The sequence below is a fragment of the Desulfonatronum lacustre DSM 10312 genome (assembly GCF_000519265.1).
Lineage (GTDB): Bacteria > Desulfobacterota > Desulfovibrionia > Desulfovibrionales > Desulfonatronaceae > Desulfonatronum > Desulfonatronum lacustre.
Map to the genome: position 1 here is coordinate 1,597,070 of NZ_KI912608.1, position 230,686 is coordinate 1,827,755.

Annotated in this window: 189 protein-coding genes, 4 tRNA genes, 1 other RNA gene and 1 riboswitch (2 of these 195 cut by a window edge); of the genes, 67 read left to right on the top strand and 127 right to left on the bottom strand. The window is 60.1% G+C overall.

All coding sequences use genetic code 11. The annotated features are described in order from the left end of the window. From DESLA_RS0107495 to DESLA_RS0107590, 20 genes are all read right to left on the bottom strand, one after another. Nucleotide 1, bottom strand: a 1-nt sliver of a protein-coding gene (locus DESLA_RS0107495; protein WP_028571972.1) for a BMP family ABC transporter substrate-binding protein. The gene continues 1,073 nt to the left of window position 1, outside the view; just 1 of its 1,074 coding nucleotides falls inside the window; the start codon is cut by the window's left edge — 1 of its three bases falls inside, at nucleotide 1; its stop codon lies beyond the left edge, outside the window. An 86-nt stretch (nucleotides 2–87) separates the two neighbouring features. Continuing rightward, nucleotides 88–579, bottom strand: a complete 492-nt coding sequence (gene gpt, locus DESLA_RS0107500; RefSeq protein WP_028571973.1) for a xanthine phosphoribosyltransferase — start codon at nucleotides 577–579, stop codon at nucleotides 88–90. 212 nt (nucleotides 580–791) lie between these two features. Continuing rightward, on the bottom strand, nucleotides 792–1,082 hold the full coding sequence (locus DESLA_RS19330) for a hypothetical protein (protein ID WP_028571974.1): 291 nt from the start codon (nucleotides 1,080–1,082) through the stop codon (nucleotides 792–794). 77 nt (nucleotides 1,083–1,159) lie between these two features. Beyond that, nucleotides 1,160–1,525 carry a PilZ domain-containing protein gene (locus DESLA_RS0107510; protein WP_028571975.1) on the bottom strand — a complete coding sequence of 122 codons (366 nt, stop codon included), beginning with the start codon at nucleotides 1,523–1,525 and terminating at the stop codon, nucleotides 1,160–1,162. Nucleotides 1,526–2,066: 541 nt separating this feature from the next. Then, the gene (locus DESLA_RS0107520) at nucleotides 2,067–6,869 is read right to left on the bottom strand and encodes a pilus assembly protein (RefSeq protein ID WP_169732608.1); all 4,803 of its coding nucleotides are present in this window, start codon (nucleotides 6,867–6,869) and stop codon (nucleotides 2,067–2,069) included. 10 nt (nucleotides 6,870–6,879) lie between these two features. After that, entirely contained in the window at nucleotides 6,880–7,488 is a 609-nt protein-coding gene (locus tag DESLA_RS0107525; protein WP_028571977.1) for a pilus assembly PilX N-terminal domain-containing protein, read from the bottom strand. Continuing rightward, nucleotides 7,485–7,913: a type IV pilus modification PilV family protein gene (locus DESLA_RS0107530; protein ID WP_028571978.1), complete on the bottom strand. Its 429-nt coding sequence runs from the start codon at nucleotides 7,911–7,913 to the stop codon at nucleotides 7,485–7,487. The genes DESLA_RS0107525 and DESLA_RS0107530 overlap by 4 nt, the downstream gene beginning before the upstream one ends. Continuing rightward, nucleotides 7,903–8,964, bottom strand: a complete 1,062-nt coding sequence (locus DESLA_RS0107535; RefSeq protein WP_028571979.1) for a PilW family protein — start codon at nucleotides 8,962–8,964, stop codon at nucleotides 7,903–7,905. The genes DESLA_RS0107530 and DESLA_RS0107535 overlap by 11 nt, the downstream gene beginning before the upstream one ends. Beyond that, the gene (locus DESLA_RS22355; RefSeq protein ID WP_084031956.1) at nucleotides 8,946–9,422 is read right to left on the bottom strand and encodes a GspH/FimT family pseudopilin; all 477 of its coding nucleotides are present in this window, start codon (nucleotides 9,420–9,422) and stop codon (nucleotides 8,946–8,948) included. The genes DESLA_RS0107535 and DESLA_RS22355 overlap by 19 nt, the downstream gene beginning before the upstream one ends. An 8-nt stretch (nucleotides 9,423–9,430) precedes the next feature. Beyond that, nucleotides 9,431–9,613 carry an addiction module protein gene (locus DESLA_RS0107540; protein ID WP_084031957.1) on the bottom strand — a complete coding sequence of 61 codons (183 nt, stop codon included), beginning with the start codon at nucleotides 9,611–9,613 and terminating at the stop codon, nucleotides 9,431–9,433. 49 nt (nucleotides 9,614–9,662) lie between these two features. Continuing rightward, nucleotides 9,663–9,929 carry a pilus assembly FimT family protein gene (locus DESLA_RS0107545; protein WP_156932906.1) on the bottom strand — a complete coding sequence of 89 codons (267 nt, stop codon included), beginning with the start codon at nucleotides 9,927–9,929 and terminating at the stop codon, nucleotides 9,663–9,665. Between the two features lie 109 nt (nucleotides 9,930–10,038). Then, the gene (locus DESLA_RS19335) at nucleotides 10,039–10,497 is read right to left on the bottom strand and encodes a GspH/FimT family pseudopilin (protein ID WP_051434481.1); all 459 of its coding nucleotides are present in this window, start codon (nucleotides 10,495–10,497) and stop codon (nucleotides 10,039–10,041) included. A 150-nt stretch (nucleotides 10,498–10,647) separates the two neighbouring features. Further along, nucleotides 10,648–10,740: riboswitch (cyclic di-GMP riboswitch) on the bottom strand. Nucleotides 10,741–10,823: 83 nt separating this feature from the next. Further along, complete coding sequence (locus tag DESLA_RS0107555; RefSeq protein WP_035261523.1) at nucleotides 10,824–11,312, bottom strand: GNAT family N-acetyltransferase; 489 nt, start codon at nucleotides 11,310–11,312, stop codon at nucleotides 10,824–10,826. Beyond that, nucleotides 11,309–11,578 (bottom strand): type II toxin-antitoxin system TacA family antitoxin, encoded by a 270-nt coding sequence (locus DESLA_RS0107560; protein ID WP_028571983.1) that lies wholly within the window; start codon nucleotides 11,576–11,578, stop codon nucleotides 11,309–11,311. Before DESLA_RS0107560 ends, DESLA_RS0107555 begins: the two co-directional genes overlap by 4 nt. Before the next feature lie 326 nt (nucleotides 11,579–11,904). Beyond that, nucleotides 11,905–12,711, bottom strand: a complete 807-nt coding sequence (gene proC / locus DESLA_RS0107565) for a pyrroline-5-carboxylate reductase (protein WP_028571984.1) — start codon at nucleotides 12,709–12,711, stop codon at nucleotides 11,905–11,907. Continuing rightward, nucleotides 12,708–13,127 carry a nucleoside-diphosphate kinase gene (ndk, locus tag DESLA_RS0107570; protein WP_028571985.1) on the bottom strand — a complete coding sequence of 140 codons (420 nt, stop codon included), beginning with the start codon at nucleotides 13,125–13,127 and terminating at the stop codon, nucleotides 12,708–12,710. The genes proC and ndk overlap by 4 nt, the downstream gene beginning before the upstream one ends. A gap of 170 nt (nucleotides 13,128–13,297) precedes the next feature. Continuing rightward, on the bottom strand, nucleotides 13,298–14,092 hold the full coding sequence (locus DESLA_RS0107575) for an ABC transporter ATP-binding protein (RefSeq protein ID WP_028571986.1): 795 nt from the start codon (nucleotides 14,090–14,092) through the stop codon (nucleotides 13,298–13,300). Continuing rightward, nucleotides 14,092–14,976 (bottom strand): ABC transporter permease, encoded by an 885-nt coding sequence (locus DESLA_RS0107580; RefSeq protein ID WP_028571987.1) that lies wholly within the window; start codon nucleotides 14,974–14,976, stop codon nucleotides 14,092–14,094. Before DESLA_RS0107580 ends, DESLA_RS0107575 begins: the two co-directional genes overlap by 1 nt. Before the next feature lie 149 nt (nucleotides 14,977–15,125). Further along, nucleotides 15,126–16,097, bottom strand: a complete 972-nt coding sequence (locus DESLA_RS0107585) for an ABC transporter substrate-binding protein (protein WP_337833215.1) — start codon at nucleotides 16,095–16,097, stop codon at nucleotides 15,126–15,128. Nucleotides 16,098–16,209: 112 nt separating this feature from the next. After that, nucleotides 16,210–16,410: a hypothetical protein gene (locus tag DESLA_RS0107590; RefSeq protein ID WP_028571989.1), complete on the bottom strand. Its 201-nt coding sequence runs from the start codon at nucleotides 16,408–16,410 to the stop codon at nucleotides 16,210–16,212. Between the two features lie 129 nt (nucleotides 16,411–16,539). On the opposite strand from DESLA_RS0107590, the gene DESLA_RS0107595 reads away from it, so the two are divergent. Both DESLA_RS0107595 and panB read left to right on the top strand, forming a co-directional pair. Beyond that, on the top strand, nucleotides 16,540–16,974 hold the full coding sequence (locus DESLA_RS0107595; RefSeq protein ID WP_028571990.1) for a CBS domain-containing protein: 435 nt from the start codon (nucleotides 16,540–16,542) through the stop codon (nucleotides 16,972–16,974). A gap of 1 nt (nucleotide 16,975) precedes the next feature. Continuing rightward, a complete protein-coding gene (gene panB, locus DESLA_RS0107600) occupies nucleotides 16,976–17,776 on the top strand; it encodes a 3-methyl-2-oxobutanoate hydroxymethyltransferase (protein WP_281172402.1) in 801 nt (266 codons plus the stop codon). A gap of 14 nt (nucleotides 17,777–17,790) precedes the next feature. Here the strand turns inward: panB and DESLA_RS0107605 are convergent, their stop codons facing one another. The 3 genes from DESLA_RS0107605 to DESLA_RS0107615 form a co-directional block, all read right to left on the bottom strand. After that, nucleotides 17,791–18,900 (bottom strand): osmoprotectant NAGGN system M42 family peptidase, encoded by a 1,110-nt coding sequence (locus DESLA_RS0107605; protein ID WP_028571992.1) that lies wholly within the window; start codon nucleotides 18,898–18,900, stop codon nucleotides 17,791–17,793. Nucleotides 18,901–18,947: 47 nt separating this feature from the next. Continuing rightward, a complete protein-coding gene (ngg, locus tag DESLA_RS0107610) occupies nucleotides 18,948–20,693 on the bottom strand; it encodes an N-acetylglutaminylglutamine synthetase (protein WP_028571993.1) in 1,746 nt (581 codons plus the stop codon). 167 nt (nucleotides 20,694–20,860) lie between these two features. After that, a complete protein-coding gene (locus tag DESLA_RS0107615) occupies nucleotides 20,861–22,627 on the bottom strand; it encodes an N-acetylglutaminylglutamine amidotransferase (RefSeq protein ID WP_028571994.1) in 1,767 nt (588 codons plus the stop codon). Nucleotides 22,628–22,999: 372 nt separating this feature from the next. Here DESLA_RS0107615 and ftsY point away from each other — a divergent pair, with 372 nt between their 5' ends. From ftsY to DESLA_RS0107665, 10 genes are all read left to right on the top strand, one after another. Continuing rightward, the gene (ftsY, locus tag DESLA_RS0107620) at nucleotides 23,000–24,847 is read left to right on the top strand and encodes a signal recognition particle-docking protein FtsY (RefSeq protein ID WP_028571995.1); all 1,848 of its coding nucleotides are present in this window, start codon (nucleotides 23,000–23,002) and stop codon (nucleotides 24,845–24,847) included. A 23-nt stretch (nucleotides 24,848–24,870) separates the two neighbouring features. Beyond that, nucleotides 24,871–25,653, top strand: a complete 783-nt coding sequence (locus tag DESLA_RS19340) for a glycosyltransferase family 2 protein (protein WP_051434483.1) — start codon at nucleotides 24,871–24,873, stop codon at nucleotides 25,651–25,653. 4 nt (nucleotides 25,654–25,657) lie between these two features. Continuing rightward, nucleotides 25,658–26,449 carry a TVP38/TMEM64 family protein gene (locus DESLA_RS21605; RefSeq protein ID WP_051434484.1) on the top strand — a complete coding sequence of 264 codons (792 nt, stop codon included), beginning with the start codon at nucleotides 25,658–25,660 and terminating at the stop codon, nucleotides 26,447–26,449. Nucleotides 26,450–26,461: 12 nt separating this feature from the next. Continuing rightward, nucleotides 26,462–28,189 (top strand): ArnT family glycosyltransferase, encoded by a 1,728-nt coding sequence (locus DESLA_RS0107635; RefSeq protein WP_051434485.1) that lies wholly within the window; start codon nucleotides 26,462–26,464, stop codon nucleotides 28,187–28,189. A 197-nt stretch (nucleotides 28,190–28,386) separates the two neighbouring features. After that, nucleotides 28,387–29,064 (top strand): precorrin-2 dehydrogenase/sirohydrochlorin ferrochelatase family protein, encoded by a 678-nt coding sequence (locus DESLA_RS0107640; protein ID WP_028571997.1) that lies wholly within the window; start codon nucleotides 28,387–28,389, stop codon nucleotides 29,062–29,064. After that, nucleotides 29,051–29,878, top strand: coding sequence for a cytochrome C assembly family protein (locus tag DESLA_RS0107645; protein ID WP_028571998.1), 828 nt, complete (start codon nucleotides 29,051–29,053; stop codon nucleotides 29,876–29,878). The genes DESLA_RS0107640 and DESLA_RS0107645 overlap by 14 nt, the downstream gene beginning before the upstream one ends. Before the next feature lie 3 nt (nucleotides 29,879–29,881). Further along, nucleotides 29,882–31,216, top strand: coding sequence for a glutamyl-tRNA reductase (gene hemA / locus DESLA_RS0107650; protein ID WP_028571999.1), 1,335 nt, complete (start codon nucleotides 29,882–29,884; stop codon nucleotides 31,214–31,216). A gap of 40 nt (nucleotides 31,217–31,256) precedes the next feature. Next, complete coding sequence (locus DESLA_RS0107655) at nucleotides 31,257–31,592, top strand: hypothetical protein (RefSeq protein WP_028572000.1); 336 nt, start codon at nucleotides 31,257–31,259, stop codon at nucleotides 31,590–31,592. 44 nt (nucleotides 31,593–31,636) lie between these two features. Further along, nucleotides 31,637–32,698 carry a tRNA lysidine(34) synthetase TilS gene (gene tilS, locus DESLA_RS19350; RefSeq protein ID WP_035261530.1) on the top strand — a complete coding sequence of 354 codons (1,062 nt, stop codon included), beginning with the start codon at nucleotides 31,637–31,639 and terminating at the stop codon, nucleotides 32,696–32,698. Further along, complete coding sequence (locus DESLA_RS0107665) at nucleotides 32,689–34,161, top strand: adenylate/guanylate cyclase domain-containing protein (protein ID WP_028572001.1); 1,473 nt, start codon at nucleotides 32,689–32,691, stop codon at nucleotides 34,159–34,161. Before tilS ends, DESLA_RS0107665 begins: the two co-directional genes overlap by 10 nt. Nucleotides 34,162–34,263: 102 nt before the next feature. Here the strand turns inward: DESLA_RS0107665 and DESLA_RS0107670 are convergent, their stop codons facing one another. From DESLA_RS0107670 to DESLA_RS0107705, 8 genes are all read right to left on the bottom strand, one after another. Beyond that, complete coding sequence (locus tag DESLA_RS0107670; protein WP_028572002.1) at nucleotides 34,264–34,863, bottom strand: tetratricopeptide repeat protein; 600 nt, start codon at nucleotides 34,861–34,863, stop codon at nucleotides 34,264–34,266. Next, nucleotides 34,835–34,993 carry a CcmD family protein gene (locus tag DESLA_RS19355; protein WP_084032199.1) on the bottom strand — a complete coding sequence of 53 codons (159 nt, stop codon included), beginning with the start codon at nucleotides 34,991–34,993 and terminating at the stop codon, nucleotides 34,835–34,837. The genes DESLA_RS0107670 and DESLA_RS19355 overlap by 29 nt, the downstream gene beginning before the upstream one ends. Nucleotides 34,994–35,198: 205 nt before the next feature. Continuing rightward, a complete protein-coding gene (locus DESLA_RS0107680) occupies nucleotides 35,199–35,588 on the bottom strand; it encodes a 4Fe-4S dicluster domain-containing protein (RefSeq protein ID WP_028572003.1) in 390 nt (129 codons plus the stop codon). Between the two features lie 10 nt (nucleotides 35,589–35,598). Next, entirely contained in the window at nucleotides 35,599–36,675 is a 1,077-nt protein-coding gene (locus DESLA_RS0107685; RefSeq protein WP_028572004.1) for a hydrogenase large subunit, read from the bottom strand. Nucleotides 36,676–36,711: 36 nt separating this feature from the next. Further along, nucleotides 36,712–37,128: an NADH-quinone oxidoreductase subunit C gene (locus DESLA_RS0107690; protein WP_051434486.1), complete on the bottom strand. Its 417-nt coding sequence runs from the start codon at nucleotides 37,126–37,128 to the stop codon at nucleotides 36,712–36,714. A gap of 11 nt (nucleotides 37,129–37,139) precedes the next feature. Next, nucleotides 37,140–37,577 (bottom strand): NADH-quinone oxidoreductase subunit B family protein, encoded by a 438-nt coding sequence (locus DESLA_RS0107695; RefSeq protein WP_028572006.1) that lies wholly within the window; start codon nucleotides 37,575–37,577, stop codon nucleotides 37,140–37,142. A 5-nt stretch (nucleotides 37,578–37,582) separates the two neighbouring features. Further along, nucleotides 37,583–38,440 (bottom strand): respiratory chain complex I subunit 1 family protein, encoded by an 858-nt coding sequence (locus tag DESLA_RS0107700; protein WP_028572007.1) that lies wholly within the window; start codon nucleotides 38,438–38,440, stop codon nucleotides 37,583–37,585. A gap of 1 nt (nucleotide 38,441) precedes the next feature. Next, complete coding sequence (locus DESLA_RS0107705) at nucleotides 38,442–40,364, bottom strand: NADH-quinone oxidoreductase subunit 5 family protein (protein WP_028572008.1); 1,923 nt, start codon at nucleotides 40,362–40,364, stop codon at nucleotides 38,442–38,444. A 293-nt stretch (nucleotides 40,365–40,657) separates the two neighbouring features. Here DESLA_RS0107705 and DESLA_RS0107710 point away from each other — a divergent pair, with 293 nt between their 5' ends. Continuing rightward, the gene (locus DESLA_RS0107710) at nucleotides 40,658–41,707 is read left to right on the top strand and encodes an FUSC family protein (protein ID WP_169732609.1); all 1,050 of its coding nucleotides are present in this window, start codon (nucleotides 40,658–40,660) and stop codon (nucleotides 41,705–41,707) included. A 27-nt stretch (nucleotides 41,708–41,734) separates the two neighbouring features. Here the strand turns inward: DESLA_RS0107710 and DESLA_RS0107715 are convergent, their stop codons facing one another. The 9 genes from DESLA_RS0107715 to DESLA_RS0107770 all read right to left on the bottom strand — a co-directional run bounded on the left by DESLA_RS0107715 (nucleotide 41,735) and on the right by DESLA_RS0107770 (nucleotide 51,105). Further along, complete coding sequence (locus DESLA_RS0107715; RefSeq protein WP_028572010.1) at nucleotides 41,735–42,913, bottom strand: BaiN/RdsA family NAD(P)/FAD-dependent oxidoreductase; 1,179 nt, start codon at nucleotides 42,911–42,913, stop codon at nucleotides 41,735–41,737. A 28-nt stretch (nucleotides 42,914–42,941) separates the two neighbouring features. Beyond that, nucleotides 42,942–44,318 (bottom strand): SH3 domain-containing C40 family peptidase, encoded by a 1,377-nt coding sequence (locus tag DESLA_RS19360; RefSeq protein ID WP_051434487.1) that lies wholly within the window; start codon nucleotides 44,316–44,318, stop codon nucleotides 42,942–42,944. Between the two features lie 38 nt (nucleotides 44,319–44,356). Then, nucleotides 44,357–45,814, bottom strand: coding sequence for a cysteine--tRNA ligase (cysS, locus tag DESLA_RS0107740; protein WP_028572013.1), 1,458 nt, complete (start codon nucleotides 45,812–45,814; stop codon nucleotides 44,357–44,359). 29 nt (nucleotides 45,815–45,843) lie between these two features. Then, on the bottom strand, nucleotides 45,844–47,079 hold the full coding sequence (gene ispD / locus DESLA_RS0107745; protein ID WP_028572014.1) for a 2-C-methyl-D-erythritol 4-phosphate cytidylyltransferase: 1,236 nt from the start codon (nucleotides 47,077–47,079) through the stop codon (nucleotides 45,844–45,846). Between the two features lie 42 nt (nucleotides 47,080–47,121). After that, nucleotides 47,122–47,612, bottom strand: an RNA gene (gene rnpB, locus DESLA_RS22045) — RNase P RNA component class A. 252 nt (nucleotides 47,613–47,864) lie between these two features. Continuing rightward, on the bottom strand, nucleotides 47,865–48,620 hold the full coding sequence (locus DESLA_RS0107755; protein WP_337833216.1) for a zinc ribbon domain-containing protein: 756 nt from the start codon (nucleotides 48,618–48,620) through the stop codon (nucleotides 47,865–47,867). A gap of 23 nt (nucleotides 48,621–48,643) precedes the next feature. Continuing rightward, nucleotides 48,644–49,714, bottom strand: coding sequence for a Nif3-like dinuclear metal center hexameric protein (locus DESLA_RS19370; RefSeq protein ID WP_051434488.1), 1,071 nt, complete (start codon nucleotides 49,712–49,714; stop codon nucleotides 48,644–48,646). Between the two features lie 350 nt (nucleotides 49,715–50,064). Next, a tRNA-Ile gene (locus DESLA_RS0107765) sits at nucleotides 50,065–50,140 on the bottom strand. 65 nt (nucleotides 50,141–50,205) lie between these two features. After that, a complete protein-coding gene (locus tag DESLA_RS0107770; protein ID WP_028572016.1) occupies nucleotides 50,206–51,105 on the bottom strand; it encodes an NAD(P)/FAD-dependent oxidoreductase in 900 nt (299 codons plus the stop codon). 116 nt (nucleotides 51,106–51,221) lie between these two features. Between DESLA_RS0107770 and DESLA_RS0107775 the strand changes: the two genes are divergently transcribed. Next, nucleotides 51,222–52,043, top strand: coding sequence for an ABC transporter ATP-binding protein (locus tag DESLA_RS0107775; RefSeq protein WP_051434489.1), 822 nt, complete (start codon nucleotides 51,222–51,224; stop codon nucleotides 52,041–52,043). Nucleotides 52,044–52,065: 22 nt separating this feature from the next. On the opposite strand, the gene DESLA_RS0107780 is transcribed toward DESLA_RS0107775, so the two are convergent. The 3 genes from DESLA_RS0107780 to DESLA_RS19375 form a co-directional block, all read right to left on the bottom strand. Then, nucleotides 52,066–52,533 (bottom strand): hypothetical protein, encoded by a 468-nt coding sequence (locus tag DESLA_RS0107780; RefSeq protein WP_028572018.1) that lies wholly within the window; start codon nucleotides 52,531–52,533, stop codon nucleotides 52,066–52,068. A 123-nt stretch (nucleotides 52,534–52,656) separates the two neighbouring features. Continuing rightward, the gene (locus DESLA_RS0107785; protein ID WP_156932907.1) at nucleotides 52,657–53,445 is read right to left on the bottom strand and encodes a hypothetical protein; all 789 of its coding nucleotides are present in this window, start codon (nucleotides 53,443–53,445) and stop codon (nucleotides 52,657–52,659) included. Nucleotides 53,446–53,553: 108 nt separating this feature from the next. Continuing rightward, complete coding sequence (locus tag DESLA_RS19375; protein ID WP_051434490.1) at nucleotides 53,554–54,240, bottom strand: TVP38/TMEM64 family protein; 687 nt, start codon at nucleotides 54,238–54,240, stop codon at nucleotides 53,554–53,556. A 465-nt stretch (nucleotides 54,241–54,705) separates the two neighbouring features. Here DESLA_RS19375 and DESLA_RS0107795 point away from each other — a divergent pair, with 465 nt between their 5' ends. After that, entirely contained in the window at nucleotides 54,706–56,301 is a 1,596-nt protein-coding gene (locus DESLA_RS0107795) for a sigma-54-dependent Fis family transcriptional regulator (RefSeq protein WP_028572020.1), read from the top strand. A gap of 69 nt (nucleotides 56,302–56,370) precedes the next feature. Here the strand turns inward: DESLA_RS0107795 and DESLA_RS0107800 are convergent, their stop codons facing one another. Together DESLA_RS0107800 and DESLA_RS0107805 are read right to left on the bottom strand one after the other, a co-directional pair. Next, entirely contained in the window at nucleotides 56,371–57,156 is a 786-nt protein-coding gene (locus tag DESLA_RS0107800; protein WP_028572021.1) for an ABC transporter permease, read from the bottom strand. After that, nucleotides 57,153–58,079 carry an ABC transporter ATP-binding protein gene (locus DESLA_RS0107805; RefSeq protein ID WP_028572022.1) on the bottom strand — a complete coding sequence of 309 codons (927 nt, stop codon included), beginning with the start codon at nucleotides 58,077–58,079 and terminating at the stop codon, nucleotides 57,153–57,155. The genes DESLA_RS0107800 and DESLA_RS0107805 overlap by 4 nt, the downstream gene beginning before the upstream one ends. Before the next feature lie 347 nt (nucleotides 58,080–58,426). On the opposite strand from DESLA_RS0107805, the gene arfB reads away from it, so the two are divergent. The 3 genes from arfB (at nucleotide 58,427) to DESLA_RS0107820 (ending at nucleotide 60,141) form a co-directional block, all read left to right on the top strand. Continuing rightward, nucleotides 58,427–58,858 (top strand): alternative ribosome rescue aminoacyl-tRNA hydrolase ArfB, encoded by a 432-nt coding sequence (arfB, locus tag DESLA_RS19380; protein ID WP_051434491.1) that lies wholly within the window; start codon nucleotides 58,427–58,429, stop codon nucleotides 58,856–58,858. Continuing rightward, the gene (locus tag DESLA_RS0107815; RefSeq protein ID WP_028572023.1) at nucleotides 58,855–59,982 is read left to right on the top strand and encodes a metallophosphoesterase; all 1,128 of its coding nucleotides are present in this window, start codon (nucleotides 58,855–58,857) and stop codon (nucleotides 59,980–59,982) included. The genes arfB and DESLA_RS0107815 overlap by 4 nt, the downstream gene beginning before the upstream one ends. Before the next feature lie 82 nt (nucleotides 59,983–60,064). Further along, a tRNA-Met gene (locus tag DESLA_RS0107820) sits at nucleotides 60,065–60,141 on the top strand. Between the two features lie 251 nt (nucleotides 60,142–60,392). Here DESLA_RS0107820 and DESLA_RS0107830 read toward each other — a convergent pair. Then, nucleotides 60,393–60,482 (bottom strand) — tRNA-Ser (locus DESLA_RS0107830). A 318-nt stretch (nucleotides 60,483–60,800) separates the two neighbouring features. Here DESLA_RS0107830 and DESLA_RS0107835 point away from each other — a divergent pair. The 5 genes from DESLA_RS0107835 to DESLA_RS0107855 are packed head-to-tail and all read left to right on the top strand — an operon-like array spanning nucleotide 60,801 to nucleotide 70,208. Beyond that, a complete protein-coding gene (locus tag DESLA_RS0107835; protein ID WP_245590022.1) occupies nucleotides 60,801–62,294 on the top strand; it encodes an MFS transporter in 1,494 nt (497 codons plus the stop codon). After that, complete coding sequence (locus DESLA_RS0107840; RefSeq protein WP_028572026.1) at nucleotides 62,287–63,108, top strand: DUF362 domain-containing protein; 822 nt, start codon at nucleotides 62,287–62,289, stop codon at nucleotides 63,106–63,108. The genes DESLA_RS0107835 and DESLA_RS0107840 overlap by 8 nt, the downstream gene beginning before the upstream one ends. A 19-nt stretch (nucleotides 63,109–63,127) precedes the next feature. Continuing rightward, nucleotides 63,128–63,835, top strand: coding sequence for a hypothetical protein (locus DESLA_RS21610; RefSeq protein ID WP_051434492.1), 708 nt, complete (start codon nucleotides 63,128–63,130; stop codon nucleotides 63,833–63,835). 29 nt (nucleotides 63,836–63,864) lie between these two features. Beyond that, entirely contained in the window at nucleotides 63,865–66,525 is a 2,661-nt protein-coding gene (locus DESLA_RS0107850; protein ID WP_028572027.1) for a UvrD-helicase domain-containing protein, read from the top strand. Next, nucleotides 66,525–70,208 (top strand): PD-(D/E)XK nuclease family protein, encoded by a 3,684-nt coding sequence (locus tag DESLA_RS0107855; protein WP_028572028.1) that lies wholly within the window; start codon nucleotides 66,525–66,527, stop codon nucleotides 70,206–70,208. The genes DESLA_RS0107850 and DESLA_RS0107855 overlap by 1 nt, the downstream gene beginning before the upstream one ends. Before the next feature lie 235 nt (nucleotides 70,209–70,443). Here the strand turns inward: DESLA_RS0107855 and tsaA are convergent, their stop codons facing one another. From tsaA to DESLA_RS0107960, 20 genes are all read right to left on the bottom strand, one after another. Next, the gene (tsaA, locus tag DESLA_RS0107860) at nucleotides 70,444–70,920 is read right to left on the bottom strand and encodes a tRNA (N6-threonylcarbamoyladenosine(37)-N6)-methyltransferase TrmO (RefSeq protein WP_028572029.1); all 477 of its coding nucleotides are present in this window, start codon (nucleotides 70,918–70,920) and stop codon (nucleotides 70,444–70,446) included. Nucleotides 70,921–70,961: 41 nt separating this feature from the next. Continuing rightward, nucleotides 70,962–71,468, bottom strand: coding sequence for a hypothetical protein (locus DESLA_RS0107865; protein ID WP_028572030.1), 507 nt, complete (start codon nucleotides 71,466–71,468; stop codon nucleotides 70,962–70,964). A gap of 131 nt (nucleotides 71,469–71,599) precedes the next feature. Beyond that, nucleotides 71,600–72,739: an SO_0444 family Cu/Zn efflux transporter gene (locus DESLA_RS0107870; RefSeq protein WP_035261539.1), complete on the bottom strand. Its 1,140-nt coding sequence runs from the start codon at nucleotides 72,737–72,739 to the stop codon at nucleotides 71,600–71,602. Between the two features lie 102 nt (nucleotides 72,740–72,841). Continuing rightward, nucleotides 72,842–73,201, bottom strand: coding sequence for an ArsR/SmtB family transcription factor (locus DESLA_RS0107875; protein WP_028572032.1), 360 nt, complete (start codon nucleotides 73,199–73,201; stop codon nucleotides 72,842–72,844). A gap of 21 nt (nucleotides 73,202–73,222) precedes the next feature. After that, nucleotides 73,223–75,091 (bottom strand): aminodeoxychorismate synthase component I, encoded by a 1,869-nt coding sequence (gene pabB / locus DESLA_RS19390; RefSeq protein WP_051434493.1) that lies wholly within the window; start codon nucleotides 75,089–75,091, stop codon nucleotides 73,223–73,225. A 96-nt stretch (nucleotides 75,092–75,187) separates the two neighbouring features. Then, nucleotides 75,188–76,438: a hybrid sensor histidine kinase/response regulator gene (locus tag DESLA_RS21615; RefSeq protein WP_051434494.1), complete on the bottom strand. Its 1,251-nt coding sequence runs from the start codon at nucleotides 76,436–76,438 to the stop codon at nucleotides 75,188–75,190. Next, a complete protein-coding gene (locus tag DESLA_RS19400; RefSeq protein ID WP_035261542.1) occupies nucleotides 76,438–77,712 on the bottom strand; it encodes a sensor histidine kinase in 1,275 nt (424 codons plus the stop codon). The genes DESLA_RS21615 and DESLA_RS19400 overlap by 1 nt, the downstream gene beginning before the upstream one ends. Continuing rightward, a complete protein-coding gene (locus DESLA_RS0107895) occupies nucleotides 77,709–80,447 on the bottom strand; it encodes a hybrid sensor histidine kinase/response regulator (RefSeq protein WP_028572033.1) in 2,739 nt (912 codons plus the stop codon). The genes DESLA_RS19400 and DESLA_RS0107895 overlap by 4 nt, the downstream gene beginning before the upstream one ends. Nucleotides 80,448–80,466: 19 nt before the next feature. Further along, the gene (locus DESLA_RS21620; protein ID WP_051434495.1) at nucleotides 80,467–82,914 is read right to left on the bottom strand and encodes a response regulator; all 2,448 of its coding nucleotides are present in this window, start codon (nucleotides 82,912–82,914) and stop codon (nucleotides 80,467–80,469) included. Between the two features lie 7 nt (nucleotides 82,915–82,921). After that, nucleotides 82,922–84,028 (bottom strand): ABC transporter substrate-binding protein, encoded by a 1,107-nt coding sequence (locus DESLA_RS19410; RefSeq protein WP_035261550.1) that lies wholly within the window; start codon nucleotides 84,026–84,028, stop codon nucleotides 82,922–82,924. 228 nt (nucleotides 84,029–84,256) lie between these two features. Further along, nucleotides 84,257–84,652, bottom strand: coding sequence for a response regulator (locus DESLA_RS0107910; protein WP_028572034.1), 396 nt, complete (start codon nucleotides 84,650–84,652; stop codon nucleotides 84,257–84,259). Beyond that, nucleotides 84,649–88,140 carry a hybrid sensor histidine kinase/response regulator gene (locus DESLA_RS0107915; RefSeq protein WP_035261553.1) on the bottom strand — a complete coding sequence of 1,164 codons (3,492 nt, stop codon included), beginning with the start codon at nucleotides 88,138–88,140 and terminating at the stop codon, nucleotides 84,649–84,651. The genes DESLA_RS0107910 and DESLA_RS0107915 overlap by 4 nt, the downstream gene beginning before the upstream one ends. An 8-nt stretch (nucleotides 88,141–88,148) precedes the next feature. Further along, on the bottom strand, nucleotides 88,149–89,339 hold the full coding sequence (locus DESLA_RS19415) for a response regulator (RefSeq protein ID WP_051434496.1): 1,191 nt from the start codon (nucleotides 89,337–89,339) through the stop codon (nucleotides 88,149–88,151). Then, nucleotides 89,336–91,489: a chemotaxis protein CheA gene (locus DESLA_RS0107925; protein WP_028572036.1), complete on the bottom strand. Its 2,154-nt coding sequence runs from the start codon at nucleotides 91,487–91,489 to the stop codon at nucleotides 89,336–89,338. The genes DESLA_RS19415 and DESLA_RS0107925 overlap by 4 nt, the downstream gene beginning before the upstream one ends. A gap of 401 nt (nucleotides 91,490–91,890) precedes the next feature. Beyond that, complete coding sequence (locus tag DESLA_RS0107930) at nucleotides 91,891–92,253, bottom strand: response regulator (protein WP_028572037.1); 363 nt, start codon at nucleotides 92,251–92,253, stop codon at nucleotides 91,891–91,893. A gap of 5 nt (nucleotides 92,254–92,258) precedes the next feature. Continuing rightward, on the bottom strand, nucleotides 92,259–92,588 hold the full coding sequence (locus DESLA_RS0107935; protein WP_028572038.1) for an STAS domain-containing protein: 330 nt from the start codon (nucleotides 92,586–92,588) through the stop codon (nucleotides 92,259–92,261). Nucleotides 92,589–92,787: 199 nt separating this feature from the next. Continuing rightward, nucleotides 92,788–94,758, bottom strand: coding sequence for a methyl-accepting chemotaxis protein (locus DESLA_RS0107940; RefSeq protein ID WP_028572039.1), 1,971 nt, complete (start codon nucleotides 94,756–94,758; stop codon nucleotides 92,788–92,790). A gap of 5 nt (nucleotides 94,759–94,763) precedes the next feature. Further along, nucleotides 94,764–96,869 (bottom strand): methyl-accepting chemotaxis protein, encoded by a 2,106-nt coding sequence (locus DESLA_RS19420; protein WP_051434497.1) that lies wholly within the window; start codon nucleotides 96,867–96,869, stop codon nucleotides 94,764–94,766. A 217-nt stretch (nucleotides 96,870–97,086) separates the two neighbouring features. Beyond that, nucleotides 97,087–97,845, bottom strand: a complete 759-nt coding sequence (nadD, locus tag DESLA_RS19425) for a nicotinate (nicotinamide) nucleotide adenylyltransferase (RefSeq protein ID WP_051434498.1) — start codon at nucleotides 97,843–97,845, stop codon at nucleotides 97,087–97,089. 178 nt (nucleotides 97,846–98,023) lie between these two features. Continuing rightward, nucleotides 98,024–99,295, bottom strand: coding sequence for a glutamate-5-semialdehyde dehydrogenase (locus DESLA_RS0107960; RefSeq protein WP_035262745.1), 1,272 nt, complete (start codon nucleotides 99,293–99,295; stop codon nucleotides 98,024–98,026). 99 nt (nucleotides 99,296–99,394) lie between these two features. Here DESLA_RS0107960 and DESLA_RS0107965 point away from each other — a divergent pair, with 99 nt between their 5' ends. Next, nucleotides 99,395–99,844 carry a pyridoxamine 5'-phosphate oxidase family protein gene (locus DESLA_RS0107965; RefSeq protein WP_028572041.1) on the top strand — a complete coding sequence of 150 codons (450 nt, stop codon included), beginning with the start codon at nucleotides 99,395–99,397 and terminating at the stop codon, nucleotides 99,842–99,844. 149 nt (nucleotides 99,845–99,993) lie between these two features. Beyond that, on the top strand, nucleotides 99,994–101,583 hold the full coding sequence (locus tag DESLA_RS19430) for a methyl-accepting chemotaxis protein (protein ID WP_035261555.1): 1,590 nt from the start codon (nucleotides 99,994–99,996) through the stop codon (nucleotides 101,581–101,583). Nucleotides 101,584–101,701: 118 nt separating this feature from the next. Here DESLA_RS19430 and acs read toward each other — a convergent pair whose 3' ends face one another. The 4 genes from acs to DESLA_RS0107990 form a co-directional block, all read right to left on the bottom strand. Further along, entirely contained in the window at nucleotides 101,702–103,618 is a 1,917-nt protein-coding gene (acs, locus tag DESLA_RS0107975) for an acetate--CoA ligase (protein ID WP_028572042.1), read from the bottom strand. 190 nt (nucleotides 103,619–103,808) lie between these two features. After that, nucleotides 103,809–104,672 (bottom strand): LytR/AlgR family response regulator transcription factor, encoded by an 864-nt coding sequence (locus DESLA_RS0107980; protein WP_028572043.1) that lies wholly within the window; start codon nucleotides 104,670–104,672, stop codon nucleotides 103,809–103,811. 51 nt (nucleotides 104,673–104,723) lie between these two features. After that, the gene (gene mobA, locus DESLA_RS0107985) at nucleotides 104,724–105,350 is read right to left on the bottom strand and encodes a molybdenum cofactor guanylyltransferase (protein WP_028572044.1); all 627 of its coding nucleotides are present in this window, start codon (nucleotides 105,348–105,350) and stop codon (nucleotides 104,724–104,726) included. Nucleotides 105,351–105,417: 67 nt separating this feature from the next. After that, the gene (locus DESLA_RS0107990) at nucleotides 105,418–106,311 is read right to left on the bottom strand and encodes a formate dehydrogenase accessory protein FdhE (RefSeq protein WP_028572045.1); all 894 of its coding nucleotides are present in this window, start codon (nucleotides 106,309–106,311) and stop codon (nucleotides 105,418–105,420) included. Nucleotides 106,312–106,639: 328 nt separating this feature from the next. Here DESLA_RS0107990 and DESLA_RS0107995 point away from each other — a divergent pair. From DESLA_RS0107995 to DESLA_RS0108045, 11 genes are all read left to right on the top strand, one after another. Next, a tRNA-Val gene (locus DESLA_RS0107995) sits at nucleotides 106,640–106,714 on the top strand. A 174-nt stretch (nucleotides 106,715–106,888) separates the two neighbouring features. Next, complete coding sequence (gene thrS / locus DESLA_RS0108000; protein WP_028572046.1) at nucleotides 106,889–108,826, top strand: threonine--tRNA ligase; 1,938 nt, start codon at nucleotides 106,889–106,891, stop codon at nucleotides 108,824–108,826. Further along, nucleotides 108,783–109,337: a translation initiation factor IF-3 gene (gene infC, locus DESLA_RS0108005; RefSeq protein WP_245590023.1), complete on the top strand. Its 555-nt coding sequence runs from the start codon at nucleotides 108,783–108,785 to the stop codon at nucleotides 109,335–109,337. Before thrS ends, infC begins: the two co-directional genes overlap by 44 nt. A gap of 192 nt (nucleotides 109,338–109,529) precedes the next feature. Beyond that, a complete protein-coding gene (rpmI, locus tag DESLA_RS0108010) occupies nucleotides 109,530–109,730 on the top strand; it encodes a 50S ribosomal protein L35 (RefSeq protein ID WP_028572048.1) in 201 nt (66 codons plus the stop codon). Nucleotides 109,731–109,831: 101 nt separating this feature from the next. After that, nucleotides 109,832–110,185: a 50S ribosomal protein L20 gene (rplT, locus tag DESLA_RS0108015; protein WP_028572049.1), complete on the top strand. Its 354-nt coding sequence runs from the start codon at nucleotides 109,832–109,834 to the stop codon at nucleotides 110,183–110,185. 2 nt (nucleotides 110,186–110,187) lie between these two features. Further along, nucleotides 110,188–111,252 carry a phenylalanine--tRNA ligase subunit alpha gene (gene pheS, locus DESLA_RS0108020; RefSeq protein WP_051434500.1) on the top strand — a complete coding sequence of 355 codons (1,065 nt, stop codon included), beginning with the start codon at nucleotides 110,188–110,190 and terminating at the stop codon, nucleotides 111,250–111,252. A gap of 165 nt (nucleotides 111,253–111,417) precedes the next feature. Further along, a complete protein-coding gene (gene pheT, locus DESLA_RS0108025) occupies nucleotides 111,418–113,853 on the top strand; it encodes a phenylalanine--tRNA ligase subunit beta (RefSeq protein ID WP_028572051.1) in 2,436 nt (811 codons plus the stop codon). 145 nt (nucleotides 113,854–113,998) lie between these two features. Next, nucleotides 113,999–114,364 (top strand): MerR family transcriptional regulator, encoded by a 366-nt coding sequence (locus DESLA_RS19435; protein ID WP_245590024.1) that lies wholly within the window; start codon nucleotides 113,999–114,001, stop codon nucleotides 114,362–114,364. 22 nt (nucleotides 114,365–114,386) lie between these two features. After that, nucleotides 114,387–114,791 carry a phage holin family protein gene (locus DESLA_RS0108035; RefSeq protein ID WP_028572052.1) on the top strand — a complete coding sequence of 135 codons (405 nt, stop codon included), beginning with the start codon at nucleotides 114,387–114,389 and terminating at the stop codon, nucleotides 114,789–114,791. 68 nt (nucleotides 114,792–114,859) lie between these two features. Then, a complete protein-coding gene (locus DESLA_RS0108040; RefSeq protein WP_028572053.1) occupies nucleotides 114,860–115,513 on the top strand; it encodes a lactate utilization protein in 654 nt (217 codons plus the stop codon). 285 nt (nucleotides 115,514–115,798) lie between these two features. Next, nucleotides 115,799–117,049 (top strand): EAL and HDOD domain-containing protein, encoded by a 1,251-nt coding sequence (locus DESLA_RS0108045; RefSeq protein ID WP_028572054.1) that lies wholly within the window; start codon nucleotides 115,799–115,801, stop codon nucleotides 117,047–117,049. Between the two features lie 148 nt (nucleotides 117,050–117,197). On the opposite strand, the gene DESLA_RS0108050 is transcribed toward DESLA_RS0108045, so the two are convergent. Continuing rightward, nucleotides 117,198–118,055 carry a PilZ domain-containing protein gene (locus DESLA_RS0108050; RefSeq protein ID WP_028572055.1) on the bottom strand — a complete coding sequence of 286 codons (858 nt, stop codon included), beginning with the start codon at nucleotides 118,053–118,055 and terminating at the stop codon, nucleotides 117,198–117,200. Between the two features lie 636 nt (nucleotides 118,056–118,691). On the opposite strand from DESLA_RS0108050, the gene DESLA_RS0108060 reads away from it, so the two are divergent. Then, nucleotides 118,692–119,861: an EAL and HDOD domain-containing protein gene (locus tag DESLA_RS0108060; protein WP_028572056.1), complete on the top strand. Its 1,170-nt coding sequence runs from the start codon at nucleotides 118,692–118,694 to the stop codon at nucleotides 119,859–119,861. A 49-nt stretch (nucleotides 119,862–119,910) separates the two neighbouring features. Next, the gene (locus DESLA_RS21625) at nucleotides 119,911–121,389 is read left to right on the top strand and encodes a response regulator (protein WP_051434501.1); all 1,479 of its coding nucleotides are present in this window, start codon (nucleotides 119,911–119,913) and stop codon (nucleotides 121,387–121,389) included. A gap of 14 nt (nucleotides 121,390–121,403) precedes the next feature. Here the strand turns inward: DESLA_RS21625 and DESLA_RS19445 are convergent, their stop codons facing one another. The 6 genes from DESLA_RS19445 to DESLA_RS0108095 all read right to left on the bottom strand — a co-directional run bounded on the left by DESLA_RS19445 (nucleotide 121,404) and on the right by DESLA_RS0108095 (nucleotide 128,261). Then, the gene (locus tag DESLA_RS19445) at nucleotides 121,404–122,600 is read right to left on the bottom strand and encodes an NAD(P)/FAD-dependent oxidoreductase (RefSeq protein WP_051434502.1); all 1,197 of its coding nucleotides are present in this window, start codon (nucleotides 122,598–122,600) and stop codon (nucleotides 121,404–121,406) included. Next, nucleotides 122,597–123,730: a deoxyhypusine synthase family protein gene (locus DESLA_RS19450; RefSeq protein WP_051434503.1), complete on the bottom strand. Its 1,134-nt coding sequence runs from the start codon at nucleotides 123,728–123,730 to the stop codon at nucleotides 122,597–122,599. The genes DESLA_RS19445 and DESLA_RS19450 overlap by 4 nt, the downstream gene beginning before the upstream one ends. A 308-nt stretch (nucleotides 123,731–124,038) precedes the next feature. Next, nucleotides 124,039–124,587: a pyruvoyl-dependent arginine decarboxylase gene (locus DESLA_RS0108080; protein ID WP_084031963.1), complete on the bottom strand. Its 549-nt coding sequence runs from the start codon at nucleotides 124,585–124,587 to the stop codon at nucleotides 124,039–124,041. 50 nt (nucleotides 124,588–124,637) lie between these two features. Next, nucleotides 124,638–125,360, bottom strand: a complete 723-nt coding sequence (locus DESLA_RS0108085; protein WP_028572058.1) for an SPOR domain-containing protein — start codon at nucleotides 125,358–125,360, stop codon at nucleotides 124,638–124,640. A 12-nt stretch (nucleotides 125,361–125,372) separates the two neighbouring features. Further along, on the bottom strand, nucleotides 125,373–127,031 hold the full coding sequence (gene argS, locus DESLA_RS0108090) for an arginine--tRNA ligase (RefSeq protein ID WP_028572059.1): 1,659 nt from the start codon (nucleotides 127,029–127,031) through the stop codon (nucleotides 125,373–125,375). 270 nt (nucleotides 127,032–127,301) lie between these two features. Beyond that, nucleotides 127,302–128,261, bottom strand: coding sequence for an ACP S-malonyltransferase (locus tag DESLA_RS0108095; protein ID WP_028572060.1), 960 nt, complete (start codon nucleotides 128,259–128,261; stop codon nucleotides 127,302–127,304). Between the two features lie 136 nt (nucleotides 128,262–128,397). On the opposite strand from DESLA_RS0108095, the gene DESLA_RS0108100 reads away from it, so the two are divergent. After that, nucleotides 128,398–129,102: a 16S rRNA (guanine(527)-N(7))-methyltransferase RsmG gene (locus tag DESLA_RS0108100; RefSeq protein WP_028572061.1), complete on the top strand. Its 705-nt coding sequence runs from the start codon at nucleotides 128,398–128,400 to the stop codon at nucleotides 129,100–129,102. Here DESLA_RS0108100 and DESLA_RS0108105 read toward each other — a convergent pair. The 3 genes from DESLA_RS0108105 to DESLA_RS0108115 all read right to left on the bottom strand — a co-directional run bounded on the left by DESLA_RS0108105 (nucleotide 129,063) and on the right by DESLA_RS0108115 (nucleotide 130,954). Further along, nucleotides 129,063–129,281, bottom strand: a complete 219-nt coding sequence (locus DESLA_RS0108105) for a hypothetical protein (RefSeq protein ID WP_028572062.1) — start codon at nucleotides 129,279–129,281, stop codon at nucleotides 129,063–129,065. The two genes, DESLA_RS0108100 and DESLA_RS0108105, sit on opposite strands and share 40 nt — an antisense overlap. Before the next feature lie 222 nt (nucleotides 129,282–129,503). After that, complete coding sequence (locus tag DESLA_RS0108110; protein WP_084031964.1) at nucleotides 129,504–129,875, bottom strand: MliC family protein; 372 nt, start codon at nucleotides 129,873–129,875, stop codon at nucleotides 129,504–129,506. A gap of 56 nt (nucleotides 129,876–129,931) precedes the next feature. Next, nucleotides 129,932–130,954 carry a deoxyhypusine synthase family protein gene (locus DESLA_RS0108115; protein ID WP_051434504.1) on the bottom strand — a complete coding sequence of 341 codons (1,023 nt, stop codon included), beginning with the start codon at nucleotides 130,952–130,954 and terminating at the stop codon, nucleotides 129,932–129,934. A 344-nt stretch (nucleotides 130,955–131,298) separates the two neighbouring features. On the opposite strand from DESLA_RS0108115, the gene DESLA_RS0108125 reads away from it, so the two are divergent. From DESLA_RS0108125 to DESLA_RS0108135, 3 genes are read left to right on the top strand one after another with little or no spacing between them, the layout of a single operon-like run. Further along, nucleotides 131,299–133,161, top strand: a complete 1,863-nt coding sequence (locus DESLA_RS0108125) for a UbiD family decarboxylase (RefSeq protein ID WP_028572066.1) — start codon at nucleotides 131,299–131,301, stop codon at nucleotides 133,159–133,161. Next, the gene (locus tag DESLA_RS0108130) at nucleotides 133,158–133,610 is read left to right on the top strand and encodes a HEPN domain-containing protein (protein ID WP_051434505.1); all 453 of its coding nucleotides are present in this window, start codon (nucleotides 133,158–133,160) and stop codon (nucleotides 133,608–133,610) included. The genes DESLA_RS0108125 and DESLA_RS0108130 overlap by 4 nt, the downstream gene beginning before the upstream one ends. After that, on the top strand, nucleotides 133,583–133,906 hold the full coding sequence (locus DESLA_RS0108135; RefSeq protein WP_028572068.1) for a nucleotidyltransferase domain-containing protein: 324 nt from the start codon (nucleotides 133,583–133,585) through the stop codon (nucleotides 133,904–133,906). The genes DESLA_RS0108130 and DESLA_RS0108135 overlap by 28 nt, the downstream gene beginning before the upstream one ends. Before the next feature lie 57 nt (nucleotides 133,907–133,963). On the opposite strand, the gene DESLA_RS0108140 is transcribed toward DESLA_RS0108135, so the two are convergent. The 17 genes from DESLA_RS0108140 to DESLA_RS0108220 form a co-directional block, all read right to left on the bottom strand. Next, a complete protein-coding gene (locus DESLA_RS0108140) occupies nucleotides 133,964–134,695 on the bottom strand; it encodes a protein phosphatase CheZ (RefSeq protein WP_028572069.1) in 732 nt (243 codons plus the stop codon). A gap of 81 nt (nucleotides 134,696–134,776) precedes the next feature. Continuing rightward, nucleotides 134,777–135,460, bottom strand: a complete 684-nt coding sequence (locus tag DESLA_RS21630) for a TIGR04211 family SH3 domain-containing protein (RefSeq protein WP_028572070.1) — start codon at nucleotides 135,458–135,460, stop codon at nucleotides 134,777–134,779. A 180-nt stretch (nucleotides 135,461–135,640) separates the two neighbouring features. Continuing rightward, entirely contained in the window at nucleotides 135,641–136,945 is a 1,305-nt protein-coding gene (locus DESLA_RS0108150) for a TRAP transporter large permease (protein WP_028572071.1), read from the bottom strand. Then, complete coding sequence (locus DESLA_RS19460; RefSeq protein ID WP_035261560.1) at nucleotides 136,942–137,454, bottom strand: TRAP transporter small permease; 513 nt, start codon at nucleotides 137,452–137,454, stop codon at nucleotides 136,942–136,944. Before DESLA_RS19460 ends, DESLA_RS0108150 begins: the two co-directional genes overlap by 4 nt. Before the next feature lie 145 nt (nucleotides 137,455–137,599). Then, complete coding sequence (locus DESLA_RS19465) at nucleotides 137,600–138,640, bottom strand: TRAP transporter substrate-binding protein (protein ID WP_084031965.1); 1,041 nt, start codon at nucleotides 138,638–138,640, stop codon at nucleotides 137,600–137,602. 129 nt (nucleotides 138,641–138,769) lie between these two features. Then, on the bottom strand, nucleotides 138,770–139,201 hold the full coding sequence (locus DESLA_RS0108165) for an ACT domain-containing protein (RefSeq protein WP_028572072.1): 432 nt from the start codon (nucleotides 139,199–139,201) through the stop codon (nucleotides 138,770–138,772). 62 nt (nucleotides 139,202–139,263) lie between these two features. Further along, on the bottom strand, nucleotides 139,264–140,568 hold the full coding sequence (locus DESLA_RS0108170; protein WP_028572073.1) for a phenylacetate--CoA ligase family protein: 1,305 nt from the start codon (nucleotides 140,566–140,568) through the stop codon (nucleotides 139,264–139,266). A 95-nt stretch (nucleotides 140,569–140,663) separates the two neighbouring features. Continuing rightward, nucleotides 140,664–141,329 carry a hypothetical protein gene (locus DESLA_RS21635; RefSeq protein WP_051434506.1) on the bottom strand — a complete coding sequence of 222 codons (666 nt, stop codon included), beginning with the start codon at nucleotides 141,327–141,329 and terminating at the stop codon, nucleotides 140,664–140,666. A gap of 31 nt (nucleotides 141,330–141,360) precedes the next feature. Further along, the gene (locus DESLA_RS0108180; RefSeq protein ID WP_028572074.1) at nucleotides 141,361–141,840 is read right to left on the bottom strand and encodes a PTS sugar transporter subunit IIB; all 480 of its coding nucleotides are present in this window, start codon (nucleotides 141,838–141,840) and stop codon (nucleotides 141,361–141,363) included. A gap of 12 nt (nucleotides 141,841–141,852) precedes the next feature. Beyond that, nucleotides 141,853–142,254, bottom strand: coding sequence for a PTS sugar transporter subunit IIA (locus DESLA_RS0108185; protein WP_337833217.1), 402 nt, complete (start codon nucleotides 142,252–142,254; stop codon nucleotides 141,853–141,855). 47 nt (nucleotides 142,255–142,301) lie between these two features. Beyond that, on the bottom strand, nucleotides 142,302–143,201 hold the full coding sequence (gene rapZ, locus DESLA_RS0108190) for an RNase adapter RapZ (protein WP_035261562.1): 900 nt from the start codon (nucleotides 143,199–143,201) through the stop codon (nucleotides 142,302–142,304). 68 nt (nucleotides 143,202–143,269) lie between these two features. Then, nucleotides 143,270–143,719, bottom strand: coding sequence for a PTS sugar transporter subunit IIA (locus tag DESLA_RS0108195; protein WP_028572077.1), 450 nt, complete (start codon nucleotides 143,717–143,719; stop codon nucleotides 143,270–143,272). Nucleotides 143,720–143,722: 3 nt separating this feature from the next. Beyond that, nucleotides 143,723–144,268 (bottom strand): ribosome hibernation-promoting factor, HPF/YfiA family, encoded by a 546-nt coding sequence (gene hpf, locus DESLA_RS0108200; protein ID WP_028572078.1) that lies wholly within the window; start codon nucleotides 144,266–144,268, stop codon nucleotides 143,723–143,725. Between the two features lie 73 nt (nucleotides 144,269–144,341). Then, the gene (gene rpoN, locus DESLA_RS0108205; RefSeq protein WP_028572079.1) at nucleotides 144,342–145,775 is read right to left on the bottom strand and encodes an RNA polymerase factor sigma-54; all 1,434 of its coding nucleotides are present in this window, start codon (nucleotides 145,773–145,775) and stop codon (nucleotides 144,342–144,344) included. 63 nt (nucleotides 145,776–145,838) lie between these two features. Continuing rightward, nucleotides 145,839–146,564 (bottom strand): LPS export ABC transporter ATP-binding protein, encoded by a 726-nt coding sequence (lptB, locus tag DESLA_RS0108210; protein WP_028572080.1) that lies wholly within the window; start codon nucleotides 146,562–146,564, stop codon nucleotides 145,839–145,841. Beyond that, a complete protein-coding gene (locus DESLA_RS0108215; protein WP_028572081.1) occupies nucleotides 146,561–147,124 on the bottom strand; it encodes an LptA/OstA family protein in 564 nt (187 codons plus the stop codon). The genes lptB and DESLA_RS0108215 overlap by 4 nt, the downstream gene beginning before the upstream one ends. After that, nucleotides 147,125–147,685 (bottom strand): LptA/OstA family protein, encoded by a 561-nt coding sequence (locus DESLA_RS0108220; protein WP_028572082.1) that lies wholly within the window; start codon nucleotides 147,683–147,685, stop codon nucleotides 147,125–147,127. It lies immediately after the preceding gene. Between the two features lie 252 nt (nucleotides 147,686–147,937). On the opposite strand from DESLA_RS0108220, the gene DESLA_RS19475 reads away from it, so the two are divergent. From DESLA_RS19475 to gcvPB, 5 genes are all read left to right on the top strand, one after another. Further along, a complete protein-coding gene (locus tag DESLA_RS19475) occupies nucleotides 147,938–148,786 on the top strand; it encodes a pseudouridine synthase (RefSeq protein WP_084031966.1) in 849 nt (282 codons plus the stop codon). After that, entirely contained in the window at nucleotides 148,783–149,700 is a 918-nt protein-coding gene (locus DESLA_RS0108230; RefSeq protein ID WP_028572083.1) for a phosphoribosyltransferase family protein, read from the top strand. The genes DESLA_RS19475 and DESLA_RS0108230 overlap by 4 nt, the downstream gene beginning before the upstream one ends. Nucleotides 149,701–149,781: 81 nt before the next feature. Continuing rightward, nucleotides 149,782–150,162 (top strand): glycine cleavage system protein GcvH, encoded by a 381-nt coding sequence (gene gcvH, locus DESLA_RS0108235; RefSeq protein WP_028572084.1) that lies wholly within the window; start codon nucleotides 149,782–149,784, stop codon nucleotides 150,160–150,162. Nucleotides 150,163–150,170: 8 nt separating this feature from the next. Then, entirely contained in the window at nucleotides 150,171–151,502 is a 1,332-nt protein-coding gene (gene gcvPA, locus DESLA_RS0108240) for an aminomethyl-transferring glycine dehydrogenase subunit GcvPA (RefSeq protein ID WP_028572085.1), read from the top strand. Continuing rightward, nucleotides 151,499–152,950, top strand: coding sequence for an aminomethyl-transferring glycine dehydrogenase subunit GcvPB (gcvPB, locus tag DESLA_RS0108245; protein WP_028572086.1), 1,452 nt, complete (start codon nucleotides 151,499–151,501; stop codon nucleotides 152,948–152,950). The genes gcvPA and gcvPB overlap by 4 nt, the downstream gene beginning before the upstream one ends. 289 nt (nucleotides 152,951–153,239) lie before the next feature. Here the strand turns inward: gcvPB and DESLA_RS0108250 are convergent, their stop codons facing one another. The 18 genes from DESLA_RS0108250 to DESLA_RS0108335 all read right to left on the bottom strand — a co-directional run bounded on the left by DESLA_RS0108250 (nucleotide 153,240) and on the right by DESLA_RS0108335 (nucleotide 189,329). Then, on the bottom strand, nucleotides 153,240–155,276 hold the full coding sequence (locus DESLA_RS0108250) for a methyl-accepting chemotaxis protein (protein ID WP_035261563.1): 2,037 nt from the start codon (nucleotides 155,274–155,276) through the stop codon (nucleotides 153,240–153,242). Nucleotides 155,277–155,312: 36 nt separating this feature from the next. Continuing rightward, nucleotides 155,313–155,795: a chemotaxis protein CheW gene (locus DESLA_RS0108255; RefSeq protein ID WP_028572088.1), complete on the bottom strand. Its 483-nt coding sequence runs from the start codon at nucleotides 155,793–155,795 to the stop codon at nucleotides 155,313–155,315. Nucleotides 155,796–155,877: 82 nt separating this feature from the next. Further along, nucleotides 155,878–156,261, bottom strand: coding sequence for a response regulator (locus tag DESLA_RS0108260; protein ID WP_028572089.1), 384 nt, complete (start codon nucleotides 156,259–156,261; stop codon nucleotides 155,878–155,880). Between the two features lie 304 nt (nucleotides 156,262–156,565). Further along, complete coding sequence (locus DESLA_RS0108265; RefSeq protein WP_028572090.1) at nucleotides 156,566–157,972, bottom strand: sigma-54-dependent transcriptional regulator; 1,407 nt, start codon at nucleotides 157,970–157,972, stop codon at nucleotides 156,566–156,568. Between the two features lie 200 nt (nucleotides 157,973–158,172). Further along, the gene (locus DESLA_RS21640; protein WP_051434507.1) at nucleotides 158,173–160,488 is read right to left on the bottom strand and encodes a PAS domain-containing sensor histidine kinase; all 2,316 of its coding nucleotides are present in this window, start codon (nucleotides 160,486–160,488) and stop codon (nucleotides 158,173–158,175) included. 52 nt (nucleotides 160,489–160,540) lie between these two features. Next, the gene (locus DESLA_RS21645) at nucleotides 160,541–162,985 is read right to left on the bottom strand and encodes a cache domain-containing protein (protein ID WP_051434508.1); all 2,445 of its coding nucleotides are present in this window, start codon (nucleotides 162,983–162,985) and stop codon (nucleotides 160,541–160,543) included. Nucleotides 162,986–163,017: 32 nt separating this feature from the next. Further along, nucleotides 163,018–164,670 carry a sensor histidine kinase gene (locus DESLA_RS0108280; protein WP_028572091.1) on the bottom strand — a complete coding sequence of 551 codons (1,653 nt, stop codon included), beginning with the start codon at nucleotides 164,668–164,670 and terminating at the stop codon, nucleotides 163,018–163,020. Then, nucleotides 164,663–168,406: a chemotaxis protein CheB gene (locus DESLA_RS19490; RefSeq protein WP_084031969.1), complete on the bottom strand. Its 3,744-nt coding sequence runs from the start codon at nucleotides 168,404–168,406 to the stop codon at nucleotides 164,663–164,665. The genes DESLA_RS0108280 and DESLA_RS19490 overlap by 8 nt, the downstream gene beginning before the upstream one ends. A 136-nt stretch (nucleotides 168,407–168,542) precedes the next feature. Next, nucleotides 168,543–171,182, bottom strand: coding sequence for a sensor histidine kinase (locus DESLA_RS21650; RefSeq protein ID WP_051434509.1), 2,640 nt, complete (start codon nucleotides 171,180–171,182; stop codon nucleotides 168,543–168,545). Continuing rightward, complete coding sequence (locus DESLA_RS21655; protein WP_051434510.1) at nucleotides 171,179–173,569, bottom strand: PAS domain S-box protein; 2,391 nt, start codon at nucleotides 173,567–173,569, stop codon at nucleotides 171,179–171,181. Before DESLA_RS21655 ends, DESLA_RS21650 begins: the two co-directional genes overlap by 4 nt. Nucleotides 173,570–173,660: 91 nt before the next feature. Further along, nucleotides 173,661–174,164, bottom strand: a complete 504-nt coding sequence (locus DESLA_RS0108300; RefSeq protein ID WP_028572092.1) for a chemotaxis protein CheW — start codon at nucleotides 174,162–174,164, stop codon at nucleotides 173,661–173,663. A gap of 235 nt (nucleotides 174,165–174,399) precedes the next feature. Continuing rightward, nucleotides 174,400–176,433 (bottom strand): methyl-accepting chemotaxis protein, encoded by a 2,034-nt coding sequence (locus tag DESLA_RS0108305; RefSeq protein WP_028572093.1) that lies wholly within the window; start codon nucleotides 176,431–176,433, stop codon nucleotides 174,400–174,402. A gap of 31 nt (nucleotides 176,434–176,464) precedes the next feature. Next, nucleotides 176,465–179,332: an ATP-binding protein gene (locus DESLA_RS23300; RefSeq protein ID WP_051434511.1), complete on the bottom strand. Its 2,868-nt coding sequence runs from the start codon at nucleotides 179,330–179,332 to the stop codon at nucleotides 176,465–176,467. Continuing rightward, nucleotides 179,325–180,374: a uroporphyrinogen decarboxylase family protein gene (locus DESLA_RS0108315; RefSeq protein ID WP_028572094.1), complete on the bottom strand. Its 1,050-nt coding sequence runs from the start codon at nucleotides 180,372–180,374 to the stop codon at nucleotides 179,325–179,327. The genes DESLA_RS23300 and DESLA_RS0108315 overlap by 8 nt, the downstream gene beginning before the upstream one ends. After that, nucleotides 180,371–181,003: a cobalamin B12-binding domain-containing protein gene (locus DESLA_RS0108320; RefSeq protein ID WP_028572095.1), complete on the bottom strand. Its 633-nt coding sequence runs from the start codon at nucleotides 181,001–181,003 to the stop codon at nucleotides 180,371–180,373. Before DESLA_RS0108320 ends, DESLA_RS0108315 begins: the two co-directional genes overlap by 4 nt. Nucleotides 181,004–181,011: 8 nt before the next feature. Beyond that, a complete protein-coding gene (locus tag DESLA_RS21665; RefSeq protein WP_028572096.1) occupies nucleotides 181,012–184,791 on the bottom strand; it encodes a response regulator in 3,780 nt (1,259 codons plus the stop codon). Between the two features lie 309 nt (nucleotides 184,792–185,100). Further along, the gene (locus tag DESLA_RS19515) at nucleotides 185,101–188,250 is read right to left on the bottom strand and encodes an efflux RND transporter permease subunit (protein ID WP_051434512.1); all 3,150 of its coding nucleotides are present in this window, start codon (nucleotides 188,248–188,250) and stop codon (nucleotides 185,101–185,103) included. Further along, nucleotides 188,247–189,329, bottom strand: coding sequence for an efflux RND transporter periplasmic adaptor subunit (locus tag DESLA_RS0108335; RefSeq protein WP_035261574.1), 1,083 nt, complete (start codon nucleotides 189,327–189,329; stop codon nucleotides 188,247–188,249). The genes DESLA_RS19515 and DESLA_RS0108335 overlap by 4 nt, the downstream gene beginning before the upstream one ends. 256 nt (nucleotides 189,330–189,585) lie before the next feature. Here DESLA_RS0108335 and DESLA_RS0108340 point away from each other — a divergent pair, with 256 nt between their 5' ends. From DESLA_RS0108340 to DESLA_RS0108355, 4 genes are all read left to right on the top strand, one after another. Next, complete coding sequence (locus DESLA_RS0108340; protein WP_028572098.1) at nucleotides 189,586–191,352, top strand: hypothetical protein; 1,767 nt, start codon at nucleotides 189,586–189,588, stop codon at nucleotides 191,350–191,352. A gap of 7 nt (nucleotides 191,353–191,359) precedes the next feature. After that, the gene (locus DESLA_RS0108345) at nucleotides 191,360–193,210 is read left to right on the top strand and encodes an autotransporter assembly complex protein TamA (RefSeq protein WP_028572099.1); all 1,851 of its coding nucleotides are present in this window, start codon (nucleotides 191,360–191,362) and stop codon (nucleotides 193,208–193,210) included. Between the two features lie 27 nt (nucleotides 193,211–193,237). Beyond that, entirely contained in the window at nucleotides 193,238–197,797 is a 4,560-nt protein-coding gene (locus DESLA_RS0108350) for a translocation/assembly module TamB domain-containing protein (protein ID WP_035261575.1), read from the top strand. An 80-nt stretch (nucleotides 197,798–197,877) separates the two neighbouring features. After that, nucleotides 197,878–200,097: a malate synthase G gene (locus DESLA_RS0108355; protein ID WP_035261578.1), complete on the top strand. Its 2,220-nt coding sequence runs from the start codon at nucleotides 197,878–197,880 to the stop codon at nucleotides 200,095–200,097. Between the two features lie 200 nt (nucleotides 200,098–200,297). Here the strand turns inward: DESLA_RS0108355 and DESLA_RS19520 are convergent, their stop codons facing one another. From DESLA_RS19520 to DESLA_RS19525, 3 genes are all read right to left on the bottom strand, one after another. Beyond that, nucleotides 200,298–202,916: a DNA internalization-related competence protein ComEC/Rec2 gene (locus tag DESLA_RS19520; RefSeq protein ID WP_051434513.1), complete on the bottom strand. Its 2,619-nt coding sequence runs from the start codon at nucleotides 202,914–202,916 to the stop codon at nucleotides 200,298–200,300. Between the two features lie 238 nt (nucleotides 202,917–203,154). Beyond that, nucleotides 203,155–204,282 carry a nicotinate-nucleotide--dimethylbenzimidazole phosphoribosyltransferase gene (gene cobT, locus DESLA_RS0108365; protein WP_051434514.1) on the bottom strand — a complete coding sequence of 376 codons (1,128 nt, stop codon included), beginning with the start codon at nucleotides 204,280–204,282 and terminating at the stop codon, nucleotides 203,155–203,157. Beyond that, the gene (locus DESLA_RS19525) at nucleotides 204,279–205,652 is read right to left on the bottom strand and encodes an ATP-dependent 6-phosphofructokinase (RefSeq protein ID WP_051434515.1); all 1,374 of its coding nucleotides are present in this window, start codon (nucleotides 205,650–205,652) and stop codon (nucleotides 204,279–204,281) included. Before DESLA_RS19525 ends, cobT begins: the two co-directional genes overlap by 4 nt. 477 nt (nucleotides 205,653–206,129) lie before the next feature. Between DESLA_RS19525 and DESLA_RS0108375 the strand changes: the two genes are divergently transcribed. The 11 genes from DESLA_RS0108375 to DESLA_RS0108425 all read left to right on the top strand — a co-directional run bounded on the left by DESLA_RS0108375 (nucleotide 206,130) and on the right by DESLA_RS0108425 (nucleotide 215,049). Beyond that, entirely contained in the window at nucleotides 206,130–206,654 is a 525-nt protein-coding gene (locus tag DESLA_RS0108375) for an RsbRD N-terminal domain-containing protein (protein WP_084031972.1), read from the top strand. Nucleotides 206,655–206,714: 60 nt separating this feature from the next. Continuing rightward, nucleotides 206,715–207,713 carry a sulfate reduction electron transfer complex DsrMKJOP subunit DsrM gene (gene dsrM, locus DESLA_RS0108380; protein ID WP_028572104.1) on the top strand — a complete coding sequence of 333 codons (999 nt, stop codon included), beginning with the start codon at nucleotides 206,715–206,717 and terminating at the stop codon, nucleotides 207,711–207,713. Between the two features lie 55 nt (nucleotides 207,714–207,768). Then, entirely contained in the window at nucleotides 207,769–209,379 is a 1,611-nt protein-coding gene (gene dsrK / locus DESLA_RS0108385; protein ID WP_028572105.1) for a sulfate reduction electron transfer complex DsrMKJOP subunit DsrK, read from the top strand. Next, nucleotides 209,379–209,768: a sulfate reduction electron transfer complex DsrMKJOP subunit DsrJ gene (dsrJ, locus tag DESLA_RS0108390; protein WP_028572106.1), complete on the top strand. Its 390-nt coding sequence runs from the start codon at nucleotides 209,379–209,381 to the stop codon at nucleotides 209,766–209,768. Before dsrK ends, dsrJ begins: the two co-directional genes overlap by 1 nt. A 3-nt stretch (nucleotides 209,769–209,771) precedes the next feature. Next, entirely contained in the window at nucleotides 209,772–210,557 is a 786-nt protein-coding gene (dsrO, locus tag DESLA_RS0108395) for a sulfate reduction electron transfer complex DsrMKJOP subunit DsrO (protein ID WP_028572107.1), read from the top strand. Nucleotides 210,558–210,568: 11 nt separating this feature from the next. Continuing rightward, a complete protein-coding gene (dsrP, locus tag DESLA_RS0108400) occupies nucleotides 210,569–211,723 on the top strand; it encodes a sulfate reduction electron transfer complex DsrMKJOP subunit DsrP (RefSeq protein ID WP_028572108.1) in 1,155 nt (384 codons plus the stop codon). A 448-nt stretch (nucleotides 211,724–212,171) separates the two neighbouring features. After that, nucleotides 212,172–212,360 carry a ferredoxin gene (locus DESLA_RS0108405; protein ID WP_028572109.1) on the top strand — a complete coding sequence of 63 codons (189 nt, stop codon included), beginning with the start codon at nucleotides 212,172–212,174 and terminating at the stop codon, nucleotides 212,358–212,360. Nucleotides 212,361–212,440: 80 nt separating this feature from the next. Continuing rightward, nucleotides 212,441–213,238 (top strand): YkgJ family cysteine cluster protein, encoded by a 798-nt coding sequence (locus DESLA_RS19530; protein WP_084031973.1) that lies wholly within the window; start codon nucleotides 212,441–212,443, stop codon nucleotides 213,236–213,238. Beyond that, complete coding sequence (locus tag DESLA_RS19535) at nucleotides 213,226–213,594, top strand: hypothetical protein (protein WP_035261582.1); 369 nt, start codon at nucleotides 213,226–213,228, stop codon at nucleotides 213,592–213,594. The genes DESLA_RS19530 and DESLA_RS19535 overlap by 13 nt, the downstream gene beginning before the upstream one ends. A 76-nt stretch (nucleotides 213,595–213,670) precedes the next feature. Continuing rightward, nucleotides 213,671–214,294 (top strand): tetratricopeptide repeat protein, encoded by a 624-nt coding sequence (locus DESLA_RS0108420; protein WP_028572110.1) that lies wholly within the window; start codon nucleotides 213,671–213,673, stop codon nucleotides 214,292–214,294. Between the two features lie 59 nt (nucleotides 214,295–214,353). Continuing rightward, nucleotides 214,354–215,049 (top strand): DVU0298 family protein, encoded by a 696-nt coding sequence (locus DESLA_RS0108425; protein WP_028572111.1) that lies wholly within the window; start codon nucleotides 214,354–214,356, stop codon nucleotides 215,047–215,049. A 12-nt stretch (nucleotides 215,050–215,061) separates the two neighbouring features. On the opposite strand, the gene DESLA_RS0108430 is transcribed toward DESLA_RS0108425, so the two are convergent. The 6 genes from DESLA_RS0108430 to DESLA_RS19540 form a co-directional block, all read right to left on the bottom strand. After that, on the bottom strand, nucleotides 215,062–216,603 hold the full coding sequence (locus tag DESLA_RS0108430) for a cobyrinic acid a,c-diamide synthase CobB (protein WP_028572112.1): 1,542 nt from the start codon (nucleotides 216,601–216,603) through the stop codon (nucleotides 215,062–215,064). Between the two features lie 223 nt (nucleotides 216,604–216,826). Further along, complete coding sequence (locus tag DESLA_RS0108435; protein WP_028572113.1) at nucleotides 216,827–217,066, bottom strand: dissimilatory sulfite reductase D family protein; 240 nt, start codon at nucleotides 217,064–217,066, stop codon at nucleotides 216,827–216,829. A 67-nt stretch (nucleotides 217,067–217,133) separates the two neighbouring features. Next, nucleotides 217,134–218,285: a dissimilatory-type sulfite reductase subunit beta gene (dsrB, locus tag DESLA_RS0108440; RefSeq protein WP_028572114.1), complete on the bottom strand. Its 1,152-nt coding sequence runs from the start codon at nucleotides 218,283–218,285 to the stop codon at nucleotides 217,134–217,136. A 21-nt stretch (nucleotides 218,286–218,306) separates the two neighbouring features. Further along, nucleotides 218,307–219,620 (bottom strand): dissimilatory-type sulfite reductase subunit alpha, encoded by a 1,314-nt coding sequence (dsrA, locus tag DESLA_RS0108445; RefSeq protein WP_028572115.1) that lies wholly within the window; start codon nucleotides 219,618–219,620, stop codon nucleotides 218,307–218,309. Nucleotides 219,621–219,925: 305 nt separating this feature from the next. Continuing rightward, nucleotides 219,926–220,489: a cysteine--tRNA ligase gene (locus DESLA_RS0108450; protein ID WP_028572116.1), complete on the bottom strand. Its 564-nt coding sequence runs from the start codon at nucleotides 220,487–220,489 to the stop codon at nucleotides 219,926–219,928. Beyond that, nucleotides 220,486–221,598, bottom strand: coding sequence for an AAA family ATPase (locus tag DESLA_RS19540; protein ID WP_051434517.1), 1,113 nt, complete (start codon nucleotides 221,596–221,598; stop codon nucleotides 220,486–220,488). The genes DESLA_RS0108450 and DESLA_RS19540 overlap by 4 nt, the downstream gene beginning before the upstream one ends. A 366-nt stretch (nucleotides 221,599–221,964) precedes the next feature. On the opposite strand from DESLA_RS19540, the gene asnS reads away from it, so the two are divergent. Next, nucleotides 221,965–223,344 (top strand): asparagine--tRNA ligase, encoded by a 1,380-nt coding sequence (gene asnS / locus DESLA_RS0108465; protein WP_028572117.1) that lies wholly within the window; start codon nucleotides 221,965–221,967, stop codon nucleotides 223,342–223,344. A gap of 3 nt (nucleotides 223,345–223,347) precedes the next feature. Here asnS and DESLA_RS0108470 read toward each other — a convergent pair whose 3' ends face one another. The 3 genes from DESLA_RS0108470 to DESLA_RS19545 form a co-directional block, all read right to left on the bottom strand. Then, the gene (locus DESLA_RS0108470; RefSeq protein WP_028572118.1) at nucleotides 223,348–225,285 is read right to left on the bottom strand and encodes a molybdopterin biosynthesis protein; all 1,938 of its coding nucleotides are present in this window, start codon (nucleotides 225,283–225,285) and stop codon (nucleotides 223,348–223,350) included. Between the two features lie 114 nt (nucleotides 225,286–225,399). Next, nucleotides 225,400–226,359 (bottom strand): XcyI family restriction endonuclease, encoded by a 960-nt coding sequence (locus DESLA_RS0108475; protein ID WP_028572119.1) that lies wholly within the window; start codon nucleotides 226,357–226,359, stop codon nucleotides 225,400–225,402. Beyond that, nucleotides 226,337–227,242: a DNA-methyltransferase gene (locus DESLA_RS19545; RefSeq protein ID WP_245590026.1), complete on the bottom strand. Its 906-nt coding sequence runs from the start codon at nucleotides 227,240–227,242 to the stop codon at nucleotides 226,337–226,339. The genes DESLA_RS0108475 and DESLA_RS19545 overlap by 23 nt, the downstream gene beginning before the upstream one ends. Nucleotides 227,243–227,532: 290 nt before the next feature. Here DESLA_RS19545 and DESLA_RS0108485 point away from each other — a divergent pair, with 290 nt between their 5' ends. From DESLA_RS0108485 to DESLA_RS21670, 4 genes are all read left to right on the top strand, one after another. After that, on the top strand, nucleotides 227,533–228,456 hold the full coding sequence (locus DESLA_RS0108485; RefSeq protein ID WP_028572120.1) for a substrate-binding domain-containing protein: 924 nt from the start codon (nucleotides 227,533–227,535) through the stop codon (nucleotides 228,454–228,456). Between the two features lie 47 nt (nucleotides 228,457–228,503). Continuing rightward, nucleotides 228,504–229,346 (top strand): ABC transporter substrate-binding protein, encoded by an 843-nt coding sequence (locus tag DESLA_RS0108490; protein WP_028572121.1) that lies wholly within the window; start codon nucleotides 228,504–228,506, stop codon nucleotides 229,344–229,346. A 195-nt stretch (nucleotides 229,347–229,541) separates the two neighbouring features. Next, complete coding sequence (locus DESLA_RS0108495; protein WP_245590027.1) at nucleotides 229,542–230,204, top strand: ABC transporter permease; 663 nt, start codon at nucleotides 229,542–229,544, stop codon at nucleotides 230,202–230,204. Then, on the top strand, nucleotides 230,201–230,686 hold the 5' portion of the coding sequence (locus DESLA_RS21670) for an ABC transporter ATP-binding protein (protein WP_169732610.1). Its footprint extends 528 nt past the window's final position; the window shows 486 of its 1,014 coding nt (coding positions 1–486); its start codon is at nucleotides 230,201–230,203; its stop codon lies beyond the right edge, outside the window. The genes DESLA_RS0108495 and DESLA_RS21670 overlap by 4 nt, the downstream gene beginning before the upstream one ends.

Genomic DNA, 230,686 nt, shown 5'->3' on the forward strand with positions numbered 1-230,686 from the left:
TACTCGCATCCTCCAGACTTTCGGTTAAGGTTTTATGAGGGTTGTCGCGATTTTTCATTGCCGCCAAAGTGCCCGCGACATTTTGGATCATTTCCCCCGCTGATCCGCCAATGGCTCCACGAACCGGGCTTCGGAGTCCCAGGGAAAAAGAATCCAGGTATCCTGACTGACCTCGGTGATGAAGGTGTCCACCATGGGCCGCCCGGCCGGCTTGGCGTAGACCGTGGCGAAATGGGCCTCGGGCAGCATCTCCCGAACGATCTTGGCCGTGCGCCCGGTGTCCACCAGATCGTCGATGATCAGGGTCTTGGCCGCAACGTCCGGAGCCAGCGGCTGGAAGCGCTTCAGCACGGAGCACTGGCCCTGGTCCTGCCATGCGTAGCTGGACACGCAGACCGTATCGATGACCCGGATCTCCAGTTCCCTGGCAATGACCGCCGCGGGCACCAGTCCACCCCGGGTGATGGCCACGATGCCCTGCCACGGACCCAGGTCCAGCAGTCGCCAGGCCAGGAGTTTGGAATCTCGATGCAATTGGTCCCAGGAAATGGGATGGAGTTTGTTGTATCGGTCTTTCATGATGAAGGGGGTTGAAGGTTTTCGGTGTCCAAATGGAAGGATTCCGGTATCTACTCAGCACATTTTGTGTCCGCTTTTGCTCCGGCTATCGGGGTCGGTATCGGAATCGAAACAGGAAGAGTTGAGAACGCATCCCTTCGTTTTCGATGCCGACCCCGACCCCGGCAGCGACATTACGCTGTGTTGAGTAGTTACAAAAAATACGCCGGGGATCATCCCTTCGGCCCGTCCTTCGGATTATCCAGCCGTCTGATTTCGCAATCATACTCCCGTCGAGCCTGGAATTCCCGGTGTACGCCGGGACCGCCTTTTTCCGCGCCCATTTTATAGCGCATCCATTTCCACCGAATCCACATGACCAGACCGGCGGTGATCACGAAGGCGATGAACACCAGGAAAAAAACCGCGCCGAGAAACACGCCCAGCACGGCCAAGGGGAGCAACAGTATCCAGCCCCACCAGGGAAAACGGGGCGACAGAAAGACAATGCGGCGATGATGCATGGGTGGGGGAGGATTTGATACGTGAGAGTTTGAACGCTTTAGGGCGACGCAGAAATTGAAAGTTTTTCAACGGACTGCTAAAACTTGCTCCACTCGGGACCGACTGGGACTTCAAGATGCTCTTGCAAGCGGTCGATTTCCGGCTGCTCCAGTACCAGGGGTTCAGTGAATTCGACGCCCCAACACGAACCTTCCCGGCGAACGATCCGCCCAACGACGCCTTGAAGCGCAAACCGCAAGCACTCCGGAACGGCCAGAAATTCGACCCGTTCGCCAACGGCTGCCCAATCATGTCGCCCTTCATTCTGGGAAAGATCCACCAGTACACCGACCCGGCTGATATCGTAAACAATGGCCATGAACCGTCGCCCATCGGTCATGCGCAGAACGCTGAAATCCGGCTCTACGTCAACCCGGGGCGCATTGCGTTGCTCATCGTCCATGGCCTGGTTATCCGGCTTGTAATTGTCTGGAAATCCAAAAAAATAGCGACTGGACGAGGGTAAAACCAGGGATGCCGCGCAAGCTCCGAAAGCTCCCGCCTGGCCGCCGCACCACTCAAAAGCCCGCCACCAGCCTGACGGCCCCTCGTACCCGGATCAGGTCCGAAAGGCAATGCCGACGCCGGGCCGCCAAATCAATGTGTTGATACTTCAACAAAGCCACCTACTTGATCGACACGGACAGCTCATACAATGTTTCAGGATCAATATCATAATTTCCTAGCAGGGTATTGTTCCGTAACGGACAAAGGCCCGTAAAAAAAATTTACTGGTCCTTGATTCTACTCCACGATTTTTGATCCAAGTACGGACTCATGTCAAAAAGTATTTTCTCACCGTTTTCAAAAATCATTAGCATGCTGTACATGATTTGGATGAACACTGGAAACATCTGAAAGAACCCAAGATTATCCTCATTAAAAAAATCCTAGCTCATATATCCAATATTCTTATTGATAATTTATTATATCAATAAAAAAAACTATTCAACATCTATCATATGCCAACTTGATCGCCCACTACGTGTTGAATCAATAGGAAGATTAGGCTGATCAATTGAAATTATTTCACCAGTACTTGTCTGGATAAAAACTGTTGCCCCTTGCTGATCACCAAGATGCAAAGTTGGTGTAATTGTCATACCAGGTCCAAGGTCTTTTGTGAAATCGACGACATTTTTTTCACCATCACCTTCTCCAACAACAGACGAATTTGATTCACCAAAAACATTTTTAATCCATGGAGTACATGTCAAGTAATGTAAACTATACAACTTACTGCGTCCATCAGATGCACATATATTGTTATCAGGATCAGGGTGGTATGCGGAAAAATTGAGTAATCCACCTAGCAAAGAAGGCTGACCAATGACACGCTCACCGGCAGGAGAAAGTTCTCTATATGCGCCACTCACGTTTGACTTTGATAAAATTTCATTTTGCAGCCCATAAAATGTTGTTACACCAGATGGAAGGCAATTCGTAGAGCCGTCTGAACATAAAATCTCACCGTAAGATTCCGCACTGACCTGAACATTGCTAACATTCAACAATGAAGATTTTGAAACTTGTGAAAAGTTGTACGCATTGCTTTGGGTCTGCTTCGGTTCCTGGATACAGTAGATGGATTCAGTGGATACATCAAACTTGTCGGCCGCAGTCCAGAACTTTCCAGTGCCGAAATAGACCCAGACATTATCATCTTTCCAGCCAATGTTGGGCTCCCCGGTGACAGGCCTTCCGGCATCAAACATGGACTTGTACTCCCACTTGCTGGGGTCCGCGTCGCCTTCAACCTTCAATCGCTGCAAGCCTCCACCGATAGTCTGTCCCTGCTTTTCCGTGGTCCCGAAATAGAGAATATCGACGAAAAAGTCGAAGTCATAGTCCACGCTGACCATTCCGGTGGATATGAACGAGTTGTTGTTCGGAACCTCCTTTCTGCCGCTCTGGGTCGCTGAAGGGGCAAAGTCCGGGATGCGCAGATTGCTCCAATTGGCATGGCTCTGATTACCCAGGTAGTCCTCCATGGGAACAACCGCCACCTTAGCCTTCTGTGTACTTTCAACGCTAATTTTGTCGCTGTCCGGGCCGGTACTGAGAACCAAAAACCATTTGACGACGCCGGAGCTATCTTTCACCGGGACAACCGTAGGGACGGATATTGTATATCCAAAGTTCACACATGGCTTATTCCCAGCGCATGATTGATTCCCCCTCTTGGTCGTTGTTTCCCCCAAGAGTACCGGGGGCTCGTTCGGCTCTGTGATATCCAACACGAAATATGATGAACTGAATTCGCGGCCCAGAACTGTATCTTCAAAGTACCCGCCCCCGAAACGCATACCACCGACAAGGATGGTACCCCACCCGCCGGGGTGTTTATCAGAAGGTGGAAAAATTTTTACATCGAAAACTCTGGGACGCAAGTCAACATAATACTGATGACTGTAGTTTGGCTGAGCCAAACAGCTCAAGTGGGGTAATAAATTGTACGGCACATAGGCCCACATCTCAGCACCCAGCGCTGGTCCACTATTGGCTAAAAAACCGCTACCTGTCTGATAAAATCCGGCATTTACAGCGTGAAGCATGCCGTCGTTGCCTCCAAAATAGGCCATCAATCTTCTGTCACGATATTTACGGTAGAATGCGCCGTATGTCGGATCGTTCCACAACAGGTCGTAGTTTTCCGCCGGAGCGCCCACCAATACCGGCGATGAATGGATGACGTCACCAAGTCGCCAAGTTTTGTTGTTGAACTGTCGGCTACGCATACCGACCTGATCCTGACCGCGTAGCCATTTGATGGTGTCTTCGTCAAGATATGGTATGTCCGCATGGTTTGTATGAATAAAAGGGATGACTTCATTGGCGTCGATCTTGCCATTGTTGTTCGCATCATTCCAGGTGAATATATAACGATACGCTGAATCAGAAGCATAGCTTCCTCTGTTGACAAGTTCATCCGTGAGATCGTTCACCCAATCTGATACAGCCCAAAGATAGGAAAGGTCGTCCAACTCTTTGATCGTTCCGCCATCGCACCCACCGTTGCTAGCATCTCCATCCACGCAAGCCTTGGTCCTCTTAGCGTCGGCATCGTAAAGGTAGACGACCTCCTTCCCGAGCTTGTCCCTTAAGCGGCCCTGAGTATCGACTAGAAGGGCGCGCACGTCGCCTGTCCAGGTGACCTCCTTGTCCGAAGTATCGAATCTGGAAGGCCAGAACACGGCCTGCGTAATAATCCCCTCTCCCCTGCGGGAGGATGAAATGACCGATGCGGCGGCACCCGAGGCAATGCGAGTGAGCATTAGTTGAAATGCCCTGGCCAGTTGCTGCTCCAAGCGCAGAGGGTTGGCCACGTAGAAGTAGTGGTCCGGGACACCATCACCGGCCTGATCCCAGTTCACTGTCCCATCGGCGTTTGCTTCATAGCCGCCCCATTTGGCCGCATACCAAAGAGGATTTCTCAAAATACCGGAAGGATTCCCGGCAACAGTGAAGACTCTCGACCAAACAAGCCCCAAATCACTGACCTGTGTTGGCGTATCTCCCCCTACGGTAACGTCCTTGTCTTTTACTACAAGGTATGCTCCATCTTCTGTTGTTCCTGAAATGATAAAGCCAAGGACCTGATCAATGCCGCCTGCGGCATATTCAGAGGTGACGGTCACCTTGATTTGGTTATCGCCTATGGATTCAACCTCATATAATATGATTGCATCCATGTCATGATCAGCGCCCTGCTCTACGTCCTCAAAATTAATTCGAAATTTTGCGTACGTAATCTCGTCGTTTTGATCGTATGTGATGCTATCCACGAAGAAATTAACTATCTGATTGGTTGGGCAAAACGCATTAGATGCGCAATTTGAAACATGCAATCCATCTGCATCCAGTGACAACGTACATTTTTGAGCGCAATTCTGGTTGACGTTCAAATTACCACTGATGGATTTTCCCATGGGAACGACACGTACGCTTGAGTTACCAACTCTGACGTCAATGTCGGGTATCGGCGAAGAAAGCGCGACAGCAAAGGTGCTAACCTTTTGCTCATCCGTTAAATCCGGTCGCAAGTCCGTATTTCTTGCATAGTTGGCCACGGAAGCGGCATAATAGCTTCCCTGTTTCGTCGGGTCTTCAGGGCATAACCCACGGACGCCGCCGAGGTTATCGACCGCTTTCGAGGTGCACATAAAATCCGTGCCCTCATCATTTTCGCCGATAAACCATGGGGCTCCGGCTATGGACTCCTTCGTGCCGATGGCGTCCGCAAGATTTTGGGCATGGAAGTTTCCTGCCCCCAGCGCCTGCTCAGAGCCCCATCCCGCCGCAGCAAAAGCAGAACCCGGCAGTTTGTCGGAGTCAAATGAGGGATTGATGTCGCTGACGACCAGCATGATCGGCTTGGCACAGTAAAGATTCTTGCCGCTTTGCATAAACGGGTCCTGCCATGTCGCCAAAGGCAAGCCAAGCGTCGCATCCTTGCCTCCGCTGTAAAGATAATCTTGTGTTGGCGATTCGTCGGCAAAGTACCTCGAAGTCTCATACATCATCTCCGCCAGAGGGTTCCCCCAATCCGGGAACTCTCCTTCATTCATGGTGCGACTTGTGACCCATGCGCCGGACCATCCAGGTTCATAACTGTGATCCGAATACCTGAAGTTGATAATCCTCATCTTGTTGATAGTTTGAATGATTCCGTTGATTGCCGTGAACTGGCCAGTCTCAAGATCAATTTCATCGCTGATGCTGCCGATGTTTTTTCGAACGACACCCCCAGACATGTTTTTCTCGTAAGATCCGGTCATTAGACCAAAATACATGCTGTTCCCTTCGCCGTACTTCTGCAAAAGACCGATGGGTTTGTAAACCGCGCCTGATCCATCTGAGTTCGTTCCAGGATATAGCTTACAATTATCCTCAGGCATAGACGCATCGCACACTTTGACGCGTACGGCATAATCGGTCAGGTCATATCCGCCATGCGAGCTTCGCAAGCTGCTTATGGTTGGGCCTGACTCACCATCTTCTAAGCGATTGCCTGCAACTGGCCGTTCAATTGCTGTCCAGTTCCATATACGATATTCTTTTCCTGCATGACCTGCATTCTCTAAAACCCGAAGAAACGGCGTTCCATTAGCTGTGAGTGTCGTCGAGGCGAAAAAATGGCGACGTCCAGACATAGGCGCTGACAATGGCGTATAATCGACGATGCTATATCCATCCACAGATTGACTGGTATACTCCTTACCCCATGAATGGGCATCCTGTGGAACGTATACCCTTTGCAAAACCGTGTCAGTAACGGAGTCCGTGGAACGATATCCGCCATAAAGCACCTTGCGTATCGTATCCATGCGGGACATTGTCAGATAATTTAAAAAGTCACCGCTCCATGCATTTGAACATTTTTTATCCGCAGTGACTGAATTCGGTTCAAATCGACTGTTACTGGAATTGTAAGTATAGCACTTATAAGAATCAAAATAGCCGTAATAGTCAATGGATGGGTTATAACCTATGTCCAGAATTCCATCGTCATTCAAGTCAGATGCATCATTATAGGCCGCGTAATACAATTTATGATCCCTGCCCATGACCAGCATGACCAATGGTGGGACAGCTTCTGGGAGAAAAGGCGGTCCGCCAAAAGAATATTGACCACATACGTCGGCGCGTACGATAGTTGTGATCGCAACCGACAGAAAGGATGAAACCATAAACAAGACAGCGAGACAAACAATAGCACCGCTGGGATACCCCACTTTATATCTCATCCTCGCCCCCTTATCTCTGTACATGCCGGTACATGGTTCCCACTGCTTGGCGGCTGTTAAGCCGCTCATAGCCACGTCCAATAAGCTGATAATAGCTTGAAAAGCCGCCGGCCCCGGCGACGCCCTTACCGATTCCTTCGTACCCAGCGCCAATAATGATAGAACCACCCTCTGCAGGTCGTGCACCTTGGAATTTTACCTTAACACCACCTACTTCGATAAGTGTTCCCGGATTGATCACCTCGAAAAAACTCACATTGGGCTCTTCATCGGGATCGTTCATGTCTTGACTCATGTACATCAAAGGTCCGTTGGAAATTTGTCCCTGAAAATAGTCCCCTTGAGCATCTCCCAAGTAAAAAGCAACAGGTTCGTCTCCTCTCGTATCCACAGAATACCCGACCATTTCCTCGACAACATCCACCCCGGACTCGGCCCAGTTAAGGGCTTGGTTTCGGAGTTGGAGATTGCGAGAAATGTATACATCCATCTCCACGTCTGCAGAAAAACCAATGATCATGATGCTCATAGCAAGAAGAATAAGAAGCGCCATGACCAGGGCAATTCCTTCTTCACCTCGGCTACGCCGACTCTGGAGACAGTAAATTTGTTTACTCATGACGCTCTCTCCGGGACTAGCCTGCCGGCAGAGAATGACTTGTTGCCGCGGTACTTCCAGTCCGCCCTGACGAATATCTCCCAGAACGCCCTGGTATCCAAAACGTCACTGCCGTCACTGACTTCCATTCTCGTCAAATTCCATTCCAAAACGTAATTGAAACCGCCAATAGTCTGTTCCTCTTGGCCTTGACATTCTAAAGCTCCCTGTGGGCAAACCTGGGCAGGCCGCAAAGACAGTTCTTCGATTTTTGCCTGCACAAGCTCCGTGGCTATGGACATGGTTCGTCCCTGACCTCTGGTCAACACGGCAGCCTGCTGGGTGCTCATCCATGCCAGAACAGCCACGGCCAGCACAATCACGGCAATGAGCACTTCGAGAAGGGTGAACGCTAAACAGGACTTGGAATATGCATCAGAAGACATTACGCAAAACCACCTCTCCTCGGCTGAGCATCCGGGCATATCCGTCGCTAAAAGGACCGACGCGGTACATGACGCAATGCGAATCACCATCTTCTGTGTATTGCTCAATACACATATCCACAGGCTCTCCAATATTTTTAGTCAGGTCAGTCACCTCGAAAACCTGGGATTGTACTCCGGTCTGATTTTCACTGCGCCCAACAACCCAAAAACGTATTTTGCGGATATCCAGGAGATTCACGGGGTCATCGAGCCACTTCTCTCCGTCCGTTGAATATTGAACCTGAAGGTCTTCGATATTCTCCGCGACGATCCAATATTGCGCGGAAGTATAGGCGAAATTTTTCAGATACAGTGTTGGAATTGTAATAGTTTTCCCAATTCTGTTTGTCTTAGCGGTTTCAACTATCTGAATACGGCTTGGAGAGACCATGTACATTGTTGCTTCTTCAGGGGCATCGACGTTCCTGAGAAACGTCAGCTTCCTACCTCCGTCGGCAACGTTCGCGCTTGGATCTAAAACAGAGAAAACATTACCCTCATAATTGGGGAAAAAGTAGAAATATCTCTTAAATAGATTGACATCTTGATCAGGTAATGGGCTTGGAGCAGGATAACCTGAGCCACTCTTGAGCTGAACGACATTATCCGTTATAGAGTCCACTGTGCCAATCTTCTTAAAACCATAAACAATCACTAAAGAATCTGGGTCAAGTGTTGTAGAAATCGATTCTCCATTTTCAATATTCGAGACGAACGTATTGATCGTAATGTTACCAGCACCTGGCTCGTTTCCCGTCATGCTGAATCCATCCTGAAAGGAATCATAACCCCCGAACCCTGCATGGCTGAAAGCATGAGAAAGCCGTTCAGTAGCAACGCGCAAATTCATCTGAAGGCTGAGCATCTCTTCTTCTGACACAGACATTCTGCTTTGAGAGATAAAAACAAGAACAAGCGCACCAATGAGTACCATCATTGCGAGCATGGCGATAATGAGCTCAACAATGGTAAAACCATCACCATTCGAGTTCATAATCTTTCGAGCCATATCCTACCTACAGAGTTCATCTGGATACTAATTTTATCGCCTGCAAGATTCGTCAGATGGTAGTTGCTGTTTGCCGTTGTTCCAGATGGAGAAAACGTTACAGTATATCCACCAGTCGGCAAAGCCCCCCCGCCAGAGAATGACAATGACAAGCCATTTCCGGATAAATCAATTGAGTTGCCGCGACCGTTATCATATTTATCAGTATAAAATTTCATCGTGACATCTGAGTTAGTCTTTATTGCATCTATACGTGCGTGAAATAATGCTGAACGGATATTCCTTGCCTCAGACTGAAGTCTAAAGCTGGCAGAATTAATATAAAACAATCCAATTCCCGACATGATCGAAATAATCGCCACCACCACCAACACCTCGATAATGGTCAGCCCGCCGGTGTTTCGCTTGACCATCACACATGTACGGTCATTATGGGTCATTGCATCGTTGCTGGGCATTCGACAATCTATTTCCGGTGATCTCGGTTCATTGCGCTCTCTCGAAGAATTCGCTTCGCTTCCTTCCACGGCACAAACTCATCCCTGCCAGCCGTGACATCCGCTTCACGCGCTCGAAGCACTTCACCATGCCGCTCTGGCGATTCATATTCGGCCTCAGGTCGAGATAAATCCACCCAAAGTTCTTCCATGACCCGGTGTTTTCAGCACGGGTCAGTCCGGTGATGTCCAATACTGTATTCATGACTCTATTTGCTCCTCGATGCTTCCTTTCTCTCGTCTTATCTTACTCTTGAGCACCTGGTCAGATGAAACAATACTTCTCTGAAATCGTTCACTTGTCTCGAAATATTTCAGTGACTCGCAGAAAGACTCGTTGGCCACGGCACTGGTCCGCGTATTGCCGATGAACACGTTGAACGCCGGGATGGCGATGGTCGTGAGGATGGCGGCGATGGCCACCACGACCAGGACTTCGATGATGGAAGAACCTTTTTTTTGTACCATTAATATCCTATCCAAAATCGAATGGATCACTGACAAGTGGCCTTCTCCGTCCGAACCCTCCCGGCCCGGGCCAGGATGAACTTTACGCCGCGCTCCTGGCGACAGAGGGTCAGGGTGCCGGCCTGGAACGCGCCGCTGACATACTGGGTCGAACCCAGTTGGCGACGTATGACACATAGTTGCGTACGGGCATGTTCCCGGTCAAGGTCGTCTCGCCGCGCAGCGGACCGCGAACCCTGAGGATATCGTTGGAATCAGCAACTTGAGCCAGATTCCCGGCATCCACGAACACAATCCATCCCTGCTCCCAACCTCCCTGGGTGGTACACTCCAGGCCGTCCACGCTCTTGCAGACCGTGACCCGCTGATTGCGCTTGATGGCTTCGCTGCGGGCATAGCTGAGGGTGGACAAAAAATCATGGGCCGTCGTGGACAACCCGGCGCTGCGATACATCCCCGTGAGATACGGTGCACTGACCGCCATCAAAACCAAGGCGATGACAATGGCGACCAGAACCTCGACAAAGGTCAGGCCGGAGAAAGTTCGAGGCGAAGAGCGAATGGGCACAGCCGGTTCAAAGAGATAAAATGCTGGAGAAGGGTTGCCCGGTGGACAGAAACATCAAAACAAGCGGAGAAGTGGAAACGGAAGAACATTGCCGGTCCGGCGGAAGGGAGCGAGAGCAGGGAAAAAGCAGGAGGAAAAACCCCTCTTCGGTCCGGCGGCCCCGCTACCCTGTTTCGCACAAAACGAAATGTAGGCCGGTGGCTTTGCGTCACACCCTTTCGGCGTGCTTTGCCCTTGTCAGACACTTTGGGGTAGACTATATTTTGCTCACAAAAATATGTCCAGTGTTTTTTCCAGATTCGTTGATGGATGCTAAGATTCTTTGATCAAGTCAGGAGTTTTTCCAGGCCCAGCATGAGCGTCATCTCATCCAAGGGCGATTCCAGAAAGCCGTGACGGATGTAAAACAATCGGGCCTCTTGGGAAATGGCATGCACCACAAGCGCCCGTATTCCTGCCTGTCTTGAGACGGCCACGGTACGTAGCAAAGCATCTTTGAGAAGTCCCTGGCCAACCCCCAGCCCCTGCCACTGAAGGTCAACCGCTAATCTCCCCAGCACCATGACAGGCACCGGCTCAGGCATATTCCGGCGTATTTTTGCGGATGCCCTCACTCGTTCAACGCTCCCGACGGCTAAAGCATAATAACCAGCAACTTTTTTCTCCTTTCCGACAATGAATGTCCGGGAAGCGCCGGATGCCTCATTTCGCAAAGCCTGCTTGATCAGCCACGAATTGAGTACAGCCACTCCACAATCAAAATCTTCCAGGCTATAAAGTGGGGAGACTGGGGAGGGAGGAGAAAGCTGGGTCATTCCCACGGTGCTTTTGTTGCAAGGAGTGCTTCAACGGAATCGGAAACGGGAGCCCTCATCAACTCTTCAAATTTCCGATACTCCGCGTCATCCAGAAAAAAAAGACGTCGATCCAAAAGGACATTCTCGGCTTCCCGACATGCCGCCTCAAGCATAAACTCCGATCGACTTTTCCTCAAAATATCCGCAGCTTTATCGATCAAAACCCTTTGTGTCGGCAACGCTCTGATGTTGATGGGAGAACTTCGCGTTTCAAGTTGAGCCATACCCCCTCCTTTGTATACAAATCTGCTATACAAAATCGGCTCTCTTTGTCAACGATCTGCGTGGTCAGAACCGCAAGCGAATGTGGGAAAGGATAAAAAAAGGTATCTACTCAGCACATTTTGTATCCGCCCTTTCTCCGGCAATCGGAGTCGGGGTCGCTATCGGAATCGGAATCGGAACAGGAAAAATTTTGAACGCTTCCCAGCGTTTTCGATCCCGATCCCGATTCCGATTCCGACACCGGCAACGGCACTACTCGGTGCTGAGTAGTTACAAAAAAAGGGGACCATCGGCCCCCCTTTGCTGTAAGCTCTCAAAGGTCGACCTACCCCTCCCCCAGCTCCCGACTCCGCTGCTCCGCCTCGTGCACCGCGTCGATGATCGAGCCGCGGACCGCTGTTCTGTCCAGGTGGTTTAACGCGGCGATGGTCGTTCCCGCGGGGGAGGTGACCATGTGCTGCAGGGTGCTCAGACTGAAGCCGGTTTCCTGGGCCAGCTTGATCGAGCCTTCCAACAGCCCGGCAACCATCTCCTCGGCCTGGGGCCGCCCCAGGCCGGCGGAGACCCCGGCCTGGACCAGGGCGTCCATGAAGTGAAACACGTAGGCCGGGCCCGAGCCCACCAGAGCGGTGAAGGCGTGGAAATACCGTTCCGGCAGAACGTGGACCTGACCCAGCAGGCCCAGGAGTTCCATGATCGTTGCTTGCCCGGCTTCGGTCAGCTTCGGGTCTTCGAAGCAGACCGCGCTGACCCCGGAACGGACCATGGCCGGAGTGTTGGGCATGACCCGGACCACGGCGCAACGCTCTTCCGACCAGGCTCGCAGCTGCTCCATCCCGATGCCGGCGGCTATGGATATCAGACATATCTCCGGTCGCAGGGCCGGAAGGGCCTCGGCCAGGACCTTGGACATGATTTGCGGCTTGACCGCCAGAAATACAAAGTCCGCGTCGCGAAGCACATCTTCAATGCTCTGCGCCGCGACGAAGCCGGGCACCCCGGCCAGGTCCTGCGCCTTGCTTTTATCAGGATCAAACCCAAGAATGGACGTATCCGGGCGAGTGGAGAAAGCCTTGATCAAGGCCGCCCCCATGTTCCCGAGCCCGATGCATCCGATGCGCAAGGCACTCATCCCTGCTGCTCCATGGTGTTGAAGAAATACGGGATTTCCTGAGCCGCGGTTTCCGGGGCGTCGGAACCGTGCACCGTGTTCCGCTCCACGTCCAGGGCCAGATCCTTCCGAATGGTGCCATCGGCGGCATTGGCCGGATTGGTTGCGCCCATCAGGTCCCGCCAGCGGGCAATGGCGTTGTCGCCTTCCAAGACCGCGGCCACGATGGGCCCGGAGGTCATGTAACTCACCAGGCTCTGAAAAAACGGACGCTCCTTGTGCACGGCATAGAAGCCCTCGGCCTGGGCCGTGGTCAGCCGCAGCTTGCGCAAAGCCACGACCCGCAGCCCCGCGGTCTCGATCCGGGTCAACACATTTCCAATCAAATTCCGCTCCACGCCGTCCGGCTTGATCATGCAAAGGGTACGTTCAGACATTGAAAAAACTCCGTTGGGTTTATGTTGTATGGTTGATTTATCGCAATCGAGATCGAAATTCCATTACCGTCATTCAGCGACGGACTTGCACTTTGTCGGCTTCGATTGCGATTTCGAGCTTGCCTTCCGACTCCTGAATACTGAATGCTGGTTCCTGAATACTCCCCCTCTCACACCAACAACATCTTGTCCGAAGCAAAGGCTTCCTGCTTCAGGCTGTAGAACCGGGCCAGCAGATCGTCCACCTTCAGACGGGACTTCTCCTCGCCGGAGATGTCCATGATGATCTCGCCCCGGTGCATCATGATCAGCCGGTTGCCCATGCGCAGGGCCTGGTGCATGTTGTGGGTGACCATCAGGGTTGTCAACTCCATGCTTTCCACCAGCCGGTCGGTCAGCTCCAGAATCTGCTGGCCGGTCTTCGGGTCCAGGGCCGCGGTATGCTCGTCCAGAAGCAGGATGTCCGGGCGGACCAAGGTGGCCATGACCATGGTCAGGGCTTGGCGCTGCCCGCCGGAAAGCAGGCCCACGGCGTCCTGGAACCGGTCCTCCAGCCCCAGATCCAGCATGCGCAGCTTTTCCCGAAACAAGTCCCGGTCCAGACGCCGCACCCCGGCGGATAGCCCTCGAAAGCGCCCCCGCCGCAGGGCCAGGGCCAGGTTCTGCTCGATGCTCATGGAAGCGCAGGTGCCCAGCAGCGGGTCCTGGAAGACCCGGCCGATGAACTTGGCCCGCTTGTACTCCGGCCAGCCGGTGATGTCCCGATCATCCAGGAGGATACTGCCCTGATCCGGGAAAAAGCATCCGGCCAGACAGTTCAACAAGGTGGATTTGCCGGCCCCGTTGGAACCGATGATGCAGATGAAGTCCCCGCGACGAACGTCCAGGGAGACATTTTGCAAAGCCAGGACCTCGTTCACGCTGCCCCGGTGAAAATACTTGATGACATTTTTCAGAGACAGCATCATGAGAAGAACCGCGCCTTGATTTTCGGCGCGGTGAGCGCCAGGACCACCAGCAGCGCGGTGATCAGGTTCAGATCGCTGGGAGTGAAGGAGAAGGCCCCCAGTTTCATGCTCAGGGCCATGGCGATGGCCAGCCGATAGAGAATCGAGCCGAGCAGGGCCGCGATCACGGCGCGCATGATCCCGCCCCGGCCGAAGACCGTCTCGCCCACGATCACCGAGGCCAGCCCGGCCACGATGGTTCCCACGCCCATGTTCACGTCCGCCGCGCCCTGATTCTGGGCGATCAGCGCCCCGCTGAAGGCTACCATGGCGTTGGACAGCCCCACGCCGATGATGATCACGCTATGCGTATTCACGCCCTGGCTGGTGATCATCCGGGGATTGTCGCCCGTGGCCAGCATGGTCTGTCCAAATTCCGTGTGCAGAAACCAGATCAGGAAGATCACGATGGCCGCCCCGATGAACGAGAACAGGACGATGGAGGACAAATACCCGGGCAAGCCCAAGCCCATCAGCGGATCGAGGATCGTATCCCGGCCCAGCAGCGAGACGTTGGGGCCGCTCATCACCCGAATATTTATGGAATACAGGGCGATCATGGTCAGGATGGAGGCCAGGAGATGCAGAATCCCCAGCTTGGTGTTCAGAAACCCGGTGACCATCCCGGCCAGGAACCCAGCGAACATAGCAAGAAACAGAGAGAGGAACGGGTCGATCCCCGAGGTGATGGCCACGGCGCAGACCGCGGCACCCAGGGGCAGACTCCCGTCCACGGTCAGATCCGGGAAGTTGAGCACCCGAAAAGTCAGGTACACGCCCAGGACCATGATTCCGTAGACCAGCCCCTGCTCCACCGCGCCCAACAGCGCGTACCAAGTCATGGGCGGACTCCGGATGCAATGATTCCGTAAAAAACGATCAGCATGGATATGTTCATGGAGAAGAAAACGTCATGAAGAAAGGTTAAAACCTGGTAGTCGCACTCGTGCTCAGCAAGACGACTGAGCACGAGCAGACAAGAGATTATTGCTTATTCGAGAATCTTCCCGGCCCGGTCCAGGAGAGCCTGGGGAATGGTCACGCCCATGGCCTGGGCCGCGGGGAGATTGATGTGCAGTTCGAGTTCCTGCTGGGTTTCCACCGGGGTGGTTGCTGGGTCGGCCCCGCGGAAAATCCGCGCGGCCATGGCTCCGGCCTGACGGCCGTGTTCGTAATAGTCAAAGCCCAGCGCGGCCACCGCGCCCCGGGGCACGGAGTCCACGTCCGCGGCGTACAGGGGCAGCTTGTTGTCCTGGCAGACCTTGGCCAGGGCCTCGAAGGCCGAAACCACCGTGTTGTCCGTGGGCACGTACACGGCCTGAGCCCGGCCCACCAGGCTGCGGGCGGCCTGGAACACGTCGCTGGACCGGGCCACGGTGGCCTCTTCCAGCTTGATCCCGGCCTTGTTCGTCTCAACCTTGAGCAAATCCACCAGGGCGCGGGAATTGGCTTCCCCGGAGTTGTAGATCACGCCCAGGGAGGTCATTTCCGGATGGAACTCCCGGATCAGGGCCAGGTGCTGGTCCATGGGGGTCAGGTCCGAGGTGCCGGTGATGTTCTCGCCGGGATTTTGCAGATCCTTGACCAGCCCGGCGCCCAGCGGATCGGTCACCGCGCTGAACAGGATGGGAGTCTTCTGCATCGAGGGGTTCTTTTTCACGGTCTGAGCCATGGCCTGGGCCGAAGGCGTGGCAATGGCCAGCACCAGGTCCGGACGCTCGCCCACGATCTGCTGGGCGATCAGATTGGCCGTGGCCATGTTGGCTTGGGCGTTGTGCACCCGGTAGTCGACCTGAAACCCTTCCTCACGCAGTTGGTCCTGAAAACCGCGCAGCACGGAATCCAGAGCCGGATGCTCCACGAACTGGTTGACGGAGACGACTTTCGCCTGCTCCGCGCCGGCCGAAACGGACACTCCGAACAACAAAACAAGACATGCCGACAAGACGAAACGGTTCATCATAAGACCTCTCCTCGCATGAGCGTCAAGTAAAAAGGAAAAGTGATCGAAAAACATTGATGGGTATCCGATATCCCGAAAAAGGACAAGAAATACTTGTCATGCCATAATCCTTTCATATTCTCCAAATCGCCGCCGGCCCCAGGACAATTTTGTTCTCGAACCACAGACGCTCTGGATCGGCATCGAAATCGAAATCGAAATCGAAATCGTGATCGAAATCGATTTCTGGTAACATTCCGATTTCGATAGCGATAGCGATTTCGATTTCGATGATTGCTGCCCCCCTTGGGGGTTCCCCTTGAACACCCTGCAATCCAGCATTCTGAAATTATGGATATTTTCCAGAGAACAAAATGGCCCTGCCGCCGGTCCGGCCATCCTTGACAGACCGGTCATGAACAGTGAAAGAATACGTGTATTCTGATCAACAAGGAGAACCATCATGCTCAAAGTCAACGATCTGATGACCAAAAAGGTCTTTTCCCTTCAGGAGCACGACAACGTGCAGACCGCCCGCTCGATCATGAATCTGGGCCGTATCCGACACATCCCCATCGTGGACAGGGAGGAGCGCTTCGTCGGTCTGCTGACCCACCGGGACCTGCTGGCCGTGACCATTTCCAAGCTGGCCGACATCGAGGACGAGGTCCAGAACGAAATCGACGCCTCCATTCCCATCCATGAAATCATGCGCCGGGACGTGACCACCATTTCCCCTGGCGTGGACCTGCGCGAAGCCGCGGAACTCCTGCTCCAGCACAAGTACGGCTGCCTGCCGGTGGTGGATAAAGAAAAGCTCGTGGGCATCTTGACGGAAGCGGACTTTCTTAAGCTGACCATCAGCCTGATGGATGCCCTGGACAAGATGGAGGCATGAAGTGGGTAAAACGACCACGGCCACGCTCCTGGAGATGAAGCGCCAGGGCGAAAAGATTACCGTCTTGACGGCCTATGACTGGGCCACGGCCAAGCTGTTGGACGAAGCCGGGGTGGACGTCCTGTTGGTGGGCGACTCCCTGGGCATGGTCATGCTCGGCCTTGAGAACACCCTGTCCGTGACCATGGAGGACATGCTCCACCACTGCCGGGCCGTGGCTCGGGGGGCGCAACGGGCCATGTTGGTGGGCGACATGCCCTTCATGAGCTACCAGGTTTCGCCGGAGCAGGCCCTGGTCAACGCCGGACGTTTTTTACAAGAAGCCGGGATGCATGCGGTCAAGGTAGAGGGTGGACGGGAAATCCTGCCCGCCGTGCGCAAGATGACCCAGAACGGCATCCCCGTCCTGGGCCACGTCGGCCTGACGCCCCAACACGTTCACCAACTCGGCGGATTCAAGGTCCAGGGCCGGACCGACGCCGCGGCCCAGCGCATCCAGGAAGACGCCGTTGCCCTGGAGGAAGCCGGGGCCTTCGGCCTGGTCCTGGAATGCGTCCCAGCCCCCCTGGCCCGGACCATCTCCGACCAACTGGCCATCCCGACCATCGGCATCGGCGCCGGACCGGACTGCGACGGCCAGGTCCTGGTCTTCCACGACGTAGTCGGCCTCTACGACCGCTTCACCCCGAAATTCGTGAAAAAATATGCTCAGGTCGGCACCGTGATGCGTGACGCGGTGCGAGAGTACGTTCAAGAGGTCAAGGCCGGGACGTTTCCGGGAGAGGAGCACGTTTTCAAGTAAAATGAGTTCCGGAGCTACTCCGGCTGCACCGGAAACCCGTTCAGCGGTCCCAGGCTGAAGCGGTCCCGAGGGACCACCGGTTCGGAGAGCATATAGGCGGCGATCAGTTCGGCGGTGGCCTGGAGGGAGTCGAAGTGGGTCCGTTCGTAGCCGTGGGTGCCGTCCACGCCGAAGCAGACCAGGGCCGTGCGCAGGTCGTTGCCCGCTTCCACGGCCGAGGCCGAATCGCTGCGGTAGTAGCGAAACACGTCCCGGCGGTGGAGAATCTGGTGCTTGCGACACAATTCCAAAAGGCGATGGGTTAAGTGGTAGTCGAAGGGCCCGCTGGAATCCATCAGGGCCACGCTGACCCCGCGTTCGCAGAGATTGTGCCCACCGTGCAGCGGGGCCGTGTCGATGCTGACCATCTCGGCCACGTCGCCGTGCAGGGCCACGGAAGCTCCGGTCCCCACCTCCTCGGCAATGGTGAACAACAGGTGACAGTCAAGGGGCGGCTGAATGTCGTTCTCCAACAAGGCCTTGGCCACGGCGAACAGAATCGCCACCCCGGCCTTGTTGTCCAGGTGCCTGGAATTCACGTATCCGCTGGGACGCACCTCGCAGAGCGGGTCCACGGCCACCCAGTCGCCGATATGGATGCCCAGCCCGACCAATTCGTCCACGCTGAGCGACGGCTCGTCCACGCGCACCTCCACATTGTCCCAGTTCACGGGCTGGGTGTCGATCTCGTTCCCGTAGACATGACCGGACGCCTTCAACGGCAGGATGGTTCCCCGCAGGGAACCGGCGTCCGTGAAAATGGTCACCCGCGCCCCCTCGGCGAACCGGCTGGACCACGTCCCGATGGGCGCGACGCCGAGCCGGCCATTGGGCTTGAGTTCCCGGACCATGGCCCCGATGGTGTCCAGGTGGGCCACCAGGGCCCTGTCCGGATTGCTGGCCCGACCTTTGAGATCCGCCCGGATGGCCCCGCGCCGGGTCAACTCAAAGGGAATTCCCAGCCTGGTCAGTTCCTCACCGGCAAAATGAACGATCCGGTCCGTGTATCCGGTGGGGCTGGGGATTTCCAAAAGTTCCAGAAGCATTCGTTTCAGATATGCCATGTCGATGGCCACGTTGGTCATTCAGTTCTCCGTATTTGTACAGTTTTTTTCGACCCAATCGGAATGGATCAGCCTCGAGTCGCGGTCTGGGGAAAGAGCAGGTCCACGAACCGCTCCGCCGTGGGTTGCGGTTCGTGGTTGGCCAGGCCCGGACGCTCGTTGGCCTCGATGATCACGTACTCCGACCCGCCCACGTCCGGGACGAGAAAATCGAACCCGACCACCGGAATGTTCAGCACCCGGGCGGCCTGTTCCGCGGCCCGGACCAACTCGGGATGGACCTGGTCCGTGACGTCGTGAATCGTCCCCCCGGTGTGCAGGTTGGCGGTCTTGCGTACCACCAGCGTTTCACCGGCAGGCGGGACGTCGCTCATCTTCCAGCCGCTTTGGGCCATGCAGCGTTCGGTTTCCTGGTCCAGGGGAATTCGGCTCTCCCCGCCCGTGGCCGCGGCCCGACGGCGGCTTTGCTTTTCGATCAGTTCCCGCACCGTGTGCTCCCCCGTGCCCTCCACCTGGGCCGGCCGCCGCACCGCCGCGGCCACGAAGGCAAAGTCAATGACGATCATTCGCAAATCCTGCCCTTCAACAAAGGACTCCAGCACGACCCGGTCGTTGACCGCACGCGCCTTTCGAACAGCCGTGATCAGTTCTTCGTCGTCGCGGACGTCCACGCTGATTCCCCGGCCCTGTTCGCCCCGGGTCGGCTTGACCACCAGGCGCTGGTGGCGTTCCAAAAACGCCAGATTCTCGGCCTCTTCCCCTGCCGCCACCTGTTCCGGCGTCCGCAGCCCGGCCCGATGCAGCAGACGCAAAGTCAGGCTTTTGTCGTCGCAGCGGCAAAACGCCATGGCGCTGGTCAACTCGCTCAGGGACTCCCAGCAGGCAATGCTCCGCCCGCCGAAGGAAAGCTGAAAGTGCCCGCTGGTCTCGTCCAGGACCTCCACGGCGATCCCCCGCCGCCGGGCCTCCTTGATGATGATCATGGCGTATGGATTCAGCCTGGTCTGCGGTTCCTCGCCCACGAAGAGCGGCTCGTTGATGGCGTTCTTGTGTTTGACGCTGAAGACCGGGACCCGGGAGAAGCCCAGCTTTTCATACAAGGCGATGGCCTGGGTATTGTCGTGCATCACGGACAGGTCCAGGTAGGACCGCCCCCGAGCCTGGAAATACTCCACCACATAGCGCACCAGGGCCTCGCCCACCCCGGGCAGCCGACATTGCGGCTCCACGGCAAGGCACCACAAGCTGGTCCCGTTTTCCGGGTCATTGAAGGCCCGTTTATGGTCGATGGCCGTGACCGTGCCCACGATCTGTTGCGTGGACAAATCCTCGGCCACCAGCGGGACCATGGACCGGGAATGCCGATGATTCCAGAGAAAATCCTCCTTCGAGACCACCATGCCCCTGCCGGCGTAAATAGTGTTGATCCGGCGACAGTCTTCCCTGGTCTGCACCCGACGAATCACGATCCGCTTGTTCATGGCCGGGTCCGGCTGATAGCGGTCCAGCCAGAGCCTGAAGGTATGGGACGGGTCCATGAACAGTTCCTGGGGCGCCATGGCCAGCACGACGTGCGGATCGCGCAGATAAATGGCGATGTCCCGCCGCCCCGGAGATTCGTCGCAAATGGTGCGAACCAGCTTGCGCTGGTCCGAGAACGTATGGGCAAAGATCAACCGGCCCCATCCGCACTCCAGGATCACGTCCGCGGGCAGTTTGAGGTTGGGCAGCATGTCCGCCCGTTTCCAGTTGCGCAGCGACGGCAGATTGTCGCGGTCGAAGCGATGTTCGCCGCGGTGTTTCGTCTGACCCATGTCACGCCCCTCCTCGCTGTTCGTTGAAAAATCCCCAATTGCAGCGTCGTGACAGAAAGCTCAAACTCTCACGTATGAACAAATACGCTTCGAGTTTGAGCTTTCTTTGCTCCTTGCACTTGAGGTTTTTGAACGAACAGCAAAATAAGGATCTTACAGAAATCAACTTAAAGCCCATGTTCCTGCATCCACAATTCCAGCACGGCCACCTGCCAGAGTTTGGAGCCGCCCAACGGCGTGATGTGTTCTTCCGGAGCGCGGAGCAACTCGTCCAGGTAATCCCGGCGGATGAGCCCCCGCTGGCGAGCCGCGGGCTGGTCCAGCACCTCGGTTACGAAGTCCAAAAACGGACCGCGCAGATACTTCAACGCCGGGACCGGAAAGTAGCCCTTGGGCCGGTCGATCACCTCATACGGGATTACGGACCGGGCAGCCTCCTTGAGGATGTACTTGCCGCCGTCGCGGACCTTCAGTTCCGCGGGAATCCGGGCGGCCAGCTCCACCAGCTCATGGTCCAGAAACGGCACACGGGCTTCCAGGCCCCAGGCCATGGTCATATTGTCCACCCGCTTCACCGGGTCGTCCACGAGCATGGTCAGGGCGTCCATGCGCAGGGCCTTGTCAATGGCCCTGTTCGCCCCCGGCGCGGCGAACCCGGCGCGAATGAAGTTCAGGCTATGGTCCTCACCGCCCCAGCGCGCCTCCACCAGCCGGGCATAGTCCGCATGATCCCGATCGCGAAACAAGCGGGCGTAGTCGGCCACCGCGTCGCGGCTGTCCATCATCGGCGGATACCAGTGATACCCGGCAAAGACCTCGTCCGCGCCCTGGCCGCTCTGGACCACGGTGACATGCTTGGCCACCTCCCGGGACAACAGATAGAAGCCGATGTTGTCGTGGCTGACCATGGGCTCGGACATGGCCCGCGCGCAGTCCCGCAGATTGCCCAGAGCCTCGGCCGAGGAGATGGAAATCTTGTGATGCACGGTGCCGAAGCGTTTGGCCACGATGTCCGAATACCGGAATTCATCTCCGGCTTCGTCGCCCACGGCTTCAAAGCCGATGGAAAAGGTATTCAAATCCCGCGCACCGGCCTCGGCCAGCAGCCCCACCACCAGGCTGGAATCCAGGCCGCCGGAGAGCAACACGCCCACGGGCACGTCCGCCACCATCCGCCGATCCACCGCGGTACGCAGCGCGGCCAAAACCTCATCCCGCCACTCGCCTTCGCTCTTGTCCGGCTCCAGGCAATTGAACTCCGGATTCCAGTACTCCCATTGCCCGCGCGTCCCGTCTGTCTCCAGCCGCAGCAGCGTGGCCGGAGGCAGTTTGCGCACTCCTTGCAACAGAGTGTGCGGGGCCGGGACCACGGCATGAAAAGAGAAATAGTGATTCAGGGCTACGGGATCCAGTTCCTTGTCGATCCTGCCCGTGGCCAGCAGCGCGGGCAGGCTGGAAGCGAACAACAGCCCACCCGGAACCTCGGCCAGATACAACGGCTTGATCCCCAGCCGGTCCCGGCCCAGCAGAACCGTTCCGGAATTCCGCTCCCAGACCGCGAAGGCGAACATGCCCATGAACCGTTGGACGCACTCATCGCCCCAAGCATGGTAGGCCTTGAGCAACACCTCCGTGTCTCCGGAGGAAAAAAAGCGGTAGCCCTTGCCTTCCAGCTCTCGGCGGAGTTCCTTGTAGTTGTAGATGATCCCGTTGAACACGCAGGCCAACCCCAGTTCCGGGTCGATCATGGGCTGATGGGATGCGTCGCTCAGATCAATGATCTTCAGTCGCCGGTGCCCCAGGGACACCCCTTTCTGCACGAATATGCCGCACCCGTCCGGACCGCGACCGGACATCACGTCGGCCATGGCCTGAACGTTCACCGCCGTGGCCTGGCTTCCATCAAACCGCAATTCTCCGCAAATACCGCACATATCGAATCAACTCTCCTTCAGAATGCTTCACGCTCGCCCCTCCCCCAAAATGCGTCCCAGGCGTGGCTGTTGCCGGGAGCCGGCTTCCGATCTCCGCTGGAAACGGGCCGAAAAGCGGCGAGCACCATGAATCAAAGTGGCAAAACTACCATGAAGCATACGGAAACATCCAGGTGAGGTCAAAATGGACATCACCGCCACGTTTTCACGCCTGAGCCTGGTCTTTTGCTGAGGAGACAATGCGTCAAAATGAAGCACCCGATTCCCCAGGGCATTGCCTTGACCGCCAAGCCTGGATAAGAAACCCCTTGGCCGTGAATGACGGGCCGAATCTTCTTTTTTACGATCTCAAACCAGCCAGGAACAGAACATATGGGTTTTTTCTCCAAGGTAAAAAAATGGTGGTCCACCGAAGAAGCGACCAAAACTGAAGAATCGATCGAACAGCCGGAACCGAAGCCTTCCCAGGAATCATCGGAGGCATCGGATTCAGCGGAGATAGTCGATCAAGCCGTACCGGCGGACCAGGAGCCAACAACGCCCGCGCCGGAACCGGAGCCGGTCGAGCCTTCCCCGGAACCTGTCGCGGAACACACCCCCGAAGACGCTTCCGAACTGGAATCAAGGTCGGAAGAGGAAGAGAAACGACCGACGGGTCCGGAGAGCATTCAGCCTCCCCTGGAAACCGCCACGCAGGTTGTTCCGGATTCTCACCCCGAGCCTCGCCTGAAGACCGGACCTGAACCTGTTGCCGAACCTGCTTCTGGAGCTGCTCCCGAAGCTACTTCTGGGCCTGTTCCCGAATCCGTTTTCGAACCTTCTCCGGAACCAGCCTTTGAAAGCCAGGAGCAACCCGCTTCCAAGGCCCGCCCGGGCCTGCTTTCCCGCCTCTTTTCCCGTCAGCCCGCCAAGCCGACGCCGTCTCCGGAACCGGAGCCGACCTCGAAACCGGAACAACTCGTCGAGACCGCCCCAGCCAAACCTTCCGAGCCCGGACGGGCAACCGAAGCGACAGCCAAAGCCCCTGAGTGGCAAACCCAGGTCATGCAGGCCCTGCGCGGGGCCGAGCCGAAGCTCAGCGTCTGGTTGGAGCACACCCTTTCCGGGGTGGAGACCATGGGCGACGAGTTGTGGGAACGGCTGCGCTTCCTGTTCCGGGCCCTGGAGGCCCCGGAGGACGAGGCCGAACTGTTCATCACCAAATTCCGGGACTGGCTGGAGGACATGGGCTACGAGCAGGTAGCCGAATTTCGGTCCGAGTTGCAGTACCGACTGGCCCTGGCCCTGGAACTGGAAGACGAGGAGGACGAGCGGGACCGCCTCTTTCTGAAGCTCTCCGAAGGCCTGAATAAGACACGGGAGCAGCTCACCAAGCGCATCGACGCCCTGCTCTCGGCCCATCGCAAGTTCGACGATCCGTTCTGGGAAGAGCTGGAGGAAGTGCTGATCATGGCCGACGTGGGGCACCGCTCCGCGGTCATGCTCCTGGACCGGCTCAAGGCTCGAGTGCGCAAGGAAGACATCAGCGAGCCCGAGGCGTTCCGGGAAATGCTGCGTCAGGAACTGGCCGCCATCTTCCCCCAACCCAAGGTCGTCGATCTGCCCCAGGGTCCGGAGGTCGTGCTGGTGGTGGGCGTAAACGGCGTGGGCAAGACCACGACCATCGCCAAGCTGGCCCACCGCGCCCAGATGCAGGGCCGCAAGGTGCTCGTGGCCGCCGGGGACACCTTCCGGGCCGCGGCCATGGAGCAGCTCGCCATCTGGGCCAAGCGCACCGGCGCGGACTTCTTCAGCAAGGGTGAAGGCGCGGACCCGGCCGCCGTGGCCTACGAAGCCGTGGACGCGGCCCTGCAAGGCGGCCACGACGTAGTCTTTCTGGACACCGCGGGCCGGCTGCACACCAAGGTCGACCTGATGGACGAACTGCGCAAGATCAAGCGCGTCCTGGCCAAGAAGCTTCCCGGCGCACCTCATCGCAGCCTGCTGGTGGTGGACGCCACCACCGGACAGAACGCCCTTTCCCAGACCAAGTTGTTCCACGAGGCGGTCAGCGTGGACGAAATCATCCTGACCAAGCTGGACGGCACGTCCAAAGGCGGCATCGTGGTGGCCATCGCCCTGGAGTTCGGCATGCCCATCAGTTTCGTTGGCCTGGGCGAGAAGATGGAAGACCTCCGACCGTTCAGCGGCGAGGACTTCGCCAAGGCCCTTGTGAACTGAACCCGTTGCCGCGCTTTCGCCCCATGCCCTCCACACCCTCCACGCCATCCGACCTTGGGCCGCCGGCCGTTTCCTGCATTCTGCCGGTCTACAATGAAGAGGGATGTCTGCGTCCGCTTCTCGACGAGTTGACGTCGGTGCTGAACGAACTGGGACGGCCCTCTGAGATCATCTGCGTGGACGATTACAGCCGGGACGGCAGCCTGGACCTGCTGACGAGACTGCACGCCGACCACGACCGGCTTCGACTCGTCCGGCATACCCGCAACCTGGGCCAAAGCGCGGCCTTTGCCACCGGATTCCAGGTCGCCCGGGGCCAGATTCTGGTCACCATGGACGCGGACATGCAGCACGACCCGGCGGACATTCCCCGCCTGTTGCGCGCCCTGACCCCGGAAACGGACATGGTTTGCGGCATCCGGGCCAACCGTCGGGACAATTGGATCAAGCGCGTCTCCTCACGGCTGGCCAACCGATTCCGGGACATGGTCTCCGGAGACCGGATCGCGGACGCCGGTTGCACTTTCCGCGCCCTGCGCCGGACCGCCCTGCCGGAACTTCTGGTGTTCAACGGCATGCACCGCTTTCTGCCCACCCTGCTGCGCTGCCGGGGGCTGACCGTGATCGAGCTGCCCATCAACCACCGTCCCCGGATCAGCGGCGTTTCCAAGTACGGGATCGGCAACCGCCTTTGGCGCGGGCTGCTGGACTGCGTCGCCGTGCGCTGGTACGCTCGACGGGCCATCCCGGCACGGCGCTGGGAGCACGTTCCCAACCTAGCCTTGCGGCGCCCGCCCCATGAATGACTCAATGACTCATCACCGCACCGCAGCCGCCCCCACGACCCTCACGAACCAGACCTGCTCCCCTGACCCCTCGGGATCTCCCGAGCCTTCCCACTCAGGAGCCGACACGGAAACGGGACACGGATTCTGGACCCGTCCTCGCCTGGTGGGCCTTGTCCTGATCGGCATCGTCCTGCTGGGGCTGGTCCTGATGAACGTCACGCCGCTGCGCTCCCTGTTGGACAGGACCGAACTCCTCGGGGCTTGGTTCCTGCAGCGCGGCCTTTTCGGAATGGGACTGTACATTGCCGGAGTGACCCTCCTGGTTTGCCTTGGCGTTCCCCGACTGCTGCTCTGCTCCATCGGCGGCATGGCCTTCGGTTTTTGGCAAGGCTTGGTGTTGACCCAGGTCGGGACGGTGCTGGGCTTTTACGCCGTCTTCAATCTGGTCCGCCACGCGGGATGGAGCTTTTCCTTTCTCCGCCACCGGCCCAACCTGAACGCCGTTCAAAAACGCATCGGCAAGGGCGGGGTGATGTCGGTGTTCGGGATGCGGATGATGCCGCTATCCGGCTTCTACTCCACGATCATGATGGGCATGTTGCCCCTTGGACATGGTCACTTTTTGCTGGGCACGTTTCTAGGCACCTTTCCCCAGGCCATTCCGGCGACCCTGATCGGGGCCGGGGCCACCCAGGAGACCCTCCAGACCAGCATTGCCTTCATCGTCGCCGCGGTGATCGCCTTTGTGATCATCTGGTTCGGCATCGACGCCTATCGCCGAAAAATGCACGCCAACCCGTCACTGACCCCGTAACCCACCATCCATATGACAAAATATCTCGACGGCCCCTTTGCCGCCACGTTCGGATACCTGATCCTGATCTGCTTCTGCCTGGTGCTGTTTCTTCCGGGCATGACCACCCTTCCCCCCTTTGACCGGGACGAGGCTCGTTTTGCCCAGGCTTCCCGGCAGATGTTGGAAGATGGGGACTACATCCGGATCAAGTTCCAGGACCAGGATCGCCACAAAAAACCCGTGGGCATCTACTGGCTCCAGGCCGCCTCTGCCCGGCTGACCAATCCCGAGGCTCTCTGGCCCTACCGCCTGCCGTCCGTGCTGGGGGCCGTGCTGGCCGTGCTGCTGACCTTTTCCCTGGCCAGACGAGCAATGGACGTCCGCTTCGCTCTGGCCGCCGCGGCTCTGCTGACCTGCACCCTCCTGCTGGTCACCGAGGCCCATCTGGCCAAGACCGACGCCATGCTCCTGGCCTCCATCACGGCCATGCAGGCGGCCCTGGCCCGCTGCTACATCCGCCCGGCGGACCGGCAGCCGGAGCCATGGCTCTGGCTGTTGTTCTGGGGCGGCATGGGCGGGTCCATCCTGCTCAAGGGGCCGGTGGGACCGATGATCTCCGGGCTGACCTTGCTCACTCTGTTCATCGCCGACCGCCGCGCCCCGGAAACCCTCAATCACGGGCGCTTTGCCTGGCTGCGCGGGCTGCGGCCCAAGGCCGGCCTGCTCCTGACCACGGTCATGGTTCTGCCCTGGCTCATCGCCGTCAGTCTGGCCACGGACGGCTCCTTCGTCTCCGACGCGGTCACCGGCGATCTGCTGCCCAAACTGATCTCCGGCCACGAATCCCACGGCGCTCCTCCGGGGATGTACCTGCTTTTGTTCACCCTGACCTTCTGGCCGGGATCGCTGCTGGCCTGGCCGGCCCTGGTCCAGACCTGGTCCTTGCGGAAAACGGACCGTCTGGTCCGTTTTCTCTGGGCCTGGATCGTCCCGTCCTGGATCGTTTTTGAGCTGGTGCCCACCAAACTGCCCCATTACGTCCTGCCCATGTACCCGGCCATCGCCCTGCTCATCGGCGTCTGGCTGGCCACGCTTTCTCACCGGGTGGCCCATCCCGGCGTCTCATCCACGACGGCAGGCTCTCCGAGCCGATTCGCGCCCTGGATTCCCAAGATCGGGGCCGGGCTGTGGCTGGCCATCGGGGTCGTGCTGGGCATCGGCTTTATCGTGGCCCCGATTTACCTGGACAAGGCCTTCTCCTGGTGGGGCGTTCTCGCGGCCCTGATCGTGCTGGCCATGACCGCCCTGGCCTGGCGCACCTATCGCGAGGGACACATGGTCCGGGTTTGCGGGATTCTCCTGCTGGGCGCGGTCCTGGTGTTTCCGGTCATTCTGGGCAAGGGCCTGCCCGAGCTGCGTGGATTCTGGGTCAGCCGGGCCGTGCTGCAAACCGTGGACTCCCTGCGCCAGGAGCATCCGGACCTGAGCGGCCTCATCGCCTCGACGGGCTTTCAGGAACCCAGCATGGCCTTTCTCCTGGGCACCCCAACCCGGCTGGTCAACCACCTGGAAGCCGCCAACCATCTCCTGGAGCATCCCGACGGCCTGGCGCTGGTCGAATCCCGCCAGGAGCAGCGCTTTCACGAAGCCGTGGGAAATCTCGGACTGGACGTGGAACGACTGGCCATTATTCGCGGTTTCAACTATTCCAAGGGGCAGTGGGTGACCATCAGCTTTTACGCCATCGTCCGTCAGTAACCATCAGCACCGCAAAGATGGATTGATTTTTTTCAGGGTCGGAGTCGAAATCGGGATCGGGATCGGGATCGAAAATGCTGGGATACATTCAAAATTTTTCATGTTCCGATTCCGATATCGATACCGACCCCGATTGCCGGGGCAAGAGCGGACACACAGCGTGCTGAGTAGATACCAAATTTGAATGTAAAACACCCATGCGCTACTATCCCATTCTTCTCGATCTGCACGACAAGTACTGCCTGGTGGTCGGCGTGGGCCAGGTGGGGACCCGCAAGGTCCGCACGCTCCTGTCCTGTGCTCCGGGGCGACTGCGGGTCGTGGATACCCGCGAACCGGAGCCCTGCTGGCAGGAACTCATCGAGCAGGGCTTGGTGGAGTACCATGTCCGCACGTTTCTTCCCGAGGACCTGGATGGCTGCTTCCTGGTCATCGCCAGCACCAGCGACGAGACATTGAACTGGCAAATCAGCAGGATGTGCGCCGAGCGGGGAATCCTTTGCAACATCGTGGACCAGCCCGAGAAATGCAGCTTTATTCTTCCAGCCATGCACTCCCAGGGCGACCTGACCATCGCCGTGTCCACGTCCGGCTCCAGCCCGGCCCTGGCCAAGAAAATCCGCCAGGACCTCGGCGCCTGCTTCGGCCCGGAGTACGCCCGGTTCCTGGCGATAATGCGCCGCCTGCGCCCGCTGGTCCTGGAACTGAACCTGCCCACGTCGGACAATACCGCCCTGTTCCGGGCCTTGACCCAATCCAGACTGCTGGAAGCCGTGCAGTCGGGAGACGACGCCCGAATCCTGGAGGAACTACGGCGTCATCTCCCGGAAAGCCTGCATCCCCGCTTGGAGGACGTGATCGGTGAACCTGACTGAAACCCTGGAACTCGCCGTTCTGGCGCTCTATTTTCTCGGGGCCGTACTGCATATTCTCGCGGTGCTGATCCGCGGTCCCCTTCTCCGTTCCGGCGGACAATTCGCGACCCTGCTCGGCTTCGGCCTGCACACCGTGGATGTCGGGCTGTATATGGCCCGTTACGGTTCGGAGGCCCTGGGTCACGGTCCGTTTTACTTCAGCCTGATGGCCTGGACCCTGATCATCGTCTCCCTGGTCCTGAACTGGCGGCTGCGCATGCACTTTCTGGCCCTGACCTCCCTGCCCCTGGCCCTGATCGTCTACTCCTTCGCCACGACCCTGCCCAGCATGGAGGTCATCCTGCCGGAAAGCTTCATGGGGCTGTGGTTCGGGCTGCATATCGGCACCCTGTTCCTGAGCATCTGCCTGCTGGCCATGGCCGCCAGCGCCGGAGCGGTCTATCTGTTCCTGGAAAACAAGATCAAGGGCAAGACCAAAATCACCGGCCTGAGCAAAGACCTGCCCTCCCTGTCCCTGTTCGATCAGGTCAATGCCTGGGCCGTGAATCTCGGGTTTCCGTTGTTCACCGTGGGCCTGCTTTCCGGGTTCCTCTGGGCGCACTTCACCTGGGAGCGCTTCTTCTCCTGGGATCCCAAGGAGGTCGCGGCCATTATCGTCTGGCTGCTCTTCGCCTTTCTCTTTCACCAGCGCCTGGTCAACGGCTGGCGCGGACGCAAACCGGCCAAGCTGGCCATCTGGATCTTTGCCCTGTCCCTGATCTCCATGCTGGGAATCAACTTTTTCCTCGAGACCCACCACAGCTTTCAACCCTAAGTCATGAACCAATCCATCTGTCTGCTCGGACTCAACCACCGCACCGCACCGGTCGAGGTCCGGGAACGCTATGCCCTGCCTAACGTCGACCCGAAGGACCAGGGGCTGATCTCCGTCGAGTCCGGCGTGAAAGAGGCCATGATCCTTTCCACCTGTAATCGGGTGGAACTCGTGACCGTCGGCCGTGAGGACAAGGACACAGTACGGGAGATCCTGCGCTTTTGGGCCAACTGTTGCGGGGGCGACGTCCATGAATTGCAGGACCACACCTACACCCACCGCAATCTGGACGCGGTGACCCACCTGTTTTCCGTGGCCTCCAGCCTGGATTCCATGGTCTTGGGCGAACCCCAAATTCTCGGTCAACTCAAACAGGCCTACCGGAACAGCGTCAAACAGGGAGCCTCCGGAGTGATCCTGAACCGACTCCTGCACAAATCCTTTTCCGTGGCCAAACGGGTGCGCACGGAGACGAAAGTCGCCTCCAACGCCGTGTCCATCAGTTTCGCCGCCGTGGAACTGGCCAAACGCATCTTCGGCGACCTCGCCAACCAGACCGCCATGCTCGTGGGGGCCGGAGAGATGGCCGAACTGGCCGCCACCCACCTGCTCTCCGCCGGGGTCAAACGGATGCTCATCGCCAACCGCACCCACGCCCGGGGCTGTGAACTGGCCTCCCGCATCCAGGGGGAGGCCGTGCTCTTCGCCGAGCTGTTCGAGCGCATGGCCGAGGCGGACATCGTCATCAGCTCCACCGGCGCGACCCAGACGGTCATCCAGCGCCGCGACGTCCAATCCATCATGAAACGCCGCCGCAACCGGCCGATGTTCTTCATCGATATCGCGGTGCCCCGGGACATCGACCCGGACGTGAACAACCTGGACAACATCTACCTCTACGACATCGACGACCTGAAGGAAGTGGTGGAGGAGAACCTGAGCCAGCGCAAAACCGAAGCGGCCAAGGCCATGGTCATCGTCCAGGAGGAGACGGAAAAGTTCGCCTGCTGGCTGCGCTCCCTGGGCCTGAAGCCGACCATTCTGGACCTGCTGGCCGGCGGCGAGCGGATCGCCCGCAAGGAACTCAAAAAAACCCTGCGCCGCCTGGGACCGAAAGCCGACGACCCGGACGTGAGCCAGGCCCTGGAGACCCTGGTGCTCTCCCTGGCCCACAAGCTGTATCACCAGCCGTTGGACTTCCTAAAACGCCGCGCCCAGGAAGAGGACGCCGGAACCCGGTACATCGACGTCACCCGCCGGATGTTCAACCTGGACAACGAACTTCCCACGCCGGACGCCCATCCGGATCGACGCAAACCCAAACCAAGCGAGGACTGAATCGGCGAGCCTCGCTGAAAGCACCCCACGGAGAATACCATTGCGCGCCTACCTGATAGACGAACTCAACTCCACGGACATGCAGCGTCTTTTGTCTTGCCTTGAGACCAAAACTGTGAAGGCTTCGCTGGAGGATATGTACTGGCTGGAAATCCCGAAAAACCTGCTTTCCACGGAACAGCGCGAACACGCGGCCCAGTGCGGTCCGTTCGTCTGCTCCCTGGAAACCGGCCCGAATTGGCTGAAAGTGGAACTGCTGACCCGAGGCCGGGGCAAGCTGCGCTGCTCCTGTATCGCCTACGCGGGCCGGGAACAACGGGATTGGATCCTGGACCAAATCGACGCCATGCTGACCGAACTGGACATTCCGGTTTAGGGGCTTTCAAAAAAGCGCAACCGTACGATTTCTTCAGATACAGCATGCCCTCTTCCGCTCCGCCCACCACCATCCAGGACCTGCCCCCCATCTGGGCGCGGTTCTGTCTGGGCATCGAGCGATTTCTCCTCCACGACCTCGGCCTTCCCTTCCGCCAACGCCGCCTGTTGCTGGCCTGCTCCGCCGGGAGCGACTCAACGGCCCTGCTGTTGATCCTGCATTGCCTGGCCCCTCGCCTGGGAATCACGATCAGCGTCGCCCACCTGGACCATGGGCTGCGCCAGGAATCCGTCCAGGAGGCGAGCCATGTCGCGGAGCTCTGCCGACGTCTCGGGGTCCAGGCCACGATAGGGCACAGCAATGTTGCCCGGTACGCCCGGATGAGCGGAACCGGCCTGGAGGAAGCCGGACGCACCCTGCGCTATCGCTTTCTCTTCGGGGTACGGCGGCAACTCAACGCTGACATGCTGCTCACCGCCCACCATGCCGACGACCTGGCCGAGGACGTGCTGATGCGCTTGATCCGCGGAACGGGATGGCCGGGACTGGCCGGAATGCCGTGCTGGGACCCGACACGCCTGCTCTTGCGCCCCCTGCTTCACACCCCCAAGCAGGATCTCCGGAATTTTTTGAGCGATATCGAAGTGTCTTGGTCCGAAGACGCCAGCAACGCGGATCCAAACCACGCCCGCAACCGCGTTCGTAAGGATGTAATGCCCCTGCTGATCCGGGAGAACCCTCGATTTCTGGCCGGCATTATCCGCCTGCACCGGCAAGGTGAGCTGGACAACGACCTCTTTGCGTCGCTGATCACGCCTCTGGTCCAACAGGTTGAGAAATCCGGACACTTCCTGGAATCCACTCTTTTGCACACCCTGCATCCAGGACTGCGACTGCGCCTCTACAAAGCCGTCATCGACGACCTCGGGCCAGGCCAAGCCCTGCACGACTCCCTTTTGCGCCTGGACCAAGCCTGGAAAAATCGCCGAAAAGAAGCAACCCTCCAATTCCCGGGCGGCAAATCCGCCATGATCAATTCAGCGGGTATCCGTTTCGCCACGTCACGCACCTTCACGTCACGGGAGACTTCCACCTCATGCGACTGAGCGTCAAACTCTTCCTCGGCATCCTGTTCATCGCCGTCATGGCTTCCGGCGCCACGGGCTCCTACTTCTACTACCAGGCCAGGGCCGCCATGCTGGATTCCATCCGCGACCAACTCAAGGCCACGGCCAAAATTTCCGCCATGCTCGTGGATGGCGACATTTTGCGGGAGCTGACCGAACCGGACCAGACGACCTCGCCGGAGTACCTGGAAATCCAGGAATTAATGGGCATCATTGCCCAGACCAGCCAGGAATACCTTTTCGCCTATACCATGCGCCTGGAGAACGGTCAGGTGCGATTCATCGTGGATTCACCGGCCCATGACGACGACGGCGACGGAATCATCAGCGAGGATGAACTTCCGGAACCCATCGGGACCTTGTATCCCGATCCGCCAATGGAGTTGTTGCAGGGATTTGTACGGCCTTCCAGCGATGAACGTCCGCATTACGATCAATGGGGCGCGTCCATGTCCGGTTACGCCCCGATTCACGACTCCGCCGGACGGCCCGTGGCCCTGATCGGCATCGACATGACCGTGGCAACCGTGGAAGGAAAATTGGCGGCCATCCGCCAAGCCGGTTTGATTTCACTCTTCATCGCTTTGGTTGTGGCCATGGGCATGAGTTGGTACTTCAGTCGCAGCATTTTTCGTCCGTTGGGCAAGCTGCAACAGGCTTTGGGCAAAGTCGGCGAAGGTGACTATTCCCAACGCCTGGAGGAGTCGGGGCCGAGAGAAATCGTCGCTTCAGCGCGGAGCTACAATGCCATGGTCACGGAATTGCGCGAAAAGGCTCTGATGAAAAACAGCCTGGGTAAAATTCTCGGGACCGAGGCGATGGATCACCTGCTGAAAAACCGCCTTGAACTGGGCGGCGAAATGCACAACGCCACGCTGTTGGTATGCGACCTGCGCGGTTTTTCCCGGCTGTGTCAGAAACTGCCTCCCAAATTGCTGGTGGGTCTTCTCAACGACTACCTCACGGCCATGGTCGAGGTGATTCAGCGTCACGGCGGCATTGTGGACAAGTTCGTCGGGGACATGGTCCTGGCGGTTTTCGGACATCCCGTTCCTCTGGAACAGGAACAGCGCGTGGCCCTGAGCGCGGCCAAAGCCATGGTCGCCCGGTGCGACGAGTTGAACGAGCAATTGCGGCTGGGTCCGGAACTGCGCCTGCGAAACTCCATCGGCCTGCATTCCGGCCCGGTTCTGGCCGGGAACATCGGCAGCCCGGAGCGCATGGAATACACGGTCATGGGCCATGCCGTGAACGTGGCCAGCAGGATCGAGCGTCTGACCAGGCCCCTGGACGTCCGGATCGCCGCGAGCGCTGACTTCACGCTCAACCATGACAAAGGCCATGGACTGACTTCGGTCGGGACGCGGCCGTTACCGGGGATGGACGAGGAGTTGGAAATTTACGTCCTCCAAGGTGGAGACGAGGAGACAAGGTCCGTGTGAAGACCAGCCGTCAAGAGCGATAGGAAAAAAAGCGCCGGCTCTCATGATGACATGAGAGCCGGCGCTTTCTTATGATCGCGGATGTGGGCGCGTTCCGGAAATTCAGCCCGTTGGCTGCTCGCTCTCAGGAACACCGGGAGTCATGTTCGCCAACTCGTCCCGGATGCGCTCCATCAGCTCGACATCATCCGGTTCCAGTTCCAGGACCCGCTCAAAATGTACCCGGGCCAGCTCCGGTTCTTCCAGATAATGCTTGTAAAGCATGCCCAGATTGAAGTGCGCCCGATGATTATCGGGCTTGATTTCCACGATCCGTTCGAACTGCTCGGCGGATTCGACGTACTGCTCCATATTGTAGTGGGCCACGCCCAAACCGTTCAAGGCCCTGTCCAGGGACGGATCCAGGGCGATGGAGCGTTTCCAGAAAACCGCCGCCCGTTCCCAGGACCCCATGCGCATGAACTGGTCGCCAAGGGCCATCAACGTGGGCAAATGATTCGGCTCACTATCCAAACGGGCCATCAGTTCGGATACCTCGTTCATGGCCATGGACGTTTCCGATGGCCTGGCCTGCATGGTCAAACCCGGATTCTGCAGGCGGTAGATGATCGATCCGACAAAAATCAAAACCAGACCAAGGGCGATGACCGCCACGACCAGACGGCGTCCCTGATCATGCGGACCGAGTGTCGTGCTGCTCATTATCCAGAGCCTCCAAATGTTGTAATCGTTGCTCCATCATGGCCTGGCGACGGGCTAGAAAAAAAATGTAGCCCCCCAGGCCGATCCAGACCGCCGCGTTGGCGGCCAACAAATATTGTGCCGTATCCATGAGATTGCCCTTCATCCCGGAAAGAGAGGTGGGTAAAAAAAATACTCTATGCATTTCCAGCGGATTCGTAAAGAAAGCGCTCTTGTGAAAAAGCAGTAAAGAGCGCAAAAAAATGGAAGGGCATGGCCGAATCGACCATGCCCTTCCATTTTTTCAGTTGTCGAGATGTTCCCGCAAGAACGCCTCGAACCATTCAAGTTGATGTTTATTCCGCCGCTTCTTCCTTCTTGGCAGCCTTCTTCTTCGGCTTGGGCGGGGTGCCTTGCTCTTCGATGATCACTTTGGTCGTGGAGACGGGACGCCACGTACGTTTGTGGTGCAGACATTTGGTGGGACAATTGTCCACGCAAGTGCCGCAATAGACGCAGGCGAAGGCATCGCAGCGCCAGATTCCTTTTTCCTTGTCCACGGTGATGCACTGGGAAGGGCACTTCCTGGCGCATGTGGAGCAAAATATGCAGTTGTCGATATCGATGTACAACTCGCCCCGGTTATTTTCAAAGGGCTCCCGGACCTCAAAAGGGTAAGGCCGGGTGGATTTCTTGGTGAACAGGTTTTTCAGGACATTGCCTGTCATTGGTGTGACTTTGAACATGACTCGTCTCCTAGCGTTCCGTGCAACTGATGCAGGGGTCAATGGAGAGAACGACGACCGGCACGTCCGCCAGTTCGATCCCCGGCAACATGGCGGCCAGGGGCGGAATATTGGCGAATGTGGGGGTGCGGATACGCAGACGTTCCAGGTATTTCGTTCCATTGGCCTTGATGTAGTAGTACAGCTCGCCCCGCGGCTGTTCGACCCGTGCCGTGCCTTCGCCTTCAGGATTGCCTTTGACCTTGACGTTGATGGGGCCCTCGGGGAGCTTGTGCAAAGCCTGTCGGACGAGGTCGATGGACTGATGAGTTTCCCGATAGCGAACCTTGCCACGGGCATAGCTGTCGCCCTCGTACTCGACAATGGGCTCGAATTCCAGGTCGCCGAACGCTGCGAACTTCAACTGTCGCATATCCTGGGCAACGCCGCTGCCGCGCAGAGTCGGTCCGGCGGCGCCCAATTCGTAGGCCTGTTCCTTGGTCAGGACCCCTATGCCCACGGTTCTGGCTTTGACCGTATAGTCGTCGAGAATCGTGGATTCCAAGGCCTTGAGTTCGCTTTCCACGAGTTCCAGCTCGGAAAGAATCCAGCGAATCTGTTCCGGGGAAAGATCGTTCCTGACCCCACCCATCACGTTCACAGCCACGATGACCCGGTTGCCGGTGGTGGCCTCGTTGATGTCCATGACCCGCTCGCGGATCTTCCAGAGCTGATAGAACAGCGCCTCGAAGCCGAAGGCGTCCGCGAAAAGACCCAGCCACAACAGGTGAGAGTGAACACGGTGCAGTTCCGACCAGATCACGCGCAGATACTTGGCCCTGGGTGGAACCTCGATCTTCATCATCTCTTCCAGGCACTGGCAGTAGCACATGGCATGAATTTTCGAGCAAATTCCACACACACGCTCCACGACCTGGATCATGTGGTGGTAGTCCCGGATATCACAAAGCTTTTCCAGCCCGCGATGTACGTAGCCCAAGGCCGGCACGGCCTGGGTCACGATCTCGTCCTCCACTGTCAGGGACAGATGGATGGGTTCCGGGAGGACGGGGTGTTGCGGACCAAAAGGGATAATGGTCTTGGCCATAAAGTCTCCTAAGGTAATTACCAGCGATAAGGATGATTACTGGGCTTCCGATTCTTTACGAATCACGCTGTATTTGCAGAAGGGGGTTCGAGCGACTTCTTTCTCCAGGTACAGATAGTTTTCAAAATTCAGCACCAGTCCTTCAAAGCAGATGCCGAACTGGTCCTGGATTTCGTTTTCCACGAGAAAGGCCGCGAACAGAATATCGGAAATGGACAGCGCGGGCTGAGCCTTGGGCTGTTTGAGACGATAGTGCACCATCTCCAGGTCGCGGTCAAAAGCGTAGATCAGGTCGACATTATCCGCATCCAGGTCGACGCAGGTCATGGTCACGAAACGATATCCGTCAGCCTTCAGCTTGAGCACCTCGTCTTTGAGGGCGTCGCCGGCAATATCGGTTGCCGGGAGGACGGCGACGATTTTTTCTTTGTCTTTGGTTTGAGCTTCAGCCATATTCCAACTCCTTACGACTTGGCGGCGAACAATTCCAGCGCCTTGACCACGCCGTCAATGATCGCTTCAGGTTTGGCCGGACAGCCTGGGACATAGACATCCACCGGAATGACCTTATCCACGCCGCCGACGACGTTCGGCGCCTCACGCATCACCCCGCCGGTCAGACCGCAGGCCCCAATGGCGATGACGGCCCGGGGTTTCGGCATTTGATCGTAGAGGTTCTTGAGCACCTTCTTGTTGCGGTGATTCACCGTGCCGGTAACCAACAGCACGTCCGCGTGCTTGGGGTTGCCGATATTGATGATTCCGAAACGCTCCACGTCATAGACGGGAGTGAGCACAGCCAGCGTCTCAATGTCGCACCCGTTGCAGCTTCCGCAGTCGAAGTGCATGACCCAGGGGGACTTGATCCGAGATGATTGGATAAAATTGGATATGAAGTTCATAGTATCTACCCGTAATACAGCCAAAGCAGGTTAATCAGGGAAAACATAATGCCTGTTATCCAGGCGGTCCCGAGCATCCAACGCCACGTCATCCGGGAAGTGGTATTGTCGACCAGGATTTCCACGAAATAGGTGATACCCAGGAGCAGCACCAAGCCGACGACGCTGGTGGACCAAAACAGGGAAAGCAGGCCGAGGATCAGGACGATCTCGAACCAGTGGGCGATCTCCACGATGGCCAGATACGGACCTGAATATTCGGTGTACACGCCTCGGACGATTTCCTGGTGCGCATGGTGCGACGCGGAAATGTCAAAGGGGGATTTACGCAGTTTAATGGTCAACGCGATGCCCAGCACGAGGAACAGCAGGGGCAATTTGAACAGCAACGGCTGCTCCATGGCGTACACGGCCTCGATCTTGAAGCTGCCGGTGGTCAGGAAAATGCCGACGATGACCAGGATCAACAACGGCTCATACGCGATGATCTGGAGCAGTTCCCGGTGTGCGCCGATCTGGCTGTACGGCGATGGAACGGTCATCGCGCCGATCACCAGAAAGACCGACCCCACGGCCTGGACGAAGAAGATCAGCAACAGGTCCGCCTGCAGGAAGAACAAAATCACGGACGTCACGGCTCCGGCCAGATACAGCAGGGAGCAGAAGGCCAGCCAATGGTTGGCGAGCATGGGCTCCTTGCCCAGCAGTTTCGCGATGTCGTAAAAGGGCTGCAAAATGGGAGGTCCAATTCGAGACTGCAACCGAGCCGTGACCCTTCTGTCCACGCCGGTAAGCACGCCGACGGCCAGGGGCGCCAGGAAAAGTCCCGCGATCAATGCCAGAAAAACTTGAGCGCTTGTCATGTTAGAGACCCCCTCCGAGCATCAGGAGAATCAGCACCAAGGCCGCGGTGTTCACCCAGCGGTTGATGGTGCTTTCGCCGAAAATCTTCTCCAGGTAGTAGTTGGATGTTGACGGTAAGATGGATTGGCGCAAGGGACCGATATACTCGTTCTCGTTATCCGGGGATTGGGCGCCGGACAGATACGGACCGGTGGGCTTGACCTTGCCGGCGACCTTGTAAAAGTAGATGGCCGCGAACAATCCCAGGGCCGCGACAAAAAACAACGGAATGACCGGGAAGGAGCCGCGTTCCATGACCAGAATGCCCCAGGAGGTCCCGGGTACCGCTTCCGGCATGGCCAGCGGAAGGATGGAAATAGCCGGATAGATCAGGGAGTTGTAGATTGCCGGGGCGTAGAAGGAAAGCAGCAACGCGCCGAGGATGAGTCCGAACAGCGGCAGCCGCGTCATCGCGGGCTGCGACTCTGCGTAGATCCGTCCCTTGAAGGGATAGGTCATGAACAGACCGGCCCAGCGCGCCCAGTAGAGCACGGTCACGGCGCTGCCCAGGGCCAGGATGATCACCAGAACGATGTTGTGGGCCGAGGCCTCGATGGCCATCCACTTGCCCAGGAGCATGCCGAAGGGCGGCAGGATCATGGTCAGGGCGCCCAGCACCGCGATGAGCGCGGTCACCGGCATGACGGCGTACAGCCCGCGCATGTCCTCGATATCGCGGCTGGCGATGCGCTGCTCAATGGTCCCCACGCACAGAAAGAGCAAGGCCTTGGTCACGGCGTGAAACATGATCAGGAACATCCCCGCGGCGATGGCCGCCGGGGTGCCCACGCCGGCGCAGGCGATGATCAATCCCAGGTTGCTCACTGTTGAGTAGGCCAGGATTTTCTTGCCGTTGGACTGGCTGATGGCCAAGGCCGCGGCAGCCAGGAAGGTGAAGGCGCCAACCAGAGCTACGGTGGTGGAAAAGAACGTTCCGGAATAGGCCGGTGAAAAGCGCAGGAACAGGTACACGCCGGCCTTGACCATGGTCGCGGAGTGCAACAAGGCCGAGGTCGGGGTGGGAGCGACCATGGCGCCGAGCAGCCAGCTTTGGAACGGAAGCTGAGCGGCCTTGGTCAATCCGGCGAAGCACAGCAGACCTATGGGCAGCAGCAGGAAAGCGGCCTCGGGGGTCATGGCCAGAATCTGCTGAATGTTGACCGTACCCAGATCCAGGGAGATCCAGAGCAGGCCGATCAGCAACGCCAAGCCGCCAAGGCTGTTGATCCACAACGCCCGGAGGGAGTTGGCCTTGGCTTCATCGGTGAGGTCGTGCCGGATCAGCAGGAATGAACACAGCGTGGTGACCTCGAAGAAAAAGTAGAAATTTCCAAGATCGTTGGTCAGAACCAACCCGTTCATCGCCCCGAGAAACAAAACCATGACGGCGAAAAACTGCGGCTGCCGGGATGTGGTCAGATGCAGATGTTCCTCATGATTCCTCATGTAGGGCAGAGCGTGAATCACGATGACCGAACCAACGACGCTGACCACGAAAACCATCAGCTTGGCCAGGGGATCGACGAGAAACATGGCTTGCCCGGTGGCCTCGGCCGGGGAAACCAGTTTGAAGACGGCCAGAAGCACGATCTGTGCTCCGGCAAGGTAGATGATCAGCCGATGTTTCGCGCTGAGACCTACCGCTAAGATGATGAACAGCACCACGAAGTCCAGAAGCACGATCAACGGCTGCGGGTTGAGGCCCAGCAGCGTCGTCGAAAAGGCGACGGTTTCATGGGAAAACAAGGCCAACGAGGAACCCGTCAAGAGAACCGCGGCAGCCAAAACCATAACCATGCGCAGGGAATCGTTCCGCAGCGCGTAGAGCCCCAGAGCGGCAATGAATGGGACCACTACCAGGATAAACAGGAGGGTATCAGGCATACCTTCTCCAATAAGGTGAAAGGGTTGAACAAATTCCCGGGCTCCGAGTGTTTCAACGGCCCACGGGTAACCTCCGGGTAACCACACCAAAATCTTACGGAACGCTATGCCGGATGGCCATGTTTCCGTCAACCCCAAACCGAATACTTCGCGGCTTCGCATATTTTTTTAAAAATTGTATAACTCTCTGCTGATTTTTGACCATCTGGATTGATTTACCCGGCCTTGAACTTGCCTTTTCCGGCCCGACGGCGCACAACCACGGCAACTGCCCCCCATGGAGGACTTCGCTGTTGTTTCACCCGTTCAACCGCCTGGACTATTCCCCCGAACATCTGCGTCACGGTCTGAAAACCGGCTTGGCGGCGGTTTTAGCGTATGCCGTGGTCCATGCTTTCCGTTTGGAATACGGCTTCTGGGGCGTGCTCTCCGCGGTGATCGTCATGCAGATCAACGTGGCTGATTCGTTGCGGATGTGCTGGTATCGCCTGACCGGGACCATAATGGGCGCGGCCATCGGCATCCTCACCCTGCTGGCCCTGCCCGGCCCCGGTTGGCCCATGGCCTTGGGCCTGTTTCTTTCAGTGGGTTTTTGCGCCTACATGACCCGGTACAATCCCCGCTTCATGATGGCCGCGATCACCGTGGTGATCATCGTGGTCGCCGGAAGCGAGGAAGAGCATCGCATCCTGTTCGGTCTGCACCGAATCCTGGAAATCGGCATCGGGGTCGGTAGCGCGTTTCTGGTCACGGTTCTGATCTGGCCTCGTCGAGCTGGAAGCACGTTGCGTGAACAATTGCGAAGCCGATTCGCCGAGGCCGCCCGGTGTCACGAGATATTGGTGGAGGCGTTTCTCTCCAAGCAGACCACCGTGGACCCGAGCCTTCTGGCGAACCTGTGCGCCGCGTCTCGGCTGGCCAGGGAACTGTTGACCAAGGCGTTGCGCCATGAACGGCTGGTGTCTTCCGAGGACCTGGACACGCTCAGCCGCCGCGTGACGGCCCTGGAGAACTGCGTGGAACAGATGCGGACCATGCTGCGCGTGCTCAACGATGTTGAAGAAGGGGAAGGCTACGATATCATCATGGCCGCCCAGGTCCGAAACCTGGCCCAGGCCGCCGGTGATGTCATGGTTGCCATAGGCGAGGGACGGGAAGTCGTCCTGAACGATCTGAAGAAGGCGGTGGAAAGCTTTGAAGCCCGCCTGGAGGAGTTGCGTGCCGCCGGGGCGACCAAGCGCTTCAACCTGCGCAAGCTGCTGCAGGTCTTTTCTTTTCTGCATGCCATGGAATCCATGGCCAAGGGGCTTTTGAAGACCGGCAGCGTCCGGAGTGATCCGTGACTTCCCGCTTGTCGTCGGCGCGTCGGATCAGGCCCTCTGTCCGGCCACGAATCCGGACGACCAAGCCCACTGCAGATTGTATCCGCCCAGCCGTCCGGTCACGTCCAGAACTTCACCGGTGAAAAAGAGTCCGGGCACGGCCTTGGCTTCCATGGTTTTGGAGGAAACCCCGTCCGTGTCCACACCGCCCAAGGTCGCCTCGGCTTTGTCCAAGCCTTCCGTTCCAGACGGGAGAAAGGCAAAGCCATGAACCACCCGCTCCAGGGCAAGACGCTGTTTTTTAGGCAGACTCCCCGCTTGGCCGGACCAGCCGTGATAGCGGCACAACAGCTCCGCCAATCTGGCCGGCAAGGCCGCTGCCAGGGCGTTGTGGACCTCCCGGCGCGGCGCTTGCTCGAGCACTTCGCCGATCCTCCGCTCCGGAAGCAGGTCGATAATCAGATGCCGCCCCGGCCGCCAATACAGCGAAGCGTCCAGGGTCGCGGGACCGGAGATTCCCCGGTGCGTGATCAAGAGAGCGTCCTCAATACCATCGGGAATCCGAGCGCCCTCCACAATAACCCGAACCGGCAGGGAAATCCCGGTCAAATCCCGACAAAAAGCGACCAGATTCTCCGAGGCCCGCAAGGGAACCAAGCCTGGACGCGCCGGAAAGACCCGTAAGCCGAACTGCTCGGCCAAACGCAGGCCGAAGTCCGTGGCTCCGATCCGCGGCCAAGCCGGCCCGCCAGTGGCCACCACCAGGGAACGTGAAACATAAGCTCGTGTCCGGCAATGGACCTGAAACCCGTTGGCCGTCGCCGAGACCTCGCGGATAGGTTCGCCCAGGGCCCAGGAGACCCCGGCCTCCTCGGCCTCGCGCTGCAAGGCGGCGACAACGGCCGCCGCGCCGGGCACGCAGAACAGCCGTCCATGGTCGGCCTCCACCGTCTCCACCCCGTGCGCGGCCAGAAAGGCCAGGAAACGCTCCGGAGGGTACTGAGCCAACGCGGACTTCACGAAGTGCCGGTTGGCGCAGACGTAGTCCTCGGCCCGTACCCGGCGATTGGTCACATTGCAGCGCCCCCCGCCGGAAATGCGCACCTTGCGCCCCGGTCGGTCCGCATGGTCCACCACCACGACCCTTCGGCCCCGCTTGGCGCACTGGGCCGCGCAGACCAATCCGGAGGCCCCGGCCCCCAGAACCACGACATCGCAATGGGTCATGACGGTGCGACGGCAATCGATGAGCGGATTATCTTTCCCCCAGGATGGTCATGCTGGTCACCCGTTCCACCAGCAACCCCTGGGGTTTGATCAAGGTAGGGAGTTCCGCCCCAGGGGTCAGGGTGGTGATCACGGTACGTCCCAGAACCCACCGCCCCGGAGTGCTGACCCGCGGCCCGCGGCCCCTTGGTTCCTCGATCCGCAGCCCCCATATGGAATGCAGGACAACCGGTCGCCCCGAGGCAGGATCCGGGCCGAGGTAGAGCATTACGTGACCGGGCAGGTTCACGATAGTCAGCAACGGGACGCCGTGTTCAAGGATGCTCCGCTCCTTTTGCGTCGCGTCCAGGTCACTCAAATCCACGACCCGCCCCGCCTGGGCCTGAGCCCGGGAATTTCTGGGCATGGCGATCCCGAACAGGGCCTGGACATCCTGGATCAAGGCCGAACAATCCCGATTTTCATACATTCCGCCCCAGCCGTAAGGCTGGCCCAAAAGCCCGTCCAGCACACGGACATACCGCTCCACGGTCGGAGGCAAGGGCCAGGGCTCGGCCCCCTGTTTCGCAAGGAACGCGGTGTGTAGCTCGGCCCAGCCGTCCGCCCGGCGCTGTGGAGTGAGCACCGCGATCATGCCCGCCGGTGCTGGCTCGTCGGAGTGCGGCAAGAGCATGCCCACCCGTCCGTGCAGGGCATACATGCCGTGCGGCGTGCGCAACACCTCCCCATCACGAGTCATGGCGATCAACTTCGCGCCACGAAACGTCTCCATGAAGGCATGGTCCACCCAAGCCACTTCCCAGGGACGCACCCAACCGGCAACGTGCGGCGCCGTCACCAGATACCAGTCGCCGTCCGGGGAAGCATGGATCACGCGCACCGGAGTCCCCGCCGGAATCAGGGAATTCTGAAGCATGTCAAAAGGAAAGCCCTGCCCCGCGGACGTGGGATCATTGAATATCGGTCCCAAGGACGGCAGGACGCGCAACGAGACCGGCCCGACCGTCACCGCCGGATGCACCAGCGAAGGGAAGAGTTCCGGTGAACTGCGCCGCTTCATCTCCTCCAGCCATCCGCCGGGAACGGGCAACAGATTTTCCCCGTACACCTCCCTGTCCTGGTAGCGCCGCAGCCCCCAGAACAGATCCAGATCGTCCGCGGATTCGCCGTCCCATGCATCCCAGGGCGCGAAATACCGGGCCAGGAAATCGCCTGCCAGTTGTTGCTGATCCAGCTCGGAAATCAAGTGCTCCGTTTCCCCGAAGCGAGGCACGTACAGCCCCGTCGCCTGAGGCAGCAAGCGCAGATCCGACACCTCGCCCGGCGGAGGGAACTTGGGTGCGCAAGCGGAAAGCAAAAGCACCAGAAAAAAATACGCCGCGATACGCAGTGGATGTGTCGTCATGGATTGAACTCCGAAAAAGGGTCATTCCCGGATGGAAACTACATCACGTCCCAGACCTGCCCCCCGGGCGTATCGCGAACCTCCACGCCCATTTCTGCCAGTTGACCCCGCAATGCGTCGGCCTGCTGAAAGTCCTTGGCCAGCCTGGCTTCTTGCCGCACGGAAAGCAGTTCCTCGACACGGGCCACGTCCAGCTCGTTGCGCTGGATTCGCATCTCCTTCAACCGGGCCAGCCATTCCCCCGGTTCATCCAGGAACAGTCCCGTGGCGTGGCCCCAGCTTTGTAAATCCTGAAGAATTCGCGCTCCCAGGTCGCGGCCGCCGCTGCTTTTGCGCAAGCCCTTGTTTTCCAGCATGCGGTTGGCCATGCGCACCACGCCGAAGACATGACCCAAGGCTCCGGCGGTGTTCAGATCGTCCTCCATGGAGCGGGTCCACTCGGCTTCCAGGGTGGTCAGTTCGGCCTCCATTTCCGGAGTCAGGGCGGCATTGCTCCATTTGGCCCCGCCGGCGTGCTCCCGGAGCAGGGCCATGGTCTGGTAGATGCGGTGCAAGGCTTTTTCGGCCTCTTCCATGGACGCGTACGTGAAGTCCAGGGGGCTACGATAATGCTTGGAAAGCAGGAAAAAGCGCAGCACCTCGGGCTGAAACTTGGCCAGAATGTCCCGGATGGTCACGAAGTTGCCCAAGGATTTGGACATTTTTTCGGAATTCACCTGCACGAAGCCGTTGTGAACCCAGAACCGGGCGAACTCGCCGCCCGTGGCGGCCATGGACTGGGCCATTTCGTTTTCGTGGTGCGGAAAGGTCAAATCCTGTCCTCCGCCGTGGATGTCCAGGGGCAGGCCCAGCAGGTGTTCGCTCATCACTGAACACTCCAGGTGCCAGCCAGGACGCCCCTGTCCCCAGGGACTGGGCCAGGAGGGTTCTCCCGGCTTGGCGGATTTCCACAAGGCGAAATCCAAAGGATCTTCCTTGCTTTCCCCAGGCTCGACCCGGGCCCCGGAACGCAGTTCCTCGATGTTTCGTCCGGACAGGCGACCGTAGCCTTCGAAGGCCCGGACGCGAAAGTAGACGTCGCCCCGATCCGTGGCATAGGCGTAGCCCTTGGCGATCAGGGATTCGGAAAGGCTGATCATGCCGGGGATATGTTCCGTGGCCCGCGGCTCGAAGTCCGCCCGGAGGATGGCCAGACGGTCCATGTCCTCGTAGAACGCGGCAATGTACTTTTCGGCCACCTCCGAGGAGCCGATGCCCTCGGCCGCGGCCCGGTTGATGATCTTGTCGTCGATGTCCGTGAAATTGCGGACAAAGGTGACCTTCCAGCCCTTGTAGCGCAGATACCGGACCAGAACGTCGAAGACCACGGCGGACCTGGCGTGCCCGATGTGGCAGTAGTCGTACGCCGTGATCCCGCAGACGTACAAACGGACATGGTCTTCCCGCAGCGGTTGAAATTCTTCCTTTTTCCCGTGCAAACTGTTGTAGAGGAGCATAACGACTCACATGGTCTCGACAGTGTTGATTATTTCGAATCGGGGCGACGCATGGCAGTGACCACGGCCATGGCCTTGATGCCCTGCTTCGCGCCGGTGAATCCCAGCCCTTCTTCGGTGCTGGCCTTGACCCCGACCCGGGCGGAGTCCAGTCCCAGCAGCCTGGCGACATTGCGCCGGATTTCCTCGCGCCGGGGAGCGACCTTCGGGATCTGAGCGACGATGGTCAGGTCCACGTGGGTCAGGACCAGCCCTTCCCTGTGGGACAATTCCAGAACTTCGGACACCAGCACGGCGCTGTCGATGTTCTCGAACCGTGCATCCGAATCCGGAAAGAGTTCTCCGATGTCGCCCTTGCCCAGACAGCCCAGCAGGGCGTCGGCCAGGGCATGCAGGAGCACGTCGCCGTCGGAATGGGCGATAATCTCCGGAGCGCCGGGAAAGGGCACGCCGCCCAGCTTCAACGGACGGCCAGGACCAAAGCGATGAACGTCGTAGCCGAACCCCACGCAGGGAATGGGAGTGATCATCTCGACGGGATCCTTGAGCAGGTTGAGATCATCCGGGTTGGTGATCTTGATGTTGCCGGGGTCTCCGGGAATCACGCGCACGACCTTGCCCAGCCGCTCCACCAGGGAGGCGTCGTCCGTCACCTCCCACTGCTCTTGCTGGCAACGCCGGTGGGCCTCTTCAAGGACCGCGCGGTCAAAGACCTGGGGGGTTTGCACCGCTCGCAGGGTGGCCCGGTCCAAGGTGGCCGACACCCGCCCTCCGCTGACCTGCTTGACGGTATCGGTCACCGGAAGGCCGGGAATCGCTCCGACCGCGGCTTCATCGCCGACGTCGGACGACTCTTCCCGCAATGCGGCCACCAAAGCCGTGACCAGGGCCGGACGGACAAAGGGCCGGGCCGCGTCATGGATCAGCACGATCTCGCTTTCCCGCGGAACCTCGGCCAGGCCGAGCCGGACCGAATCCTGCCGCAACGCCCCTCCCTGGACCGTCAACACAGGAAGCCCCGGCTGCTCCGCGTCCACGAGCCGCCGGACCCATTCTTCTCCCACGGCCAGTTCTTCGGCCGGAAAAACCACCACCACCCCGCGCAGATCCGGAATTTGCGCGAAAACACGCACACCGTGCCAGAACAGGGGCACGCCCCGCCAAAGCAGAAACTGCTTCCTGGTTCCCACCCCGGCCCGTTCCAAACGGGAACTTTGACCGGCGGCCAGCACCACGGCCCAGGGACGACGTAAAGTGGATTTCATGGATGAAGCAGAAGTGGAGGTCATGGAAGCACTTGATGAAAACGCGGAAGTCGGGCGATAAGCCGGGTCCTGTCTCCCCGCGCTCACTTTGCCCTGGCCATCCCTCAAGCAATGAGAAGATTGCCAAGGTAAAGCAAGCGCGGGGCGGTTGTCATTCCTCTAGGACCGGAATTGCTTCCGGCCTCCAGCAACCTACCCGAGGACTTCGACCGGGCCGGCCTCAAACGTCCTCCTATTTGGTCTTGCTCCGAACGGGGTTTGCCGAGCTTGCCGCGTCGCCGCGGCAACTGGTGGGCTCTTACCCCACCGTTTCACCCTTACCCAGCGCTCACTTTGTCCTGGTTCTCCTTCATAAGGATGAGAAGCTTACCAAGGACAAAGTGAGCGCTGGGCGGTCTGTTTTCTGTGGCACTTTCCCGGGGTCGCCCCCGCTGGACGTTATCCAGCGTCCCGCCCTGTGGAGCCCGGACTTTCCTCCCGGGAAGCATTTTGCCGAGGCAAAGCGCATCCCGGACGACAACCTGCCCGACTCCCGCGAAAAATGAATATAGAACAGCGCCCTTCCCAGGTCAAAGCAGCGGAAAAATCCAAAGTGAGCCTCTTCTCTTGCTCACATCTCCCGGAACCAAGTCGAAATCGAGATCGAGATTGAAATCGAATCGAAATGCGTGCCGCGGGGAGTTGGCCTCCCCTCGTGCCCATTGGAATGTTTCCCGTTCACAAAAGCCGCCTCCAGGGTACGCCGGTTCCTGGCTGCGTCCGATGCATTTTCAGGCCAAACCCGGCTACGCCGCTTCAGCCTCCTCACTCTCTTCGTCCCTGGAGAAGTGCTCGGACCAGTAGATGATTCGCTGACAATTGGGGCAGCTCAGGATCTGCTCCCCTTTTTGCAAAACATTGTAAGTCTGCGGCGGGATGCTGATGTTGCACCCCTTGCAGATTCCCTCACCCACCGAGACCACAACGGGCTGGGAAAGCCGGGCCCGAATGAACTGGTACCGGCTCAGGATCGGCTTGGGAATCACCTGTTCGGCCTCGCCGCGCAGCCCTTTCAGTGTTTCCAATCGCGTCTTGGCGGACTGGAGCTTCTGGTTGATCTGCTTCTTTTTCTGGGTGATTTCCTGTTGCAGCGCGGTCAATTCGGCCTGGGTCGTGGCCAAGGTTTCCTCTTGCCGGGCGAGTTCCTCCAGCAGGGAGATTTTTTCTTCTTCCCGGACGCGATTGGTTTTTTCCAGGTTGTCGATCTCGCGCATCATGGCCTGATGCTCCTTGGAGTTGGTGACCATCATCAGCTTGTTCTTGCTTTTCTTGATCTTTCGCCCGGAATCCTCGATATCACTGTCCAGTTGGTCCCGCTGCGTGATAATCATGGCGATTTTTTCCTTCAAGTGCGCCACCGCGTCCTTGAGTTCGAGAAGACGCGCCTCCATGCGTTCCATCTCCAAAGGAGCGTTTTTCAAGAATGTGTTCAACTGCATGATCTCGTCATCGATCATTTGCAGGGCGACCAATTGCTCGATCTGTTTCAAATACAGGCTCAATGTCTTTCCCTCCTTAACTCCGCTCAATATTCCGCTTTATCCGACCCGTTTCGCATACCCCGGCCGCGTCCCCGCCCGGCTTCAACATATCTGGAAGGCGAGGACAAAAAATCGATTCCGGGGAAAAAAGCCACCTCCACGGCGCCGTGGGTCAGCTTGCGCCGCAATTCCTCGGAGAATACGCGCATCATACGCTCCTCCAGGACGAAGTGGCCCACGTCCACCACCAAATACCCCAGCTCACGGACGGCCTGCGCGTCATGGTACTTGAGGTCGCCGGTCACGTAGACCTGAGCCCCGACCTTGGCGACCCGCCCCAGCAGCGACGCCCCGGACCCCGGACAGCAAGCCACCCTGCGCACCTTCTCAGGAATAATCCCGGCCAGCGCCCTCGGGGGGCCGCCGATGAGCCGCTTCAAAACCTCGTAAAACTCCTCCCAGGGAGACGATTCCGGCATCTCGCCCACGAACCCGAAGCCGAGCGGTTCCAACGGCAGATCCAATTCATGGGAAATCACCCGAAGCGTGTTGTCATCCGCGCCGGATATCGCTCCATACACCTCGAAATCACTCCCCGGAGCGGCCACCGCTTCCAAAGCCCGCGCACCAAGGGCATAGACCTCGACCCCCGGACGTCCTTCAAGCCCTTGCGCAACCTGCTCAATCCGGCCCTCCGGGCCCAAGATCCGGAACCAGCGCCCGACACGGCGTCCTGTTTCCTCCAGCACGGAGACGTTTTGCAATCCCAGTTCCCCGGCCAGCCACCGCACCGGCCCCCGAGGCTGAACGTCCAGGCTGGTGTGCGCGGCGTACAGCCAGGCGTCATGGCGCAGCAACGCCCCGAGGACATGGTGGTATCCGTTTGGCAGGACAGGCAATTCCGGCTTCAGGGTCAACGGGTGGTGTACCAGGATAAAGTCCGCGCCCCAGGCCAAGGCCTGATCGATCAACTCGGGGGCGGGATCCAACCCGACGGCCAGTTTGCCGACCCGCTTCTTGCCCGCCGCCACTTGCACCCCGCCGCGGTCCCAGGACGCCGCCCATCGTGGCGACGCGGTCGCCTCAATCATGGCAATCAGTTCATGAACGTGCATGGCCAGACCTCGCCCTGTTCATGGTTTGTCCAGATTTTCGTAAAAAAACGGTATCTACTCAGCACATTTTGTATCCGCCCTTGCTCCGGCAATCGGAGTCGGGGTCGCTATCGGAATCGGAATCGGAACAGGAAGAAATCAGAACACATCCCAGCGTTTACGATCCCGATCCCGATTCCGACTCCGACCCCGGAAACGGAATTACTCTATGCTGAATAGTTACAAAAAACGACAAAAAAAAGGTGTTTCCCGGATAAACTTTTCCAAGAAACACCTCTCGTAAGAACGGCGAACAATATTTCAGCAATGCGGGTGATGTCGTATGCGCCTGAGGCACCAGAATCCTCTTGTGGTGGGCCTACCAGGACTTGAACCTGGGACCTGCCGGTTATGAGCCGGTGGCTCTACCAACTGAGCTATAGGCCCTTTTTGAATTTGCAAAAGAGATGATAGTTACCCTGTCACGGGAAGCCCTGTCAAGCGCAAATCCATCATTCTTTGGGACGGACCTTTTTGACGTGTTCAATGGCGGACCTGGCGGCCAGGGCTCCTTCTCCCACGGCAACGCTGATCTGCAAAAATCGCCCGACGCAGTCTCCGGCCGCGAAAATTCCGGGGATATTGGTCCGCTGCTGTTCATCCACCTCAATAAACTGCTTGCGCATCACCAGCCCCAGGCTGACGGCGAAATCGGAAGTCCCGGCCTGGCCCATGGCGATGAACAGCCCGTCCACCGCGTCATGCCCGCCGTCTTCGTACCGCACGGCGGACAGACCATCCTCCCCTTCCAGCCTGGCGATCTTGCGCTCCGAGACCGGTATTCCGGCCTCACGCAGCTTGTCCAGAAACTCCGCCCCCATGTCCAGGGCCTTGCCCTGGGTGCAAACATGGACCTTGGGCGTATAGTGCAGCAGCTCCAGAGCCTGATTGGCCGCAAAATTCCCCTCGCCCAGCACCATGACCTGTTTTTGGCGAAAAAAGAAGCCGTCGCAACTCACGCAGTAGGAAACGCCCTTGCCTTCATAGTCGTGCAGATTCTCGATACCCGGCCGGACCCTGGCCACGCCGGTGGAGAGAATCACCGCCCAGGCCTCGTACTCGTCCTGTTCGCTCCGGACATGATACCGGCCCTGCTCTCCCAGGTGAACCCCAAGGACACGGTCGCACAGAACCTCCGTCCCGAACCGTTGAGCCTGCCGCGTGCCGCGCTCGATAAGTTCCCTGCCGGAAATGGTTTCGTCAAAACCGAAATAGTTGTCGATATCATAATCCCCGGCAACCTTCGGCGCGCACCCCAGGACCATTGTCTTCATTCCGGCCCTGGCTGTGTAAATGGCCGCGGACAATCCCGCCGGTCCCTGGCCGATGATCAGTACGTCAACCTTGCGCATGACATGCTCCTCGCCCGTCTCTCGAGCAACTCGTTGAAGATCGTTGACAAAAAGGTCACGGTAGAAGGACCTGACCGAATTGTCAAAACCACAGCTCACCGTTAGAGTGCCCTGAAATGCCTACCACTGATCAGTTCTCCATTGCGGCCTCCATTGTCCCCCCCATTCTGGATATCCACGCCGCTACGGTTTACAGAGGCAGAAATCGGGTTTTTCATAACCTGTGCCTGACCATTGAGCATGGTCGACACACGGTGATTCTCGGCCCCAACGGCGCCGGTAAATCGACGCTGCTCAAACTTTTGGCCAGGGAACTCTATCCTGCCGCGAAACCGAACACGGTCCTTCGACTGTTCGGCCGGGAACGATGGGATGTCTGGGAACTGCGCTCCCGGCTGGGCATCGTCTCCTCCGATCTGCAGCAGGACTATCAAGGTACGGCCAGCGGCCGGGAAGTGGTCCTCTCCGGACTCAGATCATCCATCGGCACCTATGCCCACCAGCGGTTTTCCCGCGAGGAACACGACCGGGCCGAACGGATCCTGGAGGAAATCGCCGGGGCCGACCTGGCCCAGAGACCTTACGCATCCCTGTCGACGGGGCAGCAACGCCGCCTGCTGCTGGCCCGCGCCCTGGTCCACGACCCCGAGGCCCTGCTGCTGGATGAACCCACCTCGGGTTTGGATATCGCGGCCTGCTTCCACTACCTGGCCACGATCCGCGAGTTGATGCGGCGCGGCAAAACCATGATCCTGGTCACCCACCACATCCACGAGATCCCCCCGGAAGTCGACCGGGTCGTCCTGCTCAAGGCAGGCCGAATCGTGGCCGACGGCCCGAAACAGGCCGTGCTCACGGAACAGGCCCTGACCGATCTCTTCGTCGTCCCCCTGCGCCTGTTGGAATCCGGCGGCTTTTATCAGGTGGTTCCGGGCTGAACCCCGTCCATGGCCTTCCGGGTCAGGACCACAGAATCGTGCGTACCCGGGATTCCAGAGGCAGGTCCAGTTGGCGAGCCAAATCGGCCGCTTCGCCCCTGGCCCTCTCCAGGCCGAAATGCACTCCCGGCAAAACCAGCCGGCTTCTGCCCCGCAGCTCGACCACATGAGCCAGATAGACGGGTCGCAAGTCCCCGCCCAGCACGTTCGCAACGCCCACGGCCCGAAAATCGCTGAATAAGAATCCCCGGTGGCGCTCCCGAAACAGAATCCGTCGATACTCCTCCACCACATCGGCCCGCTGATCGATATGCACCTCATGCCGATATGAGAAACAGCCCGCGGCAACCACCGACAGGACCACTCCAGCGAAAGCGCTGAGTTCCCCTCCCGGACGCAACCACATCCAGACCAAAAACAGAACCAGGGCCATTCCGGCGGCAAACCGGCCGATGGTTCGGCTAAGCCCGGAATCCGCTCGAATATCCACTAACGCATCCTTCAACACGTCCGCTTCGCACCATCCACGAGACAGAAAACCTCCTGAAGCGAGACGCCGAACGAACCGGCGTCAAGAGAGTGACCGCAACGCGCCACAATGCACCACAACGTGCTACAACGTGAACGAATCGTAGACTCGAAACAGATCCTCGTAAGCGAGTCCCTTGCGAATGCCCAAAAACATCTCCACGGACATTTCCATTTTGTTTTCCATGTCCGCCAAAATTTCCTTGCGCAGCAGGATCAACCGGTACTTTACGAAATCGTGTTCAAACCCATCCTGGATCAGGGCCATGCCCTCGGAAAAATAATAGGACCGGATGTATTCGGAAAACACGACCATCTTCTTCAGATCATTGCGCCGGGCGAACATGGAGTAAACCATCATGTTGATGATCAAAGCCTCGATCTTCATGGATTGATCGATGAGCAGAAAACGCTCCCTGGTCTTGGGATTGTCCAGACTTTGAAGGGCTTGTTGGGCGATCTCAAAGACTTCCTTCTCGAAAATCGGGGAGATGGAAAACCTGGATATGATGCGGATCAAAACTTTCTGCGGGTTTTCATTGTCCGCGATGCCCAACAGGCAAATGGCCAGCAGATCCAGCTTGCGGTGCAGATCCCGCAGCAAATTGCGCTGCTTGATCCCGGCCAGGCGTCGACAGTCTTCCGGAGAAAGGCCGGACTGCAGAAGCTTCAGCAGGTGTTTGATGAACGGCTCAGTGGCGTGCTTGGCCTCTTCGGGTAGAATTTTTCCATTCTTCCGTTGATCCAGGGTCTTTTTCAAAGAAAGCCAGTACGCGGCCACTGCTTCCAGGGGGGCATGCACCAAGTCGAGCAGCCGCCCATCCTGCTGGCCGCCCTGCGCGGAAGTATATGATTTCGCCAAGTTGTCACTCACGATCGCCTCGCGGTCTCCATAAAAAGTCTGAAAGCACACTCAATTCCATGCTCGACAACCGGAACTCCGTATTTCTACCCGTGGCGTGACCATCAACGACTTCGATCATCAGCTTGTCGACTGTGATCCGCCAAATGCCTTTTGCAGAACAAAACCCGCGACGAACAAGCCCGCGAGGACCAACAACGGCCACATCACCTCCAGGCTGAACAGTTCCCCGGCCTCGTCGGCGTCCACGACGTTATGCAGGATGGAGGCGTACAGCATGCCTTTGACCAGATACCCCAGAATCGCGCTGAAAATGAAACGTTTCAGGGGGATCCGCAACAACCCGGAACCGTAATTGATCACGGAATGGGGAAAGCCGGGCAAGGTGCGCATGGCGCAAAGCATCAGGAAGTTCGTGTTGCTCCGCAAAACCCTGTACACCTTTTGCCGCTGAACCCGTTCCACCCAGGAAACAGCCAGCCTTCCGGAGAAGTAGTAGGCCGCCATACTGCCCATCACGCCTCCGGCGGCGATCATCGCCGCTGCCGGCAGCGGGTCGTAGAGCAGCCCGATGACCAGAAACATCACCGAACCAGGCAGGGCGAAGGCGAAAGGCAGGGCCTGGGCCAGGATCAATATCGGCACGAGCCACCAGGCATGGGTCCATTGAGCGGCCTCGACGTGGACCACGCTCCAGTCAAAAGCCGCTCCGAAAGCCGCCATGACGGCCAGTATCGCCACCGCGAAAGTCCAGCCCGCGATGGTCAGCGCGGAGGGCCCGAGCCCCCGTCCACCGACACGACTCATCAGCGACATAATTCCTTCAGCAAGAGTAACTATTCAGCACAGCCTGGGTAGAGCCTCATTCCGAAGCTGGATTCCCGCCTTCGCGGGAATGACATGTTTTTAATGCCGTCTCCGAGCCAGTCATACCCGCGAAGGCGGGTATCCAGGCCACTTTTACTCGAATGAGCTGAGTAGTTACCAGCAAGATAATGTTGTTCAAAACAAAAGGTTGCGATGCCGCAAAATCAAGACAAGCCGGACCGCGAGCAAAGAGATACCGCGAAGCAGGTTAGCGAAAAGCACGGATCAGGTACAGCCCACGGTCGAAACAAACGCTCTTTACATTAACGTAAACATAGAATCACTGATTACCCATTTTTGTCGGTCAAAAATGGCTAACAGTGTGAGAACTGCAAATAAAATTCATACAATTTAGATAATTACTATTTTTGCATATCTGGAATACTTTTTGCGATATCCGAGAGTATGCGTCCAGACACCAGAGATCTCAAGCTGAAAGTCCTTTCCAGCATCAGTGAAATTATCGCCAACCTGCCGGACCTGGAAAACACCCTCAGGGATGTGCTGCGGATCCTCTCGGAGACGCTGAGCATGAAGCGGGCCACGGTGACCCTCCTGGACCGCAAGACCGGCATGTTGTTCATCACGGCCTCTTATGGACTGACCGGGGAAGAAATGCGTCGCGGGGTGTACCGCCTGGACGAGGGCATTACCGGGAAGATCTTTCAGACCGGCAAGCCCTATGCCATCCCGGACATCCGCAAAGAGCCGCTGTTCCTGAATAAAACCCAATCCCGAACCCTGGAAAAGCAGCACCTGACCTTCATCGGCGTTCCGGTCATGCTTCAGGGACAGGCCATCGGGGTTCTCAACGTGGACCGTCTTTTCGAAGACCATGTCTCCTCCCAGGAAGACATCGAATTCCTGCAGGTCGTGGCCGTGCTCATCGCCCAGTTCATCAGTCTGAACGAGAAGTTCCAGGAACTGCGGGCCGAAAACGCGTCCCTGCGCTCCAAAGTCTCCAGGAATTCCGATGGCCCCTACATCGTCGGACGCAGCCTGGCCATGCTGGAAGTCCAGCGCCAGATCGAACGGGTCGCCCCGACCAAGGCCACGGTGTTGCTCCAGGGCGAGTCCGGCACGGGCAAAACCCTGATCGGGCGGATCATCCACGACCTTTCCGAACGGAAGAACTTCCCGTTCATCAAGGTCAACTGTGCTTCCATCCCGGAAAACCTTCTGGAATCAGAGCTGTTCGGGTATGAAAAAGGGGCGTTCACCGGGGCTATGGGAACCAAGCCGGGGAAGTTCGAGGAAGCGCACAAAGGATCCATTTTTCTGGACGAAGTAGGCGAACTGCCCTTGGGGTTGCAGGCCAAGCTGCTCCGGTTCATTCAGGAGAAGGAGTTCGAGCGGTTGGGCAGCAATAAGACCCGCAAGGTGGACGTACGCATCCTGGCGGCCACGAACAAGGACCTGGAAATCCTGGCCAACCAGGGGGCTTTCCGTCCGGACCTCTACTACCGCCTGAACGTCTTCCCCATCCACACCCCGGCTCTGCGGGAGCGCAAGGAGGACATCGAAGGCCTGCTGATCCATTTCCTGCGCAAGGTCAGCCGGGAGTACGACCGGGAAATCCACTTCTCCGTGGAGGCCTTGGAACAGCTCAAGGGCTACGATTGGCCGGGCAATGTCCGGGAGATGGAGAACCTGATCGAACGGCTGGTGATCCTCACCGAACAGGACCGGATACAGCCGGAGTTGATCCAGCCCTACCTTTCGCCCCGCCCCGGAACGACCGAAGGCCCGGTTCACGGCCAGGGCAAGCTTGCCCCCCCCGGCACCTCAAACAAACCGGCCCTGCTGCGGGAGATGGAAAAGCGAGAGGTGATCGCGGCTCTGCGCCGCAACGACTGGATCCAGGCACGGGCCGCCAAGGAACTGGGCCTGACCCAGCGCCAGATGGGCTACAAGGTGGCCAAGTTCGAACTGGATGCCTTGGTTTCCGTGCAAAAGGTCAAAGCCAGAAAGCGCAAAGTCGAGCAGCCCACCGAAGCTTGACGGCCAAGGAAGCCCACCTCGCGGCCCCCTCGTTTCCCACCGGACACGCCATCGTTTCCGGATGAAACACTACTTGACCAGCCGCCGCCGCATCGCCCGGATCGCCAGCCCGAAAAACACCCCGCTGAACAGAACCAGGTACCCCAGGCTGATCACGGCGCTGCTCTCCATCCGGCCCATGGTCGCCAGCCTGGACAGTTCCACCAGGTGGTAAAGCGGCGACAGCCAAGCCACGACCTGGGCCCATTCCGGCAACCCGGCCACCGGAAAGAACGTCCCGCTGAACAGGAACAGCGGGGTGACGAACAGGAAGATCGGCAGGTTGAACATGTCGATGCTCGGCGTGATCCCGGTAAAGTACATGCCTACCGAGCCAAAGACCATGCCGCCCAAAAAGGCCAGAGGCAGAATCCATAGCCCCTCGGGCAGACGAACCAGCCCGAACAGGGCGATGACCATCAGCATCAGCCCGGCGGCCAGGACTGATTTGGTCGCCCCCCAAAGGATCTCCGCGGTGATGATCTCCTCCAGGGACAGCGGCGTGGAGAGCATGGCGTCGAAGGTTTTCTGGTAGTACATGCGCACGAACGAGGCGAAGGTGGTCTCGTAAAAGGCGTTGAACATGATCGCCACGGCCAGCAGGGCCGGAGCGATGAAGGCCACGTAGGTCAGGCTTTCTCCGGCATAGAACACCTCCCCCACCAGTCCGCTGAACCCGATGCCGAAAGCCAGGAGATAAAAAAGCGGCTCCAGCAGCGGAACCAGGAAGTTGACCTTCCAGATCCGCCGGTACACCACCAGATTACGCAGCCAGACACGCAACAACCGCAACGAATACCTTCCGGTCCGGATCATTCTCGCAACCCCCTTCCGGTCAAGCGCAGGAACACGTCTTCCAGGCTCCCCTGACGGAATGTACAGGTCTGGGCGCAGAATTCCTCCCGCAACCGGCGTTCCAACTCCGGCCCGAGGGTGTTGTAGATGATGATTCGCTCTCCAAGATCATCGTGGGCCAGACCGTGAGAACGGACAAACGCCCGCAGTTCCTCGGTAGGTGACTCCACCTCCGCCACCGAATCCCCGGCATGCTCCCGGATCAGTTCCCGCGGCGTCCCCTCCACCAGCACCCGTCCGTGGTCCACGATGATCAACCGGTCGCACAGCCAGGCCGCCTCCTCCATGTAGTGCGTGGTCAGCAGCATGGTCAGCCCCCGGCTTCGCAGCTCCCGGAGCTTGTCCCAGACCTGATGCCGGGACTGCGGGTCCAGGCCGGTGGTCGGCTCGTCCAGGATGATCAGCTCCGGCTCGTTGATCAGGGCCCGAGCCAGCATCAACCGCCGGGCCATGCCTCCGGAAAGGTGCTCCACCTTGGCCTGTTTTTTGTGCTCCAGGGCGAAGTACTCCAGCAGTTCACGGGTCCGTCGTCCGGCCACAACCTTGGGCAACGAAAAATATCCGGCGAAGATCAGCAGGTTCTGCTCCACGGTCAGATCCGGGTCCAGGGTGTTCTCCTGCTGGCAGACCCCCAGTCTGGACCGAACCTCCCGCCAGCCCTGCCCGATATCCAGCCCGAAAACCCGCATGCTTCCGGAGGTCAAGGGGGAAAAACCGTAGATCATCCGAATAGCCGTGGTCTTCCCCGCCCCATTGGGCCCCAACACCCCGAAAAACTCTCCTTTCTCCACGTGAAAGCTCAGGTCGTCCACGGCAGTGAACGACCCGAATTGCTTGCGCAGATTGCGGGCCTCGATGATCGGCGGGTTGGATTGAGAGGCCATAAAAACCATATTATCCCTGACTCCATTCACAAAAGTGTCCTGACAGATCGACAAAGGCCGCACGCATGCATTCCCAAAAGCGACGCACGAGCCAAAGTTCATTCTTGCCTCGTGGCCCGGCCTCGCGCCTTGATAGCAACAATAGCCCCTTCGCCCCACTCAAGCAATCACTCGCGCGGCCTCGACCATACGCGGCATAACTCCATTGAAAAAACTTCGCTTCGTATACTCGACACTCTATTCTTGCTCCCCATCCCCTCAAAAGGTAACCTCAACCAACAGGCCGGACGCCCCCCTCTCCCCACGATCGTTGACTTCCAGACAAAAATCATTTCTCGACCAATTCCATGCCTCCTTTCCCAATATCTCCTGACCAACTCGAACGCTCTCCCGACGTGGAGATGGAGTTTCTGCGCAGTTCCGGACCGGGCGGGCAGAATGTGAACAAGGTTTCCACGGCGGTGCGCCTGCGCTTCGCCGTTCACTCCACCCCGCTGCTGCCCGAGGATGTCCGCCGACGTCTGATCCTTCGAGCAGGCAGGCGGATGACCGACGAAGGGGAGTTGATCATCGAGGCTCGTCGGCATCGCACCCAGGAACGCAACCGTACCGACGCCTTGCTTCGGTTGGCGGAACTGATCGCCGAATCCTGGCATCCGCCCCGACCGCGCCGTCCCACCAAGCCGACCCTGGCGGCGCGACAACGCAGACTGGATCGGAAGAAACGGCGCAAAAGCGTCAAACATACCCGTAAAACCGTGGACGAGGAGAAAGGATGACGTTTTTTCAAATCGCGGGCCTGGTCTATCTGTCCATGCACCTGCTGGTCTGGGCGCGGATGGGCGCTCAGCTCGGCCTCGGACTTCGGAAATGGCTGATCGGCCTGCCGGCGATCCTGGCCCTGACCGCGACCCCGTTTCTGGCCTACCTGATCCCGGCGGCCTGGCCCCAACCCTTGGTGCGCATCCTGTGGTGGCTGGTCTTTGTCTGGATGGGGACGGTCTTTTATCTGTTCTGGTTGCAAATCCTGAGTATGGTCCTGCAAGGCCTGCTCAGACTGCCTCCAGCCGCCAAAACCCGCTGGTTCCCCCGCGGCCCGCGCCAATTGCTCGCGATCCTGGCCCTGACAGCGATCATCGTGCTCTACGGCCTGTACGCGGCCACGCAGTGGGAAACGCCCCGGATCGAAATCCGCACGCCTCTGGTGACCGCGGACACCCGCATCGTGCTGGTCAGCGACACCCACTTCGGCGTAATGACCCGGCAGACTTGGGTAGAACGACTGGTCGGGTTCGTCGATGAACTGGAGCCGGACTTGGTGCTGCTGGCCGGGGATCAGATCAACGACCATCCGGAGTGGCTGAACCCCAAGGCCTCTGCCATGGCCCGCCTCGCCCCACCTTTGGGCGTTTTCGGCGTCCTGGGCAACCATGAATTCTACGTCGGCTTGCAAACCAGCCGAACCTTTCACAACCTGGCCGGAATCCGCCTGTTGCGCAACGAGACCTTGATCCTGCCGGACACGGGCATCCAGTTGATCGGCATCGACGATCCGACTTGGGGCTACATGGACCGCGAATTCATGATCCGCCACCTGGACCGGCTCACTCCCGAACTCTCGCCGGACCACTTCCAGATCCTGCTCACCCACCGGCCCTGGGCCTGGGACGAAAAAGCCGCGCCCCTGGGCATCCACCTGATGGTCGCGGGCCACACCCACGGCGGCCAGATTTTTCCATTCCACTGGTTCGTCGGAATGCAGCACAAATATCTCGCCGGTCACTTCCAGCAAAGCGACAGCCACCTCTTCGTGACCACCGGAGCGGGCACCTGGGGCCCGCCGCTGCGCGTCGGCGCACGTCCTGAAGTCGTGGTCATCGACCTGATCCGTGACGCGAATTAATTTTCTCGGCCACAACTACTTGCCAAACGAAACCCAAATCTATATGTAACCAAATTCTTGTTCGGGAGGCACTCCCTCCAAGGGCGAGGTAGCTCAGGTGGTCAGAGCATGCGGCTCATATCCGCAGAGTCGGGGGTTCAAGTCCCTCCCTCGCTACCAAGCAAAATCAAGGGTTCCGGTCGATTGACCGGAACCCTTTTTTATTTGGAGAATATTTCCCGCAGGATTGTTCTTGGATCCCTTGGACAGCTCAGCGGCTTTCGTAAGGTGGAGCCTGTCCAGGTACCAGTTTAGGTACCCCAAGGCTGTTGCTACAGGTTTGCCCAGCCCGTCCAAGTACCTCCATAAAGCAAATAAGCCCTGATTTCTCAGGGCTTATTGTATTTACCGGACATCGCCGGATCGTGTGCTGGCGGAGGGAGAGGGATTTGAACCCCCGGACGAGTTTCCCCGTCAGCGGTTTTCAAGACCGCCGCCTTCAACCACTCGGCCATCCCTCCGTAAGGGGTTACGATGTAAACCGAGACATGGATTCTGTCCAGTATCAAGGCAGGTTCGAAGACAGCTTCAGGCAGGCAGATTTATTCTCGATCCTCACGCGCTATCAAGGTCGGTATCGAAATCGAAATCGAAATCGAAATCGTGATCGAAATCGAACAGGCCATATCCAAGAAGTTATTATAATAACGAGATGATATAAAGTATTTTCCGATTTCGATTTCGATCGCGATCAGATTTTTGATGAGAACAGATTCGCCCTGCCAGGGGGATAGACTCGCTGGAGGTTGCGCGGCATCTCTGGTAGAGACGCTCTCTTTATGTCCAGCCCCCCAAAAACCACCATGGGCCAAGCCGCTCCCTTCGCCCCTTCCTTCCACGAACCGCCGAAGTATACGTTTTTGAGCATGATCGGGGTGAACATGATGGTGTTCATGGCCACCCTGGACATGAGCATCGTCAACGTGGCCCTGCCCAGTCTCGCCAAGCAGTTGGACACGGACTTCGCCACGGTGCAATGGGTCATCCTTAGCTACGTGCTGGTGGTGGCCTCCTTGCTGCTGCTGGTTTCCCGGCTGGGGGACATGCGCGGCAAAAAGGGTATTTTCAGCCTGGGGTTGGGGCTGTTCACCCTGGCCTCTTTGCTTTGCGGGCTGGCGCCCAGCGTGGGCTGGCTGATCTTTTTCCGGGCTCTGCAAGGCGTGGGTGCGGCCATGAGCCAGGCTCTGGGCATCGCCATTGTCACGGAACTCGCGCCGCCCTCTCGACGGGGCCGGGCCATCGGCCTGATCGGGGCCACGGTGGCCATGGGGTTGGCCCTGGGGCCCTCTCTGGGCGGACTGATCATCGAATTCATCGGCTGGCGCTGGATTTTTCTGATCAACGTGCCCCTGGGTATCGCGGCCCAGTGGATCATCGCCAAGTACATGCCCGCCCTCCCCCCCAGGCAAGGCGGACAGCGCTTCGACATCCCCGGCGCAATCATCGCGGCCCTCACCCTGGCCGCCTATTCCATGGGCATGACCCTGGGCCAGAAGACCGGCTTCTCCGCTCCGATGAGCATGTCGCTGCTCGCCGTGGCGACCATTGGGCTGATGGCCTTCATCCTGGTGGAGCGCCGCGTTCAGCAGCCCATGATCGACATGAAGCTTTTCCGCAACCCGTTGTTCAGCATCAACCTGGTCATGTCCCTGCTGGTCTTCATTTCCCTGTCCGCCGGGTTCATCATGCCGTTTTTCCTCCAGTACGCCCAAGGCCGTCCGCCCAGCGAGGTGGGCTTGTTGATGATGGCCATTCCCTTGAGCATGGGCCTGGTGGCCCCTTTCGCCGGTGCCCTTTCCGACCACTTCGGGCCACGGGGGTTGAGCCTCCTGGGCCTGCTGATCCTGATCAGCGGCTGCCTGGCCGTAAGCACACTCAGCCTGGATACGCCGTGGTGGGGCTTCGTGTTGCGGGTGCTGCCCGTGGGCCTGGGGGTCGGGCTGTTCCAGGCCCCGAACAACAGCGCGATCATGGGCGCGGTGCCCCTGGAACGGTTGGGCGTGGCCTCCGGGCTGCTGAACTATTCCCGGGTCTTTGGTCAGACCACCGGCCTACCGATGATCGGCTCCATCTTTACCCTCTCCGTGGTCTCCGCCACCCTGGAACCCGTGCGCACGGACTTCGCCGCGGTCCCGCCCGAAGCCTTGTCCGCGGGCATCGCCGGGGCCTACCAATTCCTGGCCCTGCTGCTCCTGGTGGCCGTGGGCCTGGGCATCGCGGCCTGGATCATCGACCACCGTCGAACCCGCAACAAAACGTCGCGCTATGCCTGAACCTCGCCACCTCCCCTGCCTCGTTCTCAAATTCCAGGACTACTCCACCACCCTGGCCACCCTGCTGGACAACCTGGGTGCACCCGACGTGCTCAAGCGTCGCAGGCGGGTGATCATCAAGCCCAATCTGGTCAACGCCTCGCCCTTTCCCGTGACCACCCATCCGGAGATGGTCCGAGCTTTGGTGGAGTATGTCCGCCGACACTCCAAGGCCAGAATCGTCCTGGCCGAGGGCTGCGGAGACGCCTGTCTGGATACCGGCCAAATCTTCGCCGACCTGGGCTATGCCGCCTTGGCCGAGGAACTGGACCTGGAGATGGTGGATCTGAACCAGGCCCGTCTGACCCGTCGATCCGACCCGGAATGCCGTTTTTTTCCGCAAATTTATCTGCCAAAGACGACGTTCAGCGGACTGCTGATCTCCGTGGCCGTACTTAAGCGGCACAGTCTGGCCCAGGTCACCCTGGCCATGAAAAACATGCTCGGCCTGCTCCCGCCCAGCCACTACCAGCGCGGCGGCTCCTGGAAAAAGTCGGCCCTGCACGCGGACATGCAGCGCTCCATTTACGAGTTGAACCGCTACCGCGCCCCGGACCTGGCGATCATCGACGCCAGCGTCGGCCTGGCCGAATATCACCTGGGCGGGGCCACCTGCTCCCCGCCCGTGAACAAGCTGGTGGCCGGGTTCGACCCCGTGGCCGTGGACGCTGTCGGAGCGGGCCTGTTGGGCCTGGATTGGCGCTCCATCGGGCATATCAGGATGGCCCACGGCCGGCTTGGCTCGGCCGAAGCTCCGGCTTCGTATTCACCATAACCGCGCCGAGAAAAAAAACGTGTCCCGCCCTTCACTACGCTTTGCCGCCCAGAGCCTTCTCCAGGCCGCTTTTCTCCTTGCCTTGCTGTTCTCGCCCCTTATTTCTCACGCAAGCATTGATAATCCAAGCCTGTTTGCGGACGAAAACGGCATCGAAGCCGAACCCACGCCACCCTCCCCTGCCTGGTATTCCTTCCCCGCCACGCCGGACTTCACGCATCGCATCAGCCTGTATGCCGGGAAATACACCACGCAAAGCATGGGGGATACGGCCACCTTTTGGTCCGTGGACTTTGAGGAAAACCATCTCGTGGCCCTGGCCTACGCCCGGGACATGCTCGACCTGGCCTACGACCTGCGCCTGGGTCCGGAGGTCGGGGTTGCCGCGCGGTTCGGGTGTCGCTGGTCCGCGGAAATCTGGGCCGGGGCGGCCCTGCGACACCGGGGCATCGTGCTGTTCAATCGCCTGCGCCTCGAACCGGCCTTCACCCTCGGCCTGAGCTGGATTCACAACTCCATCGGCATTGAGCGGAACCGGGAGGAGACCCAGGACGGCGACGCGACCTGGCTGGTCTACCTCGGCCCGGAACTGGCATTCTCCCTGCCCCAGTACCCGCAGTGGACGATCTTCTACCGGCTGCACCACCGCTCCGGGGCCTTCCGCACCTTCGGCAACCTCAAGGGCGGCCACAACGCCAACACCATCGGCCTGCGCTACAGCTTCTAAGCCGTCGTCGCCGCAAATCCAAACCAGCCATGACCGGAGACTCCGACATCCCCCTTCCCGAGACGTTTCCCCACGTCCTTGTGGTCCAGGCCTCGGCTGGGGCCGGGAAGACCTACAGCCTGGGGCTGCGGTTCCTGCAACTCCTGGCCAGGGCCGGCAAACCGTCCGTCGCGGGACTGGGGCACATCCTGGCCCTGACCTTCACCGTGGCCGCGGCCCAGGAAATGAAATCCCGGATCGTGGCCTTTCTCAAGGAAATCGCCCTCCAGACCCCGTCCGGCCAACTGCTCCGCGCCCAGAGCGGACTCGACCCGGAAGCCGCCGGGGCCTGGCTGGAACGAATCCTGGATCAATACCAGCGCTTTCAGGTCAAGACCATCGACAGCCTGAACTTTCAACTGGTCCAGACCCTGGCCCGGCGCATGGACCTCTGGCCGGAACTGGAAGCCGGGTTCAATTCCGAGGCCTGGGCCAAAGTGGTCCTGGAAGGCCTGCTGGCTCGAACGGACTGGGACCAAGCCGCGGTCCAACCCTCGGGCTCCACCGAAAATCCGGCCGAGGCGGCTGGTCACGACCCGGAAGCCGCTCAATCCCTCTCCGCGCTCTGGGAAGGCATCTTCCAGGTCTACCTGCGCCAGGAGATGCGCACGGGGCTGCGCTTCCTGCCCTGGCTGGAAGAGCAGGTCACCGGGGTGGTTCGTGACCTGAACCAGATATTTGAACCCTTGGCCGTCACCTCCCTGGAAGACCTGTGCCTGGCCCGGACCGATTTCCTGCAAGCATGCCGAGAACTGGCCACCACCTTGGAGCGCGTCGGTTTGTCGAATCACGTCTCCCGGTTCAAAGCCCCAAAACTCGCGGAACTTTTGGACAATCCGTGCAGCAACCTGGAATGCGCCTTTTTCGAGAAGACCGCGCCCGAGGAGCTGTTCAACAAGCCCGCCTGGGCCAACCCGGACCTGTCCCAGGCCTGGGATGCCTACCAGGCGCTCCGCCGGACCAGGAACGCCTTTCTCCTGACCCGGGCCAGGCTGTCGGCCGCTCCCCTGGCCCGGCTGCACCACGTGGTCAACCTGGAACTGGACCGGCTGGGCCGTACCCAGGGGCTGTTGCCCGGAGGCTGGTGGACCCGATTGATCCGCCTGCATCTCGCCCAGGGCGACCTGCTCCAAGAGGCGGCCTTGATCCTCGGCCTGCGCTGGAATCATCTGCTCATCGACGAATTCCAGGACACCAGCCGGGAGCAATGGGACGTGCTCCGGGAACTGGCCCTGGAAGCCCTGGCCGAGGGCGGAAGCCTGTTCTGCGTCGGCGACGTAAAGCAGGCCATCTACCGCTGGCGCGGCGGGGACTGGCGGCTGTTCTTCGAGCCGCTGGATCCGACGGTGCTGCCCAACGTGGCCCCGGAAAACCGCCTGCGCACGGTCCTGCCCTTTAATCGCCGCTCCTGCCCGGAGGTCGTGAACTGGATCAATGCCCGATTCGCGCCCCTGGAACAGCCGGAACCCAGCGCGAATCTGGCCCAGGCCATGATCCCGGCCAAGGACAAGGACGAGTCCCGGGCCCTGCTGGCCGCCACGGCGGCGGCCCTTTACGCCGAAGCGGCCCAGACCCCCTGGAAGGACTGCGTCGGCGCGGTCCGGATCACCGACATCCCCACGGACGACCTGGAGGGCGGAACCGAGGCGTACACGGCCCTGGCCCTGGAAACCCTGACCGCCCAGGTCCTGGCTCTACGCGAGGACTCCACCGATCTGGGCGGGATCGCGGTTCTGGTCCGGACCAACAAGGAAGCCAAGTCTTGCGCCGCCGCCCTGCTGGCCGCGGATATCCCGACCATCACCGAGCAAAGCCTGGTCATCTCCGCGCATCCCGCGGTGCGCGGCCTGCTGGCCCTGCTGACCTGGCTGGACCACCCCGGCGACGACGCCGCGCTGTACGCCCTGTGTTGCAATCCTCTGCTCTTCCGGGAATGTGCCGATGACGTCCCAGACATAACCACGCTGCTCCGGACAAGCGACGACCAGCCCAAGGACACCGTGGCCGCCCGCCCCCTCTCCCTCCGACTCCAGAAAGAGCAGCCGGAGTTCTGGGCCGGACACCTTCAACCCTTCTGGGAACTGGCCGGCCTGGCCGGGGCCTATGAACTGCTGCTGACCGCCGTGGCCCATTTCCGGTTGCGCGAACTGCCCCTGGGCCAGTGGGCCTGGGTGGAAAAACTGCTGGAAACGGCCTTCCAGGCCGAAACCCAGGGCCAGGCCACCCTGTCCGCCTTTCTGGCATTCTGGGAGGAGAACGCCGGGTCCTGCGTGGTCGGGCTGCCCGAGGGCCTGGCCGCGGTGCGGGTGATGACGGTGCACAAGGCCAAGGGCCTGGAGTTTCCCCATGTCTTTCTGCCCCTGCTGGGCTATGGCGAAAAAAACCGTCCGGCGCATCTGCTTCTGCCCACCGAGGACGGCCGACCGGGACTGGTCTCCACGACCAAGCCCCGGGCCGACGAGGTGGCCCGGATCATGGACCGGGAGCAAGTCCACTCCATGGCCGAGGAGCTGAACCTGCTCTACGTGGCCCTGACCAGGGCCCGGGAGAGCCTTCGCCTGTTCCTGCCCGAGGGCAAAAGTTCCAAGGGCTCCCGAGCCGCGGACTGGCTGCGGGCTCTGACGGCCAACCATTCCACCCCATTCACGTAATGCCCAGACCCCTGTTTCCCCATCTGCTGCTGGCCCCTCCGGACGCCTCGTCCTGGACCGACCCGGCCGCGACCTCGCGCCGACTGCACGGCGACGTGGCCCATCAGGCCCTGGCCCTGCTCGGGCCCGGTGAGATCGCCCCCGGAAAAACCTGTCAGACCGCGGTGACCCGTCGCCTGCGTCAGGCCCGCGCCCTGCTGGGCGTGCATCCGGCCCGGTTGGACCTGGCCCCGCTGGCCTCGGCCATGGTCCGGACCCTGGCCCATCCCCTGATGGTCGAACTCTTCTCCGAAACGGCCCTGGCCCTGGCGGAACAGGAAATCGTGATTCCGGCCCAGGTTTCGGGCCACGTCCCAGCCCCGGCCCATCCCCACGGCTCGTCCCCCACCGCGCCGCATGCCCTGGTCCGGGTGGACCGATTGGTCCTGCTGCCGGACGGCACGGCCTGGGTGCTGGACTTCAAGCTGGGCGTCGGCGACCCGGACGCGGACCGGGCCCAGGTCCGCTCTTACCAACGCCTGCTGGCCGACCTGCTGGGCCGGGAATGCCACGGCGCCCTGGTCAACCTGGAGCAGGCCGAGGTGGTCACGCTCCCGCCCGTGCAACCACGACACGGCGAGACGTCGGCCCCTGAAGCGTCGGGATGCCCGACCTCCGCGTTGCCCGAAGCTCTGACTCTCGAGGCCCTGACTCCCGAGCCACCCGACGATCATGGCCCGCCCCCCATTCGCGTCCTGCCCCTGCGTGCCGACCCCATCGCCCTGCTTCATGACCACCTCAGGGCCCGCTGCGCCGACGCCCCCCTCTTGGCCATGGCCAAGATCCAGGTCATCTTCCCCCATCGTCGACCGCGCATCTATTTGCATCAGGCCCTGGCCCGATCCCTGGGCGCGCCCTTTCTGCCTCCGCGCTGCTCCAGTCTGGAAGACTGGATTCTGCGCCAAGCCTGCCTGGCCTCGGACGATCCTCCGGCCGTGGCCACCCCGTTGGACCAGGCCTGGCTGCTGCACGAAATCGACATCAATCTGAAAAACGGACGGGAGTCGACGCCCTGGCATCGGTTTCTCCCCTGGGGCCTGCGTTTGGCCCAGGTTCTGGACGAACTGGACCGGGAGCGGATCACGGCCCGGGCCCTGGACCATCCTCCGGACGACCTGCCGGAAACGGCCGCACGGCTGCTGGCCGACCTGGGAGCGGTCCAGGCCGCGTTCCACGAGCGTCTCGCGGACCGCAACCTGGCGACTCCCGCGACCTTGGCCGCACGAATCCAACCAAGCCTCCTTCCAAAGGAGCAGTCCCGCCCGACCTACCTCTGCGGCCTGTTCGCCCTGACCCGGACCGAGGCCGACCTGGTCCAGTCCCTGCGCCAGGCCGGAGCGGAACTCTGGTGGCAGGCCGACCGGCCCCTGCCCGAACCCTTGCGGCGCTGGGCCGCGGCCTGGAAGGCCGATCTGGACTGGGATTTCGCGCCCGACGCCCAGACTGAGCCAGGCCAGACCCAGGATTTGGCCCAGGGTTTGCCCCCCACCTTCATCCTGGCTCATGACCTGCACTCCGAGTTGCGCCGTCTGGCCGAGGATGCCGCGTCCTGGGACCAAAACGACCGGGTGGCCGTGATCCTGCCCGATCCTGCCCTGCTGCGGCCCGTGCTGGCCCATCTGCCCACGGACAAGGAGGTGAACATCACCCTGGGCCTGCCCCTGGAACGCTCGGCCCTGGGCCTGCTCCTGCACACCCTGACCCGCATGGCCCGGGACGGGCGGCTCACCGGCGTGGGACCGACCAGCCGGGACTACCTGGACCTCTGGCAGAATCCCTGGGTACGACGGCTGTTGCCCGGCGGAGGGTTGGCCCGTCTGCGCCGCCTGATCCAGGGACGAGGTCATACCTTTCTGGATTCAGCGGCTCTGGCGGAACTGCTTGGGGAGTGCGTTGCAGTGGACGTCGAGGATGTGCATGAGGTCGTGGACGAAGACGGGGACGAAGACGGGGACAAATATGCGGGCAAGCTTGAAGGCGGGCAGCCGGAAACCGATGCTGCGGGCTTCGCGGCATCCAGTATGGCCGGATTCGCGGCCCTTTTTCACGAGGCCTTGGACCTGACCACCCTGGAGGAACTGCGCGCATTCCTGCTGCGCCTCCTGGAGGCCCTCCAGGTGCGGGAACGGGCTCCCTCGGTGCTGGAAATGCACGCGGTCCATGCGCTGTATTCCAAAGTTCTTCCGAACCTGGAGCAGACCCTGAGCCGGGACCGTCCACTTCCTCCGGCGGCCCTGTGGAGCGTGTTCTGGAATTGCCTCGGCCTGGAGCGCATCCCGTTCAGCGGGGAGCCGCTCACGCCCTGGCAGGTGATGGGACTCCTGGAAAGTCGGCTGTTGTGCTTCGACAAGGTGATCGTGCTGGAATGCGTGGAAGGGGTTCTGCCCCGGACCAATGCGCCCAACCCCCTGCTGCCCGAGGCCCTGCGCCCGGCCCTGGGACTGCCGCCGGGCTATGCCGAGGAGCGGATCATCCACTTCCATTTGCGGCGTTTGATGGTCTCGGCCGGGGAGGTTCGCCTCTACAGCCGCCAGGGCATGTCCCCCAATCCGCTGGAAGGCCGGACCATGCCCAGCCGGTATTGGGAGCGGGAGCTCTGGGACCGGGAAAAGGCCGCGGGCAGGCTGCTGCAAGGAAGCGTTTCCCGAGTGGCCCTGGACCTGGACCTGAGCCTGTCGCCGGGTCGTCCGCCGGAAAAGGCGGCCCTGGCCGAACGTCTGGCCCGGCGTCTGGAACGGGGTCTGTCCCTGTCCGCGCTGCAAACCTACCTGCGTTGCCCGCTGCGCTTCTTCAAGGAAGAGGTGGCCGCCTTCCCGCCCCGGCCCGACCCGCGGAGCGACCCCGGTGCCGCGGTCATGGGCTGGCTGGCCCACGACATCCTGGAGCGGCTGTTCCGGCCCCATGTGGGAACCACCGTGGTCCCCGGGGATCTCCTGGCCGGGTTCGACGACCTCTGTGCCGAGCTGGCCCCCGCCCATTTGCGGGAGGCTCCCCTGACCCCGGCGGCCCGGTTCTTCCAGACCCGGCTGCTGCAAGAACTGCTGCGCAACTACCTGCGTCAATCCGACCAGCCGGTCCACCTCCTGGCCGTGGAACAACCGGTCCAACGTCCCCTGCCCGGAACCGCCGCGAAAATCGTGCTGCGCGGCAGGCTGGATCGGATCGACATGGACCCGTTGCTGAGCATTCCCATGATTCTGGACTACAAGACCGGCGGCGCTTCCCGACGCAACCCGTTGGACATCCATCGCCTGGACGAACTGGCGGGCGAATTGACCGACCTTTCACCGGGCGACGAGGTCACGGCCCACGAAGGACTGGTCCTGGTCAACACCCACCTCCCTGATCCGCAACTGCCCGGCTACCTCTTTCTTCACGCCGCGCCGGCCCTGTGCGGCTACGTGCATCTCGGAGAATGGCAGGCTCGAAAGCGCTTCGTTCCGCTGACCAAACCAGGCAGAAAAGACGAGGTCGAACACCTGCGGCACCGCTTCCTGGACTGGCAGGACCAAGGCCTTCCCACGATCCTGGAATGGATTGGCCGCCACATCCTGGAAGCCCCCCTGTTCTCCCCCACCACCCAACCCGGAACCTGCCCCTCCTGCCCCTGGCGGATTACCTGTCCCTGGGCTTTGGAGGAATAATACCAATTCTGCTTCGGCAATGCGTTTTTCGCTTGAGAAAATGCAGGTATCGGGGTCGGCGTCGGGATCGGGATCGATACTGTTGTTCGCCAATAATCCTAATTCGACCCCGATGCCGATACCGATACCGACCCCGATACCGAAAGAGAAGCTTTGAATTAGAAATGGTATAAGGCTTTGTATAACGGATGGCGTGGCTCTGGCCATGCTGGCGCTTGAATACCCTCCCCCCCGTCTACTTGAACCGACCATCCGACCTTCGCTCGGCCACGGTCTTCCCCGGCGTTTCCAGCCAGCCGGCCCGGGCCTGGGGATGGGAGTCGAATTCCGGGACATACGGCTTGATGTCCAGAAGCGGGGTGCCGTCGAGGATGTCCACGTTCCGGATATGCAGCACGCCGTTTTCGATCCGGTCCAGTTCCACGATGGACAGACCGATGGAGTTGGGCCGCTTGGGCGCCCGGGTGGCGAACAGGCCGCGGGGGACGGTGTCCATGAACGGCACGACCTCCAGAGAAAACCCCTGGCTGCCATGAAAGCGGTACAGCAGAATAAGGTGGGAAAACCCGTCCAGGTCCTTCAACCCGGCTTGGTATTCCTCCGATATCTCCACCGTTCCCCGCACCCCCGCCGCTCCGGCGGGCTGAATCGGCATGCCGCTCAACTCCTTGAACGGACTGCGAATCAGTCCAATGGGATGTATTTCCGTCATTGTTTCAGCTCTCCCAAGAAAAAACATGGCGTACAAAAAGGCTACCTGGGCACGGGGCCCTGCTGAGCCGAAAAGACATCCACATCACTGGAAAACGAATCACCCCGGCGAGGGGCCGCTTGAAATTCGCCTTCCGTCAGGGTCATGCGGTATCCGAAGGTCAAGAACGTCTCTGTGTCCGCGGGAACGGCTTCGAGGGGGATGGCAAAGGAAAAGTCCACTCCCTCCGGGACCATCCGTCGCACCAGATAGGAATTGCGATCCCGGGCCAGCACGATTCCTTGCTCATCACTGATGTACGCGGAAAAATCCAAGCCCTGAAACCACTGAGCCAGTCCGGGCCAGACTCTGGTATTCGGCAGGGCCTTTCCGGTAACGCTATACCGATCGCCCTCCACCCGAGCCAGATAATGAAAATCCCAGAAGTCCAGCGAAATGACGTCGGTTTGGTTCGGGACAAGTTGATTCCGCGGCAGGTGCTTGACGCTCAAGTGGGAACATCCCGTCAACAGGATCAGGAAGCTCAATGAGATCAGACTTTTTTTCATTTCGTCTCTCCTGGAAAAGGTCAGCTGGGGAATTTCAAATTGAACAGAGTGATGCCAGGACTTCCGATAGCCTCATCCTCCTATGCGAATCAAGCACTGAACAGATTGCAAAAACGCGGCGCCTGGCGGAATCATCGTTCCCCTCGCGAAGACGCAGCTCCCGCCACCCATCTCCAGGCAAACAACGCCAAAAGAATCACGGCGGAGGCCACGCCCACGAGCCTCCCCTCCTCTTCCTCCGCGCCGATGCGCCAATGCCCCAGGACGCCGACCATAAAATCAGTTTGGCCGTAAACCCAGTCCACCAACAGTCCCAGACCCAAGGTGCAAAACATGATCCCGGCCACGTAGATCACCGTGGCCCGCCGACCCAGGATTTTACCGATCACGGTCAAGGCCGCGGCATTGACCGCCGGACCGGCCAGCAGGAAGACCAGGGCCGCTCCCGGGTTCAGGCCCTTGAGCACCAAGGCCGCGGCAATGGGCGTGGAGGCCGTGGCGCAGACGTACAGCGGCACGGAAATCACCAGCATGGCCACCATGGCCAGCACGGGATTCCCCAGCCACCTGGAGACTATTTCCGGCGTGAGCCACACGGAGATCCCTCCGGCAACGAGCACTCCCAACAGAAACCACGGGGCAATGTCCCGGAACAGATCGCCGAAGGCAAACGCCATGCCCGTGCGCAAGCGGTAAAGAGGGGAGACTTCAGCCGAAGGTTGGTTAAGAGTCCGACTTTGAGGCTGCATCGGAGAGCAACCGCATCCTGACCCGCCCAGGCACGAAGACGAGGACAAGGACGAGGTTGGAAACGAACTGAGAGAAGGAGCAACCGAAGGCAAGGCGGACGGTTCTCTGCTCCGATCCAAAGCCTGAACCAGGGTCCCGGTTACCACGGCCGTGAAAAAGGCGGACAAAGGCCGGATAACGGTCATGAAAGGGTCCAGCAGGGCCCAGGTTACGGCCATGGAATCCACGCCCGTCTCGGGCGTGGAGATCAGAAAGGCCGCGGTAGGCCCCTTGGCAGCACCCTGACGACGCAGGCCCGCGGCAGTGGGCAACACCCCGCAACTGCACAGCGGGATGGGCACGCCCACGGCCGCGGCCTTGATCAGACCCCGGAACGACGAAGTTCCCAGATGCCTGGCCACCAGATCGTCCGGCAAAAAGGCCTTGAGCAACCCAGCGAAGAAAAACCCCAAAAGCATGTACAACGCCGAGGCCACGAGCACGTCCCACCCGGCCTGCACCACTTGCAACACCCAGTCCATGTTCACCTCCAAAGGCGGTTGAAGTGAACATATGACAATATGTTCAGATGTTCAAGGAAAAAGTTGCCCTCCCTTCAAAGGCTGGACCATCAATTCAACCCGCTATTCCGCCACATGCTCCTCGGCCTGCTTGAGCAAGCCCAGGATATGCGCGTCGTCCAGGCTGTAGATCACGTTCTTGCCGTCCTTGCGATACTTGACGATGCGGGCCGTGCGCAGCACGCGCAGCTGGTGAGACACCGCCGATGAACTCATGGACAGCAGCTCGGCCAGGTCGCAGACGCACAATTCGGAAATGCTCAAGGCCTCCAGGATGCGCACCCGGGCGGGTTCGCCCATGGCCTTGAACAGCTCGGCCATCCGCAGGAGAGTCTCATCCGGAACCATCCGTCTCGTCACCCGCCGCAGCGCGTCATCATGGACGCACACCTCGCCGCAAACGTCATCCAGCCGCTGATCCATGCCTACCTCGATAAGACGTTTTCAATCGTCAGGCTTCTGAGAAAAACTCTCCATCTCCCCATGCCATGATACCTCGGCGTTGGTCCAAAGACCGCCGGAAACCACCACGTCATACACTCCCCGAACCGAATTAAGCAGCACGACCCGCTCGGCTCCGTCCAGGTCCTCCGGTCGGAGAATTCGTTCCTTCAATTCGCCCCGCTCCACCATTTCGGCCCGCATCGTCCCGCCCAGCAAACCGCATCGGATCGGCGGGGTCCAGAGAACGCCGTCCTGGCTGATGGCCAGGTTGGCCCGGGTGGATTCGGTGAGTTCGCCGCGCTCGTTTTGCAGCAGGACGTCGCCGAAGCCGGGGTTCGCGGCCAGGGCCTGGGCGTAAATATGGCGATGGGAGGTCTTGTGGTAAAGGAAGATGTCCGAGGAATCCACCGCCGACGAGGCCAGGGTCACGCGAAGGGGGACGGAGGACGGCGATGGCGGGGGGAGATGTTCCAGGGCAACGACCCCGTCCTTGTCCAGAAGCAGGCGGACCATTTGTGATTTTTGGCCAAATCCCGCGGACAGCACGTCCAGTCGATCACGGATCAGCTGCACGTCCAGGGGAAAATCAAAATACTCGGCCGAAGCGCCCAGCCGGGCCAAGTGCCGTTCCAACAGCACGTACCCGTACTCCGGGGTCCAGAGCATGGTTTCCAGGAGCCGGAATTCCGGCGTCCGCCGATGCAAAACCTCGGCCTTGGTCCGACACTCCGCGTACTCGCCCCGGGCGTCCGAATCCCAGACGATCCCTCCGCCGACACCGTATTCGGCCCGGTTCCGACGCTGGTCCACCAATACCGTGCGGATGGCCACGTTGAACGCGGCCCGGAGTTCCGGCTTGCTTCCAGAGGCTGAACGCGTCGCCTTCGGCCCCACGTATCCGATGCAGCCGGTATAGAGCCCGCGAGGGTCGGATTCCAGGTCGGCGATGATGCTCATGCTGGCGGCCTTGGGTGCGCCGGTGATGGAGGCCGGAGGGAAAAGGGCCGCGAAGATATCCGTCAGCGAACGCTTTGTCCGCGCCCGGACCGTGGAGACCATCTGCCAGACCGTGGCGTGCTTCTCCACCCGGCACAAGTCGTCCACCTCGACGCTGCCGGTTTCGGCGATCCGGCCCAAATCATTGCGGACCATGTCCGTGATCATCACGTTCTCGGCCCGGTCCTTGGGCGACCGGCCCAGCTCCTCGGCCAGGGCCAGATCGTCCTCCAGGGTCCGTCCCCGAGGCCGGGTGCCCTTCATCGGCTCGGAAACGATCTCCTCGCCGTCCAGAGCGAAGAACCGCTCCGGCGAGAAACTGCATGCCGCCCAGTTCGGCAGGCGGACAAAGGCGGCGTGGGCCGGGGGCCGGTCCCGGCAGACGGTTCGAAAATAATCCCAGGGATCCACGGAAAAGTCGGTTCGCAATCGAAAAGTGAAGTTGACCTGGTAGCAGTCCCCCACCCGCAAATGCTCCCTGATGCTCCCGAGGGCCTCCCGATAGCCGGATTCGGAAATGGACGGCGACCAGTCCGACGAAGCAAACCCAGGACCTTCGCCCCCCAAGACATCACGGGACGCGACCCGCTCAACCCGCTCGTAGATCCCAAACCAGAGCAGCGGCGGACCGTCCTTGGTTCGAGGGCAAACCCGCAGCGCGGAATCAAAGGCCGGGGCGGCCTCGTAGGTCACGAACCCGGCGGCGTACAGGCCTTTTTCGATCGTCAGGCGCTGAATCCATTCCAAAGAAGACCGAACCTGAAGGAAATCCGTGACCCGGATCACTTCCAGGGGCCGTCGAAAGCCCAACCAGGAGCGGGATGAAGCGTCCCACAACAGGACGACGTTTTGTTCCCGCCATGAGGAGGACATGATTTCAGAAGTCGGGAGAGGAAACGGTTCGTTGTGATGTCGCCGAGGATTGCCGACGGGCCAGTCTTGGTTTGGGGCTTGTTTCCGGGGCCTGCTTCAGGGTCGAACATTCCGAGGAGAACAGGAGGAGCATTGAATGTGCAAAGCGCCCGCCCCTTCATCCCGGTCCATGTCCTGTTCTTCGAGCTGTCTCTCGGAAATCTGAAACGACAGGACCACGTCAACGGTCGTTCCCTGGTCCACGACGCTTCGGATGGTGATCTCCCCGCCCAGCAGGCGGACCAAACGGTGCACGATGGTCAGCCCCAGGCCGGCTCCCTGATGTTTCCGGGAATAGGACCCATCCACCTGACGAAAGGGTTCCAGGACGTCTTGAAGCTTGTTTTCCGGAATACCGACGCCCGTGTCAGCGATGGTGAACCGAACCCGGCACCGCTTGTCGTCCTCCCGCTCGTCCAGGGCGATCTCCAGTCGCACTTCGCCCTGCTCCGTATATTTCAAGGCGTTGCCCACCAGGTTGAACAGGATCTGACGCACCCGGATCTCGTCGCCGATCAAAAACAGCGGCAGAACGGGATCCAGGGCCGACGTCAGGGCAAGCCCCTTTTCCTTGGCCGCCAGCCCAAACAGACCGTCCATGGATTCCAGAAGCTTTTGAGCCCGGAACTCCCTGGAGTGGACAACCAGCTGACCGGCTTCCATGTCGCAGAGAGTCAGGATGTCGGAAAGCAGGTTCGTCAGCCGGTCCGCGCTGTTTCCAGCCAGGACCACGAACTGCTGCTGGCGCTCATCCAGATTGGTGTCCAGCAATATCTGCATGGCCCCGATAACGCCGTTCAGCGGCGTGCGGATTTCATGGCTCATGTTGGCCAGAAACTCGCCCTTGGCTTGATTGGCCAGTTCCGCGACCTCCTTGGCCCGGCGCAAATCCACCAGGAGTTGCTCGTTGCGCTCGCGCAAGAGCATGATCTCCAGCCCCTTTTGGATCCGTTCCAAAAACTCCGGCGGGTTCAGCGGCTTGTTGAAATATCCCTGGACCCTGCCCTTATTGATGGCGTCCACCAGCGGGTCGTAGTCGCTGTAACCCGTGAGCATGTAGCGCAACACGTTGGGAAATTCACCAGCCACCTGCTCCAACAGGACCGTCCCGGACATTTCCGGCATTCGCTGGTCGGTCACCAGGACGTGAACCTCCTCTTTGCGCAGGATATTCAGGGCTTCCTGGGCCGACTCGGCCAGACGGATGTCGTAGTCGCGCCGAAACAACGCCTTGAAACTGCGCAGATTTTCGGACTCGTCGTCCACGTAGAGGACGATCGGCTTTTCGGAATCGCTCAAGGCCAGCATCAGTTTTCCTCCGGAGTTATCGGCAAATACAGCATAAACGCGGCACCTTCGGCGACCTCTTCGTCGACCTCTTCGTCAACCTCCAGGAAGCCGTGATGTTCCCGTGCCAGATTGGCGCAGATGTACAGCCCGAGCCCGGTCCCCTTGCCCACCGACTTGGTGGTGAAAAAGGGATCAAAAATCCGACCCCGGATGTCCGGATGAATCCCCGGACCGGCGTCGGCGACACGCAGCACGGCATAACTCTTGCCCGCGCGGTCACGGACTTCGGTAGTCAGGGTGACCCGTCGCCGGGCCCGGTCCTCCAGAGATTCCACGGCGTCGATAGCGTTGTTCAGCAGATTGACCACCACTTGGCTGAGGTGACCGTAATTGCCTGGAATCGATGGCAATGGATGAAAATCCCTGCATACGTCGACCTGCGTCTTGTAGCGATTGTGCAGCATGACCAACGCGGAATCAACCAGTTCGTTGAGATCGATGTCCAGGGTCCGGGCGTCGTCTGAACGGGAAAAGACGCGCAGGCAGCGCACGATGTCCTCGGCCCGCCACAATCCTTCAAAAATATGGGCCAGCAGTTCGGGAATCTCCTCCCTCAAGGTGGAATAGTCCATCCGCTTTTCGAAATCCGCCAACGCGGCCTGCTGTTCCCCGGTCATGACCCGGCGGCAATGATCCACCAGGGCGATCAGATCGGCGATGTCTTTTTCCAGCCCATGGCAACTGTTTTTCACGAAATTCAACGGATTGTTAATTTCATGCGCCACCCCTGCGGCCAAAACCCCCAGCGCGGCCATCTTCTCCGACAAAACAAGCTGGTTCTGGGCCTTTTTGAGCTGATCCAAGGTCTTTTGCAGGGTCTTGTTCCGCTGCGTCAGATCATGTTGGACGCGGCGCAGGGCCAGATGAGTGCGGACCCTGGCCAGCACCTCCTCCACGTGAAAAGGCTTGGTGATGTAGTCCCGACCTCCCGCTTCGAAAGCCCGGACCTTGTCCGCCGCGTCTTCCAGGGCGCTGATGAACAACACCGGGATGTCCGCCAAGGCTTGGTCCGCCTTCAACCGTCGGCAGACCTCGAAGCCGTCCATGCCCGGCATGTTGATGTCCAAAAGGACCAGGTCCGGCGGCAGACGCCGGGCCGCCTCCAGGGCCATGGCTCCGGATGTGGCCGGCCGGACCTTGAACCCTTGGTCCTTGAGCATCCCGGACAACAGATGCAGGTTGGCCGCGACATCGTCCACGATCAGGATGGATGAGGCTGCGGATTCGTTCACGACGCTTTCTCCGGCTCAAAAAGACGTTGCAGTTCATCGAATAGATAGTTATCCACCAAATAGAGTATCCCCGCGACCAAATCCGGATGCTCCTGGTCGATCCGGGTGCAAATCTCCCGCAAAGCGTCCATGTCCAGACTCCAGGCCGCCTCGGTCAGGACCTCCAGTAAATCCGGCGGCAAACCGGCAAGTTGCTCCGCATTCACGGAAGGGCGCTCCGCCGTTTGCGTCCCCGGACCGCTTCCCGGCCCGACTGTGTCAGCGTCCGGGCTCTGGTCGTCCTCCTCAAATTCCACATCCAGATGTTCCCGCAGCAGGCCGAACAGTTCATCGACCTTGAACGGCTTTTTCAGGAACGCCACGGCCCCGGCGGCCAGAACCCGTTCCTTTTCGGCCATCAGCACGCTGGCCGTGACCGCGATGACCGGGGGCGAATCCTGACCGTCCCGGTCCTGAATATGCCGCAGAACCCCGAACCCGTCCATCACCGGCATGAACATGTCCAGCAGGACGAGAGCCGGTCGCCATTGATCGTAGACCCGGCAGGCCTGCTCGCCGTCCGCGGCCTCGCGCACGGTGAATCCGGCCTGTTCCAGCATGCGCACCAGGATTTCCCGGTTGGCCTGGTTGTCGTCCACCACCAGAACGCGCACCTCGCCCTGGCCGGGCTTCAGCACGGCCACCCGGCCCTGGCGCTCCCGAGCCCGGCTCGCGCCCGGTGTTCCCGGGCCGACCCGGACAGTAAGCCGAAACGTGCTGCCCCGGCCGACCCGGCTTTGCACGTCGATATCCCCGCCCATCAGTTCCACGTAGGCCTTGGCGATGGCCAGACCGAGGCCGGTGCCGCCCTTCATGCCGCTGCCCGGCACAAGCTGCTCGAAGTGGGAAAAGATAGATCGTTGCGCTGCTTCCGGAATGCCCGGCCCGGTGTCCTCCACTTCCACGGCCAACAATAAGGCGTCCGGGGCAATCGCCTCGGCCCCTGCATCCTTTGCGGACTCCGAGGCACGGCTTGTTATCCGGAGCACCACCCCGCCTTGATCCGTAAACTTGACCGCATTGCCCAGCAGATTGTTCAGCACCTGGTGCAGCTTCTGTTCGTCGCCCCGAACCCAGCGCGGCAGCTCCGGGTCCGGAACGACCTCCAGGGACAACCCTTTTTTCCGGGCCAGGACTCCAAACATCGCTTCCAGGTCCTCCACCAGGGCATACAGATCAAAATCCTCCTCGCTGAGGACGATCTTCCCGGCTTCGATCTTGGACATTTCCAGAATGTCGTTGAGCAACAGCAACAAATGCTCGCCGCTTCGATACACGGTCCGCACCGAGCGCCGCTGGTCCGGCCCGAGCTGCGGATCCCGCAGCAGCAACTGGGTGAAGCCCAGGATGGCGTTCAACGGCGTGCGGATCTCGTGGCTCATGTTGGCCAAAAACAGACTTTTTGCCGTATTGGCCTCGGCAGCGGCCTCCTCGGCACGCATCCGCACGTCGACCTCCCGCACCAGACTCTGATTCAACTCTTCCAACTCACGGGTCCGCGCCTTGACCCGCTCGTCCAGCAGGTTGCGCTCGCGTTCCAGGGCCTCCCTGGACCCTTCGAGCTGAGCTTCGGCTGCCTGCACGGCCTCGAGCAATTGATTAAAGGCCTCGGCCAGTTCCCGAATCTCGTCCCGACTGTGGACGGAGAACCGGTACCGCAGGTCCCCGCTTTCCCGGACATGCTGGGTGCCGCGGGTCAGGGTCCGCAACGGAGAGAGAATGGAGGCGTACAGGCCGACAAGAGTAGCCAGGCTCAGCAGGCCGATGGCCGCGCCCAGGAACCACAGGTTGACGGTCACGGCATCCCGGATGTCCTTCTGGATTTTTCGATCATCAAGCAGGGCCACCAGAGTCCAACCAGTGGCCGGAGAGGGATGGACGTAGGCGTGCAGCCGGTCCTGGAGTCGATCCTCCGCATTCAGCACCAGATGCGCTCCGGGCTCGGCCAATGCCAGCCGTTCGCCGTCCGCGAACAACTCGCGCACGTTGGCGAAAAGCATTTCCCGGTCCGGGGCGGCCAGCACCATGCCCATCTCGTCCAGGAGCAGGGTTTGTCCTTCGTGGCTCAGGGAAAAGGCAGTCACGTAATCCGTGAGGTCGGCCAGGGTGAGGTCCGCGCCGACCACGCCGAAAAATCTCCCGAACTCGTCCAAAAGCGGCGTGACCACCCCGATGTTCACGTCCGGAGTGGTCACGGAGCGGTACGGCGGAGTGCGCATCACCGCGTCCGGATGCCCTTTGGCCAGCATGTACCAAAGCCGGTCCCGGGGATCGTAGCGGGTGGGCCGCTCCCGTGGATGGGAACGGACGAAACTGCCGTTCTCGCGGCCCATGTACACGGAATTGACGTGGGGGTGGTAATGGCGGAACGTCTGGAAGAGGTCGATGATCTCCTGCTCCCGCCAACCGATCCGGTACTCAAAGGTCGCTTCATCCGCGTCGAGAAAGCTGGTGAACTCCGTGTCGTGGGGCGTGCGTACCCGAGCGTCCGCGACCAGAATCAGCAGGTCGTTCTCCACGTCCTTGACGAACCGGGTCAAGGCGAAGTCCAGATGCTCCAACTGCTTGCCCATCTGGTACTCGATGGCCGCGAAGGTCCGCTCCTTGAGGGCCATGAACTGGACCACGCCCACGATCAGCAGGATTATCGCGCCGGAGGCGACGAACAAGGCGAGGGTTTTGGATTGGAGTCGCATACTGTTCAAGTTTATCCGGTTACCGACTGGTGTCAGGCGAGGCCGTTTTGTCCGATTGCCGAGCAGCCTCTTCATGCTTCTCCTCCAGCAGTCCCCGCACCATTCCCAGCAATTCCTCCAGTTTGTACGGCTTGGTGAGCATCCCCGAGGCTTTTCGCAGTTCTCCGTTGTCCCGGACACCGACATAGCCGCTGGATATGATGACCTTGGCCTTCGGGTCCCGCTCCCGCAACGCCAGCAGCAGGGCCTCGCCGCCCATGCCCGGCATGCCCACGTCCGTGATCACCAGATCGATCCTCTCCCGGGCATGCACCTCCAGGGCTTCCAGGCCGTCCGCGGCCTGGAAGACCTCGTAGCCGTGGGCGGTCAGCAGTTCCGCGGTCACTTCCCGGATCATCTCCTCGTCGTCCACCATCAGGATCTTCACCCCCGCGGAGGACGTTCGGAACGCCTCGGACCCGGCCCGCGGATCCGCTTCGGCACCTCCCAAGGATTCCTCCGGACTATCCGGGGCGGCGTCCCGAACCGGCTCCAGGGCCGGCAGCAGCATGGTGAAAGTCGTCCCCTTGCCCGTTTGGCTGGCGCAGGCAATCATGCCCTCGTGATCCCGCACGATCCCGTAGACCATGGACAATCCCAGACCGGTGCCTTTGCCCACTTCCTTGGTGGTGAAAAAAGGTTCGAAAATGTGTCGCAGCGTCGTTGCATCCATTCCGGCCCCGGTGTCGGACACGGCCAACCGGACATGCGGTCCCGGCGACAGCCCCAGGTATGCGGCGGCCTGTTCCGGGCTCAACTCCACGTTCCGGGTTTCCAGCCGCAGGTCCCCCCCCTCGGGCATGGCGTCCCGGGCGTTGTTGGCCAGATTGACCAGGACCTGCTCCATCTGCACCGGGTCCGCGGAAACGTCGGCCAGATTCGGATCGGCATCGATCTCGATCCGGATCGTGTGCGGCAGGATGCGCCCGAGCAGCGCCACCACGTCCCGGATATCGTCGTTCAGGTTGTGCCGTATCCGCCGCGACTCTCCTCTCCGACTGAAGGTCAGCAACCGCTGCACCAGTTCCGTGGCCCTGTTCACGGTCTGAGCGATGCGATTCAACCCCGTTCGGACGGACTCCCGGCAATTGGTTGGACAAACGTCGCCGCAGGACATTCGCAGCAGTTGGACATGGCTGGAAATGGCTTGGAGCATGTTGTTGAAGTCGTGGGCAATGCCTCCGGCCAGGGTGCCCACGGCCTCCATCTTCTGGGATTGGCGCAACTGCTCTCCCAGCCGCTCCCGTTCCTCCTCGACCCGACGCCGTTCCTCCACTTCCCGTCGCAAGTACTCGTTGGCCGCCTGAAGATCAGCGGTCCGGCTGTCCACCAGCTCCTGCAAGTGAGCTTGATAATGCTTGATTTCTTGATCCGAAGCGGCCAGAGCATCCGCGGTTCGGTTCAAGGCCCGGCCCAGTTCGCCAATCTCATCGCGGCCCAGGTCGGGCAACGGAACGTCGAACACTCCTTGGCCCAGCCTGCGGGTGGCCTGGACCAGGGTCGATATCCGGCGCTTGACATGCCCGCTGAGTAACGCGGCCAGCATGACGACCATAACCAGGGAGAGCAACGCGCTCATGCCCAATCCCATGCGCAGCCGGGCCAGGGCGGGGTAGGCCCGGGCTGTCGGCTGGGTCAGGACGAGGCTCCAGCCGGTCTGGATCAGCTCCTGGGAAACACCATCCACGGGGGCTACCACGGCCACTTTTTCCATGTCCGTGTTGATATGGCCCACCCAACTCTCCCTTTCACCCACCGACTCGACCAGGTCCGTCAAAGGCAACGGACGCAGCACCTCCTCGTCCGAAAAGCTGGAAGCCACCACCAACCCTCGATGGTCCACCAGCCGGGTCCGTCCCTCCGGACCAAAGGATACCTGGCTCACGATCTCCCAGATCCGCTCCATGGCGATCTGGCCGACCAAAACGCCCCGGACGGGACCGTCCTTAAGCTCTCTGACCGGAACCGCCACGGTCATCACCACCTGGTAAGGATGAAGTTGGGCATGGACGTTGGAAACAAGGCGATCTCCATCGCGAGCCCCCTGAAACCACGATGTGGAGGCCCAGGCGCCGCGGTAGGAATGATGGACCGAGGTCCGCACCTCGCCGTCCAGGTCCAGCAGCGTCAGATCCAGGATCATGGGATAAAACCGATCCGTCTTGCCCAGTTCAGCCGCCAATTCGTTCATGGTCGCCCGCTCCGAGACGAGCACGGGATTTTCCGCAAGCAGATAAATGGCGTTGCCGGCATCGTTCACGGCCCGGTGAATTTCCCGACCCACTTCCGTGGCCAGGGACACCAACTGCATTTGGGTGGACGAACGAACCGCGTCATCCACCCGAAGCAGGGAGAAGCCGCCCAGAATTCCCAGGGGCGTCAGGCCGACCAGCAAAAAAAGAAGCAGAACCTTGGTGCGCAGGGCCATCCTGTTCTCACATCCCGGACAGCAGCTCGGCCCAGAGCTTCATCCGCGAACTCACGGACTCCGATGAGCCGAAGTCACCGAAATACGTGCATCGATCCCGGACACTTTGCGGCGGATGGACCACCGGAGATTCCAGGACCTCGGGGTCGATGAATTCCCGAGCCGCCAGATTGGGCGTGGCGGACCAGAGTTCACCGGCGATCTCGGCCATGATTTCCGGGGTGTGCACGAAATTGATGAAGGCATGGGCCGCGTCCGCGTTACGAGCCAATACGGGCACCACGAACACGTCCACCCAGGCCGCGCAGCCTTCCAGAGGAAACCCGAAGGCCAGGTCCGGGTTTTCCTCCAGGGCCATCAGCGCGTCGTTGCTGTAACTCTGCGCGGCCCAAAGCTCTCCGGAGGCCATTTTGTTCAGAATCTCCGTGTCGTGCAGATAGCCCGCCAGCAAGGGGCGCTGCGCCAGCAGCGCGTCGCGGACCTCGCCCAGATGCTCCGGCTCGGGATTGAGCGGATGGCCCAGCATCATGCTTGCCGCGCCGATGACCTCAAAGGGGTTGTTGAGCATGGCCACCCGGCCGGCAAGGCTCGGCTCCCAGAGCACGGACCAGGAATCCGGAGACCGGTCGACGTGGCGGGTGTTGACCACCACCCCGGTATAACCCTCCAGGTACGGGGCCTTGTAATCTTCCCCCATGATTTGCAGCTTGGCCATGATTTCCGGATCAACATGGCGCAGATTGGGCAGGAGTTCCCTGTTCAACGGCGCGAGAACCCGGCCCCAGACCAGCTCACTGGCCGCGCTTTCGCTGAGAATGATCAAATCCGCCTCCAGCGAACCGGACAGCAACGCGCCGACCATCTCCTCGTCGTCCTCATAGGTGCGCAGTTCCACCTCTATGCCCGTGGCCCGCTGAAACTGGTCCAACGTGTCCCGGCCCAGGTACTCCTCCCAATTGTAGAGCACCAGTCGGGCCGACCCGTGCTCGGACTGAACCGCCGCTTCCCGCTCCGGGGACTCGGTGCAACCGCCAAGGCCCAGGCCCAAAAACCAGCATGCGGCCAGGGCCAGCATGCGCCAAACACCGCCGAAGATTGCTGAACGATCCTTCATTCTCTCCTCCTCACTTGCCCGGCCAGTCGCTTATTCCTTTTTGCTTCCAAAATGCACTATCAGGTCGACTTCACATTTAGAGTCAGATCGAAATCGGTATCGAAATCGAAATCGAGAAAAACAAGTACGTCATTGAATAACGGCAATTCCGATTTCGATTTCGATTCCGATTTCGATTTCGATACCAAGCACGCCCTGGATATATGTGTCGTGATGAGGAACGGCGGGCTATTCCAGGTTCAACGAGCGCAGCGCCGTGTGCACGGATTCGCGGTTCACCGGCTTGGTTACGTAAACGCTGGCCAGCCCTTTGAAAAAGGCCTGACAGACATTTTTCTGGTCCTCCAGGCTGGAAACCACGATCACCCGCGCCTCCTTTCCCGGCTCGACCCGTCGTTCCTGCTCAATGGCCCGAATCCGCTTCAGAGCCTCGTGGCCGTCCATGACCGGCATCATCAGGTCCATCAGGATCACATCGTAGGGTTCCCCCAGATTCAAGGCCTTGATCACGGTCAACACGGCTTGATCCCCGTCTTCAACCGCATCGCAGGGGCCAAAGGATTCCATGATTTTTTTCAGTTTGCTCCGACTTACCAGTTCATCATCCACCACCAGGCTTTTCATTTCATCCTCCTCTCCGCGTACGCCAAGAGCCGGCGATATGCCTCTCGCAACCGTTCCAGGACCGCTTGACCGTCCGCACGTTCTTTCGCCGGTTCTTCGGCCAGTTCTTCCCTTCGACCGATCCGTTCCATATCCCTGGCCGCCCCGGCCAGTTCCTTCGCCAGCAGATTGGCGGCTCCGCCTTTGATGGCATGGGCCTGCTCGACCAGGCTTCCGTGATCCCCCGAGACCAGAGCCTCTTCCATCACCGGTATCTGCCGGGCCACATTGTCCAGAAACCCTTGCAGGACCTCCTCCAGCAGTTCAGCATCCCCTTCGAATTCCTCCACGGCCCGTTGATAATCCATGGGCTCGCCACTGGAATCGGTCGTTTCAGGCTGGGTCGTGCTAGGCAGGGTCGTTTTAGGCTGAACGGAAACCAAGACAGCCTTTGCCTCCACCTCCGGCGACCCGGGCGTCCCGATCCACTTGGCCACCATGGCCAACAACTCCTCCCGCCGCATGGGCTTGGTCAAATAATCGTCCATCCCCGCAGCCAGGCACTTCTCCCGATATCCCACCACCGCATGGGCGGTCATGGCGATGATTGGAATTCTGGGATACTGGGATGCTGGAATGCTGGAATACTGGGATGTTGGGATGTTGGGATGCTGGGATACAGTTTGTGCGGAATTCGTCTCCCTGGAATCATGGCCGGAGAAATATGAAATGCCAAGGTCGCTCTTCTGATCAATTCCAGCATTCCAGGATTCCAGCATCCCAGCATTTTCTTCTTCCAACTTCCTGATCTCCCTCGTCGCGTCCCAGCCGTCCATGATCGGCATTTGCACGTCCATCAGGATCAAATCGTACGGCTTCTTTTGAAAGGCCCGGACGGCCTGGAGGCCGTTTTCAGCCACGTCCACGACGTAGCCCGCTCCGTACAGGTGGTGCAGAGCCACTTGCCGATTGGTGGGGTAGTCCTCCACCAGGAGAATCCGGCCCTGGGACGTGCTGGATGTTGGAACGGTCATGACGCCGGGCGGAGATTCCGTATCCTTTCGTGGCGTGGGTGCGTCCAATTCGAAAGGCTTTTGGAGCTCCAGGACAAAGCTGAAGGTGCTGCCCTGGTTCTCCACGCTTTCCAGGAAGATAATTCCGCCCATTAATTCCACGAATCGCTTGCAAATGGCCAACCCCAGGCCCGTTCCGCCGTATTCCCGTGTCGTGGAGCCGTCCACCTGAGTGAAACTTTCGAAAATATGGGCGTGTTTGTGCACCGGAATTCCGATGCCCGTGTCCCGGACCTCAAATCGAACCCGAGCCGTGTCGTCGCGAATCTCCAACAAGTCCGCGGAAATCGACACTTCCCCGGCATGGGTGAACTTGATCGCGTTCCCGCCAAGATTCAGCAATACTTGGCGCAACCGGCCCGCGTCTCCCAACAGGGACGAGGGGATTTCCGGGGTGACGCGAGAGGTGAACCGCAGCCCTTTACGCCGGGCCAGCACGGCCAGGGACTCCTCCACCTGACGGAACACGGCCCGCAAATCAAAGACCGTCGATTCCAACTCAAGATGCCCGGCTTCGATCTTGGAGAAGTCCAGAATGTCATTGATGATGCCCATCAACGCTTCGACCTCTCCGGAGATGGTCCGCAGGGCCAGTTGCGGAGGAACCGTGCTCCCCTTGCCCCGCGCAAGCTCGGCCATGCCCATGATCGCGTTCAGCGGGGTCCGGATTTCATGGCTCATATTGGCCAGAAACTGACTCTTGGCCCGTGTCGCTTCCTCGGCCTGGGCCAGAGCGGCATCCAACTCAAGGTTCTTACGGGTCAGCTTCCGGGCCGAATCCAACATTTTCTCTTCGACTTTTCGACGATCCGTGACATCCAGAATGAATCCATCCAGAAAAACGGTCCGCCCTTGCGCGTCCCGAACCTCACCGCCTTTTTCGTAGACCCAACGTTCGCCCCCGTCACGATGCAGCACCCGGTACTCCACTTCCCACGGAACGCCGTCGGCGACGGCCTGGGCCACGGACCGGACGACATATTCCAGGTCGTCGGGATGGATGACGTCCCGATGGTTCAGAGCGGGACTCGGACCTAAAAAATCTCGCGCCGAAAAGCCGATGATCGCCTCGACGGGATCGCTGACGAACAGCAAGGCGCGTCCCTTTCCGGCATCCCGACGGTAGGTGGCGCCGGGAATATTGTCGACCAGGGACTGGAATTGGTTGCGACTGTCCCGCAAGGCTTGGGTCCGCTCGGTGATCAGTCGCTGGAGCTGTTCGCGGCGATGGACCATTACGCCCACCACCAACCCGACGGCCCCGGTCATCATCAAACCGGACAGGGCCGCCAGCCAGCCGACCATGATCGGATTGAGCCTCTCAAAGACCCGGGTCGGACGGACCTCCAGGGCGTAAGTCTTGTCAAAGGCCATCACCGGCCTGGTCAGGGCGAAAGAGGCGTACCGTCGCGAACCGCCGTGCTCCGCGGTGGTTCCCAGCAATATTTTGCCCTGGTCCGGATGCAGTTGATAAAAGTTGATGAACGTCAGGGACTCGCCGCCGGCCCCGGAATCCGCGTCCAACGCGCCTTGAACCAGGGACTCCGCGTCGACGAGTTCAAGCAGGGAGGCCAAGCCGGGACTTTCGCTTTCGGTAAGATACTGGAAATTGTCGAGAATATTGGCCGACTTGACGTCGGCCAGCAAGGAAAAAGTCTTGAAATGGTTTCGATATTCGGCTCGGTGCAGGGTCCGGGAGACGGCCACGGTCAGGATGAGTCCGACGAGTACGGTCAGCACGGCTTCCAGAGGGAGCCCGGCTTTCCGGGCTTCGGCCTCCCGCTCCCGACGAGCGGCCAGCAGCATATATCCGATCATCAACACGGCGGCCAGAACCAGGGTCATCACAGCCGGAAAAATTCCGGCCCGCATCGCGGACCACCGCCAGTCCCCGGCCTCCACGTCGATGCCCGTCACGGCCAGCAACGTGCCGTCAGCCGGATCAATCAGGGGAACCAGAGCGCTGACCCAAGTCCCCCAGCGGTCGGTTTCCGGTCCCTCCATCAAAGCTCGGCCCGTGTCAAACATGCTCAGGAGTTCGTCCGTGGCTTCCTCGTAGACCTGCCCGGGCAGGGAGGGCTCCCAGTCCGTGTCCGGTTCGGAATCCACAAAAAAAAAGGCCGTTCCGTCATCGTGGCGGCCCATCAGGTAGAGCCATTCCCAACGGTGGTCGACCAACTTGGTCAGCCACAGGTGCTCTTTGAGCCGGGCGTACTGGGTCGTTTCCAGGTCGGACCGATCCCCGGAGAGGCTTCTCACCCAGTCCGGCTTCAAAGCCTGGGTCACCAACCGGGCCTGGCGCAACAAGTCCTCGCGCATCATCCGATCGGCAGTGCGCACGGACCACCAACTGAACAACAACCCGACCGTCAAAACAAAAGCCAGGACGACCATCGGACGCGGCCCCGGAAGAACACGCCAGGAGGTTCTCTTCATAAGTGGAATCAGGGCCGTCGAACTGCCAGGACCTCGTGCATCACCTCTCCCAGCTTCGTCGTCTCCACCGGCTTGGTCACGAAGGCGTCCATGCCCGCGGCCAGGCAGCGCTTGCGATCATCGGGCATGACCATGGCGGTCAGGGCGATGATGGGGATATCCTTGTTGATGTCGGGCCTTTCGCCGGAACGGATGATCTTGGTCGCTTCCAGACCATCCAGCACGGGCATGGAGATGTCCATCAGCACCAGGTCGAATGTCGCCCCGGCCAGGGCTTCCAGGGCTTGCTCGCCGTCCTCCACGGCGACCACCCGGTGGCCGTGCTTGCTCAGGAGTTGTTCGGTCATGAACCTGTTGACGGGCTCGTCCTCAACCAGGAGGATCGAGAACGGACCGCCAGGCGTGTCCGAAGCCGTCGGTCGAACCGCATGCCTCGGCAGGGGCAGGGAAACGGAAAAGGTGCTTCCCAGGTACAGATCACTGTCCACGACGATGTCGCCGCCCATTTTCTCCACAAGTTCACGGGCCACGGCCAGTCCCATGCCCAAACCGCCAAAGCGCCTGGAATGCGGCCCGGTGACCAGCTTGTTGAAGATCACCTCCTGGCTCTCCCTGGGCACCCCGATACCGGTGTCCGTGACATTGATGCACAGGACCGGCTTCCCGATCTTCCCTCGGCCGCAGTCGAAATGCACCAGCACCTCGCCGTAGTCCGTGAACTTGACCGCGTTGTCCACCAGCGCACTCACCACCTGGGCGATCCAGTCCGGAACGCCGTGCAGGGTCCCGGAGACGTCCTGGCCAACGTGCATGAAAAAATGCAGTCCTTTATCAAGGGCTTTCTTTTTCTGGGCATGCAACCGGGGCAGGATATCCTGGACAATGGTAAAGTCGACGTGGTCTTCGTCCTCCGTCTCGGACCGCAACTGGGAAAAATCCAGGATCTCGTTGACCAATCGAAGCAACTGGGACGTGGATTGGTCGATCATGGACAGGTAGTTGGCTTGGGTCGCGTCCAGTCCGGTGCCGGACAGCAGTTCGGTCATCCCCATGATCGCGTTCAACGGGGTCCGCAACTCGTGACTGATCCGCCCCAGAAACTCATCCCGCACCTTGGAGCTCTCCTCGGCTCCCCGCCGAGCCTGCTCAAGCATCCGCTCCAGTTTGGCCAATCTGGCGGAAATTTCTTCGCTGTTCATATTGGTTGGGTCCCCTCACACTGCACGGCATTCCGCACCGCGGCGCCGATCAAGGCTTGGACGTCCAGGATCAGGGCCATGGTGCCGTCTCCGTTGATGGTCGCTCCGGAGATGCCGTCCAGTTCGCGGTATACGCGGCCCAGGCTTTTGATCACGGTCTGATGCTGGCCGATGACCTTGTCCACCACCAGCCCGACGCGCTGCTCCTGAACATTGACGACCACCACTTGCTCGATGGCCTGCAACGCTCCCTGTTGGTCGAACCAGTTGCGCAGGCGGATGAACGGGACGGCTTCTCCGCGCAGATTGATCATTTCCCCGTTCTCGCCGAAATTCGACTTGAAGCGGTCCAACTCGACGCATTCCTCCACCGAGGACAACGGAATGACGTACTGTTCCTGGGCCACCTCCACCTGCAACCCGTCGATGATCGCCAGGGTCAGCGGGAGCTTGATCAGGACGCTGGTGCCTTTGTTCGGGACGCTCTCCAGCTTGATCACCCCGCGCAGGGCGTCGATGCCGCGCTTGACCACATCCATGCCCACGCCGCGCCCGGACACGTTGCTGACCTGCTCGGCGGTGGAAAACCCAGGCAGGAAAACCAGTTGCAACACCTCGTCGTCCGAAAGGGCGGAATCCGCGGTGATGAGCCCTTTTTCCAGGGCCTTGGCCCGGATCCTGGCCGGTTCGATGCCCGCGCCGTCGTCCATGATCCGGATCAGGACCTCGCCGCTGGCATGCTCGGCGGAAAGGGTGATCCGGCCTTTGCGCGACTTGCCCTTGGCCTGCCGCGCTTGCGGCGACTCCACCCCGTGGTCGATGGAATTGCGCAAGAGATGGACCATGGGATCGTTGAGCTTCTCGATCACGTTCTTGTCCAGCTCGGTTTCTCCGCCCTGGGTGACCAGCTCGATTTCCTTGCCCAGTTCCTTGGAAAGGTCCCGGACCAACCGTAAAAATTTGTTGAAGGTGCTGCCGATGGGCAGCATCCGGATGCCCAGGGTGTTGTCCCGCAACTCGTCGCTGAGCCGCTCCAGTTCCTCGGCCAGGCTGGCCAGGGCCGGGTCGTGGCGCTGGGTCACGAGTTGGGTCAGCCGGGCCTGGACGATAACCAGCTCGCCCACCAGGTCCCCCAGCTTGTCCAGCTTGGCGGCCTCCACTCGGATGCTGGTCACCGCCTCCTTGTGCTCCATCCGAGGTGCCCGAACATCCCGCATCACTTCCTGCTCGGTCAGGGCCGCCTCCAGCCCTTGGGAGCTGACCAGTCCGGCCTGGGTCAACAATTCGCCCAAGGGCCGCTGCTGCTTGAGAATCGCTTTGAGGTCCTGGATATTCACGTCTCCGCGCTCGACCAAAATCTCACCCAGCCGCTTGCCTACATGGGTCACGTCGTCCGGGTTGACCGTCTCCACCTCCTGGATGGTCAGTTCGCAGTCGTCCTCCACGAAAATGAACACGTCGTGAATGGCTTCCCTGCCCCGCGACGTCACCAGAATCATATCCCACCACGTGTAGCAGGACACCGGGTCCATTTCCTCCAGCCTGGGGATGTTTTCGGTCCGGGCCACGATCTTGCAATTGCCCAGCTCGGCCAATTCTTCCAACAAGGCCAAGGGGTTGGTTCCGGTCAAAAAAATGCGGGCATCCGGCTTGAAGCTAATCCGGTACACTGTGGAAAGCTCATCGGTCGAACCGCTCGCCTCCGGCCCTTCAACGTCCGTCTCGTCGGCGGTCGACCCGGTCGGCCCTTTTCCGGCTTGCGTCAGGAACCCTCGCAACCGCGCGACGATCCGCTCGGACTCGCCTTGACAGGTAGACGCGTGGCATCCGTCCTGGTGCAGCATCTCCAGAATCAAGTCCCGGGATTTGAGGGTCAAATCCAGCAATTCCGAAGTGACGCGCAATTCGTCGTTGCGGACCAGATCGAACACGGTTTCCAGTTCGTGGGTGAACATGGCGATGTCGTCGAAACCGAACATCGCACCGGAACCCTTGATCGTGTGCATGGACCGGAATACCCGGTTGATCAGTTCGCGATCCTCGGGGTCGGACTCCAATTCCAACAGGGCGTCTTCCAGGTCTCCCAGCAGTTCCCGAGCCTCTTCCAAATAGGCTTCTTTGGCCTGCTGCATCTGCTCATCACGACTCATGGCGTCATCTCCCTTCCGTCTTCACACCCGGACTCCAACCTTTCCCCGTGCAACAAATCGGGATGGTTCAGAATTGGTTGACAAATCGCAACGCCTTCTTTCCGGCATTCGTTCGGTGTAGGGGCGACCGGCCGGTCGCCCCTACGGCCTGAACATGGACAACCGTACACGAATGTGCCAACCGATTTTCCTGACAAAACGAACCATCCCAATAAATCCATGGCGTAACGACTCAGTACATTTTGCGTCCGCTCTTGCGCCGGCAATCGGGGTCGGTATCGGAATCGAAACAGGACAAATTTTGAACGCATCCCCACATTTTCGATCCCGATTCCGATTCCGATACCGACCCCGGCAACAGAATTACTCAATGCTGAGTAGTTACTCCATGGCAAAAAAGACTACCTGACGACCTTCTTCACCACGGCCAGCAATTGCTCCGGCTTGAACGGCTTGACGATCCACCCCGTGGCCCCGGCTTCCTTGCCGACCTGCTTCTTTTCAACCTGGGACTCCGTGGTCAGCATCACGATGGGAACGAACTTGTAGTTGGGCAGGGCCCGGACTTGGCGGATCAACTCGATGCCGTCCATGTTCGGCATGTTCAAGTCCGTGATGATCATGTCCACGGGCCCGGACAGCTTTGTCAGTGCGTCTTTTCCATCCACGGCCTCGACGACCTCGTAGCCGGCGTCCTTCAGAGTAAAGCCGACCATCTGACGAACGCTGCTGGAATCATCCACGGTCATAATTCGCTTGGACATACTCATTAAGCTCCTTTCCTAAAAATCCCGACGACATGCCGGGGAGCAAAGCCTATCCACTCCGCTTTCGTCATGACGTGCTCCGGGATGTTCACGAAATGCAGTCCATTCGACCCCATCGATTTAGTCGCTGAACCGAGGACCTGAAAAAAAGCCAAATCCACGTCTTCCAGGCCTTCCAAGTCGACATGGAGCGCGACTCCGATATCCGTCGCCTGTTCGAGAAGTTGCGTAAATGCCTGGTGCAGCTCCTCGGCTCCTTCCACCCCCCAGCGCCCGGAAAGCTTCAGCACCCGGGTCGTGGGTTCCGGAATGGATATCTCCCATTCTCCCATAGCTTGGCTCCTTCTGATACGTCCGCTTTGCATTCGACATGACACAGATAATCAGATCATGTTCGGTATCGAAATCGAGATCGGAATCGCTCTCGACGTCCTTCAATAATGTACTGTTTTTTCTCAATTTCGATACCGATTTCGATTTCGATTTCGAGCCTGACACCAATGCGTAGTTGATCCGGTCACTACAAAATCGTCAAAACAATTCCACGTTGTCGCCGAAATCTTCCTTGCGACGTTTGTCGTCCTTGCTCTCGGATTCAAGATCGTCGAACAACTCCACGCCGTCGTCGCTTTCAAACAACTCCACGTAGTTGTCACCGAACAGTTCAACGGCATCGCCGTCGCCGAACAGCTCGACACCGTCATCATCGCCGAACAACTCCACGTCGTCGCTTTCCGCCGCGGCGGCCTCGCCGTGCTCTCCCCCCAGATGGACCATGCGCTCGGCTTCCATGGTATATCGGGCCAACAGTTCCTTCAAACGCTCGGGTCGCCTGGACGGATCACAGTCCGCCGAGGATTGGACCAAGGCCTGGTCCGCGAGCTGCTCAAAGGTCCCCCTGGCCCGGGTCAAGTCCTGAAGCACGTCATGGTGAAAAGTGATCCCTTCAATCTGGGCTTGAAGGTCTTGACACAGAACGTCTCCATCGGCCCGAATTTCGTCGAACATGTCCATGGTTTGCCGGTTCAGGTTGCGCAAGCTGTTGATCATTTCCTCCAGCCGCCCCATCATTTGCTCCATCCGCCGGGCGTCCGCGGAAACGTCGGACAGCTTTTGCAGTTCCAGGGCATGGTCGGCTATGGCCCGCAATTCCCCGGCCACCTCGTCGGTCACGGTCCTGGCGTCCATGGACAGGCGCTGAATGGCCCCGGCCAGAACGCCCAGGGCCAGCCCCTCGTCGCCGGTGTGGGCCGCCTGGACGCTGGCGTTCAGGGCGATCAGCTCGATCTCCGAGCCCACTTCCTCGATGTTCCCGACAAACCCGGCCATCTGGGCCACGGTCTCGGCCACCCGGACCATGATCGCGCCCAGTTCCTCGCTCTTGGCCCCGAACCCGCGCATGAAGTCGATTAAATGGTGGACATTGGCCCCAATCTGGTCCAGCACATTCCGGCTGGAATCCCCTTCGGAACGCAGCATTCCGCCCAGGTCCCGGTTCAGGCCGTTCACGGTCTCGGCAATGCTGGACAAGTCGGCGATCAGGGTGTCGATGGCCTGTTCAAAGGCCTTGCTGCAATGGCTTAGCTGGGAGGCCTGCAAGGAACAGACATCCGCGATCCAGCACGCCGTCTCCTGCATTCTCTGGTGATCGGCCTCACTGGTTCCGTTCTCCGCTTCCTCGCCGAGCATCCGGACCATGTCTTCCACGGCCTCGCAGACGTGCTCCACCTGCTGCCGGGTGATGTCGTGAAACTGGAGGGAGGCGACAATGGAGCCGACATGGCGGCTGACCTCTCCGGTCCGCCTGGACAATGTCCGCGAAGCGTCGGCGGAATGCTCGGACAGGCGGCCCAGGGTCGCCAAGTTAGCCTGGCCGCTGCTCAGGGCCTCCTCGGTCACGGCCTGTTGTTCCCGGACCAGGGTGTCGGTCCGGACCAGGGCCGAGGAAACCTGTTCGCCCAGGTGCTTGGCGTCGGCCTGGATCTTGGCCCAGTGATCGATGATGTTCCGGCCCAGGCTGTCCACCTGCCCGGCCAGATTCATGAACCCCCGGCCCTTCTCCCCCAGCCGGGCGCTTTCGATCCGCGTGGTTACGCCGAGCATTTGCAAAGTGCGGACGATTTTGCGGAAACTGCCGGTGCGTCGCTCCAGGGAACCGATCAGCTCCACCACCTGCTCCAGCCGATGCAGATCGTCCCTTCGGCAGGACAGGCCGCAAACCGCATTGATCTGGTCCAGCTCGCCGCCCAGGGTCTCGACGATCTGGACGATCTCTTGGCCGGCGGTCAGTTCGGTCAGGGCCGCGGCTTGCTTGGCCATGGCCTTGGACTTGGACGAAAAGGCCTGGATGTCCGCGCCCAAGGCCAAAAACGCCTCTTCCCGATCCGGAATGACCCGGGCCACATCGCGGCCCAGAGCCTCCAGGCTCTGGGCCCACTCCCGGGCATGTTCCGGAAACCGTTCCGGATTAAAGCCGGAATGCGTCGTCGATTCGGCAGCCATGGCGGTTACTTGTGGAACCGGATTTCCGCCCTGGCCGTGTGCTCGTCCAGCGGCTTGACCGTCACGTCCACCCGTTCCTTCATGAACTGGGCCGCGCTCTTCAAAATGCCCTCGAAGTAGTCGAACAGCCCGCGCTTGGAGCGGTAGTTCATGAACAGTACGTCGCCCTTGTCCTCATAGGTGAAGTTGGGCGGCTTGATGCCCGGATGATCCTTGGTCAGCTGGGCGTGGATGTCGTTCATTTTCAGATAGAAATCCTTGAGATTCTTGGCGTTGAAATAGCGCCCGTACATCTTGTGAAACTGAGGCACGGTGTACATCCCCAGGCCTATGAGCACATCCCGCTTGCTCTTCTTGGTGATCCGGCTGACGATCCCGGCCATTTGCTGCAAGACCTGATCCGGATAGCTGGCCGTGGGCAGGAAGACCGGACTGCCCAGTTCTTCTTGCAGCTTTTTGTAAACGTCCTGGCCGAATTTCTCCTTGACGAATTCCTGCATCAGCTTGGGCAGCACCCCTTTCATCTGCCCTTCCGAAGCCGCCAGTTTGCTCATGTCCGACCCGGCTCCGCTGAATTTCTGAGAGGCGGAAAGCAATTCCTGAGCCAATTGAGCCAAGTCCCGGGTGGCCGCGGCGGTCTGGCCCGCGCCCTCGTCGGCTTCATGGGCGATCTGGGCGATGCCCTCGATGCTGTGGTTGATTTCTTCCGCGGCGGCGGACTGCTCTTCCGCGGCGGCGGCGATCTGGGAGACCTGGGAAACCACCTCCTCTACCCGCTGCATGATCAAGCGCAGGGATTCGCCGGCCTTATTGGAGAGTTCGGTGCTTTCCCGGACCTGGCGCTCGGTCTGTTCCATGGAGGCCACCGCGTCCTTGGACCGACCCTGGATGGTCAGGACGGCGTGCTCCACTTCCTTTGTCGCGGTCATGGTCTTCTCGGCCAGCTTGCGCACTTCGTCGGCCACCACGGCGAACCCTCGCCCGGCGTCTCCGGCCCGAGCCGCTTCGATGGCCGCGTTCAAGGCCAAGAGATTGGTCTGGTCCGCGATATCGTTGATCACGTTGATGATCTTGCCGATGGCCCCGGCCTGTTCATTGAGCTGGGTCAGCACCTGGGCCAACTCACGGGCCGAACCGGCCACGCCGTTGATCCCGGCCACAGCCTTTTCCACCAGCACCACCCCCTCGCTGGCTGAAGCCTTGGCTTCTTCGGCCGCCTGGGAAGCATTGGACGAATTCTTGGCCACCTCCAGAACCGTGGCCGCCATTTCCTCCATGGCCGTGGCCACGGAATCGGTCTGCCCCTTTTGCTGCATGGCTCCTCGGGCCTGCTCGTCGGCCGAGGCCGAAAGCTCCTCCGAGGCCGAGGCCACACGCTGGGACAATTCGTTGATCTCCTCGCCTAAAACCTGGCGCTTGCGGTTCTCATCCTCCAGGCGATCCCGTTGCTCCTTCATGGCGCCCATGTCCATGCACAGCAACACAAAACCGCTCAGCGGCTCCGCGCCGTCCCGCACCGGAGCCAGCACGCAGCGCACGGACCAGGCTTTCCCATTGGCCAGCTTCAGGGAAAGCTCCGCGTCCAGCGCCCGTCCTTCGGCCAACGCCGTTTCCAGCTCCACCGCCGAGGCAGCTCCGCCGGAAGAGCCGAACAGGACATCCTTCAGCGGTTTGGTCCGAATCTGGTCTTCGGTTTTGCCCAGAACCGCGCAAAAGGCCGCGTTGGCGGAGACGATCCGCCGCTGGGCGTCGCAGAGCAGCACCGGGGCTTTCAGGTCGGCCAATCCCTGGCGCAGAAAGCGGACGTCACGCCGGTTGTCCTGGACCGCGCGGACCAACCCGCCGAGCAACCCGTCCACGCCGCCGGATTGCTCCAAGGCTTCCAGGTCAACAGGCTTGCCGTCCGCCACGGCCTCCGCGGCCTGCACGGCCAGAGGTGAGGGCTTGCCCGCGGACGAGGTCGCAAAAAAGGCCGCCCAGCCCAGCGCCACCGCGCCGAAACCGAACAGCCACCAAAATTCCGACCACTGCGCCGCGGCGAAAAAACCCAGCGCGACAATGCTCAGCCCCCAAACCATGACTCGCGGATTCACCTGATTCGTTCCCGCCATATTGTTGCTCCTTTTGATCCCGTCGACATCAGTGCAGCCTGCATCAACAGCCACTGTATCTTTTCTTGTCCGATACGCTGAATTTCACAAAAAACCAAGAGACAGGAAGGACAAAGAGCCGAGCAAGTCGGTGAAAGCGAACGTTCCACGCGGGATGAGTGCTTCCCGAAACACCACGGAGACATCTTAAAGGAGGAAGCGAAGCTTGAAGAAATGTTCATCGGCCATGGATGCAACCACCTTTCAGCGGGTCGGGCTTGGCGTGGTCGGCTTGGCCGACATCGCGCCAGGGCTCTTGCCTTGCCCAGTACCGCTCCACCAAATACCGCTTCCGGACCAATTCGGCCAGCACGGGGTCCGGCAGGAGAAACCGGAGATCCCGGCCCGCGCTCCAGTAGTCCCGGATCATGGTCGCGCTGATGTCCAGATAAGGGGGGCGGATCAACAGGATCGACCGTGCGTCCCCCTCCAGGGGCCACTCCCAGACCCGTCTCCAATCCCGCTCACGCAAAAGGGGTTCACCGCTTCGGGGCCAATGCTCGCGGACAAAGGTCCGCGTCGTTTTCAGGGCCATGTCCTGTCGGGCCACGGCCACGAAATGGGCCTTGTGGGTCAGGGCCAAACCGTCTTTCCAGGACGGCAGGGTCAGCAGATCCGGGACGCCGAGTAAAAAAAAGAGCCGGCTTCCGGGCATCGCCCGTGCCAGCTCTTCCAGCGTGTCTCCGGTGTACGACGGACCGGGCCGGCCGCCCTCGATCAGGGAGCAGTGCAAATCGGGAAGCCCATGAAGAGCCTTTTGCACCAGGCGACAACGCAGGCCAAAGGGCAACATATCCCGCTGTCCCTTGTGCGGCGGGATAGCGGCCGGAACCAGTTCCACCCGGTCCAGTCCAAGGATTTCCAGGGCTTCAATGGCCAGACGCAGATGGCCGTGATGCACGGGGTTGAAGCACCCACCGAAAACGCCGACCTTCATCTGCCGTCACTTCCATTTCACGTTCAGCATGACGCAAAAAGCCGCGGCGCACTCGGAGTCGAAATCGCTATCGTCATCCAACGACATACCTGTTTTTCTCGATTTCGATTTCGATTTCGAACCTGGCTCCAGCGCCGAGACTCGAAAATATCTTTTTGAAGGCAAAATGGAACGAAGTTCATTCCCGGACCTGCCCCTGACCAAGGCCGACGAACTTCACGCCGGTCAATTCCCGAACGCCCATGGGGCCGTAAGCGTGCAGTTTGGACGTGCTGATCCCGATTTCCGCGCCCAGGCCGAGCTGGCCGCCGTCGTTGAACCGGGTGGAGGCGTTCACCAGGACCAGGGAGGCGTCGGCCTCACGCAGAAAGCGCATGGCCCGGTCGTGGTCCCTGGTGAGGATGGCCTCGGTATGGTTGGAGCCGTAAAGGGCGATGTGCTCCAGGGCCCGGTCCATGTCCCGGACCACCCGCACGGCCAGGACCAGAGCCAGAAACTCCCGGCCCCAATCGCTCTCATCGGCCGGTTCGGCGTCGGCCTTGGATTGCAGCAGGGGCAGACTTTCCGGACAGGCCTTGAAGCGCACGTCCGCAGCCCCCAGCCGTTCCGCCACCTTGGGGAGAAACATTCGCGCCTCGTCCTGATGCACCAAGAGACATTCCAAGGCGTTGCACACCCCGCAGCGCTGCACCTTGGAGTTGAAGACGATCTCCAGGGCCTTGTCCAGATCCGCGCCCTGATCCACATAAATGTGGCACACACCTTTGTAATGCTTCAGCACGGGCATGGTGGCCTGGTCGGCCACGGCCCGGATCAGGGATTCGCCGCCGCGCGGGATGACCACGTCGATATACTCGTCCAGCTTCAGCAAATGCCCCACCGCCTCCCGGTCCGTGATCGGCACCAACTGGACCGCGGCCTCGGGCAGGCCGGCGGCGCGCAGCGCCTCGGTGATCAGACCGGCCAGGGCCTGGTTGGAATGAAACGCCTCGGAGCCGCCCCGCAGGATGGCCGCGTTACCGGCCTTGAGGGTCAGGATGGCGGCCTCGATGGTCACGTTGGGCCGGGATTCGTAGATCATCATCACCACGCCCAGGGGCACGCGCATCCGCCCGATGCGCAGCCCGTTGGGCCGCTGCCACATGGTCTCGATCTCGCCCACCGGATCGGCCTGGGCCATGACCTCCAGGCAGGCCTGGGCCATGGACTCCACGGTCGCCTCGGTCATCCGCAGCCGATCCACCCGGGCCGTGTCCAACCCGGCGGCCAGGGCCGCGTCCACGTCCCGCTGGTTGGCCTCCAGCACCTGCCCGGCCCGGTCCCGCAACAGCCGGGCCAGCTCCCGCAACATTTCGTCCTTGCGCCTGCCCTCGGCATTGGCCGTCAGCCTGGCCGCATCTCGGGCCCGCATCGCCAACCGGACCATCTTTTCTTGCAGTTCGTTCGCCATATCCCCTCCAACCTTGATGATGTCGGCCACCGGCTTGCCCGGCGCCGTCCTTCCTGATAGCCCTGCCTGACGCCCCCATACCGAACCGAGGAATCGCCCATGCACGACTCCATCCGCGAACTGATTCAGAGCCAGAACGCCTGCGTTCTGGCCACCTCCCGAAACAACGCGCCGCACGCCTCTCTGATGGGCTTCGTTCCATCCGAGGATTGCTCGACCTTTTTCCTGGCCACCTACCGCAACACCACCAAGTTCGCAAACATCCAGGCCAATCCGGAAGTCAGCCTGCTTCTGGACGACCGGGCTGCGCATCCCGTGCAGGACCGCCGAGAAACCAAGGCCCTGACCGTACATGGCCGGGCCGAAATACTCAAAGATCTGGAACAATGCCGCACCGTCGCGGACATCCTTCGCCGACGCCTGCCGCACCTGCAAGACTTTCTGAACGGCCCGGACATCGCCTTCATCGCCGTCCAGGCCGTGGATTTCCTGCTCCTGCAAGGACCCACCGAGGCGATCTTCGAGACCGCCGATCCCTCCGACCCATAGATCGACGCCCCCAACTCCTCGCGGGCTTTACATTCTTTTTGAAAACTGGTTGAAATGTGGCGGAAAAGCAGGGAAGCGCGCTTCGCCCTCAACCTTGCGTTCACTTTGGCGATTTCCACTCACCCCAGACAGCCAAGGAGGCAGGTCTGATGGACACCTCAAAATTTGCCGTTCCAGCCATTGTGATCGGCATCCTGGTCATTGTCGGTGCCGTGTTCGCCACGTTTTTGAGCGGTGCGTCCGGACTCACCGGAGCCGTCACGACGGCCGCGGCCGGTCTTGTCGCCCTGCTCGTCGTGGGGACGCCGCTGATGCTCCAGAGCCGCGCGCTTGCCGAGGCGTCCGTGGTGTTGGGGAATCTCGCGGAAGGCAATTTCCAAAAAAATACCCTGGAATCCAGCCCTGGAGCCAAAAGCCTGCCCGGACTGTTCGCGGCCCTGGAGGCCGTGTCCCATGCCCTGAAGCACGAAAAAGGGCTGAGTAAAGGAATTATCGAAGGTCTGCCCACGCCGTTTCTGCTGGTGGACACCAAGGAGCGGGCCTTGTTTACGAACCAAGCCTGCCTGGACATGGTTCAGATCGACGGCCCGCCGAAAAAACAGCTTGGCCGGACTCTGGCGGAAATCTTCTATAACGACCCCTCACGCCAGACTGCCGTGGGCAAGGCCATCAAGACCGGCGAGGTCTTTCGCAATCTGGAGGTGAGCATTACCGGACACAAAGGCGGGGTGCGCCACGTTCTGGCCAATGTTTGCCCCCTGTACGATCTGGACGGCGTGTGCATCGGCGGCTTCTGCCTCTACGTGGACATGACGGCCCTGAAAACCAAGGAAGCTGAAATCTGCGAGCAAAACGAGATCATCTCCAAAGCGGCATCACAGGCCACCCAGGTCTCCAACTCCATGGCCTCGGCCGCCGAAGAGTTGGCGGCCCAGGTGGAGCAGGCCAGCCGGGGCGCGGAGCAGCAGCGGGACCGAACCGGCGAAACAGCCACGGCCATGGAGGAAATGAACGCCACGGTCCTGGAGGTGGCCAGAAACGCCTCCCAGGCCGCCGAAGCTTCGGACCTGTCTCGGACCAAGGCCCTGGAGGGCGCGAAAGTGGTGGGCGAATCCGTGGCGGCCATCAACAAGGTCCAGCAACAATCCGAGGAGCTGAAGGCCAACCTCGGTCGGCTGGGGCACCAAGCGGACCAGATCGGGCGGATCATGACCGTGATCGAGGACATCGCGGACCAGACCAACCTCCTGGCCCTGAACGCGGCCATCGAGGCGGCCCGGGCCGGAGACGCGGGACGCGGATTCGCCGTGGTGGCCGACGAGGTGCGCAAGCTGGCCGAGAAGACCATGAACGCCACCAAGGAGGTCGGACAGGCCATCTCGGACATTCAGCAGGGAACCAGAACCAATATCGAAGGCATGGACAAGGCCGCCGAGGCGGTTGCCGAAGCCACGGCCCGGGCCAACACCTCCGGCGCGACCCTCCAGGAAATCCTGGCCCTGGCCGAACAGGCCGCGGACCAGGTTCGCTCCATCGCCACGGCCGCGGAACAGCAGTCCGCCACCAGCGAGGAAATCAACCGCGGAGTGGAGGACATCAACCGCATCTCCGCGGAAACCAGCGAAGTCATGAACCAGTCCGCCCAGGCCGTCTCCGAACTGGCCCGGATGGCCGCCCAGTTGAACACCATCATCGACGGCATGCGGGCCCAGGCCAAAGACGAGTGTCCGGCGGAGTGATAATTGCCTGCCCCTCCCGTTCCATCACGCCAAAAAGGCCGGTGCGATCATCGCACCGGCCTTTTTGGCGTGATGGCGTAGGCAGAGGCACGGCGTGCCGTGCCTCCTAACGTCCCTGCTAGTCTTCCAACGTGGAGGTATCCCCCACTTCCTGGCCGAGTTCCTCGGCTTTGAGCACCCGGCGCATGATCTTCCCGCTGCGGGTCTTGGGCAATTTTTCCCGGAACTCGATGGTCTTGACGATGGCCACGGGGCCGAGTTCGTTGCGGATGTGGACCTTGAGTTCCTTGACCAGGTCGTCGGACGGCTCGAAGCCTTCGGTCAGGGTGACAAAGGCCTTGGCCACCTCGCCCTTGATCTTGTCCGGAATGCCGATGGCCGCGGCCTCGGCCACCGCCTTGTGGGCCACCAACGCGCTTTCCAACTCCGCGGAACCCAGGCGGTGTCCGGCGATGTTCATCACGTCGTCCGAGCGGCCCTGGATCCAGATGTATCCGTCCTCGTCCTTGCGGGCCATGTCCCCGGCCAGATACACGCCGGGGATTTTCTCCCAGTAGGTCTGCTTGTAACGCTCCGGGTCCTTGTACAGGGTCCGGACCATGGACGGCCAAGGCTTGCGGATGATCAACAGCCCGCCCTTGCCCGGAGGCACGGGGTTGCCCTTCTCGTCCACCACGTCCGCGTCGATGGCCGGCAGCGGCTTGGTGCAGGAACCCGGCTTGAGCACGCTTACCGGAAGCGGGCTGATCATGATCGAGCCGGTCTCGGTCTGCCACCAGGTGTCCACCAGGGGGCACTCGGAGCGGCCGATGTTCTTGTACAACCAGACCCAGGCCTCGGGGTTGATGGGTTCGCCCACCGAGCCGAGGATACGCAGCGAGGACAGATCGTGCTTCTTGGGATACTGGGTGCCGAAGCGCATCAGCATCCGAACCAGGGTCGGCGCGGTATAGAGGATGGTCACGCCGTACTTGGCGATCAGGTCCCAGACCCGGTCGGCCTGGGGATACAGCGGGTGTCCTTCGAAGATGACCGAGGTGGTCCCGGCGATGAGCGGACCGTAGACCACGTAGCTGTGTCCGGTGATCCAGCCGGCGTCCGCGGTGCACCAAAAGATGTCCGTGGGCTTGATGTCGAAGACCCAATTCAGGGTGCGGTTGATGCCCACCTGGTAGCCGCCATGCGTATGCACGATCCCTTTGGGCTTGCCCGTGGTCCCGGAGCTGTAGAGCAAAAAGAGCATGTCCTCGGAGTCCATGGATTCCGTGGGAGATTCCGAACTCTCGGCACGGACCAGTTCTTCGTACCAAAGGTCACGGGCTTCCTGCATTTCCACCTGAACATTGGCCCGGTGCACGACCACCACCGTCTCCACGCTGTCGCAATTGGGTCCCATCAAGGACTCGTCGACAATGGACTTGAGGTGCACGGCCCGACCGTTACGGTAGAAGCCATCCGCGGTGACGATGACCTTGGGCTGGGCGTCCTCGATCCGGTCGCGCATGGCCTTGGCCGAAAACCCGGCGAAGACCATGCTGTGGATGGCCCCGACCTTGGCCGTGGCCAGCATGGCGATCACGGTTTCCGGCAAAGGCGGCATGTACAGGAGAACCCGGTCGCCCTTCTGGACGCCCAAGGAGCGCAAAGCGTTGGCGAACTTGTTTACCGCCCTGTACAATTCGAAATAGGTCATCTTCCGGGAATCGCCGGCCTCGCCTTCCCAGATAATGGCCAGCTTGTTCTTGTTGCCCGTCTTGATGTGCCGGTCCAGGGCGTTGTGCACGATGTTGCACTTGGCTCCGGTAAACCATTTGTAGAACGGGGCGTCGCTGTCATCCAGAACCTTGTCCCACTTCCGGAACCACTCCAACTCCTTGGCGGCCTCTTCCCAATAAGCCAAAGGATCGTCCACGGCCTGTCTGCGGGCGTTTTCCAGGGTTTGGGGGTTGGCATTGGCCTCAATGACCATCTGCGGCAAAGGCCGAAAGACGCGATCCTCGTGAAGCAAGGTTTCCAGAGCGCCGTCTTGTGACATGATGTCTCCTCCTTGGCGGTGAGCTTATGAACGTCGTGACATGACGTGCGCATGGCGCACGGACCGATAACGAACCATCCCATTGTGGTTCCCGGTACGGCTGCATCCAGAACACGTACCAGCCGGAAAACCGCATTGATTATCGGCGAAAGGGAAGGGGGAAAGGGTAAACGGCAAGGCCGCCGCGAACTCAGAGGCCGAGAATCTGCTTCAAATCCGCGATGCGGCGGCGGCTGACCGGCAGTTCAATGCGCTTTTTCCCCGTGGTCCGGAGCATGAAGTTGCTGCCCGGCAGGGAAGCGATTTCCGTAACCAATTCCAGGTTGACCAGAAACTTGCGATGCACCCGAAAGAAACGGTGCGACCGCAAACGGTCTTCCAGGTACTTTAAGCGGAACGAGGTCAGGTATTTGTCCTGATTGGTATGCACGAAACTATAGTCTTCGTAGGCCTCCACGAAGACGATCTGGCTGTAGGGCACCAGAATGACCCGGCCGTCCAGAGTGATGGGCAGCTTTTCGATCTCCACCGGACGGGCCTGGTTGTAGTCCCAGGCTTGACGCAGGGCCTTGAGGAAATTGTCTTCTTCTTCCTCGCCCATGGAAATCTGCAAGGTCTCTTCATCGCCCTCAAAATCCCTGGATTTTCTGGAATTGCCCTCGGGCTCGGCAATGTGCGCGTCAGCCGGGAGTCGGCGCAGTCGGGCCAACGTGCGCTTCAATCGCTCGTCGGTGCAGGGCCAGAGCAGGTAGTCCGTGGCCCCCAGTTCAAAAGCCTTGAAGGCGTGGGCTTCATCCGCGGCCAAAAAGACCATGGCCGGACGACGCTTGCGCTGCCCGAGAATCTGGGCCAGTTCAAGGCCGCTGACTCCGTCCGGCAGATCCAGTCCCAGAAAAAAGGCATGATAGCCGACCCCTTCCAACAATTCCATGGCCTCAAATGCGGAAACGGCCTCCCCCAGCACCTTCACCCCGTCCATCTCTCTCAGTTGCCGCCGCAGTTCATGACGCAACTGGGGATCGGGATGGATCAGCAGTACGCGGAGTTCACTCATGACATCACCGTAACTCGTTGATGTTTGATGGTTGACGGTTGAAATACCGCTTTAAACGGCCCCCTTTTCCCAAGAGCCGTTCGCCGTCGTCTCCAGATGGCGCAGCATGGAAAGGTCAGCGGGATGGTTGACGTTGAAAAACGGCGTAGCTTCGGACCGTGGGTAGGGAATATGGTGCCGCATCGGCTCGGTCAGAATCCGGTTGAGTTGATACAGCCCCTGGTCAAACGCCCGCTCCAACAGAGGCAGGGCCTCGGGTTCGTACATCGCGACCAGAGCCTCGATGTACCCGGTGTCTTCCTGCTGGAAGGTGGTCATCAAGGCCGTGTCCGGCTTCTCCCGCCACCCGGTCTTGAGGCGGCGCAACGTCCGATCATCCATCAGGGGCAGGTCGCAGGACAGCACCAAACATGGCCGACCAAGACGACTCAAGGCAGTGGCAATCCCTCCTCCCGGACCGCGCCCCGGCACGGCGTCGAGAAAGCTCGGTACATTCAGTCCGTGGTCTTCCGAAAGTCTTCCGACGACATGCACCATGTCGCAATGGCGCTTCAGCAGATCCACGGACCGGGACAGCAAACTGACCCCGGAAAAAACAATCCGCGCCTTGTCATGACCCAGTCGACTGCTCTTGCCGCCGGCCAGCACGACTCCGGCCGGCGATCCTCCCTGATTCATGTTCGTCACCCTCGCTTGCGGCCAGTGGATATGTCCGGATTGGTCGACGGCAGCCCGTAAATCAGGGCTAGAAACCGAATGCCGACAGGGTCGGCCGGGCATGGCCCCTGGCCTGGGCCAGCACGTCCATGGCCAAGGATTCCAGGTCGTCCAGCACCGGGACGGAAATCCTGTCCAACTGCCGAAAGTCGGCGGTTTTGACGTACATCCGGCACTGATCACAAAGATCGACCCGGAATCCGGGCAGGTCTTCAACGTCGAAGTAGTGCAGCTTTTGCGGGTCCCGCTCGCCGCAGTAAACACATCCGATCCGCGCGACGCGATACGCGGTTTGACAAAAACAACAGTGCATCTTCCGCAGCCCTTCGCGGGTTTCCAGGCTGGAAAGATACGGCAGGCTCCCACAAACCGGACAGTGGCCGTGCTCCCAAACACCGTTCAACGGGCGTGCTTCGACGATCCGGCGAGCCAAGCTTTTGATGAACGGCGTCAAAGCACTTTGAGCGAGAAAGAACAACAATTTCGGTGTTGTCGGAGTTTTTTCAGCCCAAATGGCGAAAAATTCCTGATCCTCATCCAAATATGCCCGAAACAGACGTTCGACACTGAGTTCCTCGGTCTCCAGGGCTTCCATCACCCGGTCCGCGCCGATCTCCAGCTCCGATCCCGCGGCCCGGACATCCTCCAGGATGGCCGTCAACAGGACCCGAGCCGGTTCCAGGTCCAGAGAAAAGGATGCTCGCGGCAACAAGCTGGCGCCCTGAACATGCCGCTCAGGAGCCGTCAAATCGGGTAATCCGGTCGAAGCATCGTCCTTGGACGTCTGCTCGACCATGGCCTGAAACTGTCTTCCGCCCACTGTTTCCAAAAGGTTCAGCATGGCCGTCGGGAAATTGCCTTTCGCGCGCAACGCGCCGATCTTTCGTGCAAAACGTTGTTCTTCCTTTGCCAAGTCAGTCATGATCAAGTTTTCCTCCTGGATAAAAACAACATCATAATTTCAAGGACGAATCAGGTGGTCTTCCCGATATGGACCCTAATATGGCCCCTATGGGCATGGGCTCCACCCGGAATCGTTTCACTTCCATCAAACAATCTTTTTCGAAGCCATAATTGAACAGCCAAGGACAATCAATCGATTAGCCAGAATTCCTCCAATGGCCGCTGCATGGAAATACGGACAAGAAAGATACATTTTTTTCCGGCAAAAGCTTGACTTTTTCCCGAACGAAAGGCAAAGACCCTTTTTGCCGCAAGCATCATCGCGAGCAGGAACCGCGAACAGGAACAGGCGCGTAGCTCAGGGGGAGAGCACTTGCTTGACACGCAAGGGGTCAGGAGTTCAAATCTCCTCGTGCCTACCATCACGCATCCACGCAGGGAGGCCCAGGCCTCCCTGCTTTATTTGAAGACCATTCGAAATCAGCGCGAAATTGCCGAAATGAGCTCGTCTCGACGTTTTTGAAAAAGATGTCAGCTCTGATGATTTCGGATGGTCGGGCTCCGGACGGTTCAGTTCCGGACAAGGAGTATCGGGAGTGTATATCGAAATAGGTGACCAGCAGTTGGAAATCGGCGAAGGCGAGAACTGCGGTCAAATTTTGTCCCGCGCGTTGAGCAAAAAGAAGTTAAAGACCGCCGTCGGATGCCGTTGCGCCGCGGGCCTGTTCGACGTTCACACTCCCGTCGATCCCGCCCAATGCACCAATCTTGAAGCAGTGGACATGTCCAGCCCCGAGGGCTTGACCATGATCCGCCACAGCGCCGCCCACATCATGGCCGAGGCGGTCCAGGGCCTGTTTCCCACGGCCAAGGTGACCATCGGCCCGGACATTGAAAACGGCTTCTACTACGATTTCGATTTCGAACGCCCCTTCACCCCCCAGGACTTGGAAGCCATCGAAGCCGAGATGGCCAAGAGCATCGCCCAAAATCAGCCCTTCCAACGCCGAAACATCTCCAAGCAAGACGCCCGGAATCTTTTCGAAAGCATGGGCGAGACCTATAAACTGGAAATTTTGGACGCCTTGGAAGACGGTACCGTTTCCTTGTACGAACACGGCGGCTTCACGGATCTTTGCCGAGGCCCGCACGTGCCGTCCACCGGATTCGTCAAGGCGGTCAAACTGACCTCCGTGGCCGGGGCCTACTGGCGCGGCGACGAATCCAAGCCCATGCTTCAGCGGATCTACGGCACGGCCTTCGCGTCGGAAAAGGACCTCCAGAAATACCTGCATCGTCTGGAAGAGGCCAAGAAGCGCGACCATCGCAAGCTGGGTGTTCAATTGGACCTGTTCAGCTTTTGCGAAGAGGCCGGACCGGGGATGCCCATTTTTCATCCCAAAGGAGCCATGCTGCGCTTCCTTTTGGAACATTTCGAACGTCGGGAGCACCTGCGCCGGGGCTACCAGTTGGTCCAGGGTCCGCAGATGCTGCGTCGCGAACTATGGGAGCGTTCCGGACACTACGACAACTACCGGGAAAACATGTACTTCACCGAGATCGACGAACAGGCCTACGGCGTCAAGCCCATGAATTGCCTGGCCCACATGTTGATCTACAAGTCCCAGGTTCGCAGCTACCGGGATCTGCCGCTGCGTTTTTTCGAGCTGGGCACGGTCCAGCGCCATGAAAAGTCCGGCGTGCTTCACGGTCTGCTTCGGGTCCGCCAGTTTACCCAGGACGACGCCCATATCCTCTGCCGCCCGGATCAACTTCAAGATGAAATCATCGCCATCCTGCACCTTGTCCAGGACGTGATGGCGCTTTTCGGGTTCGAATACGAAGTGGCCCTGAGCACCCGCCCGGAGAAGTCCATCGGCTCGGACGCGGACTGGGAGCGGGCCACAGCCGCCCTGACCAACGCTCTGGAAACCCTGGGGCTGAAATATGCCGTCAACCCCGGCGACGGCGCCTTTTACGGACCGAAGATTGACATCAAGCTCAAGGATGCCCTAGATCGCCGCTGGCAATGTTCGACGATTCAGTGCGACTTCACCCTGCCGGAGCGCTTCGACCTTTACTACACCGGTCAAGACGGCAATCGCCATCGGCCGGTCATGCTCCACCGGGTGATCCTGGGGGCCCTGGAACGGTTTCTGGGGATTCTCGTGGAGCACTACGCCGGAGCGTTTCCGGTCTGGTTGGCCCCGGTTCAGGCCCGGATTCTCACGGTCACGGACGCCCAGAACCCTTGGGCCGAAGAGTGCGTCCGGCGGTTGCAAGCCGAAGGATTCCGGGTGGAAACGGATTTGCGCAATGAAAAACTGGGCTACAAGGTCCGCGAAGCCCAGATGCAAAAAATCCCGTTCATGCTCGTGATCGGCGAACGGGAGGCCCAGTCCCAGGCCGTAAACGTCCGCACCAGGACCGGCGAGAATCGCGGCGAGCAGTCCCTGGATCAGATCGCGGCCATGATCAGGGACGAGTCCAGTGAACCTTTCAAACGCGGAGGAATGCCCTATTACCTCGGTTAAACGTACCCGCTGCAACAAGCAGATCCGGGCTCAAGAAGTTCGAGTCATCGGGGAGGACGGCAAGCAGGTTGGAATTCTGCCTCTGGCCGAGGCTCTCCAGTACGCGGAAAGTCAGGGAGTTGACTTGGTGGAGGTTTCTCCGGAAGCGAATCCTCCGGTCTGCCGGGTCATGGACTTCGGAAAGTACAAGTACGAGCTGCAAAAAAAGCAGCAGGAAGGCCGAAAGAAGCAGACCCTGATCCAACTCAAGGAAATCAAATTCCGCCCCAAGACGGACGATCACGACTTTGAAACCAAGCTCAAGCACATCCGCCGCTTCCTGGAAGCCGGCGACAAGTGCAAGGTGACCGTGGCCTTTCGGGGGCGGGAAATGATGCACCGCGACCGAGGTGAAATGGTGCTGAGGCGGGTCCTGGAAGAGTTGGGCGAAGACGCCAAGATCGACCAGCAGCCGTCCATGGAAGGACGCACCATGAACATGGTGCTCAGCGCCGTGGAAAAGAAAAAATAGGGCGGAGCCTGGGACGTCCCCGGCAGACGAGTCGGTCAATCGAACCAACGAGATGAACCGTTGCGAGCGGATATCCCCGCCGTGGCCCGGATTGCCTAAGCCGCCGGGTCCTCGAAATAATCCGGAACGCCGTGGAAAGCCACGGACGACGATACATATTTGTCCATTCAGTCCGTAAGGAGAAGAACTACCATGCCGAAGATGAAGACACGAAAAAGCGCCGCCAAGCGGTTCAAGTTGACCGGCTCCGGGAAAATCAAGCGCCGCAAGGCCTTCATGAGCCATATTTTGACCAAGAAAAGCCCGAAACGGAAACGGCAGTTGGGCAAGGACACCATCCTCGCACCGGCCAATGTGAAGTCCGTGCGCAAGATGATCCCTTTTGCGAAATAGGGTTTGGATTTATCAATGATTCTTCGGCCCGTGGTTGAGAATTTCAAACACGGGCCTAAACACGGTTTTGATTGCCTTTCACCAACGAGGAGGTTGAGTCCATGCGTGTAAAACGCGGCTTGGCGGCCCACCGCCGGCATAAGAAATATTTGGATATGGCCAAGGGCTATCGCGGCGCCCGAAGCAGACTGTACCGCACCGCTCGCGTCACGGTGGAGCGCGCCCTGGCGTACGCCTACCGCGACCGCAAGGTTCGCAAGCGTGAATTTCGCGCCCTGTGGATCGTGCGCATCAACGCCGCGGCCCGGGTCCACGGTCTGTCCTACAGTAAATTCATGCACGGCCTGTCCCAGGCCGGCATCGAACTGAACCGCAAGGTCCTGGCCGACCTGGCTGTTCGGGAAAAGGAACACTTCGGCAAGTTGGCCGAAATGGCCAAAGCCAAGCTGGTCTGATCATGACCGATTCGAACCCGGAACGCTCCAGCGGCTTGGCCGAGCAGTTGGACGAACTGGCCCAGGCCCTGGAACAGGGCCTGGGTTCAGCCGACACCGCCGCTGAAGTCGAATCCATCCGCGTGGCCTACCTGGGCCGCAAGGGGCGCTTGGCCGGGTTGATGTCCGGCTTGGCCAAGACGCCTCCGGATCAGCGTCCTGCCCTTGGCCAGAAGGCCAATCAGGTCAAGGCCCTGCTCCAGGAACGGATGGAAGCCCGCCTGCGGGAGTTGGAACGGCGCAAGGAGCACGAGCTTCTGGCCCGCTTCGATCCGTCGCTGCCCGGGCGCTCCCACTGGCTGGGCAGCCTCCACCCGGTGACCCTGGTTACCGAGGAAATCTGCCGAGCCTTCGTTTCGCTGGGGTTTGAGGTGGTGGAAGGCCCGGAGTTGGAAACGGACTTCTACAACTTCGAGGCCCTGAACCTGCCCCCGGACCACCCGGCCCGGGACATGCAGGATACGTTCTATATCGGTGAAAACACCCTGCTGCGGACCCATACCTCGCCCTTGCAGGTGCGCACCATGCAGCGCAAGACCCCGCCCGTGGCAGCCATCGCGCCGGGCAAGGTCTACCGTCGGGACTCCGACCTGACGCACACCCCGATGTTCCACCAAATCGAAGGCTTTCTCGTGGATAAGGACGTAAGCATGGCCGACCTGCGCGGCACCTTGACCGCCTTTGTCCATCAAATCTTCGGTCCGGACACCGTGGTCCGCTTCCGCCCCAGCTTCTTTCCCTTCACCGAACCCAGCGCGGAAGTGGACATTTCCTGCATGCTCTGCGGCGGCCGGGGCGTCTGCGCCGGGAAGACCTGCCGGGTCTGTAAGCAGACCGGTTGGCTGGAAATCCTGGGCTGCGGCATGATCGATCCGGCGGTCTTCACGGCAGTGGAGTACGATCCGGAAGTGTACGCCGGCTTCGCCTTCGGACTGGGCGTGGAGCGAGTGGCCATGCTCAAATACGGCATCGGCGACCTGCGCATGTTCTTCGAAAACGACGTCCGGTTCGTCTCCCAATTCGGCTGATCCGGCCAGTCTTCAGGGGCGTGAAGAACCGACCGCATCTTCTTTGCCCGGAAATCACCCTTCCGCCCAAGGATCAGTTCACGCGACCTTCTGCCTTCTGAGTCCTGACTTCTGACAACTGACGCCCGACAACTGACTTCTGTCCCCTGCCCCCCGAGGTTCCCCATGCTTTTAAGTCTGAACTGGCTGCGCGAGTTCACGCCATATGAAGGTTCGGCCGAACAATTGGCCGACCGCCTGACCATGCTTGGTCTGGAAGTAGAAGAGATCATCCGCCCCTTCGCCCACCTTGCCGATGTCGTCGTGGGCCGGGTCCTGGAATGCGATCGCCATCCGCGATCGGACCGGCTCAGCCTGTGCAAGGTGGACATCGGCCAGGTTAAAACGTTGCCCATTGTTTGCGGCGCGCCCAACGTGGCCCGGGGGCAGCTGGTGGCCGTGGCCAAACCCGGCGCGATCCTTCCAGACGGCAAGGAAATCGTCGCGACCGAGATTCGCGGAGAGACCTCCCTGGGCATGATCTGTTCGGAGATCGAACTTGGCCTGGGCGACGAAAGCGATGGGATCATGGTCCTGGAGGGCCACTTCAACCTTGGGCACAGCCTGTTGCGAGTCCTGGACCTGAAAGACGAAGTTCTGAACATATCCATCACGCCGAACCGCGGCGATTGCCTCAGCGTACTCGGTCTGGCCCGGGAAGTGGCCGCGGAGTTCAATCTGCCCCTGAACCCGCCTCAATCTCGGTTGCCCGAGGAAGGCCCCGAGTGCTCCGAAGCCGTGTCCATAGCCATTGACGATCCGGGCCTTTGCCCCCTGTACCAGGCCCGGATCATCCAGGGCATCCGCATCGCTCCCAGCCCGGCGTGGCTGAAGCGCCGACTCCTGGCCGTGGGGCAACGGCCCATCAACAACGTGGTGGACGTGACCAACTACATTCTCATGGAGTTTGGCCAGCCCCTGCACGCCTTCGACCTGGCCAAGCTGGCAGGCCCGGCCATCCGGGTCGCCCGGGCCGAGGAAGGCCAACGGTTCACCACACTGGACGGTAAGGAACGCACGCTGCTGGCCACAGATCTGCTGATCAACGACGCGGAAAAAGCCGTGGCCCTGGCCGGGGTCATGGGCGGCGCCAACTCCGAAGTCACGGAGACGACCACGGACATTCTTCTGGAATGCGCGGTCTTCAATCCCATTTCCATCCGCAAGACCTCCCGCCGCCTGGGCCTGTCCAGCGAATCCTCCTACCGCTTCGAGCGCGGGGTGGACCAGCCCGGCTCGGCTTTAGCCCTGGATCGGGCCATGGCCCTGATCAGAGAAACCGCCGGCGGCTCGGTGCTGCGCGGGACGGTCAAAAGCGAGCCCCGGCCTTGGCAGGCCCCCCGCATCGCCTTTCGCCCCCAGCGGGCCACGAAACTGCTCGGCCTGTCCCTGGACGACGCTTTCTGCAAAACCACGTTGCAAGCCCTGGGCTGCGCCGTGGCCGACGACGACCAGCCCGTCTGGCACGTCACCCCGCCCGGCTCCCGCCGGGACCTGGAGCGGGAAGCGGATCTGATCGAGGAGATCGGCCGCTGCTACGGCCTGGACCGCATTCCCGCGGTCCTGCCCCGGGCGGCCAAATCCCTTGACCAACTGGCCTCACTGGCTCCCAGGACCGACTTTGCTCGCCGGGTGAAAACCTGGGGCCAAGGCCTGGGCTTGACAGAGGTGGTCAACTACAGCTTCGTCTCCACCCAGGAACTAACCCTGATGGGTCTGATGGGCGACTTGGCCGACGCCGAGACGACCATTGCCCTGCGCAACCCCCTCTCCGAAGATCAGAACGTCCTGCGGCCCCAACTCGCCCCCGGCCTGCTGCAAAGCGTGCGGCACAACCTGACCCAGGGCAACACCACCCTGCGGCTTTTCGAAACCGCCGTAGTCTTCCAGCCCGATGCAGGCTCCGAAACCGGGGCACGGGAGCCCTCACGCCTGGGCCTGGCCCTGACCGGCCAGCGCCACCCCGAAGGCTGGCCCCATCCCACGGAGTCCGTGGCGAATTCCGTGGACGTCTTCGACCTCAAAGGCGTGGTGGAGCACCTCCTGCGCCATCTGCGCCTGCCCGCCGCCACGTTCCGGACCCTGGCCGACCATTCCATTTGCCTGCCTTGCGCGGAAATCCTGCTGGACGGTGAATCCTGCGGCTGGCTGGGCCAGGTCCGTGCGGAAATCGCCGAATCCTGCCACGCCCGGCGTGAACTGTTCCTGGCGGAAATCGATCTGGATCTGCTCCAGCGTCGCTGGGCCGAGTCGGTCCAAAGCTTCACGGCCCTGCCGACCTTTCCTCCTGTCCGCCGAGACATGACCGTGATCAGTTCACAGAGCGTAACCTGCGCCGCGATTCAAGAGGCCATTCAATCCACCGACATCAAGCTGCTCCAGGACGTAATCCTGGTGGACCGCTTCCTTCCGAAAACCCAGCCCGAAGCCGACGAAGTCCGCCACACCCTGCGCCTGACCTACCGCCACCCGGAACGTAGCCTGACCAACGAGGAAATCGACCAGCTCCACCAGGGACTTTGCTCCCGCCTCCAGGAACAACTCCCGGTCCGTTTTTCCTGAGAGAAAAGGGGGAAAAGAGAATTCCCTCTTTTCCCCCACCTGGCTCTTTCTCCGTTTTCCTGCTATAGGCTGGGCCGTGAGCGACCTGGGCCTGTAAACGCCCTGGAATCGGAATCTCCCGCAATCCACATCCAGCGGACCAGCCATGCCCAGCACCCAACGGATGTTTCCTGAAATCTCCCCGGGCCCGAAGCGCCTGCGCATCGGCGAGGCGGCCCGAAAGCTTGGCCTTGAGCCGTACGTGCTGCGCTATTGGGAGACGGAATTTCCCCAGCTGGCCCCCCTGCGAACCGAAAAAGGCCAGCGACTCTACACCCAGGACGACATGACCGTATTGCGAAGGATTCAAAAGCTGCTCCACGAAGACGGTCTGACCATCGACGGCGCGAGACGCCGGTTGACGGAAAGCGCCCAGGTTCATGAGCTGACCACCGGGATCATCCAGGAACTTCAAGACATCCGGGCCATCCTGACCGCTCCCGCGCGACCCGGCGCTCGCCGCCGCCCCTGACACCAATGAGGAGACGACCACCATGCCCGGCATTTTTCTGCGTTGGCTGATGCTGACCGTGGCGATTCTGGCCGCGGCCTATCTGGTTGAGGGAATTCAGACAGCGGGCTTTCTCTCCGCCCTGGTCACCGCTGCCGTACTCGGTATTCTCAACGCCATCCTGCGCCCGATCCTGATCATCCTGACCCTGCCCGCGACCATCCTGACCATGGGGCTGTTCCTGTTCGTGATCAACGCCCTGCTCTTGATGATGGTCTCCGGCGTGGTCGGCTCCTTTCATGTGACCGGATTCGGCTCAGCCCTGCTCGGCTCGCTGATCATCAGCCTCGTGGGCTGGCTGCTCAATTCCTTCATCAGCGATCGTGGCCGAGTGGAACGCGTGGAACACATTGAAATGCGCCGCAACCACGGACGCTGGGAACCATGACCCCGCCGACCATCGAAACCGTGAACCGCTGAATCTCCCCTCAACAAACCACGTATCGGAGCATCTCCATGAGCGACTATTTGACGCAGTTCTGGAACAAACGCCTGCACAAGGCCCAAGAAGGACTGGAAAGCAACAATTTCGAGACTTACCTGGTGGAGAATCTGGTCCAAGCCAGGGAGACCGTCCTGAACGTGATTCTCCCGGCGGTGAATCCCGAGGTAATCGCCTGGGGCGGCTCCGTGACCTTTTCCGATTCGGGGATCATGGACGCCCTGAAACAGCGCAAGGGTTTAAAGGTGCTGGACACCTCCGACCCGTCCCTGAACAAGGGCCAAAAACAGGAACTGCGCCGTCAGGCCCTGCTTTGCGACCTGTATTTCACCGGGACCAACGCCCTGACCGAGAGCGGCCAGCTGATCAACCTGGACATGTACGGCAATCGGGTCGGGGCTTTGGTCTTCGGCCCTCGCCATGTGGTGGTTCTGGTGGGTCGCAACAAACTGTGCGTGGATGTGGAGGAGGCCATGCTCCGAGTCAAGGGATTCGTGGCCCCGGCCAATGCCGCCCGCCTAAAGATGAAGACGCCTTGCGTCAAAACGGGCTTTTGCGAGGACTGCAAAAGCCCTGAACGAATCTGTAACACCTGGACGATCACCGAAAAATCTTTCCCCAAAGGACGAATCAAGGTCGTTCTGGTCAACGAGGATCTCGGGCTGTAGCCGGTGCCGCCACCGTAGTTCCACGGGGAGAGGAAAGCCGGTCAGAGTTCCCGACCAGCTTAGCAGGCTGCTGAAAAATCCCCGGTAGCTGCGTTGCTGCAAAAAGTTCAAACCCTCCGCATGACTAACTACCTTTCGGCCTTGAACTTTTTTTTGCGCCTTACCATCGAGGTTTTTGAACAGCCTGCAGAATCCGGCTTTTTCAACTGTTAAGAAGCTTTTCCCACGTCTCGACCAACAAAATCCGGCACCAGCCGACATATCAAGTCATTCGGAGATCATGCCGTGCGAACCGATCTGAGCGCCAACTGGGGACCGCTTCCTTTCTTTGTCGGCAGGCAGCCCATCTTTGATCAGTCCCAAAAAATCTGGGGCTACCAGCTTTTCCATCGGGCCACCGCCGCCTCGGTGGCCGCCAGCTTTGAGGATGGCGAGGAAGCCACCCTGGAGATCATTCGCAACATCGCGATGAATCCGCTCCTCGATCCCCATGGCCAGACCAAAAACCTGATTACCTTCACCAGGGAGAATGTGGTCCGGAGCGCACCCTTTGCCATGCCTCCGGGCAAAACCGTGGTCAAATATATCGGCTCCCGGGCCGAATCATCCATCCAGAAACAGCTTCAGGAATTGCGCACGGCTGGGTATCTTCTGGCCTGGGAGGACGACGCCGAAGCTGTCGTGCCGGAGGTTTCTGGGCTCGACATCCTGATTCTGGACGCCATGACCGTTCCGGAAAATCGAATTCCCGGCATGATCCACGCCGCCCACGCCGCGAATGTCCTGGTCATGGCCAAGCGGGTCGAGACCCATGCGATTTTCGAACAATTGAAGCGTCACGGCGTGAGCTTGTTTCAAGGCTTCTTTTTCCAAAAGCCGGAAACCTTCCACGGGCCGCGCCTGACACCCCACCACGCCTTGCGGTTTAAACTTCTCGCGATTCTCAACGAGGACCCGCCCAATCCGGACAAGTTGGCCGATATTCTGGAAAAGGACGTCGCTCTCAGCTATCGCCTGTTGCGGTACGTCAACTCCGCCCGTTTCAGCCCGGTGACCAAGATCACCTCCATCCGCAGGGCCCTGTCCTTCATCGGCCTGAAGCACGTCCGGCACATGCTTGAAGTCATTTTGGTCAAGGAAACCACCCTGCCCGGCAAAACCCACGAACTGCCCTTTTCCGCCGCCTTGCGCGGCAAGTTCCTGCAGTCCGCGGCCTCCGGACGCTCTCCTGAAAACGTCACCCCGGAGTCCCTTTTCTTACTGGGCCTGCTTTCCCTGCTGGAAGCCTTGTTGGACCTGCCCATGCCGGACATCCTGCGCAACCTCCCCCTGGACGACGATTTCAAAGCCGGTTTGTGCCGACAAGCGGGGAGCCCGTATCTGCCCTGGTTGAAACTGGCCGACGCCTTTGAACGCTCGAACTGGGACGAAGCGGACGCCTGCATCAACGAACTCGGCCTGGACCCGCTCAGGGTAGCCTCCAGTTACGCCGAAGCCGTGGATTGGACCCAGACGTTCTTCCAACATGCCTACTGACCCCAAACACCTCCCCATCCCATGCCGTATTCGTCGCAAACAGTGGTCGTGGCCAACGACAGTCCAGCCCAGTGCAAGCTGTGGTCGAAGTGTCGCGTTGGAACGGTTTGCGGGTCCAAGAATTTGAGAGCGCGGAGCAGGCTTTTGATCAGCGAGTGCCTCGGGTGGTCTCCAGGTATCGCTCGTAGGTCCAGGCTGCCAGATCTTTGATCATTCGACGCTCCACCGCCCGCCAAACCAATTTGCCGCCTTTTTCCTTGATGCCCTCGGCCGTCAGTTCAAGGCCGCTGACGATGTCTTTGGAAGCGTGGTCAACCTGGGTGTAACAAATTCGCCCCTTGAACCAGAGCGTCATGTTGCAGCCTTTCTTGGGATCATGCAGGACCAACCAGATCACCACCCCGGGCATGTCTTCCCAGGCCTCTATCACGTCCTTCAATCCGGAATGCCGGAGGTTGACTTTCATCCCTCCGGCCGAGAGGTCGAGGAGTTGGACCTGTTTTTCCTGGAGATGGTCGTTGTTGATCATCGGCGGATTCAGTTTGACCTTGTTCGTCTCCGGACACTTGACCATGAACTGCCCTTGAGGCCAAAGAGAAAAGCCCAAGACATGTTCCGGCCTGGGAAAGATGCGCATGCTCGACCGCCGCTGACCCAGGGAAAGGGCCTCGGGAGTCCGCAGGACGCAGACATATCCTCCGGGCTGCTTGGTCAGGGAAAGAACGGGGGAAGTGAAGTTGTAGTAAAATTCGCAGGCCTTGGCCCTGTCGTTCAACTGAAAATAGCAGGCGACCTCGTCGCGCAGCCAGTTGGTCATGGTCAGCCCGCCCAGGGAGGTCAATTCCAGGTTGATATTTTTTTTGGTAAAGGAAGAAATCATCCCCGCCACGGACTTGGGTGAACGGCTCAGAAGCGTCGGGATAACGATCAGTTTGGCCCGCTCCGCTATGACCTGTTCCAGAAGTTCACCGGCTTCAGCTGCGGCTACGGTTGTACAGATGTCCATCAGATGAGCGGCTCCTTGTGTCGCGGTTAAAGGAAGCAATCCGAAATAACTTCTTGGGTACACCAGATGCCAAAAAATCGTCAATCAAACCCTTTTATTATTGTCATGCCAACTTGCTTTACGTCAAGCCCGTTCCCCAGGTCGAACAGAGCAAATCTGTTCTCATCAAAATCCAAATCGCGATCGAAATCGGAAATATTGTGCATCACCCCCTGATAACGCCGTCTTTTTGGATATGTTCGATTTCGATCACGATTTCGATACCGATTCAGATAGCTGGTGAGGATCGAGAACAAATCTGCCCTGCCAAGCATTCATCGATAGAACGGCGAACAGGGCTCGTCCCGCTGAAAACGGACATTCGGCAATTGTCGACCGGACACTTTCAATGTACACCATGACGGCAACACGATCAGAGCCGCTGACCAAATCCGCGGCCCTGAAGCGGTCACCTCCCCGCGGGCAAGTAAAATTTCAATAAACCAGCACGGCGATCCGCGCTCCGATGAGAGTATGCCCAGCGCGTGACCAATCCATGAAATTACGAAGGAATACCCGGTAATGCGCCCATCTCCCCCACCACCTCCATCCGTACAATCCTGCTTTTTCGCCCGCCATCCCATATTCGACCGGAACATGAAACTGTGGGGCTATCAACTGTTGTACAGGGACTGCGAACAGGCCGAGTCCGCGCGGTTTGAGGACCAAGACCAGGCCACGGTGCAAGTCGTCCTGGAAGCGGCGGCATCCCCGAGTCTGGGGCCGGCCCGCGACACATACCTGCTGATGGAATTTTCGATCACGGCCCTGGTCCACGAGGTCCCCTACGCCCTGCCGCCGCACAACATGATCATCAAGCTGACCCCCAGCCTTTGCCGGGACGGGACTGTGCCCGGCGTAATCACCGAACTACGCGCGACGGGTTACCGGCTGGCCCTGGACGGTCCGCTGGACTCTTGTCATCACGTCCTGGCCGAAGCGGATTACCTTATCGTGGACGCCCTGATCGAGTCCTCGGAGGCATTCACCCAAGCCATGAACGCCGCGACCCGAACCGGCATTCCGGTCCTGGTCAAACGGATCGAAACGCCGAAGGCCTTTGCCGAGGCCAAGCGGCTGGGGGCGGAGTTCTTTCTGGGCTTTTTCTTCCAGAAGCCCGAAGTCATTGCCTCGAAAAAGCTTTCCTCCATCCAGGTCGTCCGGCTGAAATTGTTGAAAATGTTGAACAACAAAAATGTAGACTGGAATGAAATCGCCAAGACCCTCCAAAACGACGTGTCCTTGACGTATCGGCTGCTCAAGTTTCTCAATTCTCCCTTTTTCGGCGTGATCCAGCCCATCACCACGGTGCAGCGGGCCGTCGCCTACCTGGGCGCGAAACAAGCCAGAATCTGGTTGCGCATGGTCATTCTCACGGATCTCTGTCCTCCTGAAAAAACCTCCCAGCTTCCCTTGCTCTCGGCCCACCGAGCGCGATTTCTGGAACTCGCGGGTTCAGACCGTTCGGACGTGGACCCTGACGAACTGTTCCTGCTGGGCCTGTTTTCCCTGCTGGACGTCATGTTCGACATGTCCATGCCGGACTTGGTGGACTTCCTGCCGTTGACCGACGCCCTCAAGGCGACACTCTGCGGCCGCCCAAGCCCCTTTGCTCCCTGGCTGGAACTGGCCGCCCAATTTGAACAGGGTCAATGGGACCGCGTGGATGTCCTGGCGGCTCAACTGGACCTGAATCCGATCCAGGTCGGCACCTGTTACGCCCAAGCCATGACCTGGGCCGAAGAATTTTTCCGGATGGCCGGGTGACTTCCTCGAAGTTGCCACGCAAACTCGAAACTGATCAACGAGCATCCCCATGACTGACCAGCCCTCAATCTACTTCGACATATCCGTGCTTTGCGTCGAAGACGAGCCCGTCATCCTGGAATTTCTGAAAGAAATGCTCCGCCCTCACGTCCACCAGGTTCTTTGCGCCAGGGACGGCCACGAAGGATTTTTCGAATTTGCCCGCAGCCGCCCGGACATCGTGCTCACGGACATGGAAATGCCCCGCATGGACGGTCTGGAAATGGGTCAGGCCATCCGCTCCCTGTCTCCCATCACCCAGATCGTCCTGATCACCGGCTTTGAGGACTCACGCATCCTGAAACGCGCCATCCAGCTCAAAGCGGACGGCTTTCTCTCCAAACCCGTCTCCATTCAGGACTTGCTGGGGACCTTGGAACGCTGCAACGAGACGATCCGCTTCCAGCGTGAAGCCATGACCCAGCGCAAACTGCGGGAACTGATCCTGAACAGCCTGCCCTACCCCCTGGTGCTGCTGAACACCGCCACATACCAGGTCTTGTTCGCCAACTCCGAAGCGCAGCTCATGGACATCACGCCCAACAAGTCGGCCAACGGGCCATTTTTTCCGAAACCGGTGCGCCGCGAAATTCACGAATCCGTGACCCTTGCCGAGAAACTGCAAAACATCGATACCCCGCTCCAAATCGAGGCCGCCGGAAAGACCTGGGAGATTTCCATATCCCCGGTGGCGACGGACACCTCGCTCTACGTGGCCGTAGACATCACGGCCCGCCAACATCTGGAATTTCTCAAAGCCGACGTGGAGCGAATCGTCAGGCATGACCTCAAATCGCCCTTGGGGGCGATCATCGGCCTTCCGGACATGCTCCTGCATCAGGCCGGACTATCGGAAACCATGGTCGAATCGCTGACCATGATCCGCGATGCCGGCCACAACATGCTCAACCAGATCAACCTGTCCCTGGATCTGTTCAAGATGGAGCAGGGCAGCTACGAACTGAACCCCGAGCCCGTGGAAGTCATGGCCCTGATGCGGGAGATTCTCCCCCAAATCGACCAATTCGTCAGAGTGATGCAACTGTGGGTGGAAATGGAACTCAATGGACGCAGGCCGACCTCGGGGACGACCTCGGGAACGACCTCGGACGAACGCTTTTTCGTATTCGGAGAAAAACTGCTCTGCCTGTCCATGCTCTCCAACCTGCTCAAGAACGCGGCGGAGGCCTCACCCAAAGGCGGCACGATCACCATCGGCCTGAAGACGGTCCATGACGGTTCGCTCATCACCATCCACAACCAGGGCGCGATTCCGGCGGCCATCCGGAACCGGCTTTTTGAAAAATACGTCACCGCAGGCAAGCGCCACGGCACCGGCCTGGGAGCCTACTCCGCGGCCCTGATCGCCAGAACCCAGGGAGGAACAATTTCCGCGACATCTTCCGAGGATGCCGGAACGACGATCAGCGTCGTGCTGCCCAGCCCTCCCGCAGCGGTACCGGAAGACCTGAACAGGTCAGTTTTTTAGGCGGATGATGAGAGCTATTCCACCGGGAACAGGGCTTGGATTTCGGGGCTGACGACCTGATCCCGGCGCATGGCCGCCAGCGCGGCCCTGGCCCCCTGGTCGTCGCCGAGAAAAATCCCGCCGAGCATCCGGCCCTGATCGTGGACCACCTTGCGGTACAGGCCTTTTGCTTGGTCCTGGAAGATCAGGGATTCGTGGCGGCCCTCGGCGTCGATCTCGCCGAAGGCGGTCAGGGCGATTCCGGCCACCTTCAAGGAGTTGCTCGGCATGGTGCCCGCATACTCCGCCGGCCCTCCGGCCATGTTCGTTCCGGCGACCCGGCCCTGCTCCACCGCCGCCGGCCAGATCCCGTAATACCGGCCCCGGTGCTCGCAGACATCACCGGCGGCGTATACATTCGCCAAGGAGGTCCGCATCCGGTCGTCCACCAGCACGGCCTTGTCCACGGCCAACCCGAGCTTCCGTGCCAGTCCCAGTTCCGGACGCACCCCGGCGGAAATCAGGATCATGTCCGCCGTCAAACGAGTTCCGTTGTCCAGGCGAATCTCCAGGCCGTCAGGCATCCGGGCGATCTGTTCGGTCTTCCTGCCCAGGTGAAAGGCGAATCCCATGTTTTCCAGCAACTCCTGAAGCAGCTTCGCTCCCTGGAGATCGGTCTGCCGGGGCAGCAGACGCGGGAAAACCTCCACCACCTCCACATGGGCGCCGGTCCGGCGCAGGCCGTTTCCAGCCTCCAACCCCAACAGGCCCCCGCCGATCAGTGCAACCCGTCGCCCCTTGCCCGCCACGGCCTTAATCCTCTCCGCATCGGCCATGGTCCGCAAGGTGAACACTTTCGATGTCACCTTCTGATCGTCGGTTCCGGGAATGGGCGGAACGAATGCGTTGCCGCCCGTAGCCAGGAGCAAAGCGTCGTAGCCTACCTCCTCGCCCTCCGCCGTGGTCACGAGACGGCGTTCAGGGTTGGCGTCCTGGACCGGGCAGTCCAATCGCAAGTCAATTCCAAGTCGCTCATACCACTGGGGGCCATGGACAATCAGCTTTCCCGCGGCCTTTTCCCCGGACACCAATTCCGGCAAGGCCGGGGTGTAGTAGTGGCCTTGGGATTCGCGGGAAAACATCACCACCGACGCGCTCTGATCCTGTTTACGGATCGCCTCGGCGGCGCTGTTGGCCGCGGGCCCGTTGCCGATGATCACGAAGCGCTTCATGCTTGTTTCTCCCGCGCGGTGTCAGAGCTCGCCTCGGCGGCGTGGCCGGCCCCACGCTTGGCCAAACGTTGTTCCAGGGCCTTGATCAGCAAAGGCCAGACCAGGGTCGCGTCGCTGGGCACCTCCGCGTGCCGCCCGCCGTCCTTGGGCGCGACGAACTTGCCCCAGGAGACGCCCTCCTGGTACGTGCAGCCGCTCAAACCGCCCCAGTGCACCGGTTCCGGACAGATCCGCACGGCGTAGTGAAAGCGCCGGGCCGTGGTCTTCATGGACTCGACGCGCTGGCTGAGAATTTCCAGAAACGGCCCGACCTGCTGGGCCCAGTTCCGGGGCACGCCTCCACCAATGGTGAAGATCCCGATCCGTTTGGCCCCCAGAATTCGTTTGGTGTAGCTGAACAGGTCCAGAAACGGATTGAACTGAAAGGGGAGCTTGCCCGGCTCGTCGATGTCCAGGGACTGCCACTCCGGGTGGTTGCGCAGCATGTACGAAGCCACGTCCAAGGCCAGCTCCGAATCCGTGAAGGCCGGGATATACACCGGCACGTCCTTGGCAAAGGCGCTTTTGAGGATACCCGGACCGTCATAATTGTCGGTCAAATGCCGACCGATGGCCCGGCACAGACTCTCCGAACTCAAATGGGCGTCGGCACCCACTTCTTCCATCACCCGGGCGATGACCCGTTCGGCCTGCATGAAATTGGTTTCCGGTTCCAGGGTGTCGTAAACCCGATTGTAGCCCTTTTCGAACAGCGCCGCGTCGTTCATCCGGTGCGGTTCGTGCTTATAGTGGCGCAGCCCGATGGATTCGATGAATCCATGGGCCATCAGCGCCCCGGTGGACACGATGATATCCAGCCAGCCGTTGTCGATCATCCGGCACAGCACCTTGCCCATCTTGGCCACGGTCATCGCCCCGGAAAAGGTCCCCACCACCAAGCATTCCGGATCGCTGACCATGGCCTCCAGAACGTCCAGAGCCTCACCCAGACAGCGCCCGCCGAACGCGGTGCGGGACATGGCCGTCACCAGTTCGTCGAAATCCTCCACGGCATCCAAATCAAGGGTTTTCAGGGGCGTCAAGCCGTCTTCCTCTCCACTGTGCAAGGTGTCGATACGTCGAATGTTCATGTCGTCTAACGTTGCTCCTTGGAGTTGCTCCTTGGAGTTGCTCCTTGTAATACCATTTCCAATTCAAAGTTTCTCTACCGGTATCGGTATCGGAGTCGGAATCGGAATCGGGGTCGAATTAATGGTATAGGCGAACACACAGTATCGATCCCGAAAGCGATACCGACGCCGACACCGATAACTACATTTTCTCAAGCGAATAACGCATGATCGGAACAAAATGGAATAGTACGGAACCGCCCCCAAAAAAAAGGGCCGAGGGAAGCGGATTCACCTCGGCCCGTTAACGGCGTTTTTTAAGTGCGGCCTCAGGGGAGGAACACCGCGGCGGAAACCGTGGTGGTCCAGACCCCGGCTTGCCCCATGGTCACAACCGGGGCCGAGGCCGAGTCGATGATTTTCCCGCTCATCAGATAGATTTGCCGTCTTTCGTCATAAGCGGTCTCCGGGTTGAAGTCCACGCCCTGGGTTGTGGCCAGCATGGTGGAGGCCAGGTCTTCGGCAAAGTCGCCCAGTTCCTGCTCATCGGCCCCAAAGGCGGTATGCTCGGAAATGTAGCCGTAGTGCTCCTTGCTGGCCGGAAAGGCCATGCCCACGGCCGACCCCACCAAACGCCCCTTCTCGTTGGTGGCGTTACGGGCCATCACGCAAAAGGTGATCTGTCCCGGACTGAGCTGCTTCACCCCTTCTTCCACTGTGACCATTTTGCAGTTTGGAGGGAAGATACTGGACACATAGACCAGATTCAGCTTTTCGATCCCGGCGTCGCGCAACGCCAACTCGAACGACTGAAGTTTGTTTTTGTGTCTGCCGATGCCCCTGGTGAAAAATGCCTGCCGTGGTACAAAATTGATCATATTCGATCCTCCTAAACAAAATGTTTCCACTCCCGAAGAAGTGAAATGCCTCATAAGGATTTTTTGGCCCGAAGGAAAGGGTCCGCGATGCCCAAACCCTGAAGCCGCGACTTGGCCAGGTCCGCCTCGGCCTGCGAGCCGCGCACCGTGACCAACACCCGATACCATTGCCGATCATTGACCATTCCAGCTTCCACGGACGCCGACAGTCCCGTGGAGGCAATGTTTTGCTGCAACGCCCTGGCCTGGCTGTCATTCTGAAACGAGGCCACTTGATAGACGAACTCAAAACGCGGTCCTGCCGGTTCCAGAGGTTCCGCAAGCCCTGCCTGTCCAGTCGGGCCAGTCGGGCCAGTCGGTTCGGGCGCGGCGACGACCGGAGCCGGGGCGTGATCAGGCGCGGCCTCCCGCTGGGCCTGAGGAGTCTGCCGGACTGGAGCCGAAACCCGCGGCGGTTCGACTCGGCGGGGCGCTTCAGGGGAGGGTTGGCTGCCCCGTTCCTGAAGCGTCTCGTGAAATCGCAGTTCCTCGGGCTGCAAAACGGTTCGCGGCGTGGAGAGCGTCGGCAGTTTGGCGGACTCCCAACCGATTTCCGGAATCACCGACTCCGGATGGTATCCTCTGCCAACCAGAATGCCCAAAATGAACGCCCAGGCCATGACCAAAGTGCCCACCAATCCCACGCCGAGCATCCCAAAGGGACCCAGTTCAAACCGCCAGCGTTTCTTCTTTCCGCCGGGGGAAGTCGAGGGTTTGGAGTTCTTCTGCGCCATATCCGAATCGGCCTACATCTTCTCCGGTGCGCTCACACCCAGCAAACCCAACCCGTTACGCAACACCTGGGCCACGGCCCGGCACAAGGCCAGTCGGGCCTGAACCAATTCCGGCGCCCCCGCGGCCAGGACCGGATGCGTGGTATAGTAGCGGTGCAGCTTTCCGGCCATATCCAACAGATAGTGGCTGAGGTGATGCGGGCTGAGGGTGACCGCGGCGGAAACCAGCACATCGCCGAACTGATCCAGGGCTTTGAGCAGTTCCATATCCCCTTCTCCGTCCAGCAGAGTCAGCGTCTCCAGGGTCGGCCGCAAAGGAATCACTCCGGCTTCTCCGGCCTTGGCCAGCAGGGAATGAATCCGGGCATGAGCGTACTGCACGTAGTAGACCGGGTTGTCCATGGTCTGCCGTTTGACCAGTTCCAGGTCAAAGTCCAGATGGCTGTCGCTCTTGCGGCTGAGAAAGATAAACCGAGCCGCATCCGGCCCCACCTCGGCGCACACGTCGGCCAGGGTCTCGAACTCCCCGGCCCGAGTAGACATGGCGATCTGCTCTCCGGCCCGGAGCAGGTTGACCAGTTGGACCAAAATGCACTGCAAGTCCTCCGGGGCCCGGCCCAGAGCCTGGGCTGCGGCTTTCATCCGGCCGACGTAGCCGTGATGGTCCGCGCCCCAAATGTCCACCACCAGATCGAAGCCGCGCTCGAACTTATCCGCGTGGTAGGCGATGTCCGAGGCCAGGTACGTCAACGAGCCGTCGGACTTGCGCAGCACCCGGTCCTTGTCGTCCCCGTACCGGGTGCTGGCGAACCAGAGCGCCCCGTCCTGCTCGTAGGCCAGCCCGTCCGCCCGCAAGCGCTCCAGGGTCCGCTCCACGGCCCCGTCCCGGATCAAGCCGGACTCGGAGAACCAGACCTGGTGCTCCACCCGAAAGTCCTGGAGATCCTGGCGGATTCCGGCCAGAATCCGGGCCATGGCGTATTCCCGGGCCACGTCCAGGGCTTCCTGCTCCGGAAGGTCCGCTGTCCGCTCTCCGTCCCGGTCCGCTAATCCTTGGGCCAACTCCCGGATGTACTCACCTTTGTACCCGTCCTCGGGAAAAACCGCTTCCCGCCCGAGCAGTTCCAGATACCGGGACAGGACCGAGGCCCCCAGGAGCCGCATCTGGCGACCGGCGTCGTTAAGGTAGTATTCCGTAGTCACGTCGTGGCCCATAAACCGCAGGATACGAGCCAGACTGTCCCCCAGGGCCGCCCCGCGCCCGTGGCCGATGTGCAGCGGGCCGGTGGGGTTGGCGGAGACGAACTCCACCTGGACCTTACGACCCCGACCCAGGTCGGTCTGTCCGTATTCATCGCCCTGGTCCAGGATGTCCAGGACGCCTTGTTGCCAGAAAGACGGGGCCAGGGTGAAATTCAAGAACCCCGGACCGGCGGTCTCCACTTTGGCCAATCGTCCGTGGCCCAGGCCGGCCAAACGCTGTTCCATATCCTGGGCGATCTGCCGGGGGTTCTTTCCGGCTTTCTTGGACAGGGTGAAGGCCATATTCGTGGCCAAATCCCCGAAACGCTTGTCCCTCGGTGGTTCCAGGGTCGTGGCCGGGGTCCACTCCAGGCCGTGTTCGGTCAGAAAGGGCGTCAACAATTCCCGCAAATAATTTTGTGCTCGCATTGGGTTGCGTCGTCTCGTCTTGTTGATGATTCTTTTTTCGGCCTCCCGACGGCCGTGTCCTTTCACGTCATACTTTGGCTTTGGCTTGTAACTACTCAGTACATTTTGTGTCCGATCTTGCATCGGCAATCAGTGTCGGGGTCGGTATCGGAGTCGGAATCGAAACAGGAAGAATTTAGAACGCACCCCAGCGTTTTCGATCCCGATCCCGATTCCGATTCCGACTCCGGCAACAGAATTTCTCTGTGCTGAGTAGTTGCTGGCTCGGGCTCAACTCCCGGCGGTCGAACCGAGCGCTTCCAGGTGCTCCAGGCTGGAGATGCTCTTCGCCTCCCAGGGCACGTCCACCTTGGCCAGAATCGCGCCAGCCAGCCGGCTCAGAACCCCTTTGGGGCCAAGCTCAATCCAGGTTCGGGCCCCGTCATCCCACTGAGCCAAAATGCTTTGGGTCCAGAGCACGGAAGAGGTCATCTGCTCCGCCACCAGGGTCTGGATGCGGGCGGGATCAGGCTCCACGGCCGCCGTGACGTTGAAGTAGACCGGAATGCGCGGCGCGCGCCAATCCAATTTCTTCAATGCTCCGGCGAACTCCTTGGCCGGTTCGGCCATCAAAGAGCTATGAAAGGCCCCGCTCACAGCCAAAGGTACGGCACGGCCCTTGCGATCCTTGACCAGGGCCGCGGCCTGGTCCACCAGGTCGGCGGTCCCGCTGATCACGAACTGGGCCGGAGAATTGTGGTTGGCGATGCGCAGTTCCCGGTCACTTTCGCCTCGGACCGCGTCCACGATTTCCTGGACCGCCTCCTGGGAAAGCTTGAGCACCGCGGCCATCTTGCCGCCTTGGTCCGCCCCGACCTCGTCCATCAACTGACCGCGCAACGCGGCCAGTTCCAGGACCGCCGGAATATCCAGAACCCGCGCCGCGGCCAGCGCGGCGAATTCTCCCAGGCTGTGACCGGCCAGACCGTCCACCCGCAAACGCTCATGGCCCACGATCCACAACCCCAGGGTGGTCGCGGTCATGGCCGGCTGGAGATATCTGGTCCGGGCCATGTCCTGTTCCGCGCCGTCCCAATAGATTTCCCGCAACGGCGCTCCCGCCGCCTTTTCCGCCCGCTTCCACAATTCCATGGCCTCGGGGAACCGCTCCGCCACGTCCCTTCCCATGCCCGACTCCTGGGACCCCTGACCGGGAAAGACAACCACGATTTTCGATGTTGATTCTCTCATATTTTTGTCCATAACAGTACGTTCTCGTTCCGCTTCAACTTTCAAACCACGGTTTCAAACCTCAGCTCCCAGGTCTCAGCCTTCATCCCTCTCTCCCCTCTTGCATTTTCCCACATGATCGGCCATGGATCGCCCCATGGCCGCCAAAACCACCTCCCCGACTCCGCCGACACCGGACCAGATTACCGCCCTGGCCGCCGACCTCGGTCGGACGCTGACCACGGAGCAAGCTCTGGGATTAAGCCGGTATCTCGGGCTGCTGCTCCAGTGGAATCAACGCATGAATCTGGTCGGACCCGGTGATTGGAGGACCGTCCTGACGGACCTGGTGGCGGACAGTTGGCTGTTGGCCGATTTTTTGGACACCCTGCCCCTGCTGAAAAACGCTCCGGATAGCCCCACGGGTAATCAACCGAAAAAACCTCTGGCCGTGGATCTGGGCGCCGGGGCCGGGCTGCCCGGCCTGCCCTTGCGGCTGTTCTGGCCGCAGGGAACGTATCATCTGGTGGAAATCCGCCGCAAGCGCACGGCCTTTCTGCTCCAGGCCGTCGCGGCCATGGGGCTGCGCCGGACCATGGTTCGACCGGAACGGGCCGAACAGGCCTTGCCCGCCCTGGCTCCCGTGGATCTGTGCCTGAGCCGGGCCTTTCTGCCCTGGCCCCGACTTCTGGAATTGGTCCGCCCCTGGCTGGCACCCAAGGGGCTGGTCCTGATCATGGCCAACGAGACCCCGCCCGAACCCCTTCCGGAAGGCTGGTCCCTTCAGGCCGCCCGGGGCTATCCTTCCGGCGACAAAAACCGTTATTTCTGGTCCTTGGCCGCCGCCGTCATCTCCAGATAGGAGCCTTTGAAAATGGCCTCCGTGGCCGCGGCGTCCGCGGCCTCGCCCAGGTCCATCAACGTTTCCAGGAATTCCAGGATCACGAACCGATCGTTCTCGCATCCGTCCTGAAAATCCTGAACCAACCGGCCGCTGGAAAGCAGTTCCTCGATTTCCCGCAAACAGTCCATGGGAAGCATTGTCGTGCCTTGGTGATCCTTGCTGATATTTATTTGAGATTCGGATAGACGTAAAAAACGAGTATCATGGCAGGAAACAGCCGTGGCGTAAAGAGCGCCGCACGTCTTTTCGCCGACAATAACGGGGGAAAAAATGAACCACGGGGCACACGGGGATCAGGGGGCGGACATGAACCAGACTGCCTTTCCCCGTGCTCCCCCTGCGCCCCGTGGTTACCTTCTTTACAATTCCCGGCATCCCTCAAGATACAGCCGCCAGCCCCCGTCATCCCCGCGTTTCTCCAAAAAGCCTTCCCGGCCCTTGACCCACCAGACGTACTCCCGTTCATCGGTATACCTGGACCCCGAAGCCGAAAGAGCACTGGGCAAGGTGACCATCTCGCCGTCCGGCATATCCAAGCGAACGAAATGCAGCGTCTTGTCGGAGAGTACATAATAGCTGGCCGTGAGCCGTGCTTCGCCGATACAGAGGTACGCGACCTCGGAGATCGGAACCGCGGTCAGTTCGCCAAGATCACGTCCGCCCCGATTCCAGATGCAACCGGCAATCAGCAGGCCGGCCAAGCAGGTGAAGACTCCGACTGTCCGTATCATGCTCCGCTCCTTATTCATCTCTCCTGCCGGTCTTCCCAAGATCGCGTCGAGAAATATTACCAGCCAAGCAAATAGGCAAAGATCAACGGCGCGACGATGGTCGCGTCGGACTCGATAATGAACTTCGGCGTGTCCACGCCCAATTTGCCCCAGGTGATCTTCTCGTTAGGGATGGCCCCGGAATAGGAGCCATAGCTGGTGGTGCTGTCGCTGATCTGGCAGAAATACCCCCACAGCGGAACATCCGTCCGCTCCATGTCCTGGTGAAGCATGGGCACCACGCAGATCGGGAAGTCCCCGGCGATTCCCCCGCCGATCTGAAACATGCCCAGGGGATTTTGCTTCGTGGTCTGGGTGTAGTGATCCGCCAGCCAGGTCATATACTCGATCCCGGTGCGCACGGTGTGCACGTTTTTGACCTCGCCCCGCAGCACGGCCGCGGCGTACATGTTGCCCAAGGTGGAATCCTCCCAACCCGGCACGACCATGGGCACGTTCTTTTCCATGGCCGCCAGCATCCAGGAATCCTTCGGATCAATCTGGTAGGACGGAGCCAGGTCTCCGGCGGCCAGGATCTGGCGGAAGAACTCATGAGGAAAGTAGCGCTCCCCCTTGGCGTCCGCCGCGGCCCAGACCTGGAGCATGGCCTTCTCGATCCGCCGCATGGCCTCCATTTCCGGGATACAGGTGTCCGTGACCCGATTCATGTGCCGGGCCAGCAGTTCCGCTTCGTCCTGGGGGGTGAGGTCCCGATAATTGGGCACCCGTTCGTAAAAATCGTGGGCCACGAGATTGAAGATGTCCTCCTCCAGATTGGCCCCGGTGCAGACGATCAGATGCACCTTGTCCCGACGGATCATCTCGGCCAGGGACAACCCCAGCTCAGCGGTGCTCATGGCCCCGGCCAGGGTGATCATCATCTTCCCGCCGTCGGCCAGAAAATCGTCGTAGGCCCTTGCCGCGTCGATTAAGGCCGCTGCGTTGAAATGCCGATAATGGTGCGTAATGAACGATCCCACCGGTCCGAGTTTGGCGGTATCGCTTGATTTCTTGGATATCGTACTCTCAGCCGAACACATGACCAAGTCTCCTTTGAAACAAAAAGTAGGGTGAATTGCCGATTGCGGCATACGTCATGCTTGGGATAGTCGGTGCCAAGACTTCCGTCAATTTTCGAGGCGCTTCAGTCCTGGGCTGATTTCCTCTCGGAAGCAACGGAGAGAACAACATCAAGCGAAATCGAAATCGCTATCGAAATCGGAAGAAAAACTGTGCATCATCGGGATTACGTCATCTTCTTGGCCATGAAGTTCGATTTCGATCACGATTTCGATTTCGTTTAAGATCCACTCCGGATATGGAATCGGGGAAGTGCAAGGCTCCGAATCTGGACGCTGCAAGCACGGTCGCGTACAAGACCGTCATGGGATACGACACGCTGCAAGCATGCATTCGCGATTTGGAGGCTGCCGGAAGACTGGTCCGGCTGGACGTGGCGGTGGACCCGTACCTGGAAGCCGGGGTCATCCAGCGCCGAGTCTACCAGGCCGGAGGACCGGCCCTGCTCTTCACCAGGGTCAAAGGCTGCCGCTTCCCCATGCTGGGCAACCTATTCGGTACCCTCGACCGAGCCAGATACATCTTCCGGGACACCCTCCCGGCCCTGGATAAACTGGTCAGGCTGAAGGTCGATCCGAGCGAGGCGCTCCGAGCCCCCTGGAAATATCTGGGACTGGTTCGCACCCTGTGGAACGCCCGGCCGAAGTACGTGACCAACGGGCCGATCCTGGCCGAAAACTGCGCCCTGTCCGACCTGCCCAACCAGGTTTCCTGGCCCAGGGACGGCGGAGCCTTCGTCACCCTACCCCAAGTCTACTCCGAAAGCCCGGGCAGGCCAGGCCAAAACAATTGGATGCATTCCAACCTGGGCATGTACCGGGTCCAGTTCTCCGGCGGGCGGTACGCTCCCGACCGGGAAGCGGGCCTGCACTACCAGATCCACCGGGGCATCGGGGTGCACCATGCCGAGGCTTTGCAGCGCGGCCTGCCGTTGCGGGTGAACGTGTTCATCGGCGGACCGCCGGCCATGACCCTGGCCGCGGTGATGCCCCTGCCCGAGGGTATGCCGGAACTCAGCTTCGCCGGGATGCTCGGCGGCGGCAGACTGGAACTGGTCCGCTCCGCAAACGGTCTTCCCATGCCTGCTCAGGCCGACTTCTGCATCTCCGGCGTGGTCAAAGACGCCCAAACCCTGCCCGAAGGTCCCTTCGGCGACCACCTTGGCTACTACAGCCTGGAGCACGACTTCCCGGTGCTCACCGTGGACCGGGTTTATCACCGCCCGGACGCGGTCTGGCCTTTCACTACCGTAGGCCGCCCGCCCCAGGAAGACACCACCTTCGGCGCGCTGATCCACGAACTCACCGGTGACGCCATTCCGACCGTGCTCCCGGGAGTCCGGGCCGTGCATGCCGTGGACGCAGCCGGGGTGCATCCCCTGCTCCTGGCCCTGGGCAGCGAGCGCTACGTACCCTATGATTCGGAGCGGGCTCCCCGGGAACTGCTCACCCAGGCCAACGCCATTCTCGGCCAGGGCCAACTCTCCCTGGCCAAATATCTGCTCATCGCCGACCGAGCCGACGACTCCCGTCTGGACATCCACGACATCGCCAATTTCTTCCGCCATGTCTTGGCGCGGGTGGATTGGACCCGGGATCTGCACTTCCAGACCCGAACCACCGTGGACACCCTGGACTACTCCGGTCTGGGGCTGAACGAAGGCTCCAAGGTGGTGATCGCCGCTGCCGGCCCGCCCCACAGGACCCTGCCCACGTCTTTTCCCAGCGACCTCCACCTACCGGATGGTTTTGGCTCGCCCCAGGTCTGCGCACCGGACGTCCTGGCCGGAATCCTCGTCATCCAGGGACCACCCTGCACCCGGACCCGGCACGCCCAGGACCCGATCATGGCCGAATTCTGCCACGAACTGCACACCAGAGGGCAACTCCCGGACTGGCCGCTGATCATCGTGGCCGACGACAGCGCCTTTGTCGCCCGAACCCTGAACAACTTCATCTGGACCACCTTCACCCGCTCCGACCCAGCCTGCGACATCTATGGAGCAGGCGAAACCATGACCTGCAAACACTGGGGCTGCCCCGGCCCCCTGGTCATCGACGCCCGAGCCAAACCCCACCACGCCCCGGCCTTGGAACCGGATCCGGAAGTGGAAAAAAGAGTGGATATGCTCGCGGCCAAGGGAGGGCCGCTGGCGGGATTGTGGTGAACCTCAGAGCCGGGTTACAGGCGACACCTTTGCTTCCCTACATTGCGAGTGGCAATATGACGCGAGACGAGCATATACTCTACTGGCTGCAAGAATCCGACAAAGATTGTTCCGTCATGACCAGCCTTTTGGATAATGGTCATTTCACTTGGGCACTTTTTGTCGGCCATCTAGTCCTTGAAAAACTTCTCAAGGCAATTTACGTACAAAATATTGACAAAGAAGTTCCGCGTATTCACCATCTGCTCAAAATAGCCCGAGATGCAGGTTTAGAAATGACAGTTGATCAGGAAAATTTTCTACTTGAGGTGACGACATACAACATCAAAGGGAGATATCCGGATTACAAGAAGCAATTTGCACGCAAGGCAGGTCTTGATTTCACATTACAAAGAGTAGCCCAGATAAAGGAGATGCGTCGATGGCTCAAAAACAAATTGCAGCGCTGATCGAAAATAGCATCAAAGAGTATATACAGATACTACGTAAAAATAGTGTTCCGATCCAAAGCTTATATCTTTTTGGTTCTCATGCAAAAGGAACGGCCAAGGCAGACAGTGACATTGACCTGGCCGTCTTCTGGGACAAGGATGAGATTGACGGTTATGATGAAGACGTACGCTTAATGAAACTAACACGGCAGATGAACGTATGCATCGAGCCTCATTCGTTTTCACGCAAAGACCTTGAACATCCGGACCCATTTGTTCAAGAGATCATGGCAACCGGTGCACGGCTCATTTAGGAGCATGAAACAAGAGCACGATTCAGACAGTCATCTCAAGAGAGTCCGAGCTTTGATCTAATCCAGCCCAAGCTGGGCCAGCAGATCGTCTACGTCGTTCTGGTTGGTCGTGGTTTGCGGGCCTTTGAGGTCCGAGGCTTTTTGTTTGGCTTCGGTGTTCAGGGTCTGGAAGTCCTTTTCCGGCTCCTCGTCAATTCCTTTGATTTTCAACCCCGTGGCCACGAACAGTTCCGTGGTGATCCGTTCCACCTGCTTGATGGCGGTAATGATCTTCTTGATCCGCTGGCCGGTCAGATCCTGGAAGGACAGAGCGGTCATGATCCGCATGAAGTCCTCGCTCAGGCGCTGGTTGGTGGCGATCAGGGCGTTCACGTCCGCGGCCCTGGCCCCGCCGCTGCGGAATCGCTCCAGGATCGCGGTCATCTCGGCCTGCAACTCCATCTGATCTTCCACAATGTCCATGACCTGGACCGCGGCCTGCTCCGTGGCCTTGAGAATCTCGTCGAGTTGATCCGAGGCTTCGGAGATCAGGGCGGAGGTCTGCCCGTCCACGATCGGAGCCTGTCCATCGTATTTCTTGGCTTCGGCGATTTCCTTGTAGATTTGCTTCAACCCGTCTTGCAATTCCGCGTTCAGGGTCCGGTAGAACTCACCTTGCATCAGAGATCGGCTGATGTTCTTCTGCAATTCTCTTTCCAGAGCCTGGACCATGGTTCCGCGTAATTCTTCGGAAATACGCGCGGCAATCCGATCCATGACCCGATCAGCCATTTCATCATTGCTGAGCATGGTGCTCCTCGCTGTGTTGCGGCCCATTAACCGTGCTCGCGTACGGCGTTCAGGCCTTGTGTTGTTCAAATTGCTTCGCGATCAGGTATATTGCAGGGTATTCCGCCGCTTGCCCTGCAAACGCCCGGTGATCACTCCGGCCAGCCAAGCCACCAAGAAGACCGCTCCGCCGGCGAGAAACCAGTAAAAACGGTCCCAGGACTTCAACTTGCTGTTTTCTTGGCGCAAGGTCTCGACCTCGACCTGAATATCGGCCAAGTCAGCCACTGTCTGATCGTAACGTTGCCGCAAATCGAGAACATTGGACGCATCCAACTGGAGAGCTGCATATTCACGGTCCAGATCCAGAAGCTTGTTGGAGGTTTCGGATAAGGTTTCCAAGAGGTTCCGGTTAACCTCTTCCAGTTCGGCGATCCGTCCCAGAGCCCCGCTGGATGCTGCATAAAGTTCATCATATTCCTCGCGAAGCTCCTGATATTTCAACGATACCGGAAGTTCCGCGCTGGTGAAGCGTTTCAGCACCCATCCTTCAATGCCGTTCGGACCGCGGACCCGCAACCATCCCGACTGTTCGGTCAAAGCTTCCATTTTCGCCCCGGCGGGGAGCATCTGAAGAATCCGATGTTCAGTGGATGGTCCGGCTCGTTTGGAAATCTCCCGGACATCGGACACGTACACGGTTTCCGCCGTGGCAGTGCTCGGGGGGAAGGCAACGACGATTACCAGGACGACGGCGACAAACAGCATGATCAGACAGCTTTTCATCGGTGAACCTCAGTAAAATAATGGGCTTGGGTATACGAAACGCGTCTTTTCGTAACACTGAACCATGCCCAAAGACAACGCGTCCAACCACTCTTTTCCCGGGCGAACCGGTGGGATCAGGCATGCAAACCACCCATTTTCACGGCACGGAACGTATCTCGCCGCGACAGCATTTCCGACCTAGATCAGACCGGGCAAAAACGTGGTCAGAGCGGGAAAGGCCAGCAGAATGGCGATGCAGACGATCAACGCGGCCAAAAACGGCCAGATCCCCTTAAAGATGGTTTCCAGCGGGACGTCTGCGGCGATTCCCTTGACGATATAGACGTTCATGCCCACAGGGGGCGTGATCACCCCCATGGCCACGACCAAAACCATGATCACCCCGAACCAGATCGGATCATATCCCAAGACATTGACTACCACGGGGTAAAAGATGGGAATGGTCAACAAGACCAAGGCCAGGGCGTCGATGAAGAATCCCAGAACAAGGTAGATCAACAGGATCAGGGCCATGACCACGTAGGCCGGCAAATCCAACTGCCCGGCCCAGGACGCCAGCTCGAAGGGAACGCGGCTCACGGCCATGAACCGCCCGAAAATCACCGCCCCGGCCACCAGAAGCATGATCATGGCCGTGGTCCGGGTGGAGTCGGCCAGGGCGCGCTTCAATCCTTCCCAGCGCAACTTGCCCTGGACCAGGGTCAGAAAAAACACACCGGCCGCCCCCACGGCTCCGGCCTCGGTGGGGGTGAACCATCCGGCGAAGAGACCGCCCAGGGACAAGGAAAAGATAACGAATACTTCCCAGATTCCGCCCTTCAACGCCGCGAAGCGATCCTTCCAGCTGAACACCGGTCCGGGAGGACCGAGCCGGGGATTGCGCCGAGCCATGAGGAAAATGGTGGCCATGTAGAGAAACATCAACAAAAATCCAGGGATGATCCCGGCCATGAACAGCTTGCCGATGGATTGCTCCGTGGCCATGCCGTAGACGATGAAGATCACGCTGGGCGGAAACAGGACTCCCAACGCCCCTCCGGCGGCCACGCTGGCCGTGGAAAGGGTGTCCGCGTACCGATATTTCTTCATCTCCGGGATGGCGATGGCCCCGATGGTCGCGGCCGTGGCCGTGTTCGACCCGCAAACCGCGCCGAACAACGCGCAGGTTGCCTGGGTGGCGATGGCCAACCCTCCGGGATAGTGGCCCATGGTCCGATAAGCGAAGGTGAACAGCCTGGCCCCGATCCCGGAGTAGAACGCCAAAAATCCCATGAAGATAAACATGGGGATCACGCTCAGGGAATAGGAGGAAAACGTTGCGTACAAATCCTTGGAAACGACCCGGAACGCCGCATCCGGAGAAACCAGCCAACTGAATCCCAGAAATCCGGTCAGGGACATGGCATAGGCAATGGGCATCCGCAGGATCAGAAGCACGAAAAACAGGCCGATGCCGGCCAGGCCGACCAGTGTCGGGCTCATCGGCGCACCGCCATGCCCACCATTTCCACGGCGCGCAGGATCAGGATCAGGCAAAGCAGCCCAAGGGCAGCGGCAAGTCCGTAAACAAACGGATAAAAAGGAATTTTCGTGGTCAATCCCACCTCTCCGCTGGCCGCGAAGCTCTGGGCATAATCCAGCATGTGCCAGGAGCAGAACACGAAAAACACCGCGGCCGTGATGTTGGTCAGGCCGTCGATGCAGGCCCTGATCCGCTCGGGAAGCTTAGCCACCAGAAAGCCCACGGCGATATGCCCGTTCTTCAGTGCGCAATGGGCCAGGGCCAGACCCACGGCCAGGGAGGTCAGAAACCCCACGAATTCATATGTTCCAAGAATCGGATTCTTGAAGAACGCCCGCAGGATAATGTTCAGGACCACCAGAAACATCACAGCCAGAAGACTGATTCCGGCCACGGCGTCAAAGACCTTGCTGGCGGCCCAGACGTATTTTTCGGCGAGTTGAAGATAACGTTTCGAACGTGACGGCATTGAGGATAAGTGGAAAGCTGTTGAGAAGAAACACAGTCGCGCGTTCAGACGCTTTGCAAGCCAGCGAATGAACGCGCGCCGTGTTCAAGAAAAAACATATATCCGCGCCGAGAACGTTCCGGCACGGCAAAAAAGTCCCGTATGGTCAATACCGGGCGTTGTACTTCTCGGACAATTCGATCACCAAGTCCAGGGCCTCTTGCCCGGGCAGCCCACGACCAGCCATATCCCGGAGAAACTCGGCCTGGATCGGCAGGACCAGTTCGGTCCAGCGGGCCGTTTCCTCATCGGTAAGGTGGATCACCTGTTGGCCCGTGGTTTCCACGGCATAGGTCAGGGCCGCTTCGTTCTGCGCATCCCACAACCCCTTAGCCACGTCCAGGAAGAACTGTTCGGAAATCTCGGTGATCACCGCTTGCAGGTCCTCTGGAAGCCGATCCCACGCGCGTTGGTTCATGGTCACGAAGAACAAGGTATTGTAAAGAAACGGGGTCATGGTCAGATAGTCGGTGACCTCGGCGTGCCGCCAACCCTGCAAAACCTCCAAGGGCGAAAGATTGCCCTTGACCAGCCCGCGCGACAGGGCCTCGTAGGCCTCGGACTGAGGCATGGCCACGGGGATGGCGCCCAATGCGGCCAGAGTCTTGGCGCTCAGCCCGGTGGCCCGAATTTCCAAGCCTTGCAAGTCTTCCAGGGTGCGCACGGGCGATTTGGTGAACAGATCACCGGGTCCGGTGGCCAGGACCATCAGCAGCTTGGTGTCCTGGACCTCCGCCGGGTTCAAGGTCTTGATCGCGTCCCAGGCCACTTGGCTGGCGACCTTGGAATTCTTGTAGGTCACGCCGGGCAGTTCGAACACTTCCAGCAATGGAAAACGACCCCTGGTATAGGCAAAAACGGACAGGCCGATATCCGCGATCCCCGTGACCACGCCGTCATAAATCTCGGGAGCCGCGAGCAGAGTCTGGCCCGGATAGCTGACCACGTCGATTCGCCCGTCGGACGCCTCGGCCAGAGCCTTGGCCCAGCCTTGGACCAGTTCCGTCTCAGCCGGGTGGGTCGCCGGGAAAAAGTGCGCCAAGCGCAAGGATACCGGACGCTGCGCCATGGCGGCGGTCGCGGTGAGCATCAGCGCCAAAAACGCCGCCAACAAAATCATCAGGCACGTCAAACCCAATCTGTTCATCTCTGCCCCCTATTTTTCTATTTGCGCTCAACATGACTCGACCAGCCAGGACAGGCTCGGGGTCGATATCGATCCTGCCTCCAATGCCAAGTTGAACAGCAACACGTTACGGTCGTCATGTTCCGCGGCCTACAGATTGTAGAGTTCGTCCCCGGGGATGATCCGAATCTTGTTGGCTTGTAATATCTCAACGGCCTGATCCGTCCGGTCGAACCGGAAGATCATAACCGCGTCTTTTCCGGTCTGCTGAACAAAGGCGTACATGTATTCCACGTTGATCTGGTTATTGCTGAGCAGTTCCAGAATGAAATGCAGTCCCCCGGGCCTGTCGTCCACTTCCACGGCCACCACGGAGGTCCGGCCAACGGTGAAACCGTTTTCCTTGAGCAACTGCTTGGCCCGTTCATGGTCCGTGACGATTAACCGTAAAATCCCGAAGTCCGACGTATCGGCCAAGGACAACGCCCGGATGTTGATCCCGCCCTGGGACAAGACCCTGGTCACGTCCGTCAGTCGCCCGGCCCGGTTCTCCAAAAAAATCGAAATCTGTTCCACTTTCATTGTTCTGCCCTCCCTGTAAGGGATTCAGGTTCTATGACGGATTGGGAAACCGTGATGCGCTCTCAGACCTTGGGCCGCTGGTCGATGATCCGTTTGGCCTTGCCTTCGGAACGAGCCAGGCTGCGCGGCTCCACCAGTTTGACCTTGGCCGTCACACCGAGAAACTCCTTGATGTTCCCCTGGATCTTGCCCTCCAGGCGCTGCAGATGGCGCACCTCATCGGAGAAAAGCTTTTCATCCACCTCCACCCGCACCTCCAGGGTGTCCATGGCGCCCTGGCGGTCCAGGATCAACTGATAGTGCGGGGTCAGGCCCTCGGTTTCCAGCAGCAGGGCTTCGATCTGCGACGGAAAGACGTTCACCCCGCGAATGATCAACATGTCGTCGCTACGCCCTTTGATCCGGCTCATCCGGACATGGGTCCGGCCGCAGCGGCAGGGAACGTAGTTGAGGGAGGTGATGTCCCGGGTCCGGTAACGGATCAGAGGCTGGGCCTCCTTGGTCAGGGTGGTCAGGACCAACTCGCCGGTCTCGCCGGGCGGTAACTGCTCGCCGGTGATCGGGTCGATGATTTCCGGTAGGAAATGGTCCTCGAAAATGTGCAGGCCTTTTTGGGCCACGGCGCACTCCATGGCCACCCCCGGTCCCATGATCTCGGAGAGTCCGTAAATGTCCAGGGCGATCAGACCCAGCTTGGATTCGATGTCGTGGCGCATCTCCTCGGACCAGGGTTCCGCTCCGAAGATGCCGACGCGGATGGGCAGCTCACTGAACGGGATCCCGGCTTCCTGGGCTGCTTCGAACAGGAACAGGCTGTAGGACGGGGTACTGCACAGCACCGTGGGGCCGAAGTCCCGAAGCAGCATCACCTGACGCCTGGTGCCTCCGCCGGAAATGGGCACGATGGTCGCCCCCAGCTCCTCCGCGCCGTAATGCACGCCCAGCCCGCCGGTGAACAAGCCGTATCCGTAGGCATTATGCACGACGTCGCCTCGGTTGACCCCGGCTGCCATGAAGGCCCTGGCCATCAGGGAGGCCCAATTCCGGACGTCGCGGTGCGTATACCCCACCACCGTGGCTTTGCCGGTGGTACCGGACGAGGCATGGATGCGCACGACGTTTTCCTTGGGCACGGCAAACAGACCGAAGGGATAGTTGTTGCGCAAGTCCTGTTTCTCCGTAAACGGCAGGTACTTCAAATCGTTGAGGCTCTTGATCTGTTCGGGACGTATGCCGGTTTCTTCGAACTTACGCCGATAAAACGGCACGTTGGCGTTGACCCGTTCCACCAGGTTCCGGAGCCGGGACAACTGCAACGGCTCCAGATCCTCCCGGGGCGCGGTCTCTTTCTCGATGTCGAAAATCACGAACTATCCTCCTTGAACAATTGGAAATTCAGAACTGATCCGGGTGTTAGCGGCCCACGAAGCAACGCATGCCCGTGATATCCCGACCATGTCCGTCACGCGAAATGGCTGAACCAGTAATACCCTCCGGCCAGGGCCACCGCCCCCAGCAGCAGGGCGTAGACCCTGCGCGAGCGCAGGGAAAGCAGAACCCCGACGGTTCCGATCATCCAGACCATCGGCCAGGTAATGGGCAGCATCAGGACACGCCCGCGGAATTGCTGCAAGAACACGTCGGTGAGCGGCACGAGCAGGGCCATGACCACGATAAACGCCGTCAGATTCACCGCGACGGATTGGAGCAGGGCCATTCCCGCTGGATTCATCGGGGAGGTGGTTGCATCCGCGCCACCCCGCGTGGACTGAAGCATTTGCGTATACACGGCGTTTTGCCTCCGGCGCTGCAACAATTCGAGACGGCTGCCCAAAAGGGCCGTGGGCGCGCACAACAACATGACCATGAAGATCACCGGAGCCTGGACGAGATCGAAGACGTTCATCAAGGCTAAGGATGTCAGCAGGGCAAAGGGGCCATGCGGGGGAATGTACGTCCCGATGGGAAAGAGATCCAGAAAAAGCAGTTCGAAAAACAGCGCCACGGGCAAGGCCGTTTCCCACTGGCCGGTCACGGCCGCCCACAGCATACCGATCACCAGGGGCCGATCCAGAAATCCGAGATTCAGGCCGAATCGGGCCAGGGAAAACAGGACAAAAAAAAACACGCCAAGCCCGCCCAGGCCAGCGCGTCCATGCTCATCCCCACCATGAGGTCTTCACCTGCGTCGAATCGTTGGGAACACAGCGAAAATCCAGATGAATGCCCCGTTTGGCAAAGGCCTTCAGACAGCCGATGTCTTCGCTGCTCAGAGCCACATGCGGACAGAGTTGCTGTTTGCCCGGGGAATAATGCAGGTTGCCGATGTTTACGGTGCTCAACGCAAACCCGGCCTGCAAAGCCCGTTGCACGTCGCCGCACGTGGCGAACAGCAGCAGCGTGTCGCCACGTGGGTGGACGACCCGGCCGTGCTCATCCAAATGCTTGGCGATGCGCTCGACCCCGACGAAGGTGAGCTCCACGCCGCTGGGCACGGCCAAGCGGATGATCTCCTGACGCAGATCGTCGGCGGCCAGTTCGTCGTTGACCACGAGAATGTACCTAGCCCCCAGATACGGCACCCAGGCTTCGATGACCTGGCCGTGGACCAGACGATTGTCGATGCGCACCCAGTTCATGATCGCTCCGGCCTACTCCTTGGCCACCTTGCTGCGCAGAATATCCCCGGCGACGACGATTCCCTGGGATCCGGCCGCCTTGGCCTCCTTGGCCAGTTCGGCCAGGGACAGCTTGCGCGAACCGAGCACGCGCAGCAGCATGGGCAGGTTCACGCCGGTGATCACTTCCAACTGATGCTCGCTTTTGTTCAGCAGCGACAGACTCAAATTGGTCGGCGTCCCCCCGAACATATCCGTCAGAATGACCACCCCGGGACCGTGATCCGCGCTTTTGACGCTCTTTCTGATCTCTGTCAGGGACTTTTCCACTTCCTTGGTCACATCCACGCTGACGAAGTAGCAATCCTGCTGAGGACCGAGAATCAGCTCCGCGGCCTTGAGCAAGTACGCGCCGTACTCCGTATGCGTGACCAATACGACTCCAATCACCGCATGTTCCCCCAAAAAACCGAAATCCGCTGCTATCCCAGATTCAGGTGACGATGTTCAATGGTAACGGAAAATCCGACGGCCGTCAGCGCGGCCGACACGGCCTGGGACACGGCCACCGAGCGATGCCGCCCTCCGGTGCATCCCAGGGCCATGGTCAACCGATACCGGCCTTCCACCGCGTACAACGGCAACAGATACCGTAAAAAATCCTCGAACCGACCGATAAAGTCCTTTCCCGGGTCGTCCCCCAGCACGTAGCGGGCAATGGGCTCGTCCAGACCGGACAGGGGGCGCAGTTCCGGGTCGAAGTAGGGATTGGGCAGAAACCGCAGATCAAAGACCAGATCCGCCTCCAGAGGAACGCCGTACTTGAAGCCGAAGGAAATCAAGTGAATGCGCATCCCTTCGCCGAGTTTCTGATCCAGGGGCCATTTCTCCTGAAACACCCGTCGCAGGTCGTGGATGGAAAAATCCGACGTATCCACCACCAAGTCGGCGTGCTTGCGCAACCCCTCCAGCATGATCCGCTCACGGAAGATGGCTTGGTCCAATCCCATGCCCTGGGCTTCCAGGGGATGCGGACGGCGGGTGGTGGCGTAACGCCGGATCAGCACGGCATCCCGGGCCTCCAGAAAGACCAGTTTCGGACACATCCCGGCCAGGTCCATCCGCTCCACGAACTGCTCCCATTGCAGGGCGAAGTCCGGTTGGCGCACATCCAGCCCCAGGGCCACCCCGGCGTACTGGTTCAGCTTCATCTCCTCGGACAGGGTCAGCAACCGTCCGGCCAGCCCGGCCGGCAGACCGTCCACGCAGTAGTACCCCAGATCCTCGAAGACGTTCAGGACCGTACTTTTTCCGGCCCCGGACTGTCCGGTGATCATGACCAGGGAGAGTTCGCACGGTTTTCGCGGTTGGTCTGCGCTCATCGCGGTTTGCCTTTTGGGGTAGGGGCACGGTGCGCCGTGCCCCTACGGTGTGGACGAATAAAATACCATCACGCCGAACTGAGGGCGTCCCAGAAAAGCTCCTTGTCCTGGGCCGTGAGAAAGGCATGCCGAAAGGTCTCGTCCTTGAGCAGCCGGGTGATGGACGCCAGGATGCGCAGGTGCATTCCGGCGACCTGTTCCGGGGCCAGGACCATGAAAAAAATATGGCACGGTTTGCGGTCCAGGGCGTCGAAATCCACGCCTTCGGAACTGCGTCCGACCACCAGCACGATCCTGTCCAGCCCCTCCAGCTTGCCGTGGGGAATGGCCACTCCTTCGCCGATGCCCGTGCTCCCGAGACTTTCCCGGTCCTTGAGCACCCGAAAGGCCGCCTCGGCATCCAGACTCGGCACGTTTTGGGCCAGCACGGCGACCAATTCCGCCAGCACTTCCGTCTTGTTCCTGGCTTGCAAATCGGGGAGCAGCAAGTCCTTGCTCAAGAAATCCTTGAGGACCATCGACTAGATACCCGGGTCGATCAGACCGAAATCGCCGCTTTTCCGGCGGTAGATGACGTTGACGCGCTCGATGTCCGCGTTGAAGAAAACCAGGAAATCGTTGCCCAGGGCTTCCAATTGCATGGCCGCCTCGTCCACGGACATGGGCTTGGGCTCGAAATTGTCGGTTTCCGTGATGGTCTGGGCCCGCTTGCCGGTCTCGTCCTGGGTAAAGGTGATCACGTCCACCCGCGCGGACTGGCTCTTCTGACCGCGACGATGGTCCTTGTTCTTCTCTTTGGTCTTGCGCACCTGAGCCTCGAGCTTGTCCAGGACCAGGTCGATGGTGGAGTACATGTCCTCGCTTTCGGTGGTGGCGGAGAAATGCATGTCCTTGCCCGTGAGGATCACCTCGGCCATATGCCGATACTTTTCCACGGAAAGGTTGACGGCCAGTTCGCCCTGATCTTCAGGACGCAGGTAACGGTTGATTTTATTGAAACGCTCGCCGGCGTAGCCCTTGAGGTGATTGGACGGCTCGAAATTCTTGAAAGTAAAAGTTATTTCCATGCGACACCTCCGAAGTAAAACGGGTTCTGGGTTGGTTTGAGGTTGTTCGCTCCGTTGGGAGCATCCGGGATGGCTAAAAAATGGCCTTGCGCTTGGAAGACGACTCGATGTTCAACGCCATGCGGTACTTGGCCACGGTACGGCGGGCGATGTTCACGCCCAGGGACTTTTTCAAAAGTTGCGAGATCAGTTCGTCGCTGAGCGGACGCTTGGGGTCCTCTTCGGAAATCAGCTTCTTGATCTCCGCCTTGACGCTTTCCGAGCCGGCCTCCGACCCGTCGTCCATACCCAGGGCGCTGTTGAAGAAAAATTTCAGTTCATACGTTCCATGGGGCGTGCTCATGTATTTGCTGGTCGTGATCCGGCTGACCGTGGACTCGTGCATGTTGATGTCCAGGGCCACATCCTTGAGGATCATCGGCTTCAGATGCGTCACCCCATGGCGAAAAAAATCAATCTGGAACCGGACGATGCTTTCGGCGACCTTGTGCAGGGTCCGCTGGCGCTGGTACAGGCTTTTCATCAACCAGTGAGCGGATCGGACCTTTTCCTGAATGTAGTCCCTGGTCCCCTTGTCGTGAACGGACAGCTCCTTGGCGTAGGCCTCATTGACCATCAAACCCGGTATCTCGTCCTCGTTCAGAACCACGATGAAATCGCCGCCGTGCTGGAGGATGTAAACGTCCGGGCTGGTGAACTGAGGATCATCGGAGCCGAAGCTCTTGCCGGGCATGGGGTCCAGGCGCTGGATGCAGTCCAGGTAGTGTTTGATTTCCTCCATGGAGAGCTTGAACTTCTTGGCCAACGGCTTGTAGCGACGTTTTTCCAGCTCCTCCAGATGATCCTTGACCAGGGAGACCAGAATCGGGTCGTCCAGCCCCAGTTCGTCCATCTGGACCAGCAGGCACTCCCGCAGGTTCCTAGCGCAGACCCCCACGGGGTCCAGGCGTTGCATGATCCGCAGGATCCGCTCCGCCTCCTCCGTCTCGCAGCCGGCCATGGCGGCGATGTCCTCAATGGATTCGCAAAGATACCCCACGGCATCCAGGTTGCCAAGGATCACCTCGCTGACGGCCAATTCCCGCTCCGACAAGGCCGAAAGCCGCAACTGCCAGGAAAGATGGCCGATCAGCGTGGACTTGCCGGCCAGCCGGGCCTCGAAACTCATGCCCTCTTCCGGGACTTCCCAGTCCCGGCCCTGGATCTGTCGACTGATGCTGGAAAATTCTCCCAGGTAGTCCTGCCACTCCGAATCGTGAAGCTGCCGGGGCTCCTCGACGTTGACGGACTGGAACCGATCCTCGGCAGGGTCTTTTATCGGGGTCTCCACCGTCTCATCGATGCCTTCCGGCGCGATCTCCAATACGGGATTCTCCAGCAATTCCTGCTGGATGCTTTCCACCAGCTCCAGCCTGGAAAGCTGAAGCAGCTTGATGGCTTGTTGCAGTTGGGGGGTCATCACCAACTGCTGCGTCAACTTCAGTTGCTGGCGCAGTTCAAGAGCCATGTCGCGTTTTCGCCTCCATGACCGGGCTGACCGGTTGGAACGCCAATCCCGATTGTTGATCAATCATAAGCAAAAGTCCTCACCGAGGTAAACTTTCCGAGCGATGGAATCGGCCACGATGGCTTCCGGAGACCCTTCAAAAATGGCCCGTCCTTCGAAGACGATGGATGCTCTGTCGCAAATCTTCAGCGTTTCGCGGACGTTGTGATCCGAAATCAACACACCGATCCCCCGCTCCTTGAGGGACATCACGATCTCCTGGATGTCGTCCACGGCCAGGGGGTCGATACCCGCGAAGGGTTCGTCCAGCAACATAAATTTCGGATTCCGGATCAGGGCCCGGGCGATTTCCAGACGGCGGCGCTCCCCGCCGGAGAGAAACATGGCCTTCTGGTCGGCCAGTTTGGAGATGCCCAGTTCCTCCAGCAGGGCCTCGGCCTTTCTGCGCTGCATGGCCGGGGTGAAGTCCGTGTACTCCAGGATGATCCGCAAATTCTGCATCACGGTCAGCTTTTTGAAGACCGAACTCTCCTGGGGCAGGTAGCTCAGCCCCAGCCGGGCCCGCTCATGCAGCGGCCAAGTGGTGATCCGCTTTCCGTCCAGGTCCACCACCCCGCTGGTGGGCTTGATCACCCCGACCAGCATGTAGAACGTGGTGGTTTTCCCGGCTCCGTTGGGACCTAAAAGGCCGACGATCTCCCCCTGCTCGACCCGGATGGAAATATCCCGGACCACCTCTTTCTGGCCGAAGCTTTTGCGCAGACTCTTGCCGGAGAGAAGGGCCTTCACCGCGCCCCCTGTTCCCGAGGCAAAAGAAACATTCCTTCCACTCGACGATCGGTGCGTCCCTGCACATCCACCTCTCTTTCTTCAACATTGAGCGTGATCACGTTGCCTTCCAACCGGGTCCCGCCTTCTTCCACCCGGGCGTTGCCTTCCAGACGCAGGACGCTCTGGTCCACCCAATAGGTGGCCATGTCGCCGTGGCCGACACGGTCCTCGTGCTTCAGAAAGACCTGGCCAAAAGCGATCATTTGTTCAATGTCCACTTGAGCTTCCATGTCCTGTTCCGGAGCCATGCCCTCGGGTCGAGCCTCCCGGGGAAGGGTTCGCAAAAGCACTACCAGCCGCTCCGAACGGAGCTGAAAATTCGGCCTGTCCACCCGCACGTCCCCCATGAACTCGATCTGGTGATCGCGATGGGAGTAGCGCAGCCGCTCGGACGTGATCCGCGTCGGGATGGCCTGCTCTTCCGCCGAAGAACTCCAACCCGGAAACAGGAACAGCGCCACAAAAACGACCGGAAACGTGACCCGCAAAAGCCAGGTCAATGAAAACCGAGTTTCCATTTACAACCCGTGTCCGAAACTGTCTTTGGCAATGATCACTTCCACTCCGCCCTCGGCGTTGACCACCCAGGTGTGCAGGTCAACGTCGCCCCGCTTCGAGCGCAATTGCAGTCCTTGGCGGTCCAGGAGGATGTCACCGTGCAGAAAAATGGTTTCATCCACCTGAACGAAAACAGCCTCGTCGGAATTGAGATACGTCGGACCATATTCCATATGCACTCCGGACCAAAGCCGGATATCGCTGGTGGCCTGATCCACCTCCCCCAGGGGGGCGCTGACGATCACGGGAATGTCCCGACCATCCAGACTTTTTACGATGGTCGGGGCGTTGAGCAACACCATCTGTTGGCCTTGGTCGTAGGACGCGGACAGAGCCCGCAGGGTCCACAGGGTTCGCCCCTCCTGGCCCAGGCGCATCTCCACGCCGCTCATGCTCACGTCCGTGTCCGCTCCGCCGGCGATGGGACCGACGGTACGCCGCTCCTCGGGTGCATCACCGGAAAAGAAATACAAACCAAGCACGAACAGGATCAACGCTCCGGCAATGACTTTCCGACGCACGCCTCCTCCCCTTTGAATCGATAAAAAATGGAGAGTACAATCTTTGCAAGAGAAAATCGAGTGCCGATTTTCCTTCGAAATCGTTCACAAAAATACAACCGCCGCGTATCGACGGCCTGAAACTCCGACGTAATACCGACCAACGCCTATAGACGCCCCTGACCATGTGGTCAAATCAGAACTGGAATCGGAAGGAAAAAGGAAATCCTCCACACCTTGACCCTTCGGCGATCACGGACCTATTCTCTCCAGATGAACAGTTCGGAGGAGCATGATTCGGCGGCGAACACCACGAAGGTCGGACAGGCCATCCGGCTGAACAAGGCCCTGGCCCGGGCCGGGCTCTGTTCCCGCCGGGCCGCGGACGATCTGATTCTGGCCGGAGCGGTCATGGTCAACGGAACCGTGGCCGCCTCGCCGGGAATCCGCGTCGATCCAGCCGTGGACCATGTCCGGGTCCACGGACGCGAGATCCGCCTTGGTCCAGTCCAGCCGTCGGACCACCTCTATCTGGTCCTGCACAAGCCTCCGGGCGTCGTCACCACGGCCCATGACCCTCAAGGCCGCAAGACCGTCCTTGATCTGCTTGCGCCGGACATCCGTGGTCGTCGCCCTTTTTCCGTGGGCAGACTGGACCTACTTTCCGAAGGCCTGCTTCTGCTGACCACGGACGGAGAACTGGCCCTGCGCATGACCCATCCCCGCTGGGAACACCCCAAGGTCTACCATGTCCGCGTTCGTGGCCGGGTCACCCCGGAAAAACTGGCGACCATGCTCAAGGGGATGCGCCTGGCCGAGGGGGACCAACTCGCGCCGGTCCGGGCGCGGGTCATCGAGGACCGCTCACCCCGAGCGCCGGACAACGCCGTGACCCTGGAGATGACCCTCCGCCAGGGGGTTAATCGCCAGATCCGCCGGATGTGCCGCGACCTGCGGCTGCACATCGTCCGCCTGCGACGCGTCTCCCAAGGACCGATCCGTCTGGGCGACCTCCCTCCCGGCGCGATCCGACCCTTGACCGGCCGGGAACTCAAGGCCCTGCGCGCTTCCCTTGACCTCCCTCTTGACCCTGTCCTTGCCCTCCACCGGGAGCCCTCATGATCCATCTTTTCTTCTGCCCGCAAATGACCGAAACGGCCCTGCGCATCCACACGGCCCACCCGGATCGGATCACCCTGGGTCGCATCGACTGGTCCTATTTCCGAGACGGCTTTCCCAACCTGCGCATCGAGAACGCGCCCGGGCTGCGCAACCGCGACGTGGCTTTCCTGAGCACCCTGACAACCCCTGCGGAGATGTTCGCCCAACTGGCCGTGCTCTTTGAGCTGCCTCGCTACGCGGTGCGCTCCTTCAAGCTGATCCTGCCCTATTTTCCCACCGGAACCATGGAGCGGGTGGAGGAGGAAGGCCAGATCGCCACGGCGGCCACCCTGGCCCGCCTGCTCTCGGACATTCCTCTGACCATGTCCGGTCCGGCCCAGATCGTGATCTACGATATCCACGCCCTGCAGGAACGATTCTACTTTTCCGACAGCGTAATCCCCAGGCTGGAAACGGCGATCCCTCTGCTCAAGGACCGGGTTCGCGACGAGCCCGACCTGTCCATCGCCTTTCCGGACGAGGGTGCCTGGAAACGCTTCGGTCGCCTGTTTCCGGAATTTCCACAGATCGTCTGTCTCAAAGCCCGCCGGGGTGATCGGCGCGGAGTCCTGATCAAGGAAGGCGACCCGGTGAATCGGCACGTGCTCATCGTGGACGACCTGATCATGTCCGGCGGAACACTGATCGAATGCAAGAACCTCTTGTTGGAAAAAGGAGCGGCCCGAGTCAGCGCCTTCGCCACACATGGCGTCTTCCCCAATTGTTGCTGGCACCGCCTGGAGGACGAGAGTTTTGAGACGATCTGGATCACGGATTCCTGCCCGGAACAGGCCGAGGCCGTCCACAGCAGGCCGCCGTTCCAGGTCATTTCCCTGGCCCCGGATATTGCCAGAATCGTCCTTGAACCGCTATGAACCCAACCTTTGCCCCGCGAACTCTTGAACCGTTGGACCGTGAACCGTTGAACCGTTGAACCCGCCTCCAAGGAGCCCTTGATGATTCCCAATGATCTGCTCTACACCTCGTCCCATGAATGGGTCCGCGTCACCGACCAGGAAGCCCTGATCGGCATCACGGATTTCGCCCAGTGCCAGCTTGGCGACATCACCTTCATCGAACTGCCTTCCATGGGCGACACCGTTGTTCAGGGCCGGGAAATGGGGAGCATCGAGTCGGTCAAGGCGGCCAGCGAGTTGAACAGCCCGGTTTCCGGGACCGTCGTCGAAGTCAATGCCGAGTTGGACGGCGCGCCGGAAAAAATCAACCAGGACCCTTACGGCGCGGGCTGGATGATCCGAGTGCGGCTCAGCGAGCCTCCCCAGGGCCTGCTGTCCCCCGAGGAATACAAAGCCATCGCCGAGTGTAGCGACGAGTAGAATAAACCATGCCCTACATTCCCCACACCCCGGACGAACAGCGCCGCATGCTGGACGTCGTCGGCGTCGCCGACATGGACGCCCTGTTCGCGGAGATCCCCGAGGCCCTGCGGCCCAAAAGCTTCGACCTGCCGGAAGGTCTCGGCGAGCACGAGGTCATGCGGCACCTGGAAACTCTGGCGGACAAAAACAACACCCGGCTCGTTGGGTTTCTGGGCGCGGGCTTTTACGACCACGCCATTCCCGCCGCGGTGGACTTTCTGACCTCCCGCGGCGAGTTCGCCACGGCCTACACCCCCTACCAGCCGGAGGCCTCCCAGGGGTCGCTCCAGGCCATATTCGAGTACCAGACCGCGGTCTGCCGCCTCCTGGACATGGAGTACGCCAACGCCTCGGTCTACGACGGGGGGACCGCCCTGTACGAGGCCATGATGATGGCCGTGCGCCACACCAAACGCCGCAAGATCGTGGTGGACGAGTGCGTCAACCCCATCTACCGCAGGATGCTGGATTGCTACACGTCCAACCTCCATCTGGAGATGACCGTGGTCGCCCACCGGGAAGGCGGCTCGAACCTGAAAGCCTTGTCCGCGGCGGTGGATACCGATACCGCGGCGGTCATCGTCCAGAACCCGAACTTCTTCGGCGTCCTGGAGGACTTCTCCGGCCTGTTCACCCATGCCCGGTCCCAGGGGGCCCTGAACATCATCTCCGTCTACCCGCTGATGCAGGCCGTCCTGAAGACCCCCGGGGCCATGGGCGCGGACATTGCCACGGCCGAAGGACAGAGCCTGGGCCTGCCCCTAAGTTTCGGCGGGCCGTATCTGGGCATGATGGCCTGCACCAAGGCCCTGATCCGCCAGATGCCCGGCCGGATCGTCGGGCGGACCACCGACTCCCAGGGCCGAACCGGTTACGTCCTGACCCTCCAGGCCCGTGAGCAGCACATTCGCCGCCAAAAAGCCACTTCTAACATCTGCTCCAACCAGGCCCTCTGCGCCCTGCGCGCCATCACCTACCTCTGCCTGATGGGCCCCCGTGGGCTGGCCAACACCGCCACACACTGCTCCGAACTGGCCCACTACGCGGCCAGGCGCCTGCTCAAGCTCCCCGGAGCCAGACTGCTCAGTCAACGCCCGTTCGCCAATGAGTTCGCCCTGGTCCTGCCCAAGCCCGTCTACCACGTCATCGACCGCCTGACCCGACGCGGCTTTTTGCCCGGCTTTCCCCTGGGTCGCTACTACCCAGGCCTGGAAAACGTCCTGCTCATCGCCTGCACGGAAAAAAACACCCGCGAAGACATCGGCATCCTCAAGGAGTTGCTGGGAGGCGCGTTATGAAGACCATATTCGAACAATCCGTTTCCGGACGCCCCGGCGTCGGGCTGCGGGAGTTGAAGAAAGACTTGACCGGTTTGATCCCCCAGGAGCTGGCCCGGGACGGACTGCCTTGTCTGCCCCAGGTTGGCGAACTGGACGTGGTTCGCCATTTCACGCGGCTTTCCCGGCTCAATTTCGGCGTGGACAGTCACTTTTACCCCCTGGGCTCCTGCACCATGAAGTACAACCCCAAATTCATGGAACAGGCCGCGGCCCTGCCGGGCTTCAGCCGCCTGCACCCGCTGGTGCCCCAGTTCCGGGGAGCGGGCCATTTCGCCCAGGGCGCACTGGAAGTGATTTTCGAAACCGAACGGCTGCTCTGCGAAATCACGGGCATGGCCGGTTTCACGGTCCACCCCATGGCCGGGTCCCACGGCGAGCTGACCGGAGCGATGATCATCGCCGCCTACCACAAGGACAAAGGCCGCAAGCGGACCAAGGTCGTGGTCCCGGACTCGGCCCACGGCACCAACCCGGCTTCCGCGGCCATCGCCGGCTTTGACGTGATCAGCCTGGAATCCAGGGACGGGATCGTCGATCCTCAAGCCCTGGAAGCCGTACTCAGCGAGGACGTGGCCGCGGTGATGATGACCTGCCCCAACACCCTGGGCCTGTTCGAGCAGCATCTGCCCCGGATCGTGGAACTGGTCCGCTCCGTGGACGCCCTGCTCTACTACGACGGCGCGAACCTGAACGCCATTCTGGGCAAGATGCGCGTGGGCGACGCGGGTTTCGACGTGGTCCACCTGAACCTGCACAAAACCTTCGGCACCCCGCACGGCGGCGGCGGTCCGGGCTCCGGTCCGGTGGGCGTATGCGAGCGGCTTGTGGACTTTTTGCCGATTTCCCGGGTGGTCAAGCTGGAGGACGGCCAGTTCTTTCTGGATTACGACTACCCCAGATCCATCGGCTACGTGGCCCCGTTCTACGGCAACTTCGGCGTCTACCTGAAAGCCTACGCCTACATTCTGCGTCTGGGCAGGGAGGGGCTGATCCGGGTTTCGGAAAACGCGGTTCTCGCGGCCAATTACCTGCGCAAGCGCCTCGAAGAGCATCTGGAAATCCCGTTCAACCGGATCTGCATGCACGAATTCGTGGCCTCGGCCGTGCGCCAGGCGGCCAAGGGCGTCCGGGCCCTGGACATTGCCAAGGCCCTGCTGGACAAAGGCCATCACGCCCCCACGGTCTATTTTCCCTTGATCGTCAAGGAAGCCCTGATGTTCGAGCCCACGGAAACCGAGTCCCTGAACACCCTGGACCAGTTCGTGGACGACCTGATCGCCATCCTCGAACAGGCCGACCAGGACCCCGCCGCGGTTCAATCCGCGCCCCAACAAACCCCGGTCAGCCGCCTGGACGAAGTCAAGGCCGCCCGCAATCTGGAACTGACGGACCATTGCGGGCTTTGAGGCCCAGTCTTCCCGCTCGGTAACTACTCAGCACAGAGGAATTCTGTTGCCGGGGTCGGAATCGGAATCGGGATCGGGATCGAAAACGCTGGGATGCGTTCAAAATTTTTCCTGTTCCGATTCCGATTCCGATAGCGACCCCGACTCCGATTGCCGGAGCAAGGGCGGATACAAAATGTGCTGAGTAGATACAAAATCGGGCCACCGGCCGAGGCGCATGCCTCGGCCGGTGGCCCGATACGAATCTCCGTTTTTCGCCCTCATTCAGATGGCTTCGGGAGATTCAGCTTCACCCCTGCTTCATCCGCTGTACCACCTCTTGCAGTTCCACGGCCTGCCTGGCCAGTTCGGAGATGGCCTGGGCCGACTGGTTCATGACCTCGCTGGTTTCCGAGGAAATCCGGTTGATATCCTCCACTCCGCGGTTGATTTCCTCGCTGGTGGCGGACTGTTGTTCCGCTGCCGTGGCGATGGACCGAACCTGATCCGCGGCCTGTTCGGCCAGGGCCAGGATTTCCCGCAGCGCGTCCCCGGATTGGTTGGCCAGTCTGGTGGCGTCCTCAATGGCGGTCACGGATTGGTCCATGCCCCGGATGTTGGCCTGGGTGCCTTGCTGAATGGCGGAGATGGCTTCGCCCACTTCCTTGGTGGCATTCATGGTCTTCTCGGCCAGCTTGCGCACCTCGTCGGCCACCACGGCGAATCCACGTCCCGCGTCCCCGGCCCGTGCCGCCTCAATGGCCGCGTTCAGGGCCAGGAGGTTGGTCTGGTCCGCGATGTCCTCGATCACAGTCATGATCTTGCCGATCTGTTCGGCCTGCCGTCCGAGATGATCCAGGTTGTTCTTCATTTCCTGGGCCTTGGTCTGCACCGTGTTGATGGCTTCCACCGAGGCACTGACCACCTTGGCGCCGTCCCCGGCCTTGGTCCGGGCCTGGTCCGAGGCTTCGGCTGCCTGGGAAGCGTTCTTGGCCACTTCCAGCACCGTGGCGTTCATCTCCTCCATGGCCGTGGCCGTTTCCCCGGTACGGCTCGTCTGCTCCTCCGCGCCCCGGCTGGCCTCTTCCACCTGGGCCGACAATTCCTCCGAGGCGGAAGTCATTCGCTCCACCACGCCCTCGATATTGGTCGCGGCCTCAAGCATGCCGTCGCGTTTGGCCGTCTCGGCCTGGGCTCGGGCTTCCTCGGCCTCTCGCGTGGCGACCTGGGCTTTTTCCGTCTCTTGTCGGGCCAGTTCGGACTGGTGCTCGGCCTCCTTCATTTTTTCGATCAAGGATTGAACCATGGCCTGAATGCTCAGGTTCAAGCGCCCGATTTCGTCTTTCTGGTCAATGCCGGACCGAGCCTGCAAGTCGCCCTTGGCCACGGCGTCGGCGTACGTCATCAGACGACTCACCGGGCCGGTGATGGCGCGACTGACCAGTAGGGCGATAATGATGCCTACACCGAAGAAAACCAGGGAAGCGATGGCCACGGCCCAACGCAACTGATACACCGGTGCCAGCACGTCGTCCTGCATGGCCCCCACGGCAATGGACCAACCGGTGCCGGGAATAGGCGCGAACCCAAAAAAACGGTCCGTCCCCATGAACGGGTACGCATCAAAACCCGACTCGCCTCGAACCATCCGCTGGAACATGGCCGCCAACGGGGCGAACTGGGCATCCGTCCGCGCCTCTTCGATGAAGTTGCGCTGGTCCATCACGAACTGCCTGTTGCCATGGGCGATCAAGGCCCCCTTGTCGTCGATGATGTAGGAGTACCCCGCCGCCCCGTATCCGATCTCGTCCGTGATCTCGCTGAGCATCGTGGCGTCCAGGCGGGCCATAAGCACGGCCTGGACCTGCCCCCGGTCTCCCCTGATGGGCGTGGCCAGAATCAACACCGGTTGATTGGTCACGCGACTGATAATCACGTTGGAAAAGACCGTCCGGCCTGCCATGGCATCTTGGAAATACGCTCTGTCGCTCAGTTCCGCCGTGGTTCCGTCCGGATAGCGGGCCAAGCCGTTCGGGGAGATGACCCCCATTCCCAGATAGTTCAATCGGACGGTCTCATTTTCCAGGGCAGGCCGCTGCTGCATCCAGTCCATGGAGCGGATCACATGGCGGTTGGCAATGCCTTCCAGAGCCAAAATGTGATAATCCAGCTGACTCCTGACAAGCTTGGCTCCATCCTCGGCCATCAGCGGAATATTTTCCTCCACCTGGGCGACCACGGCACGGGAGGCGCGATCGTAGGCAATGTACCCCAACCCGCCGCAGACCAGGACCAGCAAGGTCAAAAAGCCGCCAAGCAGCTTGATTCCAATAGGTATGTTTTTCATGTTTCATCTCCTTCGTTTTATAATAGTTTCCGTGTACTAAATGCTCTTCAACATGCTTTGTTCGCCTTTGCTCAACAGACTGTCCAGATCCAGCAAGATCAGCAACCGATCCGCCAGCTTTCCCACCCCCCGGATATATTCCGATTCGATCCCGGAAATAATCGGCGGTGGCGGTTCCACCGTATTACCTGGAATGCGCAGCACCTCGGACACCGAGTCCACCACGAAGCCGATGATGACGGCGTTGATTTCAATGACGATGATCCGAGTGTGCTTGTCGTGCTCCTGGGCGGCCATGCCGAAACGTGTCCGCAGGTCAATAATAGGAATGACCTTGCCCCGCAGATTGATCACGCCTTCCACGAAATCCGGGGCCTTGGGCACCCGGGTGATGCCCATCATCCGGATGATCTCCTGAACCTTAAGGATCTCCACCCCGAACTCCTCCTCGCCGATGTGGAACGTGACCAGTTGCAGGAGATTGCTGTCTTTTTTTTGGTCCGATTCGTGTTGTTGCATGGTTTCTCCTTCGTATCGATAGTATCAGATTTCCGATTCAAAAAATGGTTGTTCACGGCAAATGCCGCTTGTCACCGGCCAGTCAACTCTCCGCCAGGGCCGGACGAATCGCGGCGATCAACTGTTCGCCGTCAAACGGTTTATGGAGCACGCCGCACACTCCCATTCCCTGAAGCAGCGACATGGTTTCCCTGTCGCCGTATCCGGTCATGACCAAGATATTGATCGGATCATCGGACTGCTTGAGGATCTTAATGAGTTCCAGACCGTCCATGACGGGCATCTTGATGTCGGTTACGACCAAGTCGACCCTCTGAACCTGCTCCGGCGCCTTCGCCAAAATCCGCAGAGCTTCCAAGCCGTTATCCGCTTCCAGCACCTGGAACCCGTGATGCTTGAGAATCAGCGCCAAGGTGAAACGAACCCTGGGCTCATCGTCAACGATGAGGATAAGCTTTCCGTCCATGCCCTTGCGTAAGCACAAGGTGTGCCACGGGCTCGCAGCAGCATACAAATCTGGAATAAAAGGAAATATGTGAAAGACCGGGGCGAAAGGAGACAGCCAAAGCCGTCAACCCTGATTGTCAAAGGGGATGTTTGGACCGGAAAGGTCAAGAAAGGCGAGTGATGCAGCCAGGGTTGACGAAAGTTGAAGGCGTCAACCCGGGTTGACATTCTTGAATGAAAGGGGTTGTGAAAACGCGGGAATAAATTGGCGGCAACGCCTCCCTATACGTCAAAAGCCTCTGGACGAAAGAAGCGGATTGGGGCTACCGCGCCTTTTTAACCCGCTTATTCAATGCTTGCCGGGTAATACCAAGGATTGCCGCTGCCTTGGACTGATTACCGTTGGTTGTCCGCAGCGCCTGTTCCACCAGCATGTCGCCGGCTTGTTCCAGGGTGGGGAGGGGGTCGGGGTACTGCCATGACGCGGAGCGGCGGTCGGGATTTCGTTGCCTCGCGACCGGGCCGGCCAGACCGATCCCCGTGAGGTCGGCGACCCGTTTTCCCAGGATCGCCATGCCGCCTTCGGCCATGGCCGCGAAGACAAGCGAGCGAAGCTCCCGGATATTGCCTGGGAAACCATACGACGCCAACAGTTCCGCGACACGAGGAGACAGCGGTTCCCGGTTCACGTTCAGTTCGGAACCGGCCTCGGCCAGGAAGAACTCGGTCAGGAACGGAATATCGCCCTTCCGCTCCCGCAAGGGCGGAAGATGGATGTGATAGGTGTTGATTCTGTACAGCAAATCCTCTCGGAACTGGCCGTGCTTCTGAGCCGCCTTCAGGTCCCGGTTGGTGGCGGCGATGATTCTGGCCGTGCACGTCTTGGGCGTGTCCGATCCCAGGGGATAGTAAACGCGGTCCTGGATGAGTTTGAGCAGTTTGACCTGCGAAGCCGGGGTCAGATCGCCGATTTCATCCAGAAACAACGAGCCGCCCTCAGCCTGCTCCACAAGCCCTTTCCGGGCTTCGCGGGCATCGGTGAACGCCCCCTTGACGTGCCCGAACAGCGTGTCCGCGAAGACATTGTCGTCCAGGCCGGCAGCGTTCAGCCCGATGAACCGGCCCTTGCGCCCGCTGGCTTCGTGCAGGGCCGCGGCCAGCAAATCCTTGCCGGTCCCGGTTTCTCCGGTGACGAGCACGGGAGCGGACAAGGGAGCGACGACCTCAACATAGCTGAAGATTGCCCGCATCCGAGGATCCTGGGTGATGATCCTCCGGAAAACATCCGGCTGATCCAGGTCGCCTGTGAGCAATTTTCGTCTCAATCGGCTATTCTGCTCCAGAACCGAAGCATGGCTCATGGCCCGGCGCACCGTGGTCACCAGCCTGTCCGGCTCCACGGGCTTGACCAGATAGTCGAACGCTCCGGCCTGGATGCACCGCACCGCCGTATCCGCCTCGTTGATCCCGGTGACCACCACCACCTGCACCAGCGGACTGCATTCCCGAACCCGTCCCAGGACCTCCTCCCCGGGCATGCCCGGCATGGAAAGATCCAGCAAGAGCACCCCGCTTTCCTGCTCTGAAAAATGGTCCAGGATTTCTCGGCCGTCATGAAACGTCCGGACGTCCGCGAAGCCGAATGATTTCAGCGTCAACAAAAAGCTTCGCGTCAGAGCCTGCTCGTCGTCGAGGATGTAAACGGGAAGATGAGACGTGGAATCAGGCATGATCGTCCTTGCGTGTGGGTAACACCATTTCTAACTCAAAGCTTCTCTTTCGGTATCGGCATCGGTATCGGCATCGGGGTCGAATTAGGATTATTGGCGAACAAACAGTATCGATACCGATACCGATACCGACGCCGACCCCGATAACTGCATTTTCTCAAGCGAAAAACGCATTGCCGAAGTAGAATTGGTAAACCGCGCTACTCCGGGACGCTCAGGAGCACGGTGACCATCGTGCCCTGCCCCGGACTGGATTCAAAATGAATGTCGCCCCCATGATCCTGGATGATCGCGGAACTGATGGACAATCCCAGCCCGGTCCCTCCGGTTTTGTGTCGCGTGCTGTAGAACGGATCAAGGACGCGGTTCATGTCTTCGGGACGAATCCCCTCGCCCTGGTCCGTGATCCGGACGGCCACGGCCTTGCGCTCCGGGACATGGTGCGTCTCCAGAACAATGGATTGTTGCTTGTCGGTCAAGGCCTGACAGGCATTCAGCAACAGGTTGACCACCACCTGCTCCAGCTTGTGATGGTCCCCCTGGATCAGCGGCAAATCCGACGAGAGCGTTACGCTGAAGTTGTCCGTGTACCTGGAGACGGCCTTCCCGATCAAAACCAGAGCCGATTCGACCACCTCGTTGATATTTACTTGGGCTGCCATATCCAAAGGCGTCTGACGGCAAAAATCCTTCAGTTCATTGATAATCTTGGCAATACGCCTGCTTCCTTCATTGATCCCGGAATACAATTCCAGGGCGTGCTCGCGCATCTCGCCAAAGGGAATTCCGGCAAGTTTGAGGTCGGGGTTGGTCCGCCAATACTCTTCCAGTATGGACGACACGTCCCTCCAGGCCCGCTCCAAGAGAGGCGCGTTGAGCATGATCAGATTGTTGGGGTTGTTGATCTCGTGAGCCACCCCGGCCACAAGGGTGCCCAGGGCGGTCATTTTGGAAGCCTGTGCCAGCTGCTCCTCCTGTTCCTTCTTGGCGATTTCCAACTGTCTTTTCTCGGTTATGTCCTGAAGCATGCCAATGATCGTCACGGCCTTGTCGCCATTATCGACCTTCACGTCCCCAAGGACCCTGACCCATTTCCGTTGGCCTCGGACAACGACCCGCAGTTCAAAATCAAATGCCTGGGGAGACCGCAAGAGCTTGTCCCGGGTCATGACCGTGAACTCGCGATCATCTTCATGGATGATCCACAAGACGTCATCAAAAAGAAGTTCTCCCTCTCCTTCCATGCCGATAATGCTGAACGCTTCTTCCGACCCCGTGAAAACATCGCGAACCGGATCGTATTTCCAACTGCCCATGCGGGCCAATCGCTCCGCTGCTTTCAGGTCGGCGTTGCTTTTCTGGAGCGCCGCCTCGGCCTTCTTTCGCTCGGTGACGTCCCGAGAACTGAAGAGGAGTTCCTTGGGATTGCCCTGGTCGTCAAAAATAAAGCCTCCCACCGTCTCAAGCCAAAGGTAGCTTCCGTCGGCCCGAGAACATCTCAGCTCGGCCTTTCGCGCACCGTCCTTGACGGCCAGAAAATCCTCAAAAGCCGCCATGATCTTCGGCTTGTCCTCCGGGTGGACGAACTCCATGATGTTCCTGCCCAGCCGGGAATCGACGTCATGCCCCAAAAGACTGCCGGACCTGCTGAGAAACAAAATTTTGCCCTCCAAATCGGTGAGGGTCACCATGTCGAGCATGTTGTCCGTGATTTTCCCCAGAAGGCGGGTCTGTTCCTTCAAAGCCTCCTGGGATCTTCTGAGATCCGTGACGTCCCGGACAATGGCCAAAAAATGCTCGCCACAGCCCGTCATCCGGCTTTCGTAACACTTGGTTTCACCGTTAAAGACAAGTTCATATCCGTAGGAAACGCATGCCCCCGTTTCAGCAACCCGGTCGATGTGCCGGAGGCTCTGCTCAGCGATATCCGGGCCAAGGACATCCCGCACATTACGGCCCAGAAACATGTCCGGCTCCATCAGGAGAGCGCCGCATGGCGCATGGTAATCCAAAAACACCCCGCTCCGACTGAAGAGGAACATAAAATCCGGCAGGGCGTTGAGCAGGGCCTTGTTTCTGTCTTCGCTTTCCAGCAGTTTCTCATGATCCAGTTTGGCCTCGGTAATATCCGTGGTGAATCCCTGATAACAAGCAATCTCTCCGTTTTGATCCCGGACCACCCGTGCATTCACGGACACCCAAAAAACAGAACCGTCCCGGTGCAGCCGACGGCCCTGATGGTTCCAGACCTGGCCGTGTTCTTCCAGGAGCCGCTTGAATTCCTCCCTGTCCGTGGGATCGACGTAGACCTGACCGGGGATGTCCTGGACCGCCTCCAGAAACTCCTGGGGAGATTTATAGCCGAACATCCTGGCCAAGGCGGTATTGACCGAAAGGTACTTTCCCTCAGGCGTGGAGGTGAAGATGCCGATGGGGGCGTGATCGAAGAAATCCGGATCGTTGAAGCCGATCACGCCGCCGACGTCATGGCGACTTTGGGGGCATGTGGTGAACATGATCAGTACTCCATGAGATTCGCCTGCCATCTGGTTGAGTCCGGGACGGGCCTCACTCCCTCCCCAGCGCCTCCCGCACCGCGGCCTCCAGTTCCTTCAACTGATACGGCTTGCCGATGAAGCCCGCTGCCCCGGATTTTAGGCTTTCCCTAGCCTGACCGTTGGCCGAATAGCCGCTGGAGATAAGCACCCGAACAGCCGGGTCGAGGCGGAGCAGTTCCTGGAGGCATTTGTGGCCGCCCATGCCGGGCATGTTCAGGTCCAGCAGGACCAGGTCGATGGTTTGGCCGTGCTCCTGGTAGATATCCAGGGCTTCTTCCCCGTTGGCCGCGTGGAGCACGACATAGCCGAAGTCTTCCAGGGCCTCCTGAGTCAGCTCCCGGATTGTCGGCTCGTCGTCCACCACCAGGATGGTTCTGACGTCGTTGTCGCCGTCCATATCGGCCTTGGGCTTGGCTTCGGGTTGATGTGGCTCGCCCGACCCTTCCTCGAAGGGATCGGCGGCCGGCAGGAAAATCCGGAACGTCGTGCCTTGGCCGGGTTCGCTGTAACAGTGAATGTAGCCGCCATGGCTTTTGACGATGCCGTAGACCGAGGCCAGCCCCAGGCCGGTGCCCTGGCCCACTTCCTTGGTGGTGAAGAAGGGGTCGAAAGCCTGCTTGAGCGTTGCCTCGTCCATGCCGCATCCCGTGTCGGTGACCGTCAGGAGCACGTGACATCCCACGGACGAGCCGGGATGGCTGACAACGAAATTTGAGTCCAGTTCCACATTGCTGGTTTCGATGATCAACCGACCGCCCTCGGGCATGGCGTCAACGGCATTGTTGGCCAGGTTGAGCAGGATCTGTTCCATCAGCACCGGGTCGCCGGATATCGGACGGACCGCCGGATTAAGGCGCAGTTCCAAGGCGATCATCTTGGGAATGGTCCGCTCCAGCATCTGGGCCGCCTCGCGAACTTCCTGGTTCAGATCGACCGGCTCCTTGCCGGATTCAGCCTTGCGACTGAAGAGCAGAAGCTGTTGGACAAGCCTGGCTGCCCGGTCCAGGGACTTGGTGACGGATTCCATCCGGGCCGCACTTTGGGAGTCGCTGGATACGCTCCGGATCAATAACTCGATATTGCCGCGCATCACATGGAGCAGATTGTTGAAGTCGTGGGCCACGCCCCCGGCCAGAATGCCCACGGATTCCATCTTCTGGGCCTGAAGCAACTGGGCCTGGATCTTGGCTTTCTGGGCCAGAACCATGTTTGATTTCGCGCCGATCTCGCGCAACTCGGCGATGCGCAGCGCGTTCAGATCCACCGGCGTATCCTCGCCGCTTTCGCTGCGGGAGACGATCAGATCCAATTCACGAGAGAACCAGGCGGCCATGCGATGGCTGACCAGCAGCACCAGCATTGCCGTAACGCAAAGAGCGATTCCGGCAATCAGGACATTGACGACCAGACGTTGGTTCATGCCCGCCTGCACTTCGGCCAACCGCGCTTCGATATCCTCAATGTACACGCCTGTCCCCAACACCCAGCCCCAGTCGTCCACGGACCGGACAAAGCTGAGCTTCTTGGCCGGTTCGCCTGTGCGCGGATCAATGGTGGCCACATATTCCAGGAACCCACCGCCGGGCTGTCGGCCGACGCGATCCAGCTCCTGCACCAGTTTCATGCCGGACGCGTCCAGCAGTTCCCAGCGGTTCCGGCCGATGTTCTCCTTATTGACATGATTGAGGCAGACACCCTCCCGCGTGTGATTGAATATATATCCGACCTCTCCGTAGCGGACGGCGGCAATACGCCTGATCATGGCCTCCTGGGTTTGAGCTTCGACATCCTCCACGTATTCCCCAACGCCGATCACCCAGTTGTACGGCTCGAACAACTGAAGGTAGGCAATTTTCTTCCGCCCCAGCTGCCGGTGGTAACGCTCGTCGATCTCTGGTTTGCTCCAGTAATAGTCGACAAACCCGCCTCGCGAATCGGACAAGGCCGCGGCGACGAAACTCTGGATCAGCAATTGCCCTTGGCTGTCCACAAGATCGGTGTCGTCCCCCCCAATGGACCCTTCACGAAAAGGGTGGGCCACGAGAATATGGTCCGTGTCGTGAATCCAATAGTAGCCGCGGCCATTAAAAAAACGCAGCGGCATCAAGGCGTCGATGATCAGTTGCCTGACCTCGGCCTCGTCGCGCGACCCGCTTTCCCGGGCATGGATCGCCGTGGCGATGTCAATGGCCACGCGGACCTTTTCAAGAATATTCCGCTTCAGCCGATCCTCGACTTCGGCCTGATGAAAGGCTATTTCTTCAACCAGTTGCTGGACAATGGCCCGGACCTCGGCCTTGCGCAGGGCGAAATGGTCTTCATGGATGCGCTGCATCGTCTCGAGCTGATACTGGTGCTCGCGCTTGATCCAGAAGTAGCCCACGACCGTGCCGGAGAGCAGCAGGATGGCGACGACCACGACCTGGAAAACCTTTTTGTAGCTGTATGTTTTCATGGAGGTATGGGTTGGTTCAGGGTTCAGCTCCCTCAGGCCTCCGGCAACGTGAAATACACCGTCGTACCGTGGCCGGGGAGGCTTTCCAGCCGGATTCGGCCTCCGTGCTTTTCGATAAACTGCTTGCACAGCACAAGCCCCAGGCCGGTTCCCTTTTCGCCATCCGTTCCCAGCTGTCGTTTTCCTTTTTCCAGGGTGAAAATGGAGGACAGCACCTGCTCGCTCATACCTATGCCGTTGTCCTGAATCGCCATGGTCACTTTCCGGTCCGCTAGCCGGGCCGTGATGGCGATCTCGCCTCGGCGGGGGGTAAACTTGACGGCATTGAAGAGAACGTTCCGGATCACGGTCTTGATCATGGGCTGATCAACCAGAACGGTCAGCCCCGGAGGAATGTCCACGCGAAGGGAAATTTCCTTGCCCTTGGCCAGATCCTTGGCCGTGGACAACCCCATGTGCAGCAGGTTGTCCAGGCTGGTCGGCGTGGGTTCGAAATCGATCCCTCCCTGGCTCATCCGAGCCCATTGCAGCAGGTCTTCCAGGAGGTTGAAGGTGTTTCGGGCGTTCTTGTGCAGGGCGGTGGCAAGGAACCCGAAATCCCGCTCGGAAAAGATCTCCGGTTCCCGGGCCAGCATTTCCGTCGAGACCAAGAGGCCGGACATGGGGGATTTCAGGTCATGGGCAATGATGGCGAAGAGCATGTCTTTTTCCGCAATCGCCTGCTGCAATTGTTCATTGATCTGTACGATTTCTTGTTCCGCCAGTTTGCGTTGGGTAATGTCGCGCACCGCGGCAACCCTCAGGGTTTCATCCCGGGTTATGAAATCTCGCGCTTCCAGCTCGGCGTAAAAAACCTCTCCGCTCTTTTTGACGGCCCGGACCGTGTAGGGCCGGGCATACTCCTTGACGATGTTGGACCTGACAATGTCCCGATCCTCCTCATGAATGAGCAGCTCCAGGATGTTCACCCCCAAAAGTTCATCCCGTTCATAGCCGAACAACCTGCTCAACGAGGGATTCAAGTCCCTGGCCACTCCATTTTTGTGGATGACGATCCCTTCCAGGGTCACATCGGAGAGCAACCGGTAGCGCTCCTCACTTTCGCGGCGCGCCGCCTCAGCCCGGACCTGCTCACTGATGTCGGTGAGGATGAGCAGCAGATGCCGCCGGGCGTCATGAGCCGGCTGGTCCTGGCTTTCCTTTTCCATTCTCCCGACGCACCGCACGGTTGGACCGCCGTTTTGGCCATGCAGCCGGAAATCCAAATGCTTTCCCTGGGGATTCTTGAAAAAGGCCTTGAACCGTCCATAAAAAGCCGAGCGTTCCGTGGGATCAATACAGTCGGCCAGGGCCTTTCCGGACAGGTACGCGGGCTCCCGCCCGACCATCCCGGCAAAGGTCTCATTGGTCTGGACGATGATCCCGGTTTCATCAATGGTCAAATACCCGACCGGCGCATCGTTAAAGAGCCTGGCGTATCTATCCCTGACCAGTTCCAACTGCTTCTGGGTTTCGCGCAATTCCTCGTTTTGGATTTCCAGTTCGATCTGATGAACCTGATAATCATGGATCAAGTCCTTGATCTCCGGCCCGGAGAGCTTGTCAACCGGCTGGGATGCCTTTTCCAGGCGCGCCTCAGCCTGGGTGCGCAAACGTCGCAGCCTTTCGTCAAAACCATCACGCATGTTCCTTTCCCCCGACGAGTTGGGTCTTCTCACCCTCGAGTCTTTTGCGCTCCGTAATCTCAAAGGCGCTCTCCAGCCTGACCATCCTGCCGTCCGTCCACTGAATGGCCCTGTCAAAGCAGTGGTACCATTTTCCCGTCTTCTCGTTGAAAAACTCCCAGGAGTGAACCCCGGTCGGACTGCCCTGGGCGTCCAGAAGCTTATGGTTGGTGCAGAAATCACAGGGTCCTTGTTGATCATCCTGGAGGACGCTCCAACACTTTCTACCGATCGCGTCGCCGAAATCCCCTTGACCGTACCTGTTGATGAACAGAATCTCGTGGGTCTCCATGTCCGCGACGTAGATCAGGGCATTGATGCTGTCCAAAACCGTCACCAACCGTTGCTGCGCGGACCGGGCCTGTTCTTCCGCCAGTTTGCGATCCGTGATGTCCGCGAAGATGCAGGCAAATTGACGCGGAGCAGGTCGGAAAGCCGAGACCTGGAAATACTTGTCCAATTCCTTGGTATAATTTTCAAATGTAACCGACTCCCCGGTCTTGGCCACCTGTCCATAGGTCTCGATCCAGTGCTTTTCCGTGGCCGGAAGAACGTCACGGACAGTCCTGCCGACAATCTGTTCGCCCTTGAGCCCGGTCATTTTCTCAAAGGCGGGGTTCACGGCAAGAAATCGATAGTCCACGGGATCACCCAGAGGGTCGCGGATGATCTCATGCACCGCGAAGCCGTTGAGCATTTTGTTGAACAAGGTTTGGTAATCCTGCTCCGCCTTGCGCTTTTCCGTGATGTCTTCAAATGTTGCATAGACCTGAAAGGGTGTTGCTTCGCCGGGCTGAAAAAGCGGCGTCGCGGTAATGACCAGCCAGATGTGCGCGTTCTTGTCCGGGTGAAAGACGCCCCGGATCACGGGCCCCAGCTTTTGCCCCGTGCGCAGGGCGATCATGGCCGGATGATCCGTCCCCGGCACCTCGTCGCCGTCCTCAAGAATCATTCGCCAGCGCGGATCCATGGACGTCTTGCCCAGCATCTGTTCCAGGGTCAGGCCAAGAATCTGCTCGGCCGCGGGATTGGCTGAGATAATCGCGCCATCCACGGAGTGATAGACCACCCCCTGGGACATGGTTTCAAAGAGCCGGCGATGCTTGGCTTCGCTGGATCGCAGAGCGTCTTCGGCCTCCTTGATTTTGGTGATGTCCACAAAGGAGATCAGCGTTCCGGAAATAACCTCCGGGCCCACGACATAGGGAATGACCCGCATCAGATGCCACCGCCCACCCCCGGCGCGAACCTCGTGCTCTTCCAGCCTGCCGTGGCCTTGCACCGCCTCGATGATCCGCACCGGATCGACTTCCTCCAGGTTATGGGAAATGTGGGTCAGCGGGCGCCCGATGTCGCTCTCCAAAATTTTAAAAATATTGGAAATTTTGGGTGAAAACCGTCGGATTTCCATGTTCTCGTCCAGCAGGAGCTGTCCGATCTGGCTGGCACTCAGCAGGTTGTCGACATCATTATGCAATTCGCTCAGTTCCATGATCTTGGACTGGTATTCGGAATTCACCGTATACAGCTCTTCGTTGGTGGACTGCAGCTCCTCATTGGTGGACTGCAATTCCTCATTGCTCGCCAGCAGCTCTTCATTGGTGGCCTGCAGCTCCTCGTTGGACGTCTCCAATTCTTCCACCGTGGCCTGGAGGTTTTCCCGGGTGAATTGCAGTTCCTGCTCCAGATCGCTGATGCGCTGTTCGGCCTCGTGAGAGACGTCATAGGTCTGTGTGGTCTGCGCCGCATCCGGGGTGGCCGGCTTTCTGACCTCGTTCAGAAAAACGGCCACCAGTGGCTCCTGGCCTTTTATTTGGGGCAAAGGCTTGATGCGCAAATCCACCATCCTGAATCCATCCTGGTGGCGCAGCCTGATGTTCGAAAAGCGCAACGCCTCCTGCTTGCGAAAAACCTTTTGAATGCCCGTGGACAAGGGAATGGCCAGATCCTTGGCCGCCATCTTGGAAATATCCGTGGACAGCCTGCCCGAGGGCAGCTTGAAGTAGCCTTCGGTCTCGCCGATAATATGCAAGACCTCCATCTGCTCATTCACGATAACGGCCAGGTGATCCAGGTCTTCGCTGAGCGCCTCGATGAACCGTTCCAGAACACGGTCCTCGCCGCGCTGATCCCGACGCACACCGGCAAAAGGCCTTCCGGCTTCCCGATAGTTGCGGCTCGGAACCTGGGGGAGTTCACTGGAATCCTTGATGTGCCTGAGTCGCCCCCGGGTCCGATACACTTTGCGCTTTTGATCCACATTTTCAAAATAGTCGCCCATGTCGCCGATGGTCTCGCTGGTGCCCAAAACCAGCAATCCACGCAGGTTGAGAGAAAAATTGAAAAACTCGAAAACCTTGCGCTGCAAGACCGGCTGAAAATAGATGAGCAGATTGCGGCAGGAGATCAGATCAATATTGGTAAAGGGAGGATCCTTGATCAGGTTGTGCTGGGCAAAGACGACCATTTCCCGAATCTCCCGGGAAATCTGATAACTGTCCTTCCTCTTGTAGAAATACTTGATCATCAGGTCTTCCGGAACATCCGCGACAATGCTTTCCGGGTAGACGCCGTTGGCCGCGAACTGCACGGCGTTGCGGTCGATGTCCGTGGCGAATATCTTCAATTCACGGTTCACTCCGGACTCCAGCATGTATTCCTTGGCCAGGATGGCCAGGGTATACGCCTCCTCGCCCGTGGAACACCCGGCGACCCAGAACCTGCTTTCCCGATTCGCGGCCCTGTCCAGGACGTCGGGCAAACACTCCTGCCGCACAAAGTCGAAAACATCCCGGTCCCGAAAAAAGCGGGTCACGCCGATGAGCAGTTCCCGGAACAAAGTGGCCGCCTCGGCAGGATAACTCTGCATATAGGCCACATATTCCTTGATTTCGTCGATCCGGTTGATGGACATCCGCCGTTCGATCCGCCGGGTCACCGTGCTGGGCTTGTAATAGGTGAAATCCACCTTGAACTTCTCACGCAGGATGGAAAAAATGCGCGCCAGGGCGTCCTCGTCGCTGATCACGGTTTCGGAGCGCTCCGCCTTCACCACAAAGGGGTGCTTGGCATAGGACAGCAGGCGTTCGGGCATCTCGTCCGGCGGCAGGATAAAATCCACTAGGCCGGTGGAAACGGCCGCCCTGGGCATGCTGTCGAACTTGGCCGAATCTTCGCTTTGCACCATGGCCATGCCGCCGAATTCCTTGATGACCCGGACCCCGCGCATCCCGTCGCTGCCTGATCCCGAAAGAATCACGGCCACGGCCTTTTCCCCCTGATCCTCGGCCAGAGAGCGCAGGAAAATGTCAATGGGCAGGTTGATGATTCCCCGGACGTGCTCCTGGTCATTCAAGAGCAGCTTGCCATGAAAAATGGTCAGGTTTTTCTTGGGCGGGATCAAATAGACATTGTTGGGCAGAACCACCATCCCGTCCTCAGCCCGGTGGACCGGCATCGCGGTTTTCTTGGACAGGATTTCCACCATCAGGCTCTTGTAATCCGGTGAAAGGTGCTGGATGACCACGAAGGCCAGCCCGCTGTCCGGGGCCATGCCGGTAAAAAAGGACTCAATGGCCTCCAACCCGCCCGCGGACGCCCCCACCGCGACATACAGGGAAGGAACCGCGGAGGCCGGAGTGGGAGGCGATTGGCCTGAGTTTTTTTTTTTGGATGGAGTGGAATGTTTCCTGGGCATATCAGTACCTCTGTTGAGAGGGTTTACGGTTATTGTTGGTTCACGGTTCACGGTTCAGTGGTTCACGGTTCTTTGGTTGGTTGAAAAGGGTTCTGAAATCCTTTCAGGGAGATTGAACAACAACATCTCACGACAACTACAGGCCGTCCGAAAGATTGGAGGGCACCTTGAAGGGCAGAACGACATGCACGGCGGTGCCTTGGCCGACGGTGCTTTCAACATGGATGTTGCCGTTCATCAGTTCCACCAATCGACGCACGATGGCCAGGCCCAGTCCCGCGCCCTGGTACGAGCGGGTGTAGGAGCCGTCCGCCTGGACAAAGGGCTTGAACATGTCGTCCAGTTTCTCCTCCGGGATGCCGATGCCCGTGTCCGTGACCGAGAATGACACACGGATTCCCTGCCCCTCGGGCGTGAAGAGAGACGTCATCTGTATCCGTACGGAGCCTTTGTCGGTGAATTTCAGGGCGTTGCCCACCAAATTGAACAACACCTGTCGGCTCCGGGCCTCGTCTCCGATCAGCTTGGCGGGGATGGCCGGATCAATGTCGCATTTCAGTTCGAGTCCCTTGTCCCTGGCCATGACCGTGAACAGGTCCGTGACCGATTGACCAAGCTCGCTGACTTCGAATTCGGCTTCGTAGAGCGCCATCATCCCTGCCTCGACCCGGGACAGGTCCAGGATATCCGAGAGCAGGCGGGTCAACCTGTTGACCGAGGTGACGGCCAATTGGACGTATTTGCCCTGATTGGGGTCCAGATCCGTGGTTTCCAGGAGCTGCATCATGCCCATGATCCCGTTCAGCGGGGTGCGGATTTCGTGGGACATATTGGCCAGAAACGCGGATTTAGCCTGGTTGGCCGCATCGGCCTGCTCCTTGGCCGCCAGCAATGCCGCTTCGGCCTGCTTGCGGTCGGTGATGTCCGAAAAAATGGAAGCGAACTGACCGGTTGTCGGGCTGAATGCCGTAACCACGAAATGCTTTTGAAGTTCAGCGGCATAATTGTCAAAGACCGCAGGCTCCCCGGTCAAGGCCACCCTCCCGAAGATCTCGATCCAGGATCGCTCCGTGCCTGGAAGGACTTCCAGCACGGTTTTGCCGATGAGGTCCTCTCCACGCAGCCCGGTGGCCCTTTCGAAAGCAGGGTTTACGGCCAGAAACCGATAGTCCGTCGGCTCACCGGACTCGTTGCAGATGATTTCATGCAGGGCAAACCCGTCCAGCATTTCGCGAAACAGCGTCTGGTATTGTTCCTCCGCCCATTTCCGATCAGATATGTCCTCAAAAATGGCATAAACTTGAAATGGTTTTGATGTATCCGGCAGGAACAAAGGAATAGCGGTTATCGTCAACCAAATATGGACATTTTTTTCTGAATGAAACACCCCCCGCGTCACCGGTCCCGCGGTTTCACCCGTTCTCAGGGCGATCATGGCCGGGTGATCCGAGCCCACGACTTCTGAACCGTCTTCCAGGATCATCCTCCAGCGCGGATCCATTGACGTCTTTCCGCTCATTTGGTCGAACGTGAGCCCAAGAATCTTCTCGGCGGCCGGATTGGCGGAAATGATTGCGCCGTCGGCCGCATGATAAACCACCCCCTGGGTCATGGTTTCGAACAGTCGGCGATACTTTTCCTCGCTTTTCCGCAACTTCTCCTCAACACGCTTGCGCACTGCCAGTACGGACAAGAGCGCCGCAATGCACACGCCCATGAAGGCGATCACCGCCGATACGAGCCAGATCAACGCCTTGTGCCGGGCATAGAAAGTCTCGGGCAGGTTGATCACGATAGCGCCAGCGGGCAGATCCGCCACTTTCACGCCGAACCGCCGCATCTGCTGGTAATCGAACATGGGCATGTTCGGACTTTCCATGATCACCGGCAGGTGGTCCGGGTGCCGGCCGGCAAGGAGCTGGGCCGCCAGTTCCCCGGCCGCTCGGCCCTGCTCACGGGCACTGACCAGAAACCCACCCAGAGCGCCCAGCCCCATGTCGAAATCCCAGAAAGTCAGCACCGGCGCCGGGGATTCACGAGAAATAATATGCATGCTTTCCGACACGGAAAGATAGCCGCCCCGGCCATCCAGGAGGTTGTTCAACCGCAGGACAAGGCTGTTCCGGGGCAAGGCCCGCAGCACCTCCGGAGCCTCCTGGCCCGTCAGGTCCAGCAGCTCCCGCAAGTCCACCCGGGAGGCGAACTGGTCTGTCACGGCCCGGTACAGTCCCAGATTGGCCCGGCCCACGGCGGAATGCTCGTCCACCAGGGCAAAGATATGGCTGGTTTTGGGAAAGAGCCGCAGCGCCAGCTCCAGGTTCCGGGCGATGCTGATTTCCTCGTTGACCCCGGTAATGTTGGACTGCCCGGCAATACGCTCCGGGGTAAAGCTGTTGACCCCGGCAAAGACCACGGGCACGCGGGGAAACAGTGCCGCACGGACCCGGAACAGGAAATCCAGGGCGTCGTCGTCCGAGACAATAAGCAAATCCTGGGGCTTGCCACGGTACTTCCGCCAGAGAAAGGAGGTCACCCACTGTTGATATGCCTCCCCCGCATTCCGCCGCAGATCCAAATGCTCGATAGCCAGGTCCACATGCTCCATGCCCCCCAAAACATCCCGCACCCCCTGGACAATGCCGTCGTTCCAGGCATCTCCATGATGGTAGGAGGTGATCAGCAGCACCTGCTTGTGCTGCATGGCGGCCTGGGCAGCCGGGGACATCGCCAACCCGCAGCAGATCGCCGCAAGAACGCCAATAAGGACGCGGATCATAATCGACCTCCTCGCGTCACCCTCTCCAGCACCCTCGCCAAATCCTCCATCCTCACCGGCTTGGCCAAATAATCATCCATCCCCTCGACCAAAAACTTCTCCCGATCCCCGGACATGGCGTAGGCGGTCAGGGCGATGATGGGGATTCGTCGGGAAGGCTGAGGGCTGAAACCTGCAACCTGAAGGGGAAATGTGCTCTCTCCAGCTTCCGGCCCCTGACTCCTGACTTCTGACTCCTGACTCCTGATCATTTTCGTCGCATCCACCCCGTCCATCACCGGCATCTGAATATCCATCAGGATGCAGTCAAAGGATTGGGCTTGGAACAGTTCCACGGCATCATGGCCGTTTTCAGCCAGGGTGACGGTATGGCCGGCTTTTTCCAGCAATTTGCGGATGGGCAGGGCGTTGGAGGGGTCGTCTTCGGCCAGGAGGATGCGCAGGGAACGGGCTGGGTGGGCTGGGGGCGGGTCACACTGATGCGTGGTCGGCTTCAAGGCGTCCGGCAGTTTGAAGGGCAGGACCACATGCATGGTGGTGCCCTGCCCGGTGATGCTTTCCACGGCAATATTCCCGTTCATCAGGTCCACGATCCGCTTGACGATGGCCAGGCCCAGGCCCGCGCCCTGGTAGGAGCGGGTGTAGGAGCCGTCCACCTGGACAAAGGGCTTGAACAAGCCCGCCAGCTTGTCATCCGGGATGCCGACGCCCGTATCCGTGATCAAGCACATCAGCCGGATATCGCCGCCCTTGGCCGGAGAAAGACTTGTCACCTCGAGCCGCACGGTACCGTTGTCCGTGAACTTCAGGGCATTGCCCACCAGGTTGAACAGGACCTGCCGGATCCGGGTCTCGTCGCCGATGATGCCGTCAGGGACGGTGGGATCAACGACACACTCCAGGGCAATCCCCTTGTCTCTGGCTGGAATGGAGAACAGGTCCGCAATGGAATCGCAGACATCCCGGGCCCGGAATGCCGCTTCTCCCAGGACCAGCATTCCCGCCTCAACCCTGGAAAGGTCCAGAATATCCGAGAGCAGACGGGTCAGGCGGTTGCCCGAGGTGACAGCCAGATCGACTTGCTCGGCCTGCTCGGGATCGAGAGAAGTGGTCCGCAAGAGCTGCATCATGCCCATGATCCCGTTCAACGGCGTCCGGATTTCGTGGGACATGTTGGCCAGGAACGCGGATTTGGCCTTGTTGGCCGCCTCGGCCTGCTCCTTGGCCTGGGCCAGGGCCGATTGCGCTCGCTTCCGTTCGGTGATGTCCCGGGTTGCAGACAGAGCGTACGTTTGGCCATGCAACTGGATCCGGACGGTGACGACCTCCACCGGAATTTCCGTGCCGTCCTTATGCAGATCCAACCCTTCAAAGGACGATATGATCAATTCCTCGTGGATGGTGTAACCTGCCCGGCCGCGGACCGAGGGTGCCTGGATGTCCGGCAACTTCATTTTCAGCAATTCTTCCCGTGTGTAACCCAAAAGCCGACACGCCGCATCGTTGGCGTCGTACAGGCTGTCGTCCAAGCGCCATATGGTGAGCGGATCAGGGTTTTCCTTGAAAAGAACATAAAAGCGTTCCTCGCTCTCCCGTAGCTCCTGCTCGGCCCGTTTGCGCTCGGTCACATCCAGGACAGCGCCGACAAGGCCGGTAACAACCCCGTGCTCGTCGGTCAGGGCAGCCTTGTGAAAGATGACGTCCCGCACTTCGCCCCGGGCATTTTCCACCTTGGAGTCGTAAACCTGGGTTCCAGGGTTCTCGAACAGCTCCAGATCCTTGGCATGGTAGATTTGCGCAAGAGCAGGCGGGTTGATGTCGAAAACGGATTTGCCGATCAGGGCCTCCCTGCTCGTTCCGAAAAAATCCTCAAACGACTTGTTGAACCCTTGATAGCGCCCCTCCCTGCCCTTGTGGAACACGGCGATCGGGACGGTCTCCAGGAGCGAATTCAGGAAGTTGGCGTTGCTCAAGGCCCTGGCCTCGGCCTGTTTCCGCTCCGTAACATCCATTGTAAACCCCTGATAGGCAACGACCCGGCCATCCTCATCCCGCACCGCGCGGGCATTCCTGGACACCCAGAAAACCGTGCCGTCCCGTCGCCGCATCCGGCATTCCTGATTGACCACCTCCCCGGTGCTCTCCAACTGTCGCACAAAATTATCCCGATCTTCCGAATCGACATAGAGCTGCCTGGCGATATCCGTGAAGGATTCAATGACGGCCCGCGGGGACTCGTAGCCATACATCCGGGCAAAGGCCGGATTGACGGAGAGGAACCGCCCCTCGGGCGTGGAGGTGAAAATGCCGATGGGGGCGTGATCCAGGATGTCCTGAGGCGAAAAACCCGGACGGATGGCGGTATCAGTGGATGGCGTTGGCGGCATGATCGGCTCCCATCGGGAAACAAGAGTGTAGAGGACAGGAGCGACCGGCAGGTCGCCCCTGATAAGTGTTTTTGTATGCCCGGAGATTGTCCTACGCCGCAAGCGCCTCCTTGTCCCCGGTATTCATGACCACGGACAGTTCCTCGGCGGAAAAGACCTTGTCGATGTTCAGGATGATGATGAAATCCTCACCCTGTTTGCCCATGCCTTCGATGAACTCGGAATTGATCCGGGCGCCCAGCCGGGGGGCCGGCTCGATCTGATCCGGCTCCAGGTCGAAGACCTCCTGAACCGAATCGGCCAAGGCCCCCAGAACCGTGGCCTCCCCGTCCAGTTCCACCTCGCTGATGATAATGCAGGTGTTCACCGTGGGCTCGGTCCGGCTCATGCCGAACTTCAGCCGCATGTCCACCACGGGCACGGCCCGCCCCCGCACATTGATCACACCGCGCAGAAACTCCGGCGTCCGGGGCACACGGGTGATCTCCGTGTACTCCAGCACCTCCCGGACCTTGGCGATGTCCATGGCGTAGAGTTCCTTGTCCAGGGTAAAGGTCAGGTATTGTCGGAGTGTCGTACTCAATTTGTCATCCATGTTTCCTCCGGAAAGGATGAAAGGGTTCAGCGGTTCAGCGGAGATGGAATCACGAGACGCGGTAGGGGCGGACCTATGTGTCCGCCCTTGCGGGTGGCCGACCGTTCCTGCATTGTTCAATAATTATGTGATGCCTGACCGCCCGTGCAAATATCGTCCATGCGATCTATCGCGTTAATCCGGATGGGACGCACACACAGGTGCGCCCCTACAAATTACCCCGTGAACCTCTCACTCAGAACTTCTCAAACTCATCATCCCCACCCATATCCAGGGCCAGGCCGCCTTGGTTCTGCGTTTTCGCCGGGACGGCCTTGCGGGCCGGGACCATGAGGTTGCCGGGTTGGGGCTTGCGCTGCTGTTGTTTCCTCGACCCTGATCCGGACCCACTCATCTTGAAGAAGGCCATGGTGGCCTGGAGTTCCTCGGCCTGGCTGGAGAGTTCCTCGGAAGTGGAGGCCATTTCTTCGGCTGCCGAGGCGTTTTGCTGGATGACCTGGTCCAGTTGCTGGATGGCCTTGTTGATCTGCTCCACGCCGATGCTCTGCTCCCGGCTGGCGGCGTTGATCTCCTGGATCAATTCCGCGGTACGCTGGATATCCGGAACGATCTTGACCAGCATTTCCCCGGCCTGCTCGGCCACCTGCACGCTGGACCTGGACAGTTCGCTGATCTCCGTGGCCGCGGAGCCGCTGCGCTCGGCCAGCTTGCGCACTTCGGCGGCCACGACCGCGAAGCCCTTGCCCGCGTCTCCGGCCCGGGCCGCCTCAATGGCCGCGTTCAGGGCCAGCAAATTGGTCTGCCGGGCGATTTCCTCGATGATGGATATCTTTTCCGCGATCTGCTTCATGGCCGTCACGGTCTGGGACACGGCCTGCCCGCCTTCCTGGGCGTCCTTGGCCGCCTGCAGGGCGATCTTCTCGGTCTGGGCCGCGTTATCCGCGTTCTGACGGATGTTCGCGGTCATCTCTTCCATGCTCGAAGAGACCTCTTCCACAGCCGCGGCCTGCTCCGTGGCCCCCTGGGACATCTGCTCGGCCGAAGCTGAAAGCTGCTCGCTGCCCGACGCCACGTTCTCCGAAGCCGCCTTCACCTCGCCAACGATCTCCCGGAGCTTGGCCTGCATGTCCTGCATGGCCCTGCCCAGGACACCGATCTCGTCCTTCTGATCCACGTCCAGATGAGCGTCCAGATCGCCTTCGGAAAGGTCTTCGGAGAACCGCACCCCCTTGTTCACGGGTCGGGTGATGGCCATGGTCAGCAGGGTGCCCAGGGCCAGGGCCAGAATCACGCCAATGACGATCCCGGCAATGGCCACAATCTGGGCCATGGCCGCGTCGGCCGCGGCCTCAACCACGGCCTCACCGGCGATATCCTCGTTGATGTGCACAAGCTGATCGAGCATTTCCATGACATCCCGGGCCTCCGCGTAGATTGGCCCCATGACCAGGGTGTTGCTCCGATCCCGCAGGGCGTTGACCTCTTCGGCCATTTCAATCAACTGGTGAAAGAACCGGAAGACTTCCTCGGCCGCGGGCTGCAGCACGTACTGGAACAAGCGTTGTGCCTCGGTCAGATTGCCGGTCCGGACAGCCTGTTGGAGCTGGCCCACAGTCTGGTGAAAGCGGTTATGCGGGGCCTGCATCTCCCGGAGAATGCTGACCAGTTGCGGATTTTCAAAGCGCACCTCGCTCAGCCAGCGCCCGAAATTACAGGCCGTGGGATCATCCCCGCCGGAAAACTCCTCCTGGTCAAAAATGCTGTTGGCCGCCCGCACCTCGACCTGATAGTGGTCACCCCGAAACAGCTGTAAATTTTCCATCAGATTGCCGGGATCGAGAATCCCCAGGGCATGAAATTCCCGCATCAGCTCCAGCCATTCGGTATTCCGCGCCTCCCAGTCGGCCAGTTCCCGTTCGATCTGCGCCGTAAGCCGGTCCTCCTCGGCCGTGGCCGGAAGGGTCTTGAAATACTCCCACTTCCTGTGCAATTCCGCCCGGGCCTCATTAAAATGCCCGAGTTGGCGCTGCCGCTGCTCCATGTCCAAGAACTCGACCATCAGCGTGCGCTGGGCGACCAGCATTTCCTCGATGGCCAGTTCCACTTCCAGCAACGATTCAATGCTCGGCAAACGAACCTGCCCGATTTCATTGACATGCCCCCCCAGCTTCCGCGCCTCCCACCAGCCAAACGCCCCCACCACGAACACGATCAGGGCCACGGCGACAAACCCGCCGACCAGTTTCACACCCAGTTTGATGTTCTTCATCGGTCTTCTCCTTCGGTTGAGATTGTCGCCGCTAGCCAATCGCCGCTTTCACTCGTACAAACCGGTCCTCCAACTCGTCCATCCATTCCCGAACCGCCTTCAGGTCCTCGGCCATGGCCGCGAGTTCCATCGCCTCGGCAAGGTTTCCCAAGGCCTCCGCGCCGGTATTCGCGGCCATGCCCTTGATGGTGTGCGCCGCCATGCGGACCGCGGGGGCGTCGCCAGCGTCCAGGGCCGCCTGAAGTTCCTGGATGCGTTGGGGCATGTTGTCCAGAAACAACTTCAGCACATCCCGAACCAGGTCCTCATCCCCCATGCACCGATCCAGAAACGCGCCGCGGTCGAACACGGGCAGGGCCACATCCTCCTCTGTCCGCTCCCTCGCCTCCCGCTCGCAACTTCCTTCTTTCTCCTCCTGACTTCTGACTCCTGACTCCTGACTTCTCTCTCTTCCCAGCCACCTCCCCAGCACCCGGGCCAACTCTTCCGGATTCACCGGCTTGGCCACGAAATCATCCATCCCGGCCTCAAAGCACTGCTCCCGATCCCGCGGCAGAACCCCGGCGGTCATGGCGATGATGGGGATTCTGGAATGCTGGGATGCTGGAATTTTGGAATATATTGACGCTGAAGTACCGGTATCCGTGCTGAGGATTTCAATTCCAGCATCCCAGCATTCCAGAATCCCTGCATCATTCTCTAATCTTCTGATCTCCCTTGTCGCGGCAAGCCCATCCATCTCCGGCATCTGCACATCCATGAGCACCAAATCGTAGGGAATGGTTTGCAGGGCGTGGAGGGCTTCGCGGCCGTTGGATACGATATCGGCATGCAGGCCCAATTTCTTGAGCATGCCCAGGGCCACCTGCTGGTTCACGAGGTTGTCCTCGGCCAGGAGGATGCGCGCGATGGTGCGGCCGAAATGAAGAGGTTCGCATGGGACAGGGTGGAGACCTTCGTCGTCAAAGCACCCCTTGTCTTCTTGATTTGCCAGGTCCAAGCAGACCGTGAACCAGAAGGTGGAGCCCTGGCCGGCCACGCTGTGGACGCCGATCCGGCCGCCCATCATTTCCACCAGTTGCCGGGATATGGCCAACCCCAGACCGGTCCCCCCGAATCGACGGGTTATGGAAGCATCAACCTGGCTGAACTTGTCAAAGAGTTGATCGATATTGCCCTCGGGGATGCCGATGCCGGTGTCCCGGACAGTGAAGCGGAGCTTCACTGTCCGGGGTTCACGGTCGAAGGGTTCACGGTTCAACGGTTCACGGTTCACGGTTGGGGCCGTGGTGGTGTCGGGAGAGGGTGCATTGGGCGCGACGCCGCCGGGCGCACCGCGGTGCGCCCCTGCATCAGCACCGTCAACCGCCGTTTCTTCAACCGCTGAACCGTTGAACCGTGAACCGTGAACCCCTTCCCCGACCTCTTCAACCCTCACCACGACCTCGCCCTGCTCCGTAAACTTCACCGCGTTGCCCACCAGATTGATCAATATCTGGCGCAAGCGTCCGGGGTCTCCACGGAGGTGGGTGGGGACGTCCGGGGCTATGGTCCAGATCAGTTTCAGATTCTTTTCATCCGCCCTGACGGTCATCATACCCATGAAGCCCTTGAGCATGGCCTCCAGGTCAAAATGGATGTTCTCGATATCCAGCCGACCGGCTTCGATTTTCGAAAAGTCCAGGATATCGTTGATGATCGTCAACAAAGCTTCAGCACTGGCTTGCACGATTTGAGCGTAGCGGCGCTGCTCGTCGGTCAGATCCGTATCCATGAGCAGTCCGGTCATCCCGATCACCCCGTTCATGGGGGTTCGGATCTCGTGGCTCATATTGGCCAGGAATTCGCTTTTGGCCTGATTCGCGACCTCGGCCATTTTTTGCAATTTCGCCATTTCTTCGGCTTTTTGCCTCAATTCCTCGTGGATGCGCGCGTTGTTGAGGGCAAGACCGAAGATGTCCACCAGCAGGATGAGCAATTGCTCGTATCGGTCCTTATGCTCAGGAAATTGCAGACACTCGCACTGCACGCCGCACAGTATCCGGCCTTGATGAACAATCGGGATGGAAAAACCTCTCAGGGAGTCGTTCCAGTAACGCTGATGAGGAGTGGGCTGCATTTCCACGGTCATCTGATCCGGGGCCAGCAACCGCACTCGACGCGGTGCAAACAGCATTTCCAGGATAGCCACGATTTTCTTCCTGGTGTCCTCCTCGTTAAGCGACTGGGTCAGCTCCCTGATCATATCCATGACCATGAGATACTCGCTGGTCGATCGCTTGCTGCGCGCATGCTCCTTGGCCGCTTTTTCCAGCTTCCACCGGTCCAGCTCCTGCCCAATGCAGGATTTCAGGTAGTCCAGGCCGACAGGAAGAACCACCGCGGGCAGGCCGACGTATCCGGCAAACGCATGGAGTCGCGCCTTGTCTTCGGGCCTTCCGAACGTGTCCAACAGCACGACTTCCCTTGCTGATTCCTGGAACATCATCCGGGCTGTCGGCGCGTCCGCCTTCCAGTCCCGCATCACCTGCTCCCAGTTTGCAAGCCAGCCGGCGGAGACCGTGAACGCTCCGTGGGCCTGAAGATGCGCCAGGAGTTTCGGGGGGATGATCAGCTCAAGGCACTGCCCGTGGGCACGTGTCCGGAGATGGGGATACGGCTCGGTCAACCCGGCGGTCAGGGCCCCAGGCCTTCCAAGTAAAAGTATGCCGCGCCCGGCTGCTTCGAAATCCAGGCCGCATTCAGCGAGCAGTTCAGGAAGCGTGGGCGTGACCGGCTTGTGACAGAAGCACGGCACGACGTGGGTCTGAAAAAGTGGTGGAGCGTCGAGGGCGTTCAGCACCGCGGCGACTTCCTCGGAGAGGTTGGCGCAGCAAATCAGATGCAGGGTATCAATCATGGATGTCCAATCGGATGGGGTACTGGCCCCACTTCCGGGTCGCTTCCCCAATGGCATGCAACACATCGTCCGGAACCTGGAAGGGAATTTCTCCGTGATTCTCCGCGAGGAGAAAACCACCGCCCGCAGCGGCCTTTGCGACGGCCCGGCGCACGTTGCGCTCAGCCTTGGCCGGATCCCATCCGCGCATGGCCAAGCCATTGAGATTGCCGAGAATGCTTGCCTTTCCGGCGAAGGCCGACTTTGTTTCAGCCAGGTCTTCCTCGTTGCTGACGCCAACCACTGCCGCGCCGGTCCGGGACACGAGGTCCGCGATGGGCAGGCAACGCCCTGAAGCAAAATGGATGGCCACCGGCCCTTTGATGGCCGCCAGCATTCGCTTGGCGCACGGAAATCCGGTTTCCAGATATTTTGTTCTGGGAACCATTGTCGGTGAAGACATCGGATCGAAATAGCAAATCGCGGTGGCGCCGGCGTCCAATTGGGCATTGGCCCACTCGACGCAGAAGGCCTCGTTCAGAAGCAGCAACCGTTCGAATTCCAACGGCCGCTCATGCAGCAAATCCAGGTAGGGAGCAAAGCCCATCTGCATGACCGGCAGGGAAAAAGGAGACATGACAACCCCGATGATCGGCACGGTGTCGCCAACCTGTGCCTTGAGCCCGGCGATGGCGTCCAGAACCTTGCGCAGGCATGGCGTGTTCCGGACATCGGGTGCGGACAATTGCCTGATTCTTTCCGGTGAGCCGATCAGGGGCTGCCCCGAGTTGGGAGGGCCGTCATCACGGTAGATGACTTCGCCGCCCCAAGCCTCCACCTCAACCGCGGCGTAGAAAAACGTGTACAGGCAGTCGTGTTTGAATTTCTCCCGGAGCCGCAACTGGCCTTCAACCACATTCCTCGCGGTGTTGAAATATTCCCGGATTCCCAATCCCATCTCTTTGGCGCCGTGCATTGTGAGCAATAAAAACAGGGGGACGCGATCCGGTTCCCGGTGTGAGAGGGCCGTCAGCACCCGCTGCATGGATGTCATGGGGCTCATGAACGACCTCCGAGTAGGGTGGTTAATACCTGAATGGACTCCCTGGCATTGCCGGCGGTGGCATCCGCGCCGACCTCTTTCCAGAGCTGCTTGTCCAGACGATACGGCGCGCCGCCCACCAAGAGCTTTCCCCTGAACCCCAGCTCCTGAAGACGCTTTTTCAAGTCCTTGACGGCCAGAGCCGAGGGAAGCATCAACGTGGACACCAGCAACGCATCAAGTTCATGGTCAACCGCGTCCGTGGCCAACGGGTCGATCTCCATGCGACCCCAGTCATCAATGTCGAATCCCGCAAGGCGCAACGACGAGAGAACAATCCGCTTGCCCAGCATGTGGTGATCGTTGAGCACGGCGATGGCGCAACGCCCCGGAATTTTCGCCGCGCCTTCTTTGTGGGCCATCACGCCCGCCATCAGTTCCTCGCAGATTTTCCCGCTCATATAGACCTGGGAAAGCGCCGCCTCACCGGTCTCCCACTCCTTGCCGATGATTTCCAGGGCCTGCACCACGGTGGATTCAACATCACCCGCCGAAAGGCCCATGGCCTGGGCGCGGGCCAAAACTTCCCGGGCCGCCTGCTTGTCCACAGCCAGCAAGGCCTCCGTAAAATCCTTCACAAAAGTGGACATCTTTCCCCCTATACCAACACCATGCGCAATTCCTCAAATCCTTCCACCAACGCTCCCATCCTCGCCGCAACCGCATCCAAGTCCCTCCCTTCGGCCGCGTCTTCCATTTCCTTGGCCAGTGCCCGCAGGGCCTCCGCGCTCAGATTGGCGGCCATGCCCTTGATGGTATGGGCCTGCATACGGGCGGCTTGGGCGTCGGCGGCATCCAGGGCCGTCTGGAGTTCCCGGATGTGCCGGGGCATGTTTTCCAGGGACAACTTCAGCACATCCCGAACCAGGTCCTCATCCCCCATGCAACGATCCAGAAACGCGACGCGGTCGAACACGGGCGGAGCCGCGCCCTCCCCTGTCCGTTCCTTTGCCTCCCGCTCGCCACCCCCTTCTTTCCCCTCCCGACTTCTGACTCCTGACTCCTGACTTCTCTCTCTTCCCAGCCACCTTCCCAGCACCCGGGCCAATTCATCCGGGTTCACCGGCTTGGCCACGAAATCATCCATACCGGCCTCGAAACACAGCTCCCGATCCTCCGGCATGGCCCCGGCGGTCATGGCGATCACCGGCGTTCGCCGGGAGGGATGAGGGCTGAAACCTGAGGCCTGAGGATCGGAACTCTGTCCTTTGTCTTCCGACTCCTGACTTCTGACTCCTGACTCCTGAATTCTTATCCTTCTCGTCGCCTCCAACCCATCCATCTCCGGCATCATCACGTCCATGAGCACCAGGTCGTAGGGGGTGGTTTGCAGGGCGTGGAGGGCGTGGAGGCCGTTGGAAACGGTATCGACATGAAGGCCGAATTTCCTGAGCATGCCCAGGGCCACCTGTTGGTTCACGGGGTTGTCCTCGACCACGAGGACCCGGCCGATGAAACGCGGACAGGCTGCCTGGCGGCGCTGGATTTCCCGCGCCAAATGGCGGGTGATGATCGGCTTGGAGGCAGATCGCTCTCCCGTGTCGGCCATGACCAGGGCCAGAGTGTCGTACATCTCGGATTGGCGCACCGGTTTGTTCAGGTAGGCGGCAAAGCCCAGGTCCGCGAACAGGCGGGCATCACCGGGCCGCCCCAGAGACGTGAGCATGACCAGAGGGATGGGCCGAAACCGTGGATCGGCCTTGAGCAGCCGCCCCAGACTCCCGCCGTCCATGCCCGGCATCTGAAAGTCCACAATGGCCAGATCGTATGGATCGGCCCGGTCATGGGCCTCAGCCGCGGCCCGCAGGGCCTCTTCCCCGCCCTCGACGGCCTGGGGCCGCATCCCCCAGGCCGTAAACTGCTTCATAAGGATTTCCCGGTTGGTGGCGTTATCGTCCACCACGAGAACATGCAGCCCCGTCAGATTCTCCACGGCCTCGGGCAGAGCCTCGTCCGTCGCCTCTTGAACACCGAACCGGGCCGTGAACCAGAACTCCGAACCCTGACCCGGCATGCTGCTCAACCCTATTTCTCCGCCCATCATTTCCACCAATTGCCTGGAAATGGCCAATCCCAGCCCGGTGCCCCCGAACTTCCTGGTAATGGACGCATCCACTTGGCTAAACTTGTCGAAAAGCAGATCGATCTTGTCCTTGGGGATGCCGATGCCGGTGTCCCGGACCGTGAAGCGCAGCTTCACGGTCCGGGGTTCAGGGTTCATCGGTTCACGGTCCAAGGGTTCACGGTTCACGGTTGGATACGTGGTAGGGTCGGGGTGTGTTGCGTTTGGCGTGACATCGTTGGGCGAAAGATTTTTCGCCCCTACGCCACCATCCGGTATTCCATCAGTCATTTCATCAATTCCAGCATCCCAGCATTCCAGCATTCCAGCATTTCCTTCCTGCCTCTCCACCATCACCACAACTTCCCCCCTCTCCGTAAACTTCACCGCATTTCCGATCAGGTTCGTCAAAATCTGGCGCAGTCTTCCGGGGTCGCCGCGAAGAAGGGTGGGGGCGTCGGGATGGATGGAGGAGATGAATTCCAGGCCTTTCTCGTGGGCTCGCAGAGCCATGACGGAAGCGATGTCGTCCATCAGGTTTTGCAAGTCGAAGTCCAGCAGCTCCATGCTGACCCGCCCGGCCTCAATCTTGGAATAATCCAAAATGTCGTTGATCAGGCTCAGAAGGGCCGCGCCGCTGGTCTGGATGGTTTCGGTATAGCGGCGCTGCTCTTCGGTCAGACCTGTATCCAAAAGCAGTTCGGTCATGCCGATCACGCCGTTCATCGGGGTGCGAATCTCGTGGCTCATATTGGCCAGAAATTCGCTTTTGGCCCGAGTAGCCGCCTCCGCCTTGATCAGGGCCGCGTCCAGTTCCTGATTCTTCAGTTCCATCTCATCGACCATCTGGTGCAATTTATCCTCGGCCTGCTTGCGGGCAATGACTTCCCAGGTCACGTCGGCCAAAAATATCAAGGCGTCCAAATCCTCCCGGGTGTAGTCCACGGGCTTGTTGCCCACGCCCATGATGGCCGCCACCGCATCATGGCGCATCACGGGAACGACCATTTCCCGAACCACCTCGGCATGGCCGTCCGGCAACCCTTTCTTGTGCGGCAGGGAGGCGTAGTCGTTGTGGACCACTCCCTTGCGCTCCCGGACGCACTCCACCCAGACCCCGGCCCGGTCGATGTCGTAGTGCAGACCTTGGCCAGGCGCATTGCAGAAACGTTCCTTCGTCGCCGTGGACCACTGCTGCAAGGACAGGGTCTTTTGATTCGGTTCCACGAAATGCAGGAAACTGATGGAGCTGTTCAGAAACCGTTCAACTTCGTCCAGTGCCTTGACCATCAATTCGGCCAATGTGTGATCGAAGGAAGAGGATACCAGCCTGAGCCGGATTTCCGTTTGCTGTTCGATCCGTTTGCGACTGGTGATGTCTTCCTTCACCGCGATGTAGTGGGTGGTCCGACCCCGCTCGTCGAAGATCGGCGAGATGGAAGCGGATTCCCAATAGACTTCGCCGTTTTTCCGGATGTTCTTGAACTCGCCGCGCCACTCCTTGCCCGAAGTCAGAGCCTCCCACATTCCCCGATATTCCTCCGGACTCTTGTCCGAAGACTTCAACACCCTCGGGTTCTGGCCGATCACCTCCTCCAAAGCGTAGCCCGTAACTTTGGAGAACGCCGGATTGACGTACTCGATCGTGCCTTCCAGGTCGGTCAGGACGATGCTGGCGGGACTTTGCTCCACGGCCCTGGACAACATACGGAACCGTTCCTCGGCCCGCTTGCGGTCGGTGATGTCATGAACCATGCCGATGGATCGAATGATGCTTCCGGTAACACCGCGTTCGTGAACACAACGCTCTTGGACATGGCGAACCTCGCCTGTATCTTTGCGAACAACCCGGTGTTCGATCTCGTAACTATCCCTTCCTTCCCGCAACGATCCTGAATAAGCTTCGTCCACGGCCGCCCGATCGTCAGGGTGCACGAAATCAAGAAAGGCTTCATAGGTGGCTGCAAACTCCTGGGGCTCGCAGCCGAATATGCGGTAGACTTCGTCCGACCAAGTCAATTGGGTGGTGTTCAAATCAAGCGTCCAACTGCCGAGTTGGGCGAGGCGCTGCGACCTGCTCAGCAACGCCTCACTCTCCCGAAGCCGCATATCGCTCCGGCGCAACAGCCGCCCACCGATCCTCAGGCCCGCCAAGCCCAGGACGCCAAGCAGCAGATGCGTCAGAACCAGCGCGGCATGGCCGCCGTGAGGCCAATTCCAGGCCAGGGAGGCCGCCAGCACGGCGAGCCAGATGATCGCTGCCGTCAGGGCCAGCCGGTTCAAGGTCAAAGAGGAAAGTATAGCTTGCGGATTCATGTCGTTGTCCCTTGATCTTTGAAATGGGCTCTCACGTGACGGATAAAGGCGGTTTGAGAGTCGCCCCCGCGAATGAACATCGACGAAAGGAGAAAGGCGCCGACATGGTCCGCGCCGAGAGAGGAAGACGGAGAGGAAGAGGGAGGCATGGCGGGCCTGCTCCGCGTTTGAGACGGCCAAACCGATCGAAAAGATCGGGAATCAACCATGCCATGCCGGAAAAAGTTATGCAATCATGTTCTAAATTGGTTGCTCAACATCCAATGTGGAAGATACCGGACACACCGGACGTGCCAGGCACCGTCGGCGTCACGCCGGCTCCCGGTCCTTGCCCCCATGCAACCCCAGGGCCGTTCCCGGGAGGCTTTTGGACAGGGAGCAGAGCACGGGCACCACGATCAACGTCAACAGCGTGGCCACGGCCAGGCCGAAGACCACGGCCACGGCCATTGGGCCCCACCATTGGGCCGACTCGCCGCCGATGCTCCAGGTCAGGCTCTTAAAGTCGAAACTGACGCCGGTGGCCATGGGCATCAGGCCGAGGATGGTGGTGACGGCCGTGAGCATCACCGGTCGGAACCGAACCATCCCGGCTCGGAGCAGGGCTTCGGTGCGTTCCATGCCCCGCCCCAAAAGCTGCATGTAGTAGTCGATAAGCACGATGGCGTTGTTCACCACCACTCCGGCCAGGCTGATCACGCCGATCCCGGTCATGATGATCCCGAAGGCCGTACCCGTGACCAACAGCCCGAAGAACACGCCGATCAGGGAGAAGAGCACCGCGGCCAGGATGATCAGCCCGGGGATGATGGAATTGAACTGGGTGATCAGGATCAGGAAGATCAGGAAGATCACCGCCACAAAGGCCTTGCTCAGGAACTCCTGGGCTTTGGCCTGCTCCTCCTGCTCTCCGGTGAACTGGTAGGAATACCCCCGAGGCCATTCAAAACCGGCCAGAAGCCGCTCGATGTCCTCCAGCACGTCGTTGGCCAGGCGCCCGGAGACCGAGGCCGAAATCGTGACCACCCGGCGCTGGTTCAGGCGCATGATGTCCCCCACGCCGCTGCCCAGTTCCACTTCGGCCACGCTGGTCAGCGGGATGGGCTCGCCCTGGGGCCCGGAAATGGTCAGTCGCTTCAGGGACTCCAGGGAGTTTCGGGCCTCCTCCGGAAGCCGGGCCGTGATGTCGTACTCGTCCCGGTCGTCGCGCAACACCCCCACCCGCACCCCGCCGATGGCCGCCTTGACCGTATAGGCGATGGTGTAGGCGTCCAGCTCCATCAACGCTGCTTTTTCCTTGTCGATGTTGATTCGGATCTCCGGCTTGCCCTGAACGAAATTGTCCTTCAGGTCCACCAGTCCGGGGATATCCCGAATAGTCCGGCGAACCTGGGCCGACAGTTCGCCCAGGACCCGGATGTCCCGCCCGGAAATCTCCATGTTTACCGGCGGCCCGGTGGGCGGCCCCCCTTCTTCCTTTTCCACCTGGACCTCGGCCCCGGCAATGGTCGCCAGAAGGCGTTCGCGAATATCGTCCAGGGTCTTGGTGGAAGACTGGGCGCGATCGTGGAAATCCACGAAGTCCAGGGCCACCCGGCTCAGGTGCGTTCCCGGTCCGCCCGCGGCGAAGGGATCGCCCCCGGCGGAACCGATGTTCCCGATCACAAACTTGATGTCCGGGTATTCCATGACAATGTCTTCCACCTGGGCCACCAGCCGGTCCGAGGCGTCCAGGCTGGTGCCTTCCGGAGCGCGGATATGCACGTAGGCCCGGTTCGGGTCGGTCTCCGGGAAGAACTCCACCCCCTTGCCCCAGGTCCCGAAACCGACCATGGCCGCGACCAGCATCAGCACGGTCGTTCCCAGAACCACCAGCCGATGGCGCAGGGACCAAGACAGAAGACGGAGGTAGAGTCGCTTGATCCAGGGCTCATGGACCTCTTCCTGGTCGAGGTTTTCCATATCCTCGCTTTGTCGGGGCTTGGCCGGCCTGACGACCTGGTACCGGGCGGAAAGCACCGGGTTGACCACCAGGGCCACGAACAGGGAAGCAGAGAGAACCATGATCAGGGTCTTGGGCAGGAACATCATGAACTCACCCACGATGCCCGGCCAGAACAGCAGCGGGATGAACGCGGACAGGGTGGTCAAGGTGGCCGTGATCACTGGCCAGGCCACCTGATCCGTGCCGATCCGGGCCGCGACGGCCCGGGGCCGGCCCTGCTGCATGTGGCGATAGATGTTCTCCACCACGACGATGCCGTTGTCCACGAGCATGCCCAGGGCCAGGATCAGGGAAAAGAGCACCACCATGTTCAGGGTGATCCCGAACCCGGAGAGCAGGGCGAAGCCGATGAACATGGAATACGGGATGGCCAGGGCCACGAACACGGCCGAACGTCCGCCGATGAAGGCCACGATCACGGCGAGCACCAGAATCAAGCCGGAAAGAATGTTATTCTCCAGCTCGGAGACCATGAACCTGACATCCTCGGACATGTCCGAGGTGATGTCCAGGACCAGGTCCGGCGGCAGATCCGGCCTGAGCCGGTCCACCATGGCCCGGACCTCGTCACAGATCCGGACGATGTTCTCCCCGCTACGCTTTTGCACCGAAAGGGTCACACTGGGCCGCCCGTTAATCCGGCTGCGGGTCAGGGGGTCCTTGTGGGTGTCCTCAATCCGGGCCACGTCGCGGAGGTAAACGGGTCGTCCGTCGCGGACAAAGGCCACGATGGAAAAAATATCCGCCGGGTGTTTGAAATCCTCGGGAACCCGCACCAGATAACGGGTCTCGCCGATGTCCATACTCCCGCCGGGCATGTTCACGTTGCTCTGGGTCACGGCCTGGATCATGCTGGAAAAGGGCACGTTGTAGGCCCGGATGCGGTCCAGGTCGAACTCCACCCGGATTTCCCGATCCAGCCCGCCGCTTTCCAGGACGTTGAGCACCCCGGGGATGGTATCGATCTCGTCCTTGAGATCCTCGGCCCAGGTCTTCAGCCGGGCCAGGGAGTACGGGCCTGAGAGAACCACCCGGATCACCGGGATGTCCGAAAAATTGACCTCCGCCACCACCGGGTCGTCTTCCAGGTCCGAAGGCAGGTCCGCTTTGGCCTCGTCCACCTTGACCCGGACCTTCTGCAAGGCATCGTCGATGTCCACCGAGGGAATGAACTTCACCGCCACCGTGGACAACCCCTCGGACGAACTGGCCCGAATCTCCTCCACCCCGGACAACCCCTTGAGCTTGCGCTCAATGGGCATGGTGATCAACGTCTCCATGTCCTCCGGCGCCACGCCCTCATAGGTCGTGGTCACGAACACGTACGGAATGGTGATGTCCGGGAAGGCCTCCCGCGGCAAAGTCAGATAGGAATACACGCCGATGATCACCAGGAACACCAGCAAGGTCAGGACCGTGGCCTGGCGGCGCAAGGCCCATGTGTTGACGATCATCGCACCACCACCGCCGTACCTTCATCCACTTCGCGGTGCCCGGCCACGATCAGGCGGTCGCCGGGGTGCAGGCCGCTGGTGATCTGGATGCGGTCGCGTTCGATGACCCCGATCTCCACCTGGCGGGCCCGGGCCAGGCCGTCTTCTTCCACGTAGACCAGGCGCTCCCCGCCCCGGTCGATCAGTGCGGACAGCGGGATGGCCAGGGCGTCGGGGATGATCCGGCGCAGAAAGAGCACCCGGGCGATCATCCCCGGACGAATCCGGCCCTCGGGATTGTCCATGACCACCTGGGTGCGGAAGGTCTTGGTGGCTTGGTCGCCCCGAAAGGCGATGAAGTCGATGACGCCCGGAAACTCCTGGCCCTGAAAAGCATCCACCATCACCAGCACGGGCAGGCCCACCTCCAGAAAGCGGACATCCATTTCCGGAACCTGGACCTGGACCTTGATCTTATCAATGTCCACCAGTTCGACGACCACCTGGCCGCGGTCCACGAACTCGCCGACCTCGATCAACAGATCGTTCACCCGACCGGAGCTTGGAGTCCGGACCAAACCACGGTCGTACTCGATTTCAGCCTGACGCAACGCCTCCCTGGCCTGAACCTTCTCGCTGCGGATCTGGTCCAGTTCCTCCTCGGAAATAATCTGATCCTGGAACAATCGTTCCCGCCGTCGCAGCTGGTCCTCGAACAGCTCGAAGGCCGCCCGTGCCCTGGCCATGCCCGCGCCCAGGGCCGTGACGTCGACCTGGGCGATGACCTGACCGGGCCGGACGTGATCGCCCTCGCGCACGGAGAGCTTTTCAACCCTGCCGGCGGTCTCCGCGGCCAAGGCCACGCTCAGCCAGGGGTCCGCCGAACCGGGCAGCACGACCGCGTCTCGAATCTCTTGCGGCACGATCTCCTGAATCACCACGTTGACCCGACGCGGAGGGGCCGGTTCCCCAGACTCTCCTCGGGGTTCTTCGCCGGACGAGGGGGAACAGCCGGAGAGCGGAGCCAGACCGGCCAGAATCAGCAAAGCCAGCAGAATCAGCCGGACGAATGAAAACAAGAAATGCGTCGTCTTTTGCATGTGCGAATCCCCGCCTCGGGGGGAGAAAGATGGAGGTGGTTGCAAGGAAAGTCTTGATGGGATAAGAAATAAGGATATTGAATGTCGCGTCAACCGTCCTGATTGCCCGGCCTATCTACTCCCTTCCATGACCATGTTCAAGCTTTCCTTCACAGCGACCGGATACCGCGATCACCGTCGCATCAAAATAGGAAAGCCATATCACTGATGCCGACGGCTTTGCGCCGCCTCGGCTCAAACGTCCCTGGAGAGATGCATGCGCTCCTTCCCTTCTCTTTATTCATTTCACCGTCCGTTCCTGGCCCTGTTTTTCGCACTGGCCCTTGTCTGCGTTCCGCAGGCCGCGCTGTTCGCCCAACAAAACCCCGCCCCGGCACCCGACCTTACGGTCGCCACGGCCCCCGACGGTCCGGCCCAGGACCTGGAAGCCCGTCTTGACTCCGTCCGGTCGCAACTGGCTAATATCGCCCAGTCCATTCAGGACCGCCGCCAACACCTGGACGTCATGCGCCAACAAATGGCCGACGCGCAAACCGCCTCGGAACGCGCGGAGATGGAAGCGGGAATCGTCGAACTGGAGCGCTTGATCCAGGCTTCCAGGGCCACCTTCGAATCCGTGGCCACCGGCGGAGTGGACAGCTCCATCTTTCGCCACGAACCGGAAAGAGATTTTAATTGGCAGCAAGAACTTTTCGAAATCATCAAGCCTTTTCTGGATCAGCTCAATCAATTCACGGAAACCCCGCGCAACATCGAGCGGATCAACCGTGAAATATCCCAGGATCAGGCCAGGCTGAACGTGGTCAACCGGGCCCTGGCCAACATCGTCAACGTCAGCGCCGGAGTTCAGGACGAGCACTTGCTCGACCGTTTGCTGGCCCTGGAAAAATCCTGGCTGCAACGCAAGTCGGACCTGGAACTGGAAATCAACCTGCAACAGCTCCAACTCCAGGAACTGCGGGACGAGCAGAAAACCTTCTGGGACATGCTCCACCAGGGCATGCTTTCCTTTGTCCAGGGCCGCGGCCTGATCCTGATCCTGGCGGTCCTGGTCACCGCCGGGGTCTGGTTCCTGCTTCAGACCCTGCCCAAGGTCGCCCGCCGGAAGGAGGACGATGCGGTCGTCCTGAAACGCAAGCCCCACGCCAAACTGTTCTCCGTGGGCTATCAGGCGATTTCCGTCATCCTCGCCCTGTGCGCCCTGCTCCTGGTGCTCTACGTTTCCGGAGACTGGCTGCTTCTGGGCCTGGCCATGATCATTCTCGTCCTGGTTGCCGTGGGGTCCAGGACCTACCTACCCAAGTTCATGACCGAGGTCCGGATGTTGCTGGATATGGGGCCGGTCCGGGAAGGGGAGCGGATTTTCCTGAACGGAATTCCTTGGGAGGTCAAAAACCTGAACATGTACTCGACCTTGTACAATCCGGAGCTGCAAGGCGGCGTGCTGCGCGTGCCCCTGGGCGATCTGGCCAGCCGGATATCCCGCCCGGACGACCCGGAGGAACCCTGGTTTCCGACACGCAAGGACGACTACGTGATGCTTTCCGACGGCACCTACGGGCAGGTGCTGCTCCAGACGCCGGAGGTGGTTCAGATCAAGCACGTCGGATCCGTGCGCACCTTTTCCACGGGCTCCTTCCTCGGATCCTCGCCGCGCAACCTGACCCGCGACGGCTTCGGCTACGCCGTGACCTTCGGCATCGACTACCAGCATCAGGCCATCTGCCTGGAAGAGGTGCCGGGCATCTTCGAGACCGCGGTGACGGATGCCCTGAAGGCCTCGTTCAACGACGGCCTCGAATCCGTGTTGGTGGATTTCAAGGAAGCCGGGGCCTCATCCCTGGACTATCTGATCTACGTGATGATGAACGGCAAAACAGCCGGCTCCTACTGGGCCGTGGGCCGGATCATCCAGCAATCCTGCGTCCGGGTCTGCAACGAACGTGGCTGGATCATCCCCTTCACCCAACTCACCGTGCATCAGGGAGACGGCTTTGAGGCCCTGCGCACCGTTCGATCGTAGCCGCCGATTGCCGCGACTTCTCGTTTTCGCCCTGCTGCTGGCCGGCTTGGTCGCATCGACCAGGCCGGCCCAGGCCCAGTTCGACAACCTGCGGGCCCTCGTCCCGGAGACCCTGCACCAGACCTTGTTCGGCACGGACGCGTATCAGGTGGTGTTCGAAGGCGACCTGGACTCCGGTCTTCGGGACGTCCTGCGCTCGGTGTCCGAATCCCACGCCCTGCGCGAGCGCATACCGGCCACGGACCAGATGTTCCAGCGCCGCGCCCGGGCCGACATCCCCAACCTGCTTCGCGCCCTGCGCTCCGAAGGCTACTACGACGGACGGGTCGAGGCCCATGTCGATCCGCACGCTTCGCCGCCCCGGATTGTTTTTCAGGTCCAGCCAGGGCCTGCCTATCTGCTGAAGGCCGTGCATTTCGACGGCCCGGATTCCGAAGAGGGGTTCGGCTTTCCTCCTCCCGGTCCGGCCACTGCGGGCCTCGCCCTGGGCAGCCGGGCCAGAGCGCCGGAAATCAGCGGGGGCAAGGACATGTTCCGCGAGTTCCTGCGCGAAAACGGCCACCCCTTTCCCTGGGTCGCGCTCCGGGAAGTTCAAGTGGACCATGAATCCCAAACCCTTTCCGTATTCTACACCTTCAACCCCGGTCCTTCGGCCCGGTTCGGCCCGGTGATCGTGGAAGGCGAAGAGCGGGTCTCGCCGCGCTACATTTTGGACCAGGTTCCCTGGTCCGAGAACCAGCCGTTCCGGTCTTCCCAACTGCAAAGGCTGCGCGCCACGCTGATGCAGACCGGCCTGTTCACCATGGTGGACGTCTCCCATCCGGGATCGATCCCCGAGACATCCGTGTACAACGACCTCGGGAACAACGAGCTGCCCGTCACCATTTCCGTGGTGGAGCGCGTCCCCCGAACCGTCAAGGCCGGGGTGGCTTACGAAACCGACACGGGATTCGGCACGGCCCTGGAATGGGAGCATCGCAACATCCTCGGAAGCGGCGAACAATTTCGCACCCGACTCCACTTGGCCGAAAAACGGCAAATGCTCGAAGGCGAATTCCAGGTACCGGAGTTTCCCGACCCGTCCCAGTCCCTGACCATCCAGGGCAATATCGGCCAGGAAACAACCGACGCCCTGGAAAAAAAGGAGGCCGCGGCCGGGGCCATGATCAATCGCCGGCTGGACCGCTTCTGGTCCGTGGGCCTCGGGGCCACCTTCCGGTACTCGGAAGTTACCCAGCTCGGAAAAACCGAGACCTACGGCCTGATCTCCACCCCGGGCGAGCTGACCTGGGACATGCGCGACAACGTGCTCAACCCGGCCAGGGGCTGGCGGGTCCAGCTCCGGGCCGAACCGTTTCTGGACACGCTGGAATGGAACACGACCTTCTTCAAGCTGTCCGGCTCCCTCAGCGCCTATCTGCCCATCCTGGCCGAAGACCGCCTGGTCCTGGCCGGACGGGGGGCCCTGGGGTCGATTACCGGCGAAACCAACATGAACCTCCCCCCTGATCAACGTTTCTACGCCGGCGGAGGCGGCTCGGTCCGCGGCTACGCTTACCAGTCCATCGGACCGGAGGTGGACGGCAAGATCGTGGGGGGCAAGAGCATGGTGGAGGTGGGCACGGAACTGCGGCTGCGCCTGGAGAACAACATCGGTCTGGTGGCCTTTCTGGACGGCGGACAGGTGTTCAGCGAAACGGAACTCCAATTCCAGGACGATTTCCTCTGGGGAGCGGGTCTGGGGCTGCGCTACTACCTGGATTTCGGCCCCATCCGCCTGGACCTGGCCTTCCCGCTGAACCGGAGGGACAAGGACAGCGCGTTCCAGGTCTATGTGAGTATCGGGCAGGCGTATTGAGCACCAACACAAGGACGACAACGACGCATGACCGAATCGAATGCATCTTCAGCGCGGCATCCCGGGATAAAGAATCCACGTCGATGGTGGCCCTATCTGCTCCTCGCCCCGGTGGGACTGTTGATCACGTTTGTTCTGATCATCATCATCCTGCTCCGCACCGACTACGGCCTCAACCGCCTGGAAACCCTCCTCAACAACACCTTGGCCGACGTGGGCGGCCAGCAGGTCGCGCTATCCGGGCTGCATGGCCGGTTTCCCTTCGACCTTCGGCTTCGTGAATTGCGTTTAGCCGATGCCGAGGGGGCGTGGCTGGAGATCGATGAGGTCGTTCTGCGCTGGTCAGGACGGGATCTGCTTGCGGCCCGGGTGCGGATTCATGAACTCAGCGTGGACCGGGCGGAGCTGTTCCGCATACCCGCTTCGGACGAGCCCAAGCCGACCTCAGAGCCGGTCAAACCGGAATCCTGGGAGGCGCTCCTGGATTTTGAACCGCCTACGGCCTTTCCAAGGATGGCCCTGGACAATCTGGACATCCGGCGGATCATCCTGGCCCAAGCCGTGGCCGGGGACCGGATCGTCCTTCGCCTTCACGGCGACCTGGATGCCGGGGAGCACGGTGCCCGGATGAACCTCAGCGTGGACTCCCTGGCCGGACCAGCCGACGAGGCCGGCCTGCTCAGCCTGCGGGCCGGGTTTGTCCCGGAGACCGACCTCCTGGATCTGCGGCTGGCCTTCACCGATCCGGGCGGCTCCCTGGTCCCTCTGCTCGGCCTGCCCCCGGCCACGCCTCTGGAAGTGACCCTGGAGGGCGACGGGCCGCCCCTGGCCTGGGACGGCGTATTTTCGGTCCAGGCCGGAGAGCTGTTTTCCCTGCAAAGCAACCTGGGCTTGGCCTGGCCGGATCATCCCAGCCTGACCTGGCACGGGGAATTCACTCTCGCCCCCTCCCTGCTTCCCGACCCCGCCCAGGCCTTGCTGCCTCCCACGACGTTCCAGGTCCAGGCGTCCATGCCCAGGCCGGATTCGGTTCACCTGGCCGGATTCACGTTGCGCAACGCCCTGTTGGACCTGCATGTGGATGCGGAGGTGAATCTGGACCACTCCACCCTGCGCGGGGGGCTGCGCCTGGACGTGCTGGATACGGCCCCCCTGGCCGAGCTGGCCGGAGTGGAATTGGGGCCGCGCATCGGTCTGCGGGGCGACGTTTCCGGCCCCTTGACCAGCCCGGACATCCAGCTTGCCCTGCACCTGGCCGATATCTTCGCCGACCCGGTCCGAGTCGGCGGGCTGGACCTGGACGCCGCGATCCGGTTCAGCGACCCCGGCGAGACGCCGGACGCCCGGGTCATCTCCGTCGCGGGCACCATGACAACCCAGGGGCTGTACGTTCCGGACACGGCCCTGCCCCCGGACCTGACCGCGAACTTCGACGCGGCCTATCGCCTGGCGGACAATTTCCTGGACGTAACGTCCCTGAACCTGCTCGGCCAGGGCGTGGACATCCACGTCGCCGGGGGATACGGCCTGGACACTAACCGACTGGACGCCCATCTGGAGCTGCGGCCCAGCCCGATTCAGCCCTGGCTGGCCCCGTACGGACTAGAAGACGTCGCTGGCGAAGCCGACCTGCGGGCCACGGCCCAGGGCACGGTCCAGCCTTTGCGCCTGGATGTTGATCTGGACGCGGGACTGACCCACCTCGCGGGCCTGCCCGACCCGCTGCCTCAGCTCCTGGGCGCGGCTCCCCGGCTGCGCGGTCAGGTCCGGCTTGTACCGCCCAAGGACGATTCCGCGACAGGTCAGGGGCCGGGGATCATTCAGGCCCGGGACGTGCGCCTGCAAGCCCCCGGCCTGGGCCTGAGCGCGGAGGCCGACTTCACCCCGGCCACCGGCGAGCTGTCCGCCCAGGCCGCCCTGACCCTTCCGGACCTGAGCCTGGCCTCGCCGAACCCGGACCCGGACCCAGGTCTGGGCCTGGCCGGAGCGGCCGTGCTGAACATCCAGGCCCAGGGCGACGTCAGCCAGAATTTGGTCCTGCATCTCGATCTGCACAGCGACGACCTGCGCATTGCCGACCTGGAAGCCTTTCCGCTCCAACTGCTCGCAACCATCCACTCCCTGCCCGCGGCTCCCCGCGGCGAGCTGACTCTGTCCGCCTCGCCCCTGCAAGCCCCCCTGCTCCTGGAAACGGCCTTTGCCCTGGACGACTCCCTTCTCCGCCTCTCGGAGCTGGAATTGATCGTTCCCGAGGGCGCGCTGCACGGCCAAGGCGTCGTGGACCTGGACAGTCAGTTGGTCACGGCCCGCCTCCAGGGCCGCATCCGGGACATCGCGCCCCTGAGCGCCCTGGCCGGCCAGTCCCTGCACGGCGCTCTGGACCTGGACGTGGAACTCCAGCCGGACGTCACGCCCGATAATCAATCGGACGACCAATCGGACGACCAATCGGATGAACAGCCAAACGGCCCAGCCCCGGGCACCCAGAACGTCCGCTTGAGCGCAGGCCTGATCAATTTCCAGGCGGACTTCGGCACTCTGGCCGAACTGAACCTGAATGGCCGGATCCAGGACGCCTTGAGCGCCCAGGACGGACCGAAGCTGCACCTGGACGTGGCAGTCAAAGATTTTCAAGCCGGAGAAACCAGCGTCAATTCCCTGGACGCGACCATCACCGGATCACTCGCGGACCTGGTCCTGAACGCCACGACCCGGGGCCACGCCCTGCACCCCTTCACCCTCCGACTCGAAGCCGCCTACGCCGACCGGGATGGAAGCCATTCCGTGGAACTGCGCGATCTCACCGGTGACTGGGCCGAACAGCCCCTGCTGCTCACCGCTCCCGTCCACATCACCCTGGGAGAGCAGGAGCAGACCGTCTCCCCATTGCACCTGGAGTTCGGGCCGGCCATCGTCCGCGGCGATGCCCGGATCGGACCGGAAGACGCAGACCTGCGCCTGGGAATCGAAAGCCTGCCTCTGTCGCTCTTCACTCCGGATATTCTGGGCACGGTCACCGCCGGGGCGGTGCTCCAGGGTCCCACCTCGGCCTTGCGCGGCGACCTGACAGTGCTGGGCGAGAGCCTCCAACCAACGGGCACCAATCTGGAGAACGTTCCGTCCCTGGCTATCCAGGCCGACGCAGCCCTGGACGGAACAGCCATCACTCTGACGGCCGTGCTTCGCGAAAATGACACGACCACCCCCTTGCTCCAGGCCCAGGGGCATGTGCCCCTAACCCTCGGTCTCACCCCCGCAGGCCTGGACCTGCCCTCCGATGCTCCAATGAGAGCCACTATCCAAGGCGATTTGGACCTGGGCTGGCTGGGGAAAATCTTCCTCACGGACAGCCAGCTCCTGGCTGGGACGCTCAAGTTGGATTTCCAGCTCAGCGGCACCCTGGACGCCCCGCAACCCGCGGGAAGCATCCTGATCCGCCAAGGGAGCTACCAGCATCTCCTCCAGGGCGTTCTGCTCCAGGACATAGAGGCCGACGCCCAGGTCACGGACAAACGGTTCGAACTGACCTCCCTCTCCGCCACGGACGGCGGCCAAGGTCGCCTGCATGTCACGGGAGGGGTCGATCTCGACCCAGGGCAAAGCTTTCCCTTTCTGTTTTCAGTCCAAATGACCAGCATGAACATCCTGGACAGCCCCATGGTCCAAGCCAGGCTGGCCAATGTCGACCTGGCCGTCTCCGGCTCCACCGCGACCCAGGAGGTCAAGGGCGAAGTGGTCCTGGACCGTGTGGAAATTTTCCTCAAGGATCTGGGCGGCCCCCAGGTGGTGGATCTGCCGGTGGTGGAGACCAACAAACACCATGCCGCTTCAGCGGAACCCGTAACTCCGCCCACCCCCGCCCCGCCCCTCGTCCTGGACCTGGAAGTCCGGTTCCCGGCCCGGGTCTTCGTCCGCGGCCGAGGCCTGGATTCGGAATGGGGCGGCAACCTGCGGATCACCGGCACCGCCGCCCAACCGGTCATTCGCGGAGAGATCAGGCCCCAACGCGGCCGCCTGGATCTGCTGGGCAAACGGTTCACCGTGGCCCCGGAGAGCGTGATCCAATTCACCGGCGGACAGCCTCCCCTGCCCTTCGTCAACCTGACGGCCTATCAAACCCGGCGAGACCCGGACGGAGAGAAAACCTTCACCGTGCACATCAGCGGCGTCCCTCCGGACATTCCGCCCCCGACATTGACCTCCGACCCGCCTCTGCCCCAGGATGAAATCCTGTCCCAGATGCTCTTCGGCCGGTCCCTGTCCCGCATCTCCGCCACCCAGGCCGCCCAGCTGGCCCTGGCGGCCCGGGAACTGGCCGGTCACGGTTCCGGACTAAACCTGATGGGCACGGCCCGCGATCTGCTCCAGCTCGACGACCTGGACCTGATCTCCGGACAAGCCGAAGACATGACCCTGCGCGCCGGAAAATACATCCACAACCGCGTCTACCTGCGCCTGGACAGCGACCTGAAAACCGGCGAGGAAACAGCATCCGTGGACGTGGAACTCACCCCCCGGATCAACCTGGAAAGCACCCTCGGCCCCAAGGGAGGCGGGCTGGGATTGTTTTGGAAGCGGGATTATTGACCGCGTTCGTTGCACGGACCAAGGAAAGACGACGTGGAGTCCGCGAAAAAGAACGAGATACAACTCAAGGGAGGACGATCATGGATTATGTTCAGGCTGGAACATTGCAAATTGCCAAGCCGTTTTACGACTTCATCGTTCAGGAGGCCGCGCCTGGGACCGGGGTGGAGCCGAAGCACTTCTGGAGCGCCCTGGAGCGAATCGTCCGGGAGTTCGGACCGCGCAACGCCGCGCTGCTGCGAAAACGCGACACCCTGCAGGCGGCCATCGACCAATGGCACCGCGACCGGCCCGGACAACCCCACGACGCCGCGGCCTACAAGCAGTTTCTTCTGAATATCGGCTATCTCTTGCCCGAGAGTGAATCTGATGGCCCGGATTTCCAGATCACCACCGAAAACGTGGACCCGGAAATCGCCGCTATTGCCGGGCCGCAGCTCGTGGTTCCGGTGACCAACGCCCGGTACGCGGTCAACGCGGTCAACGCCCGCTGGGGCAGCCTGTACGACGCCCTGTATGGCACTGACGTTGTCGACGAGGATCAGGGCGCGGAAAAAGGGGAGGCCTATAATCCGGTACGCGGGGCCAGGGTCATGGCCGGGGCCGCCGCGTTTCTGGACCGGGCCGTCCCATTGGCCGCCGGCCGCCACGCCGACGTGGTCCGCTACATGGTCGCCCCAAGCCCATCCACGCCGGAGGGGCGGACCCTGGTCGCCCTTCTGGAGGACGGCTCCAGGCAGGGGCTAATCCGCCCGGAACAGTTCGTCGGCTTTTTCGGCCCCCTGAACCAGGACGACGAACCAAAATCCGTCATCCTGCGCAACCACGGTCTGCATCTGGAACTGCGCATCGACCGCACCCACCACATCGGACGGGAAAACAAGGCCGGGGTCTGCGACGTGGTTCTGGAAGCGGCCCTGACCACCATTCTGGACTTCGAGGACTCCGTGGCCGTGGTGGACGCCGAGGACAAAACCGGAGCCTTTCGCAACCTGCTGGGCCTGCTCAAGGGCGACCTGACCGCCAAATTTTCCAAGGGCGGCCGTTTCGTGGAACGCCGGATGCATGAAGACCGGAGCTTCACGGCCCCCGACGGAACCGAACTCCGCCTGCCCGGACGCAGCCTGATGCTGGTCCGCAACGTGGGCCTGCTGATGACCACGGACATCGTCCTGGACGACCAGGGCCGGGAAATATTCGAAGGCATCCTGGACGGCCTGACCACGGCCCTGATCTCCCTGCACGATCTCCGGGCTTCCGCCGACAATCCATGGCGAAACAGCCGCCACGGAAGCGTGTACATCGTCAAACCCAAACAGCACGGCCCAGAGGAAGTCCAATTCACCCGGGATCTGTTCGCCGCCATCGAGGGCACCCTGGACCTGACCCACAACGCCCTGAAGATCGGGATCATGGACGAGGAACGCCGGACCACCCTGAACCTCAAGGAGTGCATCCGGGTCGCCCGGGAGCGGGTCATCTTCATCAACACCGGATTCCTGGACCGCACCGGGGATGAAATCCACACCAGCATGGAGGCCGGGCCCATGGTCCGCAAGAACGACATGCGCTCCGAGCCGTGGATGACCGCCTATGAGAACTGGAACGTGGACATGGGCCTGGCAGCGGGCCTGAGCGGCAAGGCCCAGATCGGCAAGGGCATGTGGGCCAAGCCGGACAAAATGAAGGAAATGGTCGAGGCCAAGATCGGCCACCCCCTGTCCGGGGCCAACTGCGCCTGGGTCCCCTCCCCCACCGCCGCCGTCCTGCACGCCTCGCACTATCACCAGGTGGACGTCTTCGCCCAGCAGCGCGAACTCATGGGCAAGCCGCGGGCCACCCTGGACGACCTGCTCCGACTGCCCCTGCTGGGCGACAAACGTCCCACCCCCGAGGAAATCGAGGAGGAACTGGCCAACAACGCCCAATCCATCCTGGGCTACGTGGTCCGCTGGGTGAACCAGGGCGTGGGCTGCTCCAAGGTGCCGGACATCTCGGACGTAGGCCTGATGGAAGACCGGGCCACCCTGCGCATCTCCAGCCAGCACATGGCCAACTGGCTGCGCCACGGCATCTGCACCCGGGATCAGATCCTGGCCGTACTACGCCGCATGGCCGACGTCGTGGACCGTCAAAACGCCACCGATCCCCAGTACCAGCCCATGGGGCCGAATCACGATCAAAGCATCGCCTTCCAGGCCGCCCGCGACCTGATCCTCCTGGGCCGCGAACAACCGAGCGGCTACACGGAACCGATCCTCCACGCCCGACGTAAAGAGGTGAAGGCCGAAACTCATTGATTTCGAAGCAAGATTGCCCGGTTCATAGGAACGTTTCCAGTGAGGATGTTCGCCAAGACGGGGAACAGTCGACGTACCTATACCCCTGAAAGGCTTCGAATTCCGAAAAAAATCTTCGCTGGGCGGGCCGATGATCGTGGTTCCCAAGTGAGGGGACGTCGATTACGTGTGAGATGATCTTTCAGTATTCGTCACTCTTTTTACTTCTTCTCCTTTCCAAGATTGATCCGCCCTCCTCGTTCCGATGTTACCCTGGGCGGAGCGTTTGGTCCTGTCCAGCGGATGGTGACGGCTCCGTGCTTCGCGGTGTTCAGGAGTGGGACGCTCATGTCTTTCAGGGTTTGATTGATTTCAGGGTGGGGATGATTGAAGCGGTTCAGGAAGCCGGTGCTGACCACAGCGATGTCCGGCCGGATCTGGGCGTAGAGTTGGGGGGAGTGGCTGGTGCGGCTACCGTGGTGCGGGATGATCAGCGCTTCGGCGCGCAGGGCGTCGGGCGCGTCGGTCAGAGATTGAAGTAGAGCGGCGATGGACGGCTGTTCGATGTCTCCGGGAAGCAGGGCCAGGGGGCGGTCGTGCCAGACCAGGCGCAGGACCAGCGACGCATCGTTCTGGTTGTCCGCGGTCAGCCAGTCGGTGTCTGGATGGAGGACCTCCAGGACGACGCCTTTGCCCAGGTCGATCACGTCGCCCTTGCTCCAGACGGTCTCCGGGATGGCGCGGCGGTTCAGGGTTTCATGCAGGATACTTCCGTCTCGGCCTTCGGGGCCGCGGCCCTGGGAGGCGAATTTCCGGACCCGAAAGTGATCCAGGGGATAGAACAGGCCCCGGTAGTGATCGAAATGGGCGTGGCTGAGGGCGATGCCGGTCAGCCGGGGCGGGCGGCCGTGGGTCAGGGTCGGGGTGATGATGTTGCGGCCCAGGTCGTAGTCCCAGGACCAGAACCCTCCTCCGTCCACCAGCCAGCGCGACCCGCCGGGCAGTTCCAGGAGCACGGCCTGCCCCTGGCTGACGTCCAGCAGGCGCAGGGTGATCTGGGAGCGCTGGTTGGACAGGATGGTGGTCAGTCCGGGCAGGACGAGCAGGGCCACGGCCAGGAACACGGTCGCGGGCCTGAGGCTTTGCGGGGAGCGCCACCAGGCGGCCACGGCCAGGAGCAGCATCCAGTAGCCCAGAATCTGGGGCCAGAGAGGCCGCAGCGCAATGCTCGCCTTCAGCCAGCCAGCCTGGTCCAGGGCGGCCAACCCGCCGACCATCGTTTCCAGGATGCCGCCGGCCAGGCTGAGCAGCGGCGGAGCCATGGGGGCGGTCCATGGGGTGAGCAGGGCCAGCAGGCCGGTCAGTCCCAGGGGAAAGACCGCCAGGCCGAGCAGGGGCAGCCAAAGCATGTTCAGATACAGATGCGGACTGATCCGACCGAAGTACCAGGCTTGCAGGGGCAGCAGGGCCAGGGTGGCCACGGTGCTCACGGCCAGGATGCCCAGGCCCGCGGCCAGGGGCTTTTGCCACCAGGGCCGCTGGGTGAACCGCAGGGCCTCCCGGCCCAGGGGCCAGACCAGGGCCAACCCGGCCACGGCCAGGGCGGAGAGCTGCAGGCGCAGGTCAAAAACGGCCAGGGGGGACAGGGCCAGGATGATCAACAGGGCCAGGAACAGTCCGTCCAGCAGCACCCGTTGGCGGTTCAGAAGCAGCAGCAAACCCCAGGAGCCGAACATCAGGGCCGCCCGGAGCAGGGAGGGTACGGCCTGCCCCAGCCAGAGATATCCCAGGACCAAGGGTACGCTCAGGAGCACGGCCAGCTTGGGGCGGGGCAGGCGCAGATAGATTTGGGGCCGGACCCAGCCCAGTACCGTGGCCCCCAGCCATCCCAACCCGACCACGAACCCCAGGTGCATTCCGGACAAGGCCAGGCTGTGGGCCAGGGACGCCCGTTGGACCAGGTCCATGGTCTCGGGGGCGAGCAGGGAACGGTCGCCCATGAGCAGGGCCAGGAGCATGGCCTGGCCCTGACCGGCAGGCGTGCTGGAGATCAGCTTTTCCCTGAGTTGACGGCGGTATTCCCAGGCCGGGCCGGCCGCGCCGGAATAGACGGGGGCCGTGTTGGCCTCCCGGGAATAGGCACGGTGAAAGATGCCTTGGCGCGCCCAATAGTCTTCGCTGCGGTTCATCCCCGGATTGGCCATGCCCTGGATGGGGCGAATGCGCAGCGCCACCCGGACCTCCCGGCCGGGGCTGGGAACATCCGGCGGACTCTGCCAGTTCCAGAGCAGTTTGCCGCCCAGGGCACGCGGGGTTGTTTCGCTGGAATTCTCCGTGGGGTGAATCCGCACGTCCCGCAGGATGATCTGGAAATGGTCGCCTGGACGGGGGCGAACCTCGTCCACGTGCGCCGTGATGGTGGTCGGCTTCCGGTGGTTGATTTCAGGGAGATCGGCTGGCGGAGGAACGGGGTGGAGCAGGTGGACGGTGGCCACGCCGAGAGCAAAGGCCAGGAGCGGGGGAGCCGCAGTGCGAATGTTCTTCCACCAGGGTGGTTGTCGCCCCGGGGAAAAGGCGGATGGGTCAGGCGGAGGGAGATGTGGTCGAGTCGTTCCAGGCGGACGGCTCCATGAACAGAGCAGCGCCGTCAAGTAGAGGAGCAGGGCCGTGGTCCCCGGCACGGGCCATTCCCAGGCCAGCATGCCCAGAATCCAGGCGCAAAGCAGGTGCTGCCAGGGAAGCAGGCCGGGCCAGAGAGGGTGGGCCGGGAACTCCGGAGGCGTGATCTCCGATACGTTGGCCTCCGTTTTGTCCCGAGAAGGAGGTGGATCCCGATGCATGCTCAGGCCTCCGGGTGCTCCTCATTTCATCACATGTCGTATCTACTCAGCACACTTTGTGTCCGCCCTTGCTCCGGCAATCGGGGTCGGGGTCGGTATCTGTATCGGTATCGAAACAGGAAAAATATTGAACGCTTCCCATTGTTTTCGATCCCGATCCCGATTCCGACCCCGACAACAGCATTACTTTGTGCTGAATAGTTACCCACATGTCTTCCTTATCGTCCGGGAAATCCGGCTACGAGGCCGAGCTGACCCCGGCGTCCGAGAAGCTGGCCATTTCGTTGAGCATGGCCGCGGCGGCGCGGAGCACGGGGATGGCCAGGGCGGCACCTGTGCCCTCGCCCAGGCGCATGCCCAAATCCAGGATCGGGCGGGCCTGGAGTTGGTCCAGGATGATGCGGTGGCCGGGTTCGGCCGAGCCGTGGGCGAAAAAGGCGTAGTCCGCCACATGAGGCTGGATCTTCCAGGCCGCGACGTAGGCCGCCGTGGAGATGAAGCCGTCCACCACCACGGCCAGCTTGCGCTTGGCGCAACCCAGGATCAATCCGGTGAGACAGGCGATTTCCAGACCGCCCAGGGCCGCCAGGGTGCGCAAGGGGGCCGCGGGGGGCAGGGCGTTGCTGTTGACGGACAGTGCCCGGGCGATAACTTCGGCCTTGTAGCGGACTTCGCGGGCCGACAAACCGGTGCCCGGCCCGGTGATTCGTTCCGGCGCGCATCCCAGGTAGGCGCAGTAAAGGGCCGTGGCCGCGGTGGTGTTGGCGATGCCCATTTCGCCGGTACCCACGGCGAGCACCCCTTCTTCGGCGGCTTGCTCGGCCAAGGAGATGCCCGCGGCAACTGCCTCGGCGCATTCCGCTTCGGTCATGGCCGATCCCATGCTGAAATCCGCGGTTCCGGGTTTGATCTTGCGGCGCAGGAGCATGGCGGAGTCCGGAACATCGGCGGTGAAGTCGTCGTGGGCCACGCCCACGTCCACGACTCGTAGTTCCACTCCGGCGGCGCGGGTCAGGACGTTCACGGCCGCGCCGCCCCCAAGGAAGTTGCGGACCATCTGGGCCGTGACCTCCGAAGGGAACTTGCTGACGCCCTGGGCCGCGACGCCGTGATCCGCGGCGCAGGTGTAGATGCGGGACGGGTCGACCTTGGGGGCCGGACCGCGACCGGCATCGCGGCTGATCAGGGCCAAGTGCAAGGCCAATTCCTCCAACCGACCCAGACTGCCCTGGGGTTTGGTCAGGTCGTCCAGCCGGGCCTGGATGGCGGATGTCGCAGAGCGGTCCAGGGGAGTGACGGCCTGGACGCAGTCTTGGAGCAGGCTGGTCGCGGACGATGCGTTGGGGAGTGAAGTGGGCTGGTTCATGACTGGAAGTCCAGTTTGCAAGTCGCGCCCTGAGGATAGTCCGTCGGGGGCGTTTTCATGTGTACAGGTTGACCGGTGGATTGGAGCACGGCCTGCCAGTAGTTGCTGACCGTGTTGATCTTCTTGCGCTTTCCAGCCACCAGGCTGAGCGGCAGATGGATGTAATGGCCGTGCAGTTTGCTGACCACCATCCCGGTTTTGCCGGCCATGGCCGCATGCACGGCGTTCTGGCCCAGGAATCCGCAATAAACCCGGTCGTTGGCATTGGCCGGGACCGAGCGGATGATGTAGCTGGGATCGATGAACTTCAGGGTGTAATCCATGTCCTTGGATTTGAAGTAGGAGTCGATTTCTCGTCGTAACAGACCGCAGATGTCCCGCAATACAGGGTTGCCCGAGGCGTCGGTCTGGCTGGAAGCGGCCAGGAGGTCCTGTCCCGCCCCTTCGGCAACCACCACCACGGCGTGCCCGCGGCGACGGATGCGGTCGTCCAGGGCCTGTAAAAAGCCGTTGGGGCCGTGGATTTCGAAGGAGTCCTCCGGGATCAGAACGAAGTTGACGTCTTTCAGGGCCAGCGTGGCCTGGGCCGCGATGAACCCGGACTCCCGGCCCATCAGCTTGACCATGCCGATGCCGTTGGGAGCTCCCAGGGCCTCGGTGTGGGCGCAACGAATGGATTCAGTGGCCTTTTCCACGGCGGTGTCGAAGCCGAAGGAACGGGGGACGAAGTTGATGTCGTTGTCTATTGTCTTGGGAATGCCGATCACGGAGAGCTTAAGCCCGCGTTTGGCGACTTCCTCCTGGATTACCAGGGTGGCCTGCATGGTCCCGTCGCCGCCGATCAGAAAAAGGACGCTGACGTTCATCCGCTCCAGGGCGTCGACGATTTCCTCCGGCGACTGGGGGCCGCGGGAGGAGGAAAGAATGGTTCCCCCGAACTCATGGATACTGGCGACCTTGTCCGGAGTGAGTTCCACCAACTGGTGGCCGTAAGACGGGATGAAGCCCTGCAAACCGTAGCGAATGCCCAGGGTGGAGGCCACGCCGTAGCTGTGGTGGGCGGTCATGACCAGGGCGCGGATGACGTCGTTGATGCCCGGGCAAAGGCCGCCGCAGGTGACGATGGCGCATTTGGTCTTCGGGGGGTCGAAGTAGAGGTTGCCCCGGGGGCCGGCGGGCTCGAAATCGTAAGTCTTCGTGCCGTTGGTGCCGGTCTCGCCCTCTTCGTTGGTTACGAAAAGCTGAACCCGCTGGTCTTCATTGATGAACAGGGCGCACTCCATGCGGGAGCGGACCTTGGCCGGTCCCAGGTTGGGAATGGCGGTGGAAATATCGTCTTCCATATGCATACTTATTTGCGTGTCGCTCATGGTGTCCTCCGGAGTCGCAACGTGTTCGGGGAAAGGATTTTCGCCGAACACGCCGGACACAGATTGGTGTAATGGCAAGAAATGAGCCGCACTATGAAGCAAAGCGCCTCGAATGGCAAACCAACTTGAATTCGTTTCACCACTCCCTTTGAGGTCGGCGGCTTGGGCTCCATGTGAGACGATATTGTCACGCAGGGCACCTTGACACAAATTTCTCAATCAGATACTCGCTTTCTGAATCGAGAATACACGGACAACAGCGTTTTTGTTCAAAAAAAGTATTACTCAACCATGGCACGGGGGATCGTCTCCCGTTCTTTTTGGTTTTTCAATGGCCTGGGCGGGCTTACTTCGGGCAGGGCGTCTTAGAACGTTCTCAATCCTTGAACAAAGCTCGCCTCGGTCGAATATCAAGAAGTTTTCGCGTGAGCATGCGCTTTTTTTCATTAACCTGATACCGACACTCCGGCCGAATCCATGACCAACGACATAATTGAACTTCTCAAGGAAAATCGAAGCATGCTGGTCGAGCGTTGGACGGCTGCGACCCTGCATACCTATCCTTCCGAAAGCGCCCGCTTCTATTCCAAGGAAAATGATCAGTTTCTCAATCCCGTGGGCCACGCCATGAGCAAGGGGCTGTCCGAGATTTTGGACGCCATGCTGACCGGACTGGATGTCCAACAGATCCGTCCAATGTTGGACAGCATGGTCCGCATCCGGGCCGTTCAGGGGTTCGCTCCTTCCAACTCCCTGGCCTTTTTGCTCTTCGTCAAAAAAATCATCCGCGACGAGCTTGGCTCGGAGATTCAGTCCAAGGGCCTGGAAAAGCAGCTCGCGGCCTTTGAGGAGCGGGTCGACGGCGTTTTGTTGGTGGCCTTCGACGTCTACGCTCAATGCCGCCAGACGTTGTCCGACATCAAAAACAGCGAGTTCATCAACCGGCATACCCAGCTTTTGAAGCGGGCCAACCTGATGAGTGAGGAAACCCGTCTTGCCTGACGGGGTGGACGACCATTCAACGCAACCACTGGAGCATCAACAGCAAAGCGAGGTAGGGAAATGGCAGTGTGGTACTCTTTGTTACTCGTCTTGGGAATGTCCCTTTTTGTCTACCTGGGAGCCGGGTTGCTCGGTTTACAGGCCATTTTCGGCATCGTGGTCCCGTATGCGGCGATTCTGGTCTTTCTGATCGGCTTCACCATGCGGGTGTTGGGATGGGCCAAGTCGCCGGTGCCGTTCCGCATCCCCACAACCGCCGGACAACAAAAAAGCCTGGACTGGATCAAGCCGTCCAAAATCGACAGCCCCTACACCACTTGGGGCGTCGTGGGCCGGATGGCCATGGAAGTCCTGCTGTTTCGGTCCTTGTTCCGCAACACCAAGGCTGAAATCACCGAGGGCAAACTGGCCTACGGGTCCAACAAGTGGCTCTGGCTGGGCGGCATTCTTTTTCACTACACCTTTCTGACCATCGTGATCCGACACCTGCGCTTCTTCACCGAGCCCGTGCCGTATTTCGTGCAGGCCCTGGAGAGCATTGACGGCATGTTGCAGATCGGCTCCCCGGTGATTTACCAGACGGACGTCATCCTGGTCGCCGCGCTGCTGTTTCTTCTGGTTCGGCGATTGGCGAGCCCGCAGCTTCGCTACATTTCCCTGCCCGCCGACTACTTTCCGCTGTTCCTGATCCTGGGGATCGCCCTTTCCGGCATCATGATGCGCTACTTCGCCATCTTCAAGGTCGACTTGATGAGCGTGAAGGTCCTGGCCATGGGCTTGGCCACCTTTACCCCCACGATACCGGAAGGGATCGGCGTGATGTTCTTCATTCACCTCTTTTTGTTCAGCGTGTTGCTGGCCTATTTTCCCTTCAGCAAGCTGATGCACCTGGGCGGCGTGTTTCTCAGCCCGACCCGCAACCTGCCCAACGACAGCCGGATGGTTCGCCACGTCAACCCCTGGAACGCCCCGGTGAAGGTTCATACCTACGAGCATTACGAGGATGATTTCCGGGAAAAGATGATCGAGGCGGACCTCCCCGTGGAAAAGCAGGCCTAAAGCCGCTTCCCAGCAGCTGACGGCAAGCAATAGGTAATCAAGATAAGGAGTCGTTATGTCACAAGCGCCAAAGCCAGAAGAATTGCTCCGGGTATCGCATATTCCCCCCAAGAAAGATTGGATGGATCCCCGGGTGGACCTCGTTCCCGGGACGTGGGGGTACCCGGGGAAGGCGAGTAGTCTGGAGACGCTCGGATTGCCCAACCCCCGAGAATGGAACCCCACGGACGAGGATTGGAAGCTGCCTCCCAACTGGAAAGAGATCATTCACGAAGGTCTTAAGGAGCGTCTGGAAAAGTATCGCTCCCTGAAAGTGTTTCTGGACATCTGCGTCCGTTGCGGAGCCTGCGCCGACAAATGCCACTTCTTCATCGGCAGCGGCGACCCCAAGAACATGCCCGTGTTGCGGGCCGAACTGCTCCGATCCATCTACCGCAAGGACTTCACCGCGGTGGGGCGCATGCTGGGTACCTTCGCCGGCGGGCGCGAGTTGACCGAGGACGTGATCAAGGAGTGGTTCTACTACTTTCACCAGTGTACGGAATGTCGGCGCTGCTCCCTGTACTGTCCCTACGGCATCGACACCGCGGAAATCACCATCGTCGTCCGGGAACTGCTCAACCTGATCGGCGTGAACATTGACTGGATCCTCGGCGCGGCGGCCAACTGCTATCGTACCGGGAACCATCTGGGCCTGGAGCCGCACACCTTCAAGGGCAACATCGACTTCCTGGTGGACGACATCGAGGAATACGTCGGCGTTCGCCTGAATCCCACGTTCAACCGCAAGGGCGCGGAGGTGCTGTTCATCGCTCCTTCCGGGGACGTTTTCGCCGATCCCGGCATTTTCACCTACATGGGCTATCTGATGCTCTTCGAGCACATCGGCCTGGACTACACCATCAGCACCTACGCCTCGGAGGGCGGCAACTTCGGGTTGTTCACCAGCCAGGAAACCATGAAGCGGCTCAACTCCAAAATGTACGCCGAAGCCAAGCGTCTTGGCGTAAAATGGATCCTGGGCGGCGAGTGCGGTCATATGTGGCGCGTTCTGCACCAGTACATGGACACCATGAACGGACCGGCGGACTTTCTCGAAGTTCCCAAGTCGCCCATCACCGGGACCGTGTTCGACAACGCCAAGTCCACGAAGATGATCCACATCGTGGAGTTCATGGCCGACCTGATCCGGCACGGCAAGCTCAAGCTGAACCCGAAGCGCAACGACTACCGGCGGACCACCTGGCACGACTCCTGTAACGTGTCCCGCGGCATGGGCATGTTCGAGGAACCGCGCTACGTGCTCAAGAGCGTGTGCAACAACTTCTTCGAAATGCCGGAAAACACCATTCGCGAGCAGACCTTCTGCTGCGGCGGCGGTACCGGCTTGAACGCCGGGGAGTTCGAATACCTGCGGATGATGGGCGGCATGCCCCGGGCGTTCGCGGTCAAGCATGTACAGGAAAAGCATGGCGTGAATCTTTTGGTGAACGTCTGCGCGTTGGACCGGGCCATCCTGCCTCCGTTGATGGACTACTGGGCGCCCGAGGTTTCGGTCTCCGGATTGACGGAACTGGTGGCCAATGCGCTGGTCATGGAAGGAGAGCACGATCGGCCCACCGATCTGCGCGGCGAGGACATTCCAGGCTTGGAGGGGGATGAATAATGTACAACGCCGGTAAAATCATACCTGGACTGGTTATTTTTCTCGGGCTGGTGACGTTTCCGTTCTGGTCGAACATCGGCCGGGCGGCTTTCGAAGCCCCGGAACTGGTCTTTCCCGAGACTGAGGAAGAGTGCGTCGAGTCCGGAGACTGGATGCGCGCCAACCACATGATCCTGCTGGACGATTGGCGGGACCTGGCGGTTCGGGACAATCTGCGCCTGTATAGCAGTGAAACCGGAAAACGCTTCGACATGAGCCTGACCAAGACCTGCCTGTCGAGCCAGTGCCATGCCAACAAGGATACGTTCTGCGATCGATGTCACGATGCCTTGGCCATTGCCCCGCACTGCTGGGATTGCCACGTCGTACCGTCAATAGGGGAGGAATAAGCCATGGCCATAAATCGAAGAACCTTTCTGAAGGCCGCCGGGCTGACGACTTTGGCCGGCGTGGCCGGACACGCGGCGATGGAACTGCTGGCGCCGGGGGCGTTAGAGGCCTCCGGGGCTCCCAAGGTCGGTGAGTATCCCGAGGCCCTGACCGCCAAACGCTGGGCCATGCTCATCGACACGGAAAAATTCACCACGGCCCAGGTGTACCAGAAGTGCATAGATGCCTGTCACGTTTTGCATAACGTGCCGCATATTCCCGGCGATCAGGAAATCAAGTGGCTGTGGACAGACAGTTTCAAGCACGTCTTCCCGGACCAACAGCACGCTTTGGTTCCGGAAAGGATTAAAAATCAGCCTTTTATGGCGCTGTGCAACCATTGCGACAATCCGCCCTGCGTGCGGGTCTGCCCGACCAAGGCCACGTTCAAACGCGACGACGGCATCGTGATGATGGACATGCACCGCTGCATCGGTTGCCGGTACTGCATGGCCGGCTGTCCCTACGGCGCGCGCAGCTTCAATTTCTGGGATCCGCGGCCGTTTATCGAAAACATCGATCCCTATTACCCCACCCGGATGAAAGGCGTCGTGGAGAAATGCACGTTCTGTGAGGACCGGTTGGCCAAAGGGCAGCTTCCGGCTTGCGTCGAGGCCTCGGAAGGGGCGCTGATTTTCGGCGACCTGGCCAACGAGGACTCCGAAGTGCGCCGGGTGTTGCGAGAACGGTACAGCCTGCGTCGCAAGCCTTCCCTGGGGACCGACCCCCACGTCTTCTATCTGATATGAGGTGAGCAAATATGTTGGAAAAAGCGCTACAGGGAAACAAGGCGTACTGGGGGTGGATCGCCTCGCTCCTCGTCGTCATCGGCATCGGTTTCGTCTTTTACGTTTATCAGTTGCAGCAGGGCCTGGGCGTCACCGGTCTGAACCGGGACGTCTCCTGGGGGCTGTACATCGGACAGCTGACCTACATGGTCGGCATCGCCGCCTCGGCGGTCATGCTGGTCCTGCCCTATTACCTGCACGACCATAAAGCCTTCGGAAAGCTGGTCATTTTCGGCGAATTTCTGGCCGTCTCCGCGGTGGTCGTCTGTCTGCTGTTCGTCGTGGTCGACCTGGGTCAACCGCAACGCCTGATGAACGTCATCCTCTACCCTACTCCCAATTCGGTTCTGTTCTGGGACATGGTGGTCTTGAACGGATATCTCTTCCTGAACATCATCATCGGCTGGTCGGTGCTGCACGCCGTCAAGAAAGGCGTTCGCCCGGCTTCCTGGGTCAAGGTCCTGATTTACGTGTCCATTCCCTGGGCCGTGAGCATCCATACGGTCACGGCGTTCCTGTACGCCGGTCTTCCCGGACGGTACTTCTGGCATGACTCGCTGCTGGCGGCCAGCTTCCTGTCCGGCGCCTTCGCGGCCGGTCCCGCCCTGCTGCTGTTGATTCTGATGATCGTGCAAAAGGTTTCGGATCTGAAGATCCCCAAGGAAGCGATTCAGACCATGACCAAGATCATCACCTATGCCTGGGCCATCAATCTGTTCATGGTGCTGTTGAAGATCTTTTCCGCCTACTACAGCCAGTACCCCGCAAAGATGGCCGCCTTTGACTACATGTTCGGAGGATACGGTGGAGAACAGCTGATGCCCTGGATGTGGAACTTCGTGTTCTTGGGCGTCGTGTCCCTCGCCTTGCTGGTCATCCCCAGTACCCGGAACAATCCGGTGACCATGACCATCGCCCTGATCATGGTGTTCGTCGCCGGCTGGATCGACAAGGGCCTGACCCTGGTCATCGGCGGGTTCATTCCCAACCCCTTCAAGGTGCATACGGAGTACTGGCCGACGATTCCCGAGGTGTTCATCTCCGTGGGCGTGTATGCCGTGGGTCTGTTGATCCTGACCGTCCTGTACAAGGTGGCCCTTGCGGTGCAGAGGGAATCCGCGTCGTAGGCGCTATCGGACGCATTCTCGAATCCAAACCTGCAAGCCCGCCGCGATACCTGAACCGCGGCGGGCTTTTCTTTGGGCCGACGGCCCGGGAAATTCAATGCTTGAAACCACGGCCGAGATTGGTGAGAAACACCGTTGGTCCCATACGCGAAACTGTAAAATATTCCTATTCAAATTCGCCCTTCACGCTCTTGACATAACAGCCCAAACGTCTCAAGAATATCTGGTCGTTCGGCTTTCCTGAAGGGCAATGGGCGTGCCGAGAGCTCGGATTTCCAGCGCCAGGACCACGACCAGCGCGTTATTTTGGTTGTCTTTTGAGGATGGGGCGCTTTTCGTCCGGATACGGGACGACCTCGCCCGTGGCGTCGGGAGTGCGACGCCGAAGCACAACAACCTGCTCGCGGAATTGATCCCGAGCAGATTTCATTCAAACTGGAGGTAGAAAATGGGTTGGAAGATTACTGTTGATGTCGACAAGTGTACCGGCGACGGCGAGTGTGTCGATGTTTGCCCTGTTGAAGTCTATGAACTTCAGGACGGCAAGGCCGTTGCCGTGAATGAAGAAGAATGCCTGGGCTGTGAATCATGCATCGAGGTCTGTGAATCCAACGCCCTCACGGTCGAGGAAGTCTAGACGCCGACTTTTTTTCATAACTGTCATTCGTTTTTGCCAAAAGGAGGGTCGCCCTCCTTTTGGCGTTTTAGGAGTACGGCATGCCATCTGATTTTTCACCATTTTTCACGAAATACGAACAACTTTTGAAGGATGTGGACAAGGTTTTCAGCACGGTCAAGGACCAGCATCCGGACTGCGTGACCTGCACGACGGGATGCAGTGACTGTTGCCACGCCGTTTTCGACTTGCCCTTGATTGAAGCCTTGTACTTGAATCACCATTTTCATGGTGTTTTGCCCAAGGAAACCAAGGACCAGATTCTGACCAAGGCCGACCAGGCGGATCGCACGGCCTATAAATTGAAATTTCAGGCCCACAAGCGGCAGCGCTCCGGTGAAGATACGGATGCCATTTTGGAAGACATGGCCCGCGAACGAGTTCGTTGTCCGCTGCTCAATTCCCAGGATCGTTGCGACCTTTACGCATTCCGGCCCATTACCTGCAGACTGTACGGCATTCCGCAGGAAGTCGGCGGCAAGGCCAGGACGTGCGCGCTTTCCAAGTTTTCACCCGGCGCTCCGTATCCCACGGTCCATGTGGACAAGATCCACCGGGCACTGGCCGCGCTGAGCATGGAGTTGGTGGCTTCCTTAAATACGAAGTACAATCAGATGGCCGATATGCTCGTCCCTCCGTCCATGGCTCTGCTCACGGTATACGACGACGAGTACTTGGGGCTGCAAAAGTCCTCCGGGTGCTCCTCCTCCGGGTGTTCGTCATCCGGATGTTCGCCATCAGGGAGTTCGACGGGGGGTTGCGGTCCGGCCAAAAAGGACGGTTGCTCGTGTGGTCCGAACGAGTGTGATCCCGGGAGCTGCGAGCCATGTCGGAAATAGACGAACAGCAAGAGCAGAAACGGGCCATTTACGAGAGCCTTTCTCCTCGGGCCAAAACCTATGTCGCCAAGCTCGGGTACGACAAGTGGGACCCGTTTCAGAAGCCCAACGATCCGCTGGATCTGCGCAAATTCACCACGGACAAGACCGCTCGGGCCATGGCCATGGGCTTTTTGCAGCAACGTAAGGAAGAGCATTATTCCAACACGTATGCCAAAGCCGTGTTGGACATGTGCATGGGACTGATGGACAATGATGAGCGCTATCTGGCCATGTACGAGTTTTGCCGTTGGTATCAGGGGCAGCCGCAGCCCCATGAAGACGTTTTGGAACAACGGACGTTTCGCCGCGACTGAACCATCCCCGGTTCAGACGTCACGGCAATTGTGAGTTTTTCAACGGACTGATGTCCCGCAACCAATTGGAGCGATCATGACCGCGTCCTCGAACATCGACGATTTTATCAAGGAAAAAAAAGACCAGCTTGCCCAGAACGACGATTGCGGCAACTCGCACTACAATCTGGGCGTTGCCTACCTATCTCAACGCAAATGGAAGGAAGCTGAAGAGGAATTCTTCGCCGCGGTGGAGTCCTCGCCCACTTTGGCCGAAGCATACGTGCAACTGGGCGGTATCCGGATGTACCAGAACGATCTGGAGGGCTGCCTGTATTTCAACCAAAAAGCCCTGGAAGTGCGTCCCAAGTTTCCTGTACCGTACGGTAATATCGGCTTTGTGCATCTCCAGAACGGCGAGCCGGAAAAGGCGCTGGAACCGCTGAAGCAGGCCCTTTTGCTGCAACCACGATTCATCCAGGCGCATACGACCCTGGCCAGTGCCTATTATGCCCTGGGCGATCTGGAAAAGTGCATTGACCATTGTGAGCGGGCGTTGAAGGTCGAGCCTCGGTTCGCCCCTGCCTACAATAATCTTTCCCTTTGCTATTTTGACCAGGGAAAATTCGATCTGGCGCTGGAAAACATGGACAAGGCCCTGGAATATGGCTTTGAGGTGGTTCCTGAGTTCCGGGCCCGGCTCGAAGAGCACCGTTCCTGAACTTTGGAGGCGGGGTTCGAAAAGAGCGTTCATTTCCGATGGGGGACAGGGAGATCCTGATGGCGCATTTCAAGTCCATGAAACGGGATTTTTCAATATTCCTGCCGCTGAACGACTGGCGGGAACGGCTGGAGCCTTATCTCGAGCAACCGCCCCGCAAGGTTTTGGGACCGCTTTTTTCTCTGCTCCTGGCCCCGGAACCGCTCTTGAAGTGGCGGGCCGTATCGGCTTTCGGGGTGACGGTGGCCAGGCTGGCGGAGCAGGACTTGGAGTCGGCGCGGGTAGTCATGCGCCGATTGATGTGGAATTTGAATGAAGAGTCCGGAGCCATTGGCTGGGGAGCGCCGGAGTCCATGGGCGAGAGCATGGCCCGGTGTCCCCGGCTGGCCGTGGAGTTCAACCGGATCCTGATTTCCTACGCCCAGGAACCGACGTCCGGCGACGGCAACTATCTCGACCACGAGCCGCTGCGGCGCGGAGTCTACTGGGGCATGGCCAGATTGGCCGAAAAGCAGCCGGATTTGGTTCAGCGGGGCCGCGCGACGTTTCTTGAGCTATTGAGGGATGAAGACGCGGGAAAACGGGCTCTGGGGCTATGGGGGCTGGGTTCGGTGGGAAACGGGCCAGAAGTCGCGTCCGCCGTGCGTCTTCTTGTCGACGACCACCATGTCGTCGTGTTGTACCGCAATGAGCAGTTGCGGGAATACGGCGTCAACGACCTTGCCCGGGAAGCCTTGAACAAGGTCGAAGCTTGATTTCCAGCCGGGCTACGTTTGATCGCTCTCGGGTCCGTTTTCCCGGTACCGTCGCGCCGCCGCGACGAAGTTCACGGCCCAGGTCGGCACTCCCAGGGCGTGAAGGTGGGTGTAGCAGGCAAAGGTGTTGCGGAAAACCAGCCCGTCCCGGTTTTGGTCGATGCCGCTTCCCCGCTGCATTTCCAAGCTAAAAGACACGTCCGGCGGCAACGGGGTGACGCACTTGGAGTAATGAAATTCATGGCCGGTGAATTCCAGCCCTACTGCATGAAAGGGGTTGGGATGGATCACCTTGGCCACGGTGTAGCCATGCCCCTGGGGCTTGGCGCAAAGCATGGTCTGGACCGGAAAAACCCCGGCCATGGGATAGACGATTTCCCGGCAGATCAGGCTTTGCCCCAAGTACATGAACCCGCCGCATTCCGCGTAGATGGGCAGCCCTTGCCCAGCGAGCCGGAAGACCAAGGCCCTCGTGGCCTCGTTTTGGGCCAGCTGTTCGGCCTGGGTTTCCGGAAAACCGCCCCCTAGATAGAGTCCGTGAATTACCGGCCACGGCGCTGGCGTGAGCAGACTGAGTTCCACCAGTTCCGCGCCATTGCGTCGCAATTCCTCTAAATTCTCCCGGTAATAAAACCAGAGCGCCGCGTCCCGGACTACTCCGATGCGCACGGTATGTCCCTGGAGCGGGGCAAGCTTCGCTTTCCCTTGCCGAGGAGGCTGCAGAGCTGATTCCGCAGTCTCTTTTGGCGGATGCGATTCGTGCTCCCCGGTTTGGGGTTCAGTACCACCTTCTGCGTCGTTACCGGTTGTAAAGCAACATCCACGAGAACTGCCTGTTGGGGCATCAGGCAAAGGCACGGCGGATGCGCTGGCGGCGATTGCGCGAATGGCCTCGATGTCCAGGCAGTCACGGGCGATGGCGGCGAGGTTGCGCAGGGTGGTTTCCGCCTCGGCGCATTCCTGGTCCGAAACAAGGCCCATGTGACGTTCCGGGATGGGATCCGGTTTGATCTTCGGAAGAATCCCGACCACCGGGACATCCGTGTACTGCTCGATGCATTGACGGAGAATGGTCTTGTGGCGCGGTCCGGCGGTGCGATTGAGAATGACCCCGGCCAGACGCAGGTTCGGCTCAAAGGTCCGGCAGCCCAGGACCAGGGCCGCCACGGTACGGGTCATCTTGGTGCAGTTGATGATCAGCACCACCGGCGTTTGGAGCAGCCTGGCCAATTCCGCGGTGGAACAGGAACCGCTGGTGTCCTTGCCGTCGAACAGCCCCCTGTTGCCCTCGATTAAAGCCATGTCGGCCGTTGCGGACTCCCGCAGGAAAAGCCGTACCAGCGAATCGCCGGGCATCATGAACGGGTCGAGATTGGAGGTCTCCCGCCGAGCCGCCAAGCCGAGCCAGGCGGCATCAATGTAGTCCGGCCCTTTTTTAAAGGGTTGGACCCGCAAGCCGAGATCGGTCAGGGCGCGACACAGGCCTAATGAAAGGATGGTTTTACCCGCTCCACCACTGAGACCGGCCAGAATAAGGCGAGGAGGGGTGTCCACGGGATGGATGCGAGGCAAAAAGGAAAGGTTTGGAGCAAAAAGGGGGAAGTGCAATCAGTACTGGGGGCGTCCCAAAATAGTTCTGTTCTGTATTTCACGATGCGAGAACGCATGCTTTGTCGCCGACTGTCGCGATCAGCTCAGTGAGTTGGCCACCGAAACCTTTCATCACGAAGTAGCGGGCATGACGAAATATTTTGGGAACCCCCGCGGAAATGTCGATCTATTCGCCTTCGCCGGCCTGCTGCTTGCCGGCACCCTTGAGGCCGTAAAAGGTGGTGCTGCCGCTGGACCAGTATTCCAGAATTTCTTCGTTGACCATCTGGCCCAGAATTTTTTTGGCGTGCAGGGTTTTGATTTCCGGAACCATGGCGGTCAAGTCCTTGAAATAGAATTTGGACTTGCTTTTGCTTTTGGCCTTCATGCCGTCGATTATGGCTTGTTTTGCCGCTGCGTCATCCATGAGATTCTCCTCGGTTTATAAACCGGCCTGGGGGCGGGATGCCCCCAGGCGGTGATTGCGGGTTGGTTTAGAACTTGAAGTTCGTGGTCTGACGCCAGGTCTCGTAGGCGGGATCGCGGAAGTCGTCGATCAAGTGCCAGGTGAACTCCAGGTCGCAAACTTCGAAGAAGCGCTCCCAGCCGATTCGCTCGGCCCATTCGCCCAGACGCTCGTACTTGTGGGCGCCCTTGGAGTAGGCATCCACGATCTGGCGGACTTTCTTGACCAGCGTGGGCCAGCGGGGCGGCTCGTTGGGCACGAAGTCCACGACGACCTTGGAGAACTTCGGGTTGCTGATCCGGTTGGACACCTTGCCGCCGACCATGATGATCAGGCCGTCGCCGCCTTTGCCGTCGGACAAGGGCAGGGCCGGACACATGGTGTAGCAGTTGCCGCAGAACATGCAGCGTTCGTTTTTGATGGCCACGGAGTTGACCTTGGTGCCGTCAGGCATGTCGACCTTGGTCGGGCGGATGGCGGCGGTGGGGCAGGCGGCCACGGCCAAAGGCACTTCGCAGATCTGGTCCAGGACGTTGTGGTCGATGATCGGAGGCTTGCGGTGGTAGCCGACGAAGCCGATGTCCGAGCAGTGCACCGCGCCGCACATGTTCACGCAGCAGGCCATGGAGACGCGCAGCTGCGCGGGCAGGCGCATATGGGTGAACTCCTCGAACAGGTCGTCCATCACGGCCTTGACCGTTCCGGAAGCGTCCGTGGCCGCGGTGTGGCAATGCACCCAGCCCTGGGTGTGGATGATGTTGGTCATGCCCGCGCCGGTGCCGCCGATGGGGAACTTGAAGCTGCCGCCGTCATGCTTGCGGCTGAGCAGGTCTTCCTTCAGCGGGGCGACCTTGTCCTTGCTGTCCACCATGAACTCGACATTGTTTCTCGTTGTCCAGCGCAGGTGTCCACCGCAATGCTTGTCGGCGATTTCACACATTTCCCTGATGGTTTGTACGCCCATCAGGCGCGGGGAGCCGACGCGAATGGTGTACACTTCGTCGCCGCTCTCGGCCTTGTGCATCAGAATGCCGGGCTCCAGAATCTCATGGTACAGCCATTTGCCGTAGTTCTTTTTCAGAACCGGCGGCAGGAACTCTTGGTAGTGCTTGGGGCCGATATCCGTGATCCGGTCCTTCATCGGCTGTTTCGGATCATATCCTGAGGAAATGAATGCCATTTTTGTTACCTCCTGGGCTCGTTACATTTTGTGTCGGCTTCTGTAGTCTGCGATCTGCCGGTCCCAACCGCCGGGCACTTCTTCTTCCTTCCAGAAGATGTACGGGTTGGTCCGCGGCTCCTGAACCACGCGAGCATCGACCTCGACTTCCAGAACCTGCAGGATCTTGTACAGGCCGACGCGCTTCATGGTTTCACCGATGCGCTCACGGTTCTTGCCTTCTTCCATCCAGAACTCGAACAGCTTCTCGATCAGGTCCTTGATCTCGGTGTAGGGGGCTTCGCACTTGATGAAGGGAACGACCAGGGTGCCCATCTGGGCACCGTCCAGGATCGGGGCCTTGGCGCCCAGGAGCATGGCGCAGCCGGTGTCCTCGCCGATGCGCAGGGCGCGCGGCATGGCGTTGATGCAGTGCATGCAGTGGTTGCACTCTTTGTCGTTGATTTTCAGGGTGTCGCCTTCCATCCACATACACTTGGTCGGGCAGAGGTCGATGATCTCCTTCTGGATGTCGAACTTGCCCCAGTCGCGGCCGGAGTGGGCGCCGCCGTTCGGGGGAATCTCGCCGCCGATGTAGGCCTTGACCGCTTTCTGATCAATGCGGATGTTGTCCTTCCACAGGCCGATAAAGGACAGGTCGGAGCGGGCAATGGAGGCCACGCAGCCGTTGGGACAGCCGTCCATCTTGAACTTGAATTTGTAGGGGAAGGCCGGACGGTGCAGGAAGTCCTGGTACTCGTTGGTCAGGTCGTGGCAGAGATCCTGCGCGTCGATGCAGGCGTACTCGCAACGGGATTTGCCCAGACAGCAGGCCGGGGTGCGCAGGTTGGAGCCGGAGCCGCCCAGGTCGGTGTCCAGCTTGTGGGTCAGTTCGTAGAAGATTTCTTCCAACTGCGGGGTGGTGGTGCCCAGCCAGACGATGTCGCCGGTGGAGCCGTGCATGTTGGTCAGACCGCTGCCGCGGAATTCCCAAAGGTCGCAGAGCTTATTCAGGAAGTCCGTGGTGTAGTACAGACCCGAAGGCTGGTTGACGCGGACGGTGTGAAAGTGCGCGACGCCGGGGAACTGTTCGGGGGCGTCGCAGTAGCGGCCGATGACGCCGCCGCCGTAACCGAAAACGCCGACGATGCCGCCGTGCTTCCAGTGGGTCTCGCCGTCGTTGTAGGAGAGTTCCAGCACGCCCAACAGGTCGTCACAGACGTCCACCGGGATCTGGTACTCAACACCTTTTTCGTTCTTCGCCCTGGACTCCGCTTCCCGCTTGATGTCGGAAACAAAGCTGGGCCATGGTCCTTTTTCCAGCTCGTCCAACAACGGGGTCTTGTGTTTCGCCATTGTTCTGCCTCCTCGAAGGGTTTAGGGGGGTTCATCAAACAAAACAGAAGGGGAATCGGCCTGCGCATTCTACCGAATTTTCGTCGGGAGAATGCGACCACGACAGCCCCCTTATGCGCAGATTGAGTCCGCAAAATGAATCCAATGAACGGATTGAAGCTCTTGGAAATATGCTTCGTGAAAATTATTACAACCGCAAAGCTCTTATTGTCAAGGCAAAGGCTCATTGCGCGAGTTCAGACACTGAAAAAGAGGGTGGGGTGGTGGGGAACCGGCTGTTTTTTCGAAATAATTTCCAGTGCATTTCAGTGGCTTGATGGTTGTGCGAGGCGTGCGGCCTTCATCCCGTAACTGCCGGGCAGGGTCTTGCTGTTGAATATTTTCCCCTCGGCCCGAAACGGGCGTAGCTTGTTGTTGAGAAGCTGAATTTGGTCCGCGAGTCTGCGTTTATAGGGGAAAAGCTGCGACGCGCTCTTGCGTTCCTCCAAAAAGAGGATCACCTGGATGCGCGGCGAGGGGTCCTTGTGAAAGAGGGCGCGTGCAAAGGGTCGCAATTCCGGGACGTCCCAGCGCCGGGCCGCGATGAGGCCGGAGAGGCTGTCCCGGACTTTCTGAACCACTTCCGAAACCAGCCGGCCGGAGAGCAGGCGCTGGCGGTTGCGGGACTCATGCCCGCTGAGGTCCTTGACCTCAATGAGCAACAGGTCGCCGGGCGAGCCGGTGCCCGGGCGAACAGCCAGGAAGTCCACGGCCTTGGTCCCTTCCACCCGGAGCATGGTGCTTCGGTAGAACTTGGTGTCGTCGTACTTGCAGACCGTGAGGTCACGGGCAAAGCGGAAGAGCAGTTCCCCCTCGACGTATTCGGTCATCGGAGCGCCTTCTTTGGATGCGCGCTCGGAGGTTCCTGGTCATTTTCCGGGTTTTTCGCCTGGTCCGTTTCCAAATACTGCTCAAGGTAGCGATCGCTCTGATCCAGTTCCTCTTCCAGGGCCGCGATGTTGGGCAGTCCCTCGATGTCTTCGTCCTGGTGGGCGGCGACTCCGGAACTGTTGTATTCCAGTCCGGTGTACAGGGTCTCCACGGCATGGGACCGGTTCAGCAGGGCCAACTCTCTGAGCAGAAAAAGACTGTGGGTGGCGATGACCACCTGAATTCCGGCCTGGGCCGTGACCAGCAGCGCCTGGGCAACTTTGCGGATCAACCTGGGGTTCAGATTGCTATCCGGTTCATCCCAAAACAGCGTGCATCCTCGACACAGGGTCCCGTTCAGCAACAAGTACGCCAGTTGGGCGATCTTGCGCAACCCTTCGGCCAGCAAGCCGATTTCCAGCTTGCCTTTGTCGCTGGTGATGACGTGAAAACGCCCGTGCTCCAAGAGAACCTTGCCTCGCAGAATGGTCTCCAGTTCTTGAATCAGGGAGGCCACCGGGTGCAATTGAGACGGTTTCAACGGTCCGGCCTGGAATTTTCGGCACAGGTCGTAATAGGTCTCGTCCATGGGCAGCTCGCGGCGTTCATAGGAGCCGACCAGGCTCGGGAAGAGGGACAGAGCTTCCTTGGGTGGGAGCATCACCGGAGACTTGGCGATTTTAGGGGCAGTATGCGCTTCGATGACCACCTTTTTGCGACTGTTGGGCGCGAAACTGAAGCGCAGGGCATGCCCTTGGAAGTCGGCGTGCACCACGCAGCGCGACCGCCCGGAAGCCCGTCCGGAATTTCTCTTGGCCAGCCCGCCCAGAAAATTCGGTCGAAACACGGCCACCAATTTTTCCGCGATCCGTTCGTCTAGGTGGAAATGGATTTCCGGAGCCGTTTCCTCGGAACTCTCGCTTTGCAGGGCGCTGACAACATAGGCCAGTTTCAGCAGATGGCTCTTGCCCGTGCTGTTTTCTCCGATAATGACGTTCAAACCGGGAGTGAAGCTCAGCTTGGCCTCGGCGAACAGGGAAAACCGGGAAACGGCGAGCGATGTCAGCATGGCGGGGCGCTCCGGCTTTGGGTGGAAGGGGGGGCGGGTCAGTCCGTTTGGAGCTGATCAGGGATTTCGTTTTTGTGTCTTTCCGCTGGAAACACTTGCATGGAAAGGGAAGATGGTCAATGTTGTTTCGGAGTTGATGCAGGGCAGATTTGTTCTCGATCCACCCACTTTCTGATATCGGTATCGAAATCGAAATCGTGATCGAAATCGAACGTCATATCCAAGAAGATGGCGTGATCACGGAGTAGTGCTCAGTGTTTTCCGATTTCGATTGCGATTGCGATTGCGATTTGGATTTTTGATGAGAACAGATTTGTCCTTGGAGTTGACGTCTCACACCAAATTCATGTCGATGGAGAACGCCGCATGAACAGAACATCCGTTTTTCAGGCCGTGAGCGCCCCCGGGCCGCTGGGCTCCATTCTGGTTCGAGGCTGGGCGCGCACCAGGCGGGATACCAAGGAAGTCACGTTTTTGGAGATCAACGACGGCTCCTGTCTGAGGAACGTGCAGGTCGTCGTGGACCACGCCGTGGCGGACAAGCGGTTCAAGGACGTGAACACCGGGGCTTCGGTGGAGATTCATGGCGAGCATGTTGCATCACCGGCTTCCGGACAGAACTGGGAGGTGCGGGCCGAGCGGGTCGTGCTCATCGGCATGGCGGATCAGGAAACGTATCCGCTCCAGAAAAAGCGCCATTCGGACGAGTTCCTGCGGACCATCGCCCATCTGCGACCCAGAACCAACAAGTACGGAGCCTTGGCCCGGATCCGGTCCGAGGCGGCCTTTGCCGTGCATGATTTTTTTCGCGGGCGGGGCTTCTGGCATCTGCATGCGCCGATTTTGACCGGCTCGGACTGCGAAGGAGCCGGGGAGATGTTCCGGGTGACCAGTCTTCCCCCGGAGTACCGGCCCAAGCCCGGAGCCGATGCCCACGCCGAGGATTTTTTCGGACGACAGGCCAATCTGACCGTTTCCGGTCAATTGGAGGCAGAACTGTACGCCTGCGCCCTGGGCAAGGTCTACACCTTCGGACCGACCTTTCGGGCCGAAAATTCCAACACTCCGCGCCATGCCGCGGAATTCTGGATGATCGAGCCGGAGTTCGCCTTCGGGGACCTGGCCGAAGACATGCAACTGGCCGAAGACCTGACCAAGGCCATGGTCAGGCACGTCGTGGAGCATCGCGCGGACGACCTGGAACTGTTCGGCAAGTTCGTGGACAAGACCCTGCTTGGCGACCTGGAAATATTGCTGGCCAAGCCCTTTGCCCGGATATCCTACGCCCAGGCCATTGAAATCCTGGAGGACAGCAAGCGGGATTTTGAATTCCAGGTGCTGTTCGGGTCGGACTTGCAGACCGAGCACGAGCGTTTCCTGGCCGAGGAGCACTTCAGGCAGCCGGTGATCGTTTACGACTACCCGCGGACCATCAAGCCGTTCTACATGCGTCTGAACGACGACGGCGACACCGTGGCGGCCATGGACCTGCTCGTCCCCCGGGTAGGAGAACTGGTGGGCGGGAGCCAGCGCGAGGAGCGGCTGAACATCCTCTCGGACCGGATGGACGAGCAGGGCCTGAACAAGGACGCCTACTGGTGGTACCTGGACATCCGCCGCTTCGGCTCCGCGCCCCACGCCGGTTTCGGCATGGGATTCGAGCGCTTTCTGATGATGATCACCGGCGCCACCAACATCCGGGACGTGATCCCCTTCCCTCGTACGCCGGGGCACCTGGAGTTTTAGGGGTCAGCCCAATCCCAGCTCCGGCGTCATCTCCTTGCCCGTCAAATCCGTATCATATCCCCCTAGATCGCGGATTTTCGCCTGTAACGCTTCTGAGCGGATCAGTTTCAGGATCGTGGCGATTTTCGGATCGTCCGCGAATTGTCTGGGGATGAGCAGGTCGTAGCGTTCCCGGGCCAGGGGCACGAAGTCCAGGTTCAGGGCCTTGGCCGCGGCGAAGATGCCCAAGCCGCAGTCCGCCGCGCCGCTGAGCACGTTCACGGCCACGGCCATGTGCGTGTACTCCTCCTTGTCATAGCCTTTGACCGAGTCCGGGGCGATGTCGGCCTGTTTGAGGTGGTGGTCCAGGAGGATGCGCGTTCCCGCGCCGCGTTGACGGTTGATGAAGGTCAGGTCGGGCCGGGCCAGATCCTCGACGCCCCGGATGCCCTTGGGATTGCCTTTGGCCGTGATCAGCCCCTGGTGGCGGATGGCCAAGTTGATCACCAGCAGGTCCAGGCCGGGGAGATATTTGTCCAGGAACGGGAAGTTGTAGTCCGCGGTTTCGGGATCAAAGAGGTGGCACCCGGCCAGATGGGCCGCGCCGTTGCGCAGGGCGGTCAGGCCGCCCATGCTGCCCACGTGGGTGGAGGTCAGGCGGAACGGCTCGGCCAGGCCCATGAGTTCGTTGGTCAGCAGGTCCAGCGTGTTGTCGTGGCTGCCCACACAGACAATGGTCCGTTCCATCTCGGCTTCAAGGACCAGCAGTTCGGCTTCCAGCAGAGCCCCGGCCTCCACGCCCTCGCTGTGCATGGGGATCCGGGCGATGCCCTGGGCCTTGGTCAGGGTGGTGATCATCCCCGCGCCCCGGGCCAGGGGCGTGGCCACCCATTTTGCGCCCACTCGGCCGATGGCCAGGCGCATGAATTCCTGCACCCCCAGCTTGGACGGCGTCTTGCGGGTCAATTCCACCTGGACCTTGGGCCGAGTGCCCGGGTCGTGGCGGCCCATCCAGGCGGCCAGGGGCCGGACCAGTTCCTCGAAACAGATCACCGCGCTGACCGGGTACCCCGGAGCGCCCACCAGCAGTTTCCCGCCAGCCTCGCCCAGGAGCGACGGCTTGCCGGGCATGGCAGCGATGCCGTGCACCAGGATTCGGCCATGGGTTTCCATGACCGTGCGGGTGAAATCCTTGGTCCCGGCGGAGGAACCCGCGCCGATGACCACGATGTGCGCGTCTTCCAGTGCCTTGCCCACGGCCTTGGTCAGAGCGTCCAGCTCGTCCCGCACCGGCGGCGTCCTGCTGACCACGCAGCCCCAGGATTCACCCAGGGCCTTGAAGACCTGGGAATTGCTCTCCACCACCTGGCCGGGCCTGGGCTCCGGCCTGGTGGTGAAGTCCAGCACCTCGTCCCCGGTGGGGATGAAGGCGATGCGCACCCGCTCCCAGACCTCCACCTCCCAAATTCCCGCGCTGAGCAGCGCGCCCACGTCAAAGGGCGTGATCCGGTGGTTCTGCGGCAAGAGCAGCTCCGTGGCCACGATATCCTCGCCGATGCGTCGGACGTGCTGCCAGGGAAAGGTCGGAGCCTCAATGGCGATGGTCCGGTCGTCCACCTGGACCACCTGCTCGATCATGATCACCGCGTTGGTCCCCTCGGGCATGGCGTGGCCGGTGTTCACGGGCCGGTAGTCCGTCTCCAGCTTCAACTCCAGGGGCCGCCCCTCACGGGCCGTAAAGGAGGTTTCCGCGTTCACGGCCACCCCGTCCATGGCCGCGCTGTGAAACGTCGGGCTGGAATACCGCGAAAAAATCGGCCCCGCCGTGACCCGCCCCAAAGCCTCATGGGACGGAATGACTTCCCGCCGGATCAAGCGCTCGCGGTCCAAGGCTTCCTTGGCCGCGGCCACGGCTTCGGGAATGGGGATGGTGGTCAGGTAGATGGAACGTTGAAAGGTCATGATTGCCGTCCTTGAAACTTGGAATAAATGGATATGTGGATATTTGGAATGTGATCCTGAGATTGGACTCAAGGAATGAGAAGAGAATACTTGGCCGGTTGAAGATGAAGCGGTTCAGGCCTTGATTCCGATTCGTGAGAGGAGGTTTTCGCGAAAATCCAGATGTTCTTCCGAGTCGGGCCGGGTCAAATGATCGATATGGTAGAATCGGTCCGTGCAGGGAGATTCTCTCTTTGCTAGGTCGACATCCAGACGAGCAACCCCGACCATGGTCCAGCACTCGACATAGCCGTCCTTGCGAGCTTTTTGATGGCTTTTTTCCGCTTCGCCGATCCTGTTGTGAATGTTGGAGTGGTCCCGTCCCCCCTTGATCTCAATAGCCACGAGATTGCGATATCGTCCGGAAGGCAGTTCCTCTCTGATGCAGATGTCCGGATCGGAAGCAAATTCAATCCGGACCAATCGTCCGGAAGCGTTTTGAATTTCCAACGAGCGTTCACCCTCGGCAACGGTTTCCGACGCCAGGAGATCGCTGATCAGGTCGAACACTTTTCGAGTCGCCTTGCTGCCAAGTGCATTCAACGCACCGCCCCGCAACTGTGGACCCAAAGTGAGCAGGGTGAGTTCATGCACGTTTTCAATGGATAATCGATCCACGTTGTTGATCAGGTGGCCGGCGCTGACGCAAAGCGCGGCGCAAAGTTCGCGCAGATCGTGGGTTCTGTTCGCAGGAATTCGCCCATGCTCCTCCATGATTTTGAACGGTGCGAATTCGTATCGATTGCCGTAGAATTGCTTTTGGGAAAAGCCGAGCAGGAGTCGATAGTAGCCCAGGAGCAGCGGGTTGCGTTCCAAAAGAGCGGGTACGGCGAAGATGATCTCGCCGCGCAGCCCCCAAGCCGCCACCGTGCGCAAATCCTTTGCCGCGACCAGGGAGGCCAGTTGTTCGTCGAGCAGCGGGATTTCCATGGACGCGACCGTATCCAGCAGGGCATCCCGCAGGTGGGTTCGGCGCAGTTCCTGGAGGCGCGTGAAAAAGGCGATTTGGAGGTCAGGCTCTGGAATCTTGAACATTTTTAGGCGAACTCTTGGTGAGATATGAGAAAAGCGGGTATTCCTCCGCGCGAACCCGGTCCACGGCGATCTTGACGTATTCCGGGTTCAATTCGATCCCCACGTAGTTTCGCTGAAGTCGTTGACAGGCTACGGCCACGGTGCCCGAGCCTAAAAAAGGATCAAGCACCCAGTCTCCTGGTTGGGACCCCGCGAGAATGCAGGGGGCGACCAGTTTGGGCGGAAAGGTGGCGAAGTGGGCGCCGGGGAACGCTTCCGTGGGAATGGACCAGACCGTACGCCGGTTGCGACCGTTCTCCTCCCGGACGCTTTGGTGATCGTAATAATATTTGAGGGACTTGGAAAAAAGAAAAACATATTCATGGGACCGTGTCGGCCGGTCCTTGACGCTCTCCGGCATGCAGTTCGGCTTTTCCCAGATAATGTCGCTGCGCAGATACCATCCCGCTTTTTGAAGGGCAAAAGCCGTTCTCCAGGGAGTGCCGATCAGGTCCTTGGGTTTGAGCCCATGGGGGGTTCTGGCCCGATACGACATGGCGCGAACGGGATTTTTCTTGTCCGGCGCTCTGTATCCCCGATTGCCGCTGGTATAGCTGTCGCCGAGGTTCAGCCACAGAGTTCCGTCGTCGGTGAGCACGCGGTGGACCTGCTCAAAGACTTCCACGAGACGCTCAACGTACTCGTCCGGATCGTCCTCATCTCCGATTTGTCCTTCCGCCCCATAATCCCGCAGACCCCAATACGGCGGCGATGTCACGCAGCATCGAAAGAAGCCGGAAGGGAGGCGCTGAAGCAGTTTTCCGGAGTCGCCCTGAAAGATCGTCGAACGGGCGATTCCCTGGGCATAGGTCGAGTGTGCTTCCTGGACGAATTCCATGGTCATAATCGCGATCCGCGGTGTTCTGAGCCAGTCGAAAACGTGAAGAGAGAAAAGGGAGGAAGAGGGGTGGAGCGTTGTTGCATCTGGTGACGTTTAGCAACATGCCGGGGGTTGAGCAAGAAATGGGGAATTGATACCGGAGGACGGCACCTCGAAAGGTTAACTTGTTTGTTTTAGTTTGTTTCGGTAATTTTTAGTTCAATTTTTATTGTTCTCAAAAAAGTGTTGACGAAAAATGACCTAGAAAGTATCTCGTGAACACCTTGCGCATCACTGTCTCACCGGAGGATTCTGTGAAGAACTTGTTGTCCACCAAGGAAGTGGCCCAGTTGCTCGATGTGAACGAGAAGATGGTCTATGGCCTGATTGCCGAGAAGGGGCTGCCGGCAACCAAGATCACCGGGAAGTGGCTTTTTCCCAAGCATCTTGTGGAGCAATGGATCGAGAACACCACTCAGAATTTTCCCTCCCCGGCCTCTCCCCTGCCCCCGTATCACGGCCTGCTGATCGTGGCCGGCAGCGATGATCCGTTGCTGGAACGGACCTTGAATCTGTTCAACAAGACCTTTCCCAAACACCTCGCGGTCTACGGCAACGTGGGCAGCTTCGGCGGGTTGAAGGCGTTGCGCAACAACTTGTGTCACATGGCCTCCAGCCATTTGATCCAGGCCGAGGACGGGGACTTCAATTTCCAGTTCGCCGAAGAGGAATTGTCCGCGCCTCCGGCGGTGATCAATTTTTGCTTCCGGGAGCAGGGCCTGATTCTGCCCAAGGGCAACCCCCTGAACATCCGTTCCGTGGCTGACTTGGGCCGCAAGGAAGTCCGGGTGGTCAACCGGCCTCTGACCACGGGCACGCGCCTGCTCTTTGACCAGCATTTGGAAAAAGCAGGCGTGGCCGCGGAGACCATGGTCGGATACGGCAACGAGGTCCATCGGCATCTGGACATCGGGCTGGAGGTTCTGGCCGGGCGAGCGGATGTCGGCCCGGGCATCCGGGCCGTGGCAGGGATTCTTGAGCTGGATTTTTTGCCGCTGGGCCGGGAGCGGTTCGACCTGCTGATCTCCCGGGAACGTTTTTTTGACAAGGGAGTCCAGCAGTTTCTTGGGCTGCTTCACGACGCGACGTTTCAGCGCCAGGCCGAGTCTCTGACCGGATACGACATCTCCCAGGCCGGGCGGACGATCTATCCCAGGGATTCGGAGAACGGGCAATAGTGTGAAGAAATTGTTGTCCTTAACCGCAATATGAAAAGGAGATTTGCATGCGGAAAATCGTTTTCATTGTAATGAGCGCTGCTCTTGTATTGGCGGCTCTCCCGGCCCTGGCCCAGGACAAGGTGATCACCATGAGCACCACCACCAGCACCGAGGCTTCAGGATTATTGGATTATTTGTTGCCGGAGTTTCTCAAGGACACCGGCATCACCGTGCGGGTGATGTCCAAGGGCACCGGCGCGGCCCTGAAGGACGGCATGGACGGTAACGCGGATGTTGTTTTCGTCCATGACAAAGCCCGGGAAGACAAATTTGTCGCCGACGGCTACGGCACGAAGCGGTATTATGTGATGTACAACGACTTCGTCATCGTCGGCCCGGAGAGCGATCCGGTCGGCATCAAGGGTGCTCCCAGCGTCGCCCAAGCCTTCAAGCGTATTGCCGCGGCCAAGGCTCCTTTCGTGTCCCGGGGCGACGACAGCGGCACGCATGGTCAGGAAAAGCAGCTTTGGGAAGCCACCGGGCTGGCCCTGACGGATGCAAAGTCACCCCTGGATGGCGGCAACTGGTATTTTTCCATCGGTCAAGGCATGGGCGCGGCCCTGGTTTTTGCCGAGGAAAAAGACGGGTACGTCTTGTCTGACCGGGGTACCTATCTTAACTACAAGCTCGGCCGCTCCGAGCCCTTTGAACTGGTGGTGGTCTACGATGGCGACGACATGCTCAAGAATCCCTACGGCGTTATTCCGGTCAATCCGGAAAAACATCCCCATGTGAAGTTCGACCTGGCCGATACCTTCGCCCAATGGTTGGTCTCCGAGCGCGGCCAGCAGGTCATCGGCAGCTATCAACTCCACGGTCAACCGCTGTTTTTCCCTGACGCCAAATAGGGTGACGGAAAAACACGACCCAACATGATAACCCACCCTTGACGGGTTATGCCTGCACGCAGGGGCGGGAGTGTTTCCCGCTCCTGTGATTTCCTCTGGCATCTGACTCCTGAATTCTGACTTCTGAACTCTGACTTCTATCCCCCTCCCTCTATTATGGATTTCCTCGCCCAAAGCATCATCGAAGCCCTCCGGATGATCTGGTCCCTGGACCCGGAGATGTACTTCATCGTCTATGTTTCCCTGTACGTCAGCTTTTTTTCCACGATCATCGCCTCGATTCTGGGCGTGCCCCTCGGCTTTCTGATCGCGGTCAAGGAGTTTCGGGGCAAGCGGGCCGTGATCACGATCCTGAACACCATGCTGGCCCTGCCCACGGTGGTTATCGGGCTGCTGGTCTACGCCTTCCTGTCCCGGCGGGGGATGCTCGGCCACCTGGGCCTGCTGTACACACCCAAGGCCATCATCGTCGGCCAGGTGATCCTGATCCTGCCCTGGGTGGCCACCTTCACCATGGCCGCGGTCAGCCGGATCGACGAACGCTATCGGCGCACGGCCCTGACCCTGGGCGCCAATGCCCTGCAAGCGGCCGTGGCCGTGGCCCGAGAAGCCCGGTTCGGCATCCTGGCCGCGATCATCGCCGCATTCGGCCGGGTCATCGCGGAAATCGGCATCGCCATGATGCTGGGCGGGAACATCAAGGGCTTCACCCGGACCATGACCACGGCCATGGCCCTGGAGCATAACAAAGGTGAATTCGTCCTGGCCGTGGCCCTGGGCATTGTGCTGCTGGCCGTGAGTCTGATCATGAACGTGGCCCTGCAACTGGTGCAGGGCAAGTACGGGGGCAGCAGGTGAGTTTGTACGCGTTGCGCAATCTGCGGCAGGTTTTTGAAGGCCGGACAGTATTGGACATCGACGCCCTGGAGCTTGCAGCGGGGGGCAGTTACGCCCTTCTCGGGCCCAACGGTTCGGGCAAGACCACCTTGCTGCACGTTCTGGCCTTTTTGCGGCCGCCGGTGCACGGGGAAGTTGATTTTCAAGGCCGCCGCGTGGAATGGCGGGACAGCACCCTGACCGCCTTGCGCCGCAAGGTGGTGCTGGTGGATCAGCATCCGATCATGTTTTCCACCACGGTGCTCAAGAACGTGGAATACGGCCCCAGGATGCGCGGCGTGTCCGCCCGGGAGCGGCGCAAGACCGCCGAACAATGTTTGGAGCGCGTCGGCATGTCCGCCTTTGCCCAGCGTCCGGCCCACCTGCTGTCCGGAGGCGAGACCCAGCGCGTGGCCATTGCCCGGGCCATGGCCTGTCGCCCCGAGGTGATGCTCTTCGACGAG

Coding starts and splice junctions, on each gene's coding strand:
- gpt (WP_028571973.1), bottom strand. CDS start 579: ATGAAAGACCGATACAACAAACTCCATCCCATTTCCTGGGACCAATTG.
- DESLA_RS19330 (WP_028571974.1), bottom strand. CDS start 1,082: ATGCATCATCGCCGCATTGTCTTTCTGTCGCCCCGTTTTCCCTGGTGG.
- DESLA_RS0107510 (WP_028571975.1), bottom strand. CDS start 1,525: ATGGACGATGAGCAACGCAATGCGCCCCGGGTTGACGTAGAGCCGGAT.
- DESLA_RS0107520 (WP_169732608.1), bottom strand. CDS start 6,869: ATGAGATATAAAGTGGGGTATCCCAGCGGTGCTATTGTTTGTCTCGCT.
- DESLA_RS0107525 (WP_028571977.1), bottom strand. CDS start 7,488: ATGAGTAAACAAATTTACTGTCTCCAGAGTCGGCGTAGCCGAGGTGAA.
- DESLA_RS0107530 (WP_028571978.1), bottom strand. CDS start 7,913: ATGTCTTCTGATGCATATTCCAAGTCCTGTTTAGCGTTCACCCTTCTC.
- DESLA_RS0107535 (WP_028571979.1), bottom strand. CDS start 8,964: ATGGCTCGAAAGATTATGAACTCGAATGGTGATGGTTTTACCATTGTT.
- DESLA_RS22355 (WP_084031956.1), bottom strand. CDS start 9,422: ATGCCCAGCAACGATGCAATGACCCATAATGACCGTACATGTGTGATG.
- DESLA_RS0107540 (WP_084031957.1), bottom strand. CDS start 9,613: ATGGAAGAACTTTGGGTGGATTTATCTCGACCTGAGGCCGAATATGAA.
- DESLA_RS0107545 (WP_156932906.1), bottom strand. CDS start 9,929: ATGGTACAAAAAAAAGGTTCTTCCATCATCGAAGTCCTGGTCGTGGTG.
- DESLA_RS0107555 (WP_035261523.1), bottom strand. CDS start 11,312: ATGACCCAGCTTTCTCCTCCCTCCCCAGTCTCCCCACTTTATAGCCTG.
- DESLA_RS0107560 (WP_028571983.1), bottom strand. CDS start 11,578: ATGGCTCAACTTGAAACGCGAAGTTCTCCCATCAACATCAGAGCGTTG.
- proC (WP_028571984.1), bottom strand. CDS start 12,711: ATGAGTGCCTTGCGCATCGGATGCATCGGGCTCGGGAACATGGGGGCG.
- ndk (WP_028571985.1), bottom strand. CDS start 13,127: ATGTCTGAACGTACCCTTTGCATGATCAAGCCGGACGGCGTGGAGCGG.
- DESLA_RS0107575 (WP_028571986.1), bottom strand. CDS start 14,092: ATGCTGTCTCTGAAAAATGTCATCAAGTATTTTCACCGGGGCAGCGTG.
- DESLA_RS0107580 (WP_028571987.1), bottom strand. CDS start 14,976: ATGACTTGGTACGCGCTGTTGGGCGCGGTGGAGCAGGGGCTGGTCTAC.
- DESLA_RS0107585 (WP_337833215.1), bottom strand. CDS start 16,097: ATGATGAACCGTTTCGTCTTGTCGGCATGTCTTGTTTTGTTGTTCGGA.
- DESLA_RS0107595 (WP_028571990.1), top strand. CDS start 16,540: ATGCTCAAAGTCAACGATCTGATGACCAAAAAGGTCTTTTCCCTTCAG.
- DESLA_RS0107605 (WP_028571992.1), bottom strand. CDS start 18,900: ATGACCAACGTGGCCATCGACATGGCATATCTGAAACGAATGCTTCTG.
- ngg (WP_028571993.1), bottom strand. CDS start 20,693: ATGGGTCAGACGAAACACCGCGGCGAACATCGCTTCGACCGCGACAAT.
- DESLA_RS0107615 (WP_028571994.1), bottom strand. CDS start 22,627: ATGTGCGGTATTTGCGGAGAATTGCGGTTTGATGGAAGCCAGGCCACG.
- ftsY (WP_028571995.1), top strand. CDS start 23,000: ATGGGTTTTTTCTCCAAGGTAAAAAAATGGTGGTCCACCGAAGAAGCG.
- DESLA_RS19340 (WP_051434483.1), top strand. CDS start 24,871: ATGCCCTCCACACCCTCCACGCCATCCGACCTTGGGCCGCCGGCCGTT.
- DESLA_RS21605 (WP_051434484.1), top strand. CDS start 25,658: ATGACTCATCACCGCACCGCAGCCGCCCCCACGACCCTCACGAACCAG.
- DESLA_RS0107635 (WP_051434485.1), top strand. CDS start 26,462: ATGACAAAATATCTCGACGGCCCCTTTGCCGCCACGTTCGGATACCTG.
- DESLA_RS0107640 (WP_028571997.1), top strand. CDS start 28,387: ATGCGCTACTATCCCATTCTTCTCGATCTGCACGACAAGTACTGCCTG.
- hemA (WP_028571999.1), top strand. CDS start 29,882: ATGAACCAATCCATCTGTCTGCTCGGACTCAACCACCGCACCGCACCG.
- tilS (WP_035261530.1), top strand. CDS start 31,637: ATGCCCTCTTCCGCTCCGCCCACCACCATCCAGGACCTGCCCCCCATC.
- DESLA_RS0107665 (WP_028572001.1), top strand. CDS start 32,689: ATGCGACTGAGCGTCAAACTCTTCCTCGGCATCCTGTTCATCGCCGTC.
- DESLA_RS0107670 (WP_028572002.1), bottom strand. CDS start 34,863: ATGAGCAGCACGACACTCGGTCCGCATGATCAGGGACGCCGTCTGGTC.
- DESLA_RS19355 (WP_084032199.1), bottom strand. CDS start 34,993: ATGGATACGGCACAATATTTGTTGGCCGCCAACGCGGCGGTCTGGATC.
- DESLA_RS0107680 (WP_028572003.1), bottom strand. CDS start 35,588: ATGTTCAAAGTCACACCAATGACAGGCAATGTCCTGAAAAACCTGTTC.
- DESLA_RS0107685 (WP_028572004.1), bottom strand. CDS start 36,675: ATGGCCAAGACCATTATCCCTTTTGGTCCGCAACACCCCGTCCTCCCG.
- DESLA_RS0107690 (WP_051434486.1), bottom strand. CDS start 37,128: ATGGCTGAAGCTCAAACCAAAGACAAAGAAAAAATCGTCGCCGTCCTC.
- DESLA_RS0107695 (WP_028572006.1), bottom strand. CDS start 37,577: ATGAACTTCATATCCAATTTTATCCAATCATCTCGGATCAAGTCCCCC.
- DESLA_RS0107700 (WP_028572007.1), bottom strand. CDS start 38,440: ATGACAAGCGCTCAAGTTTTTCTGGCATTGATCGCGGGACTTTTCCTG.
- DESLA_RS0107705 (WP_028572008.1), bottom strand. CDS start 40,364: ATGCCTGATACCCTCCTGTTTATCCTGGTAGTGGTCCCATTCATTGCC.
- DESLA_RS0107715 (WP_028572010.1), bottom strand. CDS start 42,913: ATGACCCATTGCGATGTCGTGGTTCTGGGGGCCGGGGCCTCCGGATTG.
- DESLA_RS19360 (WP_051434487.1), bottom strand. CDS start 44,318: ATGACGACACATCCACTGCGTATCGCGGCGTATTTTTTTCTGGTGCTT.
- cysS (WP_028572013.1), bottom strand. CDS start 45,814: ATGCTCCTCTACAACAGTTTGCACGGGAAAAAGGAAGAATTTCAACCG.
- ispD (WP_028572014.1), bottom strand. CDS start 47,079: ATGAAATCCACTTTACGTCGTCCCTGGGCCGTGGTGCTGGCCGCCGGT.
- DESLA_RS19370 (WP_051434488.1), bottom strand. CDS start 49,714: ATGCACGTTCATGAACTGATTGCCATGATTGAGGCGACCGCGTCGCCA.
- DESLA_RS0107770 (WP_028572016.1), bottom strand. CDS start 51,105: ATGCGCAAGGTTGACGTACTGATCATCGGCCAGGGACCGGCGGGATTG.
- DESLA_RS0107775 (WP_051434489.1), top strand. CDS start 51,222: ATGCCTACCACTGATCAGTTCTCCATTGCGGCCTCCATTGTCCCCCCC.
- DESLA_RS19375 (WP_051434490.1), bottom strand. CDS start 54,240: ATGAGTCGTGTCGGTGGACGGGGGCTCGGGCCCTCCGCGCTGACCATC.
- DESLA_RS0107795 (WP_028572020.1), top strand. CDS start 54,706: ATGCGTCCAGACACCAGAGATCTCAAGCTGAAAGTCCTTTCCAGCATC.
- DESLA_RS0107800 (WP_028572021.1), bottom strand. CDS start 57,156: ATGATCCGGACCGGAAGGTATTCGTTGCGGTTGTTGCGTGTCTGGCTG.
- DESLA_RS0107805 (WP_028572022.1), bottom strand. CDS start 58,079: ATGGCCTCTCAATCCAACCCGCCGATCATCGAGGCCCGCAATCTGCGC.
- arfB (WP_051434491.1), top strand. CDS start 58,427: ATGCCTCCTTTCCCAATATCTCCTGACCAACTCGAACGCTCTCCCGAC.
- DESLA_RS0107815 (WP_028572023.1), top strand. CDS start 58,855: ATGACGTTTTTTCAAATCGCGGGCCTGGTCTATCTGTCCATGCACCTG.
- DESLA_RS0107835 (WP_245590022.1), top strand. CDS start 60,801: ATGTCCAGCCCCCCAAAAACCACCATGGGCCAAGCCGCTCCCTTCGCC.
- DESLA_RS0107840 (WP_028572026.1), top strand. CDS start 62,287: ATGCCTGAACCTCGCCACCTCCCCTGCCTCGTTCTCAAATTCCAGGAC.
- DESLA_RS0107850 (WP_028572027.1), top strand. CDS start 63,865: ATGACCGGAGACTCCGACATCCCCCTTCCCGAGACGTTTCCCCACGTC.
- DESLA_RS0107855 (WP_028572028.1), top strand. CDS start 66,525: ATGCCCAGACCCCTGTTTCCCCATCTGCTGCTGGCCCCTCCGGACGCC.
- tsaA (WP_028572029.1), bottom strand. CDS start 70,920: ATGACGGAAATACATCCCATTGGACTGATTCGCAGTCCGTTCAAGGAG.
- DESLA_RS0107865 (WP_028572030.1), bottom strand. CDS start 71,468: ATGAAAAAAAGTCTGATCTCATTGAGCTTCCTGATCCTGTTGACGGGA.
- DESLA_RS0107870 (WP_035261539.1), bottom strand. CDS start 72,739: ATGGACTGGGTGTTGCAAGTGGTGCAGGCCGGGTGGGACGTGCTCGTG.
- DESLA_RS0107875 (WP_028572032.1), bottom strand. CDS start 73,201: ATGGATCAGCGGCTGGATGACGTTTGCGGCGAGGTGTGCGTCCATGAT.
- pabB (WP_051434493.1), bottom strand. CDS start 75,091: ATGTCCTCCTCATGGCGGGAACAAAACGTCGTCCTGTTGTGGGACGCT.
- DESLA_RS21615 (WP_051434494.1), bottom strand. CDS start 76,438: ATGCTGGCCTTGAGCGATTCCGAAAAGCCGATCGTCCTCTACGTGGAC.
- DESLA_RS0107895 (WP_028572033.1), bottom strand. CDS start 80,447: ATGCGACTCCAATCCAAAACCCTCGCCTTGTTCGTCGCCTCCGGCGCG.
- DESLA_RS21620 (WP_051434495.1), bottom strand. CDS start 82,914: ATGGCCCTGCGCACCAAGGTTCTGCTTCTTTTTTTGCTGGTCGGCCTG.
- DESLA_RS19410 (WP_035261550.1), bottom strand. CDS start 84,028: ATGAAGGATCGTTCAGCAATCTTCGGCGGTGTTTGGCGCATGCTGGCC.
- DESLA_RS0107910 (WP_028572034.1), bottom strand. CDS start 84,652: ATGAAAAGCCTGGTGGTGGATGATGAACTGGTAAGTCGGAGCAAACTG.
- DESLA_RS0107915 (WP_035261553.1), bottom strand. CDS start 88,140: ATGAAGAGAACCTCCTGGCGTGTTCTTCCGGGGCCGCGTCCGATGGTC.
- DESLA_RS19415 (WP_051434496.1), bottom strand. CDS start 89,339: ATGAACAGCGAAGAAATTTCCGCCAGATTGGCCAAACTGGAGCGGATG.
- DESLA_RS0107925 (WP_028572036.1), bottom strand. CDS start 91,489: ATGAGTCGTGATGAGCAGATGCAGCAGGCCAAAGAAGCCTATTTGGAA.
- DESLA_RS0107930 (WP_028572037.1), bottom strand. CDS start 92,253: ATGTCCAAGCGAATTATGACCGTGGATGATTCCAGCAGCGTTCGTCAG.
- DESLA_RS0107935 (WP_028572038.1), bottom strand. CDS start 92,588: ATGGGAGAATGGGAGATATCCATTCCGGAACCCACGACCCGGGTGCTG.
- DESLA_RS0107940 (WP_028572039.1), bottom strand. CDS start 94,758: ATGGCTGCCGAATCGACGACGCATTCCGGCTTTAATCCGGAACGGTTT.
- DESLA_RS19420 (WP_051434497.1), bottom strand. CDS start 96,869: ATGGCGGGAACGAATCAGGTGAATCCGCGAGTCATGGTTTGGGGGCTG.
- nadD (WP_051434498.1), bottom strand. CDS start 97,845: ATGAAGGTCGGCGTTTTCGGTGGGTGCTTCAACCCCGTGCATCACGGC.
- DESLA_RS0107960 (WP_035262745.1), bottom strand. CDS start 99,295: ATGGCGAACGAACTGCAAGAAAAGATGGTCCGGTTGGCGATGCGGGCC.
- DESLA_RS0107965 (WP_028572041.1), top strand. CDS start 99,395: ATGCACGACTCCATCCGCGAACTGATTCAGAGCCAGAACGCCTGCGTT.
- DESLA_RS19430 (WP_035261555.1), top strand. CDS start 99,994: ATGGACACCTCAAAATTTGCCGTTCCAGCCATTGTGATCGGCATCCTG.
- acs (WP_028572042.1), bottom strand. CDS start 103,618: ATGTCACAAGACGGCGCTCTGGAAACCTTGCTTCACGAGGATCGCGTC.
- DESLA_RS0107980 (WP_028572043.1), bottom strand. CDS start 104,672: ATGAGTGAACTCCGCGTACTGCTGATCCATCCCGATCCCCAGTTGCGT.
- mobA (WP_028572044.1), bottom strand. CDS start 105,350: ATGAATCAGGGAGGATCGCCGGCCGGAGTCGTGCTGGCCGGCGGCAAG.
- DESLA_RS0107990 (WP_028572045.1), bottom strand. CDS start 106,311: ATGACTGACTTGGCAAAGGAAGAACAACGTTTTGCACGAAAGATCGGC.
- rpmI (WP_028572048.1), top strand. CDS start 109,530: ATGCCGAAGATGAAGACACGAAAAAGCGCCGCCAAGCGGTTCAAGTTG.
- rplT (WP_028572049.1), top strand. CDS start 109,832: ATGCGTGTAAAACGCGGCTTGGCGGCCCACCGCCGGCATAAGAAATAT.
- pheS (WP_051434500.1), top strand. CDS start 110,188: ATGACCGATTCGAACCCGGAACGCTCCAGCGGCTTGGCCGAGCAGTTG.
- pheT (WP_028572051.1), top strand. CDS start 111,418: ATGCTTTTAAGTCTGAACTGGCTGCGCGAGTTCACGCCATATGAAGGT.
- DESLA_RS19435 (WP_245590024.1), top strand. CDS start 113,999: ATGCCCAGCACCCAACGGATGTTTCCTGAAATCTCCCCGGGCCCGAAG.
- DESLA_RS0108035 (WP_028572052.1), top strand. CDS start 114,387: ATGCCCGGCATTTTTCTGCGTTGGCTGATGCTGACCGTGGCGATTCTG.
- DESLA_RS0108040 (WP_028572053.1), top strand. CDS start 114,860: ATGAGCGACTATTTGACGCAGTTCTGGAACAAACGCCTGCACAAGGCC.
- DESLA_RS0108050 (WP_028572055.1), bottom strand. CDS start 118,055: ATGGACATCTGTACAACCGTAGCCGCAGCTGAAGCCGGTGAACTTCTG.
- DESLA_RS0108060 (WP_028572056.1), top strand. CDS start 118,692: ATGAAACTGTGGGGCTATCAACTGTTGTACAGGGACTGCGAACAGGCC.
- DESLA_RS21625 (WP_051434501.1), top strand. CDS start 119,911: ATGACTGACCAGCCCTCAATCTACTTCGACATATCCGTGCTTTGCGTC.
- DESLA_RS19445 (WP_051434502.1), bottom strand. CDS start 122,600: ATGAAGCGCTTCGTGATCATCGGCAACGGGCCCGCGGCCAACAGCGCC.
- DESLA_RS19450 (WP_051434503.1), bottom strand. CDS start 123,730: ATGAACATTCGACGTATCGACACCTTGCACAGTGGAGAGGAAGACGGC.
- DESLA_RS0108080 (WP_084031963.1), bottom strand. CDS start 124,587: ATGATCAATTTTGTACCACGGCAGGCATTTTTCACCAGGGGCATCGGC.
- DESLA_RS0108085 (WP_028572058.1), bottom strand. CDS start 125,360: ATGGCGCAGAAGAACTCCAAACCCTCGACTTCCCCCGGCGGAAAGAAG.
- argS (WP_028572059.1), bottom strand. CDS start 127,031: ATGCGAGCACAAAATTATTTGCGGGAATTGTTGACGCCCTTTCTGACC.
- DESLA_RS0108095 (WP_028572060.1), bottom strand. CDS start 128,261: ATGAGAGAATCAACATCGAAAATCGTGGTTGTCTTTCCCGGTCAGGGG.
- DESLA_RS0108100 (WP_028572061.1), top strand. CDS start 128,398: ATGGCCGCCAAAACCACCTCCCCGACTCCGCCGACACCGGACCAGATT.
- DESLA_RS0108105 (WP_028572062.1), bottom strand. CDS start 129,281: ATGCTTCCCATGGACTGTTTGCGGGAAATCGAGGAACTGCTTTCCAGC.
- DESLA_RS0108110 (WP_084031964.1), bottom strand. CDS start 129,875: ATGATACGGACAGTCGGAGTCTTCACCTGCTTGGCCGGCCTGCTGATT.
- DESLA_RS0108115 (WP_051434504.1), bottom strand. CDS start 130,954: ATGTGTTCGGCTGAGAGTACGATATCCAAGAAATCAAGCGATACCGCC.
- DESLA_RS0108125 (WP_028572066.1), top strand. CDS start 131,299: ATGGGATACGACACGCTGCAAGCATGCATTCGCGATTTGGAGGCTGCC.
- DESLA_RS0108135 (WP_028572068.1), top strand. CDS start 133,583: ATGGCTCAAAAACAAATTGCAGCGCTGATCGAAAATAGCATCAAAGAG.
- DESLA_RS0108140 (WP_028572069.1), bottom strand. CDS start 134,695: ATGCTCAGCAATGATGAAATGGCTGATCGGGTCATGGATCGGATTGCC.
- DESLA_RS21630 (WP_028572070.1), bottom strand. CDS start 135,460: ATGAAAAGCTGTCTGATCATGCTGTTTGTCGCCGTCGTCCTGGTAATC.
- DESLA_RS0108150 (WP_028572071.1), bottom strand. CDS start 136,945: ATGAGCCCGACACTGGTCGGCCTGGCCGGCATCGGCCTGTTTTTCGTG.
- DESLA_RS19460 (WP_035261560.1), bottom strand. CDS start 137,454: ATGCCGTCACGTTCGAAACGTTATCTTCAACTCGCCGAAAAATACGTC.
- DESLA_RS19465 (WP_084031965.1), bottom strand. CDS start 138,640: ATGAACAGATTGGGTTTGACGTGCCTGATGATTTTGTTGGCGGCGTTT.
- DESLA_RS0108165 (WP_028572072.1), bottom strand. CDS start 139,201: ATGAAAGTGGAACAGATTTCGATTTTTTTGGAGAACCGGGCCGGGCGA.
- DESLA_RS0108180 (WP_028572074.1), bottom strand. CDS start 141,840: ATGAACTGGGTGCGCATCGACAATCGTCTGGTCCACGGCCAGGTCATC.
- rapZ (WP_035261562.1), bottom strand. CDS start 143,201: ATGAGCGCAGACCAACCGCGAAAACCGTGCGAACTCTCCCTGGTCATG.
- DESLA_RS0108195 (WP_028572077.1), bottom strand. CDS start 143,719: ATGGTCCTCAAGGATTTCTTGAGCAAGGACTTGCTGCTCCCCGATTTG.
- hpf (WP_028572078.1), bottom strand. CDS start 144,268: ATGGAAATAACTTTTACTTTCAAGAATTTCGAGCCGTCCAATCACCTC.
- rpoN (WP_028572079.1), bottom strand. CDS start 145,775: ATGGCTCTTGAACTGCGCCAGCAACTGAAGTTGACGCAGCAGTTGGTG.
- DESLA_RS0108215 (WP_028572081.1), bottom strand. CDS start 147,124: ATGGAAACTCGGTTTTCATTGACCTGGCTTTTGCGGGTCACGTTTCCG.
- DESLA_RS19475 (WP_084031966.1), top strand. CDS start 147,938: ATGAACAGTTCGGAGGAGCATGATTCGGCGGCGAACACCACGAAGGTC.
- DESLA_RS0108230 (WP_028572083.1), top strand. CDS start 148,783: ATGATCCATCTTTTCTTCTGCCCGCAAATGACCGAAACGGCCCTGCGC.
- gcvH (WP_028572084.1), top strand. CDS start 149,782: ATGATTCCCAATGATCTGCTCTACACCTCGTCCCATGAATGGGTCCGC.
- gcvPA (WP_028572085.1), top strand. CDS start 150,171: ATGCCCTACATTCCCCACACCCCGGACGAACAGCGCCGCATGCTGGAC.
- gcvPB (WP_028572086.1), top strand. CDS start 151,499: ATGAAGACCATATTCGAACAATCCGTTTCCGGACGCCCCGGCGTCGGG.
- DESLA_RS0108250 (WP_035261563.1), bottom strand. CDS start 155,276: ATGAAAAACATACCTATTGGAATCAAGCTGCTTGGCGGCTTTTTGACC.
- DESLA_RS0108255 (WP_028572088.1), bottom strand. CDS start 155,795: ATGCAACAACACGAATCGGACCAAAAAAAAGACAGCAATCTCCTGCAA.
- DESLA_RS0108260 (WP_028572089.1), bottom strand. CDS start 156,261: ATGGACGGAAAGCTTATCCTCATCGTTGACGATGAGCCCAGGGTTCGT.
- DESLA_RS0108265 (WP_028572090.1), bottom strand. CDS start 157,972: ATGCCTGATTCCACGTCTCATCTTCCCGTTTACATCCTCGACGACGAG.
- DESLA_RS21640 (WP_051434507.1), bottom strand. CDS start 160,488: ATGTTCACCACATGCCCCCAAAGTCGCCATGACGTCGGCGGCGTGATC.
- DESLA_RS21645 (WP_051434508.1), bottom strand. CDS start 162,985: ATGAAAACATACAGCTACAAAAAGGTTTTCCAGGTCGTGGTCGTCGCC.
- DESLA_RS0108280 (WP_028572091.1), bottom strand. CDS start 164,670: ATGCGTGATGGTTTTGACGAAAGGCTGCGACGTTTGCGCACCCAGGCT.
- DESLA_RS19490 (WP_084031969.1), bottom strand. CDS start 168,406: ATGCCCAGGAAACATTCCACTCCATCCAAAAAAAAAAACTCAGGCCAA.
- DESLA_RS21650 (WP_051434509.1), bottom strand. CDS start 171,182: ATGATCCGCGTCCTTATTGGCGTTCTTGCGGCGATCTGCTGCGGGTTG.
- DESLA_RS21655 (WP_051434510.1), bottom strand. CDS start 173,569: ATGCCGCCAACGCCATCCACTGATACCGCCATCCGTCCGGGTTTTTCG.
- DESLA_RS0108300 (WP_028572092.1), bottom strand. CDS start 174,164: ATGGATGACAAATTGAGTACGACACTCCGACAATACCTGACCTTTACC.
- DESLA_RS0108305 (WP_028572093.1), bottom strand. CDS start 176,433: ATGAAGAACATCAAACTGGGTGTGAAACTGGTCGGCGGGTTTGTCGCC.
- DESLA_RS23300 (WP_051434511.1), bottom strand. CDS start 179,332: ATGATTGATACCCTGCATCTGATTTGCTGCGCCAACCTCTCCGAGGAA.
- DESLA_RS0108315 (WP_028572094.1), bottom strand. CDS start 180,374: ATGAGCCCCATGACATCCATGCAGCGGGTGCTGACGGCCCTCTCACAC.
- DESLA_RS0108320 (WP_028572095.1), bottom strand. CDS start 181,003: ATGTCCACTTTTGTGAAGGATTTTACGGAGGCCTTGCTGGCTGTGGAC.
- DESLA_RS21665 (WP_028572096.1), bottom strand. CDS start 184,791: ATGAATCCGCAAGCTATACTTTCCTCTTTGACCTTGAACCGGCTGGCC.
- DESLA_RS19515 (WP_051434512.1), bottom strand. CDS start 188,250: ATGATCGTCAACACATGGGCCTTGCGCCGCCAGGCCACGGTCCTGACC.
- DESLA_RS0108335 (WP_035261574.1), bottom strand. CDS start 189,329: ATGCAAAAGACGACGCATTTCTTGTTTTCATTCGTCCGGCTGATTCTG.
- DESLA_RS0108340 (WP_028572098.1), top strand. CDS start 189,586: ATGCGCTCCTTCCCTTCTCTTTATTCATTTCACCGTCCGTTCCTGGCC.
- DESLA_RS0108350 (WP_035261575.1), top strand. CDS start 193,238: ATGACCGAATCGAATGCATCTTCAGCGCGGCATCCCGGGATAAAGAAT.
- DESLA_RS0108355 (WP_035261578.1), top strand. CDS start 197,878: ATGGATTATGTTCAGGCTGGAACATTGCAAATTGCCAAGCCGTTTTAC.
- DESLA_RS19520 (WP_051434513.1), bottom strand. CDS start 202,916: ATGCATCGGGATCCACCTCCTTCTCGGGACAAAACGGAGGCCAACGTA.
- cobT (WP_051434514.1), bottom strand. CDS start 204,282: ATGAACCAGCCCACTTCACTCCCCAACGCATCGTCCGCGACCAGCCTG.
- DESLA_RS19525 (WP_051434515.1), bottom strand. CDS start 205,652: ATGAGCGACACGCAAATAAGTATGCATATGGAAGACGATATTTCCACC.
- DESLA_RS0108375 (WP_084031972.1), top strand. CDS start 206,130: ATGACCAACGACATAATTGAACTTCTCAAGGAAAATCGAAGCATGCTG.
- dsrM (WP_028572104.1), top strand. CDS start 206,715: ATGGCAGTGTGGTACTCTTTGTTACTCGTCTTGGGAATGTCCCTTTTT.
- dsrK (WP_028572105.1), top strand. CDS start 207,769: ATGTCACAAGCGCCAAAGCCAGAAGAATTGCTCCGGGTATCGCATATT.
- dsrJ (WP_028572106.1), top strand. CDS start 209,379: ATGTACAACGCCGGTAAAATCATACCTGGACTGGTTATTTTTCTCGGG.
- dsrO (WP_028572107.1), top strand. CDS start 209,772: ATGGCCATAAATCGAAGAACCTTTCTGAAGGCCGCCGGGCTGACGACT.
- dsrP (WP_028572108.1), top strand. CDS start 210,569: ATGTTGGAAAAAGCGCTACAGGGAAACAAGGCGTACTGGGGGTGGATC.
- DESLA_RS0108405 (WP_028572109.1), top strand. CDS start 212,172: ATGGGTTGGAAGATTACTGTTGATGTCGACAAGTGTACCGGCGACGGC.
- DESLA_RS19530 (WP_084031973.1), top strand. CDS start 212,441: ATGCCATCTGATTTTTCACCATTTTTCACGAAATACGAACAACTTTTG.
- DESLA_RS19535 (WP_035261582.1), top strand. CDS start 213,226: ATGTCGGAAATAGACGAACAGCAAGAGCAGAAACGGGCCATTTACGAG.
- DESLA_RS0108420 (WP_028572110.1), top strand. CDS start 213,671: ATGACCGCGTCCTCGAACATCGACGATTTTATCAAGGAAAAAAAAGAC.
- DESLA_RS0108425 (WP_028572111.1), top strand. CDS start 214,354: ATGGCGCATTTCAAGTCCATGAAACGGGATTTTTCAATATTCCTGCCG.
- DESLA_RS0108435 (WP_028572113.1), bottom strand. CDS start 217,066: ATGGATGACGCAGCGGCAAAACAAGCCATAATCGACGGCATGAAGGCC.
- dsrB (WP_028572114.1), bottom strand. CDS start 218,285: ATGGCATTCATTTCCTCAGGATATGATCCGAAACAGCCGATGAAGGAC.
- dsrA (WP_028572115.1), bottom strand. CDS start 219,620: ATGGCGAAACACAAGACCCCGTTGTTGGACGAGCTGGAAAAAGGACCA.
- DESLA_RS0108450 (WP_028572116.1), bottom strand. CDS start 220,489: ATGACCGAATACGTCGAGGGGGAACTGCTCTTCCGCTTTGCCCGTGAC.
- DESLA_RS19540 (WP_051434517.1), bottom strand. CDS start 221,598: ATGCTGACATCGCTCGCCGTTTCCCGGTTTTCCCTGTTCGCCGAGGCC.
- asnS (WP_028572117.1), top strand. CDS start 221,965: ATGAACAGAACATCCGTTTTTCAGGCCGTGAGCGCCCCCGGGCCGCTG.
- DESLA_RS0108470 (WP_028572118.1), bottom strand. CDS start 225,285: ATGACCTTTCAACGTTCCATCTACCTGACCACCATCCCCATTCCCGAA.
- DESLA_RS0108475 (WP_028572119.1), bottom strand. CDS start 226,359: ATGTTCAAGATTCCAGAGCCTGACCTCCAAATCGCCTTTTTCACGCGC.
- DESLA_RS19545 (WP_245590026.1), bottom strand. CDS start 227,242: ATGACCATGGAATTCGTCCAGGAAGCACACTCGACCTATGCCCAGGGA.
- DESLA_RS0108490 (WP_028572121.1), top strand. CDS start 228,504: ATGCGGAAAATCGTTTTCATTGTAATGAGCGCTGCTCTTGTATTGGCG.
- DESLA_RS0108495 (WP_245590027.1), top strand. CDS start 229,542: ATGATCTGGTCCCTGGACCCGGAGATGTACTTCATCGTCTATGTTTCC.